Genomic DNA, 230,686 nt, shown 5'->3' on the forward strand with positions numbered 1-230,686 from the left:
GACTTTAATTCATCCCACTCGTTAATACTTGTCGCTCGCATATAAATAAGCACTGACATACTTAGTAGAAAAACGATAATAATATCAAGTATAAATGGTGGAAGTGGAATTAAGAGCGCCACTACGAATGACGCTGCTAAAAAGATAGAAAAATAAGTTCTTGCAGAATCTATCTTAAACAAAGAGATCTCCTCCAAACGCGCTATTATACTTCAAGTTCATTCGTTTGAATTAAATAGCGCATAACTTCAATTACAGCTACGTATAAATCTTCTGGAATCGTCTCATCTTCCTCGACTTGATAATATAAAGAACGAGCGAGCGGACGGTTTTCCACCATCGGTATTTCTTGTTCACGGGCAAGCGTTCGTATGTATAATGCGAGCTCATCTTCCCCTTTTGCAACGACAATTGGCGCCGCATCAACTTGTTTATTGTAACGAAGTACGACTGAAATATGCGTCGGATTATTTACAATAAACGTTGCACCATCCATCTTTTTTGCAATGGTCCCTTGCAAGATGGCATGCATAAAGTTTTTTCGTTTCCCCTTTACTTGTGGGTCCCCTTCATTATCTTTATGCTCTCGTTTTACTTCTTCTTTTTTCATTTTAATATCTTGTTCGTACTCCCACTTTTGATAAATGAAATCGATAATGGAAAGAACGATTAAAATAATTAAAATAGCTAAAAAGATAAATTTAATTTGCCTAATAATTTCAGTAAGTGACGCAGTCCAGTTAAATCCAATCATACTGACGATGTTCTCTAAATTCTTTTTAAAAAGAACGTCAGCGACGTAACCGATTAATCCCATATAAAACAGTGATTTCAAAATATCTACTAAACTTTTACGACTAAACAATCTCGTAAAATAGTTTTTCGGATTTATACGTGATGCTTTCGGCTTAATGACTTTAGAAGAAAATAAGAAACCGACTTGAATCATATAATTGAATAAATGAAAAGCGTATACGAGTATTAATATAGGAGCCGATACTTTTAGTAGCAAAATCCCCATTAAATAAAAATACTCGGTCGAATCTGTATTTTTTCCGATTTGATCAAACAGCACCGCTACGGAATTGGCAATCTCATAACCGAGCCAATCTCCAAAGAAATAAACGACAACTGCTAATACGAGAATGGAAAATAAATTATTTAAATCTTTACTCCGGGCAATATTCCCTTCTTCACGCGATTTTTTACGCTTCTGCGGGGTGGCCTTTTCTGTTTTATTATCCTTTGCCATACGCGTCCCCCTACTTTGTTAAGAAAAAGTTAAATAGTGTCGTATACTCTTCCAGTAATACATCTGTCATATTTTTAAACACATAACCGAGCATCGGTACACTCATCGCAATAAATAAAATACCACACGTAATTTTAATCACGTATGCATTCATAAAAACGTTTAATTGCGGTGCATTTTTTGCGATTAAAATAAGAACAAAATTAATAATGAATAAGCTGCCCATAAGCGGCAAAGCAATTTCGACCGCTGATGTAATCGCAAATAATAACGTTGCGATTAGACTATCTAAAAAACTAGTCGTCAACAATTTTGAAATCGCCTCTGTATATTGAAACGACTTTAAAATCGTGGCAATGAAATAGTTAATGCCACCAAGTGAAATAAAAATAATGAGAAAAAATATATCAAAAATTGTTGATAGTAAAGTAGACTGTGATCCTGCATTTACATCAAACAAACTTGCCTGTGATAAGCCGATATCAAAATCTAAAATATGTCCGGCCATTTTCGGAATGTTCCACAGCATTTCTACAATTTTTGAAAGTGATGATCCAATTACAATTTGCGTTGCTGCATAAGCAGCTACATCCCAAACTGTCTTTATGTGAGAGACATCAACTTGGTCGGCAACTGTAATCGAAAGACCCAGTCCAAATGTAACCTTTGCCATTGCAGGAATCGATCGTCCTGAAAAGAACGGTAAAAAATATAAAAATGAAGTAATGCGGCAAAACGCAAAAAACGTCGCCGCCCATAATTCCATATTCATTTCAATTCACCTATCTTAGTACGAACGCAATAGCGATGGAATTTTATCAAATAAATCTAAAATAAGCGTCGTTAACTCTTGAAACATCCATGGACCTAAAATGATAATAACGAGTACAATACTCGCCATTTTCGGTAAAAATGTCAGCGTTTGCTCTTGAATTTGCATCATCGCCATAATGACAGCGATAATAATAACGACAATCATACTTACGCCGGCAACCGGCATTAAAATCATAACCCCTTTATAAAAAAAGGTTTGAAAAATATCTATAATTGGTGACGTATTCATTTATATGACTCCTATCACATAGCATCAAACGCTTCAGACGACCGTTTTAAACATAATATCGACGATTTTTGTATATCCACCTAAATATACGAAAACGAGTATTTTAAATGGTAAACTTAAAATCATCGGCGGTACCATCATCATCCCAAGGTACATTAAAAGTGTACTAATAATTAAATCAATAAAGACAAACGCTAAATAAATGAACATCCCCGTCAATAACCCTTTTTGAATTTGCGTTAACGTAAAGGATGGTACGAGCGTAAATAGTGAAAGATCCTTTAAATCTTTCGGCAACTCTTCTCCACGCACTTTCAGCATCATTTTTAAATCATGCTTATACGTATGCTTCGACATATAATCTTTCATAATCGGAGCTGTCGTCTCCGCAGCTTGACTTACTGTTATTTTTTCTTTCGTCATCGGGTCCCACACATCACTCTTTAACTGACCAAGCACTGGCTGCATCGTAAATAGCGATAAAAATAATGCAAGTCCAACAAGCACTTGGTTCGGTGGTAAATTCATTACCCCAAGTCCTTGACGAGTAATCCCAAGAACAATCATAAAATAAGTGAAATGCGTAAATAAAAGAACGATAGAAGAAGATAATGATAGAAGGATAACGAGCGCGAATAGTTGTACACTTGAATTACTCGTAAACTCTTTTCCATTTTCGAAATTAATAAAACCGTTCGGGGCTGCATACGCTGGATTTATAAAAACAAATGAAAAAATAATAGAAAATGCGAAAATAACGGCAAATAGCGATAACTGTTTCTTTATTCTCATGATGGATCCTCTACTTTTTTCGTTTCACTCTTCACCGCATCTTCTAGTGCTTGTTGAAACTGATTTCCTGTCCCTGTTAATTGCACAGATTGCACACCGTTATTACTAATAACAGTGAACACTTGCTTCCCGTCCACTTCAAACAAAAAGGCGCTCGTTTGATGATTTAAATACACGCCGTCTTTCACTTGAATATGGCCATTTTCACCTTGCTTAAAAAACTGCTGTTTACGCGTCTTTTTCGTCATATAATATGCACCATAGCCGAGCGCACCAAACAGTAAAACGACTTGAAATAAGGTCGTCATATACGACATATGACTCCTCCTCTACTCTTTATCCTGCATTTGATTTTGCGCCTTCATAAGCGCTGCATGTTTCTTGTCAGCTTCAATTTCAGAAATAATAATGCCGAACTTCTCATCCATTACTATCGCTTCACCAATACCGACTTTTATATCGCTTAAATATACATCTACTTTATGTCCTAAATTTTTCTCTACTTCAAGAACATCGCCAATTTTTAATTGCTTCACATCACCAAGCGTAATAGATGATTTCCCAAGCTTTACACCAAGTTCAATCGAAATATCTGAAACGGTATCAATATGTGCCTTCCCCGCTTCATTTCGCTTTCTTGCAAATTTTTCCAACCCCATTAATGACACAGGAGATACTTCATGTTTCATATGGATCCTCCTACTCTATAAAACTTTTAAATAAGAGCGCCTTACGCGTTCCATCTTTCCCTATAAAACAATTAAATTTATGTTTTCCATCTACATAACCACGTAGTTGGTCTGTTACTTTCGTATGAAGCGGAATTATATCGCCTTCTTCAATTTGCTCAATCTCGCCCATTGTCATCTTCTGCTCACCAATCGCAACGTGTACAGACTTATACACTTGATTTACTTTCACTTCTACTTCAGATGTATACTTTTTACGCTTATCCGAAGAATGTTCGACAATATTTTCAGACGTTAACTTATCCATAATTTCTTCAACAGATAAGAATGGAATCCCGATACGAACTGTCGTATTCCAAAAATCTGTTTTCATATTTACGTTCAGTAATGAAATAATATCGCTCGCTGTCGTAATCTTCAGCGCATTTGGATCTGTCTCCGTCGTTACAAATTTCGGCTTTATCGCAACAACGCTTTCAAATGATTGTTGTAAATTTTTACAAAGAAGCGCAAATATATTATCAAGCGTTAAAAACTCAAACGCAGTTAACGGTCTGCGCATCGTAAAATTACGCTTACTATCTCCGCCAAGCCAGCATTCATGAATATAGATAACGAATGCTAAATCAATTTCAATTACGATTTCTCCAAGCTCTGGAAGGCCGAGATCAATAACGCAATATAAATAGTAATCTTTCGGCATTTTCTCCACATACTCACTCGTAAACGGAACTTGCTCAACAGTCGACGGCTCTAGTTCAATCGGAATACGCATACGAGCTGAAAACGTCTGTGACGTCTGTTTTCCAAAAGTCGACGCAATCGCTTGCAAACTACGTAAATGCTCAACACCGAACTTCTCCGGTCTATTAAAATCGTACTCTTGGAATTTATCTTGTTTCCCTGCTTCTTGTGCGAAAGCTGGCATTTCCTCGCCTTCATTTACCGCCTTCAGCAGGGCATCAATTTGCTCTTGGCTTAATTTATCGCCACTCATGAAAATCCCCTTCCCTACCTTTTCAATTCAATAATTTCAACGTACATTTTTCCATTCTTCGTCAAAATATTTCCGGTTCCAATCTCTTCATTCTCAAGCATAATAAGCACCGTATTTTTCGTTGAATTTTCAAGACGATACAATGTACCTTTCGTAATATGAAGCAGATCTTTAATTTTCTTTTTCGTATTTCCGATTTCAAAATAAATCGTTAACGGAATATCATCTTGTAGTTTCAAATCTAGCCAACTCCCCTATCATGTTCTCTATTTATATAAATGAAATTTCTTATTTCGAAACGTCTATATTCAATATTTTCTTTATATATCCTTGCGTTTCTTTAAATGGTGGTACGCCTCCGTACTTTCTCACATTACCAGGGCCTGCATTATAAGAAGCAAGCGCCAATACGAGATCACCGTTATTTTTCTTTAAATAACCGCTTAACTCTTTCACGCCACCTTCAATACTTTCAGCTGGTGAAAATGGATTTTTTATACCCATCTCTTTCACATTTGCTGGCATAAGCTGCATGAGCCCCATCGCCCCTGCATGTGACACCGTTTTCGGATTAAAATCAGACTCCACTTCAATCATTTTTTGAATTAACGTTTTCGGAATTCCATATGTATGGCTAGCGCGATCAATAATATCCTCATACTTACCTTCATTGGAAGAACGTATTTTTTGAATATTATATTTATTCGTTAATCCCCACGTATCAGCAGGCTCGTTTTTCGTTTCGGGGAAACGTCGCTCAAACTCTTTTTGTGCAACTTGCACTTCATCTACTTGTTTCGTTTCAGCTTTCTCCGTCTCCTCAGGCTTGCTCGCTTCCTCTACTTTATTAATAGATTCTTCCGGTTTATTAACAACCGTTTCTATTTTCGTAGATTGTACCGGCTGACTCATATCCTCTACTTTTACCGGCTGCGGAGTAACCTTCGCCTCTTTCACAGGTTCACTCTGCAATTGATCTTGAAAACGACTACTAACGAACGCCTGTGGACTACTTAACTTTTGCTGAATTAGTCCTTTTTTATACGCAAGAACTTCTTTTACAATATTTCCAACTACCATAACATCACCTTTTCTGTAAATGAAGATAATCTAATATTAGGTTTTTTTAAAAAAATTTGCAATAATCCTTTGTAATAAAAAAACAACTAAATTGTTAAATTGTTATTTTTTTATATTTATTAATTCAAATTTTAAGTTGACACTTGATATAGCAAGACTTACAATAAATTCGAAATCGATTTTTTCGCATATTACCATTTTTAAATTTGCAGAAAAATCAATATAAAAAAATGGGGGTTCTTCACATGAGAATCAATACAAACATTAATAGCATGCGTACACAAGAATACATGCGCCAAAATCAAGACAAAATGAACGTTTCTATGAACCGTTTATCAAGCGGTAAACGTATTAACAGTGCAGCTGACGATGCAGCTGGACTTGCAATCGCTACTCGTATGCGTGCAAAAGAAAACGGATTAGGTGTTGCATCTCGTAATACACAAGATGGTATCTCTATGATTCGTACAGCTGATTCAGCAATGAACTCAGTATCTAACATCTTACTTCGTATGCGTGACCTAGCAGTTCAATCTGCCAACGGTACAAACACAAACGAAAACCGTGGTGCACTAGAAAAAGAATTTTCTGCATTAAGAGATCAAATTGATTACATTTCAACAAACACTCAATTTAACGGAAAAACATTATTAAATGGTGATAATGGATCTATTAAAATCCATAGTTATGATGATGGGCAAGCCAAAACTGCTGCAAAAACACCAGCAGCTCCTGTTGCTGATCCTGGTACTACTGATTCTGATACTACTGATTCTGGTGCTACAAATCCTGCTATTAACGGCACTATCGATATCAAACTAGCAAATGTTACCAGTGCTAATTTAGCAGGTGATGGAAAGAAACTTAGCGAAATTTCTATCTCAGCAACAAACGCAGGCACTGACGGAACAGCTGCCGCTCAATCAGCTGGTACTGAAGGTGATAGTGATACTACTGCTATCAATAACGCTAACAATGCAATTAAAGCTATCGATGGCATGATCGCATCTATCGCAGGTAGCCGTGCTGATTTAGGTGCTACATTAAACCGTCTAGACTTCAATGTAGAAAGCTTAAATAACCAAGCTTCTAACATGGCATCTTCTGCTTCTCAAATCGAAGACGCTGACATGGCGAAAGAAATGTCTGAAATGACTAAGTTCAAAATCTTGAACGAAGCTGGTATTAGCATGCTTTCTCAAGCAAACCAAACTCCTCAAATGGTTTCCAAATTATTACAATAATCCATTTGAGTTAGTTTCATGAAAGAACCTCTCTATTTATAGATAGGTTCTTTTTATCTATATATATCTAAAACAATAAATTCCCCCTTATCGCTTAGGTAGAAAATCCATCCATGCATAGAAGCAGGCAGTCCCTACTTTCCCCCTCTGTAGTAAAAATTCCATTTTTGTTTTCGTACCCTTTTAATAACTTTAAAATAATGACTATATCAATTTATAAAAGAACATATTTGGCAGCCCTAAGAAAGAATACGCATTTAATTGTTCTTAATGTAGTTTCACAAAACATTTCTAATTTACTACAGCCGTAAGCAATTCATAAAAGACAAAAGAGAGATACATATACGCTATGTATCTCTCCTCTTATTTTGTATACTAGTCTTCATAATAAACAATATCCTCCGCTAAAGAAGTAAACAGCTCTCCAACGAGTGAATCTTCATCATATACACATGAGCCTTTATTTTCTTCACGCTTCGCAAACGGTATTTGGGCGATTACTTCTGTTTGCAGTTGTTCCGCTAACAGTTCGCCACCGCCCTTTCCAAAGAGGTAGTTTCTTGAGCCATCTTGTTCTTCGTAATATGCCATGTTTTCAACGATACCTAAAATATCGTGTTTCGTATGTTTTGCCATGACTCCTACTCTAGATGCGACAAATGAAGCTACATTATGAGGCGTCGTAACGATTATTTCCTTCGCTTGTGGGATCATTGCAGCGACATCTATCGCAACGTCTCCTGTTCCAGGTGGTAAATCAAGAAGTAAATAGTCTAATTCTCCCCAATGCGTGTTCGCAAGAAAGTTTTGAATCCATTTGTTTAACATTGGTCCGCGCCACATAACGGGATTATTTTCTTCTGTGAAGAATCCCATCGACATAATTTTAACACTGTGACTTACGACTGGAATCGCGGTTTGATCAATCATTGTTGGCTTTTCATTCGTTTCCATCATAGCAGGGATACTGAACCCGTATATATCTGCATCTAAAATTCCAACCTTTTTGCCCATACGTGCTAAAGCAGTAGCAAGGTTAATCGTCACAGTTGATTTACCAACTCCTCCTTTTCCACTCGTTACAGTAATAAAACGCACACCTGAATCAGGTCGAAGCATACTAGGCATTCCTGTTTCTGTTCTAGCTTCTTTCTTTAAAGACGCTGTTAATGCCGCGCGTTCTTCTGGTGTCATAGAACCAAATGTTAAGGAAACTTTCGACGCTCCAATGTTTCGAAGGGAGTCTTCAATATCTTTTTGAATTTTTGCTTTCAACGGACAACCTTGAATTGTTAAAACTACTTCTAGCCCAACTTCGGTACCATCTATTTTTATATTTCTAACCATATTTAGTTCCACAATACTTTTGTGTAACTCTGGATCTTCTACATGGCTTAACGCGTTCATAATCTGTTCGTGAGTAATCATCATTTACATTCCTTCCATTGTAATTATTTTATCTTGTGAAAAGAGTCTCCGCTTTTCCCACCCGTTTTTTGAACTAAATACGTTTCTTTCATGACCATCGTTTTATCAACTGCTTTACACATATCGTAAAAAGTAAGAGCTGCAATCGATACGGCCGTTAATGCTTCCATTTCTACTCCTGTTTTCCCACTACATTTTACTGTCACTCTTATGATTAACTCATAGCCATCAGTTGTCTTTTCATAATGAAACGTAAAGTCTGTTCCTTGGATTAATATAGGGTGACACATAGGGATAATATCCGATGTTTTTTTAGCACCGATTATGCCGGCCACTTGTGCCACTTGAAGCGGGTCACCTTTTTTCAACCCACCACTTTGAATTGCTTCAAATAGTTCATTCGATAATGAAATTGTACTTTGCGCAATAGCTGTGCGTGTTGAAATATCTTTTTGAGAGATATCAACCATTTTAGCTCTTCCTTCTTCATTCCAATGCGAAAATTCACTCATAATGATCCTCCTTAACATATAAAAAATTTGATATTCTAATAGAAAGAATTAACCTCCACTTACAGGCGGGATAAACGCTACGATATCTCCGGCTTTTACAATATCTTCGTCCGTTACAAATTCTTCATTAATCGCAACCATTACTTTATCTAGCGTCTGTAATTGATAGTTATTTTTCAGCCATTTTTTTAATTGATGAACATACATTTCTCGTTTTTCTATTATTGCTAATTTCTCTGAACCGACTTCTTCTCGTAAATTTGCGAACAGTAAAATTGTAATCATCTTCTTATTCTTCTTTCTTCGGTTTTCCTTCTTGATATGGAGTATTTTCGAGCTGATCTTCAATCCACTCCGTTCCATCTTCCCAGAATTCTTTTTTCCAAATTGGGACGATTCTCTTTATACGTTCAATTGCGTATTCATTCGCTTCATAAGCTACTTTACGGTGCGGTGACGATACTGCAATGACAACTGCGACATCCATTATTTCTAATCGTCCAACACGGTGCGTGATTGCTATTTTCGCATCTGGCCACTTTTCCTTAATTTCTTCTCCAATTTCAGTAAACTTTTTTACTGCCATCGGCTTATATGCTTCATACTCAAGGTGTAACGTTCGCTTTCCTTTCGTTAATTCTCTAACCGTTCCAATAAAAGTTGTAATTGCTCCTGCTTCTCTTCTTGCCACTTTATCCGTTACTTCTTCCACTACAATCGGAGTATCTACAATTTCAAATCGTGCTTGTCCCATCAAAACCTCTCCCCACTTTACGTAATGTCCAAGGCCATTCACTACCTTCGTTATCTTCTAATAAGAGAACGTCTACAAACATCCCTTTCTCATATCCTCTCGTTCCGCCTAGTAGTACGATAAAAATGTTTGATTCTGCTAATGAAGAAACGGAACTAGATTTATCAAATCCTGATGGATAAGCGATTAGTTGTCCTCCGTTATACTTCAGCTTCGCTCGTACAAATCTTGTAAATGGATTCGGTTTTAGAAAACCTTCTCCGAGTATTGCTTTTTCTCGCTTTACATGCGGCTTTTCACTAAACATATACGTACGAATGCTAGGTTTTACGAATAATTCAAAACCTACGTAACAAGCAGAAGGATTACCTGATAATCCGAATAATAATTTTCCTTTTAATTGCGCTACGGTGGTGACACTTCCCGGCCGCATAGCAACTTTGTTGAAAAGAACTGATGCACCTAACTTTTCATATATTGCTGGCAAATAGTCATAATCTCCTACCGAAACACCACCAGTTGTAATTAACATATCCACTTCACTTAACGCTTTTTTCACTGCTTCGTAGCACGTATTCAAATCGTCACTCCACTTCCCGAAGTATTTTACTCTTCCACCTGCTCTTCGAATTTGAGACGATATCATATACGTATTACTATTTCGAATTTTCCCAGGTTGTAGTTCTTCATTTACATCGAGAAGTTCACTCCCAGTCGCTAATAGTCCAATGACAGGCTTTTTCGCAACAGGCACTTCGCTGTAACCGAATGTAGCAAGAAGAGCAGAAATACCTGGATTAATGTAACAACCTTTTTTTGCGAGAACTGTTCCTTTACGTGCATCTTCACCTTGAAAGGATATATTGTCCCCTTTTTTAAATGAGCGTTTCACTTCCATATAGCTTTTTCCGATATTCTCATATTGACGATGACGAGTCAGTTCTAGCATGACGACCGCGCTACATCCTTTCGGAATTTGTGCTCCTGTCATAATTCGAACTGCTTGAAACGCTCCTACTTCTTTATGGAATACGGAACCTGCTCCAATTTCACCAATTACTTCAAATACAATTGGATTCTCACGACTTGCTCGCGAAGTATCTTCTGCCCTAATAGCAAATCCATCATATGGCGAGCGATCGAAAGAAGGGACATCGTGATCCGCTACTAAATCGTCTGCTAATGTTCGCCCGTATGCTAATTCAAGTGGTACTAGTTCTTTTACACCACAATTAGCAAATCCCATTACTTTACGGACAGCCTCTTCAACTGTAATTGGCACTCTTCTTTCCATCATTACCCATCCCTTTCTATTAGCCTAATAACCGATAGTATAGTTGTTTTGCTTTTGGGATTTCATTCGTTCCATGAATAAATACACGGCCATCTTGAAAAATGACCATGCGGTAATCGTCTAGTTGGCAAGATAGCAAATATGGATTTCGATCTACTTTCCCGTGTTTTTTCAATACTTTTTCTAACTCATCAAAGTTGTAATGACTATTATGCGCCGGTCTAATTTGAACTGTATTTCTTCCGCATAAAACAGCTGTCTTCGTTTGATTTTCGTATGATAAATAAGGATAACTTCTATTTGTTCCGCACGATGGACAGTCTTCCGTTTTGATTTTTCCTAGTTTGATAGAATGATGTTGATTACTCCATATATCAAACATTAAAAAAGTTTTTCTAATTGCTGCATAATCTTCTACTAAAATTTTGAATGCTTCTGCCACTTGATAAGCAGCAACGATTTGAACAGCTGGACTAATAATTCCAACTGTGTCACACGTCGCCCCTGTAACAGGAACACTTTTCAACACGCAATGTAAGCACGGTGTTTTCTTCGGAATAATTGTATAGCTCATACCATACGATCCGACACAAGAACCGTAAATCCAAGGAATATTGTGTTTTTGTGATAAGTCATTGATCATGAACCGAATATCGAAATTATCTGTTGCGTCAATTATGAGATCAACACCATCTAATAAAGCTTCCATATTATCTACTCTTGCATCCATTACAAGAGCTTGAATTTGCACGCTTGAATTAATTTGTTTGAGACGATTCTGTGCTGCAATTGCTTTTGGCAACTTTTCTATCGCATCTTGTTCGGCGTAAAGTTGTTGTCGCTGTAAATTACTCCATTCTACGTAATCCCGATCAATAATCGTTAATTTCCCGATACCTGCACGTACGAAGCTTTCTGCACTTGCACTTCCTAACGCACCTGCCCCTATTATTAAAACATGCTTATTTCTAATCATTTCCTGCCCTTTACTTCCAATAGGAGTGAACAACTGTTGTCGTGAATACCGCTCTATCATGAGGCAGCCTTCCTTTCATATACTGTTATTTTTTCAAGACATCTTTCTCAATAGTGCTTTGTTTCTGATAACAAGAAAAATAAGCGAATCCAACAAATCCAGCTCCACCAATTACATTTCCGATAAAGACTGGAACAAAGTTTTTCGCAAGATCCATCCACGTAAGATGCCCGGCAAAAATAACTGCTGAAATGACGAACATATTCGCTACTACTTGCTGAAATCCAATTACGACAAAGGCCATAATCGGAATCCAAATTCCAACAATCTTTCCGATCAAATCGGTTGTTCCGTAAGCTAACCAAATCGCCAGGCATACGAGCCAATTACAACCAATCGCTAAAATTAATGTTCTCCCGAAAGATTCATGTAACTTATCTTGAGCTATCGCTATCGTTTTATTTAAATACGCACCCTCAGTTAGCCCGCCAAGATGACCGAAACAATACGCTACGAAAAGTGCACCTACAAAGTTAGTTAAAGTGATCCAAGCCCAATTGTTTAACACATGTTTCAATGAAATTTTCCGTGCATAAAGTGCCATAGACATTGACATCATATTTCCTGTAATTAATTCTCCTCCTGCTAACACAACGAGCATAAGTCCGATAGGAAAAACCGCTCCTCCTATAAAATTGACTAAACTTCCCCATTGCTCCGGTACATTACCGAGAACACGAATATTAAGTAAAAATCCTAACGAAATGAATGCTCCTCCTAAAAAGCCAAGAATAAGCATTGCGGATAACGGTTGCCTTACCTTTTGAACACCGGATTCAATCACAAGCGCAGCGATTTGTTCCGGTTTATGAAATGCCATAATCGTTTCCTCCATTTTTCTTAATTAAAAAAAGCAACTTCAAAAACCCTTAAAAAATTAAGGATTTTTGAATGCTGCTTAATTTCTCTGCATGTCTCTTACAGAAATATCAATCATCATTTTTACTATAATCATAGAAAACCTGCAAAACTTGCAAGCTTTCCATTATTTCCTGTAACAAAAAGAGGCTACGAACAACCTTCTTTCATAGTGATTTCTCAACCACCAATATGGGACATTTCAATTTTCGGCATTGTTTTGTTACTTGTATTCGTTAACCGTTCTTCTGAATAGCGATCGGAACGATTATTCCAAATGTCACGAATAATATCGGTAATTTCCTCATCCGTATATCCAGTACGAAGTAATTCTTTAAGATCGTTTCCTTTAGAAGTAAACAAACAAGTATATAATTTTCCTTCTGCGGAGATACGAGCTCTTGTACATGATGAACAGAACGAATCCGTTACAGATGAAATTATTCCTATTTCTTCATCACTACCGATATATCGATAACGTGTCGCAACTTCACCAGGATAATTCGCTTCCATTTTTTCAAGCGGCATCACTTTATGAATCATTTCTAATATTTCTTGCTTAGAAACTACTTCGCCTAATTCCCAGCCGTTATAATTACCGACATCCATATATTCAATAAATCGTAAAATATGCTTATTTTCTTTAAAGTACTCTGCCATCTGAACGATGTCTTGCTCATTTTTCCCTTTTTGAACAACCATGTTCATTTTAATTTTCATTCCGACTTCCGCTGCAGCCTGTATTCCTGCAAGAACCGTTTTCACTTTACTTCTATTCCCATTTAAATAAGAGAAGCGCTCTTCATTTAATGAGTCTAAACTAACTGTCACACGAGATAAACCCGCCTTATATAAATCTGGAGCGAATTTTTTAAGTAATGATCCATTTGTCGTTAAACCAATATCCTCTACGCCATCAATTTCGTTTAACCGCTGTATGAGTTTTGGTAGGTCTTTTCGAAGTAAAGGCTCTCCCCCAGTAATACGTAACTTTCTTACACCTAAAGAAACGAAAATACGTGTAATCCTTTCAATTTCATCAAAAGATAAAATTTTATCATTAGACAAAAAAGAATAATCACGACCAAATATCTCTTCTGGCATACAATATCGACAGCGAAAATTACAGCGATCGGTAACAGAAATACGTAAATCCTTTAAAGGACGATCTAATTTGTCTAATGTGACAGATTTCATGATTATTGCCTCGTTTCTACTTATTTTATATTTACAATCCGCTCTGGATGCGTATATACATTTAAAGATTTATTACGAATGAAGCCTAATGTAGTAATCCCTAACTGCTCCGCTAGCTCAAGTGCTAACTCAGTTGGAGCTGATTTTGACAATATTAATTCACAGCCAATTTTCGCAACTTTTAATAGAATTTCAGAAGAGATACGTCCACTAAAAACAATAATTTTATCGCCAATCGAAATGTTATTTTTTAAACAATAACCGTAAATTTTATCTAAAGCGTTATGTCTTCCGATGTCCATGCGACTTAAAACAATTCCACTCACATCACATAAAGCTGCATTATGGACACCGCCTGTATGTTGAAAAGTGGCTGCAGATTGCTGCATATCATTCATTAACCGAAAGCAATCCTCAGCAGAGATCTTTACGCGAATATCATTCATTTCTTTCGCAGTCAGCGCATCATTTGCAAACACAAACCCTTGCCTACTCATTCCACAGCACGAAGTAATATAACGTTTGTTTTGCATGTCACGATAATAAGGATTGATTTTCGTCGTTTTCACATGAACATACCCTTCTTTTTCCTGTACCCATATTTCATCAATATCTTCATACTTTCGGATAATGCCTTCAGATGCTAGAAAGCCTATTACCATGTCTTCAATATACTCTGGAGTACTAACCATTGTAACAAATTCCTGGCCGTTAATTTTAACCGTAACAGGAAACTCTGTTACAATGCTGTCCTCTATATATTTAAATTCGCCTTGCTCATATTTAAAAATTCCCCGTTCCACCTGAATCGATTTCACGATGAGTATCCTTCTCTCACGTTATATTTTTATCAAAGACAAACACTGAAACTGCAATATCTTCATCTACTTTCATATCAGAAAACAGATGAACTAACTTCGCACCAACAAGTTCTTCTAAATGTTCATGAGGATTAGCCGCATACACTTCTTGAATCATTTTCGTTCGGGCCATATGAACCATTTCCGCTCCATCCATAGTTCCCGAAATGAATTTCTCTGTAGGTGTCAAATTCCCATAAAGTGTAGCAATCGCCATGTTTTCGGTAAATACAGTATGAATTCGTTCCGGCCCTTTCCCAAATAACTCTTTTCGAAGCTTTCGGATCATATCATTAAATTCATGTACCATTTTTGACATACTCTCATTCCTCCCCTGTTCCTTACCAATAACTTATCACATATTCTTTCATCATAACTATTTTAACAACACAACCTTTTCGTCTAAACTATTCACGAAAATAATAAGACGAAAAGGTTCATTTTTAAAAATCACTTCAACATGCATACAACGTATGAAATACTATTATTGTTGCTTACCTACTCTTCTTTTAATCCTTTACCCATACCTTTTAAGAAATGAAGCCCGAATCCGATAGCACGGTTAATATCTGGATCCTTTAGTACTTTCATAAGATCGAATACACCAACCTTTTTATTACTTTGCAGATGCTCATTACCTTCTTCCAGCCCTACTAATAAACTACCTATAAGCTTTTTCGTAAGTTCTGGGTCAAGTTCTGTTAAAGCACCTGCAGCGCCCATCATATTATTAATTAAATTTGTAACAGGTTCACGAGTAACTTGACCGAGAATAATTTTTGCGATTGGTTCTTTCGCTTTCAACATTGAGTTTGCCGCTTCCAGCATCCCAATGTCATTCAGTTCACCTACTATATTAAACATTTGATTTAACGCTGCTTCATTATTCGTTAACAGTTCTTTTAAATCTTCGAGTTTTTGTTGTTTTATTTCTTCCTCAGTTAGCTCCTGCTTCTGAATCGCTTGAATAGGTGCTGCCATCTTCTTTTCTCCTCCCTATTTATCTGTTAAGTGTACGTACCCTGGACGAGCCCACTTACGATTTACCTCAATACCTTTTTGAGGATGGCGCTTTTTATTACGTGGATTCGTTTTCGACATCGGATTTTCACCTTCTACTTCTAACACTTCCATAAGTACTTTCGTTTGTTTATATGCAGGCGTATTCGTACGTTGATCGACAGCGGGACCTGTTAAGAAATTAATCGCTGTTTCGTTATCTGTCGAGTTCATCGGTAAATACAGCTCATTCGCTTTTACACGATCCGTTACAAGTGCACGTAATTTAAGTGCTCCAAAAGGAGATACAAGGCGTACTAATGAACCTGTTTTCACTCCGCGTTCTTTTGCAAGTTCTGAAGAGATTTCAACGAAAACACCCGGAACTTTCGATTGAATACCATTTGATTTATTCGTCATATTACCTTCATGGAAATGTTCCAGCATACGACCATTATTAATATGGAGATTGTATTCTGCTGGGAATTCAGCAGGACGTACCCAATCAGCAATTGCAAAACGAGCTTTTTTGTCTGGGAAGTTAAATCCATCTTTGAAAAGAAGCGGCGTATTCGTTCCATCAAAACTTCCCCAATGGAAACTGTTCCACCCTTCAAGCACTTCATAGTTTGCATGTGCAAATAATGGTGATAAACTTGCCATTTCAGCAAAGATTTCACTTGGGTGATTATAATTCCAGTTTGCACCTAATTTATTGGCAATCTGCTGTACAATCCACCAGTCTGGTTTCGCATCATCTAACGTCGGCAATACTTGATATAATCTTTGTACACGACGCTCAGTATTTGTAAACGTACCTTCTTTTTCAAGAGATGGTGCTGCCGGTAATACAACATCAGCGTATTGAGCCGTTTTAGAAAGGAACACATCTTGAACGACAAAGAATTCAAGACTTGATAACACTTCATGCACATGATTTGCGTTCGAGTCTACAAGAGCCATATCTTCCCCAACAAGATACATTGCTTTCATTTTTCCTTCTTCAATTGTATGAAGCATTTCAATGTTATTCAGACCTGGTTTGTTATCAATTTTTACTCCGTAAGCTATTTCAAATTTCGTACGTTCTATGTCGTCAGTAACGTGCTGATATCCCGGAAGCCAACCTGGGAGGGTTCCCATATCACAAGCACCTTGTACGTTGTTATGACCACGAAGTGGATATGCACCAGCACCTGGGCGACGATAATTTCCTGTTGCAAGAAGTAAGTTTGAAATCGCAGCAGAAGTATCTGAACCACCAGTATTTTGCGTTACACCCATTCCCCAAAGAATACACGTACCATCTGCATCACGAATCATTTCTGCCATTGTAACGAGCGTTTCTTTTGAAATGCCTGTAATCTCTTCTGCATATTCAAGCGTATATTCCGCGAGACTATCTTTGAAATCATCAAAGAAGTTTACATTCTCATCGATGAACTGCTGATCATGCCAACCTTGATCAATCATATATTTCGTAACAGCCATTAACCATACTTGGTCTGTTCCTTGCTTTGGACTAATAAAGATATCTGAACGCTCTGCCATTTCAGTTTTACGAAGATCTGCAACAATTAGTTTTTGACCGTGAAGCTTATGCGCACGTTTCACACGAGTCGCTAATACTGGGTGACCTTCTGTTGGATTACAACCGACGATAATAACAAGACCCGATTGCGCAATATCTTTAATCGTTCCTGCATCTCCGCCCATACCAATTGTACGGAATAATCCATCTGTCGCTGGCGATTGACAATAGCGTGAGCAGTTATCAATGTTATTCGTTTCAAACACTTGACGCGCTAATTTTTGAATAACATAATTATCTTCATTCGTAATTTTAGAAGAAGAAATAAAGCCGATAGAACCTTTACCGTGCTCTTCTTTAATAGAGCCCATTTTATTCGCCACTACATCAAGCGCTTCTTCCCAAGTTGATTCAATGAACACTCCATTTTTACGGATTAAAGGTTTCGTAAGTCGTTTTTCAGAATTAACGAAATCCCAACCGAATTTTCCTTTTACACAAGTAGAAATTGCATTAACTGGCGCCTCAGAAGTTGGTTGCACCTTTAAAATTTTGCGCCCTTTCGTCCATACTTCAAATGAACAACCTACACCACAAAACGTGCATACTGTTTTCGTCTTCTTCGTACGAGTGTCGCGCATCGCAGCTTCTACTTCTGACACAGCGAAAATACCACTATATCCAGGTTCAACCTCTTTAATAAGATCAACCATAGGCCCCATAATGTCAGGTTTTAACCCTGTCATAAATCCAGCTTCACCGAGCATCGATTTCTCCATTAATGCATTACAAGGACAAATTGTTACACATTGACCGCAGCTTACACATGAAGAATCATTAATATCTACTCCTTCGTCCCAAATGACACGCGGGCGCTCTGCCTCCCAATCAATAGATAACGTTTCATTTACTTGTAAGTTTTGACACACCTCTACGCATTGACCACACGCGATACATTGATTCGGGTCATAGCGGTAAAATGGATGGGACATATCAACTTCGCCTGCATCAACTTTTGGTTCGTAAGGATATTTTTGATGCTCAATTTCCATTAATTCGGCCGTATTATGCAATTTACAATTCCCGTTATTGTTGTCACATACTGTACAGTAAAGCAAATGATTTTCCAATAAACGGTCCATCGCCTCATGTTGCGCTGCCTTCGCACTAATAGAAGATAATTCGATATTCATACCGTCCGTCACTACTGTAGAACACGATCGTACTAACTTTCCATTCACTTCTACAATACAAGTATCACACGTTTGAATAGGATCCACTTCTGGCACGTAACAAATTTGTGGATGTTCAATTTCGTTCTCATTAATAATGCCCAGTATAGTTGAACCAGGCTCAGCACTATATTCTTTGCCGTCAATTGTAATATGAACCATGCTGTCGTTCATGGTTACTCCCCCTTTTTGAGAATAAAAAAACTCCACCACGAAAATATACGCACCACACTTTTGGCACGTTATCATCATGGTGGAGTAGTTTATTAGCACATCTTGCTAAAATACCAATCCATTTATTCATAAATAAAATGATAGATTCATAACAGGTCATATCACGATTCCATCTTTAACACTATAATTATAGCGTTAAATCGGAAAACACACAATATAATTATCAATAAAAAGGACAAAGCACATAATGCTCTGACCTTTTTATTACCTTTCAGGATTATTTTTGGCTGAATTATTTCCCGGTGCAAACCAACCAATTAGTGCGATAGCAACTAATACTCCATAGAAGATTAAAGTCCACGTTGTACTGTGCGGAAAATCATGGTCTAAAATACCAATATCCTCATGGGCCAGTGTAATTACAGCTAATTTGACACCAACCCAAGCAACAATCGCATATGCTGTTGTTTCCAATGCTGGCCGTTTCTCAAGTAATTGTACAAACCAAGTTGCCGCAAATTTAATTAAAATAAGTCCAGCAATCCCACCAAGAAGTACAACAATGAACTGTCCTCCATCCATACCTCCGAAATCGTCAAGCGGTGAATCCGGAAGCCCCAAAGCAAGAGCAACTGCGGCTAATATTGAATCAATCGCGAAAGCAAGGTCAGCTAATGCAATTTTACCTACTGTGAACCAGTAGCTTTTACCTGCGGCTTCCTTTTCATCTTCCTCATGAATATTTTGATTGTCTTTTCCAAATTGCGCCTGAATGACATGCTTCAATCCTAAATAAAGAAGATAGGCGGCGCCTATTGCTTGTATTTGCCAAACATTTGCAATAAATGAAATCGCAAATAGGGCTGCAAATCGAAAAACAAAGGCCATAATGATTCCGTAATTTATAGCTTTTTTTTTCTCTTCTTCAGGTAAATGTTTCGCAATAACCGCTAGGACAAGAGCATTGTCAGCCGATAACAAGCCTTCTAATCCAATTAGAATTAATAATGCCCAAGCGTACTCTAGCCATATTGACTCCATCCGCTTCTCTCCTTTCTAAAACAAAAATGAGGTAAAGACTTTGCTAACAATAGAATTTCCTATTAGGCAAAATCAAATCCTAAAAATGGCGGCTACAATATTTTAACAGTTACTTTACTGTCCCCTATTTGTTATAATTTCAACAAAAAAAGAGATAGATTGTGCTTTTCATCCGTATCAAAACCGCAAACTAATGATATGACCTCTTTTTCCAAGTCACATCCATATCTGGTTTATTGTTGACCACACATCATTTATTTCAGTTTCACTACCAATGTTTTTACAAAACACATATTTTTTAGAACATTTTCATACAAAACAAAAGGGAAATACATAGTGTATATGTATTTCCCTTTTGTTTTGTACCCATTTTTATTATGATATAGTCATAAGATCGCTACTATCAACCACAATTTTCATTTTTCATTTTTCCGTCTTGAGCGTTATATAATCCCAGCTTATGTAAATCTTGTTTGCACTCTTTTACGAAGAAAGGCAACGTACGAATTTGATCGATATCAGAGCTCGCAATGAAATGAATTAAATGGTGCGTCATTTCTTTAATATCATGTACAAGGTCTTCCTTCTCTCTTTTCAACCTTTCATTTTCAGTTCGTAATGAATGTACCTCACCTTCAAGACCTCGAGCATTCTTTTCTTCTTTCGAACGCTCTGCAGCCATACTAGAAAGCTTATAGATTCCCTCCATAAACTGATGTAATTCATATTCTTTCTTTTCACGGGATTGACTAATTGTCTCAAAATTATCAACAATACCAGATATAACAGTTACGAGATTCTTTTCGTCCTCTTCACTTTGGAAATCTTCTTTTACTTCCTGTTTTCTTTCTTGTTTCGTCTCAACAACGGTAGCCTTTACAGGTGTATATTTGCGTTTTCGACCCGGCTTCTGTTTTTCAATATTTTCAAACGGGATTTCTTGTTTTTTTAATTTATAATACGTATTCTGTAATTGACTTTCTGTTTTTGGAAATAAATTCAGTTCATTTTTACTAACATATTTTGAAATATTTGCGATATTTAAGCCTTGCCGCTGACAAAATTGATATACTTCATACAGTAATTCTAGTTCAGACTTTAACCATGTAATTCCTGATTTTTCATATACTCGCATACCGCCATTTTTTTCTATATCTATTTGAAATAATACCATTTTATTATATAAATCGATTAGCTCTTCATACTTTACTCGGAATTGTTTCTCTATTTTTTTAAATTCCGCCTCTAATTTCATATTGTTCGTTTTATTATTTGACATGTTTTGTAAAAGTTTTAATACATTGATTGCTGTGTGGTGATACATACTCTGTGTCACTCCCCCTCATCCTTTCACAATTCTCATCTGACTCCCATGTCTTTTAAGAAAATAGCAATTTTTACATATCCATATTATAGCATTTCGAAATTGTCTGTCAAATAATTAACATACTAAAAAGTATATAGAGTATATAAAAATAGAATAGATTTTTAAGTAAATCATACAAAATCTAACACGATGTTATATCGATAAAATTCATTCAATTCTATTATATGGTATTCCTAATATAATTTCACCGAAATTTTTTGCGCTATCGCGAAATATTACTAACACACTCCAGAGATACACTCTCTTATATTTTCAAATAAAGAAATCCTACCACTTATTAATTAAACCAATCAATAATCCCTAAATAAGAACAGCTAAATCCTTGAAAGAGAGTATTGTCATAAACACTCTAGAGACGTTTGATTTTTTATACCTGTACATACTAAAAAGAAACTAGCCAGTACTATACGGCTAGTTCCTCTTTTCAGCTAAAAATGTATTTTACGCCGACTCTTCCAACTAAAAAACGCTTTTCAAAACCTTTTACAACACTAGCTGATCAACTAAACCAATTAACTCTTGAATATCTGGCTTACTCACTTGAGCATCCGCCCCAACTGTCTCACCTTTATAGAATAATTCGTTTGTAATTAACGAAGAGAAAATAATAACTGGTAATTGCTTCATTACTTCACTATCTTTAATTATTTTCGTTAAATGATGTCCATCCATTTTTGGCATTTCAATATCTGTAATAAGCAGATGAATATGTTCAAACATTTTTTCATCTTGCTCTTTTGCTAGTTTTTCAATTTGTGCTAATGCTTCTGCACCATTACTGAAGAAATTCATTTTCGTATATCCAGCTGTTGATAATGTTTCTTCTAATATTTGGCGAAGCATCGCTGAATCTTCCGCAATATAAATAACTTTTTCAGCTCGATCTGTTTTTTGTTCTAATCCTGAAAGTGTTTTATTCTCATAACCTTTGTTACTAATTTCGCAAACAATTTTCTCATAATCTAACAATAAGATGATTTTCCCATCTAGTTTTACAATTCCTGACGTCGTTTGTTCTAGTCCCATAGATAATGAAGCTGGTTCATCAATTTGTTCCCAAGAAATACGTTGAATTCGATGCACTTCATCAACACGGAAAATAACTTTCATTTGGTTTAATTCCGAAATGATAAATTTCGTTTGATCAAGTGGCTTTGTAGATCTTAAATTAAGGGCTGTCGCTAAATTAATAACAGGTAAAATTTCACCGCGTACTTGAACAACACCTTCAACTGCATGATGAGATTCCGGCACAGTTGTAACAGGGAATGGATTAATAATTTCACGCACTTTCATTACATTGATGCTAAATAAATTTTCACCAACAGTATAAGTTACGATTTCTAATTCGTTTGTTCCACTTTCTAATAAAATACTTTGTGCTTGTGACATAAAAGTGTCGCTCCCTTTCCATTAATTCTGTATATCTATTTATTAATCTTTATTAAACCTCAAAAGTCAATTATCTATATAAAAAATATATATAATTGAGTGAGCTTACAGTTTAAAAATAATAAAAACAGTGGTAAAGCTTAATCTTGTATAAACGAAGCAAGTGCCTCTAATAACACTTCTTGCGCTCCTACAATTTCTGTTGGCATCGCTTCCCATTTTTTCGAAAGCTCTATTTCCACTCTCACTCTAAGCTCTGGATTCATTTCTCCTAGCACATAATCCTTTGTCGCTATATCAACATCAAGGAGTGCAAGTGCATATAATTCCGGATCGTTTATTTTTTTAAATAATTGTTTCAATACCGCCGGTGCTATATGTTTTAATTTTTCAATATGAATTTCCTTATCCGAAAATAGTAACTCATATTGAATAAACGTAACATTTTCTTTAATCACTTTAAAATAGCAATTATTCTTTTTATCATTTGCAAAATAACCGTTCGGATCTGCAATAATACCCTCTACTTTACGAATTAAATCTGGCAAACTCCTCGCCGTCATTATAGTCCGCTGCTCAACCTCACTCGGCGAAATGAATGTAACGCGATACTTATTCTGCGCCATCCTCCTCACCTCTCCTTTTATATAAACTTAGTCTAATTGTACAATATAACACAACTATCTTAAATTAATCTAAATAATCTATTTCAAATCACTACTTATAGACCCTATCTTCAAAGAGAGAAGAGGCACCACCACAATTGACTTTCGGCCTTCTCAACTAACCTATCTCATTCATGGCTCATCGCCTCTTCAACTATCTTAGAACCACTCCGTATCTCTCGTTTTACAACATGCGAGCCACTCATAGACACTAACCGCTACTAAACATCGCTGGGCCTTCTCTCAAAACCTAAAAAAAGCGTTTAAGAACTTTTATGCCCCTTTCAACAACTCAATGTTATTAAACCAAAAAGCAAGCTGCTGATCCGTAATATCCGGCAACATAACGAAAAACTCACGGCACTTCATCTCATCTTTAAACAGTTGATACTTCCAAGCGCCTTCACTACCAATACTTACGAAATAAAACTCGTGTATACGGCCAATGATTACTTGTTTTTCACCAAACAAATATGGGGGCACTTGTTTGATTTCAAATTGATCTGGTAAATATACATGCTCTTCTCGTTCTATTTTTAACACTTGCTCAGCAAGCTCACGTTTATTTTCGAAAAAAGGCAATTGTAAAATTCGCTCTTGTCTTGTCATACGAATATAAAACCCTTTCTACTACATTACAATTTTTCTTTACTATTTATTATCGGATTAAGTTTACAACTTCATTTAATACTTCATCTGAAATTTTAATTACTTTCGCATTTCCTTGGAAACCACGTTGGTATAACATTAAATCAACAAATTCTATAGATAAATCTACGTTTGCACCTTCTTGTGCACCACCACGTACTTTTCCTGCACCATTTTGACCAGATACACCTAGTGCTAAAATACCAGTTGTATTTGTCGCTGTAAAGTTACCATTACCAGTTTTCATTAGGCCGCCTTCATTCGGGAGCATCCCAACAGCTAATTGACCTGCCGCTTTCATACTTCCATCAGAATATTTTACCATCACATATCCACCGTCAGCAATAAAACAATCTTTAACAGTTGCCGCTGGTCTACCATCTACGTTTGTTACTGCTATTGTTTTCTCTGTCGGGTGGTTTGTTAATTTACTAAAATCTATTTTTACTGTTCCACCATTAAATGGAATATTCGCTTCAGGATTTACTGGATCTGGCTTCCCTACTGCATCGAATGTCACATTACCACCTGCGCCTTGAATCTCTGTAAACTCAGTTTCTTTTTTCGAGTCATTGCGCATCTTTACTGTATATTTGTAATTATGTTCACCATCTTGTGTAAACTCTACGCGCATTGTCCATGTATTACCAGCATCATCGTATGCAGGCAATTCTTGCGTAATGTGTTTTGCATCAGCTGGAATGTTCCCTCCAACTATACCTTTTGACGTTCGAATACCACCGATTGCTGATCCCATTGGAATTTGTAGTGGTCCTGGGATACCAGATAAGTCAACATTACCAGTTGATGGATCGGCTGGATAAGCGAATACATATTTACCTTCTGTATTCGTAATATAGTAATTCAAGGATATTGTAAAGGTCCCTTTACGTGTAAATTCCATATTTCCAGCTTTTGAATCACCTACAACGAAGAAACCATTACCTTCCATTGCTGCTTGTGCTTTACCACCCGTTAACGTAATTGTACCATCGCTATAATCCGTAACCGTTCCGCTCATTTTCACACCGTTACCGATACTTTTTGGGTTCGTCCCTGCGTATCTATCGTCACCTTTTGCACCAATTGAATTGTTGTACAGTAAATCATCAAACATTGCTTTTTGTTTTTTATAACCAACTGTTTGTGCATTGGCAATATTATTTGAAGTTACACTTAATGCATTTTGTGTTGCATTCATTCCTGTAATACTTGTATATAACGCTTTAATCATAATGCATGGACACTCCCTTATGAATTTGTTGTTTTTACTTCTTCAGTTATTTTTTGATCATCTTTCTTTACATCTTCTGGATTCGTTTCTCCAATCGGTTTATCAGATACTCTTTCAACGAAACGAAGAGATACAACTTTATTATCAATAACAAGCTGTACATCGTTATTTTCTGCAAGGCGAACTGTCTCTACTTGACCAGTCACTTTGTTCCCTTCACCGTCAATACCCCTTACATACTTTCCTAAAAACTTCATTCCGCCATCAAGTGCTGTCGAATACATCGTCGTTCTTAAAGAGTCAACTGCCTTTGTCATATTTTGCACTTGTTCCATAAGAGATAACTGCGCTGTTTGGTTCATCATTTGATTCATATCCATCGCATTGAATGGATCTTGATGCTGAAAACTCGCTAAAAACAATTTTAGAAAATCATCTTTCTCCATTGCACCGGGAGTTTTTTGAGTACTTGCTGATACTCCGTTTGTTTGCCCTACTGGCGACTGTACACCGTTAACAGGTGCGTTGCTTTTTTGCGCTCCCGCCTGTAACGGAATATGATTTGTACTCGTTGTATTTAATCCCACTGTTGGCACGCTTTATTCCTCCAATAATCCAGCAAATTCTTTCGATTCTTGTTTCTCTTGTTTCGTACTTGCTAGTTTTTGCTTTTGTCTTTGCTCTTGTTCTCGTTGTTCTTTATGATGCTCATCTTTTTCTGAATAACTAATTTGAATATTAATTTCTTTTTCTTTTAACTTTAGCTTCAATTCGTCAAAAATCATTTCAACACGTTTTTTCGCATCGTGTTTTTCCATTTCTACATGGACATCAATTTGATCTCCATGCTTTTTCATAAATACAGTTAATGTACCAAGCTTCTCTGGATTTAGCTGGAATAAAACACGTTCTTGTTTCACTACAAACTTTTGCAGAGCTTCTACTTGTTCTTCCATCTTCTTGCCTAAGTCAGGTAATGTAAACTTCTCAGCTCCACTATTTTGTTTTCCTATTTGGCCAGTACCCGTTGCTTTATTTAATAACTCAGCTCCGGTCGAATTTGAGTCATTTAACTGATCGGATTTTGGTAACTCTACTTTCACATCATCACTCTCTGCTTTCGAGGGGTCTACTTCCTTAGACCCCTCTTGTTTCTTTGCAATATTACAAGTTTCTGATTCTACGACTTTTAATACTTGCAATGTCTGCTCTGGCATCGTCACCTTGTTTAACGCCATTTGCATTGTTTCTTCTAAATATATGATATTTTTAATATTAATGTTCGAAAGGATTTCTTGTAATTGTTGTAATTCAGCTGTAGACAATTCGTTCAGTTTAATATTTCCGTATTCTTTATATAATTCTTGTATTTTTTGCATGTATTGATATAACGATTCTGGCTGCACACGCAATTGCTCAATTGTAATCATTTGCTCAGATACAGCTAGTAATAATTGTTCTGTCTCTTTTTTTTCTTCTTTCTTTTCAATCGGCTTTTTTTTCGTTACCTTTTTTTTTGCGAGAAGATATTCTTTCTTCTCTTTTTCTGGTGCTTCTTCTCGTTTCGATTTCTCCGTTTTCGGCTGTTTTTTATTTTCAATTCTCATCGCACGATCGAATGAAGGATTTTCATTTTTCGATTGTACTTCTAGCCCTTTGTCTTTTTGCGGAGGTAAACTTTGCTGCACCGGTAATACAAATTGTATCACTACATCCACCTCATCCGTTCATACTCATTTTTAAATCAAGAAGCATTTTTTCTTCTAACTCTTCTTTTACTTTCGCAAGCTTCTTACAATCTTCTTGATACATTTCATCAATGACACGTTCTTTTTCTTTTATTTTCTCTAAAAGGCTTTCATTTTTTTGAATAAAACCTTCTGTTTTTTTAATTTTCCGATTCCATTCTTCTATTCTTTCAGGTGAAAATGTATGTGAAGACAGCATACCTACCATAATACGTTGCCCAGTTTGTACGACTTTACTACGTGATTTCACAACATGCAAATCATATTCTTTTTTTTGTTCTATTTTTCTTTTTTCAGCTGTTAGTTCGTACACTTCTTTCAAGATTTGTTCTTTCTCTTGATTAATATGCAATTTTATCGTGTCGTACTGCTGTTTATCCACCCTTTTTCATAGCCCCTTCCTATTATAACGTTCCTTTTTTCTATTATATAGTTTTTTCACAAAAAAACTGTGAAATATTAAAAACAAAAAAATAAGACCTCGAAGGGCAAGGTCTTATACAATATGGTGCATTGCTGGGACAACATCTTCAAAATGAAAGCTATCAGCTCGACCTTGCTTTAAAAATATATTTATATCTTCTACTCTATTTTTACATTCAAAAATATAAGTATTTTCTTCATTTTCTTGAATTGTTCCTAATTTAAAATACAATTCATTTTCTTTATAAATAGATAAAATTTTTCTCATTTTATTTGCAAGTTGCCAATGATTCGGCGATACGATTTCTTCCATAATCCTACTTACCGAATCTAATACAGAAATGGCAGGATAATGACTAAGAGTTGCGAGCTCACGTTTTAATACAATATGTCCATCTAAAATACCACGAGCTAAATCTGGTACAGGACCATTTAAATCATCACCATTAACTAACACTGTATAAATACCTGTTATTGATCCTTTTTGTGTTTTTCCGGATCGCTCTAATAACTTTTTCATATAGCTTTCCATTAACAGTGTTTTACCACCGATTGGTAATTCCTTGACTGCAATGTCTACACTTCGGCGAGCGTCGGCAAAACGAGTAACTGAATCCATCATAAGTAATACATTATTTCCTTGGTCTCGGAAATATTCGGCAATCGATGTTGCAAGCTTTGCCGCCCGAAGTTGCATAAGGTGACTTTCATCTGACGTCGCTACAACAACGACGCTTGTTTTCATACCTTCTTCGCCTAATTCTTTTCGTATAAAGTCTTTTACTTCCCGGCCACGTTCACCTACTAAACTAATAACGTTAATATCAGCTTTTGCATTTTTCGCAATCATCCCAAGTAAAGTAGATTTACCAACACCCGATCCAGCAAAAATACCAATCTTTTGTCCGATACCAATCGTTAACATAGAATCAATCGATTTAATTCCCGTTTCAAATACGTCTGTAATTTCTTCACGCTCGAACGCATGAATCGGCGGTGCATCTAATTTTATTTTTTCCACTGGAATATTTTCAGCATCTTCGTTTAACACTTCTCCATTTGCACTTAACACTTTGCCAAGCAAATGATTACCACGGGGTACAACGACATCTTCTGCACTTAATGTAACTGAATCTCCGTAACACACTTTTTCTGTTTGTTCAAATGGGAGTAACATATTGTTTTCTTTTTCAATTGCAATCACTTCACATAAGATACTATGCTCTCCAACGAGACAAACATCTCCAATCTTCGCTTTCGGTCCCTTCGCTACAAAAAACTGCTCTTGTACACTATGAACTTTGCCAACTTTCGTATAAAACGGTGTTTCAATAAACGTATTCCATTTATTATGTTCGTTCATGAACTTTCTATTCATACATTTTGCTCCTCAAACAACTTTTTCTCTTCCCATTTACGACGAAGTTTCGCAAATATTGGTGCAAATTTAAATTCAAAGAACTCTTTCTCTTCCTCCAAAACAAACTCACCAAACTGTAAAGAAAAATCATACTTCCATTCTACTAATTGTAGTAACCAATACTCTTTCGTATTTTCTTTCTCTTCTTGTATACGCTCAAATGTTTCTGGATGAACCGTTATAATTAACTTTTCAAATGAAGCGGGTAATGTTTGAACGATCCCTGTTAATATTGGCAGAACGTCTAATAATCGTGAATCTATCGCTTGATTCACAATTTTTTCTGCTAATTGAAAAGATTGTTCCCATAATAATTCCGTCCATTCGTATGCTATTTCTTGTTGCTCCTTTTGAAACTGCATATGCGCTGCTTCTATCTGTTCCATTTGTTCATGAATATGCATTTGAAACTCTTCTTTAGCCTGTAACAACTGCTGACGTTCGTGTTCTAGCGTTTGCTGCTCTTTCCTTAGATGGTTCATTTCAATATGTAATGCATCATGCTGCGCAAGAAGCTCTGCATGATTCACTTGTATTTCCCCTTCATCATGAACTCGTATTGGTTTTGGAAACTGTAATTCATACGTTTCTTCAGAAAAAGAAACAGAATTCTTCGGAATTCTGTTTTTAAATAAGGACATCATCTTCACCTCTTTGAATGATAATTCTTCCTTCTTTCTCTAGCTTTTTCACTGTACCTGTAATCATTTGCTGCGCTTTTTCAGCATCCGTCATCTTAAGCGGTCCTAAGCCATCTAACTCTTCTAGAATCATCTCTTTACGGTTTGAAGACATACATGTAAATAATTTCTCTTTAATTTCTTCTTTTGCAATTTTAATTGCTTTCGCAATAACACCATTATCTGTAATCTCTTCTAACACACGGCGAATCGCAAGATCTTCAAGACCGAGTAAGTCTTCAAAAACAAACATATTTTCTTTAATTTTCTCAGATAATTCATAATCGACTTCATCAAGCTTTTGAAAAACTGTTTTTTCAACGCCTCGTGAAACGTTATTTAAAATGTTCACAATCGTTTTCAAGCCATCTGTTTTGTTAATAGCACTAAATGCCATATTATTTAATTTTGCTTTTAATAACTCACCAATTTGATTAATTAGTTCACCATCTACTTGCTCTAGCTTCGCAATGCCCATTACCGTTTCTACACGTTTATGATCTGGTAATCTCTCAATTAATTGAGATGCTAGTTGCGGCTTAATATAAGAAGCAATAATTGCTATCGTTTGTGGCGATTCATCATTAAGCACTGTAAGAAGTGGCTCTAAATCTGTTAGTGAATTTAAGAATTCAAATGGATTATCTTTTTTGTACCAAAGGTCTTCTAATAATTTTTCCAACTCGTCTTCTGGCATATTTCTAAATATACGACGAATGTATTCTTTATCTGGAGTCACTAAATTCAATTCTTTTACATTTAGTTCATATAGAAACTCACCCAGTACATTTTCTAATGTTTCTGGTTTATGTACACGAAACTTCGCAATTTCACGAAGTAACACTTCTTTTTCCTCAGCCGTCATATATTCAATGACTTTTGCTGCCACCTCTTCGTCTAATGTACGAATGAGAATGGCAGCTTTTTCTTTGGAGGAGATTTCATCTAACATTGTTTTTCCTCCCTTACTATCCGTTTAGCCATTTTTTAATAACTTTTGCCGTACTTTCTACATGCTCTCTCGTAGCTTCCTGCACTTGTTCATCTAATGTAGGTTCTATCGATTTTACTGGCTCTGGTTCTGGTACTATTTTTTCCTCAGGAATTTCCATAATACTTTCACTACTTGCAGCAACTTCCTCTTCTGCTAAGTATTCATCATATTCCTCTTCTTCTTTCTTTTTCTTACGTCTTGCTAAGAAGAACCATAATAGGCCACCAAGCGCTAACAAGCCACCTGTAATTCCACCGAATAACCACCAATTAATACCACTTTCTTCTGGTTTTTTCTCTTTCTCTACTTTCGGTTGATCGAACTGAACAGTTACAACGTTAACTTGACCATTTATAAAGTTGCCGTTCGGGTCAACTTGAAGTCCAGCTGCTGTACCAATTGCTTCTTTAAACGTTGTCATATCAATTCTTCGTTTTACTAACGTATCGTTATCTACCCATACAACAACATTTGTTTTCGTTAGCTCTGGATGTTTCTTGATTGTTTCAACTGTTTTATCTATTTCATAGTTTTCAATTTTGTTACTGTTATTATTCTCATAGACGACCTTACCATCTTGATTATTGTTCGTACCGTAGTTTGGCACTTCACCGTTCGCTGTAATACCAGCACTTTGCTTTGGGTTATCTTGTGCCGTTGAGCGTTCTTCTTGCTCTTGTTTACTACGAAGTACACCTTTATCACCATATTTTTCTGACTGACGTGTAACTTCATCGTAGTTTACAGACACTTTCGTGTTCACTTTATATTCATTTGGTTTAAACATCGTCATTAACGTTGCATCTATATCTTGTTTTAATTTACCTTCAATTTGGTGTTGCATCTCAACTTCTTTTTCATAAGAAGAATTATTAGAATGCACCGCATCTGCTCCTTTTGAGATAACACCTTTTTTGCTATCAATAACACTTACTTCTTCTGCTTTCACACCCGGAACGGCTGCACTAATCATTTGCTGTATACCCGCAACTTGATCGGCTGTTAATAGTTGTCCACGTTTCACACCAACAGTAATTGCGGCTGTTCCCTTTGCCTTCTCTTCATCAAAAATGGTTTCTTTTTCAGGTAATGTAATTTGCACATTTGCCGTTTCAATTGTCGCAAAGTTTCGGACAATATCTTGCTCCAATTGCTTTTTCGTACCGACAAGCTGCTTCATTTTTTTATCTTGCTCGCTTGAACCGAGCGAGCTTTCTAATAGAATTTCCTCACCGCTTTTTGAATTAAACGGTAATCCCATTCCATTCATTTCTTTTCGAATCCATGGAGCATCGTTCTTTTGCACTCGAATCGAACCATCGGCTGCTAATTGATAATCAACACCTAGCTTCGATAATTCTGCTGTAATCTCTTGCTTATCTGCATCATTTAAATTTTGATATACAACAACATATTTATCTGGCAAGGTGAAGTATAAAAGTGCTCCTGTTACAATTGCTAAAAGCGCAGCACCAATGACTAACTTATGCCACGTTTTTAACGATTGGAAAACATTTTTTATCTTTTCCATTTAAACACACCCGTCCATTTTCCTAAATTTGCATATTAATTAGTGACTTATAATTCTCAATAAGATTATCTCGTACAAGAGTAGCCGTTTTCATTTGTGATTCAGCTTTCTTCTGCTGAATTAAAACGTCATGCGTTTCTCCTACCCCTTTTGTCAATAAATCATATACCGCAGTTTGTGTATTGTTTTGCGTTTTATTCATATCTTCCAATAAATCAATAAACCTTTTACCTTCAACTACAGATGTTTGTGAAGTTTTCAGTGCTCCAAATGGCTGTGTATTTAACAATGGTTGGATTTTCATATTTCCCCTCTTCCCTCTTATCCTCGGCCGATTTCTAAATCTTTATCGAGCATTTTTTTATTTGCATTTAATACACTTGTATTTGCTTCATACATTTTTTGAGCAACCATTACATTCGTCATCTCAGCTGTCACATCAATGTTCGGATAACGTACATATCCTTCTTCATTTGCATGTGGATGCGTTGGATCATATACTAGATTTTCATTTCGATCTGTTTCAATACTTTTTATTTTCACTCCGTTAGCAGGAACTCCCTCTAGCATATTTGCAAAATTATTATTTGATTCTAGCACCACACTTCGGCGGTGATACGGCTCTGCGTCTGGTGCTCCCGTCGTATTCCCATTTACGATATTGTTAGAAGTAACTTCCATCCATTTTCTCGCTGTAGTTAGCGCTGAGCCACTTGCATTAATTGCTTGGAACATTGTTGTCTCTCCTTCTACTCTTAACGTCCACGTGCTGCTTGGTTAATTGCGTATTGCGTATTAATCGCATTAATTGAGATACCATATAATTGGTTTGTTTTCATTAAATCTAGCATTTCTGTCGTTACATCCACGCTATTTCCATCTTTATTCGTTTGCATTGATTTCGTTTGGATCTTTGCATATGTATTTTTCATATTTGCTGTCGGTAAGTGCATTTCATTCGTTTGATATAAGTCTGAATTACTCTTTAAATCCGCAGCATTTTTTTTGAATAGTGGATTATTCATATTCATTTGTTCAGCAAATGTTACATCTTGCGCTTTATAGCCCGGTGTATTCGCATTTGCAATATTACTAGAAACAGTATTTCGCTTCGTTACTAAATAATTCATATAATGACTAACATCACTAACTAAGTCCGGCATATTCCACACCCTTCTTTTTTCCATCATACCGCTTACGACATGATCATCCACTGATGGAAGTTTCACTTCATTATTTATTTCCTTATATGTATTTATTAAAATATTACCTATTTTGTACCCTTTCATATTTTATTCCATTTTCCCATTGTTGTCTTTAGAAAAATACAAAAATATATAAAAGAATATAAAAAACTGTATTCACCTAGTAATCTATATAATATTTCGATATAAGAACAATAAAATAACGTTCATTTTTTTAGATTATTGCTATTTTTCCATTACAGTCATAAAGTGAAACCTCAATCAGCGGAACGTCTTTATTCAAACAACAGAATGGATCCCCCTTGTAATAAGAGGAACCCGTTTCCATACTTTACAATTAATATTTACCGTAAAACGAATTAGCTTTCATTCGCCCATCATTTGTCATAATCATTTCTTCCAAAATCTTTTTCTTATCTCGAATATGTTGAGCTGCCTTTATTATTAATGGACTCACTTCCGCTGCAACATCCGCTCGCATCTTTTCATCCAAAGTCACCATCCAGCGATTTAACATAGCACTTTTCTCAGCAAATTCTTCATCTGACACTTGCAATTCACCGATTTCATTAAAACAGCCGACAAACGCTTGATAAATATCATTGTTCATTTTCAAGTGCTCCGCGGTAACCATCTATTAAATCTTGTAACACTTTCACAATCGTATCAATGTCTTTTGCTTCACGCGTTACTTTCATCGTCTGAATTTGAATGCTAATCCAATCGTATAAACCGAATAAACTATCATACAAATCTTCAGTAATCTCAGGATTTAATTGAAGCTTTAGCTCTTCAAAAATACGTTCTAATTTTTCAAGAAGCGTATCTCCTTCTTGGAGTTTAAAAGTATTTAAAAGCTCTTCTAAATTACGAAACTCAACGATACATCTTTCATAAATAAAAATTGTATTTTTAATTGGATTACTCGTCATAATGTCATTTTGCATATAGCGTTGCCATGCTTGCATACGATCACTTCCTTAACTTTCATTAATCATCACTTTTTTGCTTTGTCATTGCTTTAATTGTTTTTAGTTGCTGATCTAACATCGATAACTGTTGTTCTAACTTTGAATATTTATCAATAATGGTCTCTTGTTTTTGTTTATTCAGCTTATCTATTGCATCAATTTTTTTATCTAGCTCTTTTATTTGCCCCTCTATACTTTTTGACCTCTGCCCTATTACACCTTCATCTCCTAAAATACCATCTAGTTTTTTTTCTATCTCATGCCCTAGTCCATTAAAGCCAAAGAAGAACTGTTTTGCAGTTTCTGGATTCTCCTTAAAAGCCTTACTTAGCTTTTCTTCATCGAGAACCATTTTTCCAGTCTTATCGACTTCAATTCCAAATGAAAACATAAATTTATCATCTTGTTTGTGTCTAAATACATTAGCCATAATATTACTAATAGAAAATGCAATATTATTACCTTGCATAGCTCCATTTTCGCCGGCAAATAAATCGAGCGTTGAAACAGCCTTATTATATTGATCTCTCATTTTTTTTATCATATTGATTGATTCTTTAATGTTTGAATCTTCAATCGTAACCTTAATTGGTTCAGTCGTTTCCTTTTCCAAATTAATAGTTAATCCTGGAATTGTATCAATTTTATTAGAGGGACTGCTATCAGTCATACCATTAATTATAAATTCGGCATTTTGAGGCGCTGTTACTTGTTTGGCAATTACATTTTTTCCATCTATCATTTCTGAAGTTACCAATCCAATGTCTTTTAATATTCCACCTTCACCATCAACTAATTTAATTTCTCCATTTTTCCCAGCAGTAGTTGATGTGAAAAACAACTGTCCACCTAATGAATATACAGACACTCCATAATTTCCATTATTCATTTTATTAACAAAATCCTTATATGTCATCTCTTTAGTAAGCTTAACTTCTTTATCGTTAATACGAAATGTAGCATCTTTTCCAATTTCCGAATCCAAGTCGATTATATTTTTAGGATTTTCAGAATCAGATTTATCTATGAGTGTAGTTGTAATCTGATGTCTTTCCGCTACTTTTTTAACATTAATCGTATACGTTCCTGCAATTGCGGAAGCATCCGCTTGAACATTAATAAATCCCTCTTTAGACACCCCCGCTTTCTTCTCATTCCCTTTAAACGCATACATCTCCTTGAATACTTGCATAAAACTACCGAATTCTTTTTTCATACTCGCATATACATTTCGTTCCGTAGCTAAGGTTTGTTTTTGATTATTGTAAGGTGTTTTTTTCATTTCTAAAGCCTGTAATTCTAAATTTACTAGATTAGAGGTATCAATAATATTGTTACCAAGATTCCATATTTGCTGTCTTCCACCTAAATTTGATACTGAAGTTCCCAAATTTTTCACTTCTTTTCTACATATAATCTAAAATACTTGTCTTACTCATTGTACTAACAGCTTTTAATGTTGCCTCATACGTCGCATTTATATAAGCTAAATCTGAAATTGCTACCGCTAAATCTACATCTTCTGTCTCTTTTCTATTTTCTTGAAGAGCTAGATTTTGTTCACTTAATATCGTCTTAAATGTGTCCACTGTATTTAATATTGAACCTACTTCAGTCGTACGATTCAATATATTATCTAGACTTTTTTTATTTTCTCCCATTACAGATTCCAGTGCATCTTGGTCTCCATTTTGCATAACATCTCTTATTTTTGTTAACGTTTTAATTACGGGTTCCAATAAATCTTTTCCATTGCGAAACATTTTGAGTTCATATCCATCATTTAATTTCCAGGTAACGTCATTTTCCCCACCTTGATATGTACCATCTTCTGCAAATGGTGGTTTTGAAGCACTATCTCCACCAAAAATATATCGCCCTTGTTCTTGTTTATTCGCTAAATACACCACTTGTTTTAAAAGCTGATCAATTTCTGCAGCGCTTGCTTTTAGTTCATTAGGACTATTCGTCCCGTTTACCGCTTGCAAAGTTAATTGATCCACTCTCGTTAAAGATTTCACAATACCTTGTAATGTATTTTCCGTTTGACTTAACACATTTCTAGAATCTGCTATATCCTTTTGCATCTGTTCAATATTTGCTAACGAATGTTGAATCGCAAATGATTTACTTGCTGCAAGTGGATCTTCACTCATGAGAAGATTTTTTTTACCGGAAGTTACTTGATTTCGGTGATATTGCTGTTGCACATTCAAATCCATCATCTGATTCTTTGCCCAGTTTGCATTTTGAAACGTCGATACTCTCATCCCTAGCTTCTCCTTTATCTATATTTGACTTGGCAAGGGGAAGTAACTGCCACTTTGTACGGTTATTTTCTTTCTTACCATTCAACCATTTCATTTCTCTGATTTTACACGGCTTGATCCACTAAAAGGCTCTGTGCGCTTCTACCCTAGATTGGATCCATATAAAAGCTTTTCAATTCTTCTACATGTTATCTAATAATCGAAAACAGACTGTCAAATACTTCATTCATCGTTGTAATAGCCTTAGAGTTTGCCACGAAGTATTTCTGGAAGGCCATTAAATTAACCATTTCCTCTTCCATATTGACGCCTTCTATACTCATTTTTTCTTGCTGAATACCTTCTAATAAATCTTTATGAATATTTCGATAAACATTCACCGCACTTTTATCAGAAGCTACACCAACTATAAATTGGTCTAACGCTTGTTTATAAGAAAGACCTTCTTTATAATCTCCATCTGTAATTCCTGCCAGTTTACTTGCTTTTTCAGCAGGAATTTTCATTTTTGAAACATCTTTTGCGAATTCAGGATTTAACTGAATATCTTTCGCATGATCTCCAACGAAGAAATCTTTTCCCATCACTGTATTCACTTGATTTTTCACAGAACTCATTAAGTCTTCAATATTTTTCTTATAACTAGCAATCTTCGCTATCGTATCTATTGCCGATTGAATTGCTCCACCCGTTAAAGGAATATCCGAGCCATAAATCGCAACAGTCATCGGTTCGTTCCCTTTATTTAATTGAAGTGGATATGTGTCTTGTCCATTTACTGTTAAAACGCCATTAATTCTAACATTCGAGATATTCGGATTTAAAGATTCATAAGACACTTCTATATTGGCATATTTAGACATCTCTGTAATAATGCGATCACGTTCATCAAATAGTTGATTAGGTACTTGTGTCCCTGCTTGTCCAATTTTTTTATTCGCTTCTGCTAAACTAGCCCCAAGACGATTAAATTCATTGACATGCGCTTCAATATCTTCTGTCGCCTGTACTTCCGCTGTATCTAAGTTTTTCGCAAGACGATTTACTTGACTTGTGAACTTTCCAGTCTCAGCAACTAATGTATCATAGTAGTTTGATTGTTCCGGATTTTTCGCAACTTCACGAAACGCATTAAAAAAACCATCCATTAAACTTGATAATGAATTTTTCCCTGTAGTTCCTACCATAGACTCTACTCGTGATAAAGTAGAATTCATATATGCGTAGTACGAGAACTGTGACAACTGATCATTAAATTGCTTCGTTTTCACTTCATCAGTAATTCGATCAACACCTAATGCTTGTACACCATAACCAATTCTCTGTCCTGGCGTATGACCGTTACTAGCTCCTGCAGAACCTAAATTCACGGCTTGACGCACATAACCAGGTGTATGAATGTTAGATAAGTTTTGTTTCGTCGTTTGTAATCCCATTTGAGCCGCTAGCATACCAGATAGCGGCGTATTATAATCAGATAACCTCATAATGCTTCACTTCTCCTTTACAATAGTTCATTCATAAAGATTTGCGAATTATTGTTTTTCTCCAAATTGTATTCAGAAACGGAATCTACAATAATCTCTATATTTTTTAATAGTACGTTTAAGTGATATTGATTTTTCAAAAGAACCATTTTTACATTTTTTTCTAATTCATTTAAACTTTTTTGTATTTCTTCCATTTTTTCAATTTCTTCCGGTGAAAAATAAGAAAATAGCGAACGCATACGCAATGGTTCAACTTTCTTTTCTTTACAAAACTGAACAACCATCTCCTCAAAAGAGCGAGATAATCCTTTTACACCTTCTATGTATTGTAATTGTTCCACTTGCAGCTTTTGAACTGCATTTATATTTTTATGTTTTAAATTCTCATATATTTGTTCTCCAAGCGTTTGAATATTTTCATATGCTTTTTGAATAATAACAAGCTTTTCATATAATTGTATGTACATATAGCTTCCTTCCCTTTTACAAAACTAAATTTACAATTAAACCATGAATTTCTCCAATTTGATTTAACATTTCTAAATGTCCTGTTTTCGTATTAATTAAATTCATAACATCTTCCAATTCATTTAATCCCACTTCAGCTTGTTTTACAATTGTCATTTTCTGCGAATATCCATAACGCGGATGACGAGACATAACGTCTTTATATTGCAGTAAGTTATCAACATAAAAATTCAAAAATGATTTCACAGTATTTTTGTATTCCATGATATTATCGAGCGTTAACTCTAATTCAATTTTCTCTTTAATTTCCCCAATATTATTAACTAACGCTTCCATTTGTTCTAACAATTTATCTTTTTTCGGATCTGCATGCAAATTATCCGAAAATGCAAGTCCTGTCCTGACATTTGCTTCTTTCGGTATTTGAGTAGCAGGCGGTATATGCGATAAATTCGGATTGTGCGAGACAGAACGTAGCATATATATCACCTATTTATTTTTTTATTTCTTTCAAAACTTAATCGTAAAATCCAGTTATTTATAATTATACTCTGAACACTCATATTTTGCAGTTATTTTTTATAGAAGATATGTTACAATTTAGCATGAGGTGGCACAAAACTATGAATATTTTTCTTTGTGGTTCAAATCAATTAACAGCATTAGATCAAGAAGAAATAAAAAAATTTTTAATTGACTATGCTCACAAACATAAAATTTGCATATTATGTTATAAATCTATTGAAAATGAAGTTCTTCATTTTTTCATTGAAAACGAAAGACTCGCTCAAAATTTATGCCTTTATACGCTACAACCGTTACATTTATTAACAGGCGAATTTCAAGAAGTCGTTACTTATTTAAAAAAACACGGAGCTGAATATATTGCTTTTGATCATCCTTCCAACTCCATTTATCGATCAGATTATATGTTTTTTGTAAAGCAAATCGTCGAAGATACTGATTTAGTTCTCTGTTTTTATAATGGGGATAAACATACGTCTGTCATTCCTATTGACATTGCAAACGAAGCAGGAATTGACGCCGTTATTTATGATTTACCAGGCTTACATGAAAAGCAGATGAAAAAAAGCTTTGAACAAAAAATTCGTATGATGTAAAGGGGGAGGAACAATATCGTTATTTTTCCTATTGTAAATATGAAAACTGAACAAGATTATAATCATTTTATTACAAGTTTTAAACAGCTATTTAATATGGATATCGCTTCCTATAAGCAAGATAGAATGCGCAGAAGAATCGATGCTTTCATTTCAAGAAAAGGTTTTGACAATTATACAAACTTTTTAAATAGTTTACGCACTGATCAAACATTATTTTTAAGTTTTATTGCCTACATTACGATTAATGTTTCAGAGTTTTTCAGAAACAAAGAACGCTGGCAAACGTTAGAAACGAAAGCTTTACCAAAACTACTTGAACAAAATAACGGTAAATTAAAAGTTTGGAGTGCTGCTTGCGCTGCCGGTGAAGAACCGTATACACTTTCTTTAATCTTATCGAAGCATCTAGCTCCGTTTCGTTATGAAATTCAAGCTACTGATCTTGATTATCATGTTTTAGAAACTGCGAAACGTGGTCAATATACAGAACGCTCTTTAAAAGAATTACCTATTGATTTAAAACAACGTCATTTCACAAAAGAAGATGATACATATATATTACATGAAAATATTAAACAGCAAGTCACATTTAAGCAACACGATTTATTAATGCAGGCATTTGATACGAACTACGATTTAATCATTTGTCGAAATGTAATGATTTATTTTACAGAAGAAGCAAGAATAAAGCTCTATGAAAAATTTAGTCGTTCTTTAAGAAAAGGCGGCGTACTATTCGTTGGTAGCACAGAACAAATTTTAACACCCGAACGCTACAACCTTCAGCGTTTTGATACATTTGTCTATGAAAAAATATAGCAAAAGGTCGTCATAATTGAAATGACGACCTTTTTTATTATAGAATACGAATCAATATGATACCTATAACCCATACAAAGAGAAATAGAGCTGTAACAGACCATTTAAATTATTAGCCCCACTCTTTATTACTCTTTAAAACTAAAAATAGTACAAATAATCCTGACATAATAGCAAACACATTAGAGGCTTGTACTCCCTGTTCACTTTTTTCTTCTTTTTTCTCTTGTCGTTCTTCTATTTTTTCTTTCTTTTTAGAAACGACTTGATTATCATTTTTGCTTTTTGTATCTTTATGAGCCTTCCCATTATTTACTTCCTTATTGTCTGTCAACGGCTCTTTTATAACATAGTTGATTTCCTCTTTCTCTTTCAACGGCTCTTTTATAACATAGTTTACTTTCTCGTCTTGCTTTGGTATTTGAACAACTGGAAGTTTTTCTTCCGGAAGCGGAGTCTCCATTTTCGAATCTTCCTGCTTCTCAGTTTCCTTCTTATCTTCTAGTTTATTTTGATTCGTATGTTCTTCTATATTTTCATCATCTTTCACTTTTGGTTCGATAATAGAAATGATATATTCACTCTCTGTCACAAGCTTGTTACCTGCCGCATCTGTTACTTCCACAATAAGTTGATGCTGACCAATAGGTAATGCTTCTGTTATTTCAATTATTTTCTGCCAATCCATGTCGTGTTTATTATAGTCTAATAAAAATGTAATATCGGTACTTTCTTCTTTTCCCTTTAATATAACCCGCACTTCTTTAACAACCGATTCTATATCTATCGTCTTTACTCGTATATGAACAGATTCTTCCTTTTTCCGTTCAATAAAATTCTCGTTCGCCTCATCAATAGTAACCTTCTCTAACTTCGGTAATTCTTTATCTATAGTGGGTGTTTCATTATTTATTCGAATGAGCGGAACATTTAATTCATTCTCTACTACTTCTTCCTTCTCATCTCCTTTATAGCTTTCAACGAACTGAAGATTCCAATCACCTTGCAAATCATATATTCCGACTTTGTAATTGGCGACCCATCGTTTCGTTTCTTCTTCATACTCGAAAGATATTACTCTTTCCTGCCTGTACTGCACACCATTTTGTTGTAATTGCAATACACCTTTTACACTTTTAATATTTTTTTCATTTGGCTCTACAGTAATTCGCAGTTTTTCGCCAACCTTTAATTCCTGCTTATTAACTGTAATGGTTCCTCGGTCTGTTTCTTTCTTTCTTCTCGTTGTTCTTTCTCATTCTCTATTGCTTTTCTTTCATCTTCAACCGGGGGCATTTCCGTTCGTTCTGGCTGTTCCCGATTTTCTATATGTTGCTCCTCTTTCTCATTCAATTCACTTATATTTTGCTCTTGTCCAATTACTTCTTCCGCTTGCCCTTGCAATGGGAAGAAAGTACATATATATATAAATAGCAAACTCACTAGAAAAAACTTTACATTTTTCATCTATTTGTTCAAACCCCTATAGCGATTTCGTCACTTTTACTCCGAAAAACCCATCTACATTTACAAGCTCTCCATACGCAACCAATACGTCGTTCACATAAATTTGAATCGGTTCATCAATATCTTCATCCAGTACGACCGCTTCGTTTTCTTGTAGACTTAAAATATCTTGAATTGTCCTCACTGTACTTCCAAATACAAATTTAACATTCATTTCTACATTTTGTAGAATAGATGCATCCATATACACTGGCTCTACCTGTTTAACTTCTTGATATTCCATCGGCTGTATGACTGGTGCAGGAATTCCTTCCTCTTCAATAACTTCTTCAACTATTTCTTCTTGCTCTTCCACCATCGGATAAAGAAGTCGTCTAACCATTTCTTTTGCTTCTGCAATTGGTAGTATTTGATACATCTTTGACTGAAGAAGGTCACCAAATTCAATGTTAAACGTAATTTGAACAAGCTCGTCCACTTCCATCGCTTCTCCCCAATACTCCATTTCTTCTTTTAACGAAACAAATTTAACATCTGGTGGTGTCATATCCATCTTTTCTTTAAATATTTCTGACATTGCTGTTGCAGCATGCCCCATCATTTGGTTCATGATTTCTTTAATACCACTTAACTCTAATTCACCTAGTTCCTTCTCCGGATCAATTTCACCCGTTCCCATCATCATTAAATCTACCATCGTTAAAGCAACGTCTTTTGTAAACACGAATACGTTCTCATTCTTTAATCCTTCAACAAAATCGACATTTAATATAACAAAAGGAATTGGTACTCCATCATAATGACGAACATTAATTGCCTCTACATTTGGTGTACTAATAGAGACTGGTTTGTTTAAAAGCGTTGATAGTACTGTTGAAGCTGATCCAATCGAAATATTCGCAATTTCCCCAAGTACATCTTTCTCTTCTTGTGTTAACTGCTCTTTCTCAATCTGTTCTTCTACAACCTCAGCTTCCATAATTTCCGCTTGCTTTTCTATTCCTTCTTCCACACCACCAGATAATTGTAATAATTTTTTTATCATTTGTTTCGCATGTTCAACTGAAACAATTTGCACAAGTTTAGAATCTACAAGATTATCTATTTTTAATTCAAACGATACTTTAATAATTACGTTACTTCCATCAATACCAGAGATTTTCTCCATCTCTTCCTGAAGTCTCACAACTTTAATTGTAGGTGGTGACATATCCACTGTATCCTGGAAGAACTCTGACATAGATGTTGCTGCGAATCCCATCATTTGATTCATTGCTTCTTGTACTGCACTTAGCTCTAGTTCACCGAGCTCTTTCCCTTCTTCAACTACCCCTGTTCCCATCATCATTAAATCAGCAATAGATAAAGCGACGTCTTGCTTTAAAACAAGAAGATTTTCCATATCTAATCCTTTTGTGAAATGAATATTTAATACAACATGCGGAATTTCAACATCACTTGTATCATATAAATCCACCAATTCTATATGAGGAGTAGTAATACTTACTTGCCTATTCAAGATGGTTGATAATACCGTCGAAGCTGAACCAAATGATATATTTGCAATCTCGCCAAGAATATCGCACTCTTGAGGCGTTAAATGCTCATTTTCTTTCTCTAGTACAATAGTGCTCGTATCCCCTTTTGTGTGTTGCTCAGGCATTTTCCCTGCCTCCTCATTTCTGTTTTTCTTTTATGATATAAACTTTCGATTACACTCGTTTTTTTACCAAACTTATTAGCCACATTGTGAACATGTATTTATTTCCACAACATTTGTAAACGGCTGTTGTCACACACTTAATTAACAGTTCTAACTAAAAAGCTCCCCAATCGTATACAAGTAGGGAGCTTCCTTCATTCCTATTATAAACCTTCTGGGTTTAAAATGAGGACCACTCGTCCATCACCGAGAATTGTCGCACCCGAGAAATAGTTAGAACTCTCTGCAAAGAAGTCACCTAATGACTTTAAGACTATTTCTCTTTGTCCGATAATCGTGTTGACAATAAGTCCATAGCTGCGATATGAATTGCGAACAATTAATACTGGAACCATTTGACTATCATATGATGCAAACGCATGACCTTCTGTTTCCTCACCAAATACAGTGCTTAAATGTTTCACTTCAATAATTTGATTGCGATAATTTAAAACATCTTTTCCTTGTAACGATTGAATGTCTTCCTTTTGAATTCGAATCGCTTCGACTATATTACCAAGGGGGAACGCATAACGCGTATCATTTGTTTGAACAAGCATTGATTGAATAATTGACAAAGTTAATGGAAGTTCAATTCTGAATGTACTTCCTTTTCCTTCCTCAGAATCAATAATTAAATGCCCACCTAAACTATGAATTGTATGTTTAACAACATCTAATCCAACACCACGTCCAGAAAGATCCGACACAACTTCCGCTGTACTAAACCCCGGTTGGAAAATAAGATCATACACTTCACGATCCGTTAATTTATTTGCCTCTGTTTCTGTTATAACACCATTTTTAATCGCTTTTTCTAATACTTTCTCTTTATAGATACCGTTTCCATCATCAGTAATTTGAATTACGACATGATTCCCACTATGGAACGCTTCTAATTTAATAGTACCTGTTTCGTTTTTTCCAGCATCACGGCGTTTTTCAACTGTCTCAACCCCATGATCAATTGCATTGCGAATTAAATGAACAAGCGGATCACCAATTTCATCGATAACAATTTTATCAACTTCAGTACCTTCACCTGTAATTTGTAAATCTATTTTTTTTCCTAAATCTTTCGCTAACATGCGCACCATACGCGGGAAACGGTTGAAAATTGTTTCGATTGGTACCATACGCATATTTAATAGTACATTTTGAATATCTTTTGAAATATCCCCTAATCGATTTAAATGCTCGATTAACTCTTTATTTTGAATTGTTTCTGCTAATTCATCAATTCGTCCTCGCTCAATTACACTTTCTTCAAACATATTCATTAATCTTTCGATTTTTTCTAACTGAACACGAATAGAACGATTCTCTACTTTAGCATTTTTCGTTTTTGTAGTACTTTTCGTTAACGTATTGCTTACTTGTTGAGTTGGTAGCTCTAAAGGTGACTCCAACTGTGCAGTTTCAACCTGCTGAAACGCTTCTTCCACGGGTACGGCTTCTTGTACTACTATTTCTTGCGCTTTATGTTTCCCTTGTTTCACTTCTACTTTCTCAATTTCAGAAACGTGAAGAACTACTTGTTTCAACTCTTCAACACTACGATCCGTATTCATATATACTGTAAACTCAAATCCAAAAGCGTCTGCTTCAATTTCTTCAATGCTCGGAACCGTTTTTTGTATTTCCCCTAATTTTTGTAACGCTTCCAAACACATAATGGCACGTACAGCCTTTAAAATAGCTTGTTTTTCAACTGTTATGTGCACTTCATGCGAAACTGTATCATTGTTGTTTTTACTACCTTGCTCTGCATTTTCCATAGAGGCGTCTGCATTTCCATTCAATAATGCTTCTAATTTAAATTTCGTTGATATGACATCTATATTACCTATTCCGCCTTGCTGCACATCTGCAACCATCTTTTCCAAATTATCAATGCATTCAAAAATAACATCAATAATATTAACATTGACCATCATATTACCATGACGAATTTCGTCTAAAACACTTTCCATCTTATGCGTTAAATCCGCCATTTCTGTAAATTCCATACTCGCAGACATACCTTTAAATGTATGAGCTGAGCGGAATATTTCTCCTACGACTTCCATATCGGCAGGATTCCGTTCTAAATTTAGCACATTTTCATTTAGCGACTGTAAATGTTCTTCTGCTTCTTCAAAAAATATATTTAATAGATCTGTTTGCATTTTAATCCCCTATCTGTCTAACAAACATTTCATTTATGTATAACGATTTAGTGTTTTAAAAAATAAAGAAGGGACCACATACCTATCTACTATCATTGTTTTGATTCCTTGTGGCACCCCTTCTATATTAGCTGTTTGCTACTTTTGTTAAAGCTTCGATTACACGATCCGCTTGGAATGGCTTTACAATAAAGTCTTTTGCCCCGCCTTTAATTGCATCTAATACCATACCTTGTTGTCCCATCGCGGAACAAATGACAACCTTTGCACTCGAATCAATTTTCATAATTTCTTTTAATGCTTCAAGTCCGTCCATTTCAGGCATCGTAATATCTAGTGTTACAATATCAGGTCGAAGCTCTTTATACTTTTGGATTGCTTCTACCCCATTTTCTGCTTCACCGATAACCTCAAATTCAGAATTACTTTTCAACAAGTTTTTAATCATTGTTCGCATGAACATCGCATCATCTACAACTAAAATTTTATGTGCCATTCTTTTCGGTTCTCTCCTTACTATGTATAAAAATATCTTAATATTTCACCTTATCATTCTCACTCATTATACAAAATAAAACGATAAAATTTAATATTTTTTTAAAAGAAATTCCGTATTTTTATTATTTTATTACTAAAATAGAAATATATTATTCCTTAATATATTACAACGTGGCGGTTCTTCTCCCAATTTTGTGGTGAATCATTTGGCGCTACTGGTTTTGTGTCTGCATATCATACCGATGCTAACCTTTTATCATCCACATTATATACTTCAATTAAATGATGAATCATATTAGCTGCACACGCCGAAGATAATTCCCAGTTGGAAGGGAATTTTTCATTATGAATCGGTCTACTGTCTATATGTCCTTCCACAACAATTGGATTTGGTACCGATTGGAAGAACCCTACTAATTGACTAATTACTTCTTTCGTTTCCGGCTTAGCATTCGCATCACCCTTATCGAATATTAAATTGTCTACTATAACGATGCTAACACCTGTATCTTCTCGGTATACATTCACTTGACTAACACCATTATTATCCACATATACTTTTAACTTTTTATACAATTCATCCATGTGCTTTTTTGAAACTGCTTTTTCATCATTTTTTCCATGTGAAATTTATCTAATAATGTTGCGCCTTTTCTTAACTCATACACTTCAGTTTCAACATCTTTCATTAACACTTTTTTTAATTCCGCTTCATCATAGCCGCTTAACATTAAACGAATTCCCTTTTGAATAAAAAGATTGTCTACTTGCTCTCCATCAACTTCTAATGAAAGTAACCCATATTTTTTCGACTTTTTTTGAAAAATCAACAAACAAATCAGTTAACTGTTCTAAATCTTCTTCTCTTCTATGTAAAACAATAAAAATACTTTTCATATATTTTTTTATTTCTCCAAATCTATATACCACAACGATTGTCGCTGTTATCCCCCCTACGACAATTAAAATAGATGAGACATCTAAGAAGTTTTTAAAACCTTTTATTCCACCGCGCCAAACATGATTGCCGCTATTACAATCACAAAACCTACTATAATACCAATTGGGCTAGAAATATCAAACTTCCTTTTTTTCTTTGTGGTCTAGCTAATACTTGATTTTCGTCTCCCATATTCCTGCCCTTTCTTTTCATTTTTATAAAATATTTTTTCATTTTAATAATGCGTTTTTACATATAATATTCATTATTCGTTTATAATCTATCTATCGCAATACAACAATATAATTGACACATTTCATTTCTATACTAGAATTATAATATAGCAATGTGAGGAGGATTCCTATGGAACATAATATTTTACAGGTCATTGCATTAGCAGAAAAACTAAAATACGAAATGCGACACAGTTGGCTTTCAAACGGACGTCAAGAAAGTGTTGCAGAGCATACTTGGCGTATGTCCTTAATGGCTATCTTAGTTGAGCCTTATTTGGATCAAAAAGTAAACATAGAAAAATTACTTAAGATGGTCATAATTCACGATCTTGTTGAAGCAGAAGCCGGTGATATCCCCGCCTTTGATACGATGAATAGCCGTGAATTACAATTACAAAAACAAAAAAACGAACAAGAGGCTATTTTAAATATTAAACGTACACTAGAAGGTTCTCTTGGCGAAGAATTATACGATTTATGGATGGAATTCGAAGCGAAAGAAACGTATGAAGCAAAAGTTGCTAACGCGCTTGATAAACTTGAAGTGAAAATTCAGCATAACGAAGCTGATATTGATACTTGGCTACCAATTGAGCATAAAATGACTTTCCAAGTTGGTAAACATACAGATTTTGACTCTTTCTTATCTAAATTACAAAAAATCATTGAACAAGACGGAGAAAAAAAATTACTCGCTGCTGGCATTGACGTTGAAGCATGCAAGCAGTAACCATTTAATTATGAACTAAGACACTCATTTCGAGTGTCTTAGTTCATAATTGTTGATATTGCCTGCTTATAAATAAGTTGTTGTTTTCCATCTACTAACATTAATACTGTAAATCTATCTACTCCAGCTACTTCCCCTACTATTCTTACTCCGCTCTTTAAGAATATAGTAACTGCACCTTTTTCTTCTTTTATTTGTTTATACAACTCTTCTTGTAAATGTTCCAATAACTGTTCTCTCCTTTATCAGTAAATAATCCTAATATAAAAAATTAAAGATTAATCACTTACATACTTTGTCTTTTATATTCATAAACTTATTAATTAGTATATCTAAATCTCGACTAAATAACAAAACTTTATCATGATCTAATCCATGCCTAGCAACAAGTTGAATTAACTCTTTCTTTTTGTGTTCTATTTTATTGTGTAATTGTCCCATCTCCATCTCTACACTAAAACTCCCTTTTCCCATAATATTACTTGTAAAATTATAGTACATTTTTACCGATAAAAAAATAAAAAAATGGTTTTTTTTACAAATTTTATATTTATGAAAAGAAATTTTAATGTAATTGTAAGCTACATCCACCTATTATACCTTTCCATATTGTTTTACCCTTTTCAAAAAGTGCTATGAAACTAAGTGTATGCCATATCTAAATTAGCTCACAGGCTCTTGTCTAATTAAAAGTAAGACTTGCTCCTTTTCCAAATAAAAAACATATCTTATAAAGTAATCCATTAGTTATATAGATTAATTTCCTAAAAAGGAGGAAAAAACATGAGCTTTGGTGGTAGTTGCGCTGGTTTCGGCGGTGGATTTGCTTTACTCATCGTACTATTCATCCTTCTAATCATTATCGGATGTAGCTGTTGGGGTGGCGGCGGAGGGTTTTAAATATAATACGTATCCTTTTCGCTAAACTCTAAATGAATGAAATATGTTAACTAAAAACTATACGAAAACAGCTCATATTTGAGCTGTTTTTTCATACTTTCGTATGAATTTATGTCCATCTTTTTTGTGATTTCAACTAACAAGAAATCGTTTACTATGGAATAAGAAACATTTTTACTAAGGAGGATTATAATGATTAAAGGTCTTTATGAAGCACATTTACCTGTCTGTAATTTAGAAATTTCGATACCTTTTTATGAATCACTGGGGCTAAAATTATATAAAAGAGACAAAGATATCGCCTTCTTTTGGATTGTAGAAAATGAAAGTTGGATTGGCCTTTGGGAAGGAGAAGAATACAAAGTTACTTATCATCCATCTTTACGACATATCGCTTTCCAAGTAAGCTTACACGATTTAGAAGACGCGATACACTGGCTCAAACAGAAAGGAATTCCAGCGCGAAAAGACTTTGGAATGGAGCCAATTGAGCCAATCGTTTTTCCAGAATTAGCACATGCCTCCGTATATTTTAACGATCCTGATGGAAATAGCTTAGAATTCATTGCACAATTACCTGTTGGACTACATAAAGCAGAGAAAATGTATTTAAGTGAATGGAAAAAGCATGTACAAACATCGCCAATAGATAGGGAGTAATTTTTATGTCAGTGCAATCAGTTTCTTATTCCACACTGCTTAAATCAAATAAAAACTTCAAAAAACTATTTTATGGTCAAATGTTAAGCGTACTTGGAGATTGGTTTCATACTGTAGCTTTATTAACATTTGTCTATAGCATAACAGAATCTCCATTTATGATGGCGCTCACTTTTATGAGTAAAGGATTACCTCAACTCCTTCTTAGCCCATTCATAGGCGGAATTGTAGACCGTTTTTCGAAAAAAAAGATTATGATTTTCACCGATATTTTACGAGGAATTATCGTCCTCACTTATTTATTAGCGATCTATAAAATCGAGATTATTTTCATTTCTAATATATGTTTATCAGTACTTTCTTGCTTATTTGAGCCCGCTAAGCAATCAACTCTAAAGAATATCGTAAACCAAAATCATTTAGTAACCGCTAACTCTCTTTCTAGTACAATTAATGGTTTTATGTCTATTATGGGGGCTTCTTTAGGTGGGATTATCGCACAAGCTTTAAGTATTGAGGTCGCTTTTTTAATGAACAGCCTATCATACTTTATTTCAGCCTTTATTATTCATAGAATGAAGATCCCTTCTCGTAATACTTTTAGCACGAAAAAAGCGTTTTTCACTGATATAAAAGATGGTTATACATACATAATGCAGCAAAAAATCATCTTAACTTTAATTCTTGTCGGAATTTCATGGGGCATTATTGGAGGGGCTTATCAGCTACTTCTAACAATCTATGCCGAAAGAATTTTCCACTCTAACATTGGAATTTTATATACAGTTCAAGGAGCTGGGCTTATGATTGGTAGTCTTCTCGTTAACTTATATATATCTAAAAATGAAGAAAAAATGAAAAGAGCATTTGGTTGGGCCTACTTACTACAAGGAATTTTCTTTCTCGGATTCATTTTATCTAATCAACTTATTATCGGTATCATTACATTGCTCTGCATGCGCATAGCAGGAGGAATCATCGTTCCACTGGATACGACATTACTTCAAACTTACACGCACGAAAATATGATGGGTAAAGTTTTTTCATTTCATTATTCTATTTATGGTTCACTTATACAGTTATCTATGTTCATTACTGGATGGCTATTAGAAATCCTTTCTCCTCAAATTATTGGTAGTTTACTAGCTATATGCTGTATTTTTGTTAGTTTTATATGGCTTTACCTGTTTTATTGCGGGAAACTTAGTGAAGAATCTACTATCACTTAATAGCATGTCTATGTACATGCTATTTTTATTTATGTCGAAATACAGAGAAAAAAGGAGATTTATTTTCCTTACGTTCTAATTTTTTAGAATGTACAATAAATTTAGATTATAAGAAAGGAGATGCCATAATGTTTGATGATAGACTTACTATTTCAGCTGAGCAGCAGAAGCTCATTTCCAATGCAACTCGTATTCAAATTCTTCACCTTTTAAAAGACGAAGTACTCACTGCAAAACAAGTAGCTACTAAACTAAATAAAACTGCTGGCAGCGTACATTATCACGTTCAAATTTTATATGATGGAGGGTTACTTGAATTAGTAGACACGAAGGAAAAACGCGGAATTATTGAAAAATATTATAAAGCAAAAGCGGCTCATTTCTATATTGAAGAAAGTGGCACAGAAGGAACGAATACAGGTAGCCATATTGTATCTCATCTATTTTTAACTCCGGAGGAATTACAACAGCTTACTTGGGAGATTACACAAGTTTTATTACGTTGGGAAAACAAAACCGCTCGTCAATCAAACTCTGAAGAGGAATACGCTATTTCCTGCAGGATTAAAAAACAATGAAAGAAAGGGCCATTTGTTTATGAAAAATAAATTATTATTATTGTCGGGAACAGGAATTTCTCGTTTAGGTGATTTTATGTATCTCATCGCTCTAAACTTAATGGTGTTAAATAGTACAAACTCCCCTGCTGCTGTAGCAGGATTATGGATTGTTGGCCCAATTGCCACCGTTGTTACAAAAATATGGTCTGGTAGCATAGTAGATCGATTAAACAAACGGTCCATTATGCTCATCACAGATATCATTCGTGCAGCTCTCATTGGCTGTATTCCACTATTTGATTCTATTTGGGCCATTTATATTTTTATCTTTTTAACTCGCATTGCTACATCATTTTTCGATCCAGCTTCATTTACTTATAAAACAATGCTCATACGAGCTGAAGAACGCGCTCAATTCAACGCTTGGAATAACTTTTGTACGAGCGGGGCTTTTATTATCGGTCCAGCTCTTGCTGGAATACTTCTCACCACGTACTCAGCAACCTTTGTTATTTACTGCAACTCACTTTCCTTTCTACTTTCTACCATTCTCATTTACTACTTGCCTAACATTACATTACAAACAAAGCAAAACGAAGAGGTTGCAAATACTTTCGTACAAACATTACGAAGTGATTGGAAACAAGTCTTTTCATTCGCTCGAACGGAAACTTACATAATTCTCATATTCGTTTTATTTCAAGCGACTATGCTTGTTTCTATGGCACTCGATTCACAAGAAGTTGTATTCACAAATCAAGTACTGCTTTTGTCCGACATGGAATATAGCATGCTTGTTAGTATAACTGGTGCCGCTTACGTTTCCGGTTCATTTCTTGTCTCTCTCCTTGCCAAACGATTACCAATTCAACATTGTATCGGATTCGGTATGATCTTCACAGCAATAGGTTATGTAATTTTCGCCTTTTCAAATTCATTTATCGTCGCGGCAGCTGGTTTCATTTTACTTGGCATTTCTTCATCATTTGCAGGTACTGGCTTTATCACATTTTATCAAAATAACATTCCTGTACATATGATAGGACGTATCGATAGCGTGTTTGATTCCATAAAAAATTTCATCCAAATCTTTTTCGTTTTAGCAATTGGGGCATCCGCACAATTTCTTTCCGTTCAAATTACTGTAATAAGTAGCTCATTACTCATTCTTTTCCTTTCCTGTTTATTAGCAATCCGGGTAATGACTCCTTCACGAGAAAAATATTTTAGAGCTACAGGATCATCATTAGAATATTAACTGCAACATAAAAAGCGGCTTTTTGGCCGCTTTTTACATTAAATATTTTAAAAATAAAAGACCGGATGTTACTATGACTAGAACATTGAAATAAATCATCCAGCCTTTCTCAAAATCTTTATATTTCTCTTCTTTTACTCCATGCTGTCTTAATTTCATAATAATCATAGCTAGTTCTTGTTCGTGCTCTATACTTCCAAATTGGATATATTTTTTATTATATTTAATCCCGTATACGTTTTTCATTTTTTTATGTTGTGAAATTGCTTGAATATCTTCTATTAACATACTGTATTCATTTACCTTTTTAAAATAACAATCTAATCCTTTCATCAGCAACCTTTTATTTGTTAAAACGATATAATAGTAAAAAGTTGCACCTACAGTATAAATATTCGGTATTACTTTTGTATTTACCATGCATCCCTCTCCTACTAACAGTTCATTCTCAATTTCTTCATTTTCTTGTAACTCTTCGCGAATTGACTCTTCAAGCATTTGTAAAGTTAATTTTTTTAGCAGTTCACCATTTCTTACATAGTACTTATCTATATTTATAGAAGCATCCGCCTCTTTCTCTAAACGTGTAATTTCTTCCTCTGAATATTGGAGCTCATTTAACATCGATAATAATCTTTTATCCATATTACACACTCCCTTTCCACAGTTTTTGAAGTTTTTTCTTCCCACGAGAAATTCGATTGTATATATAATCCGCCGTTACTTTTAATTCTTTCGCAATATCGTCAATGGAATGTCCATCAATATACCTCTTTAAAAAAATATATCGATCTTTCTTATTTAAATCTTGAACTATTTCCATAATTTCTTCTTCTTGTTCTATTTCATACCTATCATGGACACCTGTATCTATTTCTACGTCTTTATCGATTGTATTCTCTTTATATACTTTCTTTTTATATTCCAATGCCTTCAATTTAGTAATACCAATCATCCAAGATTTTAAGTTTCCCTTTTCTGTATCAAATTGGTCGATATTAAACCAAATGACAGTAAATACATCGTTATAACAATCATCCACATATTGTTTTTCAATAGGGGTACTTAATGATTTATGAATAATGTACAAAATTAATTTTCCATATTGATCAATCACTTCTTTCAAAGCATCTTGATCATGTTTTTTCATAGCTATAATTAAATCCTCTTCAGAATTGAAAATCATAAGCATCTTCCTTCCTCAGTTCCTCTTTAGCAGCTGCTTTTACTTACTATTGGCATTTCATTCTCATTTTCTATCACTTTTGTAAAAATTTATTAATTTTTATTTCTACGTATATGATAACAAACAAAATACCTAAGTTCAGAAAGAATCGACAGCTTTCTAAACTTAGGTATTAATATAAAGCTATTCACTTAAACTAAAGTTTCATCGCAAAGTCCCGTTATATTTTTAAAGTATTGTAAGTTCTCATTCACTTCAAATTCATTAAATAAATGAAGCTGCCTCACTATTTCAACTGCAAATTCAACATATGCAGACCCTACCGCTGTAATAACCTTACCATCCACAGTTACATCTTTCTTTTGTTTATATTTCCATTCATGTAGATCTGCTAAGTGTTCTTCATCTGGAGTTAATGATGTTGAGAATTTCTTCTTATTAAGTACGCCTGCTGCATGTAGTAAAGATGTCCCTGCACAAATACCCGCTATCCATTTATTTCGCTTATGTAATTTGTTCACGATAGATAACAACTTTTCATTTTCTAAATGATCAAAAATATGTCCTCCTGGTACAATAAACACTTCGTAATCCACTACTTCAATATTCTCTATAGAGACATGTGGTTGACACAAAAATCCGCCTTCTCCTGTAACTGTTTTTCCGTCTACCGTTGCTGTTATTATTTCGAACTCCTTACTTGTCAAAAATAAACTCGCTATATTCACTTCAAATTCTGCAAAGCCATCAAATAAAAAGATTAAAGCTTTTTTCATATTATCGCCTCCCTCTATACCAATTCGAAAACAATCACATTTCTCCTCCAAAAAAGACAAACCCGCATCACAGGTTTGCCTTTTTACTCATTTCTTATTTAATCCTTTTTCATTTAAAAACTCTTTCATATGCATTCTTTTCTCTTTGGACATAAATGAACTCATTGATTCTGTCCATGTTACGTTTTTTTGATTTAACGATCTTTCTTTGTAATACGCACTCATCGTTTCATCGTATTCGTTTAATAATTCAGCATATTTCGTTTCATCATATCCATTTTCATGAAGAATGGCCGCTACCGGTAAACGTGGTTTAACTCCATGTTCTTCATCTGGCACACCGACTGTCATTCCAAACACAGGATATACTTTATCCGGTAAATGAAGCAATTCACTCACTTCTCTCGGGTTATTACGAATTCCACCAATATAACAAATACCGTATCCTAATGATTCAGCTGCAAGTGCTAAGTTTTGTGCAAAAAGTGAAGCATCTACCGTCGCAACGATAAAGTCTTCCACTCCTTCATGTTTTATCTCTGTACCATGTTTTTCACACGCCATTTCAAGTCGTTTTAAGTCTGCACAACAAACAAAGAATGCTGCGCAGTCTTTCACATGACGATTCCCGGATAATTCAGCTAGTTTACTCTTTAGTTCCTGATCTGTTACATATATAACAGAATACGCCTGTACAAAATGTGAGGAAGCCGCATGTTGTGCAGCTTGCACCATTCTTTCTACTACCTCTTTTGAAATTGGTTCTTCTTTATATTTACGAACTGAAACGTGTTGCTCCATTTTATGTATCATCTCACTCATAAAAATCACTCCTTTTTTCTCTTCATAATGAAAAATTAACACATCTTTTTCAATATTCACAACTTATAAGCATAAAAAGAGCAATTCTTTTTGAATTGCTCTTTTTTTACAGTATCTTTTATTATGGTAAATGAAATTATATTAGCGACAATTTCAATATATTAACCTATCGCTAAATAACTTCGGATTAATATGCTGTTATACAATTCTTGTTACGCTGCTTTCAAAACTTTAATTCCTTTAACGATATTCCAAATGAAATAATAAATCCCTACTAAAATAAACACTGCATACGTTATAACCATCCCAATTCCAACGCTCTCAGACTGATTGAAACTTAAACCGTATACCCCTGATAATGCTAATCCTCCAAATAAAATTGCGTATGGAAAAACATGTGACCAAAATGCTTTTTTTGCATGATGTTTTACTTCGTCTTCCGCAACGAAGTAAACGATAATTGGCAGTAAAAACGGTGCAAAAAAGATACTAAAGTAACATAGCGAAGATAAAATATTATTCCCTTTCATCCGATTCACCTCTAAAGTTTTTTGTTACCTTCATTATGTCAGGAAACCACTTTAGAAACTATCGCTTTACCTTTCATTAAGATGACAGTTTTGTAAGATTTTCCTCAAAATAAATCCCGCCTCGAATTTCGGGCGGGATTACTTTTACTATATTCGATTCATAAACCAATATTGCGTAATCGCTAAATATTCTCGAACGTTCGATTGAATAATAATTGGTTTCGGTGTTTTCGCCGGAAGACCTTCTAATATCAATCCTTGTTTTTCTGCAATCTTTTTCGCTCGGAACATATGAAAATCGTTCGTTACAATCATCCCTTTTTTCAGATGTTCAGGGATAAGAGGTTTTGAAAATTTAATATTCTCATCTGTGCTCGTCGAACGGTCTTCCATTATAATGCGGTCTTCTGCAATATTTTGTTTCATTAATCCTTGTTTCATCGCTAATGCTTCTGTAATATCTTCACCTTTTCCTTGGCCTCCAGATACGATAGCAATTGTTTTCTCATGTGATTTTAAATACTCAGCTGCTTTATCAATACGATATTGCAATGAATAAGAAGGTTTTATTCCATTTACTTTCGATCCTAGTACAATTATATAATCCGCATCGTAGGTGGCATTCATATGCCCATGCTTATAGATGTTATATTGTAAAAACCCCGCATACACGGCGAAGATCATTATAACAACTAAAATGTACTTAATTATTTTCTTCTTTCTCATATCCATATACTCCTATTCCCTTTACTTCCTTCATCATAATATCCATTTATTTGTTTGTATACAGCCAAATTCCAATTCACCCTAATTCATCCTATAAAAGGTAATATTTATACTACTTTCGGGAATAGTAAGTACAACTTCGCACGAAGGAGTGTCCCTATTGCTTCTCTTTTTATTTAATGTATCGTTCTTTTTCATCTTATTTTTACTATCACTTAAGCTACTTGGTAAATCTGCATTGGCACAACTAACTCCTCATGATTTTGGGGCTATTATCTTTTTATCTTATTTAGCTTTTCAAGCCATACCAGTCGCTGGTGCTTTACAAGCATTTCTCGGTATGGTTGTTATTACATGTTTGCATTTACTACTTACAAAATTAAGCTTACTCAACAAACTAAATCGTTTTATTCTCGGACACCCCATTATTTTAATTAAACATGGTGATATTATTTTTGAGAATTTACAAAAAAGTAGATATCCAATACCCGAATTGCTTTCTAACCTTCGCGTCGCCGGATATCCAAGTGTTCATGAAATTGAATATGCAATTTTAGAATCCAATGGATCTATAAGTATTTTGCCAAAGAGAGAACTCGTACCATTGACTCCAAAAGATATGAATATAGATGTTAAGTATGCAGGGTTACCAATTGCTCTTATCGTTGATTCACAAATTCAATACGATAACTTAAAGTTAATCCATAAAAACGAAAAGTGGTTACATGCAGAGTTAAAGGAGAAAGGCGTTACAAATATTAAAAACGTGGCTTTTGCGTCTGTTCAAGAAACGGATGGGTCTTTTGCGATTAGTTTAAAAGAATGAAAAAAATCCCCTTACTTGCTCAAGGGGATTTTCTTCACTATATTGCTTCTTTCTTTCCTGCCATATTTAACGGAACAGGATGTTTCATACGATTCATCGTAAATACGATAATTGCTGTCAATACTTCCGCAACTGGCATAACGAGCCAAATTCCGTTTATTCCAAATATCTTTGGCATAATCCATAACAACGGAATAATAAATAGTAACCCTCGGCTCATTATAATAAGTACCGATTTTTTCGTTTGTCGCACTGATTGGAAGTACTCTCCATACACAATGTTGTAGCCTAAAAATACGTATTGGATAAAGAACAAGCTAATACCTGTTAACGTTAACTCCAATAGATCTGGCGATTGGACATCAAATAGACCAATGATATATTTCCCGAAGAATAATCCGACAATTATCGCAATGCCTCCGAGTACAACCGCAATTTTCACAGCAAACTGTAATCCTTCACGCAATCTTTCTGATAAATTTGCACCGTAATGGAAACTTGCGATTGGTTGTAATGCTGCTCCAACACCGAAGAATAATAGTAATGTCATCGCATGAATGCTATTCACCATCGCATAGGAAGCGACTCCTACTTCTCCTGCATATTGAACGAATGCGATGTTAAAACCAATCGTTACGATTGCTACTGTACTTTCTGCTGTAAAACTCGGGAAACCAATCACCATAATTTGTTTAATCGTATCCCATTCAAAATGGAATTTCGTCCATTTTAAAATACTACTTTTTCTAAAGAAGTGAGATAATAATACGAGGAAACCAATCGCTGCTGAAAGAATAGTCGCTGAAGCAGCACCTGTTACGCCCCATCCAAAGATGAAAATAAAGATATAATCAAATACTATATTTAATACAGCCGTGACAACAAGACCCGCCATTGCTAAATTAGGATTTCCGTCATTTCGTATAAATGTACTTAAAATATTTTCTAACACGTATATCATTCCAAATGTTAATAACACGTGTAAATAGTCTAACGCATACGGTAAAATCACTTCATTTGCACCGAATAAGTATGCTAAATCTTCTATTCTCCATACGCAAATAGCCGCTAAAACGCCTACGATAATAACTGCTACTGTCATAGATTGCGTAAAAATAGACCTTGCTCTTTCAAGTTTATTTTCGCCTAGTGCAATCGAATATAATGTTGCTCCACCCATTCCAATCCATAATGAAATGGAGAAGAAAATCGAAAATGCTGGAATAGCCACGTTTACTCCTGCTAAACCGTTCGCTCCAACTCCCCTACTAATCATGACCGCATCAATCACAATATTAACTGACATTAATACCATTCCGAGAACTGCTGGTATTAAATATGAAATAAATAAACTTTTTATCGGTTTTTCTCTTAATTTTTCTGTTGCTTCCATACTAATATGCTCCTTTTTTCAACGCTCTGTTCACAGTTTAAACCTTCAAGTAACTTGAAGGTCAAGAGAGAATTGAAAAATATATAAGCCTATTTTTTATTTGTCTTTTTAATAACAGGTATTTGAATTTCCGTTACTTGCTCCTCCGGATTTTCTGTTACGGACCAATCAATTAATGCAAGTTCCAGTGCATCTCCGCACACTTCATATCCTTCGTTATCAATGTGCCTTAATAATTCCATATACGTTGTGTCTGTTTCTTCATATGGTCCATGGTGATAAGAACAAGCAAATATCCCTTCTTTTATTTCATCTGAAGTATGTACTTGAAAAGGCATGTAATCTAAAAGAATAAACACACTGTTATATGCTTGAAACTCATTTTGCATTAATGCTTTTTTTGAGACTGTTACACCGATATCTCCTGAAAATAAACTATTATCGATTTGCTTCATATTTTTTTGCAATGAATGGATATAATACTCAAACATATCATCCGTTGTATTAGGCGCAACTGCAATTGCTGTAATTTTTCGTTTCGGTATCTTTTTATAAATAATTTGATTCGCTTCAGATTTCGTCGCTTTCTTCATTAAATGGATTTTATGCTCCATTTTTGCCAAAGCATACTCAATTTCTCTTTGCTTCTTTAACATCATTTCTTGTTGCTTTTCAAGTAAATTAAGCGCATAAGATGGATTCCGCTCATCAATATATTTCTTAATTTCCTTTAACGGAATATTTAACTGTCGTAAAAATTTAATCGTATCTAACAGTGAAAACTGATCAATTGTGTAATAACGATAATTCGTTTGCGGATCGACAATAGACGGATGAAAAATTCCTTTTTCATCATAATACCTTAATGTAGATTCCGCGATATTATGCATTTTTGCCATTTCTCCAATTGTAAAGCGTTTATTTATTAACATATTCCATTCTCCAATTCATTAAAAATGTATCCTTATTTCTTCTTATTATATATTGATTCCCTCCATATCTAAATCGAATCCCATCATGAAAATCTGCTATTTTTTCATTGATTTTTTATAAATTTTATTATATATTGATTACAGGTTCAAATTACGAGTTCAAAAGAACTTGTAATCAGACCCTTTGTTTAATGGGTTTTACATATTTTCATTAGGCAAATTCCGAGAAATCGTTTAATAAAAATACAAAGTGATAAGGAGAGGATCAAATGGAATTCGAATTTTTCTTTCAAATTGCACTTATTTTATTAAGTACAAAGCTTGCTGGTGACCTTAGTGTTAGATTAGGTCAACCTTCTGTACTCGGTAAATTAATTGTCGGTATCGTTATCGGTCCAGCTGTATTAGGTTGGATTGAAAACTCAGAACTTCTAACACAATTAAGTAATGTTGGTGTTATTCTTTTAATGTTTATGGCTGGACTTGAAACAGACTTAGAAGAATTAAATGCAAATCGTAACTCTTCTTTAGCAGTTGCACTCGGAGGTATCATTCTTCCATTCGTAGGTGGTTATGTTTCCGGTCTTGTTATGGGAATGGAACAAGGGAACGCTGTATTTTTAGGATTACTTCTATGTGCGACAAGTGTTAGTATTTCCGTTCAAACACTTCGCGATTTAGGTAAGATGAAAACACGTGAAAGTACAACGATGCTTGGAGCAGCTGTATTTGATGACATTCTTGTCGTTATTTTATTAGCATTCGCAATGAGCTTCTTAGGTACAGACGATGTTAACTTAACAATGGTTATCTTGAAGAAAGTTGTATTCTTCGCCTCTATTATTTTAATCGGATGGAAAGGTGTTCCAGCGATTATGCGTTGGTTATCACCACTACGCGTATCTGAGTCTATCGTGAGCGCGGCTCTTATTATCTGTTTCTCATTCGCATATTTCGGCGAATTATTAGGAATTGCTGGTATTATCGGTGCTTTCGCAGCTGGTATCGCAATTTCTCAAACGAACTACAAACATGAAGTAGAAAAGAAAGTAGAACCAATCGCTTACGCAATGTTCGTACCAGTATTCTTCGTAAGTATCGGTATGAATATTACATTTGATGGTATTGGTAATCAAATTTGGTTCATCTTAGCATTAACAGTTATCGCTGTATTAACGAAACTAATCGGTTGTGGATTTGGTGCACGCATGACTGGATTTGATGCAAAGTCTTCTGCAATTATCGGTGCTGGTATGGTCTCTCGTGGTGAGGTTGCACTTATCATCGCAGGTACAGGACTTTCTTCTGGACTATTAGCACAAGATTACTTTACAGCTATCGTTATTGTCGTTATTTTAACTACAATGATTACACCACCAATGTTAAAATACACTTTTGGTGCAAAAGATAAAGCAATGAAAGCAAGTAAATAAGTTTAATATAATAAAAGGAGATTGCTATTTTATAAGATAGCAATCTCCTTTTTCATTTTCTCTTTAAACAATTTCATTCTTTTTTAACCATTTTTCAAAAATGAAGCGAGCTTCTTCATCATCGATATCATCACGAAATGAATATACTTTAATTCCATAATCATCGATATATTCACCTAGCTTCATTTCCTCCACTTTCTTATAAAAATCGTCTGCCTCATAGTGCGGAATATAAGCATCCCAAACTGGTTCTTTTATTCTTTTGTACGCCGTCACTTCTAAATCATATCCATCTTCATAATATCCGATGTGATAATGCTTGTTAGGATCATATTTCTCCATAAAAAAACCCCTCCTACTAAACAAAAGCGAGCTGTATTGCAGCTCGCTTCATTCGTTAAATGCGTTCCATCGCTGTCTTCAACGTTCCAACAACAAAAGCAATTTCTTCACTTGAAATTACAAGCGGTGGTGCTAACGTTAAGACGTTATTATATCCTGCTGTCGTCATGCCGTTTCGTCCTATAATTAACCCTTTTTCTTTACAAGCATTTACAACACTTGCAATTTTGTCGTTATCAATTGGCTCTTTCGTTTCTTTATCATTTACTAGTTTAATTCCAACTAGTAGACCTTTTCCTCTAATATTCCCAACAAGTGGATGTTCTCCAATTTCTTCTTTTAATTGCTCTAATAAAAGGGAGCCCATTTGTGCAGAGCGCTCAATTAAATTTTCATTTTCCATAATCTCTAAGTTTTTAAGCGCTAATGCACAAGCTGCTGGATTTCCACCAAACGTATTAATATGGCGGAAGAATTCATATTCTCCCTTCCCTTTAAATTCTTCATATATTTCTTTTTTCACAGCTGTTGCTGATAATGGTAAATATGCACTCGTAATCCCTTTTGCCATTGTAATAATATCTGGCTTCACATCATAATTCATAAATCCAAATGCTTTTCCTGTACGTCCGAAACCGCAAATCACTTCATCGCTAATGAGTAGTGCACCGTGTTTTTGACACGTTTCATGAACAGCTTTCATATAGTCTTGTGGCGGCATTAGAATACCTCCACCTGTAATAATTGGCTCCATAATAAATCCCGCTATCGTTTCACTTAATTCCCATGTCATCACACGATCTACTTCTTTCACACACTCTACATCATAAATATTTTGTGATTCCATTTCTGGCATACGGTAACAATCTGGAGGCGTTACGTGTAAAAAACCTGAAGCAAATGGCTCATATTGATATCTACGCTGTGCTTGGCCAGTTGCCGCCATCGTTGCCATTGTATTTCCATGATAACCACGATAGCGTGACATAAATTTATAACGATGTGGTTCACCCTTTTGAGCATAATATTGCCTTGCTATTTTAAAAGCCGTTTCATTCGCTTCTGATCCACTATTAGAGAAGAATATAACATACTCTCCACCAAGCCACTCATTTAACTTTTCAGCAAGCTTTATAGCTGGCTCATGTGATTGTGACATCGGAAAGTACGATAATGTTTGCAATTGCTTATAAGCTGCCTCTGCCAGCTCTTTTCTTCCGTATCCACTATTCACACACCAAAGACCACTCATACCATCTAAATATCTTTTTCCTTGTATATCTTCAACCCAGCACCCTTCTGCTTTTGCCCCTACCATTGTACTACTTGGACTAAAGGGACGCATTCCGTGCCAAACATATTGCTCATCTTTTGCTAATAATTCATCGGTTTGTTTTGTCTTCATCATTTCTTCCACCTTCCATAACAACTTATTTTTCACAAAGCTGCGCTGGTACCATGATGAGTTAAATTTCTCCCTGCTTATTTTCATTCCACAAAATTATGACAAATCCTACTTACAATACAGTAATATTTATAAGAAAATGACAAAAGAAAAAGAGCTTTTCTTATAATTCGAAAAGCTCCTCTATTTTAATGCGAAGATGCGTCGCTAATACCATGACCAGTATTAGATTTCACAAGAATTTCATCAAACTTCGCTGCATCTTCTTTCTTACTAGAGAAAACAGTTCCTAAATATGCTGCAAGAAATCCAAGCGGAATCGAAATAATTCCAGGTGTCGTATATGGGAATATCGCTTCCCCAACAAATATAGCTTTCCCTGCTACAGGATTCCATACATTAGGACTTAATGCTACAAGAACAATTGCTGATACAAGACCGACAATCATACCACAAATTGCTCCTGTTGTATTAAAACGCTTCCAATAAATTGTGAATAATATTACTGGTAAGTTTGCACTAGCAGCAACTGCAAATGCTAGTGATACTAAAAATGCTACGTTTAATGTTTGCGCAAATAAAGCGAGTATAATAGATACTATCGCTACTCCAATAGATGCATAACGAGCCATGGAAACTTGTTCTTTTTCCGTTGATTTTCCTTTGCGAATAATCTCGTTATAAAAATCATGAGCAAATGCGGAAGCTGCCGTTAATACAAGACCTGCTACTACAGCTAAAATTGTCGCAAAAGCAATCGCCGATACGAATGCGAATAAGAAATCTCCACCTAACGCTTTAGCTAATAAAGGTGCTGCCATATTACCGGCTGGATTTGCTTTAATAATTGCTTCATTTCCTACAAATGCAGCTGCACCAAATCCTAAGAAAATCGTCATAATATAAAATGCACCTATTAACCACGTAGCGTACACAACAGATTGACGTGCAGTTTTTGCATCACGTACTGTGAAAAAGCGGACAAGAATATGCGGTAATCCTGCCGTACCAAGAACTAGTCCTAAATTTAAAGAAAGTGTATCAAGACCATCTTTATACTTTACTCCTGGATTTAAAAATGATTCCTTCAGTGGAGTAGCTGTTTTCATTTGAGCGAACATTTCAGTCACACTGAAATTAAATTTGGAGAAAACGATAACAGAAATAATAAACGTCCCTGCCATAAGTAGTACAGCCTTTACAATTTGAACCCAACTCGTAGCTGTCATTCCTCCAAAAATAACATACACAGTCATAAGTGTGCCCACGATTAATACAGATGTCGTATATTCGATACCTAATAATAATTTAATAAGTGCACCCGCACCGACTAATTGGGCAATCATATAAAAAATCGAAATAGTCATCGTATTAAGCGCTGCAATACCGCGAACCTTTTTCGCATCAAAACGTGCCGCAATCATATCAGCGAGCGTATACTTCCCTAAATTTCTAAGCGGTTCTGCAACTAGATATAATACAACTAAGTAAGCAACTAAGAAGCCTATACTATAAAAGAAACCATCAAACCCAGTTAACGCTATTGCTCCAGCGATACCAAGAAATGACGCAGCAGACATATAATCCCCAGCAATGGCCAGACCATTTTGCCAACCAGTTAATCCCCCTCCAGCCGTATAAAACTCACTCGCATTTTTCGTTTTTTTCGATGCGAAATACGTGATAACGAGTGTACCAAGGACGATAATTAAAAATAGTGCAAACGCAGTAGTATTCAAATTCAGCCCCTCCCTTGTTGCATATTTTGTAGAATTTTTCGCGAGATTTTATCAAAGGATTCTGCCTTTTTGCTATAAATCATACATAATGCCCATGTCATTATAAATTGTGCAAAAGCAAATACCCACGCCCAAGTAACATCACCAAATACCGGTGTATTGAGCACCTTTGAATACGATGTTAAAATAGGTAGTGCAATAAAAAAACTTAAGAAGAAAATACTCATTGGAACGATAAACTTCTTTTTCGTATTTAACAGTAATTGAAATTCTTCTGACCGAACAACCTCTGTATAATTCACCTCATTTTGCAACTTACGTGCTGATGTATCATCTCGTTTCATTCTCTAGTCCCCTCTCTTACTTAAAATATAATTCCCCCTTGCATACCTAAAAACTAAATTTTATAAATATTCAGAAACTTATTTCCATTTTAGACAATCCATACATTCCTGCAAAGATTTTTCGATAGACATTTTTCGTCATTTTCTCTTAAATTTTTAATATACTTTTTCAAAATAAAGCGAAACCTCAATTATCCCTCCCTCATTAAGACAGAAGTAGTGCTTATCGCACTACTTCTGTCTTTGTCTCCTTTTCTAAATTACGAGCTGTTTCACTTAATTCAACGTCTTTTCCATCTTTAAGTGTTCCAAATATAAAATCGAATACTGGATTTGAAACTCCGAACCAAAACTTTTCGTTTTTATAATGGTGTAATATGTGCTGTTTTTTTAGCCATCTTCCAAACTTAGTGAAGGGACGAATCGGTTTATGTGCAATATAATGTTTCCATTCATAAACGAGGAGCATGATAATCATTCCTATTCCAAATGAAAGTGTAACAGTAACACTTTTTGTAATACCATACGATATAAGTAAATATATAGTAAAGCTAGGTATACTAAACCATACAGGCAAAAATAAAAGTTTCAAATCATCTGGATATACATGATGATCATAATGTAATCTTCTTAACATTTTTAATAAAAATGCGTTTTTAGGCGGCTTTAAATGGAATAAAAAACGATGCGTCATATATTCGTTAAAAGTATAAAAAGCAATCCCAAACACACACGCTAACATACCGATCCATGTGAAAAATTGCATTTTTAAAATAATGATGAAAATAAATAGAATACTATACATAATAACAATATCATGTTGTAAAAAGAACTCCTTTACCACTCTCTTCATCTTTCTTCCCCCTTTTCCCAAAAAACAGCCGTAACATATCGTTACGACCATTTCTTTTCTATTTTATTCTATTCACTTTACAAATTTGCCTGCTGCTCTATTGTCGAGAAAAAAGTGTTCGAACCAAATATATTTTGCTTCGGGATAATGTGTTCTACTGCAAACACCGTTACTTCACCCCTCTGTACTTCTCCAATAATAAGCCCAAATATTTCATGATTTACCGCAAACGTTGGTTGTTTCGTTTGCAGCAACCTTGCTGCATTTTTAAATACCGCTTCATATAATGGGTTCCTGTCAGTAATTTCTTTTCGGATTTTTGGTGCTAGTGTGATGATAATTTCTTTTCCGTCAATAGTGGTTCGATACATAAAAATCTCCCCTTCAATCTTATGTGAACAACTGTAAAGCTTTGTATGCAAAATGGATAGAATATCCTACTAAAATAATACCTGCTCCGGCTGTAATATAGCCAAGTGCTTTTGGTTTTAATAAAGTTCTTCCAAAATGTACAGAAAAAGCAATATTTAAGTTCCACAAAATAATACCAATAATAATGCAAAGACTGTACAAAAAAGCTTCTTGTTTCGTTACCTTTGTAAGCAATGAGCTAAGTGTACTTCCGTATATGCCAAACCAAAAAACGAGATTTAATGGGTTGGATATCGCAATTAAAAATCCCGCCATAAAGGATTGTTTAAGTCCACCTACCTCTTCTTTGTTATATTCCATATTCGAGTGGGAGATTCCTTGTTTTACACTTTGAAATCCTAAATAAAATAACAGGAAAAACCCAGTGCAGTACATAAAAGCTTGTACATATGTATACATAAAAACAGAAGATAAACCAAAATAAATAAGAAGCATAAACAAAATATCAGCAGTCATTCCTCCGATTCCAACAATCCACGCATGCCAAAATCCACGTTCAATTCCACGTTTTAACATTTCAATATTAATTGGACCTACCGGTGCAGCTAATGAAATACCCAATACTATTTGTTGTATAATTGCTCCAAACATCGCTCTATCCTTTCTACTTCTTTTACTATTAAATAATGATGCAAATATAGAAAATAGACTAGCTTTCATAAAAATTATTCACTAATACAATACCCTTTTTTATCCAAAATATACAAAAGAGCCATCCAGTTGATGGCTCTTATTTCTCTATCCTATGATGAAAAGGACATTTACCTTTAATCGGTTCTATATCATCTCCAATAAAATATTGCTTCCATTCACGATGGTCAGGATCGCCATAGTGACTAATGTTAGGATGCTTCGGCAGCTGATCCCACTTTTCAACTCGCTCACGAACCATTTGTCTCGAATATGAGCCTTTAGGACGATCTCCTTCTAAGCCCTCGAAAATAGTTCGTGGTTGGAATCCAATAACGAGAGAATTTCCTAAATGCCTAGTCTTTCGCTGTTTATAAGCCGGTGCATTTCCAAACGCAAATATCGGTTCACCACCAAATGAAAATTCCCATAAATAATGATCTGGATCTTCAGGAATTTGCTTCGGCCATGTTTGATCATCGTTTTCATGTAAATATTGTAGTACTTTCCAAAAATAATCTCGATAATATTCGATTGATTTCTCTTCACATTCCGGTTCTACAAAAAGAAAAAAACCTCTTCTTACAATTGGCCGTTCTTTCATTAACTCCAAAAAAGATAACATTGTATTGGGTAAATGTCCCCAATCATTATGAGAGAGAAATGAATAACGAAGTTCATTCTTTTTCAAAGCTGTTAAACCGAAATAACACGGAAAAGTTGCTTCTAGCACGACATTCGAAAAATCATGAAATTCTTTTGCAACCCAATTCGGTATGTCGACTCTATTTTTCATTCCTTCATTATCTAATAAATAAGACTCATTCATTCTTTCACCTCATTATGTACAGCTTTCATTTAAGAATATTACATACGCGGCTTGTCCTATACCTTATTAAAAATTTGAGCGGAAAGTTATTTAAAAATACAAAAAATAAAACCGCTTACTTGACTAAATTCTACCAATTCGTGTATATTTAAATTAATCATTTAGCAGAATATTCGAGAATATAGCATTTTTAAATTATATTTTCTTTTTAATGAATTTCACTAAATGAAAAAAAGTAATCGTTTTTTAGGAGGAATTGTAACATGCAAGGAAAAGTAAAATGGTTTAACAATGAAAAAGGTTTTGGATTTATCGAAATGGACGGCTCTGATGATGTATTCGTACATTTCTCTGCTATTCAAGGCGACGGCTACAAAGCTTTAGAGGAAGGTCAAGAAGTATCTTTCGACATTACTGAAGGAAACCGTGGACCTCAAGCTGCTAACGTAGTAAAACTTTAATCCAACATATGACAGGAGGTTACCTTACTTGGTAACCTCCTTTGTTATTCTTTTGTATATTTCCGTTTTACAGAGCGAAAACTATGTGAAATGTGCAAAATACAAAGGAGGCAATAACAATGAGTTCACATGTAAATGATTTTGAAGAAGTAAAATTCCGTGTAGAAACAGCACAAAAAATGGTAGGTTCTGCAACAATTTCAATGGATCCGGACACATTAGAGCATGCCACTACTGCAGTAGAAGCGGCTCGTTCTCAACTAGAAATTATGAAATCCGTTGCGACGGATTTAGACGAACCGTTTCTAATGAATGAAGAAAAAAAATTAAGTAAATGTGAGCATCAATTACACGAAGCGAAGCACTAAAAAACATCCAGAGAAAATTCTCTGGATGTTTTTTCATGACAATTGCTCTCCATACTTTTTTAATTTCTCTCCAACCGTACATTGCCGTATACAAAAAGAATGGGCATAGTATTTACTATGATTTTTCCGATTATGATTCTGTAAGAAACATCCTTCACAATACGTCTCTAATAAGTCATTTACCTCTGTAATGAGTTGCTTTTTATTCACCTTTGCACCTCTCTATTCGGTTATTTCTTTATGACTGTCAATCGCCGTCCCTTCTAATGCTTGCGTTGCTAATTGATGCGCCTCTTTATTTTGTTTTCTAGATATCGGTTCACAAACAAGCTTTAATTTCATTTTCTTTGCTTTTTGTTCAATTTGATCTAAGTAATGATTTAAATGTTCATCATAGCAAGGCCATTCACCAGCTAATTGCTGCAGTACAACTTGAGAATCCCCCCGAAGTGTAACTGGTTCATATTTAATTCCTAATTCCTCGAGTATATTCATCCCGTATAATAGTGATGCATACTCCGCTTCGTTATTGTCATATATGCCTTCTATGTATGCATTGCGACGAATTCGATAATTTGTATTTCCTTTTTTATAGTATACACATATACCAACCCCAGCTTCTTTCGTCTGTACATCATAACCACCATCAAAATAAACTTGAATTTCTTGAGGCTCTTCCTCCACTTGCTTACTCAGTTTTTTCATTTCTTTTAATGACCATTCCGCGTCCATTTCATCAAAAAATAATAGTTCTTTCGCTCTTCCTGTTTTCTCAAAATCCTCCGCAAATTGAAGTACTTCTTCTATGTTCATGTACTCTGTTGTTAATTCCGTTTGTAAACCACGCTTTGTTTTATACAACCAATGAATTTTATATTTCATACTAGATTCCCCTTATATAAGACTTCTTATATTTATTTTATTATATTTTATCAAGAGTCACAGTATTATATTCAATATAATCACATACAAAAAGAGCCACCCTATATAAGGAACGGCTCTTTCACCTATTACATAAATCTTTCAAATTGTACTCGCTTATTAATCCAGTACATTACAGGCATACCAATCGCCATTACAACAAATTCACCAACTGCACACGTTAGCCATGTTAATAAAAATGGCAGATCAAATGCAAGATGAAGTTCGATTGCTATCATAAACATTGTGACTGTAAAGATCACCGTATTAAAAATCATGCGAGCCCAAACACCTTTAATAAAGCGCATAGAAATAATAGTTGCAAGTAGTGCAAGAATCGATTGTCCTACTCCAAACACTAAATCGTAAGCGATCATAGGTGAGAAAAAGAGATTCGTTAAAAATACACCTAATACAATCCCGTAAATTGCTTTCTTATTGAATACAACGAGATGATTAAACATCTCTGAAATACGAAACTGTACATTCGTAAAGCCAAATGGCTGAATAAGCATAGAAACAGCAATATATAATGCCGCTAAAATACCATTACCGACTAATGTTCTTATATTCATGACAAAATCTCCTTAGTTTTTTTACGTGGGATGGTTTCGAACCACGTTATTCGTTTTTAAGCAACAAGAGTATATTTTACGCAATAGGCACTCTTTCGTCAATAGATTCCTATCATTTACTACCTTTTTTCTTTTGGACAACGTATAATAAAACATATGAAAGATTTAGGAGGTTTCACTTCATGACAGCAACAATTCAAAATGAAAAAGTGATCGTTTCCATTTCTGACAAAGGTGCAGAATTACAAAGCGTTCGCTTAAAAGAAGATAACACTGAATACTTATGGCAAGGCGATTCTACTTATTGGGGGCGCCGCGCACCAATTTTATTCCCAATTGTCGGCCGATTAGTAGATAATACATACTACGTAGATGGTAAACCATATTCTTTAACACAACACGGCTTTGCTCGTGATCTTACATTCTCTGTAAAAGAACAAAGTGAAACGAATATCACTTATATTGTTACTAGTAATGAAGAAACATTAAAAAAATACCCATACGAATTCGAATTACTCGTTTCTTATGAGCTAGACGGACAAATCGTTCATGTAACATATGGAGTAAATAATCCTACTTCAAAAGAGATGTTCTTCTCAATCGGAGCACACCCTGGTTTCAACTTCCCCTTATTAGAGGGCGAATCATTTACAGATTATCATTTATCATTTAATGGTTCTGAACGATTAGAAACAAGCGTATTAGAAGGACCTTACCTTTCAAGTAAAAAGCAATTAATCGCTGAAAATACGAATGAATTACCACTTACATACGATTTATTCAAAAATGATGCGCTTATTTTTGAAAATATGAATACGAATGAAATCTCTATTCGTTCTCATAAACATAATAAATTTGTAAAAGTAGAATTTGACGGCTTCCCATTTGTCGGCGTATGGACACCAGGCGAGAACGCACCTTTCTTATGTATTGAACCTTGGTACGGGATTGCTGATGAAATAAATCCAGCAAAAGATTTCAAGGAAAAAAAAGGAATTCAATCTTTACAAGCGAATGAAACATTTACATGTCGTTATAGTCTTACAATCGGCTAAGTACTCTATCCCCTACTTCAAGGAAACATATAAGTAGGGGATAATCTTATAATTTGGAGGTTTCTCATTTTGATTGAAGTATATATTGATGGTGCATCAAAAGGAAATCCTGGTCCTTCTGGTGCAGGAGTGTTTATTAAAGGGGTTCAACCAGCTGTACAATTATCATTTCCCCTTGGGACAATGTCCAATCATGAAGCAGAATACCACGCTTTACTTGCAGCATTAAAATATTGCACGGAGCATAATTATAACATTGTCTCTTTTCGTACAGATTCGCAACTTGTCGAGCGAGCTGTTGAAAAAGAATACGCAAAAAATAAAATGTTTGCACCACTATTAGAGGAAGCACTGCAGTACATAAAAAGTTTCGATCTCTTTTTTATTAAGTGGATTCCAAGTAGTCAAAATAAAGTCGCTGATGAATTAGCTAGAAAAGCTATCTTACAAAATTAACGGGGGTATGAGTGTGAAAAAAGATTGGATTGCTCCTCTTGCTTTATTATTTGTCTCTTTTATTTGGGGAGCTACGTTTGTTGTCGTTCAAAATGCTATGTCTTTCGTTGGTCCGTTTACTTTTAATGGTATTCGCTTTTTATTCGCCGGAGTTATTTTATTATTCGTTCAAATGATTTTCTCAAAAAAATCTTCAAAACAAGATATAAAACAGAGTAGTCTCGCTGGATTAATCGTTGGCTTCTTTTTATGTGTTGGCTATGTATTACAAACATTCGGCTTACTTTATACAACTTCTTCAAAAGCTGGTTTCTTAACAGGGCTTAGTATCGTTATGGTACCAATTTTGTCTTTTATCTTTTTAAAACAAAAAGCTACCATTTTTATCGTACTCGGTATTGCTGTAGCAACAGCAGGTTTATACTTATTAACGGCTGGTGATTCTTTTCAATTAAACATTGGAGATATACTCGTTCTTGGTTGTGCAGTTGCTTTCGCTGCCCATATTCTTGTTAACGGCTTCTTTTCTAAGAAAATATCACCTTTATTGTTAAGCACGTCACAAGTATTAGCTGTTGGTATGTTTTCTTCTATTTGCGCCTTTTTGTTTGAAGATTGGGAAAAATTATTTTCAGTGTCACTATGGACGAATCAGTCCTTTTTATTCGCTCTCTTTCTAACTTCCCTGTTTGCGACATCAATTGCTTTTTTCATTCAAACATCTGCACAAAAACACACTTCTCCAACGAGAGTAGCAATTATTTTCGCAATGGAGCCCGTTTTTGCTGCATTAACAGGCGTTCTAGTTGCAAACGAACAACTTTCTATTTCTGCCATTATCGGGTGTCTATGTATATTCCTAGGTATGGTTTTTGTTGAACTTCCTTCAAAGACAAAAAAAGAAGCGCGGGCTGCGTGAAGTTACGCTTGTAACTTCCGCATAAAAGCCTTAGCGCTTTTTTTATCTGTAATTTCTTCTTCTTTCAATCGTTCTAATAACGCAACAAAATAACTCCCATCAAACTGTAATTGATGTTTAATCGTCGCTTCTATTGCTGCGTTTACAATTCCATCAGATGCACCCGTATATCCCTGTCCGAACATAATAAACCCTTGTGCTTCCTCTGATAATTTAAATCCTTTCGTATGTAAGAATGAAAGATAATCTTCTACTGTTTGCATGATATTCCCACCTACTCAAAAATTCTCCACTTCTTATCATACATGTTTTTACACGCTATGAGAATGAAATTTATTTGACAACTTTGTAAATCTATCGTCTACTTCGTAGACAATAGAGGATTTCCTTACAATATAAAAGAATATGTAAAATGGAATTTATTTTATATTAAAGGGGATAGCGAATGAAACAAGCACTATTAATTATCGATGCTCAGCAAGAATTAATTGATGGAAATGAACAAGAAAATGAAGTTTTTCGTAAAACCGTGCTATTATCTACACTAAATACAGCCGTACAAAAAGCAATAGATTCAAATGCCCTTATTGTTTTCGTAAGAGATATCGATGTTGCTTCTGGTAGTGGTGTAGGATTTGAAGTACATAATCAAATTAAAGTACCTCAGTCTGCAATCCTTATTAATAAAGCAGCAACAAACTCATTCTATGGCACTTCTTTACTTGAACTTTTAAAAGAAGAAAAAATTAATCATATTGTTATAGGTGGATGTAAAACAGAACATTGCATTGACACCGCAGTTAGAACAGCTACTGTACAAGGATTTGACGTTACATTAATTAAAAATGGTCATTCCACAACTGATTCTGACGTATTGTCTGCAGAGCAAATTATTGGTCATCATAATAAAACTTTACATGGGCATTATAACGTCGATCATTTTTCTATGGTGAGGGATATCGAGGAAGACCTCTTTCAACCTACTCATGACCAATATCGTGATTAAATTACCTAAAAAAGAATCCTTACGTGAAAAGGATTCTTTTTTCATCCAAAAATTTGTGCCGCAATACTATATAGCTCATTATTCCTTTTTAATAATTCATCGCTATTTTTCATCATAATTGGTGGTGTATTAGCCTTTTTAAAACCAGTAATCTCTAATTCTTTCATGAAATCTTTCTTTCCTTCTGGTACATCAATTCTTAATTTTCCAATATGTCCTTTTGCTAAAGAATGAACAATTCCCATTGCCATTGTGTCATTTTTAGCAACGATTGGTCCTATTATTTTATTTTCTGGTGTTTGTATACTTAGACCATAACCTATAATTTTTTTCTTTCTATCTTTAATAACTACACATTGTTCACTCTGTGTAATTCTATACCTTAAAAATTCTTTACGATTTGCTCCAAATGCACCTTCATCTATTTGTACTATATCTTCAAAATCTTGCTCTTCATAGTTAATGATATACTCTTCATTTGTTTCATATTTATGAAATTCATTATACACATTACATATGTATTTAGAAACATAACTCACCGCTCTGAATCCTAGCTTTTCATATAAAGGCTTTCCTTCATCCGTAGCAATTAGCATAATTGGAGTATGAGTTGATACGCTCTTAACGCATGAATCTATTATCGTTTTTCCGAGCCCTCTTCCTTTATAATCTGGATGTACAATCACCATTCCGATAGACGCTAATGCCCCTTCATATAATATAATTGCTGCACTAGCAATTACTTCTCCCTTTCCATTCCGCATGCCATATACGATACCTGAACTTAAAATGGTGTCGATTTCTTCTAAACTATAATCCCAGCCTATCCTTTCCGATAGACTAATAAGACATGATATATTATTTTCTCCAAGCTTCTCCACTACATTCACACAATAGCTCTCCCTTCTTTGTCCCTTCTCACTACACTATAACACCCCTTCACTTTGTGAAGGGGTGTTATAAATCAATCTTCATTCAATTATTAGAACAACTATATGCTACATGTCGTTTCTCAATTCGTTCTTCTATCTCTTTCATATTCTCTTTATTACTTAATAATGATTGTTTATTTTCAGTTAATAATTGTTTAAAGGATTTTCTCACTTTTTTTCGCATGTTTATTTTCCTCCTTGGGGGATGGTTTATATAAAAGATAAGAAATTATCTGTGTGTTCTTATAATAATTGATTGTTGTGAAATCTATTTGAACTTCATATGAATATCGAGTTTATTTTCTGACAACTTTGTGAACAAAAAAAGAAAGGTAGATCAAAAATGTATTTGATCTACCTTTCCATACCTTTTAAAGCATATTAATTAATATTTCAGGTCTTCCCCAGTTCATTTCGTTGCAAACGAATCGTAGTTTTTCTTCATCCATTGTGTGCACCCCTTCTTCTAACGAGCATGAAATTGGAACTTCACAATGAATTTGCGCTAATTGTAAAGAGATATTTAAGTTCTCTAAATCACTTTCAATTTTTGTACGCTGTGCTTTCGTTAATGATGCTATATTTTCTAGTACTGCCGATACTGTACCATGTTCTTGAATAAGCTTATACGCTGTTTTTTCACCAATACCTTTTACACCTGGATAATTATCACTTGTATCTCCCATGAATGCTTTTGCATGGACAATTTGCCAAGGTTCTACACCTTTCTCTTCCATGATTTTCTCCGGTGTATAATACTCATAATTTCCAATTCCTTTACGAAGAAGCATAACTGTAACGTTCTTTTCAACAAGTTGCAGTAGATCTGTATCTCCAGTTAAAATATAAACTTCCGCTTCGTTACAATATTGTTTTGCAAGTGTACCGATACAATCATCAGCTTCATAACCTTTCATACCGATGACTGGAATAGATAATTTCGCAGTCATTTCTTGCACTAAATCAAATTGTGGAATTAATTCTTCCGGCGGTGCTGCACGATTTGCTTTATAATTCGAGAACGATTCTGTTCTAAATGTCGTACTTCCCATATCCCAGCACGTTACAATGTGTGTTGGCTCAATTGCTTGTGTTGCCGTTAATAAATGTTTCATATAACCATGAATCCCATTCGTTGGGGTACCATCTTGTCTCTTCATAAATTGTCCGTAGACACTTGTTGCGTAAAAAGCACGAAATAATAGTGCCATACCATCAACTAATAATACTTTTTTCATAATACCTCTCCTACTAACAAAAAATAATAACCTCACGTTATCACGTAAGGTTATATATAGATTACCATTCTACGTTTTTGTTCAACTTTGTCTATTATACATTGTTTTTTTATATTTAGCATCATTAACAAATTAAGACGTTCTACCACAACAAGTATGAAGTATTCCTGAATACGTATTTTTACCTGTCGAAACAACTACAGCTTTTGCAGTTCCCCCAACAATATACGTACCTTTGAAACATACATTTTCAAGTTCAAGTGGATTATAGTCTTTCATCCGTTTTAATGGAATAAATCGTTTACGTTCTAGATGATAGCAGCTTTCAAATTTCTCAATACTAGCATCGTTTCCTGTCAGCATAGATTCATTCACTAATAAATCATTTGCATAAATAATACGTACATCTGCTGGTACTGTATCGCCCTCTGAAAGAAAAATCATATCCCCAGGTACAAGCTCTTGTACTGGTAGCTTCATCATTTTCAATTCATTGTTTAGCCCTGTTAGGCTAGATGCTTCTACTCTAGAAACAGTAACTGTTTCACATTGTAATTCATCACGTGCATTTTGTTTTGAAAGACCTGGAATCATTTCACTTAGCTTTATCATCACTTCCGCAATACGCGCTCTTTTTGAAATTAATTCATTTCGGCCGTATACTTGAATTCGTTTTTGTGCTTCTTTCACAGATAGTCCGTCTCTTGTTGTTTTAAAATACGCAAATACAGATTTTACATCTCTCGTTGCAATTTCAATTAATAAATCTTTATTTTTTTGGAGCATTATTTGTTCTTTTATTGATTTTTTACTTAGTTTATATGACGTGTTACCCACAGTTTTGTTTGCATATAACATATTATCGTCTCCTCCTTTATACCATAGGAAGAAACGCTTTGTTTCTCAATTTATCCACTTTAGCGTGAAAGTGTCTAGCGCTGGAATACTCAAATAAACGCTACATTATGATAAATATAAAGGGAGGAACAAGTCGTTTCCTGCCTACATCATATATTTTTGATTTGAAGCATATGGGTAACGGAACCGAGTCAGAATTTGACATGCTCCTCACCTCCTCATTTATTTTTTAGTTATAATCTATACTATGAAATTAGTCATAGCTTTGTAACAAAAAAGACCTTTACTCATAAGAGAGCAAAGGTCATTGCATACACAAATAAACGATTCCTAATATAATTAGAAATCTACGGACCTCTCCCTCACCGAGTTTTAGCACTGTATAGCATAGGTTCATTACCAGCTACGTTAAGAAAAACCTTAATTCGATCATTCCTGTTGACCCATTGGCGTCTCTCGACATTTTTGGGCAGTAGCATTTCTCTATACAGGAGCCTCACCTAACAGAGACTTATTTTCATTACATAGAAAATGTTACTCTTATTTAAAATAGATGTCAACACTTTGTATGGAAACTTTTCCTTATTACAACAACTACCTCTTGTAGAGTACACTAATACGCATTCGACTACATAAAGTGAAACTTTAATCAGTGGGAGTTTTGTTCATCCCCCACTGATTATTAGCCCTCTCCAATCGAGCTTTTACGGGCAGTTAATCTCCCAACTAACTTCTTTGCTCCAGCTGAATTTTGAAGTAGAAGTTTTACTGCCCACAAATAGCGGGATAAATTATTTGAACATATATTGCAAAAAATTAGCACATAAAAAATAAAATCCTTACGTTAAAACGTAAGGGTTTTAATATGTTACACAACCAGCAATTACAACTCCGATTGAAAGTGATAAAAACATAAGGAATAGACCGACTGCTTGATTATCTTCTTCGAGGCTTTCATTAATGTTAAAACGTGGTGTAAGCCATTCTGCTAAATAAAATACAACAATCTGTGCTAATATCCCAACTGCTCCCCACGAAACCATATCCAAAAGTGAAATAGAATTAGCAGCTGTTGAATATAAAACGATAGCTAGCCCAAGTACTCTTCCTCCAAGTACATAGCTTACCGCTTTGTTTCCTTGAGCCATTAACTTGAACTCTTTCACTTTCGTTGTTACTTCCATAAGAAAAAGGCCGATAGATAACAGTGCAAGTGATACTCCTAAATATAGTAAAAAATTAATCATTTATTTTCCCCCTTCTTAATACCTACCGGTAAATAATAAGATTCATTCCCTGTAATTTTTCCTCCAGCACGTATACCGATACCGCTCGCTTTTCCAGCAATTAAAAACGCCCCAAATACATATGAGAGCTCTTCAATCCCTTTTTCAGTTTCCAGAACAACTACTGGAAGCTCTGTATATTCTTGAAATATCGGTAGTGACGTTTTATATGTTTCATGCACATTTCGAATTATAATACTTGCGTCTTTATCACGAATCGTAATCGTATCCCCTTCCCTACCAAACGAAGGTTTTTGAACGAAAGAATTCTTTTCCAAAAATAAATCCGGCTCTAAATATGTAGGTAACATGTATTCTTTAATCCACTGTTGTTCCTCACTTGTGTAAAAAGCACCTTCTTCTGCTAGTCCCCAAATAAGACATTGAATTGATTTAGGTTGAAGTAAAAAAGCTGATATAGGATTTATAATAAAAAGCTTTCCTTCTTTCACAAGTTGCAAAAGTTCCACTCCTACCAAATCCCCTGTTTCCGGATCTTGATCTTCAATCAAATCTTCAATCGGATATGTTTGACGATACAAAACATCGATTCGTACACCATCTCCATCTACTAAAGCATCATCAGTAATTCTAAGCTCCGACATTGGCATCACTTTATTTTCAACTCGACATAACTGACTCAAATACATAGTCGTATTCCAATCTTCTATATGTTCATGATGAGAGGTAAAAACGACATTTGGAGTCTCTATCCCTTTTGTTGCTTCCATTACAGCCTTTGTAATACCAGAAGACAGTAAACGCTCGTCATTTACATTTGGGTTATCATAGCCTAGTTCTTCACAAACTTTCCCATTCATTTGAAAGCATTCTACAATAAAAGTTGGTGTATCACTATTAAACTCAAGCATTTTAATACAATTATCATCTGTTAAGGCAAAATCAAATCGTGAAATAACAGATTCAGGATACAGTCCTTTCAACCTAATAAAAGGCAAGCTTGTAGGTGGAAAACCAAATTCTAGCAGCTGCTCGTCAGATAAACTCCGAAGAATTCTAGCAGTCTTAAAAAATATTTCCCCCATTCGTTCAGTCGCTACTTGCAACTGTTTCATAGTTTGCTCTGTTATTGGAAAAACATGAAACAAACTATACTCACTTTCATATAAATCCGACCAGAAATTTGGATAATTCGAATAAAATTCTTTTCGTCTCTTTATGTATTGCGACATATTTTAGCCTCCAAATCCACCCTTTGAACCGCTTCCAATTCCACCTTTAAATTCTGACGAAGATTGATAAGATTTAAACTCTGATGAATTTTTGAAAGTGGATTTATTTTGATAGTATTTACCACCATAAAAGTAATGTCCTCTATAACCAGAACTACTATCTTCACACTGCCATACACCCAGTTCATCATCCCAATCCCAATCAGAACAACTATTATCATTCGGCTTTGGGGGAATATCTTGCGCGCAGCCAAATAAAGTGCCTGTCATTAGAGACGTTAAGACACCGCCTACTAACCATTTTGTTTTTGTCACCTTTGCACTCCCCTTTATAAATTATATTTCTATTATATAAGAAGCCATGATAAAGTAGAAGAAAAAGGAAGAAGAGGGATAAAATGCGATTAGAATATCGACTCCATGATGAAACTAAGCTATATCCTGCTTTATGGAACTACACAAACATTTCTATCTCTGAAATCGTCGCACGAATGACTTGTGAATATTTTATAAAAGATAGCAATACGTATATTGTTACTGCCACTTCAGTAGATCCAGACGGAGCAGCAGTTATATATGTTCAAAAAGAAGCGTTTTCCAATGACCCTTCAGATCCTACATACTCCCACATAGGTTTTGAAATTAGAGAGCTAAAGGAAACGAATTCTATTATAATAGAAAGTAAAGATGTGTGGAATTACGAGGAAATCTTACCGTCCCTCCATTCAGATATTATATATATTCAACGGGATGGAATGCATTTAGAATTCACCCTAGATTCAAGAGAAATTGATGAAGACCGCAAGTGCTATATTTATTATGGGAATTTCACCGGTGAATCGAGATAATATGAACATATTTATTCAACAAAAAAACCTTACGTATAAAACGTAAGGTTTTTATATAGCCCCACATATGCCGTTATCTATAGATGTCCATAAACCTGCTCTCACAGGTGGATGTTCTCACAAATGTTCGTAGCTTCCTTCTTAAAAAGATGGCCTGCTATCTACATTTAAATATTGAACTTCCGTATTATACTTATTGGTTTAAGACATACACAAGCTACGTACACCGTAGGAATTTTATATAATGTTAGTTGAAATAAGACCCCCGCACGTGCCGCTCCTCGTAAATGTCCAAAAACCCGCTACTCGCAGGTGGATGCCCTCACAGTTACCGTACATCTTCCTCCACAAGGAAGGCTTGATGATGGTCGCTAAATATTGAGCTTCCGTATAACTAACATCGGTTTTAGACATAAATAAGTTACGTACACCGCAGGATGTATTATTCACTTGTCGTTATATTATCACATTGTTTCCAATGTGTAAAATATATTATTTTTGAAGCAATCTCTTGCTTGTGACCTTATTTTAATACAAATTATTTTTGCATGCAAGTGATTAATCTTCTTCTTTTTCAATTTGATTTTCTGGATAAGAAATCCAATCACTCCAGCTACCTGCATACAATTTAACATTTTGAAAACCAGCTAATTTTAATGCAACTATATTTGGACACGCTGTAACGCCAGAACCACAATATACAATTGTTTCCTTCTCTTTATCGAGATTTTGGAAACGTCCTTGCTGTTCCTCGTTGTTTTTAAAACGTCCTGATTCTAAAATTCCATCTTTCCAAAAATAGTTTACTGCTGTTGGAATATGCCCTGCCTTCGAATCAACGAGTTCTTCAGCACCAATATAACGTTTTGGCTCTCTAGAATCAATTAGCGTAATATCTGTACCTGCATGAATATTCTCTTTGACCGTGTCCATCGTTACAAGCATATGATCTTGTATATTTGCTTTAAATGTTTTTCGTGCAACAACAGGAATTTCTGCCGTTGTACGTAATCCATTCTCTTTCCAAGCCGGAAGTCCAGCATCTAATATATATACTTTTTCATGTCCTACATAGTTTAATAACCACCATAAACGAGAGGCGTTTGCACCAGCTTGACTGTCATACGCAATTACTGTCGTATGTTCATCAATACCAGCTTGCGAAAGCTTGTCTACAAACTCCTCAATATTTGGCAACGGATGGCGGCCACCATGTTCTGTTACAGGACTTGATAGATCTAAATTTAAATCAAAATATAACGCATGAAGAATATGTTCTTCCTCATACTTTTCTCTACCCCAATTAGGATTCGCTAAATCAAAACGACAATCGATTATACGGACGTTCTCATCTTCTATATGCTCACGTAACCATTCGACTGTAACTATCATCTTTAACGACCTTCTTTCTCTTGCAAACGACTTACATACTCCATAACCATTTCTTCTGTAACATATTTACGCTGTAGTGTAACACCATTTTTTGCAAGATCATTAATTTGCTTTGTTACAACATTAATGACATCAACCGAAAATTCTTTCCCATTTGACGCAAGAGATACGGCTGCTTCAATAGCTGCTTCACGCTGCGCATCTAATTGTAAACATGCTTTTACACTTTCATTTTGTTTACGAGAATGTGCTGTAATTGCTTTATGTACTTCCATCTTCTCTTCCCCCTAAATAAGTTATACGTTCTGATTCAATTCCATTGCAAGCCGAATCATATCACGGCATACAATTCCATTTTCAATAATCTCTTCTTCATAATGCTTCGAAAAGTAATCAAAATCAATAGAAAAAATACGAAATCCACATTTTTGATATAACGCAAGTTGTGAAACGCTAGAATTACCTGTCCCAATTTCAATCTTGTACATGCCATATCCTTTAGCTGTTTCTATCGCATGCAGCAACATGTTCTTACCAATACCTCTCCCTTGCATATGTTCTACAACCGCAATATTCATAATTTCCATCGTCTTTGGTCTTGTTTCCAACAACACATATACACCAACCACTTTCCCCTCTACTTTAGCTACATATACCATTCCTCTCTGTATATATGTAGCGATTTGCCGCTCGCTTGGATCAGCAAGCAAAAGTAAAGACTTTGGCACATTATCTTTAGAAACACGATCTAATACAACATCCATAAAAATTCCCCCTTCTCCATTGTTCTAAACCCTCCTTGTCTACCATAAGTAATAGAAAGGAGGGATTCACCATGGACAACAATGAGAAAAAATGCAACGTCATCTCCATTGATGGAAAGAAAAAGAAGAACGACACATATTCCTATCCAAAATTAGTAGTCGAAAACAAAACATATGAGTTTTCTTCATTCGTCTTATGCGGTGAAACACCAGACGGCAGACGCTTAGTTCTTACTCATATGATTTCTACTGATGAATTCGCAGGGTTCGTAAAATCTTTAGATACTGTATTACAAAAGAAAATTGAACGAATCTTTTTTTCATAGCGACTATATAACATAAATTTCTTTTTCTATTTCTATTAACTGCTTTTGAAGCTCTTCTTTACTTTGCTCATATAGTGTCACATCAATTGTTTCAGCTAAAGCAAATAATATACTTTCATAATATTTCTCAACATCTTGCTGCATCACTTTTTGGAATAAATTCCATTTTGTATCCCACTCTTGCTTATAATGATGAACAAATAAATCTTCTTCATCAGCTACATAGTTTGATACGAAAGGTTCTAGTACTCCTTTAGCGTCTTCTTGCATAAAAGCTTTATCATTTTTTTCAAAAAAGCTTTTCTCATTTTTAAAATGCGCTAGTGCCTTTTTGAAATCTTTTATTTCTATTGAAGGAAATGGCTCTTTATGTGTAATAACTTTATATTCATAATCTACTGTTCCGCCCAGAGAAATCGATTCATTTTCTCCTTTGCAGTTCACAACAATTTCATCCTTTGCACGCTTCATCGCTTCATCTATCCATCTTTCAAGGCGTAATGATGTTGCACGCATTTCTTGTAATAAATCATGTTGAATAAATGAAACTAATTCCATTACACACTGTTGCAACTGCGTTTTTACATTCCCCTCTGTTCGAAGTGATGCTGGATTAATAAATTCAGTAAACACATCGTTATAGCGCAGGAATAAGCGTTGTTGTACGTAATAAAGCAATTCTTTCACTTCATTTTGCATTGCTTGTTCTTCAGCCAGCACACTATATGACGAAATAATATGAAGTAGCTGATCACGCTCTGCTTCATATTTTTTTGTTTGCTTCGCTTTCTCATCATTTCCCTGCTTTGCGCCATTTATCATATTTACTAGAAGTTGATTTGCTCCTTGCAATGCACCATATAAAGCATGCACAGATACAAGCATTAAATCCCTCATCATAAAGAATGTAAATGATTCTTCAAACTTAGCAATCCCAGAGTTTTGTAAAACGCCATACTTTTCTTTGTCAATACTTTCCCCTTGTTTTTCCTCAAGCGCACATAAACTTGAAATTGCAAATAAACGTGGATTTCTAATACCATATTGCAAGAGCTGATCTGCAATATAACCTTTTACCATTTCAATTTCTTCTTCAGACTCTGCTAAATCGGCCGCATTAATTAAGAAGAACATTTTATCAAGCGCAAACGTATCCTTTACACGACCGAGCTGAATTAAAAATTCACGATCTGCACGAGAGAAAACATGATTATAGTATGTTACGAATAAAATAGCATCCGCATTTTTAATATACTGGAATGCAACATCCGTATGGCGGGCGTTAATAGAATCAGCTCCTGGTGTATCTACAAGAGCTACTCCTTGTCTTGTTAAAGCACAATCGTAATAAAGCTCCATATACTCAACAAAGCATGATTTTTCTTCATTAGCTACATAATCAGAGAATTCTTCTAACGTTACTTGTACTTGTTCCCCTAAATGAGCGGCAACTGCCTCATATCCTTTTTGTACCGCTCGTAAAAAGCTAAATGTTGTTTTTTGCTTCCCGCTCGGTGAAGGATATTTCATAATTTTATCAATTTGCGTTAACGCTTCATCTAACGTAGTAATCTCATAATGAAACAGCTTATAAACAGCTTTCACATCTTCTAATAGTGCTTGCTTTGATTTAAACTGAACAATCACTGTTCCGTGTGGTTTTTCCTCTGTAACCGGCAAAATTTGATTAATCGTTGCTGTCGTTGGGTTTGGTGATACAGGAAGCACCTTTTCACCGAGCAATGCGTTAGCAAATGATGATTTCCCAGCACTAAAAGCTCCAAATAATGCTACTGTAAATTGCTTCGTTTCTACACGCTGTCTTTTTCCAACTACTTCTTGCTGTAAATGTTTCAGTGTAGGCAATGGATCTAATATTGTTTCAGCTTTCTTCACTTTTTCTAATATACGCTGAATATTTAAAGCTGCCGTCCCTTTAATTTCTTCTTCACTAGCCATTTCGTTATCATTTACGATTTCTTGCTCTTGTAGCGTAAACTTCTCACTAACAATTTGTTTTTCACTTTGTAATATTTCGTCTATTCGCAATCCATCTGGTATAGAAATATGTTCATTCCAAACATCTCCTAAATAGCTCTCATATTCCTCATACGCCTTAATGTATTGTAATTTCGTTTCTTTTGCTGTTTGTAACATCGTGTATTTTTCAATCTCTTCTTCAATACGAGCAACTTCTATCTTCGCTTTTTTCTGCAATGTACCCGTACTTTTCCCAAAGATTTGCTGAGATTTCATAAAATATCTTTTTTTCAACTCATTTGCAACATCAGCTGTATATAGAAGTAAGTAATCACCGGTAAAGCCAGCCCCTTGTTTAATTGTTTCAGCCAATAATTCTGGCCCGAAAGCAATTTCTAGAGCATATATGTCCTTCCCGATTTCCTCTGTAAATAATCCCTCTTCTTTTAAGAAGGTTACAATGAATTCTTTCACATGAAAATCAAGTTGCGTTTCAACAGTCTTTTGAAGGGCGGAATGAAAAGCATCTACACGTCTCTGTTTTTCTTGCTCCGTCTTTCCCTTCGCAAATAGCAAACCAACTTTAAATTTCGTTAATTTCGTTTCTAAATACTCATTTGCCAATTCTCTCATTTCAAATGGCATTAAATACGCGTTATCTAATATAGCTTGTAAACCTTTAATAAATTCATTTCTTACATCAGATTCTTTACTCGATGCTCGATTTTTATTTTCAATTAACTCTTCCTTCTTTTCAACAATCTCTGAAATCGACAGTGGTGAGACTAATTCTTCCTCATATTTTATAAGCTGTTTTTCATTTTCAGAAAGAATAAATGAGAAATGTTCTTGCAGTAAATATTCTGTTTCTCGCTCCATTCCCTTACTTACATACTGCTCTTTTTCTTTCATGATAGAAGAGATTAGTACTTCTAAACTTTGAATCTCATTGTATGGATGATTCATCATTCGCAGTGATGTATAGAAAATACCATCTACTTCAATATCCCAGTTAGCAAAAGATTGTTTTACACTTTCTTTATACTCCTCAAAAGATAGTTCATTTTCTTTATGTTTATCTATTTGGTTTACAACGAGATAAACCGTTTTATTACGTTGTTTCAATTCTTTAACAAATTGTAAGTTTACTTCTGATTGGACATGGTTATAATCCATCATGTAAAAAATAACATCTGCAAGATGCAGTGTTGATTCTGTTGCTAATTGGTGAGCATCATCTGTAGAATCAATTCCTGGCGTATCAACTAACATAACTCCGTCAGGAATTGGTGCATCATTTCGATAAATATGAACACCAATTACTTCATCACCGTCTTTACATATTTGTTTTAATTCTTCCGCTGAATATGCGCCGTCATATTCATACTGTTCTCCAGACTTAATCGTAACAACAACGCGATCAGAACCTTTTTCAATTTTAACGACATTAGCACTCGTTGGAATTGGACTTGTCGGTAGTAATTGCGCTTTATATAGATGATTCATCATTGTCGATTTCCCTGCCGAAAAATGACCACAAAAAGCTATCATAAGCTGTTCTTGTTTATATTTTTGAATCACTTCAAACAACTTCAAACTATTCTCTGCATCTCCATGTTTTTGCCACTCTTCATAAAAACAAACAAGTTTTTTCATACCGTTTGTCTGTACTATGTTTGTCATCCCCTTGTTCCCCTTTATCCAAGATGTATATACTTTATCCCGCTATTTGTGTGACAATAATCATTTAGGACTGGGCATCCCAATGATTACAGTTTCACTTTACTATCATACTAAATTTTCAGCATATTCTCATTAAAAATAAAAAAATCCCTTTCATTCTTTTTACAAATGAAAGGGATTTTATGTAATATTATTCATTTTATTGTTCCTACTCCATTTAATACATACTTTGTAACACCAACATATATAGCAATCGTTCCTGCAACAAGTGCATACACCATATTAACACACCAACCTTTTTTTGATAATGATTATCACTTTTGAATACATTTTATCATTAAAGAGAATCATTATCAACAAATTTCTAAAAAAGAAAGCTCCTTCGGGAAAAGGAGCTTTACTGCCTGTTTTAAAGAAGTTTAAAACTTGTTGTGCACTCTTATTATATCTCATCCTACATAACTTAACAGTTAAAAAAATTGGAAATATACCCTATACCCTCTATCTTACATTTTGTATAATAAAAGGGAATTACTTAACAAGGAGGGAAAAAATGACACAAAATCTTACACAAGGCGAGAGGATACACTCCATCGATATCATTAGAGGAATAGCTGTACTAGGTATTTTTCTTGTTAACTGGCCAATTATCGCTGGTGTTGATTCTCGAGACATTTCAGGCGTTTATGAGGGGTTAGACAGCTATATTCGCTTGTTTTTTGACATGTTTATTCAAACGAAGTTTTATACCATTTTCTCATTTTTATTCGGATTAGGTTTTTACATCTTTATGAGTCGGGCTGAGGCGAAAACAGATCGTCCAAAAACTTTATTTGTTCGCCGTCTTCTCATTTTATTATTATTTGGTTTCTTGCATTATGTTCTTTTATGGGACGGGGACATCTTACATACTTATGCAATCACTGGGTTTTTCTTATTCTTATTTTATAAGAGAGAGCCTCGTACTATTTTAATATGGGCATTAGTTTTACTAAGTATTTTTCAATTTTTCATGCTAATCGCTAGTATAGTGGTTGCCTTAGTACCAAAGGCAGAGTTAGGGTTTTCCTTACCAATCATGCCACTTGAAGACTGGGTGTCACAAATACAAAATCGTTTCCATGCATTTTATTCTGAAGGAATTGGACTAAATATATTCATGCTCCCAGAAACAGTTGGACTATTTTTACTTGGTTTATACGCCGGCAAAAAAGATATTTTCCGCCGCACGAAAGAGTTAGATCCAAAGCTTAAAAAATGGCAAATCATTATGTTCATTTTGACACTACCAATGTGGTTCTTCATGGTCCGTTACTTCTTATCAAAACCATCTTATGAACCATTTTATATGCAGGCCTTTACAATGTTTAGCGGGAAAACATTATTCATCTTCTACATTTTCACGCTTATGCGTTTATTACAACAAGAAAGATGGCAAACATTATTACGTCCGTTCCAGTACGTTGGGCGAATGGCGTTAACAAACTACCTTTCACATACAATTGTTACATTACTTGTATTTGGTCTATTGCTCAAAAATTATTATCCTGCTCCATTATGGGTAGGACCACTATTTTGCATCGGCTTCTACACGTTACAAATCTTTATTAGCCGCTGGTGGCTTTCTCATTACCAATACGGGCCACTTGAGTACATTTGGCGCCTTGGTACGTACGGGAAAATGATGCCACTTAAAAAGAAAAGCAAGGTCTCATAATGAGACCTTGCTTTTTTACGCTTCTCTTACCGCACTTTGCATCGAAACAGGCTCTTCTTTTACTTTCACTTTACGCTGCGGCACCATATTGAATACGATATTTAAAAGTACTGCTGACGCACTTCCTAGAACTATTCCGTTATCCGTTAAAATACGAATATTTTCAGGAAGCTGTGAGAATAACGTTGGAACAACTGTAACTCCAAGCCCGATTCCGACAGAACATGCAACAATCAATAAGTTTTCCTGTCTTCCAAAATCAACACTACTTAACATTTTAATACCATATGCCATAACCATACCGAACATTGCTAACATCGCACCGCCAAGTACTGATTTCGGAATAATTGTTGTAATGGCTGCAATTTTAGGAATAAATCCAAGAACGATTAACATACCACCGCAAGTATAAATAATAACGCGATTTCTTACTCCAGTTAATTGAACAAGCCCTACGTTTTGAGAGTATGTTGTATATGGGAATGCGTTGAAAATACCACCTAATACCATCGCTAATCCTTCTGCACGATACCCTTTTGTTAATTCTTTTTCACCAATCTTTTTATTACAAATATCAGATAATGCAAAGTATACACCTGTTGCTTCTACAATCCCTACACAAGCAACGAGAATCATCGTAATAATTGGTGTTAATTCAAATGTTGGAGTACCGAAGTAAAATGGTTGAATACCGTGGAACCAATCCGCCTCTCCAACAGCTTGCAAACTTACTTTCCCCATAAAAGCTGCAACGATTGTACCGAACAATAGACCTAGTAAAATAGAAATTGAACGAATAAAACCATCAAAGAAACGATACATAACGATGATAAATAATAATACACCAAATGCTAACGCTAAGTTCTCAAGACTACCGAAATCTTTGCTGCCTACTCCTCCAGCCATATCATTAATAGCGGCTGGAACAAGTGTAACTCCAATTACTGTAACAACAGATCCTGTTACAACAGGTGGGAAAAGTTTTACAAGTTTCCCGAATAGCTTTGCAAAAATAACAACGAATAATCCAGCAGCAATAATCGCTCCGTAAATAGAAGACACACCGTATTGTTTTCCAATTGCAATCATCGGTCCAACAGCTGTAAATGTACAACCAAGTACAACGGGAAGTCCAATACCGAAAAAGCGATTTGATAATGCTTGTAAAATTGTCGCAACGCCGCACATTAATAAATCAATTGAGACTAAATATGTTAACTCTTTTTGATTTAAACCAAGTCCACCGCCCACAATAAGCGGAACGATAATTGCGCCCACATACATCGCAAGCATATGCTGCATACCAAGCGATGCGATTTTAAATGGATGTTGCTTCATCGTTTATTTCACCTCCGCAGTTTCTTGCTGTACAAATGTAACTGTGCCGTTATCAAGTGATGCAATTTCTGCTAGTGATTCAACACGAACGCCTTGTTCACGAAGCTTCTTTCCTCCATCTTGAAATGCTTTTTCAATAACAATTCCAATTCCTGCAATACTTGCTCCAGCTTGCTCTACTAAACTCATTAAACCTAAAGCAGCCTGACCATTTGCTAAAAAGTCATCGATAATTAAAACACGATCATTTTCATCGATATGATTTCGAGATAATGAAATCTCGTTCGTTTCTTGTTTTGTAAATGAATATACGTTTGCAACGTACATATTATCTTGTAACGTTAACGATTTACGCTTTCTTGCAAAAACTACTTTTACACCAAGTTCTAATGCAGCCATAACTGCTGGTGCAATGCCTGAAGATTCAATCGTCACGATTTTTGTAATATTATCTTCTTTAAAACGTTTAGCAAATTCTTTTCCGATTTCTTGCATAAGTACTGGATCAATTTGGTGATTTAAAAACGCATCTACCTTTAATACGTCACCAGATAAAACCTTTCCTTCGTTCAAAATCTTTTCTTGTAATACTTTCATGTTTGTTCCTCCTCTTATGCAATAAAAAAACTCCAAAAGCCGCCACCACTCGTTACAAGTGAGAGACGCGCTTTTGGAGTTTCGCAAAAAAAGAATGCTAAACAAGCAAATATATTCGTCCTCACTCATAGTCAAAGTATTTACGGTACTTCGGTAGAAACTTGCAGGCCATATCCCCGCGATTATATGAGTGTAGCTAACTATTTATTTTATAGATGGATTATAACGTACTTTTTGTACTTTGAAAAGCATTTATCGAAAAAACACGTACGAATTTTTAAAAAATACTATTTTCGTTCGAGTTTTGTAAACTCTTTCATTCCCAATTACAGCTTCGTTAAAATGACTGGTCCATCTTTTGTAATCGCAATTGTATGCTCGTATTGAGCTGATAATTTCCCGTCCATCGTTCGTGCAGTCCATCCATTTAAATCTACTTTAGAATATCGCATACCTACATTTACAATCGGTTCAATTGTAATTACCATACCTTCTTGTAACTGAGGTCCTTGTCCTGGCTTTCCAAAATGGAAAATTGCTGGTTCTTCATGAATCTCTTTACCAATCCCATGCCCCGTAAAGTCTCTTGCAACAGAAAAACCTTCATTAGATACATAGCTTTCAATTGCATAACCAATATCTCCTACATGATTACCCATTATCGCCTGATCAATCCCTTTATATAAAGCACTCTCTGCTACTAACAATAAACTTTTGGCTTCAGCAGAAATATCCCCCACCATATAAGTCCATGCAGAATCTGAAAGTGCACCATTTAAGTTTACTACCATATCAATTGTCACAATATCTCCCTCATTTAAAGGAACATCGGCCGGAAACCCGTGACACATTTCGTCGTTTACAGATGCACATATCGCATAGGGATACCCGTTGTAACCTTTCTGTTCAGACGTTGCACCATGCTTTTTTAAATACATTTCAACAAACGTATCAATCTCTTGTGTCGTTATACCTGGTTTTATCATTTTCGCAATTTCTCTATGACATGAAGCAAGTAACTTTCCAGATTCGTGCATCAAATGTATTTCATTTTTCGTTTTAATTGTAATCATACTACCTCTACCTTTCCTCGCTAAACCTACTATTTGCTACTAAAATTCTATCATACACATCCTCTTCCAAAATTTCAAAATCAAATAAAAAACAGAAGGGTCCCTACTGTTTCTTAATCATTTTTACATATATAATTCATTTTCAAAAACTCAAAACAACTACCATTTGTTTTCTGTATAAACGTCCCAACCGCTTCAAACCCTGCTCTTTTATACACTGTAATTGCTCTTTCATTAAATGTCGCTACTGATAGTGTTATATAGTTACAACCATATTTTTCTTCACTAAAATCTAGTCCAGCTTTTACGAACTTTAAACCGAATCCATTTCCAGTTATATTAGGTCTCATTCCTAGTCCGATATCAACCGTTCGACTATTCATTCTGCAAAAGCTAAAAAAGCCAATAAGAGTACCATTGTCCTTCACAGCAAATGTGTCGTCCCCTCTACTCTCATCATGTAAAAATTCAGCTAAATCTTCTTGATCTGCCTCTATATCATAAAAAGAATACTCCCCTTCATAATGCCAGTTGTATGCAATTTCTTCCGCTTCCGTTTGCGACATTACTGTAAACATATAGCCCATTTCTCTCACTCCCTCATAAAAAAGAGCTGCAATTAAGCAGCTCCTGTTTTATAACTCATAAATCTCTTTATATTTAGCTTCTAAATAATCAGCTAAGTAGTTCGCATTTAACCCTTCACCTGTTACATCTTTTAAAATTTCAAGTGGCTTTTTCGTTTTACCATATTGGTGAATGTTTTTTGTTAACCATTCACGAATTGGTGTCACATTCCCTTTTTCTAGTAATGCATCGAAGTTCGGAATATCTTTTAGCATTCTTTGTTTAAATTGTGCTGCGTACATATAACCAAGTGCATAAGATGGGAAATAGCCAAATGAGCCGCCAGCCCAGTGCACATCTTGCAATACACCTTGTGCATCATTTTCTGGACGAATTCCTAAATATGCTTCCATCTTATCATTCCAAGCTGCTGGTAAGTCCTTCACTTGTAATGTGCCATCAAATAATTCTTTCTCAAGCTCATAACGAACCATAACATGAAGCGGGTATGTAAGCTCATCTGCTTCTATACGAATGAATGACGGCTTCGATTCGTTAATTGCATCATAAAACTCATCGACTGACATATCATCAAATTGACCATCGCTATACTCTTTTAATAAATCATAATTTTTCTTCCAGAATGATTTATTACGGCCGATAAAGTTCTCAAAGAATAATGATTGTGATTCGTGAATACCCATAGATGTACCACTGCAAAGCGGTGTACCCTCAAATTGTTCTGCAATGTTTTGTTCATATACTGCATGACCACATTCATGAATTGTTCCAAACACAGCCATACGGAAATCTTTTTCATCATAGCGTGTCGTAATACGAACATCCCCTCTATTTAAGGTAATTTCGAAAGGATGTACTGTTTCATCAAGACGACCTGCTTCAAAGTCATAATTCAATTGCTTTAATAGTTCTAATGTAAAGTTCTTTTGTTTTTCTTTTGAAAATTGTTCCGATAAAGCACTTGTTTTTAATCCTTTTTTAGACTCAGAGATTTCTTTTACAAGCGGAACGATACGCTCACGCAATTGACCAAATACATGATCTAATACTTCTACTGTGATTCCTGGCTCATACATGTCTAATAGTGTATTATATTTATATGTTTCGTAACCCCAATATGTAATAAATTTCTTTTTGAATTCAACAATTTTCTCTAAATACGGACGGAACATTTCGAAATCAGATTTTTCGCGAGCTTCTTCCCACACACTTTCCGCTTTCGCTTCTAATTTCACATACGCTTCATATTCAGCTTGTGGAATTTTCTTATTTCTATCATATTCTGTACGACACTCTTCAGCCATTTTCTTTGTCGTTTCAGAAAGTTTATCTTCACGTATTAAAGCTTCTAACTCCGTTAAATAGTTTCCCATCTCATCTGAAGTCGACATAACAAACACTTCTGACGAAAGCATACCAATTACTTCTGAACGCTGATCCACACCTTTTTTTGGTGCCCCTGTTCTTAAATCCCAAAACATTAAGCTTAATGCTTCTCCGTAATTCTGAATCTTCTTCACATATGTTAAAAATTGTTTTTCTACTTCATATGTAGCAACTGTCATCGTATAAAAACCTCCCTTTTCTACCTCAAACTTAATTCGACATGGAAATCTAAATTCCTTTTATAATAGAAAAAAAGCTTGGCAAGCGCCAAGCTTTTTCCTTATAATTCTTTAGCTTCTACTGGTAGTGCATTTTTCACTGCTGCAATCACTTTCTCATCTTCTGTATCAGATAAGAAGATTGATATAACACCTTTATCGTCGCTCGTACGAATTAAACGCCCAATTCCTTGGCGAAGACGTAAAATCATATAAGGCACATCTACATCCCAGAATGGATCATTCACATGTTTACGCTTCGCTTCAAACACAGGGTCGTTTGGAGGGAATGGTAATGACCAAATGATAACATGTGATAATGATGAACCAGGAATATCTAAACCTTCCCATAAATGAACGGCACAAAGTACAGTCTCTTCTTCATTTTGGAAACGAGAAACGAGCTGACTAATTTCTTGATCCCCTTCATATAGGAACGGAACGGACATTTGTTCTTTACTTACATATTCTTTAAACGCTGCAAGTTCTTGTGTTGTACGGAATAATACAAGTGTACGTCCATTTGTTTTCTGTATATTTTCAAGTGTATATTGACACTTTCTTTCCCATTCATTTTCTTTCGTATGCGATAGTAAGTTTACTGCCATTTGCTCCTCATAATCAAACGGTGAGGCAACTGAGAATGATAAGTAATCTTTTACCCCTAGGCTATTTGCTGTAAATGCGAATGAATCGTTATTAGATAATGTAGCAGACGAGAAAATATACGGGATTTTCTTCGAGAATACTTTCTCTTGTAATACTTCTTCTACTGCACGTGGCATAATCACTAACGTGAAGGCTCCATCACCTTCTTCACCCCATGTAATTACATTTTTCTCATGCATGAACAGACGAAGTGAATGTTCTAGTACATCTAAATGTTCATCAACGATATTTAAGTCATATGTGTTTACTGTATGCATTTCACTTTCAAATACTAATGCGTCACCGACTTCACCGATTTTTGCGTAAAGTCTATTCGCCTCTGCAGTTACCTTTTCTGTCACAGTAATTTCTAAACGATCAGAACCGGCAATTTCCTTTTTATTCTCTTGTAACACATCAAAGAATCGCTCTGTTTGCCAAATTGTTTCTTCCACTAAATGTGCAAACTCTTCACGAATATCATTTTGTAACAATCTCGTTAAAAGTTGCTCCATCATCGTTTGCTTTAAACGATATGTTAAAGCTTTTTGAGCTGCATACTCTACAAGATGTCCTTCATCAAACACAACGCAGCTACTTTCAGGCAGTAATGGGATTTGTCCTTCACGTTTACGAGCATCGTACGTCCAAATATGATCCATATAGAAGTCTTGGGAGCAAATGATTAAATCTGCCGCTTTACGATAATGTTCACGAGAAAGAGTTTGTCCACAACGATGACGAGAATCACAAGTGAAGCAATCTTGGAAGTAATCCCAATTTACTTTTGACCATTCCTCATCATTTAAAAGCGGAAATTCTTTCCTGTCACCATAGTGAGTAAAGTTTTGCATCGTACCATGATCAAATACAAACTGTGGTAATTCATAATATACGTCTTCAATTACTTCTGGAGCACGTCCACTCATAACATCTTCTAGTTTTCGTAAACATAAATAATTATCCATTGATTTCGCAAGTCTTACATCAACAGATAGTCCCAATGCTTCAGATAACTTAGCAATGTCCCCTTCTTCTTTCACAAGCTGCTCAATTAACGTTTCATCTGCACAAGCGATAATAGCTGGCTTTCCAGTATAACGTGCATAACAAATTGCATATAGAAGATATACAATTGTTTTCCCTGTTCCTACTCCCGCTTCTGCGAACATAACCTTTTTCTCTTGGAAAGCGCGCTCTAACTGAAATGCCATAAAAATTTGTTCATCACGCTCTTCAAAGCCTTTTTCCGGAAGGATGTCGTAAAACACATCTCCAATCCACTCATTCAACTTATCATAAAAATTATCTTGTTTTCCTACTTCAAATGGTAATCTCTTCTCAGTAAACATCCTTAGCCTCCAACCAAACAGTTTTTCTATAAAAAGATATAGCAGCTGTTACACATATGTATACAGCTACTTTCCCCTGTTACAATACATAGAAATACACGAAAAAAAATTTCCCTTTCGAAAAAGGAAAATTTTTTTCTATATTAATGACTTTAAATACCGTTTATCAATCGCTGTTTCATGTGAAAGAGCTGATAAATATTCTTCTTGTGCTTTTTGTATTTCATCTACAATTGCACCTTGACTATCCACTTCTTTTCCGATCTCATCATACGTACGGTGAATAGCTTTTTGAATCATTGATAATTGGAAACTATCCATATCACTTCCTCCTTTACGCATTACATAATAGCCAGTATATGCGTGCTGGAGGAGTTTTATACTATGAGTTACGCGGTGGACGTTTTCCGAAGTATTGGTAGTAGTCTGTACGAATAAAACCGTTAAACAGTTTACGCTTTTTCGATGCATCTTTTCCGTAACACTTCTCAAATGCTTCATAACTTGTTAATAAATACATTGACCACGTATCTAATGGGCGGAATACCTCTCCCATTTCTTTATATAATTTTTCAACAAGCGCTCTTTCACTTAAACGTTCTCCGTATGGAGGATTCGTTACAACATAGCCATAATCCTCTTTTGTTGTGAAATCTTTTACTTGCATTTGTTTAAATGATATAAGATCTCCTAATCCAACTTCTTCTGCGTTATCTTGAGCGACTCTTATCATACGATGATCGATATCTGACCCAATGATCTGCAGTGGTTGATTATAGTTTGCCATATCTTCAACTTCTTGGCGAGCCTCACGCCAGTTTTGTTTACCAACCCAGTCCCATTCATCCGACGCAAAGCCTCGATTAAATCCTGGTGCGATATTTTGTCCAATTAGTGCCGCTTCAATTGGAATTGTTCCAGATCCACAGAAAGGATCAACGAACGGACGATCAGGCTTCCAGTTTGTTAACTTAATTAAAGACGCAGCTAATGTTTCTTTTAAAGGCGCTTCACCTTGTTCAAGACGGTATCCACGTTTATGAAGACCCACACCACTCGCATCAATTGTTAACGTTGCAATATCCTTGAGCATTGCAATTTCAATACGGAATAAAGGACCATCTTCTTCAAACCAAGTTGTACGTCTATAAGTTGTTTTTAATTTCTCAACAACAGCCTTTTTAACAATACGTTGGCAATCTGAAACACTAAATAATGTTGATTTCAGAGATTTTCCGATAACAGGGAATTCTCCGTTCTCTGGAATGTAATCTCCCCAGTTTAACGCTTTTGTTTTTTCAAATAACTCATCGAATGTCGTCGCTTTAAATTCGCCGACTTTAATTTTCACACGATCCGCAGTACGCAACCATAAATTCGTACGACAAATTGCTTTTTCATCCGCTTCAAACGTTACCTTTCCATTTTCCACTTCACATTCATAACCAAGATCGCGAACTTCTCGGGCAACTAATGCTTCAATACCCATTGCCGCTGTTGCAATTAAAGTAACTTTTCCCATTTGCATTCACCTCTTATGTATAATCAAACAATAATTAATAACATGTTGTCCTATTAATTATTACATATTACGAATTTTTTCTCATTTACCATTTTAACTCACAATTTATAACTTCATACAAATAAAAAGCCCTCCTCTAACAAAGGAGAGCTGAGTTATTTCATAGTTGGTTCATAACGTTCTGTAAGCCATGTTCTGTTCCTTTGTACTGCAAACGGCCCACGCCTCGTACTCCGGTGGTAATCATCTATCTACAGGTTACGAAAACCTGTCCTTTCCCATCGTTCATTTCCTTGGAAAAGATTCCCCTACCATTATTTGGGTTTCTCGCTCGTGGGGTTTACCTCGTTCCACTCCTATCATTTCTTCAAGGACTTCGTCACTGTGGCACTTTAAAGGTAGTCAAACCATATCCGAAAGGACTTAGGTTTTTTCCCTGCCGTTAAACTAGCCTTACAGCCAGAATACCCTAGCTTATGACTTGGCTAGGCACGAACACTACAGCCATCTCAGGCCGTGCGAGCATGGACTTTCCTCTACAACGTTGGCGTTGCAGCGATTACCCAAACGTTATGACAAACATTAGTATAGTGGAAACAAAAAGATTTTGCAATGTTTTTTTCTATGTAAACTACTTTAACCTTTTTGTTACCCTAATTTATTCGTATAACTTACTTCCAAATACAGCTTTTTCTAAATTAGATAGACGTTTTAAAATATCCGTATTCGTATTGTTATATACTGGTTGTGCAACTGGTGTTTGTACTGGTTGTTGCGGAACTTGTGTTGCCGCTACTTTCTGCTCTTCTAATTCACGTTTTAAACGAGCATTTTGTTGTTTTAATTGATCAAATTCCTTATGAAAAGCTTCATAATCTTTAATAATCATATCAAGAAACTTATCTACTTCTTCTTGTTGATAACCTCTCATACCTGTTTTAAATTCTTTTTCTAAAATATCTTTCGCTGTTAATTTAATTTTATCCGAAATCATTTTCTTCACCTCAAATTTTTGCCAAAGCTTTCATTAACTAAATTTTTTCAGAAACAATGCCTTTTGTCAATCAAATATGCGAATACAATATTACATATTAATCTGCATTATTCCACTGTTCCTCTTCCATTATATCTTGTAAATCAGAAAAAAGAATGAAATAACTGTGATAATTTTCTATTTCTCCTTTTTTCTTAGCCGCTTCTACTATATATTTAGGGCTCCCAGGCTTTTCTTCATCGTATACAGCTAAAAGTGCGTCACTTTTTGCAATAAAAAATTGATTCTTTAATTTAAATTGCTCTGGGCTTTCGTACTTCCGTTTCGTAATACTATCAATGTGATCTGCTTGCGAAAGAATAAATTCGTAATATTCACGGTTATCTTCCTTCCAGCCTTCTTCTTGTTCTAAAAATGGAGTAAATACCGCTAATTTTAAATCTGGATATTCTACTTGTATTTCAAAAACAACTTCAGCAGCCCATAATTCTACACCTAACTGGCCGCTTATTATAACCCACTCTAAACCATCTTCTACAAAAGCAGTTAATTTACGACGCAGCGCCTTTTTTATACATTCTACTCCTGGATGATCATTTTTAAATATTCCAAGTTCAAATGGCTTATATCCTGTTACTGCAATAACTTTCATATCAACACTCCAATTACAAAAAAAGAACTAGCATTTCGCTAGTTCTAACATATCATTTACCTTTTAAACATTCCACCAACATTTGGTCCTACATTCGGTCCAAACGGTGACACATTCGGTCCTGGTCCAAATGGGGATACATTCGGTCCTGGTCCAAATGGAGATATTTGATGCCCGTGGTGGTGGTGATGGCCATGACCACATGGTCCACATCCGCCGCCAAATCCACCAACAAATCCTGGATCACCAGGGTCTACAACATTTACGTTCGAGTTTGTTTGTGGGAAGAAGCCTTGATTTTTAATTTGTTGATGGTGTACATGTGTTGTATGCGTTGGGAAAATGTGTGGCACCACCGTTGTTGAAAAAGAATGTGTTACGCATTGTTTTGTCGGATGAATGACAGGAGCAGTTGTACAAATAGGTCCTACAGGCTTATGCCCTCCAAAGCAAGGATGACAATGATGCATAGTTTTTTCTCTCCTCTCTCTTAAAAAAAATCTGACTACACTTTACAATATGAGAGAAGAGGTTAAGCCGCTTGTTATATACACCCATTTATTTCACAGAAATTTGACTATTGCCCTACTTCATACATAATACTATTATAGATACCCCCCACTATTATTTACCAAAAAAACCTCCAACTTGTTTCACAATACCCGTCACTTGATTCATTGCATTCATCATTTGCCCAGCTGTGTTCATCATTTTATTTACATCATAGTTGCCATCTGATGTTTTAAATTGGGAAACAAAACTAGAAAATTGACTCGGTTGCTGTTGTTGCTTTTGTTTATTCATAGTTGGATACGGTTGTTTTGGTGGATAAAACATCGCTTGTTGATTTCCATAGGGAGATGGTGGCGGCATATAATATTGTGAATTCACATAAGGTTGCTGTTGTTGATTCATATAGGGTTGTTGTGGTTGCTGCTGTTGTTGATTCATGTAGGGTTGTTGTGGTTGCTGCTGCTGATTCATGTAGGGGTGTTGTTCTTGTTGCGGTTGTGGTTGCTGCTGTTGTTGATTCATATAGGGTTGTTGTGGTTGCTGCTGTTGTTGATTCATGTAGGGTTGTTGTGGTTGCTGCTGCTGATTCATGTAGGGGTGTTGTTCTTGTTGCGGTTGATTCCCAAACGACACTTCAAATGGTTGATAATAATTTTGGTTCCCATAATGAGGCTCGAAAGGATACATATTATATCGTAAATATGTATCCTCATTATATTGGTACATATTTTGCTGTGCATATGGATTTGTTTGCTGATATACATTAGGTTGTTGAAACATGCATACTCTCCTCCTTCACATAAGTTTCTACATATAGAATATGTACCTATAAAATAAAATGTGTGACGGAGTATCTGTCTGTTTTTGTCGGAAGTTTAAATTTTTAAAAAAATTAGAAAGTAAACCCTTCCATGCTATGATAATAAGGAAGAAGATTCTCATGGGGGAGGAATCAACATGGTATTAGGGGATTTAAAACAAGCGTTTTCTCAAAAAAAGGGGTACTGTACAGAAAGTTCAAATGAACTGCTAGACTTTGCGAGACATTGTTATCTCGAAGGAAAAATATGCATCTCAGATTACCGAACATTAATACGTGAATTAGAAATAAACGGCGCAACAAAACCTACAACAGCGACAGAAGCCTAAAAAAACAAGAGGGTTTTCCCCTCTTGTTACTTACATTGATCTACGATATTTTGCAAAGTATACGAAATAGCTTGATGAGTTTCAAAGAAACGTTTACCTTTTCCCTTATTAACAAAACATTGTAGCACATTAGTTTGTAAATTCTCATACACTTGATCGATTTGTTGTACATGTATATACTTAGGCTGCTCTTCCTTTATCCATATATAAGCTAATTCTTTCCACACCTCTAGCTCCGCATCTACCATATCAACAAATGGCTTCATATCCTTATAAAAATCATATTCATCCATTTCTCTTTTCTTTACATTGGCTTCATCATTATACTGCATTAACTTCTCCGAAGACTGGATTAATGCTTCATATTTCATTTTATTCCCACCTTATTATGCACTCACTACGACGTTTTGAAATGTCTTTACCCAGCTCCCTTTTTCTTCGTGATGCACTAATTTATTTTCCATATGCTCGATATGCATTTCTGTTATTTCTATCTTATTGCATATTTTTTCAACTTTATCCTTCAATGCGTGATTCATTCTAATCCCAATATTCATTTCCAGCAAATCGAGAGAACTTAACATTTGATCCATTTTTTTCATAACATCTTCCTTCTGAACCATCGCCATATTTAAAACGCCCCCTTCTTTGCCTTTCCTTTGTCATGTAATTTCGCCGATTGATTGGTTACTCCTGCTCACATGACAAAACTAGTTGATATTCGTCAAAGAAATCATTTTGTATGCCATTTTTAGAAATGGTAACAATACAAAAAGGAGGTGTATTACGATGACAAAAAATAAAAATGAAAAAAAGAAAAAACAAAACAAACAACAAAACAAACCTGAGACTGGTAATCCAAAGCTTGATGGTCCAAATTACCCCGCTACATAAAGTAAAACTTTAATTAGTGAGGGTTTTGTTCGTCCCCACTGATTATTAGCCTTCACCAATCGAGCGTTTACGGGCAGTAAGGCTCCCACCTAACTTCTTTGCTCCAGCCGAATTTTGAGGTGGGAGTTTTACCGCCCACAAATAGCGGGATAAAATGACCCTTTAACCAAAGCGGCTTTTACAAATAGCTAATTTCCAGTCTAACCTTCCCTATTTGCTTTCGATAAGTGCTGAGGTTAAAGTCGTACTGCCGGCAAATAGCGAAGTAAAAAGTAATTTGTTGAAGAACATATTACTTTTAATCAAGAAGCCCCGCCTTCATGTAGGAAGGCGGGACTTTTTGATTATATCATGAACTCATCTATTCTTTTAACAAAACTACTTAATATAGAAAGAGTATGTATTTGCTCCCTCTTCATTCTATACCATTCTGTTATATTAATTCCCCCCTTTGGTTTTTCAAGTACAAATAAAGACTCCATTTCCATCCCTTCACTAAACCAATCTTTTTCAATTAATTTTTCGTGAGCGACAATAGCGTACACATCTCTAAGAGCCGGTGTACTTGATTTTCTAATCTCTCTTATATTGCATTCATAATCCATCCTTGATCCCGTATGCCTAGTTTGCAATGCAAACTTATAAAAAGAATCTTTATACTTTGAATGAAATAATAACCAAGCTAACTTCTTCCCAAGTTCTATACGTTTTTGTAACGTTTCAAATTGATAAACCGAAAACCCATACATTCTCCCTTCCATCATCGGAAAAACAACTGCACTAATGTGAAGTATTTCTTGAAATTTGAACACCGCCGTATCAAATACATGTTTTTGAAAGTATGTATTCTCGATTACTGGTTTTTGAATTTTATTTTGTTCATTAATAATAAGTGCCGTCATAAGCCTATTGATATCTTTTTCCTCCCAGAAATATGACCATTCTTTTTCCATAAAAATTGATATGTTGAAAAATTGCAACAAATGAAAGAGCGGCTCACATCGCCTTTTACTTTCTTCATACAATAATAGTTGAGGAAATGCATCTAAGAAAATGATCCAATTAGCTTTCTCATAACAAAGAAATAATCGTCTCTTAACTGTTTGAGGTAGAAGATTAGAATAATATTCTCCTTCTAAATCTGTCATATTCCATCCCCCATTCCTTGAGACCATACTTGCTAAAAAAGACCACCTAATTTCTTTATTTCTCAAATAATATTCTTGGTAAGATTGTGTACGTGAAATGTTATCTACGTTAGCTACATCCGTTCTCTCCTTAATATTAAGAACTATAGCTTTCTCCTCTTCTGTACACAAAATATCCTTACGGTTTTGTTTAATTTTTTCGTAATCGTTCCAGCTAAACATGAATAAGTACCATACCTTTCTTGAAAAAGGTCACATCTTTTTTCATTTTTTGATATAATCACCTTTGTAAGTAATTCTTAACAAGTTGGGAGTGGACACAATATGACCATTCGTTACCCAAATGGAAAAAGGTACGATCAAGCTTCACAACCTCATAAAACACCAATAAAAAAACATACTTACAGTAATAGAGGTATGTCCCTTGAAGAGGAATTGAATGAAACCAATCAATATTACTTAACCCATAATATTGCATGCGTACATAAAAAACCTACACCTCTTCAAATTGTAAAAGTAGATTACCCCGCTCGAAGTGCTGCAGTGGTAAAAGAAGCGTATTTCAAACAACCTTCTACAACAGATTACAACGGTGTATACAAAGGGAAATACATCGATTTTGAAGCAAAAGAAACAAAAAACAAAACCAGTTTTCCACTTCAAAACTTCCACCTTCATCAAATTGAGCATATGAAGCAAGTAATCGCTCATAATGGAATTGCATTTGTTATTATTAAATTTACACTTTTTGATGAATTTTATTTATTAGATGCAAAACATATTATTGCATTTTGGAATCGTCAAAATACTGGTGGACGTAAATCGATTACAAAACAAGAAATAGAAGAGCATGGATCTTTATTATCATGCGGTTATCACCCTCGAATTGATTATATCCGCGTACTAGACACGGTTTATTTTTCGTGATAGAGTCATCACTAAGGCTCTTTTTTCGACTTTTGGGGGAGAGAATGAAAGGTAGGAGAAAGTATAATGTCAGATAATTATCGTTCTCGTACAGAACGAAATCATGTAAAAAATCAAACGAAAGAAACAAATAAAGAAGAAAAACCAAAGAAAAAAGGTTCCTTTTTCAAGAAATTCCTTATAGGTTTTCTACTTCTTAGTATCGTCGGACTCGTTGCCGGCGTTTCAGCTTTCTTTGTTATGGTAAAGGACGCTCCGAAATTAGACAAATCAAAACTTGTCAATCCTTTATCAACAAAATTCCTTGATAAAAACGGGAATTTCTTCTATGAATATGGTGCTGAAAAACGAACCCATGTTACATATGAACAAATTCCAAAAGTAGTTGAAAATGCCTTCCTTGCGACTGAAGATTCACGCTTCTATGATCATAGTGGAATTGATTTTAAGCGTACTACAAAAGCAGTTATGGAAAATGTCACTGGTGGTTTTGGATCACAAGGTGGTAGTACAATTACACAGCAAGTAGTTAAAAACTATTTCCTAACGATGGAAAAAACCGCAAAGAGAAAAGTGCAAGAATGGTACTTATCTTATAAATTAGAGCAACAGTACTCTAAACATGAAATTCTAGAAATGTACTTAAATAAGATCAACTTAGGTAACCGTTCGTATGGTATTGCAACTGCAGCAAAAAAATACTACAACAAAGACTTAAAAGACTTAAAGTTACATGAAGCTGCAATGCTCGCTGGTTTACCCCAAGGTCCTAACATTTATGATCCAACAAAACCAGAAAATGTTGAACGAGCAACAAATCGTCGTAATGTTGTACTAACATTAATGAATCGTCATGGCTACATTACAAAACAAGAAATGAACGACGCTATGCAAATCTCTGTAAAAGAAGGTCTTCTTCCATCTTCAGATGCAACTGAAATGCCTTATCAAGCATATTTAGATGCCGTTTTCAAAGAAGTAGAAAAAGAGATACCTGATGTGAATATTGGCTCTGATGGTTTAATAATCCATACAAATCTCGACCTTGAAGCTCAAGATTATGCAGATAAAATAATGGATGGAGATCTTATTAAATATCCAAATGATCAATTCCAAGGCTCATTTGTATTTATGGATACGAAAACTGGAGAAGTTCGTGCAGTCGGTGCCGGTCGTAAAGAAAACAAATCAACATTTAAAGGACACAACATGGCTATCGATTTAAAACGTCAAGTTGGTTCAACAATGAAACCTATTTTTGACTATGGTCCAGCTATTGAAAATCTACAATGGTCTACGTACCATCAATTAAATGACTCAGAGTACACATACTCTGATGGTACAAAAATTAAAAATGCTACAAACAGTTATAAAGGAGATGTCTCCCTACGTGACGCACTAAAAAAATCTTTAAATATTCCTGCTTTAAAAACAGCTCAAGCGGTCGGGCTTGATAAATCAAAAGAATTCGCCAAAGGTCTAGGCATGACATTTAAAGATGATACTGTATTTGAATCAACTGCAATTGGTAGTAATGAAGGCTCTCCGTTAGATGTCGCTGGAGCTTATGCAGCATTTGGAAATGACGGTATGTACAATAAGCCTCATTTCGTTAAAGAAGTTATTTTCCCAGATGGGAAAAAGAAAAGCTTTAAGCCGAAAGAAAAACGAGCAATGCACGATTATACAGCTTACATGGTTACCGATGTACTTCGTGATGTCGTAAAACCTGGTAGTGGTGGTACTGGCCCAACGGCTTATGTTCCCGGTTTTGACGTTGCTGGTAAAACAGGAACACAAAACTTTGATAAATCTGTTATTAAAAAATACGATATTCCAGCAGATGCAAACAGAGATAGTTGGTTCGCAGGATATACGCCTCAATATACAATGGCTGTATGGACCGGTTATGAAAAAGATAGTGCAGAAAATTACATTGGAGATCGTTCTACTAGAATTGCTCAGCAAATGTTCCAAGTAATGATGAGCAAATTCGCTACAGATAAATCTAGTTTCGAGCGCCCTTCTTCTGTACAAGAATTAAATGGAGAACTGTACATTAAAGGTGCGAAAAAAGATGCAGTTAAAGAAATTAAAGTAGATCCACCTAGTGGCCTTAATGTCGCTTTCGATGGTGCTAGCACAGTGACACTGAACTGGTCTGGACCATCATCAAATGTTGATGCATACGCAGCAAGCTATAAAGCTACTGACGGTTCTAGTGGTAGCTTGTCAGTAAGCGGTACGACAGCTACTCTTGGTGGTATTAAACCAGGTGTTACTTACAGCTTCTCTGTAGTAGCGAAAAAGGGGACTGGAACAAGTCCTGCAATTGGTGCATCATTCACTGCGCCTGGCGGAACTCCAGATGCGAAAAAAGCTGAGGAAGAGGCTAAGAAGAAGGCTGACGAAGATGCCCAGAAAAAGGCCAATGAAGATAAACTAAAACAAGAAGAAGCTACAAAAAAAGCTGAAGAAGATCAGCGTAAACAACAACAGCAACAACAGCAACAACAGCAACAACAGCAACAGCAACAACAGCAACAACAGCAACAACAGCAACAACAGCAACAACAGCAACAGCAACAACAGCAACAACAGCAACAACAGCAACAAGAACAACAACGTAAACAGCAAGAAGAAGCTCAAAAGAAAGCTGCTGAAGAAGAGGCTAAGAAGAAGGCTGACGAAGAAGCTAAGAAAAAAGCTGAAGAAGAAGCTAGAAAAAAAGCTGAAGAAGAGCAGCACCACCAGAATACCGGAGGAGATACACCTCACGCAGACGGAGATGTTGTTACATCAGAGTCTTAATAACAAAAAAGAAGTCCTTACTCTTAACGAGAAAAGGACTTCTTTTTTGTTATCATTTTCTTAACATGTAGCTTTTCTATTTCAATATACAACTGTGCTAATTGAATATACGAATGATAATTACTCGGTTTCTTTATAATAAATGAGTATCGTTCTATAAAATTAACAGGTTGTGCTTCCAATTCATTCGTATTTACTTGCATCTCATTCAAACTATGAACAGGCTTCTCATTTAGCCAATATACAACCGATAGCAAGTGTGCTGCAAAAAGAATCATCGGACCCTCAGCTTCTTGTTTTTTTCGGTTTCGAAATAGTGTAGCAATTTCTTCATGCCTGCTTTTCCATACATTTAACACCGCTGGAATACTTGTTTCAATTTCATTCCACGGCTCATATTGTCTTTCAATATCAAATATAAAGTAAGTATTTTGTATTATTTCTTCAAAAGACTGGTCTGTATTATACGTAATCGAATTTGCACTCTTTTTAAAAAATGGTACGTACCGAAACTCTTTCGGTATTTCTATAACTCGCTCCATCCTTTATTTCCCCTTCATTCGTTTCTTTCCTTCACGACATATTTCTAGTAATCGGCACTCTTCACATTGTGGTCGCTGCGCCTTACAGTAATAACGCCCAAAGAAAATCATACGATGGTGTGTAACTCCCCACTCATCCATTGGAATTTTCTTCATCAATGTCTTTTCCACTTCTAACACAGAATCTTTCCATCTACAAATTGCTAACCGTTTACTTACTCTCTCTACATGCGTATCAACAGCAATTGCTGGAATTCCAAATGCTACCGAAACAACTACATTCGCTGTCTTTCTCCCTACTCCAGGTAATTTCGTCAGCTCGTCACGGTCTTCTGGAACTTTCCCGTTATAATCATCTAGTAACATCCGGCACAATTTTTGAATATTTTTCGCCTTATTTCTAAATAATCCAATGGAACGTATATCTTGTTGTAACTCTTCTAAAGACACACTTAAATAATCTTCTGGTGTTTTATATTTTTGAAATAAGTTTTTCGTCACTTTATTCACAAGTGCATCTGTGCATTGTGCAGATAATGCCACTGCGATTACAAGTTCAAATGGATTATCATGAATTAATTCACAATGCGCTTCCGGATACATATCCGCCATTGTATCTAAACAATAACGAATTTGCGTTTTGTTCAACATATCTTTCCTCCTACACTACTGCTCCAACCAATTATAAAAAGGCACTTTCCCAGTAAATTTCGTCTCTTGTTTTGTCGTTTGTTGTGTGCGTTGTTGATTCGCTCTAAATTTCTGGCCTTGATTTTGCGCTTGATCTACCGTTTTAATTCCGTTCTTTTTCCACTCAAACAAAATACGATCAATATACCGGAAATTAAGTTTACCACTCATAACAGCTTCACGAAGAGCCGCTTGAATTAAATTTGGATGGTGTTGATCTTGATCTTCCCACATCCCTAATGTTTCACATTCAAATGGCGAAAGTGGTCTTCCGAATTCTTTTTCAAATACTGTATATAAATTTACTTGAATTTGTTTTTGTTCTTTTTGCTCTTCCTCTATAGATTCATTCATTAAAAAGTGCAATATTTTTTCCCACAGTGGTTGTAAAGAATAACTTTCACACATCATCGCTTCAGATCTTTGTCCACCTTCTAGTGCTAAAAAACCTTTTTGGATTAAAGTCTGAATCACTTCCATGCATTTCATTTCTGTTATCGTCATCCGTTCTGAAATCTCTGAAGGAGTCGGGAACGAATTACCTGATTCTAAAAATGTGTGTACATGAAGTACTACCATAAATTCCGTCTCATTTAAACCTAGCTTTTTATAATGCATCATAAGCAATTTAGGAATCGCTATGCTTCCCTGCTCAAACCATTGTAACATCATTTTCTTTTTCATCACCAAACACCTCGCTTTCTAGTATAACACACCTTTAGCCATTTCTTTTTGCCACAATTCGTCAAAAAAACCTCCCTATATATAGGGAGGCTTTTTTCCATTTACTACAAGAAACAGACGATTAAGCCTGTACTTTACTCTTCATGAACGTATGAATTCGTTCTAATGCTTTCTCAACTTGCTCAAGAGATGTCGCATACGATAATCGAACGTTATTTGGTGCACCAAATCCTGTACCTGGAACAAGAGCCACCTTTTCTTCTTCTAATAATGCTTTTGCCCATTCATCAACTGTATCATACCCAGCTAATGCTACGGCTTCTTTTACATTTGGGAATAAGTAAAAAGCACCTTGTGGCTTAATGCAAGTAAAACCAGGAATTTGAATTAATTTATCATAAATAATGTTCAATCTTTCTTCAAACGCTTGACGCATTGTTTCTACAGGTTCTTGTGAGCCTGCATACGCAGCAATTGCACCGTATTGAGCAATTGAAGTAGGGTTTGACGTACTATGACTCGCTAAGTTCGTCATCGCTTTAATAAGCTGCTTATTTCCTGCTGCATATCCAATACGCCAACCTGTCATAGAATGTGATTTAGATACGCCATTAATAATAAGTGTTTGTTCTTTTAATGCATTAGAAAGCTGGGCAATTGAAGTGTATTCCGCGTCACCATAAATTAATTTTTCATAAATCTCATCTGAAACGATTAAGATATCATGCTCTAAACATACTTCTCCAAGCTGTTGTAATTCTTCTTTGCTGTAAATCATCCCTGTTGGATTGCTCGGTGAATTAATAATAACTGCTTTCGTTTTCTCTGTAATTGCCTCACGCAGCTGCTTTGCTGTAATTTTGTACTCATTGCCTTCTAGACCTTCCACATAAACTGGCTTACCACCAGCAAGCTTTACTTGCTCAGGATAACTTACCCAATAAGGAGTTGGGATGATAACTTCATCTCCTTCATCAAGTAACACTTGGAATAATGTATATAATGCATGCTTGGCACCATTACATACAATAATTTCAGATGGATCATACGCAATTCCTTGATCACGAGTAAACTTCTTCACAATTTCTTGTTTTAATGCTTGTAATCCACCTGTTGGTGTATACTTCGTATGTCCTTCTAACATCGCTTTATGCGCAGCATCCATAATATGTTCTGGCGTATTAAAGTCAGGTTCTCCTGCTCCTAATCCAATTACATCATGACCTTCTGCTTTTAATGCTTGTGCCTTTGCTGTAATTTCTAAAGTTGCAGATGGTGTTAAAGCAGCTACTCGCTTTGCTAATTTCATTTGTAGTTCCCCCTACATCTATTTTTCAATGCTGTAGTGTCCAGCATAAACCCCATTTTGAAACTCTAAATAGTAATACGTATAACGATCTTCCTGATCAATATATGTAATTTCCCACAATGGAATATCGTTTTGAGCACCTAATTTTACTTTTATAATTTCTTTTGGTTTCGGCTTCGGCTCAGCACCTTCTCCTGTAGCTTGTTCAGCCAATTTTTGCAAAGCTTCTTTTTCAGAAATACCTTCGCTCTTTTTCTTCACAAGGACATTTCCTTTTTTATCAGGCACCCAAACAATAATTTGTTCTCCTTTTTCGTCTACACCTTGTACGACTGTATATGAAGAATTCCCGTTATAATAATCCACAGATTTTACCTTTGTAAGCTTTGCCTTTTCTTTTGCAATTTCTACAGATTTTGCCTCTTTAGGGATTTTCTTTTCCATTGCTTTATTATAAACATACGCCCCATATATTCCGCTAGCAACGATTACGATAACGATTGCAAAGATCCACTTTTTCATTGTATCACTACGTTCTGTAAATCGTAAATACAGCTGTTTCTTTATCTTTTTCGTCTAATGCTAATCCGAACATGAGGTCCTGCTCTTTTAACGTACGATTCAAACTATCAACGATTTTATACAAGTCAGACGAATATTTAATACGCGTCGTTGATAGGACTTCGATTTTCTTATCCATGAAAAAACTCCTCCGTTACACAAAAATTTCTAATTATAGAAGAACGCAATGCGGTTACAATAAGAGTACATTCTTTACAACCCCTGCTTCATCACCCATCTATTATAGCAGGACATGTACAGCAAAAAAAGGTTTCAAGTCGAAAACCAATACATTTTGTATACAAGAAGTAAGAAAAATAAAATTCCTCCTACCCACATTTTTTACGCCTGAAGTTTAAATGTACTTCAGGCGTATTTTTATTCCAATTTTATTCATTTGGCCATTCCTTTAATTGTTCTAACAATTCTTCTAGAGGACCTTCATAGAGCGGGACAGTTGGGATTGATTGTAAAAATCGTTTTCCATAGGAAGAACTTGTCAAACGACGATCTAATACAAATACAGTTCCCGTATCTGTATTTGTTCTAATAAGACGACCAAACCCTTGTTTGAAACGTAAGATTGCTTGCGGAAGCGCCAACTTAGCGAATACGTCTTCTCCTTGATTTTTTAACCACTCTCCTTTTGCTTCCATCATCGGCTGATGAGGAGGGGTAAAAGGAAGACGGACAATGACAAGACAACTCAGGGCATCTCCAGGTATATCTATCCCTTCCCAAAAACTACTTGTTCCTAACAAAATCGATTTGTCGAACTCCTGGAATTTGCGGATTAGACGACTTCGGCTCTTATTATTCACACTTTGCGTTAATAATAAATATCCTTCTAATGCCTCATCATTTTTCAAATTCGTATACGCCTCTTTCAACATTTCATACGAAGTGAATAAAACGAGCATTCTACCCTTTGTAGCTTTCGCTATTTTCGCAATATGTGCCGATATAGACTCAATATATTCTTCATTACTTGCTTTCTTAATAAAAGGCACATCCGTTGAAACCATTAATTTCATTTGTTCTTCAAAATGGAATGGTGATGGAACATTTAATGTATTGGGAGCAAAATCATGTAAACCTAGCTCCTCTTTTATATAGTCGAATGAATCATTAACTGTTAACGTTGCTGATGTGAAAATAACACTCTTTTTCTGGGTTAAAAATTCATCAGCAAATCTTTCACCAATATGAACAGGCTGCGCATATAAAACTGTTGAATGAATCGTTCCCTTCGTTTCAGTCTCCATCCATGTCACGTATGAATTTTTTTCTAAGATGAGTAATTGTAAAGATTGTACCATCTTTCTCAACAACTCAATTAAATGCATAAATTCACCTGTAACGACATGCATCTCCCATTCTAATTTACTTTGCAATATATCAACTTGCTTCTCAAGTGTAGTCAATAATTTTCTTACATCATACACAAATCGATTTGTTAACTCGGTAATGCTATCCCATAACTTACCTTTCTCTACTTCCGTGTTATATCGATAAATGAGCGGCATATTGCTCATCCCTTGTTCCTGCTTTGTTTGTTTAAATACGAAAGTCCGTAACATTTGAAATAGTTCATCCGCATCAAATTTCAATTCCTTCAAACTATGACTCACCATACGGAAAGTCGAACGAGATGCTTGCTCTGATTTTTTCATCATTTTATATACTTTAGAAAGTACATCATCTGTTTCTAGCGTACCAAGACGAGATAAAGCTAATTGAAAATACATGCATGAGAACTGTTCACCTAATGTTCTACTCGCCGCTTCTTCTATATGATGAGCTTCATCAAAAATAATATGTTCACATGAAGCAAACAGTGGTTCTTCGCTTGAAAAATCTTGAAATAATAAAGCATGATTTGTAATAACAATATCCGCAAATAATGCTTTATTTTTCGCTCGTTGATAAAAACAACGACTAAACCAGTTACTTTGCACCCCGCCTGGACTATATGCATCACTACAAATACGGTTCCAAAGTAATTTTCCGCCCTCAGGAATATTTAATTCATCACGATCCCCAGTTTTCGTTTGCAATAACCATACTAAAATTTTTGCCTTTGTGAGCGCCATATCATAATTTTTCTCTTCCTCTTGCAAAGCATATTCAAATTTGTGTAGACAAAGATAATGCTTTCTTCCTTTCAGAAGAGCTACTTCAAATGAAAATGGCATTATTTTCTGTAATAACGGTATTTCTTTTTCTAGTATTTGCTGTTGCAGTTGTACAGTTTGTGTACTTATAATGACAGGTTCTTCTTTTTTCTTTGCAAAATAAATACTTGGAAGTAAATATGCAAGAGTCTTCCCCGTACCTGTTCCTGCTTCAATAAGTGAAAACCTAGAATCTCTTAGTGCTGTATATATTTCCTTCATCATAATTTGTTGACTTTCTCTTTTTTGAAACTTTGGCATATTCAATTCAAGTTTATCCATTGTCTTATGTAAGAAAGCATCAAATTTAGATGAACATGTTTCACTGAGACTTAAAGAATAATTCCGCTTTCGAAGCGCAACATTTCGATACACTTCATATCCTTCTGCCCTTTCTTTACCATCCATCATTTTCTTTAAAATATTTTCAGAAAGTACATCAGCTATATCACTTTGGAAAACATCACTTAATTCATAAAGCGATTGCAACGTGACAAGTGGTAACTTTTCAATTTCATTTAAAAATTGTAAAAACAACTCCGCTGTTACAAGAGCATCACTATCCGCACGATGCGGTTGATCGTGCTCTAGTTCATGTTGCTTAGCTAAATCACGTAATTTATAACTATCAGCTGTCGGCAAAAGAATTTGTGCCAACTCAACTGTATCAACTTTTGGGCAATGTATTTCTGTATATCCAGCCAGTCTTAATTCTTCCGTTAAAAAATTCCAATCAAAGTGAACGTTATGTGCAACGAAAGCCGCACCTTGTAATAGCTCAACAATCATCGGGGCTACATCTTGAAATAACGGGGCTTGCTTAACCAAACTCTGATCAATCCCTGTTAATTCTGTAATAAATGGTGGAATCTCTCTCTTCGGATTAATAAAAGATGAAAAAATCTCTAATATCTCTCCATCTTCCACTACAACAGCCGCAATTTGGGTGATTTTATCCTTCCCATCCTTCCAGGAGTTCCCTGTCGTCTCTAAATCAACAACGACATAACGCTTACTCATATATGTAACACCTCAATTTCTTACCTATCAAACACAAAAATTATATAATGTTACTATACCACGTTTTATCTCATCTTAATGAAAAGATGCACAAAAAAGCTATCTCCAGAATAGAGATAGCTTTCCTACTTATAATATCGTACCCGCTTTTTCAGCACCTAACATTTCAATAATTTGATTATCATCGTCTAACACTGCAATTTTTGGCTCTTGTTTATGAACATTTTCTTCTGCCACTAAACCATAGCAAATAATAATAACTTTATCACCTGGTTGTACAAGCCTTGCTGCTGCACCATTTAAACAAACAACACCACTACCGCGTTCTCCTTTAATAACATATGTCTCTAAGCGAGCACCATTATTGTTATTTACAATTTGTACTTTTTCATTTTCTACAATATTTACTGCATCCATTAAATCTTCATCAATTGTAATACTACCTACATAATTTAAATTTGCTTCTGTTACTGTTGCGCGATGTAACTTCGCTCTCATCATTGTGCGAAACATAGATGCTCCCCCTTATTTAACCGTTAATGTTATATTGTCAATTAATCGTACATTCTCAAATTTAACTGCAATTGCTAAAATGATTCGTCCTTCAATTTTATCCATTACTTGTAGTGAAGGATATGCATATAAATCAGCATAATCTACAGTGCCTTTCGTATATGTCTCAATATACTCTTGCACAAGAGTTGTAATGATTTCTGAATTACGTTCGCCTGCCTCAATTTTTTCTTTCGCTATACATAGACTGCGGTATAAATGAGGAGCCTCTTCACGCTCTTCTTGTGATAAGTACACATTACGAGAACTTTTCGCTAATCCGTCCTCTTCCCTTACAATATCCACTGGTACAATCGTAACTTGAATATTAAAATCAGCAACAAACCCTTCAATGACAGCGACTTGCTGTGCATCTTTCATACCGAAATAAGCACGCGTTGGCAATGTGATATTAAATAGTTTCATTAGTACAGTCGCAACACCGGCGAAATGACCAGGTCTTTGTTTGCCGCATAATACGTCGGTACGCTTCACAACTTCTACTGTTGTCGTTTGTTCTGCTGGATACATCTCTTTTACACTCGGATAAAATAAATAATCAACACCATTTTCTTTTGCTACATTTTCGTCCCTATCAATATCACGTGGGTATCTATCTAAATCTTCATTTGGTCCAAATTGTAGTGGGTTTACAAATACACTTAAAACTACAATTTCATTTTCTTCTCTTGCCTTACGCAATAATGTAGCATGCCCTTCATGTAAATATCCCATCGTTGGAACAAAACCGATACTTTTTCCACTTGCATGCAGTTCGTTTGTAATTTGCTGCATTTCTTGCACTGTAGTTATGATTTTCATTATTGTTTTCCTCCGTATAACGCTAAGCATTCTTCCTCTTTCATTGTGAACGAATGTTTTTCTTCAGGAAATTGCCCTGTCTTTACTTCAGTAACGTATTGCGAAATCCCTCGCACAATTTCCTCTTGAACAGACGTATATTGCTTCACAAATTTCGGAACACGATTTACGCCGTACGAAATAAGATCATGGTATACAAGAACTTGCCCATCTACTTTTTGTCCTGCTCCAATTCCAATTGTAGGAATTGTTATTTGCTCTGAAATAAGTTCTGCTAATTGCATTGGCACACACTCTAACACAAGTGCTATCGCACCAGCTTCTTCACATTTCCTTGCGTCTTCTATTAATTTTTTTGCACTTTCAGCATCTTTCCCCTGTACTTTATATCCACCTAGCACTCCTACAGATTGAGGAGTTAAACCTAAATGCGCCACAACAGGGATTCCCGCATTCGTCAAGTAGTGAATAGTTGATATAACTTCTCCAGCACCTTCTACCTTTAATGCATGTGCACCACTCTCTTGAACAATGCGACGTGCATTAACCATCGTATCTTGCAATGAGATATGATAAGACATGAATGGCATATCAGTTACAATAAACGTCTCTTTCGCGCCGCGGCGTACAGCTTTCGTATGATGAATCATATCCTCTACTGTTACTGGAACTGTTGAATCATATCCAAGTACAACCATTCCTAGAGAATCACCAACTAAAATCATATCGACTTTAGCTTCTTCTGCTAATTTAGCAGATGGATAATCATACGCCGTTAGCATTGTAATCGGCTCACCTTGCTCTTTCATTTTCAAAAAATCTGTTTTTGTTTTCAAAAACTACTCCTCCTTTATACAGGAGAGAGGAGATGGCCGAAATCATATAAAAAACCCCTCTGGCCATAAAAGGGCAGAAGGGTTGTGTGTTAGTCGGCATTATTCATCCCTCTGTCCCAGTCCGTTATTGGATCAAGGCAGAATCCAAAGTATTATTTTTTCATACTGCGTAAAATAATGGTGCAGTTCGCTTTGATACTGCCCATATTCGAACTAATTATAGCAAACTCTGAAAAGGAATTGCTACATTTTTTCGAAAAAATAATTTTCTATCCTTATTACGGTATGTGAAATTTATTAATGTCTAAATGACAAAAAGAAGCTCCAAAATAGGAACTTCTTTTACTTAATTTCTATATCCGCAGAATGAATGTGATGTACGTGTCCTTGATGATCCTCAAGCAGCAATACACCATCCTCTGTAATCCCTTTTGCTAATCCATTAATCGTTTGCTTCATCGTTCGAGCTGTAATTTCTTTTCCGATACTTATTGCGTAACTTTCCCAAAGAATTTTTATAACAGAGAAACCATTTTTTAAATACTCTTCATACAATTTTTCAAATTGTAAAAAGATTTGTTGCATAAGTTCTGCACGAACAATTGGCTTCCCTGACTCAATGGCTAACGAAGTTGCAATGTGTTGAATTTCCTCATCAAAATGCTCTTGTTTTTGATTTGCATTAATACCTATTCCCATAATTACAGCATTAATTTTATCTGGATCAGCTTGCATCTCCGTTAATATACCGACAGCTTTTTTACCTTGAATTAAAATGTCGTTTGGCCATTTAATCCCTACATTCACACCCGTACATTTTTCAATTGCTTGCGCCACACTAACAGCCGCTAATAAAGTAAGCTGTGGTGCATGATGAACTGGAATAGATGGACGCAAAATAATACTCATCCAAATTCCAGTCCCTTTTGGTGAATGCCATTTTCTACTTAAACGCCCTCTACCTGCTGTTTGTTCTTCTGCAACGACGATTGTTCCTTCTTCTGCTCCTTCATAAGCAAGTCTTGCTGCAATATGCTGAGTAGATTCAACTGATTCTTCAAAATAAACCGTTCTACCTATACGCTCTGTTTGTAATCCTAATTGAATTTCATTAGCAGTTACCTTATCTGGTTTACTAGCAATTCGATAACCTAAGCGGCGTACAGCTTCGAGTTCATATCCCTCATTACGAAGATCCTCCATATGCTTCCATACAGCAGTTCTAGAACAACCAAGTTTATCACTAAGTGTTTGACCAGATACAAATTCACCATCTGCTTCAGAAAAAACTTGCAATAACTGCTTTCTTATAGTAGATTGCATTTTTCTAGCCACTCCCTTATATTCTCTTTCTTATTGACTAAATCTCCTTGTACGATTGCTTCTTCAATGTTTTGAAGCACTTCGGCAACCCACGGACCTGGCTTTTTATCTGCCCAGCTTAATAAATCATTACCAGTCACATTCATTTCTTGACGATTTTTTATCGGCAATGCATGAAATAATGATTGTACTTGCTTAACAGACGCGCTATTATAACTTTCTATTATCGCTTCATATACTCTTTCCGCCATTTCAGCGATGTGAATTCCAGTTTTATAAAGAAGGACTGTATCCCATTCCTTCTCCTTTCTAGAACGAATTGCTAATAAAACCGCTACAATATCCTTAATCTTTTTATTCGAGAACTTCCATTGACGTAAAAAGACAGATGGATGCTCTTCTCCGATACAATATAAGAAAAATGCCCACGCCTCAATGTCTGTTTCAAAAGAATCCCATTTATACAGCGTAGCTTTCAAGAGTCTTTCTTCTGACATTTGTAAATATGGCAAATGAGAAAATAGCTTCGTTTCTACCAATTCTTGAAGCCCTTTCACACAATACGTACCCGTCAATAACTTTTCGAACTCAACTGTAATTCTTTCAATCGCTATATGTTCGAGCAAATGCCCATACGTTTCAATTGCTTGTTTCGTCTTTGTTTCCAAAGAGAAACCTAACGTACTTACGAACCGAATACCACGCATCATTCGCAGTGCATCTTCTTGAAAACGGTCTGCAGCATCTCCAACCGTTGTAATTTCCTTCAGACGAATCGCTTCTTGCCCAGCAAATAAATCAATCATTTCGCCTTCCTCTGTCATTGCAATTGCATTCATCGTGAAATCACGTCGTTTTAAATCCTCTTCTAATGAACGGACAAATTGAACACTACTAGGTCTCCGAAAATCTTCATATTCGCTTTCTGTTCGAAAAGTAGTTACCTCATACGGTTCACCATTTTCTACAACAATTACAGTTCCATGCTCAAGACCAACCGGAACATGTCTTGGGAAAATAGCCATTACTTCTTCTGGTAAAGCAGATGTTGCGATATCGATATCTCCAATTGGTCTATCGATAATAAGATCGCGTACACTTCCACCAACGAAGTAAGCCTCATGTCCGTGCTGTTTTAATATCTCAATAATTGAACTAGCTTTTTTAAATCTTTCCATTATTGTCATCCCTTAGTATGTCATAATAAATCGCCTCATACTGTGAAACGATTTTTTCCGAACGAAACTGCTCATATACAGATTTCATCGCCCGCTCTCCCATATTACGGTGAAGTTCTTCATTTTCTAGTAGTTGAATTGCTTGCTTAGCTATTCCATCTGTATCTCCAACTTCACATATATATCCTGTTTCACCATGTTGAATGACCTCTGGAATGCCCCCAACCCTCGTTCCAATACTAGGCACACCACACGCCATCGCTTCTAAAATAACGAGACCAAAACTTTCCTTTTCTGATAAAAGCAGCATTAAATCACTCATCGCAAGAAGCTCTGCAACATTATCTTGCTTTCCTAGGAATAAGACACGTTCCTCAATATGTAAACTTTTCACCAATTGTAAAATAGTACAGAACTCTGGTCCATCCCCAACAAGAAGCAATTTCGCATCTACTCCCTTTACAATTTTGGCAAATGACTGTACAACATCCTGTACACGCTTAACCTTTCGGAAATTTGAAATATGAATCAACACTTTTTCATTTTCTCGTATACCATATTCTTTTTTTAATTGAGACATATCACGTTTGAAATACACACGTTCGTCTACAAAATTGTATACCGTCTCAATTTCTTTATCTGGTTTTACAAGTTCATTCGTTTCTTCAATTAACGAATGTGACACAGCAGTAACTACATCAGATTGTTCAATACCAAAGCGAATTAAATTATTTAACGAAGGATCGGAACCTAACACAGTAATATCTGTTCCATGTAAGGTTGTAACAATTTTAATACGCTCTCCAATCATTTGTTTTGCTAAATATGCACAAATAGCATGAGGGATTGCATAATGCACATGTAAAATATCAAGATTTTCTCTTTGAGCAACCTCGGCCATTTTACTTGCTAACGCTAAATCGTAAGGTGGATATTGAAATACTGAATATTGATTTACTGCTACTTCGTGAAAATAAATGTTTGGATACACTTTATTTAACCGGAATGGTACACCCGATGTAATAAAATGAATTTCATGCCCACGTTCCGCCAATTGCTTTCCTAATTCCGTTCCAACAACACCAGAACCACCTACAGAAGGATAACATGTAATACCTATTTTCAATCTCATTTACATCCCCCTATTAAATCAGCATGTAATAAAACCGGTTTCTTACTCATAAATCCTTCGGCATACATCACTCCAACTTCTTTCCCAAACATCTTCTCACGAGCAATTACTGTTTCAACGTAACCTTCAGTTAATGGCGTCTTAACACCATCACTTCCTGTTGAAAACTGACTTTCATACGCTTCTAACGCCTCCACCTTTTTAGAAAGGTATTCACTAATATCTATACAAAAATTCGGTTTATGAAAACCATTAATCATATAATTATAAAAAGACTCTACACGGTGCGGCGAAATCTCCGGCATATATTTACGAATTCCCGCTGAGAAGATAGCTTCTTCCACAAGTTTCGCGCAATTAGCATGGTCTGGATGACGATCTTCGTAATATGGTGCGAAAATTAGCGTTGGTTTATATGTACGAATAACCTTTACAATTTCACGTATATATTCTTCTTTCATATACAAACCACGGTCTGGCATTGCTAAATTAATTCTCGTTTTTACTCCCATAATACGAGCAGCAGCTTTTGCTTCTTCTTTTCTTAGTTCTACCGTTCCATTTGAAGAAAGATCAGCTTCTGTTAAATCGCAAATGCCTACTTCATATCCTTGCTTCGTATACTTTGCAATGGTACCTGCCATGCCGATTTCAACATCATCGGCATGAGCACCAAACGCTAATATATGTAATCCACTCATAATTGTTCCCCTCATTTTCTTAACTTTCGGTAATCTAAATCTCCCCGCTCTAATGCATGCATTAGCATTTCAGCACTTGCCATATTCGTTGCTAGTGGGATGGCATATACATCACATAAGCGAAGTAACGCATTGACATCAGGTTCATGCGGCTGCGCTGTTAGTGGATCCCGGAAAAAAATCACCATATCCATCTCATTTTTTGCAATCATTGCACCAATTTCTTGATCGCCACCAAGAGGACCAGATTGATATCTTGTTACAACTAAACCAGTTGCCTCCATAATACGAAGGCCTGTCGTTCCTGTTGCAAAAAGTTCATGTTTTTCAAAGATTGGTTTATATGCGTACGCGAATGAAACCATATCATCTTTCTTTTTGTCATGTGCGATTAAGGCAATTTTCATCCGTTGTCTCCCCTTTAGTCGATAATATTTTCTAAACCGTACACAAGATGATCAAGGTTCATTACTGTTTCAATTGATAGTTTTACACCTGACATAAATGATGCACGATTGAATGAATCATGACGAACTGTTAACATTTGTCCATCTCCGCCGAACATTACTTCTTGGTGTGCAATAAGCCCTGGTAGACGTACGCTATGAATGTGAATACCGTCCACATTTGCACCACGTGCTCCTTCTAATTGTTCTGTTTCATTAGGATGCCCTTGCTCTTTTGGTACACGATTTTGACGGATTAATTCTACTGTTTTTACAGCCGTACCTGATGGTGCGTCTAATTTTTGATCATGGTGTAATTCAATTACTTCAACATCTTGGAAGTACTTCGCTGCCATTTGTGAAAATTTCATCATAAGAACTGCACCAATTGCAAAGTTTGGAGCGATAATTGTTCCTACTTCTTTTTCTTTTGCATTTTCTGTTAATTGCTTTAGTTCTTCTTCAGTAAATCCAGTTGTACCAATAACAGATCGAAGTCCACGTTCAACTGCAAGTGTCACATGTTTCTTTCCAATTTCTGGTGTTGTTAAATCTAACAATACATCTGCTTCTACTTCATCTAAACAAGTATGTAAATCCGCGTAAATAGGTGCATCTAGCGCTGGCATTCCAGGTAAATCAGAAATTTTTTCTCCGCCATGCTTATAATCAATTGCTGCTACTAAATTGAAATGCGCTGTTCTTTCCATTAGAAGGACTGCTTCATGTCCCATACGTCCTCTTGGTCCAGCGATAATTACTTTAATTTCTTTCATGCTTCTTTCTCTCCCTCATCAATACGTGTCCAGCGATCTTTATCACGTGTATTAAATTTATTCATTACAATGTTATGCGCTGTTTCTAAATCAATATTTAAACTATTTGCCATACAAATCATAACAAATAACACATCTCCAAGCTCTTCTTCAATACTTCGTTCTATCTCCGTCGTTTTCTTCGGTTTCTCACCATAATAATGATTAACCTCTCTTGCAAGCTCTCCCATTTCTTCAGTTAAACGAGCCATCATTGCAAGCGGACTAAAATAACCTTCTTTAAATTGACCGATATATGCATCTACTTCCTTCTGCATATCTTTCATCGTTTTTGCTTCCATACTAGTCACCTCTTATTCCTTCCTCTTTCATGTTAGCCAATTCATCGCGATTTGACAAATATTATTCTCTCATATCCCTATTTACGACTCTTTTTTGGATAGACTATAATAAAGTGAAACTTCTTTTACGTGATTTTTACAAAAAATTAGCCTGAACCAATCGGGTCCCTACGGCTGGTTCGTCCTTTTTTTCCTTCGCTTTTCCCTCTACCAGCCGTTGGGACGGGGGAAAGTGAAACTTCTTTTGCAATGTTTTTCTGCAAAAGATTAGTTGAATCAATCGGGTCCCTACGGCTGGTTCGTCCTTTTCTTCTTCGCTTTTCCCTCTACCAGCCGTTGGGACGGGGGAAAGTGAAACTTCTTTTACGTGATTTTTGCAAAAGATTAGCCTGAATCAATCGGGTTCCTATGATATTCACTATTTTTATTAGCAGCTAGAAATAACTTATTATGTTTTGCCGTTTAAGCGGAGCAATTCCAATCATTACATAACTAGGGGGATTTCTATATGAAAGCAAACTTGAAGATTCGAAATATCATTTTCATCTTAATCGGTTCCGCTATTTTTTCTTTCGGTATTGTGAATATCAATATTGAAAACCATCTTGCAGAGGGTGGGTTTACCGGCATTACGCTATTATTATATTTTCTATTTTCGCTTGACCCTTCCTATACAAACTTAATTTTAAATATCCCTATATTTTTTATTGGTTGGAAGTTACTCGGCCGAACAACATTTTTATATACACTAATCGGTACATTTAGCGTATCTTTATTCCTATGGATTTTCCAACGCTACGAAGTACTCAACTTACATTTAAACTTGCAAAATGATATGACACTGGCTGCTTTATTCGCAGGGGCATTTATCGGTATAGGACTTGGGATTATATTTAAGTATGGTGGGACTACTGGCGGTGTTGATATTATCGCAAGACTAGCTCATAAATATGTTGGCTGGAGTATGGGGAAAACGATGTTTATGTTTGATGCGGTCGTTATTATTGTCTCTATTCTTACATATTTATCATACCGCGAGGGCATGTATACGTTAGTTGCTGTTTTTATCGGGGCTAAGGTTATTGATTTTATGCAAGAAGGAGCTTATGCAGCAAAAGGTGCAACTATTATTTCTGATAAAAACGATGAAATTGCTGCAAAAATTTTATCAGAAATGGAGCGCGGAGCTACCTTTTTAAAAGCAGTTGGATCCTATACAAAAGTTGAACGAAATGTACTATATTGTGTCGTTGCAAAAAACGAAATCGTGAAATTAAAAAATATCATTACTTCTGTAGACCCTCACGCCTTTGTTGCTGTAAGTGATGTACATGATGTCGTCGGTGAAGGATTTACACTAGATGAAAATAAAAATCCGTTACATAATTAAATTCAACTAGAAAAGCTCTTTAGCTTTTCTAGTTTTTTATTATACATCTTTTAAGTTTCTCCAAATCCTCATAAATGAGCTCCAATAAACTCCGATTATAAAAAATTGAAGCTGGATGAAAGGTCGGAAAAATATAATATTCTTTTTCTGTCCATATAAATTCTGTACTGCTACTATCTTTCAATTGCTGCACGGGTTGCTTTAACAATTCACCATGAACACTCGTAATTTTATTATTTTTACCAACGAAACGCTGCAGTGCAATATTACCAAGTGTCACAATAACAGGCGGATGTATAAGTTCCAACTCATAGTCTAACAAAGGTGCATGAGCAAGTATTTCTCCTTGATTTGGTGTTCTATTGTACTTCTTCTGTATTATTTCGCCATTTCGTTCCCTTTTCTCTCTCCATTTATAAGGTCTACTCCGAACCGCACTCGTAATATATACCTCTTCCCTTGTAACGTGAATACATTCTAAAAACTCCATTAAATGTTTTCCGGCTCTCCCGCTAAACGGGATACCATTATGAATTTCCGTTTCACCAGGTGCTTCTCCAACAAGCATTAATTTTGGATTTCTAGGACCTTGTCCACTTAAAAAACCTTCTAATTGGTATGTAGCACTTCGCTCCCTCACTTGTTTAACTAAATGTTCTGGGTATTCTATGTCTGTCACCTTCTTTCAACATTCCATACTTATCTTTTTTAACTAGTTCTATACCCCATATTATTTCTATTATTTCCATTTGTAACATGTTATAAGATTCATTCCACGAAACAAAAAAAAGACTATCATAATTGATAGTCTTTAATCGTCGCTACGCTGCATACCAGTATAAATTAATACAAGGCGTAATAATTCAAATACTGCTACAGCCGCTGCTGCTACATATGTTAATGCTGCCGCATTTAATACTTTACGAGCTTGACCGTACTCATCTGTCGATACGATACCAAGTGCTTCAATTTGTTGCATTGCACGTTTTGAAGCATCAAATTCAACTGGTAATGTAACAAGTTGGAAAATAACACCTGCTGCCATTAAAATAATTCCTAGTAACAACAAACCAGACATTTGTGCAAATACACCAATTAGTACAAATACCCATGACATGTTTGAACCAAAATTAGCAACTGGCACTAACGAATGGCGTACACGCATGAAGTTATAATCTTTCGCATCTTGAATTGCATGTCCTACTTCGTGTGCTGCTACAGCTGTACCAGCAACTGAATGTCCATAATAGTTATCTGTTGATAATCGAACTGTTTTTGCGGTTGGATCGTAATGGTCCGACAAATGACCCGGTGTTTCTTCTACAGCTACATTGTACAATCCATTTTCATCTAAAATTTTCCGAGCAACTTCCGCTCCTGTCATACCTGAAGTTGAATAAACTTGTGAATACTTGCTATAGGCACTACGTACTTTTGACTGTGCATACAACGGTATGATCAAAATGATCGCGAAGTAAATTAAATAAAACATCATAAACCTCCATTGAAGTTTTAATTATAGTACTTCTCATTCTATTTTTTTCTTACACCATTGTCAATAAATAAACCTTACAATCCGTATCTTTATTTATACACATTATCTATCTTTAGAATGCAAGTTACTTCTCCGTTTCTCTCTCTCTCCTTTATACTTTCTCCACCCAACATACGTTAAAGTGAACAAAATAAGTCCTCCAGTAATGGTCATAAACCAAATGAGAGAGGGCGCAATCTCATCTTTTTTTACTGTATGAAATATTTTTTGTAAATCACCTTTAATAATCCCTAGTTGCATTTGTCCACCTTTTGTTTTTAACATAACGTTACGAAATTCATCCAAATAAGATAAATGTGCATTTACACGCTGCGCTTCGTTTTCTGGCAGGGCAATCATTAAACTCGGATAAATAATATTAAATTCATTTAAAAATGTATTTAGCGTCTGTTGGAACTGTCCATCATCTTCTTTTTTCATCGCTTTTTCTACTTGAGAAAAAGCATCCATAATCTTTCTTTCTCTTTCCATCCAAAGTGGCTGATATTTAGATACTTGTGCATCAACAGCAAGTTGTAACGCTAACATATTATCAACTTTAACTTGCTTATCTAAATCTTCCACAAGAGATTGTTTCGCCTTATCGTATGCCAAAGAAACGACTCTAATTTGTCCCGGAGTTACTTTTGAATTATTTTCATTTTCCTTTGATAGAAACTGCTCTGAGAAATGGTGCAGTACTTGTATTGCCTTCTCATCTTCATTTTTCTTTACTAACTGTAAAGAGTCATCTAGCAATCCAGTTAGTTCACTCCACTCTTCAGCATATATACGTACTGGAAACATTATAATTAGAAATGCTATCAGTCCAATTAATGTTCTCTTCATCCCGGTCCCCCCTATAACTACTAGTACAAAATATGTGGAGTTGGACAAGAATAGAACAGAACAAAACCAAAAAATATATTATCTTTATGAAAGCAAAAAAATTCTCTTTAGACAGAGAATTTTTTCTTTGAAACCCTTTTCTTTTTCACTAAATATTTATACACACCGTAACAAAGTATGCTTCCACTTAAAATCAATAATAAAATAACACATGCAGCATGCATAAAGAATTCTTCCGGTAACGTTAAAATAATCGGATCTGTTTCAATATCAAACATCCAATAATCATTGCTAAATAAAAGCTTATGAAATAATACAAAACTCTTTTCAAAATTAATAGCGATTGGTAACATCAGTGCTATCGGAAATATGATTGTTAAAATCGATCCGTGCAGTAAAAACTTTTCATTTTTTCTTTTTAATAAATAAACGCCGCCTATTACTGCAATCGTAATTGTCGCATACATCACATATTGAATCTTTACTAAAATATTTTTAACATCTACAAAATGAATGCGACCATTTGTAGACATATCTAATGTAGGAAACTGTAATGCTCCGTCATAAAACGGAGATAAATATGTAATCAGCACATCATAGTTTCTTTTAATTTCATCTTTCGTCATATCCGCTAAGTCTGGAATATTTAAGAAATCAATTTCAAAATAATACAGCCATTTTCCATATACAACTACCATTGTCGCGAGAGCGAAAATAGAAAATGCTATGCTATATGAAACAACTAAAGTGATCAATCGATCCAATATGTTTATACCACTCTTATTTTTCTTCATTTTCTCCCCCTAAATGTTCTCACCATCATAAAGAAAACTGTTTTCGGTTCTCACGTAAGCAATAATAATATGTGATACACAGTACAACAATACTTAGCCAAAACGTAAAATAACCAATTTCCTCTACAAATAAATGCATAATTCCGTATCTCGGCATTTGCCAAAATAAATAATCAATTGCATCATTATGTAACGTCCATATGCCAGCTACAATGAAATGCCATTTTTTTATCCGATAAAACGGAGCATATAACACTCCCTGCACCGCCATTGCAAAATGAGATAACATTAACATATATCCCATAAGACCAATAGGACCTTTTACATAAATCATAATTGCATTTACAACAACCGCCCAAATACCATATTTTATTAAAGTAACTATCGCTAGTGCCTCTATTAATCCCCAGTTCTTCTTTATCAAAAAAGCGATTAGAACAAAGACAAAAAAGAGGCTCGCCATCGGGCTATCTGGTACAAACGGCCAAAATATTAGGGACGTTTCTTTTAATTGATTTCCATACCATATAAACCCGTAAATTGTGCCTAATATGTTAACAATCAATAAAAATAATAATACTGAGCGCTGTCTTAACATTGCATACACGTAAACCAATCTGTATGTCCAACACCTTTCAAGCAAAGTAATTCATTCACTAAATCCTACTCTATTATAACAAACTTCCTCTAACTAAATAGAAAAGCTGACTACAAAATTTGCAGTCAGCTTTTCTATTATTTTTTATTATACTTTGCAACGAATTCCGAAAGCTTTTTCAGCTCTTCATCCGTTCCTTTAAATACACCTTTAGGCATTGCACCTTTACCATCTTTCGCAATTTTAGCGATTTCTTCCGGTTTTAAAGTTAAGTTTTGTAGAGCCGGTGCTGCTGCACCACCTTGTAAGTTGTCACCATGACATGTTAAACAAGTATTTTTTTGCATGAGTTTGTAGCCGTCATCATTTTTATCAACTGGTGCTGTTTTTACAATTGCTCCTTGCTTTTTTGCAGCTTCCCAATCATGGTGTGCTACAGATTCCCAAGTTAAGAAAATGATAGATGCAATTGCTAAAAGCATAAATCCAGTTGCTACTGGACGCTTAAATGGTGCCCTTTCTGGGCCACGATCAAGAAATGGTGCTAACAATAATGCTCCAAACGCGATACCTGGCATAATAAACGCACCAATTACAGTAAATGAACCCGAAGCATATGAATACTTTAATAACTGATACAAGAATAAGAAATACCAATCTGGAAGTGGTATATATCCGGCATCTGTCGGATCCGCCATTCTCTCAAGTGGTGACGGATGTGCCACTGTTAAACATAAATAACCGATTAAAAAAACTGCACCAACCATCCATTCTTTTAACAAGAAATTCGGCCAAAACGCTTCTGTTTTCCCTGGATATTCCGAATAATCTTTTGGAATATTTGGTTTCCGAGCTACTGGTACCCGAGAATCTCCTACAAACTTCATCCCTTTGCCGCGATGCATAATCTCCCTCCTTTAGTTCTTTCTCCTTTAATTTAGCAATCTCTTATAGCGGACCGGAAATACCTTGTTTGCGAATCATGATGAAGTGGAAGGCCATTAAACCTAGAAGTGCTGCTGGTAAGAAGAAGACGTGAATAGCAAAGAAGCGAGTTAATGTTTGAGCGCCAACAATTTCGGAATGACCAGCGAGTAATGTTTTAATATAAGGACCAATGAGTGGCGTTTGCTCTGCAATTTGAATCCCTACTTTCGTAGCAAATAACGCTTTCATATCCCACGGTAATAAATATCCGGTAAAGCCAAGACCTAACATAACAAAGAAAATAAGAACACCAACAATCCAGTTTAACTCACGAGGCTTTTTATACGCACCTTGGAAGAAAACTCTGAGTGTATGTAAAAACATCATTACAATTACGAGACTAGCACCCCAGTGGTGCATACCACGAACAATTTGCCCGTAAGCAACTTCATTTTGTAAATAATAAACCGATTCCCAAGCGTTTTTAATATCAGGCACATAATACATCGTTAAAAACATTCCAGATAAAATTTGAATTACAGTAACGAAAAAGGTAAGTCCTCCAAAGCAATAGACGAATGCAGAAAAGTGATGTGCCGGGTTTACATGTTCAGGTACTTCATGATCAGCGATATCGCGCCATATTGGTGTAATATCTAATCGTTCATCTACCCAATCATAAATTTTATTTAGCATCTACTTTCCACCCCCTCTTGGCTTCGCTTTTCCTAAATACAACGTTCCATCTTTCACTTTAGACTCATACACATCAAGCGGAGCAAGAGGCGGTGTGCCTTTAATGTTAACCCCATCTTTTGTATAACGGCCCCCGTGACACGGGCAAAAGAATTGATTCGGATGTGCTTTGTCCGAATTCCAGTTAACTGTACATCCTAAATGTTTACATACCGGAGAGAACGCAACAATGTCTCCGCTTTCATCTTTATGAATCCAAGCTGATTTTGGCTCTTCAGACTTGTACCAACCATCAACCTGCTTCACCTTAAAGTCAAAACGCTTCGGCTCTGTTGTAATATCTTTTACTTGTGCAACAGCAACCATGTCCGTTCCCGCTTCTTTTCTTAACACCGGATCAAGCGCAAATCGCGTCATCGGCATTAAAATACCCGCTGCCATAAAGCCTCCTACCCCTGTAAGTGTGTAATTTAAAAACTGTCTTCTTGACACACGATGTTCTTTCTCGCTCACGAAAATTTCCCCCCTCTATCAGAAATTGTCCCCTCGTGAAAAATAATATAAAAAATAAAAACTAGGACACTATCATGATATAATACCCTCATGCACAGGTCAATATCATACTACTCATAATAATAAGAACTTTCTGTTTATTATTACTTTCCCCATCTTTCTTCTAACATTACCATAATATTTTTTATATGAGCGTGAATGACTTCTCTCTTCGCTTGATCACTAAATTGCTCTAACGCCAATGAAGGAAACCAAAATAAATCCCCTTGTAACTCTTGCATATCTTCTTTCCATGAAAAATCACTTGTAACATAAGCAATATGCTTAAAACCTTGGCTTTGCAAATGATCTGTCCACTCTTGCAAACGTACTTTTTCTTTCTTTTGACTTTCTACTAAATACGTAAATGCAGGTAGTAAAAGCACTCTTCCTTTATATTCTCTTTCCAACTCCATACTCAACAATTCTATAAATTCACCTTGTTCTACTACCATTTTCATTTCTTTTGCTGCTGAAATTGATAAAAGAGGTATTACTCCTGTATCTACATACTCTCTTGCTTGCTCAAACTGTTCCACGTCTTTTACAATCCATTTCACATTTCTCCCCTCCCTCTAATCAAAATGACAGAACTTTCACTTTATATATATTAAACCATACTAAAAGAGGTAAAAAAAGAAAAACTACCCAAATTAGGTAGTTTTTCTTAAAAAGAGTCTGAAATTTGTAAAAAATTAATAATCCAAATAAATTCTATAAAGTCTTTAACTCCGCTGTTAACCTATGAAACGCTTCCTTATCTTGCTTATCCAACGCTTCATCAATTTGTTTCAAAAGACGTTCTCTTCTAAACGAAAATACACTCTCTTCTAAAAATCTCTCTGCAAGTAAACGATCCTTTTCATTTACTTCAATATGCTTTGGTAAATATGGATTGTCTTCTAATACAGCTACATAATTTGCATTTTGGAACGATGATTTAAAGTTGAGTTGAATATAAATATCCTCATCTCGATTTAAACGAATATCATGAAACGACTTTTCAGCATCTGTTGTCATTACATTTTGTTTAAAAAAGTGAAACGGTGTGTCTTTCACGCAATTTGCTGACATCACTAAGCCACGCGGACAATATTTTGCATGCTCTACGAAGTGGACTTTATGCATTAATTGATCGTGACTCATTAAATAATTTAAAATCCATACACATTCACGCTGTTTCAGTTGGTAGTTATTCAAAAACCATTTTACAAAATCCTTCTTCTCGTTTACAGAAACAGGGGTATTCATAGCAATTAAGTCCCTCCTCTGTCTTTCTCTTTTCTTTTTAGATTCAAGAAGCGGCATTCAGTTTCCTTCCAACTTATGAAAAATCCTCTAAATTATATAACAACTCTTCAATATGAATTTGTGTCGGGTCTAGTTGTAATAACTGAACAAACACTTCTTTGGCCTCTTTTCGCATTCCTTCTTCCAATAAGAAATAGCCGTACTCTTCCAAGAAGTCTGGATGATTCTTAAAAGAAGTATATGCACTTTCATAGTGTTTTAATGCATCCGAATACATTTCTAATTGTTTTTTTGCAAACGCAAGATCCCAAAGTAATTGTGTATCTTGCTCTCCACTATCAATAGCACGCTCTACAACTGTAATTAACTCTTCATACTTTTCTTGTCCTTTTAAGATATACGCATATTTTAATATTGCACCTAAATGTCCTGGATCTAACTCAAGCGCTTTTTGAAGTACTTCCTCTGCCTCTGCTACTTTTCCTAATTTAGCTGCAATGTTCGCTAATTCTACATAAAACGGAACAGCAAGCTCATCTACTTTAATTCCTTCATGAAGTGTTTCATAGCTTTCTTGAAGCATTCCTTCTTTTTCATAGCTTTTCGCTAAATACATGTATAGTGATGCATACTCAGGGTCTAATTCTTTTAGTTCTTGCCAAGCACCAATTGCTCTTTGATATTCTTCTCCTTGATATAATGTGAACGCATATCCAAATAAGGAGTGAATATCTTTTTGTTCCTCTAAGCCTGCTTCATAGTAAGAGATCGCCTCTTCCCAGTTTCCAATCGCACTTAACGTTTCTGCAAGGCGAAGTGCAATGACAACACCACCCATTACTTTATGCTCCGCTAATAGCGACTCGTAATAAGTGATTGCCTTTTGTTCTTCACCTTTACTACTATATAATTCTGCTAATCCAAACGTAATAACAGGCTCTTCAGGCATTATTTCTTTCGCCTTCAATAGTTTTTGCTCTGCTACATCATCAAAACCTTGCATTTGGAATAAATCCGCAACAAGTAATAACGATTGAACATATAAATCATCATTTTCTGGAATATCATGAAGTACTTCAATTGCTTCATCTTCTTTGTCTAAATCAATATATAATTCTGCTAAAAATACCGTAAATTCACTTTCTTCCGGATATAATAAACGTAAGTCTTCAGTAATTGCTAACGCCTCATCCGTAAATCCAAGTGTATGATAATAGCGAGCGATATCATACTTCTCTTCATCATTCGCAACTTGTAATTGTTCTTTTAATAATTGTAATCCTTTTTCCGCTTCACCATTTTCAATATATGTAACAGCCTGTTCAAACTTTTGCATAAACGTCTCCTTTAATTCAAAAAATATTTCTCTTCTGTTCACTTATCATAAGCAACTAGGTGTAAGAACGCAACCTTTTGAGTGAACTGCCTCTTCCTATACTTTCTCTTATAGCGCAGCTAATTGTTCAAAAAAGTTCGGATACGATACAGAGACCGCATCGCTATTCTCTATTTTTACTTCTCCATCTATAATACAAGATGCGATTGCTAGCATCATCCCAATACGATGATCGCCGTGACTATTAACAGCATTTCCTTTTAAATTTTGTTTACCATATATAATCATACCATCTGGTGTAGCTTCAATTTTCGCACCTAATTCGCCTAATTCATCTACAACAGTATCGATACGGTTTGTTTCTTTTACTTTTAACTCCTCAGCGTCTTTAATAACAGTAATTCCTTCTGCCTGCGTTGCCAATAAAGCAATTACAGGAATTTCATCAATTAACCTCGGAATAAGCGATCCACCAATCTCTATTCCTTTTAGTTTCGATGTTTCAATCGTAATATCCCCGCACGGTTCAAACTCTTCGTTTCTAATATTATCGATAGAAATAAGTGCACCCATCTTTGTTAAAACATCTAAAATCCCTGTTCGCGTTGGATTTAAACCGACATTTTCCAATACAAGCTTACTTTTTTGGACAATTGCACCAGCTACTAAGAAAAATGCAGCCGAAGAAATATCTCCTGGAACTTCTATGTCTGTCCCTTTAAGTTGTTGGCCACCTTGTAATGACACGGTACGTTCATTAACATCTACTGTACAACCGAATGCACGTAACATCCTCTCTGTATGATCACGAGACTGCATAGGCTCTGTTACTGTAGTTACACCTTCTCCTTGCAAACCTGCAAGTAAAACTGCTGATTTCACTTGTGCACTTGCTACTGGTGAATGGTAATGCATACCTTTCACCTTTCCACCACGAATAGATAAAGGTGTATATTGTCCATTTTCTCTACCATCAATTTGAGCGTTCATCTTACTAAGCGGGTCTGTAACACGTTTCATAGGACGTTTTCCAATTGATGCATCACCGATTATCGTACTATAGAACGGCGTATTAGCTAAAATCCCAAGCATAAGACGAATAGTCGTCCCTGAATTCCCCACATCTAATACTTCTTTCGGTTCTTGTAAATTATGTAATCCTTTACCGTAAATCGTGACATCGTTACCACTCTGTTCAATCTTGACACCTAGTTTTTGAAAACATGCAATTGTACTTAAACAATCTTCTCCTAATAAAAAATTTGATACTTTCGTCGTCCCTTCTGCTATCGCCCCAAACATAACAGAGCGATGCGAAATAGATTTATCTCCTGGAACAACAATTTTCCCATTCAAACTATTTTTTCGTCCTACTAGTTTCAAAATGTATCCTCCTCACATTTTAAATAAGTTATATGTACAATAGTTCTTCTTATACGTCTACTTCTATTGTAACGTTTTCTTTCTTGAACGTGCAAACAACTCCCCTTATTACAGTTCAAATAAAAAAGACTCCTATACTAGGAGCCTTCACTATTTATTAAGAATACGTCTCTTCTTTTTTCACTTGTTCTTTTACAAGTTCCGTAAGCAACTCAATAATCTCAGCATTTTCTTCTTTAAGCCCAACAGTAATACGAATACCATCATGTATACCAAATGCAGCACCAGAACGAACGATATATCCTTTTTTCATTAATCGTTCGAAAGCTTCATTACCAGGTATACCGAGCTTCAAGAAAATAAAATTCGTTTGGGATGGATAGTAGAATACGTTATATTCCTTACAAAATGCATAATATTGATTTAACCCTTCGGCATTTTTCTTCACGCACTCTTGTAAAAACTGTTGATCTTCTATTGCCGCTAATGCTACTGCTTGGGCGATAGTTGATGTGTTAAATGGTAGTCTCGCTACCTCTAGCTGCCCTATAAGCTTTGCATCCCCAATCGCATATCCAATACGAAAAGCAGCTAATCCATATGCTTTTGAGAATGTGCGTAGCACCATAAGATTTTCGTATTTTTCAAGAAGAGGCAATGTTTGCGGATAATCTTCTGCCCCAGCATATTCATAATATGCTTCGTCCATAATAACGAGCACTGACTTTGGAACTGATTCTAAAAATGAAAGTAATTTTTGTTTTTCTACATATGTACCTGTCGGGTTATTCGGATTACAAATCCATACAATCTTCGTTTTGTCATCTACTTGTTGTAACATCGCATCTAAATCGTGAATGCCATCTTTAAGTGGTACTTCACGAACTTCCGCTCCTTCAATAACAGCATGGTGATGGTATTGCGAGAACGTAGGGTTCGCCATTACAACATTTGTTCCATTATGTAGCAAAGCACGACTAATCATTTGAATGACTTCATCTAGCCCACTACCAAATAAAAGTTGTTCCGCCTTTACACCTAAATGCTCTGCTACTTTCTCCCGAAGTTCAAAAGCCGCCCCATCCGGATAAAGTGCATATTGATTGGCTAACGAAGTTAATGCTTCTGTCACACGCGCAGAGCAGCCAAATGGGTTTTCATTCGACGCTAACTTCACAATTTTTGACAATCCATATTCTCTTTTTACTTCTTCAATATTTTTCCCAGGTACATATGCTCTCAAAGTTAACAATTGCTCTTTTACTCTCACTTTTCTTCCCCCAGTCATTGATATGATTTATAATTCCTTACTGTCATCTTTAATCATAACCGTCACCATTACGAGAATACCGCTACATATGCATTTCATACCTGTTCTACAACTTTTCTAGACCATATCCTTTTGAAATGCTTCTAACGCAATATGAACAGTCTCATCTGAAATAGATACGACATTCACTACCCCATATTCCTGCATAAGTACCATATGAATTGTTCCTGCATTCGCTTTCTTATCTTGTTTCATCAGTTGAACGAGGCGCTCTACATTCAAATCACTTGGCATTTTTGGATAGCCGTATTTCAAGAACCACCGCTTCATCTCTTCATAAGCAAGATCAACCTTGTACACTTGCTCACTTAAAAATAAGGCAAATAACATCCCAACCGCTACTCCGTCACCGTGAGTAATATTTCCATATCCTAACTCTTTTTCAAGAGCATGTCCTAACGTATGCCCAAAATTCAAATGGGCACGTACACCTTTTTCTGTTTCGTCTTGCGACACAATGTTCGCTTTCACAGGAATTGCCTTCGTTAATATGTGAATTAATTTTTCATCACGAAGATCCGTTAATGTTTGAACTTCTTCTTTTAACCAATGATATAGCTTTACATCACCAATAAGAGCATGCTTTATCACTTCTGCATAACCTGATCTCCACTCTTTTTCAGGAAGCGAATGTAAAAATGGCGTATGATATACAACAGCTTCTGGCTGATGAAACGCACCAATCATATTTTTTCCTAGTGGATGATTAATTGCTACTTTCCCGCCTACTGCGCTATCGTGAGCTAATAAAGTCGTTGGAACTTGGACAAAGCGAATACCACGCATAAACGACGCGGCAACAAAGCCAGCTAAATCCCCAATCATCCCGCCTCCAAGTGCGATAATTAAAGAATTTCTATCTAATTTATTTTCAAGAGCCGAAGTGTGAGCCGCATAAAAATTTTCAAAAGACTTCTCTTTTTCACCACTCGGTACAACAAACGAAAACACGTCCTGCTCTACTTGTAATGCATCAACAACTGTCTGTAAATGTAGTGATGAAACAGCTTCATCAGAAATGATCATTATGTTAGATACAGCAGGATTCATCTTTTGAATAAGCGTTGTTAAATGTGACAATGCTTCTTTTCCAACATGTACATCATATTCTTTTGATTTCGTTTGAATATGTATGTTCTCCATTAAAATCCCCTCGCATATTCATTATGTTTCTCAATATTTTCACGTATAAGATCGATACGATCTAATCCAAATTGTTCAATTAAAGCTGTCGCGAGCTCCCAAGCGACAACAGCTTCAGCCACAACGCTAGCTGCCGGTACTGCACAACTATCTGAACGTTCAATACTCGCTGTAAAAGGTTCTTTCGTATCAATATCAATACTTTGAAGCGGTTTATATAATGTCGGTATCGGTTTCATCACACCACGCACAATAACCGGCATACCAGTTGTCATACCACCTTCTACTCCACCTGCATTGTTCGTTTTTCTTCTGTACCCTTGCACTTCATCCCAAAGAATTTCATCATGCACTTCACTTCCAGGTCTATGCGCAGCTTCAAAACCAATTCCAATTTCAACACCTTTAAAAGCGTTAATACTCATAATTGCCGCTGCTAATTTTGCATCTAATTTTCTATCATAATGTACATAGCTACCTACTCCAATTGGTATACCTTCTACAACTACTTCAACAATACCGCCGATAGAATCACCATTTGCCTTCGCATCATCAATTGCTTGCATCATCTTTTTACCGACCTTTTCATCTAAACAACGTACAGGAGATGATTCTGTAGTACTTTGTAATTCCGCAATAGAGTTATACGTAATATTTTCTGCCTGTACACCACCAATTTCGATAACATGTCCCGCTACTTGTATACCTAATTCCGCTAATATCTTTTTTGCAACTGCACCAGCTGCAACACGAACTGTCGTTTCACGTGCTGAAGAACGCTCTAATACATTCCTCATATCTCTATGACCATATTTAATCGCACCATTTAAATCTGCGTGTCCAGGTCTAGGTTTCGTAACTTGCCTTTTCATTTCTTTCTCTTCCTGCTCAGTTAACGGCTCTGCGCCCATAACCTTTGTCCAATGGGTGAAATCACGATTTTCAACAACAAGTGCAATTGGGGATCCCATCGTCTTCCCATGCCTAACACCACTTACAATTTGTACTTGGTCTTTCTCAATTTGCATGCGTCTACCGCGTCCATATCCTTTTTGTCTTCTAGCTAATTCTTCATTTATATCATTCGCTACTAAAGATAACCCTGCCGGAACACCTTCTAAAATTGTCGTAAGTTGCGGACCGTGGGATTCACCAGCTGTAATATATCGCATACGTTATTCCTCTTTTCGCATATGTATTTATCCCGCTACATAAATAGCAATGGTATCTTTCATCATTCTATAAGAAAACATTGAAATTATATAGTAAAAGGACTACTTACTTTATCCTACTTGTAATCATTCTATCATTTTCATAACGTTATACCTTTTACTTTACATACCAATATATCATAACAGTCCTAACTTCGTAACAAATCAAAATAAAAAAAGTGCAAGAAGAATACCCCTATTCTTCTTGCACTTTTTACTATTATCACAGTTATTAAAGCGTTTACAAATTATTTTAAAATAATTAGTAAATCCATTGATTCATTAATTTTGAGTAGTCTACTAATTCTTCTTCCTTAAAGAAAATAGCAATCTCGCGCTCTGCACTTTCTAAAGAATCCGAACCGTGGATAATGTTTTTCGCAACAGTTACACCGAAATCTCCACGAATTGTTCCAGGAGCAGCTTCATGTGGTCGTGTTTTACCCATCATATTACGTGCTGTATCTACTACACCTTCACCTTGCCATACCATTGCGAATACAGGGCCAGATGTAATAAAGTCTACTAATTCACCAAAGAAAGGTCTTTCTTTATGCTCACCGTAGTGTTGTTCAGCAATTTCAGGAGTCACTTGCATTAATTTTGCACCAACTAATTGAAAGCCCTTTTTCTCAAAACGAGCTACAATTTCCCCAATGAAGGCACGTTGTACACCGTCTGGTTTTACCATTAGAAATGTTTTTTCCATAAAAAATCTCTCCACTTCTGAATTATGTATGTAATTGTATATCCCCACACACATATTAACACCCTTATCACAATTGTGCAATAGTTTTGAAATAGAGAGATTATTTTATTTTTTAGAAAAAACACTAAAATTTTCGTTTTCCAATATACTTTGCGACATTTTGCAAAGCATACTTCGCCTGTCCACGTGGGAGTGGTTTTATTATTTCTAATGCTTTATGTAAATAACGTTCACTAAACGAAAATGCTTTATCAATAGCTTCGCTCGCTTTAATATCATCAATAATTTCTTTCATTTCACTTGCTGCTGTATTTTCATTCACAGAAATAATTTTCTCACGAAGAACTGGATCTTCCATGGCATACAAAGCAGGTAATGTAATGTTACCTTGTAGTAAATCACCACCAGCAGGCTTTCCAAGCTTCTCTTCTGTCGATACGAAATCTAAAATATCATCAATAATTTGATAAGACATACCAACAAAATATCCATACCAAAATAGACGATTTACAGTATCACGATTAGCACCAGCAGCAATCGCTCCCAACTGACAACTCGCGGCGATTAACAATGCCGTTTTTCGTTTTATCCTTCTTAAATATGTTCTTAAATTTTGATCATAGTTATACTTATCTTTAATTTGTTCGATTTCACCTTTACAAACTTCTAAAATTGTATGAGACAACGCTTGATGTGCATCTGGAATTTCTATATTTGTTATACATTCAAGAGACTTCGCAAACAAGTAGTCCCCTGTATACATTGCAATACGATCTCCCCATTTCGCATTCACTGTTGCGCTACCGCGTCGCAAAAACGCAGCATCAATGACATCATCGTGAACAAGAGAAGCCATATGAATAAGTTCTAATGCAACCGCAACATGCTTAATTGCATCTAACTTATAATCACCAAATTTCCCTGCAAGCAAAACAAAAACAGGGCGAATCCGCTTCCCACCTGCTTCAATAAGCTGTAATGCCGCTTCTTCTACTAACGGCTGCTCAGAAGCAACTGTCTTCTTCAATTCTTTTTCTATAACATTAATATCCGATCGTAAAAAAGAGTACATAAGTTGTAACTTCATATTGTTCACCTTAACCTAAAACGTCTTTTTCTATTTTGATTCTGGTTTAAAACCTAAATGCATAGCTGCTACACCAAAAGTAAATGGTTTCACTTGCACATTCTTAAGCCCAGCTTCTTCAAACATACTCGCTAACTCTTTCATCCCTGGAAATGTACTAGCGGATTCCTGAAGCCATGAATATTCTTTATAACTTTTTGCAAACATCTTTCCAAATAACGGCATGATATATTTAAAGTATAAGACATACCCTTGACGAAAACCAATCATTGTCGGCTGAGATGTTTCTAAGCAAATTACTTTTCCACCTGGTTTTACTACACGCGTCATTTCTTTTAATACTTGCATGTAATCCGGAACGTTACGTAGCCCAAAACCAATCGTTACATAATCAAACGTATTATCTTCAAAAGGAAGTTCCATTGCATTTCCATGCATAAGTTCTACTTGCTTTAATTCTAAAGCTTCTACCTTTTGTTTACCGACAGCTAGCATATTTTCGCTAAAGTCTAAACCGTAAACCTTTCCATTTTCCCCTACAGCTCCTGCTAGCGCAATTGTCCAATCAGCTGTTCCGCAGCAAACATCGAGTGCCTTACTCCCAGGTTTCACATCCATAATTTGCATCGTTTCTTTGCGCCATACCTTATGCCTTTGAAAACTAATTACAGAATTCATCACATCGTATTTATCAGAAATTTTCTCAAATACGTCATGTACTCTTTCTTCTTTTGATTGTTGCATGCTCGTACCTTCTTCCAATGTAAAGTTGCTTATGTCCTTGATTTATCTCTTAACATAGAAATTATTTCATTAACTTCTGTATGATTCTCTAAAAATTTTTCTTCCTGCTTTTTCATTTCCATAAGCCATTCATTAATAACTGTTTCCAGATTTTTATCATCATCCAATGAGATTTTTTGAACCGCTTGAAAAACAGGTGAATTTTGTTTATCAGCATACAATTGACACTCTTTTTGAAGACGATTTTTTCCTAATACATAAGTTATATATGTTTTCCAATTGGATAAATGAAAATGATCACATGTTTTTTGCAACAGCGCAGATTCAATTATTACTACACTTTCCATTATGTCTTGAATCGTCACATGGGCTTTTTGATATAGCATAATTTTATGCTCATTAATCTCCTTAATTCCTTCAGCAAGTGCGCGAATTAAGATAATATCACAATTCATTGACAATAAATAATAGTATAGACCACTATAATAATCGCCTGCAAGCACTGTCAATTGACGACGCTTATGGAATCCACTCGTCTCTTCGTTTGCTTTATTTGATACTTTTTCATGTGTATCAAGAGCAATTTGTACAAGCATAATCGTTACTACATAATGATCAATTTGTTCTTTATGTATATTTGCATCCTTTAATGCACCGTATAACAGCGCTATTTTTTCTTCATCAATAAATGGTTCTTCAATATAGTTTATAAAATAAGGATGGCGTAATTTCTCCATCAATTTCTCTTTAATACCCGCATACCCTCCGTAGATGTCACACACAAAAAATCACCCTTGTTTTCTAATTCATAAAATTTATTATAACACATACATTCTATTTTCTATAATCAAAACTTGGCTACTCCTGCCAAACTGTCACCGAATGCATCCTCAACTTTCATTCATACGAATCATCTTCATCACTAACAACTACAAACATTCATTTCCACAAAAGGCAGAAATAATTTTCAACTTTTATATTCTTGCTCTTTAATACTAAAACTATATCATTTATTTGCAAAAAAAAAAAAGAAAAGCAGTTTCCCGCTTTTCTTTACTTCGTCTTAATAAACGATAAAATTTCACTACGTGCTGCTGCATCATTTTCTAACACGCCGCGCACTGCAGTCGTTACTGTTTTTGCACCAGGCTTTTTCACACCACGCATCGTCATACACATATGCTCTGCTTCTACTACTACCATTACACCATGCGGCTCTAGTACTTCCATAATAGAGTTAGCTACTGTTGATGTAATACGTTCTTGTAGTTGCGGACGACGCGCAATTGTGTCTACAGTACGAGCTAATTTACTTAGTCCCGTTACTTTTCCACCTTGCGGAATATATGCAACGTGAGCAACTCCATAAAAAGGAACAAGATGATGCTCACACATCGAATAGAATGGTATATCTTTTACTAGTACAAGCTCTTCGTGATCTTCTCCGAATACTTTGTGTAAATGCTCTTTTGGATCCTCATGCATCCCCGAGAATACTTCTGCGTACATTTTCGCAACACGTTTCGGTGTATCAAGTACTCCCTCGCGATTTGGGTCGTCTCCGATTGCCTCTAAAATAAGACGTACTGCGTGTTCAATTTGTTCTAAATTAACTTTTGCCATCCGCTAGCCCTCCCGAAAAACCTAAAAGTGATACGAACACATTCTAGCATATTTATGTTTTTAAAAGCAAAAAGAAGAGTTTCCAAAAAGGAAACTCTTCTTCCCTGTTAATATGTAAGGATTATTTAACCGCATCTTTTAACGCTTTACCAGGTTTGAATGCAGGTACTTTACTTGCAGCGATTTCAATCTCCTCACCTGTTTGTGGGTTACGACCTTTACGAGCCGCACGCTCACGAACTTCGAAGTTACCGAATCCGATAAGTTGTACTTTATCACCTTGTTTTAAAGCTTCTAAGATAGAATCAAAAACAGCGTCCACTGCTTTTGTTGCGTCCTTTTTAGAAAGGGAACTTGCTTCTGCAACAGCATTGATTAAATCTGTCTTGTTCATGCCATTCACCTCCTCCCAAAGATAAGACTGTATAATGATCATAAAATGAGTCTTACTTTCATTTGTAGGCAATTTTTACAAATTCTATACTACAAAGATGTAGATAAATCATTATCAACGCCTATATTATACGATTCTCCTTTATAATTCAATATTTTTAAGGAAATTGTTACTCTTAAAATGTGAAAATCTGATGAAACTTGACAATTTACAACAAAGTATTAGATAATGACTGTTTATTTTACTATTACATACTCCAAAACAAAAAAAAATCCCTCTACAATTAGAGGGATTTTTTCTTATAATATAATCGCAATCAATCCGCCAGACCCTTCATTAATAATTCTTTCTAGCGTTTCTTTCAATTTATAACGCGCATTTTCTGGCATTAGAGATAATTTCGCTTGAATTCCCTCTCTAACAATCGAGCTAAGAGAGCGCCCAAATATATCAGAATTCCAAATTGATAGCGGATCATCTTCAAAATCTTGCATCAAATAACGAACTAGTTCTTCACTTTGTTTTTCAGTACCGATAATCGGTTCAAATGTTGATTCTACATCCACTTTAATCATATGAATAGACGGCGCAACCGCTTTTAATTTAACACCGAACCTTGAACCGTGACGAATAATTTCCGGCTCATCTAAGCTCATATCAGCTAATGCAGGCGCTGCTACTCCATATCCGGTTTGCTTTACCATACGCAGGGCATCCGCAACTTGGTCATACTCTGTTTTCGCATGAGATAAATCGAGCATAAGCTTCAATAAATGATCTTTCCCTCGAATTTCTACTCCCACTACTTCTTTTAAAATTTGATCATACAATTCATCTGGCGCATATAAATCAATCTCCGCCACACCTTGCCCCATATCGATGCCAGCTAGACTTGCTCGATCAATAAATTCATATTGACTAAACTGCCAAACGACACGGTCCACATCACGAAGACGTTTTATATCCTTTACAGTCTCTTGAACTGCTTCCTGATAACTTTGGCGTAACCAATGTCCTTCATTTAGCACCATTACCCAGCTTGGAAGGTTTACATTCACTTCTAAGACCGGGAACTCAAATAACGCTTCCCGAAGTACATTATACACATCTGTTTCTCTTAAACTCTCTACACTCATCGCAATTACTGGAATATCATATTCTTCTGATAAACTTTGACGTAACTGCTCTGTATCTGGATGATATGGCTGTACAGTATTGATAATCATAATGAAAGGCTTTCCTACTTCTTTTAACTCATTTACAACGCGTTCTTCTGCCTCTATATAATCTCTTCTTGGAATTTCACCAATTGTTCCATCTGTTGTAATAACAACACCAATTGTTGAATGCTCTTGAATTACTTTACGTGTTCCGATTTCTGCAGCTTCATGGAATGGAATAGGCTCTTCATACCAAGGAGTATTAATCATGCGTGGGCCATTCTCATCTTCATAGCCTTTTGCTCCTGGAACCGTATACCCAACACAATCTACTAATCGAATATTCACTTCAAGACCTTCATCTACTTCAATAGAAACCGCTTGGTTTGGAACAAACTTCGGTTCCGTCGTCATTATTGTACGACCAGCAGCACTTTGAGGCAATTCATCCTGCGCTCTTTGACGGTCTGACTCATTTTCAATATTTGGAATAACAACAAGTTCCATAAATTTTTTTATAAATGTTGATTTCCCTGTTCGAACAGCTCCTACAACTCCAAAATAAATATCACCGCCTGTGCGTTCCGCAATATCTTTAAAAATATCTACCTTTTCCAAGTGATTCCCTCCCTCAATATTTTTGGGAATAATTCCGCTTTTATAGTCAACTAATACCTTCTCTAACGTTGCCTATAATATCTGATATAATATAATGGTATTCTAGAAGTTCGGACAATATATCATATAATTTTGTCCAATTTCATATGACTATTTAAAAAATACCTTTTGTTTGCATCACAAGTTGTATAACATAAAAAACCTTTCTTCTAGAACTTATTCACTAAAAGAAAGGTTCATGACTTATGATTTTAAAAAAATTGGTTCTCCGTCTTTCACTGTATACGGTAAAGAATATGCAGGTACAAATGGGGAATCTTTCGATAATATATTCCGAATATCTTCTCCTTCCTTAAATTGTCCTTCATTTTTTTTCAACGCTTCATATAAGTCGATTCTATAATCAACAAACACTTCACCTTTTTCATTGATTACAAGAGGGAGCCCTTTTCCAGAATATGGGCTTTTTATTTGCGGTACATCCTTATATCCTAGTTTTTTAAAATCTAATTCATAGACACCATCTGCAATTACTTTTTTAAACGGTGGATATTGATGTTCATCACGATACATCCTTAACTTTAATGCCACTTCTTGAATTTGTTCCGCCATCCTAACATCAATTAACTTTACTGTCGGATTTGTTTCAACATCTATTAATACATATTGATAAACTCCCCCGCTTTCATACGCATTCCCTGGTGCCTCTTGCATGTATCTCGGAGCAATTTTTTGAAAATCAATTGGATATTTTTGATAAATCGGCGTACTCATATCACGCGTCTTAATTGGCAATAAACCATTCGTTTGTTCCTTATATGTAGTAATAGCTTTTTGAACAACTTGTAACTGATCTTCATAAGGAATCGCATTTTGTTTCATATTTTCTTTCGGATACATACACCCTGTTAAAATGCTCATGCAACAAAATATTAAAATAATATGGATTTTTTTCACTGACAATCACCTTTTCATGCGAGTATAGATTATTCCCTATAACGTCCTTTATTGTTCCACAGGCCCACTAAATACAACAAGAAAAATAACAATCCCCGACACAATCATGAGGGTGTAAGCTACTAACGCTGTAATCCCTTTCAGAAATTTATTCTTCATTTTATGTCTACTTAATAAAATAAAAGCTACTGCAACAAACATAAATCCCATTGCCCCTAAGGAAAACCACATTTTTATAAGCCCTTCCGACATATATACACCCCTTTACTTTCAATCTATTTTTATACTATTTTAACAAATTAAAATCTTTAAACAAATATAATTCACCATTTTACTGCAAATTAACAAAATTTATGTACAAAAATAAAACCGAAGCGCATTATTTTGCGCTTCGGTTGACCAAATATGCCCTTAACAGCTCTATTCCCATTCTTTCATGACTATCATATGCATTCGCTAAACTCTTTGTTTCTCATATTTTACTTTTTAAACATTTTACTTAACGAACCAAAATCAGCAGGCATATTATTGTTAATGATTGCTTTTACAATTTGATCCTCTTGCTCTTTCGGCACTTCACGTCCTGCCATTAGAGCAACTTGATGAATCAATTGGCGAAGCACTGTCTCATCACGTAAGTTCGCATTTTGAACAGACGATGCTAATTTAAAAATATCTTCTTTATTCACTTTCGCTTCTTTTTCAATGTTATTAAAAATGTTGTTATCCATTCTTTTCACCCTCTCCTCAAGTTACTCTTCATCCTATGCAGGAATAAAAAATTGGTGAAAAGACCCATAAAAAAATAAAAGACGGTAGAAGTACGAAATGTACTTCTACCGCTTTCTTTATAACAAATCAGGTATCGCTTCAACTTCATGTTTTCGAACACGTCCCATCAATGAGCCTACTGCATCTTTCACATTATTCCCATTGAACAGCACGTCATATAAAGCAGCTGTAATTGGCATTTCAACTTCCATTTTCTCTGCCAATTCATGAGCAGCTTTCGTTGTTCGCACACCTTCTACAACCATACCCATACTTTCTAGCACTTCTTCTAAAGAGTGCCCTTTTCCAAGCATATTTCCAGCGCGCCAATTTCGGCTATGCACACTTGTACAAGTTACAATTAAGTCTCCCATACCAGTTAGACCAGCAAATGTTAGCGGATTTCCGCCCATTTTTCTTCCTAAACGAGCAATCTCTGTTAAACCACGTGTCATTAATGCCGCTTTTGCATTATCACCTAATCCAAGACCATCTGTTATCCCAGCAGCTAATGCGATAATATTCTTTAACGCACCACCAAGCTCAACTCCAACGATATCCGGATTTGTGTATACACGGAAATAGCTATTCATAAACAGATCCTGCACTTCTTCAGCCGCTTCCATACGCTTTGCTGCAGATGTAACAGTTGTCGCTTGACGTAAACCGACTTCTTCAGCATGACTCGGTCCAGACAGTACAACAACATCTTTGATCAAGTTCTCTGGAATTTCTTCCTCAATCACTTCCGAAATACGTTTTGACGTACCTGGTTCGATTCCTTTACTCGCATGAATCCAAGTAATCGGTTCTGTAACAATTTCTTTCATTTCTTGTAATACATCTCGGTACGCTTTCGTCGGTACTACTAGTAGTACTGTATTTACATCTACTAACGCTTCTTCTAAAGAAGAGTAGGCTACGATTGTGCTTGGCAATGTAATCCCTGGAAGATATTTACTGTTCTCATGTTTCGTATTAATTTCATTCATGAGTTCAGGACGGTTTCCCCAAATACGTACATCATGCCCATTGTCAGCTAATACCATCGCTAACGCTGTTCCCCAGCTACCTGCTCCTATTACTGTGATTTTTGTCATAAAATCACATCCTCTCCATTAGTCTCTTGCTCGAGCGATAATGTGAATCGGCGTTCCTACAAAACCGAACGCTTCACGTAAACGATTCTTTAAGAAGCGCTCATATGAAAAGTGCATTAATTCTGTATCATTTACAAACACAACAAATGTCGGTGGTTTTACCGCAACCTGTGTCGCATAGAAGATTTTCAGACGGCTACCATTATGAGTCGGCGTTGGATTCATCGCTACCGCATCCATAATTACATCGTTTAATACGTTCGTTTGTACACGGATGCTATGGCTTTCATTTACCTCATTGATAACCGGTAATAACGTTTGTGTACGTTTTTTCGTTTTCGCAGATAAGAATACAATCGGTGCATAATCCAAGAATTGGAAATGAGCACGGATGTTTTCTTCAAATGCTTTCATTGTTTTTTCATCTTTTTTCACTGCATCCCATTTGTTTACAACGATAATAACAGCTCGTCCTGAATCATGAGCATATCCAGCGATTTTTTTATCTTGCTCAATAATTCCTTCTTCTCCGTCTAAAACAACTAAAACAACGTCAGAACGTTCAATCGCTCTAAGTGCACGAAGTACACTATACTTTTCTGTACTTTCGTATACTTTTCCTTTTTTACGCATACCAGCTGTATCGATGATTACATAATCTTGATCATCTTTGCTATATGGTGTATCAACAGCATCACGCGTCGTTCCTGCTATATTACTTACAATTACACGTTCTTGACCAAGAAGCGCATTTACAAGTGATGATTTCCCAACATTTGGACGTCCAATTAAAGAGAAACGGATTGTTTCATCGTCATACGCTTCTTCTTCAATCTTTGGAAAATGATTTGCAGCTTCATCTAACAAATCACCAAGTCCTAAACCGTGTGTACCTGAAATCGGGAATGGCTCGCCAAATCCTAACGCATAAAAATCATAAATATCACTACGCATTTCTGGATTATCAACCTTATTTACCGCAAGTACAATTGGTTTTTTAGAACGATATAAAATTTTAGCAACTTCTTCATCCGCTGCAGTTACACCATCGCGACCATTCGTCATAAAAATGATAACATCTGCTTCATCAATCGCTACTTCCGCCTGTTGACGAATTTGTGTCAAGAACGGCTCGTCTCCAATATCAATTCCACCTGTATCTATAATGTTAAATTCATGATTTAACCATTCTCCCGCACTATAAATACGGTCTCGCGTTATACCTGGTATATCTTCTACGATTGAAACTCTTTCTCCAACAATTCTATTGAAAATAGTAGATTTCCCTACGTTCGGGCGGCCTACTATCGCTATTACTGGTTTCGGCATATACTTTCATCCTTTCAACTTGCTTCTGTTTATTATGTAAAAAACCCTTCTTTGTGCAAGAAGGGATTTGCATTCCAGAATAATTCTCAACGTATCAAAACACCTCATATTATACCACACGTTGCTAATGTTTCACAATAATATATACATTCTCTTGTAAGCGATGCGCAATACCATCTAAAATCGCCTCTAAATTATTTGCAACAAATTCCAATTCCTCTGTCGATTCACAAGTAAACAAAGGAGCACCACCTGCAAATTTCTCCGGTTTTGTTGTAATAACCGCGAGAATAACACTTTCTAACATCATCTCTTATCTCCCCTTCCTTTCGGAGCTTCTGATGACATATGAACGGCACTCTCTAATGTTGGTACATTTCCAATTACCCCTATCGCTTTTTCTGCATCCTGATCTTGCGGCAGAACAAAAATCCCAACTCTCCCATCCTCTAAATCACGCTTCGCTAACGGTACAAGTGCCGGCGTTCCAGAATCTCTATATATTCCTAAAGCAACAGAAACATCATGTAAAATCGCTTGACGTTGTCCTAAGTTCGAGATTGTAACCATCGCATCTATCGATTTCGGTTTTAAAATAAATCCCATCCCATATTTCATAATTTCTTCTTGCCTTGCTGGCAATCCAATATTCATAATGTAAATATTATCAATATAAAGTCCCGCTCCTTCAAAACGAAGTGGAACGTGCTCAATTTCTACAAGATCATGAAGCCTTTTACCTGACATTAATTTTCTCGCAATTAAAAAACTTATCATACCAGTAATTACCCCGGCAATCCACGAATGGAATCCTATATACGCAAACGTTGTTACAAACGACGTTAACATTGCCAAATAGTTACGACTTTCAAAAACTAATGCAATCCCTTCAATGTATGTATTACCACGTGGTACGAGCTCATATCCATCTAATTGTTGAAGCGTATTTCTTTCCATATTACGCACATCACGAAATTGCGTCGCTGCTAACGTAAGAAATGTAATTGCAGAAAAATCTTTTTTCAAAATAGACGGAATCGCAATTGCCCCTAAGGCAGCCGCAATTAATCCCATCGCAATATGAATAATTTTCCCGTGAAGCCTCGTCGGATATTGCCTCGTATCGGTACGAAGCATTAACACCCTAGTTACCGTCCCGGCAATTACGCCACATAAAATGGCTGGTGTATATTCAGTCATGTATTACCCTCGCCCTTCTTTTACGCGTTTTCCTCTTAAATCGTTCCATATATACTGATACTTTTGTAATCCATAGTAAAATCGCCATAAATAAAGTAGAAACAGCAACAACATCAAAAAAGGCTAAACTGCCATATTCATAAGGAAAATGTAATTTATGAAAAATAAGCGTCACCAACAATTCTCCTTGTAACATCCCTATATACAAGGTGCACAATCTTAATATGCGATCCCCGTACAATAAAATTGATGCATACACAAGTGCGCCACTTAGTAGCAACAACCTATCAACCACAATCCAAATCGGATCATATACTTCTAACAAATGAAAACTTGTATATAACATTGCAATAATAAGCGCCGAAAGTAGGGTGTATAATTTTTTCCAAATAGAGTATAGCGTGATGCCTACAAAAGAAATAATACAAAGCAAAAGGGCATTTACCGATACAGTAAAAGAAGCAATCGTCACATTTAACGGAGAACAAATAATAAAAATTAATATACAAGCACTTATCTTCCAACGAATAGGTTCTTTTTTCATAAAAAAGGTCACGACAATCCATCCTATCCAAGCCACAAAATAAAAAGTACTCCCATCCATCATTTCACCTCCTATGTTTTCCATTATGGGAACTTTTTATGAAAGTTAATCCTACCTTTTCTTTGTGCATAGTTTTTCTCATAACAGCAAAACTTTTAATAAGGAGGTGGAACTCACAATGGGTAAAGATCGCCAAGAACGAAAGCTAAGAGAATCACGCCGCGTTGAATCTGATCGCGACCAATCACTTCAATATCCTGGTGCAACTAGTCTTGATACACCAGAGCAAGCTCGAAAGCAAAATCAGCACTAAAAATAAAAAAGACGGTTTCAGCATTGTATGAAACCGTCTTTTTTCGTAATTATTTTAATAAATTCCATTCATGATATAATTCTTTTGTTTTCGTATTAATATCTCAATCACAATATATTCTCTTTTTTATCATTATAATTATATAGGGCGATATATCACTTCATCGTTTTATAAAAAAAACCAACCACACGGTTGATTTTTTTATCTCCTACTATAATGCGTAGTATCAATCCCACGCTGCATTAACCAATGATACGTTTCGCCTTTTACAACAAGAGGTACAGATTGTAATTCTTCTATCTTCTTTACCCCAAGAGCTGTCATAATGAATTTTAAATCTGTATGTAGAAGATCAATTTCATCCACTAACTTCTCGACACCATCTTGCATTAAAATACGTAAAAAGTATCCGGCTAACGCAGTTGTATTCGCCCCTAATGCGATCGCCTTCGCTACGTCTAGCGCTGTTTGTATGCCCCCAGATGCAATAAAAGAGAGGTTATTATTTGTAGAGGTTGCTTCAATAATCGAGGAAGCTGTTTGTATGCCCCAGTTATTAAAATAAGAAAGCATTCGCTGTCTTCTTTCATTTTCAACAGCAGCAAAATTCGTACCACCTTGTCCACCAATATCAATTGCTGTTATACCTATACTCGCTAACTGCTGTACTGTTTCCTTACTCATTCCAAATCCCACTTCTTTTACAATGACAGGAACTTTACTGTTTAACACAATTTGTTCAATTCGCCGAAGTACACCCGTAAAATCACGGTCTCCTTCTGGCATCGTTAACTCTTGTATGACATTCAAATGAATTTGCAGTGCATTCGCTTCAATCATATCAACGGCACGCTTCGCCTGTTCGACAGTTGCCTCACTCCCCAAATTAGCAAAGAAAATACCATTTTGGTTTACCTTTCTGACGATTTTATACGAAGCCGCCTCGCTATCATTTTTTAAGGCTGCCATTTGCGAACCTACAGCCATAGCAAGGTTATGATGTTTCGCTACATATGCTAATTGCTCGTTAATATGTAATGTTTGCTCTCCTCCACCACCAGTCATCGCATTGATAAAAATCGGCGAACTTAGTGAAAGTTCGCCGATTTTTGTTTCACATGTTACAGTGTCATAACTTGAATTTGGCAAGCTTTGATGCACAAAATCAATATCATGAAAGCCATGCGCACGAGACTGACCAGTAGAGAGAGCATATTCAATATGATCTAATTTACGTTTTGCCCTTACCACTTGTACCCCTCTTTATTTCTTTAATTTTTTCAGTTGTTCACCAATAATATCACTTAACTGGAAAGTAGCAGAATCAGCATTTGGCTCATATTGGCTATAATCTTCTGTTACATTATTTTCTTCAAGCGTTTCTTTTATGCTTAAAGAAATACGTTTTTCTGCTACATGAACTTCAAGCACTTTTACTTTTACTTCTTGTCCCATTTCTAATACTTCATTTGGATTTTTCACGTGACGATTTGCAATTTGAGATACATGTACAAGCCCTTCAACACCAGGTAAAATTTCAACAAACGCACCGAATGTAACAAGGCGTTTTACTACTCCCTCACGAATATCTCCAGCTTTTATTTCGCCAGCAACATTTTCCCAAGGTCCTGGCTGAGCTGCTTTAATTGATAAAGAAATACGTTGTGTATCGGCATCAACAGATAGCACCTTTACTTTCACCTTTTGACCTTGCTCTAATACCTCAGAAGGTTGTTCTACACGTTCATGTGAAATTTGTGAAATGTGAACTAAACCATCCACACCACCAACGTTAACGAAAGCACCAAAATCCGTCAATCGTTGTACTGTCCCTTCAACAACATCTCCTTCTTTTAACGAAGAGATGGCTTCTTTTTTCTTAGAATCTAGTTCTAGTTCTACTACCGCTTTATGCGAAAGGATTACACGATTTTTTTCACGGTCTAATTCAACAATTTTCACCGCTAATGTTTTCCCTTTATAGTCAGCAAAGTCTTCTACATAATGTACTTCTACAAGTGAAGCTGGGATAAAACCACGAACACCAAGGTCCACAACTAATCCACCATTCACGATATCTTTTACAGTAACATCAAATACATAACCAGAATTAAATTTCTCTTGTAATTCTACCCACGCTTTTTCTGCGTCAACAGCTCTTTTAGATAAAACAAGATCATCATCTTCTAATTTAATAATTTTCAATTCAAGTGTTTGATCTAATTCTACAACATCGCTTGCTTTTTCAATATGAACGTTAGCTAATTCACTAATCGGAATTACGCCATCTGTTTTGTATCCAACATTTACAAGCACTTGTTTCTCTTCAGCTTTCGTTACAGAACCTGTAACAACGTCACCAACTTGTAATTCTTTTGAATTCATAACTTCTTCATTCATTTTCTCTACCATGGAAATACCTCCCTACAGAATTGACAAAGCATTTTTATGTATATACGAAATGAAAACAAATGTTTTCATTTGCATGTTTAAGAATTTATCATCACATATTCTGTTTCAATACAGTTCACAAGAAACTATATTAAACCTATATAAATAGTATACAGCAAAATCATCTTGATGAAAGTATGATTTGAAATATAATAGCGAATATATTCTGACAGTTTTTTTCCTCTGTAACTAACTTCTTACAAATTAGCCCATTTGTCAAGAAAAGAGACTTATAATTCACGTATCCTTTACATTTCAAAAAAAATAAAGAAAGAGGATAATCCTCTTTCTTTATTTCGCAAATACTCCTGCAACAATACCCATAATTTTTTGGACAACTTCTTCAATTGATAAAGAAGTTGTATCTAATTCCAATGCATCATCAGCTTTTTTCAAAGGAGAAACTTCACGTTCTGAATCTAATTTATCACGCCTAGCAATTTCTTCTTTTAACTGCTCTAAATTAGAATCGAAACCTTTATTCATATTTTCTAAATGTCTTCTTTCTGCTCTTTCTTCTACGGAAGCAAGCATAAAGATTTTCACTTCAGCATCTGGTAGTACATGTGTACCAATATCGCGACCATCCATTACTACGCCGCCCTTTTCAGCTAATTCTTGTTGACGACGTACCATTTCTTCACGAACAAGACGATGCTTCGCTACAATAGATACGCGATTCGTCACATCAGGCGTACGAATCACTTCAGAAACATCTTGTCCATTTAAAAATACAAGTTGTGTATTTTCCCCTTGTTGAAATTCAATATTCACATTTTTTACAACTTCCATTAACTTTTCTTCATTTTCAATATCCACTTTTTGTTCAAGGGCTGCATATGTAATAGCACGGTACATTGCGCCTGTATCAATGTAAACATATGAAAGTTTTTTTGCAACAACTTTTGCAACTGTACTTTTCCCAGCAGCTGCTGGACCATCTATAGCAATCGAAATTCGTTTATCCATTGTAACACCTCATTTTTCACTTATAAAACAAAACGAAAAGCAGGTATTCTCCCCCTGCTTCTTCCCATTTGCTTCACGTCATTAAATCCTCAATTATTGTAGCATAATCCATCTTAGAAGAAAATGAAAACTACTTATTCACCTGTAAGATTTCCGCTTTATTTTTCGTGATGACACCTTCATAATAAACAATTTTTGATAAATATTTTACAGAAGATTTATGTATAAAGAGCAACTGTACAATAGAAAGACAAATAAATTGAATCAACAATATGCGAATAATAATTTTCTCCACTTTTTTCAAAAAACTCGCTCCTTTCCTCTCTATATTTATGCATCAAGTTTCTAAAATTTATTTAAATAAAACTCTACCTAATAGCCACTTTGTACAACGCACATAAGACAATTAAGTTTATTGTCATTTTCTAAGCGTACTTTTATACATTTTCATTGTCGAATTTACTCAAAACATGTTATGTTCTAAATGTATTTTTCAACTTGAAAGGGGTATAGCATTGAAAAGAATCCTAGTTTTACACACAGGTGGAACAATTGCAATGGAGGAAGATAAAGAAACTGGGGTCGTACAACCAGGTGAAAAAAATCCTCTTTTAAAATTCATTCCTGATTTAGAAGGCGATGTTGATTTAATTGTTGAAGATGTGTTCCATCTACCATCTCCTCATATGACACCGAGCGAAATGTTACAATTACAAGTCATCATTGATGAAAGAGTAAAACAAGACAACATTCATGGCGTAGTAATTACACATGGTACGGATACATTAGAAGAAACAGCTTATTTCTTAGATTTAACAGTACAAGCAACTATTCCTATCATTGTAACAGGCGCAATGCGTTCTAGTAATGAATTAGGTGCTGATGGCCTATATAACTTCTTATCGGCTGTAAAAGTTGCTAGTTGTAATGAAGCTGCGGAAAAAGGTGTTTTAGTCGTATTAAACGACGAAATTCACTGTGCTACAAATGTAACGAAAACACATACAAGTAATGTCGCGACATTCCAAAGCCCACAATACGGACCAATTGGCATGGTAACAAAACGCGGTGTTGTATTCCATCACGCTTTAGTACATCACGAAACATACTCAGTAAGTAAAGTCTCTAAAAACGTAGTTGTTCTAAAAGCATATGCTGGCATGGATGATACATTGTTAGCAGCAATTGAAAACCTTCCAGTAGATGGAATTGTTATTGAAGCACTTGGACAAGGTAATTTACCTCCAAGAACACTTCCTAGTCTAGAACGATTAATAAACAAAGGCATTCCTGTCGTATTAGTTTCACGTTGCTTCAATGGTATCGTTCAAGACGTATATTCATATGAAGGTGGCGGCAAACAATTAAAAGATATGGGTATTGTTTTCACATACGGTTTAAATGCTCAAAAAGCGCGAATTAAATTACTAGTCGCACTAGAGAATACAAACTCTCATAAAACAATCCAAAACATGTTTATGCACAATTAAAAAAGAAGCTGTCGAATTTCGACAGCTTCTTTTTATTGTTCTCTTGATGCAACGGTTTGCGCAATTGCATCCCCATGAAATCTACCGTTCTCGATAAATATTTCATTTGCATTATTCCCAGCAGCAATTACACCTGCAATAAAAATATTTTCAGCGTTCGTTTCCATTTTATCCTCTGTATAAATCGGACGTCCTGTTTCTTCATCAATCCGAACACCCATCTTCGTTAAGAAGCTATGATCAGGATGGTAGCCAGTCATCGCAAATACAAAATCATTTTTGATTGTACGTGCTTCACCATCAACCGTATATGTTAATGTATGTTCAGTGATTTCTTTCACATGAGCCCCGAAATGCATTTGAATTGTGCCGTTTCGTACTAATGCCTCAAATTCCGGCAAAATCCACGGCTTAATGCTCGGCGAGTACTCACTTCCACGATACAGTACCGTTACACGCGCACCTGATTTAACTAATTCCAACGCAGCATCTATACTTGAGTTTTTCCCACCTATAACTACCACATCTCGATCAAAATAAGGATGTCCTTCTTTAAAATAGTGAGCTACTTTCTTCAGTTCCTCACCTGGAACATTCATATAATTTGGATTGTCATAATATCCAGTTGCTACAACAATATATTTCGCTATATATATTTCTTTATTTCCATCACGTTTTGTCGTCTCAACCTTAAAAACTTCTCCATCTTTTTGAACTTTCTCCACTCGTTCGAAAGCATTTACGCGTACAGATTTACGCTTTACTACTTCGCGATAATACGCAAGTGCTTGATTTCGAACCGGCTTACGGTTTTCGGTAATAAAAGCTACTTCACCAATTTCTAATTTTTCACTAGAGGAAAAAAATGTTTGATGAGTTGGATAATTATAAATGGCATTTACAATGTTTCCTTTTTCAATTACTAACGGATTAATCCCTACCTTTTGCAACGAAATTGCTGCCGCTAATCCGCACGGACCGCCTCCAATTATGATAGCTGTTTCTTTCTGCATACTCGGTTCACTCCTAGTCTTCTACCTCTGCACTATTTATAAAAACAAGAAAAAACCTACTTACAGCAGTAGGCACCTATCTTTATTGTATTCATTTTTCTTATGTTTGTCATCTAAACGAAACGTACATCCGATAGACATCTGCTAAAAACTGCTGAAATTTAATACCTTGTTTCCCTAATACATTTTCAGGATCAATCTTTCTAGCTGGATCAAGTGTTTTATGTGATACGATATCTTTTTTCGGATTCAAGCCAAAGTTTTGACATAAATAAGCATGATACCATGTAAAACGAGTATATGCTTCCCAAAAGTTAACATCACCGCCATAGCAAAGTTCCACACCAATGGCAGCCTTATTCGCATCATAACCATATAGATCATTATCCGTCGGCACACCATATCGAACATGATATGCAACCTCATTTATAGGGACAATTTCCAATATTGTTTTGTCATCTATAAATGTATGCGCCGAAGCTTTCGGTTGTATTTCATTAAAGTAATCTCGATTCCCTATCGCATTGCTACCAGGATTCCCCGTATCATGACTTACAATAAACCTTACTTTAGAAAGAGGAATTCCCGGTCGTGAACTTCCATATCCAATATAGTTACGCTCTATAGGAAACATCGCCATTACTACCAACTCCCGCTTTAGAAGATTACCTTACTTCCTTATATGTATTCGGTAGCAATGTCCTTATAGCATATTTCTTATGCGAAGATAAAATCGAAAATATTTGATGTGAATACCATAAATAATAAAATACTTACAGCCACTCCATAAAAACCGTAAAACCAAACACAATCTTCTTTCGTATCTAAACCGAAAAATTTATTTACTGATTGTAATAATGTGCCACGCTTACTTTGCTTGTTTCGTAATACTTCCACTCGTTCTACAACATCCGCTGGCATCATAAATCTTTGGTCTACTGTCATTTTCATCATTTATCTCTCCTTAAAATCATTTCCGTTTTGTTTATCTAAGGAGAGTATAGCACGTTTGTTCGCGTAGAACAAGCGTTCTTTTTGTTTTTATTTTATTTTTCAGCAAACCAAGTAAGAATTGAGATTACAACGGCGATAATCGGCCCTACTACAACCAAACCAAATATTAAAAACAGTAACCCTTCCCCGAACACCCGAACGATACTTGTTTTTCTGGCTTCCATCGTTCTTGCAAGTTCTCCCTCTAACCTCTTAACCTTTTCTTCTAATTGTTCTACTCGTTCCATCATTTCATTTTCCATATACAACACCTCAATTTAATACTTCAACAAAAAAACGTGATCCCCTCGAAAGGAAATCACGTTTTCTCAAAACATTATATATTATACCCAACCTCTGAAGCGACTAGCCTCAGCCATTTTACGAACACCAACCATGTATGCAGCTAAGCGCATGTTTACTTTACGAACTTGTGATGTTTCATAAATTGAATCGAATGATCTTACCATTACTTTTTCTAAACGTTGTTCTACTTCTTCCTCAGTCCAGTAGTAACCTTGGTTATTTTGTACCCACTCAAAGTAAGATACTGTAACGCCACCAGCACTTGCTAATACGTCTGGAACAAGTAAAATACCACGATCTGTTAAGATTTTTGTTGCTTCTAATGTAGTTGGGCCATTTGCAGCTTCAACCACAATTTTCGCTTTAATCTTATCAGCATTTTCTTCTGTAATTTGGTTCTCAATTGCAGCTGGAACTAAAATGTCGCAATCAAGTTCTAACAGTTCTTTGTTTGAAATTGTATTATTAAATAGTTTTGTTACAGTACCGAAGCTATCGCGACGATCTAGTAAGTAGTCAATATCTAATCCATTTGGATCATGTAATGCGCCATAAGCATCTGAAATTGCAATTACTTTCGCGCCTGCATCATGCATAAATTTAGCTAAGAAGCTACCAGCGTTACCAAATCCTTGAACAACAACGCGTGCACCTTTAATATCAATGTCACGTTTTTTCGCAGCTTCACGAATACAAATTGTTACACCTTTTGCAGTCGCTGTTTCACGTCCGTGTGATCCACCTAATACAAGTGGTTTACCTGTGATAAATCCTGGTGAATTAAATTCATCGATACGGCTATACTCATCCATCATCCATGCCATAATTTGTGAGTTTGTAAATACATCTGGAGCCGGAATATCTTTTGTCGGACCAACAATTTGGCTAATTGCTCGTACATAACCGCGGCTTAATCTTTCTAATTCACGGAAAGACATCTCACGCGGGTCACAAATGATTCCACCTTTACCTCCACCGTATGGTAAATCAACAATACCACATTTTAAACTCATCCAGATAGAAAGTGCTTTCACTTCATTTTCTGTTACGTTTGGATGGAAGCGAATTCCACCTTTCGTTGGACCAACAGCATCATTATGTTGTGCACGATATCCTGTAAATATTTTAACAGTCCCGTCATCCATACGAACTGGAATTTTCACTGTCATCATACGAATTGGTTCTTTCAATAATTCATATACTTCGTTTGGATAACCCAATTTTTCTAATGCTTCATTAATTACAATTTGTGTTGAATTTAACAATTCAAAATGTTGTTCCCCTTGTTGTTGTGTTTTCGTTTGAGTTCCCTTTTCGGCTACCATAGTAAGTAAACCCCCTGTAATTTCACTTGTTTAGTAAACCTTCATTGCCTAGTATACACCGTTAAATTTGGAATGCAATAGAAAACGCTAACAAATATATACAAACTATTTCGTATTGCAAGCGTTTTCACTATTATTATAGTCCTTTTATTGCTTTTAGAAAAGTAAAATACTTAAATATTTAAATATTTTTTATTTTCACCAAAACACATTCAATAAAATCAGTATTTCATCAAGAAATACTGATCAAATTTTCAACTACAGGTCGGCTAGTCTTGTTGCCTAAACTTCGCTTTATAGATTTTAGATTTTCCAATCTTCAGCTGAATAAAAATAAAACCTCAAGCTACGTTACATTAGCTGAGGTTTTGCTTTTTCACAAAGTAATTGTATATTTGTTCAATTGCTTGAGAATCCATTAATTCTTTACCATATTCCATTATGCGATAAATTGTTGCCGTTGACGGATTACCATATTCTGCTAAAATAGCTATAAAATCCGCCTTCAATAATTGAAATTGCTCTTCTTCTTCTATCCAAAGATAAAAACGATTATCCCATGTATACAACTTCCCATCAGTTACACCAAGGTTATATAAGCGATTTGACAAATTGATTACATCATCTAATGTAGCAAACTCGTAAAGTATATGTTCACTTTCATCAAGAGTCACTTGCATTTCAATAAACTCGTCACGGAACTCATCTTCTGTGTCCACTTCTTGATTTTCTTTTGTCACAATTACAACCATACCTTGAGCTTGTAGAGAAAATACTTCCACAGCAATCGGACCATCCGCTTCAAACCCTAATTCTTCATTTGCTTCTTGCATCATATCACGGAATAGTTGCTGTACTTTCGGTGCATTCCTCCACAAATCTTCTTTCGTTAATCCTCGTTCTGATAAATCATCAAATGTTAGGAAAATTTTGATCTTATTGTAATTTAAACGTTCCAGTCTCATCTCATACCCTCCCTACGTAACCATTGCATCTAATTTTTATTATATGAAATAGAAAATAGATGGTTCTTTCCGAACGACTATTCTGACATTCTTAACCATCCATCCCATTCTTCTTTCGTGTTACCAATAAGGATATTTTGAAGATTTAATTGATCCCCAATACTTTTTCTTCCTATAAAACCAACAAAGAGATTTTTATTTTTTGCTTGCAACAAATCAATAAATCTTACTGCCTCTTCAAGTTCTCGTTCATCATCAAAAGATATAAACAAATACTTAGGTTGCAATTGTTCAATAGCTAGTAAAATACCTTCTTCATCTAAACTTGTCCCCATATACATTGCTTGATATCCTTTTATTCGTAAATACGTCGCGAAAATAAATCCTTTTAATATATTATTTTCTAAAACGAAAACTTTGTTAACGGAAGAATACACTGATGCATTATGATAAATCATTCCTAGACGTGTTTGTAAGAATGATACAACATATTTGAATTGTGACATTGTAATCTCATTATTATTTTTTAAAATTAACAACTTGTTTGCCACTTGAAGAATGATACTTATAACAACCTTTTCCGTTGAATATATACTAAAAACCTCGTTTAATAATGCAGAAGTTGTAATTTCATCAAATTCTAACAAAGCTTGTAGTATATCGTCCACTAAAACAACTTCTTTATCAGTAATTTTTTCTATTTGAATGTTGTTCTGCAACCGATTCCCTTCTAATAACTGAACGGCTTGTCCAATCATCATCCCCTCAGAAACTTTGTTCATTAACCATTTCAAAATATAAATATGCTCTTCTGTATACAAACGATGCCCCGCCTGATTTCTCTTTGGGGCAATAATATGATAGCGTCTTTCCCATGCGCGAAGTGTACTCGGTTGAATTCCGAGTATATTCGAAACAGCTTTTATATTATAGTTCCCATTTGAAGTTGGCATTATTTCCCTCCACACAACGTAATGATATGCGTTTGAGAAGGTGCCCGAAAACGCAGAGGAAGCAATGTTGTTCCATACCCATTACTAACAAAGAGTGTCATATTAAAATGCTTATATATACCACCCTTTAAATATTTTTCAGATGGAAACAACCGAATTTGCCCTCCATGTGTATGTCCACTTAACACGAGCGAAATTTGTTCTTTACCAGACATTTTCTTTATTATATCAGGGTTGTGACTAATTAAAATGCGAAAACCTTCTTCTTTACAATCAGCCAATGCTAAATCTAAACGATCTCGTTCTAATCCAACATCATCGATACCGAGCAAGCAAATTTTCTCTCCTAACTCAGACTCAAATACAACTCTTGTATTATCTAATACCTTCACATTATTTTCTAACAATAAAGCATCTAATTCGTGATTTTCAATTTCATAATCATTATTTCCCCATACAAAATATACAGGGGCTACTTCTCTTAATTTTTGAATATTTAAAGATATTTGCGATAAAGGTACTCCTTTTTCAGCTAAATCACCGCCAATAATTACGATATCCACTTTCCCTTTCACTCGTTCAATTAGCGAGCTAGAAATGACCCTTCTATGAATATCCGAAATAAAAAAAACATTAACTTTTTGAAAACTTTCCGGAAATTCTTTGAATACTAATGTATGTTCCAGCACAGTATTACGCATCGCTTCTTTATACATTCCAAGAAGACATACAAAACCAATGCATATGAGAGTACATAATAATATAATCCATGTCATATATTTTTTACTCTCCCTCCTCGTAAAGTATAGTCCTTCATTTTATATGCAGTTATTATTTATCACTCATTTAACTAGCTCTCTTACTTCGCAGACTTATCTTTTATAGGAATTTTTAATTCTTGTCCTACTCTCACTTCGTCTTCTTGTAAATCATTATACTTTTTAATTACTTCCATTCCATTTTCATCTGAGAAATATTGCTTCGCTATACTTTTTAAACTTTCCCCATCTTTCACAATATGAGTTGCTACTTTCTCAGACTGCTTTTGAGATTCCGTCTTAGCTGAATCAAAGAAAATTACTTCAAACGCACTTTTCCCAGCATTATTACTATCACTTTTCACCTGTGTATATTTATCTGTATACCATAGAATACTAATAGGTAACAATATGAATAAAAATGTTAAAACTCGGACGAAAATATGATTCATTTTAAATTTTGGTTTTTTCTCTTTATTTCTATGAATTTCACTACGCGGCGGTAAACCTTCATCTTCTTCCACTCGCTCAATTTCTAACTCCTCTTCAAAATCAGGAATTCGTTTTCTCATGTTGTTCACCACCACCTTCCATTTATTTTCTTAATTGGAGTCCCATTATAAAATCAACAAGAAAGTGTGCAAAGATTGTTATAAACAAATTGCCTGTCCACTCGAATACATAACCAAAAACAAAGCTAATAAAGCAGACGAAACAAAACAAAAAAGGCTTCGTTATATACCGAATATGTAACACAGCAAAAATTAAACTCGCTATTACAATTCCAAAATGAGTCTGCACTACACCTCTAAATAAAAACTCTTCCGCAAAGCCAATAATAAACGTAATAACGAGTAAATGCATGACAGAGATTCCTTGAAACATTCTATCGTTAATGCCACCATCATCAAACCAAGATTCTGGAAACACTCGCATTGCAACATAATCTAATAACACAATACAAATCGCTAATAAGCCACCTAGTACAAGTATAGAAATCGGTTCCCATTTCCACAAACTATAAACTTCTCTTTTATCTTGAAATAATATGTATGCTAGTAAACAACCGATACCAATAATGATTAGTTGTGTTATGTATAGATTCAGTCTTATTTCCCTCGGACTCATATCTTCAACATTTTGCCTTTGAATGTTCATCATTCCTCCATCTTCCCTAGGCCGAAAAGCTTTTGTAACTCTGTTTCCCAATTATAGTCGAAAACTGACTGTTGCGCTCGTCTTTTTTTATAATCTGTTTTTGTAATACCACAGTAATCACAACAGTTTTCTATCTCTTTTTCCTTTCTATAACCGAACTGTTGTAATAAATATTCACGCCTACATCCTTGAACTTGTATCCATGACTTCATATTTTCTAGCTCACTATATTTATTACGCAGTCTCACTTCCACTTCCGCTATTAATCTGTGCATTATTTCATCTGACAAGCTCTCTAGCAGAAGATTTCGCTGTTGTATGATTCCAAGATGTTCGAGATGATAACGGATAAAACGCCAATATTGTTCATTAAATCTTGCTGCATTATAACAAATTTCTTCTACATCTTCTATTGGTAATACTTTCGTTTGAAACATTCTTTCTTGTAGTAACGAAAATAAAAATTGTATTTGTGATTTACTTGGCAATTCATCTTCAATGATTGAAATTGGCAAATCATGATCCAATGGACTACATAACAAAATGGCTATACTCGGTTCACCATCTCTCCCCGCCCTTCCAATTTCTTGTAAATAGGAAGCTACATTTGTCGGATATTGAAAATGAATAATATATCTTGTATTCGCCTTATTGACCCCCATCCCAAAAGCACTTGTACATATTACAATTTGCAACTGGTCATTCATAAACTGTTGTTGAATTAACATACGCTCTTCATGTTCCATACCACCATGATAAAAAGCTACACCTGTAATTCCTTTTCCTCTTAAATACTCGGTTAAACGCTCTGTCCAGGCCCTACTTGAACAATAAACAATACCAGGTCCTTGCAAATACATTATATGCTCAAAAAGCGCCTCTTTTTTTTCTTCTATCGTTTCCACAAATTGCACTTCCATCGCAATATTTGGACGATCAATTGAATACACATGCTCAGCGACATTTTTTAGATTTAAACTTTCGGCTATATCTCGCAGTACATCCTTTGTAGCAGTTGCTGTTAATGCTAGTACATTTGGAGAGCCGATACTCTCAATTACTTTATCTAATTTTTTATAATCTGGCCGAAAATCATACCCCCATTGTGAAATACAATGCGCTTCATCTACGACAAATAATGAAATATGTATTTTTTTCAATTCTCTTATTAGAAGTTCCGACTGCAACATCTCTGGTGATACGAAAACAAATTTATAAAAAGATAGCTTTTTCATTGCTTCCCTTTTTTCACTTAACGTCCGAAAACTATTAAATGCAATAACTCGATTTTTCACGACATACTTTAATTGCGTAACTTGGTCTTCCATTAAAGATAATAATGGTGATACAACAAGCACCGTACCCTCTTGCAGCAGCCCCGGAAGTTGATAACACATCGACTTCCCCCTTCCAGTCGGAAGCATCGCTACAACATCCTTTCCTTCCAATAAGTCCGTAATAACTCCTTTTTGCCCCGGACGAAATTCAGAATATCCAAACCACTTATATAAATATTCCTCAAGCTTCATTAATACCCTCCATCCGTGCCAATACAAGACGGACTTCAAAATAAGAGATTCCCTCTCCAACCGCTTGCTTCAACACACGCAATTTACGTGTTTGTAATGCTTCAATTACTTTTGATACTTTTTCTATTTTTTCTTTTCCCATAAACATCTCAATAGAAAATTCTTTTTCTCGTAAAGCAATCTCCACAAAATGATCTTCTATCGTGGCAACCTTTAAATTCCGAATTGTCGCTATTTCTTCTAAAGAGCGTCCTTGTCTCCAAAAATTATATGTTTTTTTCGTTGATAAGCTAAATAAATCAGCTTTCTCATTTGGATAAGAAATAATTTCAGCTAATAATGGAAATTCATTTTCTTTATTGCGAACTTCTTGAATAAGGAAATGAATTGTACCCCAGAATAAAAAGTACACTCGAAATATATCTTGTTTCGTAATTTCCGCTAATTGTTGTAAAGTACACCCAATACGTTCATAGCCAGTTAATCGATATGTTACGATTGTCGCTTCTACTGAATTATTTTTTTGTAAAAGAGTATGCATCTCCTTCCACAATCTTTTAGCCAATTCATTTCTCGTATATGGTATTCCCGTGAGAAAACGTTTCACCCACATCATTATTTCTGTATCCTGTTGAATTGGAATAAATTTCGCATTTGCCTGTTGTATATTCGAAATGGTTTGAACGATTAATGCTAATCTCCTCCAAAACGTTTCACCTATTTCACCATAGTGTAAACCATGTAAATACGTCGGAAAGGCAAATTCATCTTCCCATTTGTTTAATTGCATATTACCAGCAGTCGTTAACACGTATGTATTATCATGTATAGATTGAACTAAATCCGTCTGTAACAACTTTGCAACTTCTTGATCATAATCAGCTCTATTTAATGATTTATAAATCCCAAACAAAAAAGAAATTTGAAACATATTCCCATCTTGTAATGTTTGCGACGATCTCTTTCCTTTTAACAAATAATAAATCGAAGAAACGGTTCTTTCACCATTCAATTGTTTTAAACAATATAATAAAGTATATTGTAGCTGCATTACCGCTTCCACCTTTCAGTCTAACTTCATTCCTTTTTCAATACGATCGCATTTAACTTATCATATTCACACTACATGCTTGTATATATTCTATTGTATCAAACGAAATAACATTTAAGTATTTTGAAAATCTTATGAAATAATTCAAAAACAAGTTGACACCCTAATTGATAAGCATTATCATTATAATTTTATGTTGAAAAGTTTTAAAAACCGTTTTACAATAAGGTTATAATTTTTTGACGAACTTTTCACATACATATTATCAGGAGGGAAAAAAGATGGCAAAATATACAATCGTTGATAAAGATACTTGTATTGCATGTGGTGCTTGTGGCGCTGCTGCACCAGACATTTATGACTATGATGATGAAGGTATTGCATTTGTAACATTAGACGATAACCAAGGTATCGTTGAAATTCCAGATGTATTAATTGAAGATATGATGGATGCATTCGAAGGCTGTCCAACTGACTCGATTAAAGTTGCTGACGAATCATTTGATGGCGACTCTTTAAAATTCGAATAGTCTTTTATTAACTTCAAAAAATACCCCTCATATGGATGAGGGGTATTTTTTGTTTTCTATTTTCATTCTACTTAATAAAAAACCATTAGTAGTCCATACTACTAATGGTTTTATTTTACCCCGCATCAACGGGCAGTAAGACCCCTACCTCAACAACGAAAGTAAAGAAGTTAGGTGAGGGTCGGGCTGCCCGTAAATGCCCGATAGGTGAAGGCTAATAATCAGCGGGGGATGAACAAAACCCTCACTGATTAAAGTTTCACTTTATATTTTATGCATTATTCATTTTTGCAAACACCCATACTTTCAGGCGTGAGAATAACACTACAAATACAATTGTCACTACAATTCCTTTAATCAAATTAAATGGTAAGATTGCCGTTACAACCGTTGTTTTTATAGCATCACTAGACATAGCTGGTGAATTTAAAAACCAAGTGTAAGCTGGGAATATGATGATGTAGTTTAATACACTCATGATTAACGCCATTGTAATTGTCCCTAGCATTAATCCTGTCGTTAAACTCTTTACAGTACGATACTTTCTAAATAAGAAAGCCGCTGGTCCAATAAATAAACATCCTGCAATAAAGTTTGCAATTTCTCCAACTGGCACTCCCGTTAAACTTCCTTGAATCCCGTAATGTAAAATATTTTTTATCGCTTCTACAATTACTCCTGCAATCGGCCCAAAAATAATCGCCGCAATTAAAGCTGGCACATCACTAAAATCAATTTTTAAAAATGGCGGAAGCCCTGGGAATGGAAAATCCAACATCATTAGTAAATACGCAATACTACTTAGCATCGCTACACTCACCATCTGCACTACACTGCTTTTTTGTTTCATCTTTCTCTCTCCTTTTCCATCGATCTTCTCATGGAAAGTGGAAAGGTTCTGCTATGCCTATTTTTTCATAGAACGAAAAAACCCTTTGCGATTTACACAAAGGGAGAATTTTAAGGCACATCAAACAGACGTTCAAATATTTATCTTTTTTGAACGCTTGAACCTCCATCTTCTCCCATCCAGACTATACTGTCGGCTTTGGAATCACACCAAATCCTGCCTTAACGGCTCGCGGGCTTAGAACGAAATTATTAACTGTTCATCACCGCCGGTCGGGATTTTCACCCTGCCCCGAAGATAGACCGATATTCTATTTTCCACTTCATTATACAACAACATAATCGTATTGTGAACAAAAAAAGTGTAACTTATTAAAAATAAGTTATTAATTTTATATAACCAAAGATACAATCAATATATTTTACAATACAACCCATATTTTTTATAATTCGGTATTTCTCTTATGAATCCCCTAGTCATATATCGTTAAAAGTGATAAGATGTTGAATTGTTAAGATAAGAACATTTTCTGAGTTATGGAGGAAATGTCATGAAGAAAGATAAAAGACACTCTATTCGAGAAGCAATGAAAAAGAACTTAAGAAAAGAATACTTTTATTTAAAAAAAGAATTACTTTTCTACTGTCCAATTGATCTAGGCACATTCTCACAAGAGACATACTACGCTACTTTTGACCAAGATGGCATAAGTATTTATCAGTACGATAAAAAAACAGAAAGTAAATTAAAATTGTGCGAGCGTCATCCATGGAAGAGTTGGAATAAGGTAAAAGTTGATCACTATTTAACAACTTCTCAATTTATTTTCCAAGGTGAGCGAAACTGGATTTTATCCCTTTTCCAAAAAGGAAAAGAAGCTCAAAAAATAATTGAAGAACATACATCTTTACAAATTGAAGTTGTTTCCCGTCCTTTTTCCAAGAAACTTCCTGGTTTCCGTTCTAATACACCATTGAATAAATACATCGGTAGCATTTGTTACACTGCACTTATTGCATTTTTATTAAAATGGATGATTCCATTTCAAGCACCACAAATCGCCCTGTATTCTCTTTCAATTGGCTTTATGCTTCTTGGTTTACTTTGTCTTACAATTGGTCTAATCGAACCAACTATCGTACTATTCCGGACAAAAGAAAAAACAAGAACAAAAGTCTTTTACTTATATAGCTACTTAGCTATTTCTGGATTTATATGTGTCTTTATTTTTTGGTAAAAGAAGCCGTCCCAAAAGATTTTTTGGGACGGTTTTTCGTTAGGAATAGGTTACTCTTATCTTCGTACGTTATTGCTAAGTCAACATTTCTTGTCGAAACATCGATATAAATTCATTTACTATCGTATTCTCAAAAATCTATTCAAAAGTTATACTTTGGGAAGTTTCCTTTACTTAACGTATAGTTGTTGGTTCGGATAGATTCGCTCTTGTCGTAATCCATTTCTCACTTTGATTTCCTCAACTGTCATACTAAATCTTCGAGCAATACTAACTAAAGTGTCACCTTTTTGTACAACATATAATGATGATGACACGACTTGATTTTTTTGTTCATTTAAAACAAGCAACGGATTCATCGCATTCCTTTTCTCCACCGTCCATCTTCCTTGATGCACTTCTAAATGTAAATGCGCTCCTCTCGATTCTCCTGTATTCCCTACCTCTCCAATTCGCTCTCCTTTTGAAATATTATCCCCTTGAACTACATATCTCTTATTTAAATGCGCATAAACAGCCTCATATTCTCCATGTTTAATAAACACAACATTTCCATAACTACTTGAAAAATAAGACTTTGTCACCTTACCATTTTGAATAGCTGCAACAGGCGTTCCAATGGACGCAGCTATATCAATACCATAGTGTTTCCCATGTCTTGTCCCAAAATAATCACTTACCTGCCCATCAACAGGCCATATCCACTGATTCTCTTCAGCGTAAATATGTAATTGAGATAAAAATAATATACTCAATATCACCACGCCACATTTTAACGCTTTCATATACATCCTCCGTTTTCTAATAACCGTCATACCTTCTCTATTGTGGGATATTACAGAAAAAAGTATACAAAAAAAGGAAGTGAATTACTCCACTTCCTTCTCTTCTTTATTGCGAAAAACAAGTGCACTGCGGTTATATTCCACATCTTTCACTTGTAAACGCGCATTTATTACTCTAGCTACCGCAAACAAATAATCAGATAACCTATTTACATACTTTAGAACAATTTCATTGGTTTCTCCTTCTTTTTGCAATGACACTATACAACGTTCTGCTCTTCTTATAACTGTACGTGCAATGTGTATTGCAGCTGATCCCTCGCTACCACCTGGTAAAATAAAACGTTCTAATGGCGGCGCTTCTTCTGTATACAAATCAATTCTTCTCTCTAAATACTCCACCATCTCTATCGTTACTTTATAGGGGATTTTCTTCTCTACTATTGCTAAATCTCCTCCACAATCAAATAGTTCATGTTGAATATTTTCAAGCTCGTTATAAATGTCACGAAAACATTCCTCTTGCAATTTTGACAGCGCGTATCCGATATGAGAATTCGCCTCATCAATTGTGCCATAAGCTTCTACACGTATATGATCTTTATCCACTCGGCCACCTATTACACTCGTTTCCCCTTTATCTCCTGTTTTTGTATAAAGTTTCATTTCATTATGACACCTCTCTTTTTCATACTGATTATTAAAGAAAAAACTCTACCATTCTTTATTTAATTGAACTTACAAAAAAATAAAAAAACAGTAGAGCTTTTATTCATTATCACTTTTAAAAAACATATATATCTAAATTATACGATTTGGTAAATATACAGAGAATGTAGTTCCTTCTCCAACAACACTGGATACAGAAATCTTTCCATCATGACCTTGAACAATATTTTTAGCAATCGCAAGTCCGAGTCCAGTTCCAACCTTTTTCCCACGCGTTCTCGCTTTGTCAGCTTTATAGAACCGATCGAACAAGAATGGAATATCTTCTTCTGGAATACCCGCACCTGAATCCTGCACTTCAAAAGTAAGCCCACTATTTTCCGTATTAATTACAAGTGTAACATGTCCACCCGCATTTGTATGACGGATTGCATTATCAATTAAATTCGTCAATACCTGCTCCATACGATCTGCATCAAACGGATATTGTTCAATTGGGCTTTGGAAATCAACTGTTAATTGAACTTCTTTATCCTTTGCAATCCCTTGGAATTTACGGCCAATTTTTTCGACAAATGGATGAATATCTACTTCACCAATATGTAACTCTACGTGACCACTTTCCATACGAGCTAAATCTAATAATTCATTTACAAGCTTACCTAAACGAACAGATTCATCATAAATGATTTGAACAAACTCATTAATTTCCTCTTTCGTTTGCACAATATCATCTAAAATCGCTTCACTATACCCTTGAAGCATGACCATTGGTGTACGAAGTTCATGTGATACATTCGCGATAAAGTCTTGACGCATCTTCTCAAGGCGACGTTCTTCCGTCATATCACGCAACACTGCTACAGCCCCACGAATTTTCGTTTGATTGTAAAGCGGCGTCATAAGAACTACGTAGTTACCTTTTTGCAAATTAATTTCAACAACTTGTTGTTGCTCACTTTCTACAACGAGATGGAATAGTTCAACAAGTTCAGAAGGTAGTTTTTTACTTAGCTCTATCTCTTTTTCTTCTTGCCAAACTTGTAAGAAATGTTCGGCCGGTGGATTAATAACTACGACTTCCCCTTCTTGATTTAACGTAATAACCCCATCTGCCATACTACTCAAAATACTAGCTAACTGTTCTTTTTCTTGCTGCAAGGCATTCATATTAAACTTCAACTGTTTCCCCATTTGATTTAAGGCCGTTGCAAGCTCACCAATTTCATCCTGAGAAACCATAGGAGCCTTTGCATCAAACTTCCCACGTGCCACCTCAAAAGCAACCTCACGCATTTTACGAAGCGGTGCTGTAATTCGAGTAGATAAGAAGAACGCAAAGAAGGTTGTTAATATAATCGCAATCCCAGCCGATAAGAAAATAAAATCAGTCGTTCTCTCCATACCTTGTATCGGCACTTGCAATGATTCATATACGAACACTGCACTTTGATTTTTTGATTGCACCGGTTTTCCGACGATCATAATATCATTTTCAGTATTTTTATTCTTCCTACTATTAGAAGCTTTTCTAATGTTATTTTTAATTTCTTTTTTGTCTTTAAATACAGCAGCTAATTCTTTATCTTCTTTTAAATCATCTATCGTTAGAGTAACTAACCCTTCTTGTTTCGGAGAAGAGGAAATCTCCTTACCATCTTCTACAATAATGATTCTTGAAAGTGGATCAGAGAATTTATACGCGATATTCTCAATCGTTTTTACATCGGCACCTTCTTCAATTAACTCTGAAACACTAGTTGCAACTTTTTGAAGCCTAGCTTCACTCATATCAACATAATACGTTCTAAAAAACTGCGAAAGTAAAATCGCAACAAATCCAAGAACAAACGAAACGAGAAGTAATATGGTCATCCATAACTTCCCTACTACACTTCTCCAAAGCATCAGTCGTTCACAACCTCAAACTTGTAACCAACGCCCCAAACAGTAACAATCATCTTCGCAGCATCTGGTGATTTTTTACTTAACTTCTCACGTAAACGCTTTACATGCGTATCAACTGTACGTAAATCTCCGAAGAATTCATATTGCCATACTTCTTTTAACAATTGCTCACGGTCAAACACTTTATCTGGAGCTTTCGCTAAGAATAATAGTAATTCATACTCTTTCGGTGTTAAATTCACTTCATTACCATCTGCTGTAACACGATGTGCGTCGTTATCAATTGTTAAATGTGGGAACACAGTAACATCTTTCGTCGTTGTATCCTGTGTAAAGAATGTTGTTGGTACAGCACGGCGTAATACCGCTTTCACACGAAGCACTACTTCACGAGGGCTAAATGGTTTCACGATATAATCATCAGTTCCTACCTCAAACCCTTGTACCCGATTTACTTCTTCACCTTTTGCTGTCAGCATAATAATTGGCGTCGCTTTCTTCTCACGAACCCCTTTGCACACTTCGATACCATCTTTACCAGGCATCATAAGATCTAATAAGATTAAATCATAATCATTTTGTAAGGCCATTTCTAAAGCTGTATCACCATTATCTGCTTCTTCAATTGTGTATTGCTCTCTTTCTAAATACATTTTCAATAAGCGACGAATACGATCCTCATCGTCTACAATTAATATTCTTGATTCATTTTCCATTTCTACCCGCTACGCATTTTAGCGCAACGGTTCACACCTACCCTTCTACAATATAATGTTGCACTTATTCTCATTTAACAAAATATTTTTTAAACGTTTCACTTTCCATATTATGCTTCACAAGAATAATAAAGTTTGTTCATTTTTTTTCCAAAACTATGTATTTTTTTTGAACAGTATATAATGTCCTCGACATCATTTTACAAAATCAACCGCTACTTTGTCATGTTTTTCTCAAAAAAGAAGAAAAGTTGACAAAAATAAAATAGGAAAGTGACATACACTCTCCTATTTTATTTCTCTATGCATATGAATGTAAACCCGCAATAATTAAGTTTACTACAATAAAGTTAAACATAATTATTGCAAAACCAATTACTGCAAGCCAAGCAGACTTTTCTCCATGCCATCCTTTAGATAAACGTAAATGTAATACCGCAGCATAAAAGAGCCATGTAATAAGTGCCCAAACTTCTTTTGGATCCCAACCCCAAAAGCGCGTCCAAGCAATTTGAGCCCAGATCATTGCAAAGATTAACGCTCCTAACGTAAACACTGGGAACCCTATCGCAATAGAACGATATCCGATTTCATCTAGTAAATCACTATTCGTATTCTTTACTAACGGCTGAAGTGCCGCTGATACTCGTTTGCGTAAAACAAGTCTTAATACAATATAAAGTAGTGTTCCAACTATCACTGACCAAATAACAGTATTTAATTTTTTTGCGTTTACAATTGCTGGAACTTCTACTGTCGGCTCTAATTTATTTTCTGTTATTAACTTCCCTTCATGTGGTCCAACTAAAGCTGGAAGATTATACTTCATCTCGACTTGTTGTTCATTTTTATCAATCCATTGAAACTTTGCTTCGTATTTCATACTAGAGAATACCGTTGTTACTCCAATAAATCCAACCGTACAAACAAGTGTGAAAACTACTGTTTCTAACCAAAATGTGCGCTTACTTCTTGTTGATTGATCTACATTTTTCAGTAAATACATTACGCCCGTAATAAAACTAATTGCTAAAATCGCTTGTCCTGCTGCCGCTGTCGTTACATGAATATGTAGCCAATTACTTTTTAAAGATGGGATAAGCGGTGATATTTCTCTAGGAAACATGCTTGCATATGCAATTAATAAAAGCGCGATTGGCAATGCAAACAATCCGATAATACTTACGCGATACATAAAATACATAACAATAAAAGCGCCAACAAGCATCATCCCGAAGAAGGTACCAAACTCGAAGAAATTACTAACTGGTGCATGTCCTGAAGCGATCCATCTCGTTATAAAATATACCGTTTGGGCTACAAAACCTAAAATTGTTATTGTTATACCTATATTTGCCCACTTGTTACCTTTTTCTTTAATTGCTCCTCCAAAAAATAAAGTTGCGATTAAATATAAGATGAACGCAGCGAACAGAAAATTACTACTTATTTGCACCATATCGTTTCCCCACCTTAACTAATTTTTTTATCATTCATTTTATCGTTTGGTTGCGGAATCGCTGTTCCTTCTAGTACTCTTTCAATATCTTTCTTTAAACCGAACCAATTTTTATTTGTATGACCTGCAACCCACCACTCATCATTGACGCGTTGTATCCAAATACGGCGATGGTTCCAATACATACCTTGAATCACACCAACCATAAATATAAATCCACCAATACCAAGAATCCAAAGCGTTAAATCTTTTCTTACAGTAAGTGCTGTTGCATTTTGCATTTCCACACCTGCAAATGACATTTTATATTTATTGTTCCCGTCAGGTTCTATATTTTGCTGAATACCAACAAAGCTCACTTCACCATCTGGTGTTTCTGGGGTAAACATTTTAAAGACGAATGCAGGATTGTTTGGCAATTTTGTCTTCGTATTCGGCTTTCCATTTTCATCAAAATAAAAATCAGGAAAATAGCTTAATAGTTCTAGAGAATACCCGTTTCCTAAATCATATTTTTCTGTAGGATTCGCTAAATTCACTTTAATCGGTCCCCACTTTTGATTATTTGTTTTATTTTGCAAATGGAAGGACATACTTTTAAATTCACTTTCCTTATAATCCACTTGATAAACAGCAAATTGGTCAAACTTCAGTGGTTCATTCACTCGAATTTCAGCTTCTTTTACCTTTTCTAATTTAGGCTTTTGACCTGCTATATTTTCCCCGACCGCTTTATATAATACGGCATTCGTTTGGAAATTTTTCGCGATCATTTTATCACCAATACGATCAATCGCCTCATCATAAACTTCTTTATCCTTACTCTTATCATAAACTTCCTTTATAAACTTTTCGTTTTTCAAATAGTATTGTCCATCAGTTCCTGGTATTTCTTTCGTTTCACCATCACGTAACCAAAGGGCTTCGTCCACGTACATACTTGGTAAGAAGCGCAGCATTGAACCCAATAAAAAGATAATAAGACCAATATGATTCACATATGGACCCCAGCGAGAGAAACGTCCTTTTTCTGCTAAAATATTACCGTCTTCTACTTTTACATTATAATTTCTCTTCTTTAAATTCACTTGAATTTTGTCTAAATCACCCTCTTGCGGCGAACCAGTCCCGTACAATCTCTGTCTCTTTAAAAAGCCTGGGTGTCTTTTCACCCCTTGTTTTTTTAAAGCTTTATATAGAGGAATTACACGGTCTAAACTACATATAACAAGTGAAATACCAATGGAAGCAATTAAAATCATATACCACCATGATCCATATAAATTATTAAATCCTAATTGATAGTATAATTGCCCTAAAAAGCCATACTCTGTCTTATAATATTCAGCTGGTTCGATTCCTGGAGTTATGTACATTTCTTGAGGAAAGATAGTTCCTATTGCCGATGCAGCTAAAGTTATTACGATTAACCATACACCTACTTTTACAGAAGAGAAAAAACTCCAGATTTTATCTACTATCGTTTTTGTATGTGTGAGAGATCTTCGTGCGCTTCCCTCATATCTCATATCTAGTAATTTCACATTCTCATTGCCTTCAAATGGTTTTCCGCAAGCTTCACAAAACACGGTTCCTATCGGATTAACATGTCCACATTCACACTTAATTTCTTTCAATACTCTCACCGCCCCTGTATCTATATGTACTATTGTATATTCTACCTTTAAGTTACCGCAATACTCAGAAATTTCAAATCGAAGGCGCTATACGTAAGCACCTCATATGTAAAGGCTTTCTTTATTACGGAGTAATTTTCTTTAAATACCCTTCTAACTGTTCTTTCGTTTGTTCACCTATAATTTTCTCCACTACTTTTCCATCTTTATCAATCAAAAAGCTTGTAGGTAATGGTCCTACTCCATATGTCCCTATAATCTTTGTTCCTTTATCAATCGCAACTGGGAATTTTAAACCATATTGGTTTACAAAGTTCTTTACTGCGATATCCGTTTCATCTGCATCTAACGCAATAATTTCAACGCCTTTTTCCTTATATTTCGGATATAGCTCATTCATGTAAGGCATTTCTTTTTCACAAGGTTTACACCAAGTTCCCCAAAAGTTTAAAAATACACCTTTTCCCTTTAGGTCTTTTAATTCAATTTTCTTTCCTTCCAAATCCGTCACAACAAAATTAGGTGCTTCTTTTCCAATTTGCATTTTCTCTTTATCAGCGAAAAATCCTTGATAGAGTGTAAATCCTACAGCACCGCTTAAAATGAGCAGAATGATAACACGAAATAATAAGCGATTTTTTTTCATATTGTCTCTCCTCTCCTCGATAAATGTATGTATTGAATAAATCACCAGCAGAGCACTCCACTGGTGAAATTGTAACTCTATAGCTTATCTTGGCTTTGTAGAAGCAAGCGCGCGTAATTGTTTCACCTCATGTGGCGTCAATTCTCTCGCATCACCAGGTCGCAGGCTCCCTACTTCTAAGAAAGCATAACGTTCACGTTTTAATTTCACAACTTTACAGTCTAACGCTTCAAACATACGACGTACTTGACGGTTACGACCTTCATGAATTGTTAATTGTACAATTGCCATCTCTTTACGCTTGTCCCAAGAAATAATTTTCACATTTGCTGGTGCTGTTTTCCCGTCTTCTAATGTAACACCTCGTTCTAACATGCGAATTTTCTCACCTGTTAATGGTCCTTTAATTTTTGCAACATATGTTTTGTCAACTTTATATCTCGGGTGCATTAATACATTGGCGAAATCTCCATCGTTTGTCATCAATAATACGCCAGACGTATCATAATCTAGACGTCCGATTGGGAATAAACGTTGTGTAATTTCAGGGAAAAAGTCTGTTACAACATTTCTTCCTTTATCATCTGATACACTTGAAATTACACCAGTTGGTTTATATAGTAAAAAATAAACAGGTTCTTCTTTTTCAAGAGGGATGTTATTTACTTCTACTTTATCTTGAGGAGTTACTTTTGTTCCTAACTCCTTCACTATTTTCCCATTAACTTTCACTTTCCCTTGCTGAATTAATTCCTCAGCCTTTCTTCTCGATGCAATACCTGCTTGCGCAATCACTTTTTGTAATCGTTCCATTTCTTTTTTTCACCTCGAATTTATCTTACCTTACATTAGAAAGACTTGGCAACCGCATACGTTTTACGACTGTTCACCTCATCTCACTTAAACAACATAGCGATGATAATAAACATATAAAGGTCAAATCATGTTTTTATCCTTTATTATTGTCCATATTTTTCATATTTCTCACAATAAAAGTTCATCATTTTGTCAAAAATACTGCATAAAAAAACCACCATTAAGCTACACCTTAATAGTGGTCGTATACGTATTATAAGCGAAATAGCTTAAAAAATGAATAGTATTACTGAAACAATAAAGAAACAAACACAATTGAGCAAATAATCCCGATTAAATCTGCAAAAAGTCCTACTTTTAATGCATCTCCCATTTTTCTAATACCAACAGCCCCAAAGTATACCGTTAAAATATAAAATGTCGTATCTGTACTACCTTGCATCGTAGAAGCTAATCTTCCAATAAACGAATCTGGTCCATATGTGGCAATTAAATCGGTTGTAATACTTAAACCGGCAGATCCCGAAATAGGACGTATAAGCGCAAGTGGAACGATTTCTGCTGGGACATGAATTAAATCTAACATCGGCTTCATTACAGATATCATTGCATCTAAAGCACCTGATGCCCGGAAAATAGAAATGGATACAAGCATTCCAACCATAAACGGTAAAATGGAAACTGCAATTTGAATCCCTTCTTTTCCTCCCTCAACGAACGATTCATACGTCGGAACTTTCTTTATCGTGCCATATAAAAGGATAAAACCAATTACACAAGGGATTACCCATAATGAAATTGTATTTACAATACTCATTTTTTCCGCCCCTTTCTACTCCTTCTTTGGTAAAAATAGCGGTCAATCCAAATTGCTCCGATCATCGAGAGCACTTGTGCAATGAATGTTACCCCAACAATTTCAGTAGGATTCGCTGATTCATAAGTCATTCGAATCGAAATGACTGTAGTAGGAATTAAAGTAATAGCTGATGTATTTAATGCTAGAAACGTCACCATAGAGCGACTGGCCGAATCCTTCCCTCCATTTAATTCTTTCAGTTGTTCCATCGCTTTAATACCGAGAGGGGTTGCTGCATTACCTAGTCCAAAAAAGTTCGCCATCATATTCGATAGAATAAATCCCATTGACGGATGATCCTTCGGTATTTCTGGAAACAATCTTTTTACTATCGGCATAAAAAGTGTAACTAACTTTTTTAACAACCCTGCTTCCTCTGCAATTTTCATTAAGCCCAGCCAAAATACTAAAACGCTAATAAGTCCTATGCAAATCGTTACCGCATCTTTTGACCCGTCAAATACAGCTTTAGTTACTTCTTCCATCGTTCCGTTTATCATGGCATACACAACCCCTATGACCGCCATCGCTGCCCAGACGAGATTAACCATCGTTCCCAACACCTATCATGTAAGAAAAAATTTCTTTCACATTGTTCCAGTACATACCCGTTGTAGCTACTAACTTCCGTTTACTATAAAATAAATTCCGTTCTCCAACTTTTTCATTACCAACATAAATGTCTGTCTTCCCAACCTTTACTCCATCCGTAAGTTTTGCACTTTTATCCAGTTCAACTTTTAATACTACGCTCTTTTTTTCCTCTTCAGTTAACGGTACCGAAAAACTATTTTTCGTATAAACATGATTGGCATATTTCTTTTCATTTATTTCAGCAATTGCTCCTTGTCCTAAAACTTTTGTTTGCTTGAAACGGTCAAAACCTTTGTCAAACAGATTCATATGGTCATCCCAATCACTAGAAGCACTCAAAGTTACAACAATTAAATCTAGTCCGTCTTTTGATGCCGTTGTAACAAGCGTTCGTCCTGCTTTCTTTGTAAAGCCTGTTTTTCCTCCTGTTGCAAATTCATAATAAGATGTCACAAGCTTATGTTTATTTTTCCACGGATAATCCCAAGAATCTGATTTATACGTTTTGGTTCCAAAAATCTTCTTAAAGGTCTCGTTCCCCATGGCATATTTCGTTAAAAGTGCCATATCATAGGCCGACGAATAATGTGATCCATCTCCATCCAAGCCATGAGGATTTGAAAAGTGAGTATCTTTCATTCCAATTTGTTTCGCCTTTTCATTCATTAAATATACGAACCCTTCTATACTCCCTCCTACATTTTCAGCAATTACTTGCGCTGCATCATTACCAGACCTAAGCATGAGTCCGTATACTAAATCCTCTAATTTTACCTTTTGTCCAGGCTTTAAATAAATTGCCGATCCTTCTACTCGTACTGCTTCATTACTAACCGATACTAGTTCTTTCATTTTTCCTGATTCAGCAGCTAACAATGCTGTCATAATTTTCGTTATACTAGCAATTTTTTGTGGCTCATGTTCTAATTTCCCATAAAGTACACGACCAGATTGCTGTTCCATTAAGACTGCGTTACGAGCACTGACACCACCGTTCATTTTTGCATATGTAGGAATCGGCATAATGCTTGCGTACATTATAATTAGCGTAATTATTATACAAATCCGTCTCATATTTCCCCCCACGTCCTTTTGGCACTTTTTGTACAAGTGTATGCTTGGCCTTTTAAAATATGAACGAAATCTTCCTTCCACCTCCAATAAAAAAGACGCATGGGATATGCGTCTAATACGGCGTCCATTCAATTTGCTTTGCACTTTCAAACCTCTTTTCTACATCAGGCCAATTTACAACATTCCACCAATTTTTAATATATTCATCTTTTCGATTTTGATATTGTAAATAATACGCATGTTCCCATACATCGAGTACAAGGAGTGGTATCGTATCCCACTGTGTAAACAATTGATGAAGCGTGCTTTGCAAAATTTCTAACCTTCCTGAACGGGGTACCCATACAAGAATCGCCCATCCTGAGCCTTCCACTTTAGAAGCTGCCTCTGTGAAATGCTTTTGAAAACGCAAAAAACTTCCGAAATCTTGCTCAATTTGTTGTGAAAAAGCCCCTCTCGGACTTCCACCACCATCTTTTTTCATGTTATTCCAAAATATCGTGTGTAAGTAATGACCTGATCCATGAAAAGCCGCTTCTCTTTCCCAATGCTTAATTAAATCAAATTGATTTGTTTTTCTCGCTTCTTCCATCATCTTCTCTGCTTTATTTAATCCTTCCACGTAACTGCGATGATGTTTATCATGGTGTAACATCATAATTTCTCGTGAAATGTACGGTTCTAACGCATTATATGGATAAGGTAATGGCGGGAGTGTATGCCCCCCAATCGGAACAGCTCGTTCGCTATCCCCTCTTTCACTTAGTTCATATTCCTCTCCTTCTTGAATAAATACTTCCTGTAAATGGTGTTGAATATGTTCTACATCATCACTTATTTCATACATAAACTCGGCATCTGTGTCGTATTCATGCTCTTTCATACGCTCTAATAACGTTTGAATTTTATAAGCAAGCATATGGACATCATACACTTCCATTGCACGGCTATCTAATACTTGAAGAACACTTTCACACCAGCTTTCTACTTCATGAAAGTAATCTGTAAATACACCTTGCTGACTCATGTCACACCTCCTTGATGCTATCCACTTTAACTATATTCAATTAAAATCCCTTATATAACTGGACAAAAGGAAAAGAAGCTAAGTGTCCTTAGCTTCTTTTCCTTAATTAATATTTGTGCAACATTTTTGTTTGATAATCTGTCTCGTAATATTCTAGTTCTTCACGCATCAATTGAAATTTACCTTCTAAATCCTTCATCATTCGTTCTATAGATCCAGGTGGTGTTTGCTGAAAAACAATAGAATTTTTCCCTGTATAAGCAGAACGACTATTTTCATACCAATGATCATTCTTTGGCGAAAAAAACTCTGCAATTACTTGATGATAAATCTTATATAAAACTTTTTCAGCTGCTGTCTTTCGAAATGGCTGGCTATTCAGCAAAACAAAACATGCATCAAGTCCTTCTTCACAAAAAACAAGAAGTCTTCTTATTGACCCTAATATCCCTTTATAATATTGCTCGTTTCCTGTTGGTGTTTCCTCCAATAAAGAAGGTAACGTATGATAATTTACATAATTAGTTATTAAGGAAATGACATCTTCTAAAAATATAGAAACTTGTTCTGTTTGATTTTCAACCATCAAATTAGACATGGCTTCTCTCTCCTTTGCCGTTTTACGCTATTTCTACTCTTTTATTTTTATGTAATTCAGCTAATATTTCTTGTACTTTCACCACTGTTCCTTCGTCAAAGTATCGTTGAAAGTCTGTTACTTCATTGAGATACAAGCGCTTCTGCGCGCGTAGCTCTTTATTGTTCACTAAACAAGCGATTGCTACAATATCTCGTAAATATACGTCTTGTTCTTCTACTTTATAAACTGGATTTCCTTCAAAAGGGGTAATTTCTTGTAAAATTTCTTCAAAATATCGAACATATAAGACAGAAAAGGTTTTCTCTTGATTATTTAATACATATGTCACTTCAGATCTATTAAAAAAATCTTCTGATGTATTCGGTTTTTCTTTTTCTAGCTCATATCCTGCGTAACCTATTATAATCATCTACTTCCCCTCTCTTCCTTCTTCCACCTTATTTTAACCCAATTTTCCGATAAACGAAATATTCTTTTAAATATAACCTATATAAAAAATAGCTTCCCTATACAGGAATTTACCTTTTTATTTTTCTTGAAGTTTGTCATAATAATATTATTGTCTCAGTTTTCTTACACAAGGAGAGTTGTATTTATGTCGTTTTCATGGAAACGTTTCTTACAAATCGGGAAAATACTCTTCCCATTTGTTGTCTTAACAATTGTTTTCTTTCAAGCTAAAAAAGAATTAGCAGGTATTTCTTTTTTAGAAGCGATTGAAACAATTAAAAACATTCCAACTGGTGGAGTATTTTTAGCGATTACACTCGGTGCATTTGCCGTTTCAACAATGTTCTTTTATGACTTTGTTATGCTTCGTTACTTAAAAGCCGATATACCTGTACAAAAGATTTTCCGCATCTCATGGATTGCAAACACTTTAAATGGATTTATCGGTTTTGGTGGTCTTGTTGGTGCCGGTGTACGTACAATGTTATATCGTCCGCACATAAAAGATAATGGGAAACTTATTAAAAGCATCGCTTGGATGACAACCGCTTTTATTAACGGATTAGCCATTCTTTCATTCCTCGGCCTTATTGGAATATTAGACACTAGTTTTATTCTGCATGAAAAACCGTGGTTATGGCCTGTTCTTATCTTCTTTGCTCTTTTCGTTCCTATATATATTGGATTTTCTAAAATTAAAAATAGAAAAACAAAACAGCTAGACGGACAAGAGGATGAAGAAGCAGAGAAAAATCCAACAGTTTTATATTCATTAGTTTCATTAGTTGAGTGGGTATCTGCTGGTATCGTTATGTACGTCATTTTAATATTGTTTGGAATTGATATTGAATTTCAAAAGTTTTTAGGTGTTTATGTAATTGCAGCTTTAGCCGGTGTCGTAAGTCTTGTCCCTGGTGGCCTTGGTTCATTTGATCTTGTTTTCTTAACTGGACTCGGACAATACGGTATTGATACAGGTGTATTACTACCTGCTATGTTATTATATCGCCTTGTCTATTACATCTTACCATTCTGCCTTGGTCTCATTTTTGCAGCCTTTGAAATGACAGGAGCAGCCATTAAAAAAATTGAAGATAAACCATTTATTGCACCTGCATTAGAAACAACTGGCGTAATTTGGACTTTACAACGTGATTTTTTAGGAAAATTAGGTTCATGGGCATCCGCTGCTTTAACAGTGTTCGCTGGCTTGATGGTTATTCTATCAACAATTTTACCAACTAGTATTAACCGAGCTCACGCCTTACATATTTTAGCACCCAAGCACCTTATTCAATTTTCTTTTAGCTTATCATTAACATTTGGTATTCTCCTCCTGATTCTTTCGCGAGGAATATATTACGGAACAAAGCGTTCATACTATATGACAATTGTTTCTTTAATTGGAGCAGCAATCTTTAATACCCTAAAAGGAATTGATATTGAAGAAACCTTTATTTTATTAATCGTACTTGCTGTGTTGTATATGCTTCGTAAAAGATTTTTACGCGAGAAAATGGAAGTCTCTCTTTCTGATATCGTAAAAGTATTTATCTTCTTATTGCTTACGTTATATTTATATAAAAACTTAGGCATTTTATTTGCAGGCGCAAAAGAAGCATTCCAACCCGATTTTGTCGTTCGAAATATTACACAGGTTAAACGAAGTGCATTAGCAGCCGCCTTTTTCGTTCCTACTTTTTTACTTATCGGTTCACTAATTGCCAATCGTTACCGTAGTGAATTTCCCGGGCAACCAGCTAATGACAAAAGGTTAGAAAACTTCTTAGAGGAACATGGCGGGAACGTACTTAGTCATTTAGGTTTTTTAGGAGATAAGCAGTTCTTCTTTAGTAGTGACGGAAAAGCACTTCTTCTCTTTTCAATTACTGGAAAACGTCTTGTTGTACTTGGTGATCCAATTGGTGATCCATCCTCCTACCGTACCGTGTTGCAAGAATTTTTAGCTGAAGCTGATCGATTTGGGTATATTTGCGTATTTTATCAAATTGAAAGTAAATGGATGAGCTTATACCACGATTTCGGCTATAACTTCTTTAAACTTGGCGAAGAGGCTGTCGTTGATTTAAACACGTTTACAATAACAGGAAAAAAACGTGCTGGTATGCGAGCTACTTTCAACCGTTTTGAACGAGAAGGTTATACATTCTCTATTCATGAGCCACCATTCTCAGACGAATTATACGAGGAATTAAAGAAAGTGTCTGATGCTTGGCTTGGCGGAAAAAAAGAAAAAGGATTTTCACTTGGATACTTCGATCATGAGTATATTAGCCGTGCCCCTATCGCTACTTTATCTGATGCAGAAGGAAAAATAATTGCCTTTACAACCTTTATGCCAGTATATCAAAGTGGCATATTATCTGTTGATTTAATGCGTTATTATCCAGACGCTCCTAGCGGCATCATGGATGCAATTTTTATCCACTTATTCCACTGGGCAAAAGAAAATGAATACCATTCCTTTAATATTGGTATGGCACCACTCTCAAATGTCGGTTTATCAACGCAATCGTTCTGGTCTGAACGAGTTGCCGCTGCAATATTTAATAACGTTCGTTACACATATAGCTTCAGCGGTTTACGACATTTCAAAGAAAAATACAAACCTGCATGGAGTGGAAAATATTTAGCATTTCGAAAGAATCATTCTTTACCAATTACAATGCTCTCTGTAACAAAATTAATAGGAAAACGAAAAAACAGCTAAGTACTTAGCTGTTTTTTCGTTTTTGCACTTGTATACTAAACTCTTTTGTATATTTTTTACCATTTATATAGAAATCTCCCCATATTTTATATGTTCCTTCTTCAGGAAATGTAATTCTATATTGTAATTGTTCATCCATATCAACAGGAATAGCGTATAAAAAATGCTCCCTTGTCTCATCAACGATATAAAGAGCGTTGACTTCACCTCTCCCCGAATTTAATTTCAGCTTTTCTCCCTTTTTCGCTTGAAACTGAAATGTTAATGTCGTTGCCTCATTCGGGTGTAATGCACCGAATAAAAGAGACACTTGATGCTCTCCTATATTTTTTGTAAGTACAGTATCAACAGGTAGTTTCTTTTTATTTTTGTCCTTGTTTTTCTCCTTTTTTTCTTCACCAAAATCTTTCTTAGAAAATGATTCCACGGACTTGTTTTCATCTTCATACAAAAATATCGTGTACTCTTCACCTTTCGCTACATCTGAAGATAGCTTATACGATCCATTTCCAGCAAATATAGGCTTCGTTTGTTGTATGTTTTTCAAATTCCCATCTACTATCACTGCTCGAATTTGATCGTTCACACCACGAACTTCATTATTCATTTTATTTAGCAATTGAAACGAAATATCGATTTTTTCATTTCCCTTTTTATTTTTCACATCCCACTTCACTTCTTGAACATCTCCGGTCGTTTCTACAGTTTCTTGATATTTTTTTATGTAAAATCCTCCTGCCACAATAAGTACTAGTGTAATAAGCCCAATGACAAGATTTTTCAAAATATCACCTACCATTTTTATTGTCTTTATCCATGCAAAACCTCTTAAATATATATTCTAGATTATGATTTATGAAATCCTCCTCTTTTGCACATATTACAAATAAAAAAGATTTTGATTGAAAGGAGTCGTAGTGTATAATGCAAATGATATTGATTTCTATCAATACATTATAAGGAGGATTTTTCATGAGTGTACATATTGAAGCAAAACAAGGCGAAATTGCTGAATCTATTCTATTACCTGGTGATCCATTACGTGCAAAATATATTGCTGAAACATTTTTAGAGGATGTTACTTGTTATAACAACGTGCGTGGCATGTTAGGTTTCACTGGAACTTACAAAGGAAAGCGTGTATCTGTTCAAGGTACAGGCATGGGTGTTCCTTCTATTTCTATTTATGTAAACGAATTAATTCAAAGCTACGGAGTGAAAAATTTAATTCGTGTTGGGACATGTGGTGCTATTCAAAAAGATGTTAAGGTACGTGACGTTATTATTGCGATGACGGCTTGTACAGATTCTAATATGAACCGCTTAACATTCCCAGGTTTTGATTTTGCTCCTGCTGCAAACTTTGATCTTTTAAAGAAAGCTTACGATGCTGGAACAGAAAAAGGATTACACGTTCGTGTTGGTAACGTATTAACAGCAGATGTATTTTATCGTGAGAGCATGGACATGGTTAAAAAACTTGGAGATTACGGTGTATTAGCAGTAGAGATGGAGACGACTGCTCTTTACACATTAGCAGCTAAATATGGTGTAAATGCATTATCTGTATTAACAGTAAGCGACCATATCTTCACTGGTGAAGAAACAACATCTGAAGAGCGTCAAACTACATTTAACGAAATGATTGAAATCGCTTTAGATGCAGCAATTCAGCAATAGTACACTAAAGAACTTGTCATACGTCTGGCGAGTTCTTTTTTATGCTACAATACTTCGACAGTCACTGCACCTTCTCTTTATGTGACTTTCTATAAAAAACTACTTTAGAGAGAGACAGATTTCTCCCCTCTATTTTTTTGTAACCTTTGTTATAATTAAGAAATCATTTATATTACAGTATTTTTCATACGAGGTGAAACAGTGAAGAACAGAAGCATCGTCTTTAAACTATTTTTATTAACATCAACTTTATTTACAATCATATTTCTCCTTTTTTTCCTTGGACAATCTCTATTTTTAGAGAAGTTTTATATTAATAAGAAAGTAAAAACCGTTCAGACGGCTTTTGAAAAATTCGTAAATAATTATGAAAAAAGCGCCCAAGACTTTGAGGACACTAGAAAATTAAAACAAGAATTTCATGATAAAACAAATGCTGAAATCCAATTTTTAGATTCTAACGGAATTATTAAAAGTGAAAACAGTTTTTACATTGATGTGATTAATCCTAACAATAATAAAACCTATTCCATCCCCCTTAACAACCTTTTAACACCTGAAGAATATAATAAATTCGTAAACTTAGGATTAAAAAAAGATGGAATAATTTATGTAGACGGACTACTCCAACCGAATAATATAATAACACCTCAAGAATTAATAACCAATAATACTAGATGGGAAAATGAACAATTCAATTCAGATTTTCAATCCATTAGTGGTAATCCATCTAAAAATAAACTTAAAAATCGATATAATAATACGGGTTCTCCAATCCATTTTACTGGGATAATATCTAAATTACAGCTTCCTTCCAAGACTGAGATTCGTCTTGCAAAGGATTTTGAAACATTACAAGCTGTTCAATATTTTGCAAGAACTATTAGGCAAGGTACTTCTAATTCAAATCAATTAAACACGTATATTTTAGATAGTGGGGAAAATATAAAAAACAGTGTCTTTGTAAAGCCTATTATGGAAAACGGAGAAATTAAGGAGTACGCTTTTGCGATAGCATCTTTACAACCCGTTAATGAAGCGATGCTCGTTTTAAAAGATTATTATGTCTATGCCTTAATTATCGTGTTTCTCGTTATTATTTTGTTATCCTTCTATTACTCAAAAATCATTGTTAAACCATTAATTAAGATAAATCGTGTTACAAAAAAAATGGCCAACTTTGATTTTAGCGAGAAGTTACCTGTTGCAGCAGATGATGAAATTGGTGGATTATCAAGCAGTATTAATACACTCTCTGTAAATTTAAAAGATCGAATCGACCGATTAAATGTTGCCAATACAAAATTACAACAAGATATTGAACGCGAACGTCAATTGGAAAAAACGAGAAAAGAATTCATTTCTGGTGTATCTCATGAATTAAAAACACCACTTAGTGTTATTCGTAGCTTCGCTGAAGGTATTCAAGATGGCGTAAGTAAAGATACGACCTATTATACAAATGTTATTTTAGAAGAAACAGAAAATATGAATAGACTTATTGTTGAAATGTTAGAATTAGCAAAACTTGAATCTGGTACGTACAAACTAGAAATGTCGACATTCTCAATCGGTGAATTAATTCAACAAGTCTATACAAAATTATTATTTAGCATGGAAGAAAAACATTTACAAGTGGACATCCATGTTGACTCATCTCTATTTGTTAAAGCAAATCGTAGCCGTATTGAGCAAGTAGTTGTGAACTTGCTTAGCAATGCAATTCGATATACTCCAGATGGTGAAAAAATACACGTCTCTGTTGTAGAAACGGAAGATACAGTGAAAATCGAAATTGAAAACACAGGCAATCCTATTCCAGAAGAAAGTCTTGAAAAAATTTGGGATCGCTTCTACCGTTTAGATGCTTCTCGTAGCCGTCATACTGGAGGTACCGGTCTTGGGTTATCTATTGTTAAAAACATTTTAGACTTACACCGCGCTGAATACGGTGTGTATAATACAACTAATAGTGTTGTATTTTATTTTAATTTACAAAAAGTAAAAGAAGTCAAATAATTTGTCTTAATTTCACTAGGAGTTCACATGAAATTCACACTCTCCCTTTATAGTAAGAAACAAGTTAATCCTTTCCTTTACACATACAAAAGAGGAGAGTGCGTGAAATGAAACAAGCAGGACAACCAATTCAAAACGAAAAACAATTAGAAACTATCAAAAATATACTTTTACAATCTTCGAAACGTGATGGCTTATTATTCGTATTAGCTGTAAATTCTGGCTTGAAAGTAAGTGAAATCTTACAATTAAAAGTTAGTGATGTAATCGATGAAGACGAAAATGTTCGCCATTCCATTTTATTTTACAATGAAAAAGTAAAGAAACATAAATGGTTTGCTGTAAATGAAGACTTACAGCACGCAATCGAAGATTACATGAAAGAACGTAAAACTTGGAAACGTAATGAGCCATTATTAAAGTCTCAAAAAGGGACAAAGTCTATTACGAGACAACATGCATGGTACATTTTAAACAAAGCTGCAAAAGAAGTTGGATTAGAAGGGATTAGCTCACATACACTTCGAAAAACTTGGGGCTATTGTGCATACAAATCAGGTGTTGATATCGCATTTTTACAACATTTCTTTGACCACAGTACTCCATCCAAAACTTTAAAGTATATCGGTATTGCTTAATAACTCTTATACATAAAAAAGGTTACCATTTATAAATCTGGTAACCTTTTTTATGTTTCATATTCTCTTTTCTTGTCTCTCCTATACTGTAGTGGTACTCTAATAGTAAGGGGGAGAAATTATGAACACATTAACAATTGAATTACCGAAAGAAACGGCTGAAAAACTTGATTTATTAAAGAAAGCTTATCAAAAGAAAACAGGTGCTACTATTTCTGAAAGCACTCTCGTTCAAACACTTATCTCAAAGGAATTTATCCAAGCGATAACTCCTTTTGATTTACAACAAATCATCAATGGAAAAGAACAGCAGTAATCGCTGTTCTTTTTTTATTACTATTTAAAATATAAAGTGAAACTTTAATCAATGGAGGTTTACGGGCAGCAGGGCTTCCACCTAACTTCTTTGCTCCAGCCGAATTTTGAGGTAGGAGTTTTACTGCCCGCAAATAGCGGGATAAAAAGTTTTTTACTTATTTTCCGAAAAAGCATTGACAATGATAATGATAACCATTATCATTTGTTATGAAGCCAACAATTAATGAATCAACCAAACGCTCAGTAACATTGTTACCCCTCTTTTTCATATAGAAAAGCACTGTACATTCCCCCTGTTTGTGCAGTGCTTTTCTTGTTTGTATTTATTCAAATAAATTTAATTGCTCCGGTTTCGGTTCACCATATGCAATATTCAACATTTCCATCAATTGTTTTGCATTATCCGCGGCATCTCCACCTGAATTATTATTAAACAATACATATATATCCTTTGTCTTCTTTTTCAATCGCTCTAATCGTTCTACCCATTCCGCCAACTCTTTATTATTATAACGATATAAACAGCGAACCGCTCTCCAATTTTCTCCTTTATCCAACCAACCATGAACATTTCGGCCATGAAAACGTATTAACGCCATGTCCGAGTTTGTTGCCTCTAATACAAGCGGTACTGATCCTATTCCTGCCTGAGGCTCATCGCAAATTGTATGAATCCATTTTTCTTTTTCTAAAAACTGTAACGTCTTATCTCTCATTTCTGGATAAAACCATGTTTGATTTCGAAATTCTATTGCACATGGTAAATCTTCCATTTTTTCTTTCGTGTATCGAAGTAAATCTACATTTTTCACTTTACAATCAAACCATGGTGGATATTGGAATAAAATCATTTTTAATTTATTTGCTTCTATTAAAGGAAGAATGGATTGTTTATACACATCAAACATCTCATCGAACGTAGAAAAAGGGATTTCCCCTTTCATATGCCCTGTCATCCCTTGATAGGCTTTTACTATAAAAGAAAAATCTTTCGGCGTTTCCATCGCCCATTTTATATAATTCCGCGCAGGTTGTATCGCATAAAATGAACTATCTACTTCCACAATGGGAAAATGTTCACTATAAGTTCGCAATTTATTTCTATTTTCATAGGGATTTATATATAAAGAAACATGATCTCCCCATCCCGTTACTCCAATAAAAAGCAAACGAATTCCTCCCTTCTCAACTTCAGCCTACACTCATTCTATATTACTTCACAAAAATACCATCCGACCAATTTCACAAAGTAGCTCTTTCTTTAAGAGTATCCGTATAAAAATATGATATACTAGATGGAAGAATTTTTAAATTGAGGGGTTATTTATGCTTCAAGACGATATTATTTTATCTCATGAAAATCGAATAAAAGAATTAGAAAATAAAGTACGGTTATATGAAGAGCTTGTAAATCAATTACCACATCATTTCACATATAAAAATCCACATATTGGTTTGCAAATAAAAAAAACGAGAACATCTCATTCTATTCAACCGATACAACAAAAAGATAAAGAGCCTATCTTTCAGCTTACTTGCGATTCACTATTTTTATTTGAACAACTCGAAAAATATTTTGTTCATATTTTCGATGCGTTTTCGCATCACGTCACTTTTATTGATAATAAAGGGAACATTACATTATGTAATCAAGCTGCAGCAGATGATTTTGGTGTCATACGAAATTCTATAATTGGGAAACCAATTCAACAATTATTAAACTTACCTGAAGAACAAATTAAAGCTATTGAAACGTTAAAAACAGGAACCGAAATATATAATGAAGAAGTGTTAGACAAAAACTACGGCATCGTAAACAACCGCATTATTCGTGATTATAATGGAGAGATTTTCCGAGTTATTAGTGTATTTCATTATTTAAATGCAGAACGTGATGCCGAAAAGTTTTCTCTAGCTGGACGAATTGCAGCTGGGATTGCACATGAAGTACGAAATCCCCTTACAACGGTACGTGGGTACTTGCAATTTCTACAAGATAGCGTTTCTCCATCCAATAAAGAATTGTTTAAAAGTCTACTCATTCCTGAACTAGATCGTGCAAATAGTATTATCACAAAATTTTTATCCATTTCAAAAACGCGTGAATTTACTAGAGAACCTTTTCCGATCAATACGTTTTTACGCGAATATATTCAACAACTACTTGCTAGTGAAGTTTTTTTACACAACATTTCTATTGACTATGAATTTTCTACGGAATTAGATGGTGTACTTGTCAATATTGATCGCCATGAACTCGTGCAAGTTTTTTTAAATTTATTTCAAAATGCTGTCGATGCTCAAGGTGAAGAACCTCTTTCTATTCAAATTACTAGTTATCGCTTAGATAATTTTGTTCGTATTACTTTCAAAGATAATGGAACCGGCATTCCTCCAGCTATTCAAGAATATATATTTGATCCGTTTTTCTCTACAAAAGACTCAGGAACGGGACTGGGATTATCAGTAACGAAGAAAATTATTCAAAATCATAACGGTACATTAAAAATGTCTAGTAATCAAAACGGTACAACTTTCACTATTTCCATTCCAATTTTACCTAAAGCGAACTATGAACGAATTAATCATTAAAAAGGTTGTGCTGTTCCACGAACTGCACGCAAATTGTTAGATATAATTTAACAATTTGCGTGCAGTTTTTTTATTCTAGCCTATTCTTTTTTAACTCATATAAATCTTTCTCTATCTCTTCATTGTTCTTTGTTTTCACAATATAGGTAAACTTCTTATTTTTTTGAAATAGTAGTTTGTCCCTCAAGAATTCAGTTTAGTTTTCATTTTATTATATAGTAACGACTATTTATTCTATAAAAGAAAGGGATGAACAAATGTCCAACAAAAATAAAGGGAAAGTATTTTATGGTAATGATTGTTGCGAAGTAAGAGCTTGCAGCTATATTAAGATCTCTAAGGCAGAACTAAAAGAGTATGCTAGACTCCTTCAAGCTCTTGGTCATAGTATTCAAGCTGTATTTCAAAACCCTTCTCAAGAAAACATCGATAAACTAATTGCTCTCCTGAATAATCTTCAAAAATTCCTCAGTTGCTTAGATTTATCACCTGCACAAGAAAAAATTGGTAGTTCTATTATCGCTAACTTATTAACTATCCTAAAGTCCTCACCCTTCTCATGCGGAGCATTGTACGTTGAGCTACAAAGTTTGCTTAATTATTTATTGTATATTGCTAAGTTATTCAAAATCGATTGCTGTGCTATCGATAAACTAGTTAAGCTCATTACAGAAATTCAAGCTATCCTAGTTCAATATGGATCAGATTGCCTTGGTGGAGGAACAATAGGACCTACTGGACCTACTGGACTTCAAGGACCACAGGGTATTCAAGGCGCTCAAGGTGCTCAAGGACCTGCCGGTGCTACTGGTGCCCAAGGTGCTCAAGGCGCTCAAGGTGCTCAAGGACCGGCGGGTGCTACTGGTGCCCAAGGTGCTCAAGGTGCTCAAGGACCTGCCGATGCTACTGGTGCCCAAGGCGCTCAAGGTGCTCAAGGACCAGCGGGTGCTACTGGTGCCCAAGGCGCTCAAGGTGCTCAAGGACCGGCGGGTGCTACTGGTGCCCAAGGCGCTCAAGGTGCTCAAGGACCGGCGGGTGCTACTGGTGCTCAAGGTGCTACTGGACCGGCGGGCACACCAATTCCTGTAACTATAGCAGCAATAGGAAATTCTAATCCTCAAACTATATCTCCTGGAACAAACATCCAATTCAATCAAGTTTTCGAATTAAATAATATAACTTTTAACGACACTTCAGATACTTTAACTATTCTAGAAACAGGAGTATACGATATTAGTTTCTCAGCATCTACAACCTTCCCGGGTTCTTCACCATTTGGATTCGGTATTTCATTCGACGGTCAACCACCTACTCGTAATTTTTCAACTAACGTTATCGGTAGTGCTGTTTCTTTCTCTACAATCGTTACTTTACAAGCTGGTACAACAATCGCTGTACAACCTACAGCAAATACTATTTCTATTCCTAACACTGGTGACACAACAGCTACACTATCAGTCTTCCGAATTTACTAACTTTTAGTTTTTATCTTATTTTTGAAAGACCAATAATATTTGATTTATAGTAATTTGTATTACTTTGATTGTATGTTAAATCTCTCTTTTAATAAAAAGGAGTACTTATTTTGGAGGATAAGTACTCCTTCTTTACGTTTCTTTACTTCAAATTTACTTTAGCTTAATTCTCTTTTTGTATGATAAATAGTGAAGACAAAGACATGAAAGAGGGATGATAATGAGAATTATATCACTGACACGTTTTTGGTTTGTTCTTATGGTATGCATAATTTTATGTATAGGATTTCTTTTAACTCTAAAATATTCAAACATTTCAAAAGCAGAAAGAAAAACAGTTCCATACGAACTTCTGTATACAAAACAAAACAACATCCCGTATTCCTCTTCCACACAAAATGAAAAAAAGGTTATAAAAGGAATGCTTATTACAGAAGCTTCTAGTTACGAAGCGCTACTTCAAATTGCTGAAACGATTAAAGATCAGTATACAAATAAAAAAATTGATGAAATCACACTTTCTATCCACAATAAAAATAATAGTAATTATGAAGAAGAATTACCTTACGAACCTATTAGTAAAGGTACAGTAATCGTCACATACGATTCTCAATCCTTTGGCAGTACGAACATTATACTTAACGAGTAATATCATTTATCCCAATTGATATGTACTAATAACTAGTAAAGGTAAACAAAAATCTCCACCGATTAAAGTTTTACTTTATTTTCCATACGAAAAAGAGGCGAATTTCGTTATTCGCCTCTTTCTTTTACCAAAATGATGGAATCCACTCTTTCACTTTGTCAAACCACTCTTGTTGCTCTTTTTTTCTTTGTTGTTCCTCTTCTTTTCTTTTTTTCTCTTCTTCTTTCCTTCGTTTTTCTTCCTCAATCATTTTTAATTGCTTTGTATAATCCGCTTCAGGTATTAGTGATAACTGAAATGCCTTTTGAGCTGGATTTCCATTCGCTTTCTTCATAATGTCCCGGAACATTGTCGTTGTAATTTGACTTCCCCCCGGCACATAATGCTCACTATCCGTTTTATCATACCCTACCCAAATCGCACCTACTAAATCCGGTGTGTATCCAACAAACCACGAATCCTTCGCACCAGCGCTTGGTCCATTCACAAGCTGGGTAGTCCCCGTCTTGCCTGCGGTATCGATATTATTAACTTTCGCTTTTTCACCCGTTCCCCTTTCAATCACACCTTTTAATAAGTATGTCATCTTTTGGGCAACTTTCTCGTTCGTCACACGAGTTTCTTTCTTATACCATTTTCCAATTGTTTCTCCTTCAGCATTTTGGATTTCTCTAATGGCATGAGCTTCTACTTGGACACCATCATTTGCAAATGTGCTATACGCTTGAGCCATTACAAATGGAGAAGTCCCTACATGCATACCTCCTAAAGCAATCGGATACGTACGATCTTCAGGCTCTAATGGAATACCAAACTGCTCTAAAGATTTCAATCCTTTATCTAATCCAATTTGCTCTAATAACCAAACTGCTGAAACATTATATGACTTTGCCACTGCTTCATACATCGTCACATTACCATGGAACGTATGATCACTATTTTGTGGTGCATATTCTTTAATATTAAATGGTTCATCTTTTAAAACATCGTATACTTCATATCCTTGTTCTAACGCTGGTACATACACTGCAAGAGGCTTTAACGTTGAACCGGGCTGCCTTTTTAATTGTGTTGCATGATTAAACTGTAAAAATTGATAAGGACCTCTGCCTCCAACTAAAGCTGGAACACCGCCAGTTTTTGGATTCATAAGGACCACTCCAGTTTGCATAAGCTGATCTGAACCACTATCTTTAAAATAACTATCATTATTCACAACATCTTCAACCGCTTGTTGTTTTTTCGGGTCAAGTTCCGTATAAATACGATAACCACCTGCTAAAATTTCATTTTGTGTTAATTCATACTTGTCCATCGCTTCTCTAACAATATAATCTACGTATTGAGAATATTTCCCCTTATATTTATCATCAACACCACGTCGTAATACAAGACCTGATTCTTTCTCCTGGTTATATTGTTCTGCAGAAATATATCCTTGTTCCTTCATTAAACCTAATACGACATTACGTCTTTCAATGGATTTATTAAAGTTTTTATACGGCGAATACGCAGATGGCGCTTTAATTAATCCTGCAATCGTTGCAGCTTCTGAAATTGTTAAGTCTTTTACCTCTTTATCAAAATAAGATTTAGCTGCTCTTTTTATCCCCCAAGCACCTTCACCAAAATAAATTTGATTCATATACATTTCTATAATTTCATCTTTTGAATAAGTACGCTCTATTTTTTTTGTTAAAAAATATTCCTTTATTTTACGTGAGTATGTGCGATCTTGTGTTAAAAATACATTTTTTGCAAGTTGTTGTGTAATTGTACTACCACCAGCCACAACTTCACCAGCTGTAATGTTCTTAAATACAGCGCTTATGATTCCACTATAGTAAATGCCATGATGACTAAAAAATTCCTTATCTTCTACTGCAACAATTGCTTGAACCATAATATCAGGAATATCTTTCCTTTTGACCCCTTCTGTTTTAGAAGAAGCTAATTTAGTCGCAACTTCATTATTTGCATCATAAATTAAAGTCGGTTGTGGCACAGCTTGTTTTAATTCAGATATATCTTGAATGGAAATTATTATATTTACAGCAATAAATAGAGTAACGAGCAAACTTCCCAATACAATTAATGAATTGCGTAGTTTTTTCCTCTGATTGAACCACTCAAGCGTTTTTTTAAAGTGAGTGTTCTTCAATTTCATTCGTTCACTTCCTTCGTTTGTTTACACGCTTCTTTTTAAAAGGAAGAATATACCTCCTTTTAAATTTATTATAATAACGTAGTCTTTCCTATAGTGTAAAGCTTTTCTTTCACATTCATACTTTTTACAAGAAAAGGACATTCTACAAGTAAGATATTCACCATTAGTATTAATATTATTAATGCAACAATGTGAGTTATGTTAAGTTTTTGTAAACTTTTCGATAAAATGTTTTAAAAAACGACAGTTTTTTGTTAGAATTGACTAGCCAATATATTTTACATATATTACTTTTGTGGGGGTAACAATAATGGTCTTTAAATCAAAAAAAGATAAATTTTCTGAAATGCTAATGAACGTTTCCGAAAATTTAAAAGAAGGCGCGCAGTTTTTCGTGGAGTATAAAATTAAAAATGCTAGCGATTTAAAAGAGTTTTCTATGCGCATGAAAGAGTATGAGTCGAAAGGTGACTCATTTATTCACGAAATCATTATGGAGCTAAACAAAGCGTTTATTACTCCTATTGAACGTGAAGACATCCTACAGCTTGCAATGAGTATGGATGATGTATTAGACGGATTAGATCACAGTGCTGGTCTATTCGAAATGTATTCTATTACAGAAGCTGATGAATACATGATTAAATTTGTTGAAGCAATTAATCAATGTGCGATTGAGATTGCAAATTCTGTTGAATTACTGTCTAAAAAGAAATTAGTCGACATTCGTACAAATGCGATTAAGATTAAGGATTACGAGTCACAATGTGACGATATTCGCCGTCACGCGATTAAACACTTATTCTCTCGTGAAAAAGATCCGATTAAAATTATTCAATATAAAGAGATTTACGAAGAGCTTGAAGAAGTAGCTGATAGCTGTCAAAGCGTTGCAAACGTATTAGAAACAATTATTATGAAGAACGCGTAAGGAGTTTGATCATGGATACACTCTTGATACTGACCGTTTTAGTAGTCATTTGCGCTTTAGCTTTTGACTTTATCAATGGATTTCACGATACAGCAAACGCTATTGCAACGGCTGTTTCAACGAAAGCTCTAAAGCCTAGACATGCAATTATTATGGCAGCTATTATGAACTTTTTAGGTGCAATGACATTTACAGGTGTAGCAAAAACGATTACAAAAGATATCGTTGACCCATTTGCTTTGCAAAATGGTTCTCTTGTAATTTTAGCTGCTTTGCTTGCAGCAATAGCTTGGAACTTAATTACTTGGTACTACGGTATTCCAAGTAGTTCTTCGCATGCAATCATTGGTGCAATCGCAGGTGCAGCAATTGCTGCTGCTGGTTTTGCCGCTTTAAATTTCAAAGGGTTCATAAAAATTATTGAAGCTTTAATCATTTCACCGATTATCGCTTTCGTTATTGGTTATATCGTATACAGTATTTTTAAAGTAGTCTTTAAAAACTTTAACTTAACAAAAACGAATAAGAACTTCCGTATATTCCAGATTTTCACTGCAGCATTACAAGCTTATACACACGGTACGAATGATGCACAAAAAGCAATGGGAATCATCACGATGGCTCTTATGGCCAATAACTATCATACTTCTGACGACATTCCGTTCTGGGTACAATTATGTTGTGCAATCGCAATGGGACTTGGTACTTCTGTCGGTGGATGGAAAATTATTAAAACTGTCGGTGGACAAATTATGAAAATTCGTCCTGTAAATGGTGTAGCTGCCGATTTATCATCATCACTTGTTATTTTCGGTGCAACATTCATTCACTTACCGGTTAGTACTACGCACGTTATCTCTTCTTCTATTTTAGGGGTTGGTGCTTCTCATCGTGTGAAAGGTGTAAAATGGGGAACTGCAAAACGTATGTTAATTACATGGGTTATTACACTTCCAATTTCAGCTTCTTTAGCTGCGTTATTTTACTCCTTATTACACTTAATCTTTTAATTAAAAGTCGTCTTCCTTATTTTTCTAGGAAGACGACTTTTTTGTGAACAAGCCTATTTCTTATTAAAAAGCGTGTATAATGATTGGTGGATAAGTTATATAGAGGAGTTGGCAATTTTGGAATACATCATGTTACTTTTCATCGGATTAATCGCTGGGACAGTCGGGAGCCTAGTAGGGCTTGGGGGCGGAATTATTATCGTTCCGTTATTAATTGGATTACACAGTTTATCACCACAGCTCGCAGTAGGAACTTCTATGGTAACAGTCGTTTTTACAGGGCTGTCTTCTACCCTTACATACATGAAACATAAACGGGTAGATTATAAAAGTGGACTTATTTTATTTATCGGGAGTGGCCCTGGTGGTATTATCGGGTCATGGGCAAACAAATTTTTAAACCAAGATACGTTTTCTTTATACTTTGGGATTTTTCTTATATTCGTCTCCATTCTTCTTATGCTACGAGACAAATTACAACCTCTTTCCCTATCAAATATGACTGTAATTAAACGATCTTTTACAGATAAAGAAGGAAATACTGTAGACTATCAATTCCCACCATTTCTCGCTATCTTTATTGCCTTTATAGTTGGATTTATATCCGGATTATTCGGGATCGGTGGTGGCGCCTTACTTGTGCCAGCGATGATGCTCCTTTTTGCGTTCCCAGCACACATTGCTGTAGCAACTTCGATGTTTATCGTATTTTTATCAGCAATTGTAAGTTCTGCAACTCACATCTCCCTTGGAAATGTTAGCTGGATCTATGCATTAATTTTGATTCCTGGTGCATGGATTGGTGGAAAAATCGGGGCTTATATTAACACAAAATTAAGCGGTAATGCCGTAATTAATTTATTACGTATCACATTAATTATTCTTGGAACTAGATTAATCATTACTTCATTTTTATAACGCGTTCTTTCTAGAATGCGTTTTTTCTTATACACATGAATATAAAAAGGCTCCTAGGAGAACAAATAAAACTAAACAAACACTTAATAGCATAAAATTTGAAATATGTACTTTCTTCAAGTTGATCACTCCTATAGCTACGACTCTTATCTTTATGATAGCGAAAAAACCGGTCGCATGCAGTTACAAAGTGCTAACAATGCAAAATCATTTATTACAAATTTTATCCTTATATTTCATTTCTTTGTATAATCTATCGATTCAATAAAAAAAGATGTCATATTGACATCTTTTTAGTGAAGAAGTGACCATCCCATAAAGTCTTCATGTACTTGGCACGCCCTCTTATCGTTTCGATCATATAATTCAGCATAACTATCTGTTTCTTCATCATAAGCCATCGTATAAATAATTTGGCCGTCTATTTCAACGGATAAAACGACTCCACCTTTCATCTCTTCTACATGAATGATAGCATTCGCCGGAATTCTCATATCCGTCATCTTCATCGCATCTAACAATATACTAAACCCCCTACAGCGTATTCATTGCTAGTACTATTACACACTAAATAGTATACTACTGTAATAGCATACATTTCGTCAATGAAATTGCTGTTTAAAAAGCATAGTGTCTTTATACATTTACGCTAAAATATAAGAAATAGAAATGTTTTAATGGGGGGCTAACATTGATTCTACATAAGGGAGATGTATTATTCCGTCAAGGTGAGGACGGTCCATTATATTTTATAAAAACAGGTTTATTAAAAGTTATTCGGTTAGAAGCAAACGGAACACCATTTTTATTTAATATTATCGTTCCTGGTGAAACGATACCTCACCATTCTTTAATTTCACCGAAGGAATATCACGGTACAGCTATCGCTTTAATGAAAACAGAAGTTGAGCCTATAATTAGCAATGAATGGTACGATCAACTCCAGGCAAATCCTGCATCTTATGAAAATATCGCTATGCAATTGCAATCGAAATTAAGAATGATGCAACAGCGTATCGATCAATTGACAACTGTTTCTCCTAAAGAGCGCCTTCATCGTTTACAAGAGTGGTTCACCTTATATTTAGGTGACATCCCTATTTATGAAATATTAACACAAACTGAAATTGGTCAGCTCATAGGTGTACGCCGCGAAACAGTAAATCGCTTATTAAGAGAACAAGCAAAAAACGAGGTAAAATAATACCTCGTTTTTTGTTTAGCAACGTTAATCTATTGTAAGCTTGCTGCGGGACCGAAAAATTCATAATGAATGTTCTCTTGTTTAACACCCAAATCAATCAATGTAGCATTTATATGCTTCATAAATGCTACTGGGCCACAGAAATAAAATTCTGCTTCAGTTGTTGGAATAATAGTTTGTAACCATTCACGTTCAATGAATCCTTCTTTGTCAAAATTCTTCATTTCCACATCTCGCTCTGTCGGTGAAGAATAGCAAGTATATGCTTTCACTTGTTCATACTCTTTTTCTACTGTCTCAACATGCTCTTTCATCGCATGTGTATTACTATTTATCGCTGCATGAACAAAGCATACATTACGCTTTAATTCTTGTTCGATTAGCGTATTTAACATACTCATCATCGGTGTAATACCTACTCCACCACTAATTAGTACAACAGGTAATGTTGACTCCATATTTAACACGAAATCTCCCGCTGGTGCACTTACTGGTAAGACATCTCCTTCTCCTACATGATCATGTAAGTAATTAGATACTTTACCATCTGGTGTATCTACACCTTTTTCTTTCTTTACACTAATGCGATAGTATTCTTTTCCAGGAGCATCAGATAAGCTATATTGACGATTATGCGTATATGTTTCACCTTCAATATTTATTTGAATCGTTACATATTGTCCTGGGATGAATGAAGAAACTTTCCCACCATCTTCAGGTTTTAAATAAAATGATGTAATAACGTCACTTTCCTTCACTTTTTTAACAATCACAAAGTTGCGGAAATCTTTCCATCCACCTTCTTTATGTGCAGCCTCTTCATACATATCCGCTTCAATGCTAATGAATGCATCAGCAATGACGCCATACGCTTCTCCCCATGCATTTAAAACTTCATCAGGTGCGCCTGCGACCTCTTTAATCGCTCGTAGTAAGCATGTACCTACTATTGGATAATGCTCTGCTTTAATACCTAAACTTCTATGTTTATGACCGATTTGCTTTACAACTGGAATAATAGCTTCTAAATTATCGATGTACATTGCAGCTGCATAAACCGCATTTGCTAATGCTTGTTGTTGTCTTCCCTTTTTCTGGTTCGTATGGTTGAAAATATTCAATAACTCCGGATGTTCCGAAAATAAAATTTGATAAAATCTCGTTGTAATTTCAACGCCTTTTTCCTGCAATAACGGTACTGTTGATTTTACGATTTCAATTGTTTTTGCACTTAACATTGTATCCCACTCCTCTATTTCTTTAACTGTTTTTAGTTTAACTGAATTGTATAATACATATTGTGATTTTAATCACTATTAACACGGTGTTTTTGTGAAAAATATATGAACATTGCACTTACAAAAAAAAATAAGCCAACTAGAATTCTAGCTAGCTTATTATTTGGACTGTATTGCTTGTTCAATTACCCTTATATCTTTCCCATCTCCAAATTCTGTATACCCCCAGATGTTCGTTTCACCTCTATATTTATTTACGATAATATCTAAGTCATGGTATACACGATGGGCATAAACTACATACTCAATATTTTGAAGTTCCACACCTTTTTTTACAATTTCATAGCTTCTATTTACATCGCGTTTTATTGTTTCATTCTTTATTTCTATATGTATATTTTTTAAAGACGATTCTTGTTGTTGAAACCATTGTTTAAATTGGTTCCAGTCCCCTTCTGTATAATTCTCTGCTTTACCATAATTTAAGAAATTATTATAACTTTCATGTGTCATACGAATAAAATCTAGCACTTTTGTCTCTTCTTGCACATCATCTATTTGAGCTATTGTATTTACCTCTGCAGGCTTATTCGCATAATGTAACAGCACTTTCATAAGACTATAGCTCGCAATGATCATTACGATAATAATCCCGAATACACTTAACAATTTCCTCATATTACAGAACTCCTTCTCTACTAAAGATGTTACAATGTATGACTATACTTGTAACATTCTCTCGTAGAAATGTAATTTCTGTATAAATCCTTCCTATCATTTCGACAATATTTTTCTATACATTTCTCCTTGGCAAATGTTCTTGTAAAACAATATACCCTTCATAAGCTGTGTAACCGAGTATAGCCATTAATCCGATATAACAAGCAAATACCATCCATTTCGTTTTCGTATCCACTTTATAATAGTTTTCCTGTTGTCTCTTTTCTGTATCCCATTCCTGTAATTTTCTTTCCGACATTTCAAATGCTTCTCTTATATGAATTGTATGTGTTTCTTTTTCATCTTCATATGGGACGTAATCCAGCGGCTCAAACTTTGGTAAAAGATACTCTAGCACTTCAATCTTTTGAAGCTCTCCTGTTTTTAATTCTTTCTCTCTTTCTTTTTGCCTTAATACATTTATTTCATGTTGCATCAAATATATATTTCGATGCACTGCACCAGTTTCTTTTAACTCCTCTTCAAGCCTTGCAACATATTCTTTCATTCCATCAATTCTATATCCTAATTCCTTAATTGGCCCATCTCTCTTTACTACTCTATATAATTCCATACAGCCGATAATAAAAATAAAACCTCCCAAAATACTTTTGAAGTAAATAGAATATCCAAGTAGTAAAACAAGCCCCGCTCCCCAAATTTTCGTACTTACAACTGAAATAATCCGCCCGCCATCTAACGGAGAAACTGGAATTAAGTTAAAGAAATTAATCATACTCCCAAGTAAAATAACAAGCGCCCAAAACGGCTCTTTCGTTATTATATAAAGTGGGATTGCGGGTAAAAATGAAAGTAATCCGAAAAGAGGCCCCATATATGCAATGTAAGCTTCATCTTTTGCATTTTTCGGCATCTCTTTCATCCCAATAAGAGCTCCCATAAATGGTATGAAGATTGCTGGAGATGTTGGTATGCCTTTTCTTCTAGCTGCCCATAAATGCCCCATTTCATGAACAAACAACAAATAAACGAGTGCTACTCCAAACTTCCAACCATATATAACTGCGTATGCACCAAGCGATAAGAACATACTAAATACTGTTGAAAACTTTGCTAACTTAAAAATCGCAAATATCCATTTTAACTTTGATAGTAAAAACAACCCTATTGCGACGATAACTCCCCATAATCCTTTTTTATTATTTTTCATTTCCCTCTCCTTTATCTCGATTTACTGAGCCATATACACTCATCAAAACTTATTCTTTTCTCTATTATGACATATTTTTTTCTATTGCTAGAAATAATGTTTATTTCATCCATTTTTAGCCAAAAATATAAATGAAAGGAGGCATGCACAAATGAAATTACAATCTCTTATGATAGGTGCTCTATCGTTTTTAGCTTCAACTCTTATTTTTTATACCGTTAGCTACTACGTATTATTATTAGATTGGTTGCCAAATCACTTATTTATTGCTCTTATCATTCTTTCCGCTCTTATGATTTCTTTTCTTATTACACGAAAATCAATGAGTGAGCCATCTGCAAAAGCAAAGTAATAGAGAGGGGAGTCTTTCCCCTCTCTTATCATTTCCTAGGAAAATCTATATAGACTTTACGATTCACATTTATCTCGATTAGTAAAAGCTAATAATCAGTAGTGGATGCCCTCCACTGATTAAAGTTTCACTTTATCTTTGTAAATTCATTTTTTCACCATACTCTTTAACAATTTGAATAATGTTTCGAAATGCTCCTACTTTTTCTTTCTTACTATTTAATATTTGCAAACCGTAATTATCATAATAGCTTTCTAGTGCTTTTAATTGTGATTCTGAAGCATCTTTTATGGGAACAGTAACCTTCAATTCATACTGTTTATACCCTTCCTTTACTTTTTCAGCTGAAATTATTTCACTTTCTTTTGCTCCAATTACTTTTTGAACCTTTTCCGGGAAAATCAATTGCAAATAATATTCTTGTTCCTTCGCTAACTTATTATATAGTGATTGTGAAATCGTATATCGTACTGTATAATTCATTTTTTGATCACCCGCTTTAATATGAAACGCGGTAATCTGCAAATCTTTTTTCGTTACTTCTGTTAAAGGCCCTACCTGCATCTCATCTTCTTTTTGTTCTGGAATTTTTGGAAATATAGCCAAAAGTTTTTCCGTATCTTTTTCGTTCAGCATATACATAGCTTTTTTATATTGCATCCATCCCCGTCGATCTTCTCCTCTTAACCATGCATAATACGTTTCTATTTTCCCATCTCTACTAATTTGTATTTCATATTCTGGTTCACCAAAGCTACCTGTTACTTCTTGTTTTTCTGCTTTGTTTATAATATCCACCACTAACTCCGCATCCATTTTCTTTAATTTTTTTTCTTCTGTACCTTTTTGTATAACAATTACTTGTAATGGTTCTTTCACTTCATTCACTGTCTCCTCTACTTGTTTCGATTCTTTCTTTTGCTCGGCTTGACCACACGACGCGAGTAAAATAACACATAAAAAAATTAAATATTTCCCTTTCAAATCAATTCTCCTTTTCCAATAAGAAATTCTTATAATCCTCATACATAAAACAAAAACGTTACATTATATAGAATGAGCTATACTATACACTGAAGGGAGGATTTTACAATGTCCATTAATTTTCATGATGCAAATAATAGGTATACGTATGCAAGTCGTAACGCACATATTTCATGGCAGGAAACAATAAACAATATTGTAGATGTGCAAAATAAACAAGTAATTGATATAGGTTGTGGTGGCGGCATTTATACGAAAGAACTTGCTCTTATGGGAGCCAAAAGTGTTGTTGGGCTTGATTTTTCAAAAGAAATATTACAAGCTGCAAAAGAAAACTGTAACGGCTTCCCAAACATTTCATTCATTCACGGTGATGCGCACAACATTCCATACCCTAACGAAACATTCGACCTTATCATTTCGCGTGCCGTCATTCACCACTTACAAAATATCCCTATTTTTATACGAGAGGCTTCTCGCATATTAAAAAAAGGCGGTATACTGATTTTACAAGACCGAACTATTGAAGATTGTACAATTCCAGGAAGCCCTGAACACATTCGTGGATACTTTTTCTCTGTATTTCCAAAACTCATTGAAATAGAATCAAAAAGAAGACCAAAAACCACTACTATACAGCAAGAATTACAACAATATTCTCTTCAAGCGTTCCCCATACAAACACAATGGGAAGTACGAAAAACACATAATTCTGTAGAAGCATTGCTACAAGACCTATCTCCCCGAACCGGACGATCCATTCTATATGAATTAACAGATCATGAACTTTCTCAACTTCTACTTCATATCCAAACAGCATTACAAAACGTCTCTCCTATTATCGAAAGAGATCGTTGGACCATTTGGAGCGCCATGAAATTGTAAGGAAGGAAGCCTCACAAAATAATGTGAGGCTTCCTTCTTTCATAATCTAATTTTGCAACACTCTTGATATCCTCCACTCCTGGCCTGTGCACTTCCACACTTCGGACATACTAAATATCTAGACTGATTTGTCAACAAACTACCTTTTTGAAAGAGTAAAACTTCTGCTTGTTTAAACGAACGCGAATAATATAACCACATAAAACCAATTATAGCAATAATGCCAAATAATACTCCCATCGCAAGCATTTCAGTCACCTCTTTTGGTTTGTTCTTTCCAGCAAGTGGATTGTTGTATTATTCTCTGTAAATTCTAACAATACCTTCTTTACTCCTATAAATATCGATTTTCTCCATAAACTTTACAATTCCCTATAATGTTTTACAGCATTTTTACAAACAGCATTCAACCTTATATTCTCAGCTATATTTCTACAGGTAAATATATTTCCCAAAAAATATGTTGACTTTCTAAAAAAAACATGTGAAAATACTGTCAGAATACTTGAATAAAAATTCATTGACGAGAACGAGTACGTTATAGGACTGTTCCCCAGAGAGTTGGCGATTTGCTGAAAGCCAACGTTCAGTGCTTAACCGAAAATCATCTCCGAGAAGTAGAACCGAATGCTGAAGTAAGTTCTTACCGGATGTCCCCCGTTACAAGGAACACGTATCATGTTGTACGTTGCAAAGCCGTATACATATAGATTTATTTCTACATGTATAAATTAGGGTGGTATCGCGGGTAAATATAACTCGTCCCTTTCTTTAGGGACGAGTTTTTTGTGTTCTTACCATGAATTTACAAAAAGGAGGAAAAACAATGAACACTGTATCAAAAAAACATGTTTTTTTCACAGGCCTTATGCTATTTTCTTTATTTTTTGGGGCAGGAAATTTAATTTTCCCTCCAATGCTTGGACAAAATGCTGGTGAAAACTTTTGGCCAGCGATGATTGGCTTTTTACTAACAGGAGTTGGTTTACCGTTACTTACTGTTATCGCTATTTCTTTATCAGGAAATGGAATGCAGCAACTTGCAAGTCATGTTCACCCATTATTCGGAATTTTCTTTACAGTAGTTGTATACATTGCAATTGGTCCATCTATGGGCATTCCACGTGTTGCTAATGTCGCTTATGAAATGGGAGTTAGTTCTTTCTTACCAGAAACCATTCGCTCTAGCAGCCTAGTGCTATTTTTATACACAGTCATCTTCTTTTCTATCGTATTTTGGCTTAGTTTAAACCCTTCTAAGCTCGTCGATCGTATCGGAAGTGTATTAACACCTATTTTATTACTCTCTATTTTTTTATTATTCGTTAAGAGTGTATTTACACCCCTCGGGCAATCTGGACCAGCCATGCAAGAGTATCAAACTTCTCCAATTTTCAAAGGTTTTATGGAAGGATACTTAACGATGGATACCATTTCAGCACTTGCATTTGGGATTATCGTTGTAAATGCAATTCGCTCAAAAGGTGTGAGTGATCGTAAATCAATTGCCATCGCAACAGCAAAAGCAGGACTTATTGCCGCTACTGGTCTCGTACTTGTATATGGTGCACTTGGCTGGCTCGGTACAACTAGTGCCTCTCTCGGATACGCAAAAAATGGGGGACAGCTACTTACCGTTATCGTACAACAATTATTCGGTCCATATGGTCTAATTCTATTATCTCTTATCGTTACACTCGCTTGCTTAACAACATGCGTTGGACTTGTATCTGCATGCAGTCAATACTTCTCAACATTATTGACAAAATTTTCATACAAAATGTTAGCAAGTGTCATTTGCTTGTTAGGATTATTAGTTGCCAACTTAGGTTTAACAAAAATTATCGCAATCTCTGTTCCTATTTTACTTGTTGTATATCCAGTTGCAATTGTACTCGTGTTATTATCATTACTTCATAAATATTTCGGTGGCTATCGATCTGTTTATGTATGTGCTTTAATCGGAACAGCGATTGTGAGCGTTTTTGACGGATTAAAACAAGGGAATATTCCTGTTTCATTTATCACATCTTATTTTGAGTTTATTCCATTGTATAATGAAGGAATTGGCTGGTTAGTACCAGCATTAGTTGGGGCTATTATCGGTTTTGCTATCGCAAAATTAAGTGGTGCAAAAACTGTACCATTAACGGATAATTCACCTGAATCAAAAGCATCATAAAAAAAACTCCCATTTTGGGAGTTTTTTTACATTTGATAAGAAGTATGATTAAAGCTACTCACTTTATAAGCTTTCGTATAGTAATCAATATTCGTATCCACTGTTTCTACTTTTACAACATCATAGCAATCTTCTTGCTTTACTAGAAATAAATAATATTCTTCTGTCGCCTCGATAATTGCGATACGATCTGTTTCAATATCATATTGTTCACAAAGTGCTTGCAACGCATTCACATAGTTACCTAATTTTTTCGTTTCATCCATTCCAAATATCGTTTGAACTAACATACACTCTCTCCCCTTTGTATGTACTGTTAACAATATAATGATAACGCTTACAATGTTAAGCGTCAACAAAAAGCTTTGACCATATATAGTCAAAGCCTCCTTCTTATTTCGTCAATTGATGTCTAAACGCATAAATAACCGCCTGTGTCCTGTCACTTACATTTAGCTTATTTAATATATTACTCACATGTGTCTTTACTGTTTTGAGGGCAATAAACAACTCATCTGCAATCTCTTGATTACTTTTCCCCTCTGCAATTAATAACAAAATTTCAGACTCCCTTTCTGTTAACTCCTCATGCAAAGGTTGTTCTTTCTTCTGACGCATACGAGACATCATTTTGCCAGTAACTTTTGGCTCTAATACCGTTTCTCCATCATAAGTAGCTCGTACAGCGTCTGCTATATCACTCGCTCTTGATGTTTTTAATAAATAACTTGTCGCCCCCGCCTCAATAACAGGATACAACTTCTCATCATCTAAAAAGCTCGTTACAACCACAATTTTCGCTTCTGGCCATTCCTGAATAATAGCACGTGTTGCTTCAACACCGTCCATCTCATCCATGACAAGATCCATCAAAATAATATCCGGTCTTAATTGCAGTGCTAACTCTGAACCTTTTCTTCCATTTTCAGCTTCTCCAACTACTTCAATATCTGGCTGTGTTGATAAATATGCTGATACACCCATTCGAACCATTTCATGGTCATCAACTAGTAATACTTTTATCATGACTCTCCCCCTCTCTCAATCATAATCGGTACTTTCACTTCTATTTGCGTACCTTTATTTGGAAAACTAAGCACTTTTAATGTACCACCAATTTCATGAACTCGCTCTTGCATTGATCTTAAGCCGTATGAACCTGCCTTATTAACCCCAACTTTAAAACCAACACCATCATCAATAATTTTCAAAATCGCATATTGATCAATTTTACGTAGGCGTACTTCGGTTTTCTTTGCCTTCGCATGCCGTAAAGTATTAGACAACGCCTCTTGTACAATACGGAATAAATGATCTTCTACACCTTTTTTTAATTGAATTGGTTCAATTAACCATTCAATTTTCATATGTTGCTTTCTAGACAGTTCTGTTAATAATTCTTCTATACCCTCTGTTAGTTTCTTACCTTCTAACTGCACTGGGCGTAAATGAAGGAGCAATGCTCTCATTTCTGATTGTGCATTTACAACCATATTCTCAACAAGCTGCAACTGTTTTTTCGTCGTGTCTGGAATTTCAGCTACTTGTTCATTAATAGCTGACATCATCATCGACATTGCAAAAAGCTGCTGACTTACAGAATCATGCAGCTCTCTCGCTAATCGATGCCTTTCTTGAGAAATCGCTTCTTGTCTCATCTCTTCATTCCAATGGGCTCGTTCATTTGTTACTTTTTGAAATAGCCCAGCTTGCTCCTCTAATCGACGAGCCAGAACGATTACTTTTCGTTCCACTTCATGAAATTCATCATCCGCAGTAAACGAAACATCACTCGGAAAATTCCCTCGTTCTACTTCAAATAGAAAAGTATTTAATCCTTGTATACGCTGCTCTATATAATAACCGATTGCATACCCTACAATTCCTCCGATAAGAAGACTAGTACTCATAATAAACAAGCCAATTGGAACAGAAGCAATGGATTCTTTCCATAGTAAATCATAAACTTGTTGTTCGCTTTTCCATACATATACAATTGTACAAATAAGTGCGATACTCACAGAGGACAACATAGAATAACGAATATACATCCACGAAATATTCTTTTGTTTTTTCATTATACTTTCCTCACTTCCGTATCGCCTACGACAAGCGAAGAAATAATTTTTATACGGCGAGGAGCTTCTTTATACTGTTCTGTTCTAAACGTAACATTACGGTTAAATCCTGTTTCTTCGTGTCCCGGCAAGAGCACTCGCCCAACAATAACAGAATGATTTAAAGACAGTTCGATATCATATGGCACATATAAACGAATATTACCAACGACTCCCCGAATAACAATTACCGTTTCTCCCTCTGGAATCATCGCAGTTGTTAAATCAATCTCGACATCACAAGCACCATATTGGACATTAATATCCTCAAGTTCATAAATATGATCCATCATTCGTACATTACCTACGAACATATTTTTTATATACGGTTCTGTACGATATATTTGTTTTTCTTCATCTATATATCCCTTTTCTTTAATTTCAACTTTCATTGCTTTTTGCTGATGTCCTTGTTGAATAAGTTGATAACCAATTAAAGCTAAACAAGCAAATACAACAAGTACGAATGCTGCTGATGAAAATAAGAAGAATAAGAATACAATACCACCGACAAATAAAAATACATTCCCTCTTACATAACGATTTTTCTTTCGGTAATGCCTTCCAAACATAATCATAATAAATGCAAAAATTAGACCACCTGGTTCAAAATGTCCGAGTATCATATCAAGAAAAAGACCGAATCCAAATATGATGAGGAGCATCCCCATTAATTGTGTTTTTGAAAAGTGCTTCTTCATTTCAGCTCCCCCCCCCTCTTTGTCACATATACATAGAAGAAAAGGCATTGCTTTCCAACACCTTTTCTTCTATCACTATATCATAAGCCTGTTTTATTATATACTACAATTATTTTGTTACTTCTTTCGTTAACGATACTTCATTTTTCTCTTTCATTTCACGCTCAAGTTTTGCAATTTTCATATCAAATGTATCACGCTCATGCTCTTCATTTATACGAAGCTCTAAGTCACGAATGTGATCTTCAATCTCTTCGAATCGTAAGAACGGATTATTTTCATCCATTTTATGAATAGCAGTATTCATACGGCGGTTTGCATGCGCCATATTTTCACGTGCCATTAATTCCATACGCTTTGCGTTCATTTCTTTTAATTTATTTTTCATTTCTGAAAGACGACGCTCTAACTCATCAATTTGCTCTACAACACCAGCATACATTTCTTCTAAGCGAGTTACTTGCCCTTCATAATACGCTACTTCTTCTAATGCACGTTCATGCAATTGTAATTCGCCTGCTTCTTGTGCGATGATAGCTTGCTTTGATCTTTTATTAACGAAATAACGTGCTTGCTCAAGTTCACGAGCGAAGTTAGATTTTAATGTTTTATGACGCTGAATTAACTTCTCAATTTTTGTTATTTCACGCTCACTATCGCGTAAATATTGGTTTAACATAGCAATTGGATTTTTTCTTTCTTTCTCATCTAACACGTTATGAAAATCAGCTAAAATTGCATCGCGTACACGTCCGAATAAAGATTGTTTCATTATAAATCTTCCTCTCTTCTACTTTATAATTTGATTTATTTTATATTAGTTTTTCATTAACTTGTTCCACTCATCTTCAAAGTTGCTATATGGTTTAGAACTTTCTGGAGCAGAATCAACAACTACATTTTTTTCTTTCTTCCACTCACGGTATCCGTAGTATAAGACTACTAATGCTGCGATACCGATTAATGCTGGGGAATGAGAAAGTGCAATGGACAAACCGATTAAACCAACAATACCCCAAGCTAACTTCCCAAAGAATGATTTAGCTCGCACAAATGATTTATAGCTCCAGTACACAACTCCTGCTCCAATGGCGAATCCTACAATACCAGCAAGACTACCAAGAGCAATTAAAGCCAAAATACCGGCTGCGATAAACGCTAGAAATTGTTTCATCTTGTGCTTGCCTCCCTTCGATTTGATACTCTTATCTTAACTATTTTTTCTTTTTTCCATAACGAGCTTAAGAACCGTTTTGAACTCAGACTTAAGACTGAGTTCAATTCAGCCTTTTGTAAAAACATAAGGTAGGATAGGATAATTCCCTCTTTTATCACGCATAAAAAGCCGTACAGAGAATATTCTCTGTACGGCTTCTGTTACTACGAATAACATCCATATTTAATTATGCTGTTTTATGATACTTTTTCTTTTCCGCCACTTTAGAAAACCTCGGGAAACCAATTAATATAGAAATAATTCCACATACTCCAACCAAAATTGGATAAAATGCGTATGGTAACAATTCAATTGGAGATAACGCGGCAAACCCTGCCGCAGTTAACATTTGAGCACCATACGGAATTAATCCTTGCACACAACATGAGAAAAGATCTAATACACTCGCTGATTTACGTGGATCAATTTCATATTGATCCGCAATGTTCTTCGCAAGAGGACCAGTAAAAATAATTGAAATCGTATTATTCGCTGTACACATATTCGTCATACTCACTAAACCAGCAATACCGAACTCTGCTCCTTTTTTCGAACGAATGTTACGTGTTAAAAGATTCATTAAATATTGAATACCACCATTATATTGGATCAGTTCAACCATACCACCGATTAATATAGCAAGTAATACTAACTCCATCATACCGCCCATTCCAGTCGTTACACTTTTAAAGAAACTTTCTAACGTGTAACTTCCATCTATAAGACCGATAGCACCAGATAATACAGTTCCACCAGTTAACACAATAAGTACATTCCAACCAAGTAACGCTGTAATAAGTACTCCTGCATATGGTAAAATCTTTATCCAGTCAAAACTATGTGCTTTAACTTGTGTATCACTTCCTAAAGTAATTATTACTAATAGAACAATTGTAATAATAGCCGCTGGTAATACAATTAAAAAATTTGTTTTAAACTTATCTTTCATTTCTGTTCCTTGTGAACGAACAGCTGCGATTGTTGTATCTGAAATAAATGATAAATTATCACCAAACATCGCTCCGCCAACAACAGTAGCCATCGCAAGTGCAATTGAGATATCAGTTTGCCCACTAATACCTACAGCAATTGGTGCTAACGCTGCAATTGTTCCCATTGAAGTTCCCATCGCTAATGAAATAAATGCCCCGATAATAAAAATTCCAGCTACGATAAATCCTTGCGGCAAAATAGATAACGCTAAGTTAACTGTAGAATCAACTCCGCCCATTCCTTTAGCTGTTTCAGAAAAAGCACCTGCAAGAACAAAAATTAATACCATAATCATAATATCCGGATTTCCTGCACCTTTAGCGAATCGCTCCACTTTCACATTAAAGCTTTCTTTGTGATTCATCGCTAAAGCGACTCCTACAGCAATTGAGATTGCTATAAGTATCGGCAATTTATAGAAATCACCTGTAATAATTCCAGAACCAATAAATAGCGCCAAAAATATACCAAGTGGTAATAAAGCTAAACCATTTCCTCTCGTTTCTTTCAAAGTACCATCTCTCCCTAGTTTCAACCTTTTTTCTAATGAATAACAAAAGACCTCTTCCAACGAGAAGAGGTCTTATACATCTATAAGAAACGCTCTTCTCATCTTTCAAGCACATGCTTGCTGGATTTGGCACAGCACTCTAAAATCGAGTCCGCTGCCGAGGCATCGTAGGGCCAGTCCCTCCGCCTCTCTTTATAAGAAGGTTTCATATTTATTTTTTAATAATAATTTCTTCCCTAACTTTACTCGCTTACAAAACAAAAGTCAATTATTTTTTGTATAGATTTTTTTGGTAATTATACAAAAATTTGAATACAACAATCATTTTAACTTTTTGATTTCTTCTTCCAATATTGAAATCCAATAAAATTCACTCTTTTTTATTGTAGCTATGATACATTTCGTAGTGTACCAAGCTAACTCATACTCTTCTTTTGTAACATCGCCACTTTTATAAGCATTCTCTAGCTCATCTTCATCCAATACATACATTTTACCATTCGGTAATAACACTACATCTAAATATAAATCATCAAAATAAGGTAAACCACGATCGTCTACTTTAAATTCTTTCGTCACATCGATATAATATTGCACTAATTTTTTTTGATCGTCTAACATAGCTGTAATTGCAAAGTTTTTCCCGTTTATAAAATATTGAATCCATGTATACCCATCACCTGCAATGCAAAGTTCTTTACTATTGTACTCTTTATAACTAGGCTCTCTCACCTTTTTTATGTCTAGTATTCCTAACATTCCCTCTTCTACTTGCTTAACCCTATAATCCTTCTCTATTAGTCGCTTCCACGAAGAACCGTCACCATATTTACGTTTCATTACGTCCGCTCCTCTTCTATATATAGAAAAGCCCCCACATATTATGTGAGAGCTTGTTCATATTATAATTAAGCTGCTTGACCCTTTTCAGATATCTCTTTTAAATAGGCTTGTCCTTTTTCAGCGTCATATTGACCTTCCCACTTAGACATAACTACAGCCGCTAAAGAGTTACCTACAACGTTAACTGCTGTACGAGCCATATCAAGAATACGGTCAATACCTGCAATAAACGCTAAACCTTCAGCTGGAATACCTACTGTACCCAGTGTTGCTAATAATACAACGAATGATACGCCCGGTACACCTGCGATACCTTTTGATGTAACCATTAATACAAGTAATAACGTAATTTGTTGTGTAATGGATAATTCAATACCGTACATTTGCGCTAAGAAAATTGCCGCAATCGCTTGATATAAAGTTGATCCATCTAAGTTAAATGAATAACCTGTTGGAATAACGAAAGATGTAATTGCTTTCGGACAACCGAACTTTTCCATTTTCTCCATAATTTTCGGTAAAACCGTTTCTGAACTTGCTGTAGAATACGCTAAGATCAGCTCGTCTTTTAAAATCTTAAAGAATTGGAAAATATTTATTCCAAAGATTTTCGCTGTAAGTCCTAATACGACTACAACGAAGAATATCATTGCCCCATATACTACAATGAGTAATTTCCCTAATGGAATTAATGAAGCTAATCCGAATGTAGAAACTGTAACACCAATTAATGCAAATACACCAAATGGTGCAAACTTCATAACTTGGTTCGTTACATAAAACATTGCATCTGCTACACCTTGGAAAAATTGTAGAACTGGTTTGCCACGCTCACCAACTGCTGCTACACCTAAACCAAATAATACTGAGAAGAAGATAATAGCCAGCATATCACCTTCAGCTAATGATTTCATAATGTTCGTCGGAACAATATTTACAAACGTATCCGCGAACGAATGACTTTGTACTTGCTCTGTCGTATGTGTATATTTAGAAATATCTGTTTTTGTTAACTTATCCATATCAACGCCTTTTCCAGGTTGGAAAATGTTTGCTATTAATAGACCAACAGCAATTGCAATCGTTGTAATAATTTCAAAGTAAATAATTGTTTTTCCGCCTAGTCGGCCTAACTTCTTAACATCGCCAACACCAGCAACCCCAACAACAATACTTGCTACAACAATCGGTACAACAATCATCTTAATTAATCGGATGAAAATATCACCAATTGGTTGTAAGTACTTCACCACTTCTGGATTGCCAAAGAAAATCGCCCCAACTGCAATACCAAGCGCAAGACCAATTAATATTTGCCATGCAAGTCCTATTCTTTTCATACTTGTTGTAACCCCCTCGATGTGTCACTCTATCTATCCCTCATTCTATCTATATCTATAAAACTAAGAAATTAAGAGTATTACATATTATTCGACAATTCACTACATTTTGTCCCTGTTAAAAATCATAAATCAAAAATTAAAATCTGACAACAAAATAAGTTTGCACGAATGCAAATAATTTTCTTGACAAAAACAAACCCCATGTCAGAAAACCTCACATGAAATCGATTCCTCACTAGTGATTGATAGGTTTTTAAAATACTGTTTCATTATGGAAAACTCCATCATTTCCCATGATTTTAAAAAGAAATATAGAAATTGATATCTTTTTCTATACATTCAAGAATTTTAACTTTATGACAAACACTACGAAAAGATACTAAATTCCGACAAAACTTAGCAAAATTATAAAATTTTCTTTACATTATGATTACAACGATAGACACTCTTCTTCTCATGATATATAACATTCATAGGGAAAGGAGCCAGACAACAATGAAAAAGAAATTTGCAGCGATTAGTGTTTTAGCAGCAGGAACGATTTTTGCTTCCCCGTTACTTTCACCCGTGTACGCTGAAACAAATCAAGATAAATTAACTGACATTCAATCCGAATTAGAAGGCAAACAAAATGACTTACAAAATAAATCAGCTGAGAAAGAACAAATAGAAAAAGAAATCCAAGAATTACAAAAGAAAATCGACGAATTAACTACTTCTATTAATAAAAACGAAGCTGAATTGAACGATACAAAAAAAGAAATTAGCAACACACAGCAAGTTATTACCGAAAAAAAGAAACATATAGAGCAATTACAAACGAATATAGATACACGACAGGAAGTTATTAAACAAAGACTACAATCTATGCAAGAAAAGCCTCGTACGAGTATCATTACAGAAGTAATAACAAGTTCTGCAAATATTGCCGATCTTGTTGATAATATGTATTCTGTAAGTTTAATTTTAAATAACGATACAGATATTGTGAAAAAGCAAACAAGTGATCAAAATGCTGTGACGACAGAAAAAGAGGCTGTTGAGAAAAAAGAGCAACAACTGAAAGAATCTGAGCAAAAATTAGAACAAAAACAGCAAGAATTGCAAAGTAACCAACAACAGCAACAAGCTCTTATTAACGATCTACATACGAAAGTAGCAAAAGTAGATTCAGAGATTGAAGGGTTAGAAGAATCAAAAGGCATTTTAGAAAACCAGCGTCAAGCTGTTCAAAAAGCAATTGAAGAAGAAAAACGTGCGGAAGAAGCACGTAAAGCTGAAGAGGCACATAAGGCTGAAGAAGCACGCAAACAAGCTGCTACACCTGCTCAGGCTGCTCCAGTACCACACGATACGAATATAGGTGGATTTATTAAACCAGCAGCCGGATCGAAAACTTCTGGGTTTGGCACACGTTCTTTAGATAACCATAAAGGAATTGACATCGCAGCTTCGGGAACGATTCCAATTATTGCCGCTGCAGATGGCGTCGTTATCCGTTCAGAATTATCATCTAGTTACGGAAACGTTGTATACTTATCTCACCGTATAAACGGAAAAACATATACAACTGTATATGCACATATGAGTAGCCGTTCTGTATCTAATGGACAGACCGTAAAACAAGGTGATCAACTTGGATTTATGGGGAATACTGGACAATCCTACGGACAACATTTACACTTTGAACTTCACCTAGGAGAATGGAATGTCGGTAAGACAAACGCAGTTGATCCATCTCCTTATATCGGATTATAAAAAACTCGGTGCATACCGAGTTTTTTTACTATCATTTCACACTTTGTAGGCATTTCACATAGACTACAACTAAATGCCTATATTTTGCGAGGTGATAAATATGAATACACAATTACAACAAGAAATAGAAGAAGCAAGAGAAACATACATTGGCCGGCTATTTACATTCGGTGGCTCAGCGTTATTTTTAATTGGTTCTTTTATCGCTGTTGTCACAGCTTATAAAGCATATAATCGCTTATTAAATACACCTACAACACAATAAAAAGACGGAGAATCCACATCTCCGTCTTTTTATTATGCAAACATTTTAAATACGCCTATCGCATTTAAAAATACGATAATTACAGTTACCGGAATAACATACCTAAGCAAGAAGAACCAAATATTAAACAATGTTTTCCCTTTCGTTTCCGTAACTTCTAATTCTTTCATTAATAGCTCTTTACTCATTTTATTTGGTACAAATAGCGAAATGGCTAGTACTCCGAGTGGCAGTAATACATTACTTACCGAAAAATCGACGAAATCAAAGAATGTCTTACCAAATATTTTCACATCACTCATAATTCCAAACGATAACGCTGATGGAATTCCAACTGCAAAAATAAGAATACCAATTAATAACGAAGCTGATGGACGCTTCTTCTCATTATCTTTCGCAACAGATGCTACTACAATTTCAAGCATTGAAATCGCAGATGTTAAAGTCGCAAAGAAGAATAAAACTAAAAACATAATGAAGAAAAATTGCCCAAATGGAATTTTTGCAAAGACAGCAGGAAGAACGATAAACAGTAACCCTGGTCCTTCTGTCGGTTTAACTCCTAATGCGAAAATCGCTGGGAAAATCGCTAACCCTGCAAGTACTGTAATAAATACCGTTAAACTTACAATAGATGTCGCTGATTTAGCTAAATGCTCTTCTTTCTTTAAATACGAACTATACGTTACCATTACCGAGGCACCTACCGTTAGTGAGAAGAAAGATTGCCCCATCGCATATAAAATCGTATCTGCTGTAAGCTTTGAAAAATCTGGTTTTAAGAAGAACTCTACCCCAGCCATAGCACCATCAAGTGTTAACGCACGAATAATGATAGCAATAAATAAAATGAATAATAGCGGCATCATATACTTACTTGCTTTTTCTATCCCCTTCTCTACACCTTTACTTACAACAAAAATAGTGCAAAGCATAAAGATAAATTGCGCTCCAATCGCGCTTACTGGATTTGAAATCGTTTCACCAAACAATTGTCCATAATCAGCAACACCACTCCAGAAGCTTCCTGTAACACTATAGTATAAGTACAGTAAAATCCATCCACCTACAACACTATAAAAAGATAGTACACTAAAACAAGTAACAACTCCCATGCGACCAATCCAAGGATATAACTTACTATTCGGTACTAATACCTTATAAGCTGTAACTGCCTCTTTTTGCGTACTACGTCCAATAACAAATTCAGCTAAAAGAAGCGGCATACCTATAAATAAAGTTAATAGTAAAAATACAAGGAAGAATGCGCCTCCCCCACCATTACCTGCAACATATGGAAATTTCCATATGGCACCAAGACCTACTGCGGCTCCGGCTGCTGCGAGTACAAAGCCTATTTTCGACGTCCATTGCTGTGTTTCTTCCATCATAATTTCTCCTTTTCTGAATATTTAAACTTTTACTAATTATACACTTTCATTTCATACTCGCACACCTCCTTTAGAAAATAAAAAAGTCCCCTACACGCAAATATGCATGTAGAGGACGATATATGTAATGTAAATACCGTGGTACCACCTCAATTGGATTGATAAATCCCACTTGTTCAAGTACAGGAAAAATTCCGATACTCTATCCTTTTAACGGCGGAACCCGGGTTGCCTACTACAATGTTCAACATACCTCTCGCAAGCCCATTCTGTATATTTTATCGTACCGGGCTCACACCTTACCCCAGCTCTCTGAACGCCTCAAATATACGTACTCTTCTTGCTCATCGATTTCATCTATTGAAGTTACTTGTGATTATAAATTATATTTTTATATTTGTAAAGCACAATTCACTCACTATCCTACATGAAGTTCCCTCTCTAATTCTTGTAAAAAAATTTCTCTTTTCTGTTCATTTTGAACATATATCGACTTTAATACTTCTTGCAATAATATATTTTTCTGCCTTTTCTCTACTTGTAATTCTTTCACTTTTATTCTAACTTCATATAAAAAATCAAGATATGATTCATAGTTCTCATCATATTTATTTGCAATATCATCGCGAATTTTTTTTGCAAGTTTCGGACTAGCCCCTCCAGTAGAAACAGCTACATTAAGCAATCCACGATGAATTGCCGCCGGAAAATGAACATTTCCACTTTCCGGATTCGTAATAACATTTACCAATTGATTTGCCGAGGCATCTTCAGCAATTTGTTCATTTAGTACCGAATCGCTAGTCGCTGCAACTACTAAAAAAGCATCGGCGATATCACTTTTCTCATACTCCCTTTGATACCAACGAATTTGCTTTTCTTCTACAAGTTTTACTAAATTCGCATCTAATTCTGTACTTATCACAATTATATCCGCACCTTGTTTTAGTAAGGGAACAATTTTAAACCCTGCTACTTTCCCTCCACCAATGACAACAACACGTTTCTTATCAACTCGCACTGTAAGTGGATACATATTGTTCTCCCTCCAATATTCCCTCTGTTTTCTGAATTAACATCTCTCGAAACGCTTCATTCTTCCCTAAATATGGACTTATTTTTATCTCTTCCAACTCATATTGAAGCACTTCTTTCTCAACATGTTTCATAAGTAAGCCTGTAAACAATAAATAAGGTAGTACAACAATACTCTTTTCTTCTCGTTCTACAACTTCCCTCAACTTCTCCTCAAACTTTGGCTCCGCAGCTGCTAAATAACAAATTTCCACCTCTTTAATGTTCTCTTCTTTTTGAAATAAAGAAGAAATCCACTTCATGTCTTGTAAAGTTTCCGGATCACTGCTTCCTCTTGCAACGAGCAAAAGTGTTACTTCTTCTTCATAGTCTTTAATGCCACTTCCGTTATATACCGCTTTTACAAGCACTTCTGATACACCAAATGGATTACCATACACTATTTTGATATCCGGATATTCCTCGTTTAACTTTCGTAATTCAAGCGGAATATCTTTCTTTACATGTCCTGCCGCTAATAAAAAAACAGGAATAGCGACAATCTCTGTAGCACCACGCTTCACACATGTACGAAATCCTTCTTCAATAGAAGGACTCGCTAGCTCTAAAAAACAAACTTCTTGAATCTTTGCCTCTACACGGTTCATACATGACGTAATAAATGCAACCGCTTCTTCTTTTGCTGCTTTCAAACGGCTTCCATGACATATATACAAGACAGCCTTCATTTTACAATACTCCGCTTACTGGATATGCATTTTCCACTTGTTTCTCAAACCAATGTATCTTTTCTCTAAAACGGACAACTTCTCCAATAATAATCATACTTGGATTTTGAATTTTTTCTTTTTTAGCAACATCTATAATTGTTCCTAACGTCCCTGTAACAGTACGCTGCATAGATGTGGTCCCCCACTCAATGATAGCGGCAGGTGTACTTTGATCTTTTCCATGTTTTATAAGTTGTTCACATATATAAGGTAAATTACTAACCCCCATATAGACCGCTAATGTATCTACACCTTTCGCTAAACTTTCCCACTTCACTTCCTCTTCAGCATCCTCTTTTCTATGTCCTGTCACAATAGCAAAACTTGCACTTGCATCGCGGTGTGTTACTGGAATTCCAGCGTAAGCAGGAGCGGCTATACCAGCTGAAATACCAGGAATAATTTCAAATGGGATACTTTGTTTGGCTAACGCTTCGGCTTCTTCTCCACCTCTTCCAAATACAAATGGATCCCCGCCCTTTAGTCTCGTTACAACTTTTCCTTTCTTCGCATATTTAATAAGAAATGTGTTAATTGTCTCTTGCTTCATCGTGTGATAATTCGGGAGTTTCCCGCAATAAATTAAATCTGCTTCAGGCTTTGCGTATGAAAGCAACTCTTTATTCACGAGGCGGTCGTATAAAATAACATCTGCCTTCTCGATACATTTCAACCCTTTAACAGTGATTAAATCCGGATCGCCAGGACCCGCTCCAACGATATAAACCTTCCCCATCATCTCTCCTCATTTCTACTATTAAAGTGAAACTTCCATCCTTTTATATGAATGGAAGTTAGAATACTTTCGTATTACAATGTTATTTACTCATGAACAACAAATGCCGCACCTTTTCGAATCTTCTTTTTTTCAAACAAAGAAATCTCCTTTACTTCTGGCAACGGTAAAAAATGTTTTTCAAGCTCAATTTCCGCAAGCTTAAACGCCTGTTCTTCACTTTGAGCAACAACAACAATTGGAACAATACTATTCGCTAATACAGCTTCAAAACGATATAAATCCATATTGTCCCTCCTAAGACGCTATTAGCTCTTCTAATACGTGATTTAATGTCAACTGTAATTCTTCTACGCCAACGCGGCCAACAAAATCATAAAACGTTTCAGCTGGTAACTTATTCTCTTTGAAATAACTTATAAATGATGCGAGCACATCTGGTAGATCTTCACCATCTATTTTTCCTTTTAGCTTTTGATTATAAGCACCGCCATCTAACAACGTTCCACCTACATATATTTCAAATGCTTCAACTATTCCTTTTTCCTTCGTTTTCATTTTCACCCCTTGTAATCCGATGTCAGCAATTTGACGTTGACCACATGAATTTGGACATCCTACCATATGAATTCGAACTGGAACATCGAGTGCAATTTGTGTATCTAAGTATTCCGCAATTTTCCGTAATCTTTCTTTCGTTTCTACTAGAGCAAGATTGCAATATTCAATACCAGTACATGAAACCGCATGACCAATAAATGATTTCGGACTTGCAGATATTGCCTCAAACAACGGTTCACTTAGTAAACCCGCTACATTTTCTGGTGGAACATTCGGAATGATGAAATTTTGTGAATTACATGTACGAATTTGTCCATTTCCATATTGCTTTGCAATTCTGGCAATCTCAAACATTTCTTCTGCATGTAAACGTCCTACTGGTACATTAAATCCGACATATTTTAATCCTTTTTGTTTTTGATCTTGAACACCATAAAAATAGCCTGCATTCCATCCTTTGAGTGCACTTTTTCCTTTATTTTGTAACGGTCCTGTATACTCTATTAGCTTCTCTTTAAATTTCTCTGCACCCCAGTCTGCAACAAGAAATTTCAAACGTGCTAAATGACGTTTTTCGCGATATCCAAAATCACGGAATATAGTAGCAATCGCAATCGCTACCTTTTTCACTTCTTCTGGTAAAACGAACACGTCTAATTCTTCTGCTAAGTATGGACGAGCTGATAAGCCCCCGCCTACTTTTATATGAAAGCCAACTTTTTTCTCACCATTTATCTCTTTCGTTGCAGGTGTAAATGCAACACAGTTAATCTCTGCGTTTGCAGAATTGTAAATATTCGAACTAATAGACATCTTAAATTTACGTGGCAGGTTCGAAAACTCTTCATTGTGCTGGAAATAGTCATATATTTCTTTAACAATATGCGTCGTATCAAAGAGTTCATTTCCATCAATTCCAGCAAGTGGATTCCCTGTAATGTTACGCGTTATATCACCACACGCCCCTGCTGAAGATAATCCAACTCTTGCTAATCTTTTAAAAATATCTGGAATTTGCTGAATTTCTAACCAGTGAAACTGAATCGCCTGTCTTGTCGTAATATCTATTACATCGCGTCCATAATCCTCGGCGATAGAAGCAAGCGCTTCTGCCTGCGCATTTGTAATAATCCCTGAAGGAATATTTACACGCATCATAAAATATCCAGCTTCTTTCGGCCGTTGCAAATACAATCCGGCCCATTTAAAGGAGTCCCACTCTTCTTTCGGAATAGATTCAAATCCATTCTCCGCATAGTAAGGAATGTCATTAAAGATTTCTAATCCATCTTTTTCTAATTTCTTTTTCTCAGACGGATTCAATTTTTCATTATTTGCCCACACTTTTTCATAACTCATCTTTTATCCCCCTATATGAAACTACGCTCTTGTAAATAATTCACAATTTGTTCTGCGCATTCTTCAATAGAATTCTTATGTGTCTCTACGATTAATTCTGGCTTCCCTGGTTCCTCATAAGGCGAATCAATACCAGTAAATTCTTTAATATCACCTTGTCTCGCTTTTTTATAAAGCCCTTTCGGATCACGTTTCTCACATTCTTCGATCGGACACTTTACAAAGACTTCAATAAATTCGTCTACTGCCAAAAGGTCTCTAACTTGTTTACGGTCTACTCGAAACGGTGAAATAAACGCTGTAAGGACAACCGTTCCTTGATCTACAAATAACTTCGCTACTTCACCAATACGTCGTATATTTTCCATACGGTCACTTTCAGAAAATCCTAAATCCTTATTTAAACCGTGGCGAATATTATCTCCATCTAACACGTAATTTCCAATATTCTTTTCAAATAGTTTACGAGCAACCGCATTCGCTACTGTAGATTTACCCGAAGCCGATAAACCAGTAAACCAAACTACAAAACTGTGATGCCCATTCTTCACTCTTTTCTCATCTTTTGAAACAGAAGCTGTATGCCAAGTAATATTCGTATCCATCTCGTTCTCTCCCTATTCTGTTACTACTTCTTTTTTCAAGCCTTTAATTAGCACTTCCACTACTTCTTTACGACTAAATGTACTTGGCGGAATCTCACCGTTTCTTAATAGTTCTCTTACTTTCGTACCCGATAAAATAACATGGTCTTCTTTTCCATGCGGACATGTTTTCGTTGAAGCCATCGCTTCACATTTAGTGCAGTAAAAACTATGTTCAAAAAATAACGGCGTAATCCCTAACTCTTCTACTGTAAAATTCGTAAAGATTTCCTGCGCTTCATATGTTCCGTAATAGTCCCCTACCCCAGCATGATCACGCCCTACAATAAAGTGGGTGCAACCAAAATTCTTTCTTACTAGTGCATGAAATATCGCTTCCCTTGGTCCTGCGTAACGCATTGCTGCAGGAAATACGCCTAAAAAGACACGATTTTTAGGGTAATAGTTATGAAGTAATACTTCATAACTTTCCATCCTTACATCAGCAGGAATATCATCTGATTTCGTTTCCCCAACAAGCGGATTCAAAAAGAGACCATCTACAATTTCAAGAGCAGACTTTTGAATGTACTCATGGGCACGATGTACCGGGTTTCTCGTTTGAAATCCAACTACTGTTTTCCAACCACGCTTTTTAAATTCTTCTCTCGTTTCAATTGGGTCTAAATGATAAGAAGGAAATTGATTATTTTCAAAGCGTTTTGTAAGAATAATAGCTCCTCCGACGTAAACGTTTGGTCGTTCATATAATTTTTTCACTCCTGGATGAGCCTCATCCGTCGTTTTATATACAAGTAACGCTTCTTTTTCTTTATCTGGTACAAAAATATCTTCTATTTGAATAACACCATATATATTTCCATCGCTGACAAGCTTTACTTCCTCTCCAACTTTCAGTCTCTCTGCTACATCTTCTGTTACCGGTAATGTAATCGGTATACTCCATACGCTACCATTTGCTAAACGAATCGTTTCTACGACCGAATCATAATCTTTCTTTCCTAAAAAGCCAGTTAGTGGGCTATATCCCCCTGTCGCTAATAGCTCTAAATCACTTAACGCAATGTTGTCTAATTTGATTTCTTTTTCAATTTGTGATACGTCGTATGTCTCGTCTATACGATTTATTAATTCGTTTCTTGTACTCATTTTCTATATCCTCTCTTAGCTTTATTTTCAAATTCATCTTATTGGTAATGAAGACCACATTCTGTTTTCACTTTCCCGGCCCATCTACCATCTCTCGAATCGCCACCCTCTCCTACAGGTAACGTACACTTCTCACATCCAATACTTGGATATCCAACATCATGCAATGGGTTATACGGCAAGCTATGTTTGTATACATATCGCCACACTTCTTTCCACGTCCAATGAATGAGTGGACAAACTTTAATAGATTGAAAGCGATGATCTTGATTTATAAACTTTGTATGCTTACGCGTTTCTGATTGTTCCCTCCTTAAGCCCGATATCCACGCTTTTTCCGCCGCTAATGATTTTTCTAACGGTAAAATTTTTCTAATTTTACAACAAAGATTCGGATTACTCTCCCATAATTTCTCACCATGCAACTTCGCTTGTTCATCAAGTGTAAATTCCGGCTGTTTTTCTATAATATTTAATGAAGGAAATCGTTCCCGCACCTTTTGAATTAATTCATACGTTTCTCGAAAATGTACATTTGTATCCAAAAATACAACTTTAGCGGATGGATTTACTTGGTTTATAAGGTGCAGCAAAACCATACCTTCTACCCCAAAGCTACATGCATATACAATTTCATCTTTATATTCGTTATAAGCCCAACTTAATACTGATAGCGCGCCTTTCGTTTCATCTTCTTCGGAAAATGAAACACTATTTTCTTCCCACGTTTCATACGTCAACATGTTTTTTCCCCCTGTAAAAGCAAAAAGACGGTTTTAACCTAATAAAATAGGTTAAAACCGCCTCTAGTTTTTCTAGTCAGCGCTTTTTACTTTAAACGTACTTTTTCACTTTTTTCTAATTGAATCACTTTTCCATCTTGCACAACAATTGTAATGGAACCATATTTCATATCAGCAAGCATCGCTTGAATTTTCTCAGATACTTCATCAAAATGTTCCCGTACACTCACGCGAACAGCCCCCCTTTTTATTCATAAAAAAAATCTTTCCCATTTCGAAAAGACTGTTCGGTAATATATTTTACCTTATCTTTCAAAATGGATTCCATTTTGCTGGATTTAGCACCTTGCTTTCTATAAGCAGGTTGCCGAGCTTCGCCGGGCCAGTTCCCTCCGCTTCTCTTGATAAGCTTTGTATTTGTATTTTATCACAATTCTGATTTTTTTCAATCCTAGTTTTCCGATATATTTTAATTATTTTATTTTATAAAAAAGGAATTGCCCATCCGAACAACTCCTTTTTCCTATTTAAACAAGTTCTTTAATACGTATGCGATCGTTCCCAATAATATTTTCATATGTTTCACGCTCTACAACAATTTGTGATGTTCCGCCTTTTGCAAAGACGACAGCTGGTCTACGAATACGATTATAATTATTCGCCATCGAGTACCCATATGCCCCCGTACAAGAAATTGCTAGTAAATCAGAAGAAGCAACTTGCGGTAAGTTAATATCCCAAATCAGCATATCTCCACTTTCACAGCATTTCCCAGCAATCGAAACGAGTTCCTCATTCTCAAGATTCCCTCGATTCGCCAACATCGCCTCATAACGCGCTCCATATAGAGCCGGTCTTAAATTATCTGTCATCCCACCATCGACTGAAACATATTTCCGAATACCAGGAATCTCTTTCACCGCTCCAACTGTATAAATTGTTGTTCCCGCATCACCTACGATACTACGACCTGGTTCAATCCATATTTCTGGAAGCGGGTATTCACATACTGTAAACTGCTCTCTTATCGTACTTGTTACAGCCTCCACATACGTTTCAAGTGTTAACGGTGTATCAGACTCCGTATAACGTATACCGAAACCTCCGCCTACATTCAATACTTTCACTACATAGTTTGTTCGCTCTCTCACTTCTTCTAAAAATTGACGTAGTACTTCAATTGCTCGAACAAAACCAGCCGTTTCGAATATTTGTGATCCGATGTGCGAGTGAATTCCTAGCATATTATAATTTGATTTTTGCAAAGCTAGCTCAATCGCTTGCATCGCTTGACCATTTGAAACACCAAATCCAAATTTCGAATCCTCTTGGCCTGTTGTTATATATTCGTGTGTATGTGCCTCTACTCCTGGCGTTACACGGATTAATATGTTCACAAACTTTCCATGTTGCACTGCTAAATCATGTAAAATTTCTAATTCTAAGAAATTATCTACTACAAAACAACCGATATTCGCCTGAAGAGCCATAATTATTTCTTCTGCTGTTTTATTATTTCCGTGAAAATGAATGCGCGATGCCGGAAATCCTGCTTGAAGCGCAGTATATAATTCTCCTCCAGAAACAACGTCTAAAGACATATTCTCTTCACGAGCTACTCGGCACATCTCCATGCACAAGAACGCCTTGCTTGCATATGCTACTTGATAAGAGAAACCACTTTCTTTAAAAGCACGATGAAACGCGCGGCACTTTCCTCGAATAGACTCTTCATCGTATACATAAAGTGGTGTTCCGTATTGTTTTGCTAGCTGCGTCGTATCGCACCCACCAATTTCTAAGTGTCCTTGCCCATTGATTCGGCTTGTGCCGTGTAAATACATTTAAATTCCTCCCTTATTTCCTCTAAAACTCATAACCCCAATCTTCTATTCATTGCAGCACGCTTTTAGATAGACAAAAAACGCGCGGAACAATGTTCACACGCGTTTCTTATTAGGAAAAATATATATTGAAAAAATAAACGAGTTGTTATCTTCTCAAAATAAGAAACCGCATCAACATCTCCAAATAGCTCTCCATAAAATAAATCTTATGACAGTACTACATTTATTCAATGCAGTCCCAATATATGAATAAGATGGTTATTCTTATATTTCGGCAATAGTCCCTTTCAACCTATGATCACAGATTCCATTAAATCTCCCATAGCTTACTCTTTCCTATCGCGGCCTCTACCTTTGAGAGTAGATGAGGTAAGTCTATTTAATTTTCAAACATCTAATTGTTGCTATTAACAATACCAAAGGACCATTTTATTTGTCAAACAATTTTTTATATTGTTTTTTTACAGTTTAATTTTGTATCATTTGGTAAGCGCTTTACTGAAACCTTTGTCACTTCCCATTCGCCCTCTTCGTTATTAAATGTAATCGTTACCTTCTCAAATGGTGGAGCAATTTTCCCAGCAACACGTTCATACTTCGTTACTTCAATACTCGCTTGAAATAAATATGTACCACTATACACTTTTTTTAAACTAATAATTTTAGGACATTGATAAGGCTTCAAGCTCCCATATTGTTTTTCAATTGCTTTATTTATTTTCGGAAATAAAACAGAATAAAGGGCATCTTCCATAAGAGGTGCATCATATTGTGCTACCGACACACTCGGTGAAGCAAAAAGTATAACACTACTGCATACTATAAAATATAATAATTTTCGCATTATAACCTCCGTTTTATTACTCGATTCTTTCTGCGCACGATAATTATCATACATAGAAACTCCGTTTTATTGTCTCCCACTGCCCTTTTTCTACTCAATTATTATAAAAAAGCCCACAACTCTCTTTTATTTTCGTATAATGATACTCATAGTATAATAAACATAATAATAAAGGACTGTTCGTATATATAAAATGAGGCGCTAATCAAACCGGCTCACAAGAACTGTCATGCTTTTAGGAGAGGAGTATATTATGCTACAAAATCTGTTTCCAAAACTGCGATTTGCACTAGTTGCAGTCGTTTTATTATGGATAAAAACATATATTGTGTACAAGCTAGCATTTGATATTAGAATTGATAACTTCTTTGAAGAATTTATGCTTTTTATTAACCCACTAGCTTCGTTACTTTTATTTTTTGGTTTCGCTTTACTTGCATCTAAGTACCGAAACCGAATTATTATTGTAATTAGTTTTATACTGTCATTTATTTTATTTGGAAATGCAATGTTTTACGGGTTCTATAACGATTTTGTTACTTTCCCTGTTTTATTCCAAACAAATAATATGGCTGACTTAGGGACGAGTATAAAAGAACTCTTTACGTATAAAACATTACTTTTATTTGCAGACGCAATTATTTTAATGTTTATTTCGCGTAAATTTCCATCATTTGGTGATAAAACACCACTTTCTCGCTCTGAGAAGCGAACTTTCTTTAGCGGTGTAACAGTATTACTAGCACTACAAATTGTTGTTTCAGTTATATATAAACCACAAATGTTCTCACGCTCATTTGATCGTCAAACTGTCGTGAAAAATTTAGGTCTATACACATATCATCTATTTGATATTACACTTCAATCTAAGTCTTCAGCTGAGCGTGTATTTGCAAGTGGAGACGGTTTCTCTGAAATTAAAAACTATACAGACTCAAAAGATAAACAAGTTGATAAAAACTTATTTGGAGCTGCAAAAGGTAAAAATGTAATTTTAATTTCAATGGAATCTACACAAAGTTTTGTTATTAATAAAAAAATAAATGGAAAAGAGATTACTCCATTTTTAAATGAGTTTATTAAAGATAGTTTTTATTTCGATAACTTCTATCATCAAACGGGACAAGGTAAAACTTCTGATGCTGAATTTATCGTTGAAAATTCCCTTTATCCGTTAGACCGTGGTTCTGTATTCTTTACTCATGCAACAAATGAATACACTGCCACACCAGAACAATTAAAGAAATACGGATATTCTTCTGCTGTCTTCCATTCAAACGATAAAACGTTTTGGAATCGTGATGTAATGTACCCTGCGCTTGGATATGATCGTTACTTTAATTTAAATGATTACGTAGGAACGGAACAAATGTCTGTCGGTTGGGGATTAAAAGATAAAGAGTTCTTTGAGCAATCTATTCCAAAGTTAAAATCTTTACCACAACCGTTCTATACGAAATTTATTACGTTAACAAACCATTTTCCATTTCTTCTAAATCCAGAAGATCAATATGTTGATGAATTTAATTCCGAAAGTGGTGTTTTAAATCGCTACTTCCCAACCGTTCGATACACGGATGAAGCTCTTAAATTATTTATTAAACAATTGAAAGACGAAGGACTGTATGATAATTCCGTTATTGTCATTTATGGTGATCATTACGGCATTTCTGAAAACCATAATGCAGCTATGGCTCAGTTCCTTGGGAAAGACGCTATTACACCGTTTGATTCTATGCAATTACAACGCGTCCCTCTCATTATTCATGTGCCTGGCCAAGAAGGAAAAGTCATCTCTAAAGTATCTGGTCAAATTGATATTAAACCAACGTTACTTCACTTACTTGGTATTAAAACAAATCAATCCGTAGAATTTGGAACAGACTTATTTACGAAAGAAAAAGACCCTCTTATGGTAATGCGGGACGGCAGTTTTGTTTCGGAAGATTATGTTTATACAAAAAATATGTGCTATAAAAGAAGCACAGGTGAAGAAGCTGATTTAACACTATGTCAGCCTTATATTGAAAAAGCAAAAACAGAATTAAAATTATCCGACAAACTCATTTATGGAGATTTATTACGATTTGATCCTAACAATCGATATAAAACCGGAACGATGACAACGAAATTTGAATAGTGTAGGAAGCAACTTTACAAAAGTTGCTTCCTTTTTTTTTTACTTATTTTTCAAATTTCTCTTCTATACAATCTTTCACAAATTGGGAATTTCTTTCGTATGAGGAAGAAATTTATGGTATGATAAAATAAGTAAACTTTCATACACTAATTAAGAATTTATTACAGAAAGCAAGGGATCAGATTTTGTATAGAGCAGCTATTCCAAACTTATTTACGCTCGGAAATTTATATAGTGGATTTTTGTCAATCGGCTATGCATCTTTAGGATATTATAAATCAGCTGCTATTTTAGTACTTATCGGGATGATGTTAGATAGTCTTGACGGTCGTGTTGCTCGTTTATTACGCGTTGATTCACAAATGGGAAAAGAGCTTGATTCACTCGCAGATGTTGTAACGTTTGGCGCGGCACCTGCTGTGTTAATGTATTACACATCTTTCTCCAACTACGGAATCATTGGACTATACATAGCGGGATTATTCCCACTGTTCGGAGCATATCGCTTAGCACGATTTAATGTAACACCATCATCTACTTCTATGAAATATTTCACTGGAGTTCCGATTACTGCAGCAGGAGGGCTTGTCGCTTTCCTAACATTATTTTCACATACCATTCCAAAAATCGTTCTTATTACAGTATTTGTAACGTTCGCATTTTTAATGGTGAGTCGAATTCGTATCCCAAGTTTAAAAGATGTACCAATTCCACGATATAGCATAATTATTACATTATTTTTAATTGGGATCATTATCACAATGTATCAAACAGGGTTCGGTAATTTTTCTGTTTTCTTATTCATTGCTATTCCACTATATATTTTGTATATGCTATCTCAATTCATTAGACAAAGACCGTCTAAAAAAGCGAATAAAGAAAAATAAAAAGAAACCTTCCGAATACGGAAGGTTTCTTTTTATTTTGTAACTAATAATTTTTGATTTACAGGTGTTACAGGTTTTTCATCGTTTAATACAGCTAAAATATTTCTCACTGCCATTTCAGCCATCGCATCACGAGTTTCGAATGTTGCATTTCCTACGTGAGGAGCAAGTACTACATTCTTTAATCCTTTTAGCTCTTCTGTAATTTTCGGTTCAAATTCAAATACGTCAAGAGCTGCACCTTCAATTTCATTCGTTTTTAGTACATGAGCAAGTGCTGATTCATGCATAATTGGTCCACGTGAAGCATTTATAATATATGCTGTTTTCTTCATCATTTTAAACTGTTCTTCACCAATCATATGATGTAATTTCGGACTATACGCACAGTTAATTGTAATAAAGTCCGCTGTTTGTAATAATTCTTCCAACGTTACGTATGTTGCTTCCAGTTCACTTTCAGCTTCAGGCTTTCGATTTGGTCCTGTATATAAAACATTCATTCCAAATGCTTTCGCACGCTTTGCAACTGCCTTCCCGATTTCTCCAAGGCCAATAATTCCGATTGTCTTACCGTGTACTTCGCGGCCCAAGAAGAATAACGGTGCCCATCCGTTAAATCCAGTTGTACGACATAACGTATCACCTTCAGGAATTCTCCGTGCAGCTGCTAAAAGAAGTGCAAATGTTAATTCTGCTGTCGCTTCAGTTGATACTTTCGGTGTATTCGATACTGCAATTCCTTTTTCTCCTGCATAAGTGAAATCAATATTATCGTAACCAGCACCGTAGTTTGCAACAATCTTTAAATGAGGTGCTGCATCAATAACTTCTTTCGTCACCTTTGTAGAAAGTAAACTTAACAATGCATCTTTATCTTTTACACGCTCTGTTAATTCATCTAAAGAAATTAATTCTTCTTTATCATACATTTCTACATCATGATCCTTTAATAGTTCTAATCCGATTTCTGGAATTTTCCCTGCTACTAATATTTTCGCCACTACTAACACCTCTTCTATACAAAATAAGATATCTCTTATATTTCATTGTAAGAAATCCACATATAAAAACCAAGGAATTTGATTATAGTTTTGAAAATCGACACTTTTTTATCCATAAGAAAAGAGGAGATTCATCTCTCCCCTCTTCTTATGCTTTCTCTTGCGATTCTTGTCCAAGCTTTGCATCGATTGTGCCTTCTGCAACTGTATCGCTAATTTGTTCCTCGATAACTGAGTTAGCTGTAGTATTCGTTTCAGAAGTATAAGCTTGATCTGCCGCTTGTACTTTTTGTTTATTTTGTTGTTTCACCATTTTTCACCCTCCTTTTGACTCTTCCTTATTTTGAACAAAAAAGGTGGTTTTCATCAAAAAATCGTTTTTTATTTTGAAATTGTTACTTCTTCTTCAAGCAATCTCATCGTTCTTACTCGTTTCGTAAATGTAGCTACGTGAGAAATATCATGATTGCGTAATGTCTTTATATTTTCTTCCACATATTTTCCTAAATCATTCGGATAATGGGCATCTGAAGAGAGAGTAATTGGAACCCCATGGTTAGCTAGTACTTGTAAATAAAGCGGACTTGGACACATTTCGCGCACAGGATAGCGATAATACAATCCCGCATTTATTTCTGTTGCGGTATTCGTTTCTACTAACGCACGCGCAATTTCCTTATAATAAGAAAGCTGTTCATTCTCATCTAACCGGTAATTAA

The 230,686-nt window shown here is 35.3% G+C and carries 255 protein-coding genes, 3 other RNA genes, 4 pseudogenes, 7 riboswitches and 2 other annotated features (2 of these 271 running past the window's edge); of the genes and pseudogenes, 48 read left to right on the forward strand and 214 right to left on the reverse strand.

The genetic code is table 11. The features are described from left to right. The 10 genes and pseudogenes from flhA to ACP6L7_RS03890 all read right to left on the reverse strand — a co-directional run. Positions 1–182, reverse strand: a pseudogene (gene flhA, locus ACP6L7_RS03845) (flagellar biosynthesis protein FlhA); its annotated part reaches 739 nt to the left of the window's first position; the annotation flags it as partial. A 23-nt stretch (positions 183–205) separates the two neighbouring features. Next, on the reverse strand, positions 206–1,252 hold the full coding sequence (flhB, locus tag ACP6L7_RS03850; RefSeq protein ID WP_097831616.1) for a flagellar type III secretion system protein FlhB: 1,047 nt from the start codon (positions 1,250–1,252) through the stop codon (positions 206–208). Positions 1,253–1,262: 10 nt separating this feature from the next. Further along, positions 1,263–2,024, reverse strand: coding sequence for a flagellar biosynthetic protein FliR (locus tag ACP6L7_RS03855; protein WP_097831617.1), 762 nt, complete (start codon positions 2,022–2,024; stop codon positions 1,263–1,265). 15 nt (positions 2,025–2,039) lie between these two features. Then, the gene (locus tag ACP6L7_RS03860) at positions 2,040–2,315 is read right to left on the reverse strand and encodes a flagellar biosynthetic protein FliQ (RefSeq protein ID WP_001098085.1); all 276 of its coding nucleotides are present in this window, start codon (positions 2,313–2,315) and stop codon (positions 2,040–2,042) included. A 33-nt stretch (positions 2,316–2,348) separates the two neighbouring features. Beyond that, entirely contained in the window at positions 2,349–3,107 is a 759-nt protein-coding gene (locus ACP6L7_RS03865) for a flagellar type III secretion system pore protein FliP (RefSeq protein WP_097831618.1), read from the reverse strand. Beyond that, positions 3,104–3,424, reverse strand: coding sequence for a hypothetical protein (locus tag ACP6L7_RS03870; RefSeq protein ID WP_000121176.1), 321 nt, complete (start codon positions 3,422–3,424; stop codon positions 3,104–3,106). Before ACP6L7_RS03870 ends, ACP6L7_RS03865 begins: the two co-directional genes overlap by 4 nt. Before the next feature lie 12 nt (positions 3,425–3,436). Next, entirely contained in the window at positions 3,437–3,796 is a 360-nt protein-coding gene (locus ACP6L7_RS03875) for a flagellar motor switch protein FliN (RefSeq protein WP_097831619.1), read from the reverse strand. Between the two features lie 10 nt (positions 3,797–3,806). Further along, positions 3,807–4,793: a flagellar motor switch protein FliM gene (fliM, locus tag ACP6L7_RS03880; protein WP_097831620.1), complete on the reverse strand. Its 987-nt coding sequence runs from the start codon at positions 4,791–4,793 to the stop codon at positions 3,807–3,809. Positions 4,794–4,807: 14 nt separating this feature from the next. After that, positions 4,808–5,032, reverse strand: coding sequence for a flagellar motor switch protein FliN (locus ACP6L7_RS03885; protein WP_097831621.1), 225 nt, complete (start codon positions 5,030–5,032; stop codon positions 4,808–4,810). A gap of 49 nt (positions 5,033–5,081) precedes the next feature. Beyond that, positions 5,082–5,873, reverse strand: a complete 792-nt coding sequence (locus ACP6L7_RS03890) for a lytic transglycosylase domain-containing protein (protein WP_097831622.1) — start codon at positions 5,871–5,873, stop codon at positions 5,082–5,084. Positions 5,874–6,118: 245 nt separating this feature from the next. Here ACP6L7_RS03890 and ACP6L7_RS03895 point away from each other — a divergent pair, with 245 nt between their 5' ends. Beyond that, positions 6,119–7,117 (forward strand): flagellin N-terminal helical domain-containing protein, encoded by a 999-nt coding sequence (locus ACP6L7_RS03895; RefSeq protein WP_097831623.1) that lies wholly within the window; start codon positions 6,119–6,121, stop codon positions 7,115–7,117. Positions 7,118–7,492: 375 nt separating this feature from the next. Here the strand turns inward: ACP6L7_RS03895 and ACP6L7_RS03900 are convergent, their stop codons facing one another. The 36 genes from ACP6L7_RS03900 to ACP6L7_RS04075 form a co-directional block, all read right to left on the reverse strand. Then, positions 7,493–8,548 (reverse strand): P-loop NTPase, encoded by a 1,056-nt coding sequence (locus ACP6L7_RS03900; protein ID WP_141533350.1) that lies wholly within the window; start codon positions 8,546–8,548, stop codon positions 7,493–7,495. A 20-nt stretch (positions 8,549–8,568) separates the two neighbouring features. Further along, entirely contained in the window at positions 8,569–9,057 is a 489-nt protein-coding gene (moaC, locus tag ACP6L7_RS03905) for a cyclic pyranopterin monophosphate synthase MoaC (RefSeq protein WP_097831624.1), read from the reverse strand. 48 nt (positions 9,058–9,105) lie between these two features. Further along, positions 9,106–9,342, reverse strand: a complete 237-nt coding sequence (moaD, locus tag ACP6L7_RS03910) for a molybdopterin converting factor subunit 1 (RefSeq protein WP_097831625.1) — start codon at positions 9,340–9,342, stop codon at positions 9,106–9,108. A gap of 4 nt (positions 9,343–9,346) precedes the next feature. Next, entirely contained in the window at positions 9,347–9,811 is a 465-nt protein-coding gene (locus ACP6L7_RS03915) for a molybdenum cofactor biosynthesis protein MoaE (RefSeq protein ID WP_098361693.1), read from the reverse strand. Further along, complete coding sequence (locus ACP6L7_RS03920; protein ID WP_097831849.1) at positions 9,792–11,105, reverse strand: molybdopterin molybdotransferase MoeA; 1,314 nt, start codon at positions 11,103–11,105, stop codon at positions 9,792–9,794. The genes ACP6L7_RS03915 and ACP6L7_RS03920 overlap by 20 nt, the downstream gene beginning before the upstream one ends. Positions 11,106–11,124: 19 nt before the next feature. Then, positions 11,125–12,141: a molybdopterin-synthase adenylyltransferase MoeB gene (locus ACP6L7_RS03925; protein ID WP_097831626.1), complete on the reverse strand. Its 1,017-nt coding sequence runs from the start codon at positions 12,139–12,141 to the stop codon at positions 11,125–11,127. A gap of 25 nt (positions 12,142–12,166) precedes the next feature. Next, positions 12,167–12,961, reverse strand: a complete 795-nt coding sequence (locus ACP6L7_RS03930; RefSeq protein ID WP_097831627.1) for a formate channel — start codon at positions 12,959–12,961, stop codon at positions 12,167–12,169. Positions 12,962–13,179: 218 nt separating this feature from the next. After that, on the reverse strand, positions 13,180–14,196 hold the full coding sequence (moaA, locus tag ACP6L7_RS03935; protein ID WP_097831628.1) for a GTP 3',8-cyclase MoaA: 1,017 nt from the start codon (positions 14,194–14,196) through the stop codon (positions 13,180–13,182). A gap of 20 nt (positions 14,197–14,216) precedes the next feature. Beyond that, positions 14,217–15,014, reverse strand: a complete 798-nt coding sequence (fdhD, locus tag ACP6L7_RS03940; RefSeq protein ID WP_097831629.1) for a formate dehydrogenase accessory sulfurtransferase FdhD — start codon at positions 15,012–15,014, stop codon at positions 14,217–14,219. A 16-nt stretch (positions 15,015–15,030) separates the two neighbouring features. Next, positions 15,031–15,375: a Na-translocating system protein MpsC family protein gene (locus ACP6L7_RS03945; RefSeq protein ID WP_000041502.1), complete on the reverse strand. Its 345-nt coding sequence runs from the start codon at positions 15,373–15,375 to the stop codon at positions 15,031–15,033. Positions 15,376–15,554: 179 nt separating this feature from the next. Next, positions 15,555–16,037, reverse strand: a complete 483-nt coding sequence (locus ACP6L7_RS03950; protein ID WP_097831630.1) for a helical membrane plugin domain-containing protein — start codon at positions 16,035–16,037, stop codon at positions 15,555–15,557. Between the two features lie 15 nt (positions 16,038–16,052). Then, positions 16,053–18,992: a formate dehydrogenase subunit alpha gene (gene fdhF, locus ACP6L7_RS03955; protein WP_097831631.1), complete on the reverse strand. Its 2,940-nt coding sequence runs from the start codon at positions 18,990–18,992 to the stop codon at positions 16,053–16,055. After that, positions 18,961–19,152 carry a hypothetical protein gene (locus ACP6L7_RS03960; RefSeq protein WP_097831632.1) on the reverse strand — a complete coding sequence of 64 codons (192 nt, stop codon included), beginning with the start codon at positions 19,150–19,152 and terminating at the stop codon, positions 18,961–18,963. Before ACP6L7_RS03960 ends, fdhF begins: the two co-directional genes overlap by 32 nt. Before the next feature lie 104 nt (positions 19,153–19,256). Then, positions 19,257–20,033, reverse strand: coding sequence for a TerC family protein (locus ACP6L7_RS03965; RefSeq protein ID WP_097831633.1), 777 nt, complete (start codon positions 20,031–20,033; stop codon positions 19,257–19,259). 403 nt (positions 20,034–20,436) lie between these two features. Then, positions 20,437–21,357 carry a DNA-binding domain-containing protein gene (locus ACP6L7_RS03970; protein WP_373605111.1) on the reverse strand — a complete coding sequence of 307 codons (921 nt, stop codon included), beginning with the start codon at positions 21,355–21,357 and terminating at the stop codon, positions 20,437–20,439. Positions 21,358–21,903: 546 nt separating this feature from the next. Beyond that, complete coding sequence (locus tag ACP6L7_RS03975; protein ID WP_097831634.1) at positions 21,904–22,812, reverse strand: chemotaxis protein; 909 nt, start codon at positions 22,810–22,812, stop codon at positions 21,904–21,906. 140 nt (positions 22,813–22,952) lie between these two features. Beyond that, positions 22,953–23,438, reverse strand: a complete 486-nt coding sequence (locus tag ACP6L7_RS03980) for a LysR family transcriptional regulator (RefSeq protein ID WP_097831635.1) — start codon at positions 23,436–23,438, stop codon at positions 22,953–22,955. A gap of 312 nt (positions 23,439–23,750) precedes the next feature. Continuing rightward, positions 23,751–24,086 (reverse strand): DUF3964 family protein, encoded by a 336-nt coding sequence (locus tag ACP6L7_RS03985; RefSeq protein ID WP_097831636.1) that lies wholly within the window; start codon positions 24,084–24,086, stop codon positions 23,751–23,753. Positions 24,087–24,135: 49 nt separating this feature from the next. After that, positions 24,136–25,359, reverse strand: coding sequence for a flagellar hook protein FlgE (locus ACP6L7_RS03990; RefSeq protein WP_430528893.1), 1,224 nt, complete (start codon positions 25,357–25,359; stop codon positions 24,136–24,138). 17 nt (positions 25,360–25,376) lie between these two features. After that, positions 25,377–25,955 (reverse strand): flagellar hook assembly protein FlgD, encoded by a 579-nt coding sequence (locus ACP6L7_RS03995; RefSeq protein WP_097831638.1) that lies wholly within the window; start codon positions 25,953–25,955, stop codon positions 25,377–25,379. 3 nt (positions 25,956–25,958) lie between these two features. Next, complete coding sequence (locus tag ACP6L7_RS04000; protein WP_170961008.1) at positions 25,959–27,068, reverse strand: flagellar hook-length control protein FliK; 1,110 nt, start codon at positions 27,066–27,068, stop codon at positions 25,959–25,961. Positions 27,069–27,078: 10 nt separating this feature from the next. Then, entirely contained in the window at positions 27,079–27,489 is a 411-nt protein-coding gene (locus ACP6L7_RS04005) for a cytoplasmic protein (RefSeq protein WP_097831639.1), read from the reverse strand. A 114-nt stretch (positions 27,490–27,603) separates the two neighbouring features. Further along, the gene (locus tag ACP6L7_RS04010) at positions 27,604–28,908 is read right to left on the reverse strand and encodes a flagellar protein export ATPase FliI (protein ID WP_097831640.1); all 1,305 of its coding nucleotides are present in this window, start codon (positions 28,906–28,908) and stop codon (positions 27,604–27,606) included. Beyond that, complete coding sequence (locus tag ACP6L7_RS04015) at positions 28,905–29,591, reverse strand: FliH/SctL family protein (RefSeq protein WP_097831641.1); 687 nt, start codon at positions 29,589–29,591, stop codon at positions 28,905–28,907. Before ACP6L7_RS04015 ends, ACP6L7_RS04010 begins: the two co-directional genes overlap by 4 nt. Next, on the reverse strand, positions 29,578–30,582 hold the full coding sequence (fliG, locus tag ACP6L7_RS04020; protein WP_097831642.1) for a flagellar motor switch protein FliG: 1,005 nt from the start codon (positions 30,580–30,582) through the stop codon (positions 29,578–29,580). The genes ACP6L7_RS04015 and fliG overlap by 14 nt, the downstream gene beginning before the upstream one ends. A 16-nt stretch (positions 30,583–30,598) precedes the next feature. Further along, entirely contained in the window at positions 30,599–32,155 is a 1,557-nt protein-coding gene (fliF, locus tag ACP6L7_RS04025; protein ID WP_097831643.1) for a flagellar basal-body MS-ring/collar protein FliF, read from the reverse strand. A gap of 22 nt (positions 32,156–32,177) precedes the next feature. Continuing rightward, on the reverse strand, positions 32,178–32,459 hold the full coding sequence (gene fliE, locus ACP6L7_RS04030; RefSeq protein WP_097831644.1) for a flagellar hook-basal body complex protein FliE: 282 nt from the start codon (positions 32,457–32,459) through the stop codon (positions 32,178–32,180). A 17-nt stretch (positions 32,460–32,476) separates the two neighbouring features. After that, entirely contained in the window at positions 32,477–32,890 is a 414-nt protein-coding gene (gene flgC / locus ACP6L7_RS04035) for a flagellar basal body rod protein FlgC (RefSeq protein ID WP_097831645.1), read from the reverse strand. A 20-nt stretch (positions 32,891–32,910) separates the two neighbouring features. Next, on the reverse strand, positions 32,911–33,444 hold the full coding sequence (gene flgB, locus ACP6L7_RS04040) for a flagellar basal body rod protein FlgB (protein WP_306475213.1): 534 nt from the start codon (positions 33,442–33,444) through the stop codon (positions 32,911–32,913). Between the two features lie 253 nt (positions 33,445–33,697). Beyond that, positions 33,698–33,970 (reverse strand): flagellar biosynthesis protein FlgG, encoded by a 273-nt coding sequence (locus ACP6L7_RS04045; RefSeq protein ID WP_128855214.1) that lies wholly within the window; start codon positions 33,968–33,970, stop codon positions 33,698–33,700. Further along, on the reverse strand, positions 33,960–34,328 hold the full coding sequence (locus ACP6L7_RS04050) for a flagellar export chaperone FliS (protein WP_097831648.1): 369 nt from the start codon (positions 34,326–34,328) through the stop codon (positions 33,960–33,962). Before ACP6L7_RS04050 ends, ACP6L7_RS04045 begins: the two co-directional genes overlap by 11 nt. 22 nt (positions 34,329–34,350) lie before the next feature. Then, complete coding sequence (locus ACP6L7_RS04055; RefSeq protein WP_097831649.1) at positions 34,351–35,721, reverse strand: flagellar hook-associated protein 2; 1,371 nt, start codon at positions 35,719–35,721, stop codon at positions 34,351–34,353. 16 nt (positions 35,722–35,737) lie between these two features. Beyond that, positions 35,738–36,601 (reverse strand): flagellar hook-associated protein 3, encoded by an 864-nt coding sequence (locus ACP6L7_RS04060; RefSeq protein ID WP_097831650.1) that lies wholly within the window; start codon positions 36,599–36,601, stop codon positions 35,738–35,740. A 188-nt stretch (positions 36,602–36,789) separates the two neighbouring features. After that, positions 36,790–38,088, reverse strand: coding sequence for a flagellar hook-associated protein FlgK (flgK, locus tag ACP6L7_RS04065; RefSeq protein WP_097831651.1), 1,299 nt, complete (start codon positions 38,086–38,088; stop codon positions 36,790–36,792). Between the two features lie 17 nt (positions 38,089–38,105). After that, positions 38,106–38,558, reverse strand: coding sequence for a hypothetical protein (locus ACP6L7_RS04070; protein WP_097831652.1), 453 nt, complete (start codon positions 38,556–38,558; stop codon positions 38,106–38,108). Positions 38,559–38,574: 16 nt separating this feature from the next. Beyond that, positions 38,575–39,039: a YaaR family protein gene (locus ACP6L7_RS04075; RefSeq protein WP_097831653.1), complete on the reverse strand. Its 465-nt coding sequence runs from the start codon at positions 39,037–39,039 to the stop codon at positions 38,575–38,577. Between the two features lie 143 nt (positions 39,040–39,182). Here ACP6L7_RS04075 and ACP6L7_RS04080 point away from each other — a divergent pair, with 143 nt between their 5' ends. Both ACP6L7_RS04080 and ACP6L7_RS04085 read left to right on the forward strand, forming a co-directional pair. Further along, a complete protein-coding gene (locus ACP6L7_RS04080) occupies positions 39,183–39,680 on the forward strand; it encodes a flagellar motor switch protein FliG (protein WP_430528894.1) in 498 nt (165 codons plus the stop codon). A 39-nt stretch (positions 39,681–39,719) separates the two neighbouring features. Further along, positions 39,720–40,502 carry a CheR family methyltransferase gene (locus ACP6L7_RS04085; RefSeq protein ID WP_097831655.1) on the forward strand — a complete coding sequence of 261 codons (783 nt, stop codon included), beginning with the start codon at positions 39,720–39,722 and terminating at the stop codon, positions 40,500–40,502. A 112-nt stretch (positions 40,503–40,614) separates the two neighbouring features. Here ACP6L7_RS04085 and ACP6L7_RS04090 read toward each other — a convergent pair. From ACP6L7_RS04090 to ACP6L7_RS04115, 6 genes and pseudogenes are all read right to left on the reverse strand, one after another. Next, positions 40,615–41,969, reverse strand: a pseudogene (locus ACP6L7_RS04090) (transglycosylase). 16 nt (positions 41,970–41,985) lie between these two features. After that, positions 41,986–43,632, reverse strand: a complete 1,647-nt coding sequence (locus tag ACP6L7_RS04095) for a flagellar motor switch protein (protein WP_097831656.1) — start codon at positions 43,630–43,632, stop codon at positions 41,986–41,988. Positions 43,633–43,835: 203 nt separating this feature from the next. Next, on the reverse strand, positions 43,836–45,839 hold the full coding sequence (locus ACP6L7_RS04100; RefSeq protein WP_097831657.1) for a chemotaxis protein CheA: 2,004 nt from the start codon (positions 45,837–45,839) through the stop codon (positions 43,836–43,838). A 127-nt stretch (positions 45,840–45,966) separates the two neighbouring features. Further along, a complete protein-coding gene (locus tag ACP6L7_RS04105; RefSeq protein ID WP_071770096.1) occupies positions 45,967–46,335 on the reverse strand; it encodes a response regulator in 369 nt (122 codons plus the stop codon). 158 nt (positions 46,336–46,493) lie between these two features. After that, positions 46,494–46,967 (reverse strand): annotated as a pseudogene (locus ACP6L7_RS04110) (OmpA family protein); the annotation flags it as partial. Further along, positions 46,967–47,469 (reverse strand): annotated as a pseudogene (locus ACP6L7_RS04115) (MotA/TolQ/ExbB proton channel family protein); the annotation flags it as partial. The pseudogenes ACP6L7_RS04110 and ACP6L7_RS04115, both read right to left, overlap by 1 nt. Positions 47,470–47,640: 171 nt before the next feature. Here ACP6L7_RS04115 and ACP6L7_RS04120 point away from each other — a divergent pair. Further along, positions 47,641–48,243, forward strand: a complete 603-nt coding sequence (locus tag ACP6L7_RS04120; protein ID WP_000400778.1) for an HD domain-containing protein — start codon at positions 47,641–47,643, stop codon at positions 48,241–48,243. Between the two features lie 38 nt (positions 48,244–48,281). On the opposite strand, the gene hfq is transcribed toward ACP6L7_RS04120, so the two are convergent. Beyond that, entirely contained in the window at positions 48,282–48,470 is a 189-nt protein-coding gene (hfq, locus tag ACP6L7_RS04125) for an RNA chaperone Hfq (RefSeq protein WP_097831658.1), read from the reverse strand. 55 nt (positions 48,471–48,525) lie between these two features. After that, on the reverse strand, positions 48,526–48,744 hold the full coding sequence (locus ACP6L7_RS04130) for an aspartyl-phosphate phosphatase Spo0E family protein (RefSeq protein ID WP_097831851.1): 219 nt from the start codon (positions 48,742–48,744) through the stop codon (positions 48,526–48,528). 282 nt (positions 48,745–49,026) lie between these two features. Between ACP6L7_RS04130 and ACP6L7_RS04135 the strand changes: the two genes are divergently transcribed. The 5 genes from ACP6L7_RS04135 (at position 49,027) to ACP6L7_RS04155 (ending at position 52,850) form a co-directional block, all read left to right on the forward strand. Beyond that, on the forward strand, positions 49,027–49,143 hold the full coding sequence (locus ACP6L7_RS04135) for a YjcZ family sporulation protein (RefSeq protein ID WP_000007805.1): 117 nt from the start codon (positions 49,027–49,029) through the stop codon (positions 49,141–49,143). Between the two features lie 192 nt (positions 49,144–49,335). After that, a complete protein-coding gene (locus ACP6L7_RS04140; protein WP_071770098.1) occupies positions 49,336–49,803 on the forward strand; it encodes a VOC family protein in 468 nt (155 codons plus the stop codon). 5 nt (positions 49,804–49,808) lie between these two features. After that, the gene (locus tag ACP6L7_RS04145; protein WP_097831659.1) at positions 49,809–51,032 is read left to right on the forward strand and encodes an MFS transporter; all 1,224 of its coding nucleotides are present in this window, start codon (positions 49,809–49,811) and stop codon (positions 51,030–51,032) included. 128 nt (positions 51,033–51,160) lie between these two features. Then, positions 51,161–51,610, forward strand: coding sequence for an ArsR/SmtB family transcription factor (locus tag ACP6L7_RS04150; RefSeq protein ID WP_097831660.1), 450 nt, complete (start codon positions 51,161–51,163; stop codon positions 51,608–51,610). 19 nt (positions 51,611–51,629) lie between these two features. After that, the gene (locus ACP6L7_RS04155) at positions 51,630–52,850 is read left to right on the forward strand and encodes an MFS transporter (RefSeq protein WP_097831661.1); all 1,221 of its coding nucleotides are present in this window, start codon (positions 51,630–51,632) and stop codon (positions 52,848–52,850) included. Positions 52,851–52,883: 33 nt separating this feature from the next. Here ACP6L7_RS04155 and ACP6L7_RS04160 read toward each other — a convergent pair whose 3' ends face one another. The 6 genes from ACP6L7_RS04160 to ACP6L7_RS04185 form a co-directional block, all read right to left on the reverse strand. After that, entirely contained in the window at positions 52,884–53,495 is a 612-nt protein-coding gene (locus tag ACP6L7_RS04160) for a flagellar motor switch protein FliG (RefSeq protein ID WP_097831662.1), read from the reverse strand. 1 nt (position 53,496) lies between these two features. Then, the gene (locus ACP6L7_RS04165; RefSeq protein WP_141533347.1) at positions 53,497–54,042 is read right to left on the reverse strand and encodes a sigma-70 family RNA polymerase sigma factor; all 546 of its coding nucleotides are present in this window, start codon (positions 54,040–54,042) and stop codon (positions 53,497–53,499) included. A 185-nt stretch (positions 54,043–54,227) separates the two neighbouring features. After that, positions 54,228–54,812, reverse strand: coding sequence for a DJ-1/PfpI family protein (locus ACP6L7_RS04170; protein WP_097831664.1), 585 nt, complete (start codon positions 54,810–54,812; stop codon positions 54,228–54,230). 87 nt (positions 54,813–54,899) lie between these two features. Continuing rightward, entirely contained in the window at positions 54,900–55,634 is a 735-nt protein-coding gene (gene nfsA / locus ACP6L7_RS04175; RefSeq protein ID WP_097831665.1) for an oxygen-insensitive NADPH nitroreductase, read from the reverse strand. Positions 55,635–55,846: 212 nt separating this feature from the next. Beyond that, positions 55,847–56,164 (reverse strand): magnetosome magnetite crystal formation protein family, encoded by a 318-nt coding sequence (locus ACP6L7_RS04180; RefSeq protein ID WP_078181280.1) that lies wholly within the window; start codon positions 56,162–56,164, stop codon positions 55,847–55,849. Positions 56,165–56,311: 147 nt separating this feature from the next. Continuing rightward, complete coding sequence (locus ACP6L7_RS04185; protein ID WP_097831666.1) at positions 56,312–56,890, reverse strand: YdcF family protein; 579 nt, start codon at positions 56,888–56,890, stop codon at positions 56,312–56,314. A 160-nt stretch (positions 56,891–57,050) separates the two neighbouring features. Between ACP6L7_RS04185 and ACP6L7_RS04190 the strand changes: the two genes are divergently transcribed. Further along, positions 57,051–57,716 carry a DUF421 domain-containing protein gene (locus ACP6L7_RS04190; RefSeq protein WP_071770104.1) on the forward strand — a complete coding sequence of 222 codons (666 nt, stop codon included), beginning with the start codon at positions 57,051–57,053 and terminating at the stop codon, positions 57,714–57,716. 37 nt (positions 57,717–57,753) lie between these two features. Here the strand turns inward: ACP6L7_RS04190 and ACP6L7_RS04195 are convergent, their stop codons facing one another. Continuing rightward, positions 57,754–59,109: an MATE family efflux transporter gene (locus tag ACP6L7_RS04195; RefSeq protein ID WP_097831667.1), complete on the reverse strand. Its 1,356-nt coding sequence runs from the start codon at positions 59,107–59,109 to the stop codon at positions 57,754–57,756. Between the two features lie 89 nt (positions 59,110–59,198). Then, positions 59,199–60,041: a MerR family transcriptional regulator gene (locus ACP6L7_RS04200; RefSeq protein WP_097831668.1), complete on the reverse strand. Its 843-nt coding sequence runs from the start codon at positions 60,039–60,041 to the stop codon at positions 59,199–59,201. 269 nt (positions 60,042–60,310) lie between these two features. Between ACP6L7_RS04200 and ACP6L7_RS04205 the strand changes: the two genes are divergently transcribed. Then, on the forward strand, positions 60,311–61,474 hold the full coding sequence (locus tag ACP6L7_RS04205; RefSeq protein WP_000393901.1) for a cation:proton antiporter: 1,164 nt from the start codon (positions 60,311–60,313) through the stop codon (positions 61,472–61,474). Positions 61,475–61,537: 63 nt separating this feature from the next. Here ACP6L7_RS04205 and ACP6L7_RS04210 read toward each other — a convergent pair whose 3' ends face one another. From ACP6L7_RS04210 to ACP6L7_RS04245, 8 genes are all read right to left on the reverse strand, one after another. Then, positions 61,538–61,816 carry a DUF3986 family protein gene (locus ACP6L7_RS04210; RefSeq protein ID WP_097831669.1) on the reverse strand — a complete coding sequence of 93 codons (279 nt, stop codon included), beginning with the start codon at positions 61,814–61,816 and terminating at the stop codon, positions 61,538–61,540. A gap of 55 nt (positions 61,817–61,871) precedes the next feature. Further along, positions 61,872–63,221, reverse strand: coding sequence for an aspartate aminotransferase family protein (locus ACP6L7_RS04215; protein ID WP_430528895.1), 1,350 nt, complete (start codon positions 63,219–63,221; stop codon positions 61,872–61,874). Positions 63,222–63,409: 188 nt separating this feature from the next. Then, positions 63,410–64,960: a solute symporter family protein gene (locus ACP6L7_RS04220; RefSeq protein WP_097831671.1), complete on the reverse strand. Its 1,551-nt coding sequence runs from the start codon at positions 64,958–64,960 to the stop codon at positions 63,410–63,412. A 2-nt stretch (positions 64,961–64,962) separates the two neighbouring features. Next, positions 64,963–65,304 (reverse strand): DUF485 domain-containing protein, encoded by a 342-nt coding sequence (locus tag ACP6L7_RS04225; protein ID WP_097831672.1) that lies wholly within the window; start codon positions 65,302–65,304, stop codon positions 64,963–64,965. A gap of 223 nt (positions 65,305–65,527) precedes the next feature. Then, a complete protein-coding gene (locus tag ACP6L7_RS04230) occupies positions 65,528–66,157 on the reverse strand; it encodes a sterol desaturase family protein (RefSeq protein ID WP_070141582.1) in 630 nt (209 codons plus the stop codon). A 77-nt stretch (positions 66,158–66,234) separates the two neighbouring features. Next, positions 66,235–66,528, reverse strand: a complete 294-nt coding sequence (locus tag ACP6L7_RS04235) for a cytoplasmic protein (protein WP_097831673.1) — start codon at positions 66,526–66,528, stop codon at positions 66,235–66,237. A 19-nt stretch (positions 66,529–66,547) separates the two neighbouring features. Continuing rightward, positions 66,548–67,180, reverse strand: a complete 633-nt coding sequence (locus ACP6L7_RS04240) for a LysE family transporter (protein WP_000466555.1) — start codon at positions 67,178–67,180, stop codon at positions 66,548–66,550. A 139-nt stretch (positions 67,181–67,319) separates the two neighbouring features. Continuing rightward, on the reverse strand, positions 67,320–68,048 hold the full coding sequence (locus tag ACP6L7_RS04245) for a YqcI/YcgG family protein (RefSeq protein WP_097831674.1): 729 nt from the start codon (positions 68,046–68,048) through the stop codon (positions 67,320–67,322). A 263-nt stretch (positions 68,049–68,311) separates the two neighbouring features. Between ACP6L7_RS04245 and cspB the strand changes: the two genes are divergently transcribed. Beyond that, positions 68,312–68,509, forward strand: coding sequence for a cold shock-like protein CspB (cspB, locus tag ACP6L7_RS04250; RefSeq protein ID WP_001161729.1), 198 nt, complete (start codon positions 68,312–68,314; stop codon positions 68,507–68,509). 119 nt (positions 68,510–68,628) lie between these two features. Further along, complete coding sequence (locus ACP6L7_RS04255; protein ID WP_048373299.1) at positions 68,629–68,877, forward strand: DUF2564 family protein; 249 nt, start codon at positions 68,629–68,631, stop codon at positions 68,875–68,877. Between the two features lie 33 nt (positions 68,878–68,910). Here ACP6L7_RS04255 and ACP6L7_RS04260 read toward each other — a convergent pair whose 3' ends face one another. The 3 genes from ACP6L7_RS04260 to ACP6L7_RS04270 form a co-directional block, all read right to left on the reverse strand. Next, positions 68,911–69,087 carry a zinc-finger domain-containing protein gene (locus tag ACP6L7_RS04260; protein ID WP_033711748.1) on the reverse strand — a complete coding sequence of 59 codons (177 nt, stop codon included), beginning with the start codon at positions 69,085–69,087 and terminating at the stop codon, positions 68,911–68,913. 12 nt (positions 69,088–69,099) lie between these two features. After that, positions 69,100–69,759, reverse strand: coding sequence for a ribonuclease H family protein (locus ACP6L7_RS04265; protein ID WP_097831675.1), 660 nt, complete (start codon positions 69,757–69,759; stop codon positions 69,100–69,102). 128 nt (positions 69,760–69,887) lie between these two features. Beyond that, on the reverse strand, positions 69,888–70,373 hold the full coding sequence (locus tag ACP6L7_RS04270) for a QueT transporter family protein (RefSeq protein ID WP_002171225.1): 486 nt from the start codon (positions 70,371–70,373) through the stop codon (positions 69,888–69,890). A 6-nt stretch (positions 70,374–70,379) separates the two neighbouring features. After that, a riboswitch (PreQ1 riboswitch) is annotated at positions 70,380–70,424 on the reverse strand. A gap of 131 nt (positions 70,425–70,555) precedes the next feature. Between ACP6L7_RS04270 and ACP6L7_RS04275 the strand changes: the two genes are divergently transcribed. The 3 genes from ACP6L7_RS04275 to ACP6L7_RS04285 all read left to right on the forward strand — a co-directional run bounded on the left by ACP6L7_RS04275 (position 70,556) and on the right by ACP6L7_RS04285 (position 72,803). Next, a complete protein-coding gene (locus ACP6L7_RS04275; RefSeq protein ID WP_097831676.1) occupies positions 70,556–71,428 on the forward strand; it encodes an aldose 1-epimerase family protein in 873 nt (290 codons plus the stop codon). Between the two features lie 69 nt (positions 71,429–71,497). Further along, the gene (locus tag ACP6L7_RS04280; RefSeq protein ID WP_000573869.1) at positions 71,498–71,884 is read left to right on the forward strand and encodes a reverse transcriptase-like protein; all 387 of its coding nucleotides are present in this window, start codon (positions 71,498–71,500) and stop codon (positions 71,882–71,884) included. Between the two features lie 13 nt (positions 71,885–71,897). Then, the gene (locus ACP6L7_RS04285; RefSeq protein WP_141533345.1) at positions 71,898–72,803 is read left to right on the forward strand and encodes a DMT family transporter; all 906 of its coding nucleotides are present in this window, start codon (positions 71,898–71,900) and stop codon (positions 72,801–72,803) included. Between the two features lie 2 nt (positions 72,804–72,805). Here ACP6L7_RS04285 and ACP6L7_RS04290 read toward each other — a convergent pair whose 3' ends face one another. Then, a complete protein-coding gene (locus ACP6L7_RS04290) occupies positions 72,806–73,066 on the reverse strand; it encodes a DUF6123 family protein (RefSeq protein WP_001195212.1) in 261 nt (86 codons plus the stop codon). A 182-nt stretch (positions 73,067–73,248) separates the two neighbouring features. Here ACP6L7_RS04290 and ACP6L7_RS04295 point away from each other — a divergent pair, with 182 nt between their 5' ends. Then, positions 73,249–73,809 carry an isochorismatase family protein gene (locus ACP6L7_RS04295; protein ID WP_097831678.1) on the forward strand — a complete coding sequence of 187 codons (561 nt, stop codon included), beginning with the start codon at positions 73,249–73,251 and terminating at the stop codon, positions 73,807–73,809. Between the two features lie 41 nt (positions 73,810–73,850). Here ACP6L7_RS04295 and ACP6L7_RS04300 read toward each other — a convergent pair whose 3' ends face one another. The 7 genes from ACP6L7_RS04300 to ACP6L7_RS04330 form a co-directional block, all read right to left on the reverse strand. After that, positions 73,851–74,699 (reverse strand): GNAT family N-acetyltransferase, encoded by an 849-nt coding sequence (locus ACP6L7_RS04300; protein WP_097831679.1) that lies wholly within the window; start codon positions 74,697–74,699, stop codon positions 73,851–73,853. Between the two features lie 85 nt (positions 74,700–74,784). Next, complete coding sequence (locus ACP6L7_RS04305; RefSeq protein ID WP_097831680.1) at positions 74,785–74,925, reverse strand: FbpB family small basic protein; 141 nt, start codon at positions 74,923–74,925, stop codon at positions 74,785–74,787. Positions 74,926–75,112: 187 nt separating this feature from the next. Next, entirely contained in the window at positions 75,113–75,979 is an 867-nt protein-coding gene (locus ACP6L7_RS04310) for a 5'-3' exonuclease (RefSeq protein WP_097831681.1), read from the reverse strand. Between the two features lie 132 nt (positions 75,980–76,111). Next, positions 76,112–76,837: a P-type ATPase actuator domain-containing protein gene (locus ACP6L7_RS04315; protein WP_071770119.1), complete on the reverse strand. Its 726-nt coding sequence runs from the start codon at positions 76,835–76,837 to the stop codon at positions 76,112–76,114. 349 nt (positions 76,838–77,186) lie between these two features. Then, positions 77,187–77,352, reverse strand: a riboswitch (M-box (ykoK) riboswitch). 345 nt (positions 77,353–77,697) lie between these two features. Then, positions 77,698–78,084, reverse strand: a complete 387-nt coding sequence (locus tag ACP6L7_RS04320; RefSeq protein WP_097831682.1) for a DUF350 domain-containing protein — start codon at positions 78,082–78,084, stop codon at positions 77,698–77,700. Next, a complete protein-coding gene (locus tag ACP6L7_RS04325; protein WP_097831683.1) occupies positions 78,081–79,316 on the reverse strand; it encodes a glutathionylspermidine synthase family protein in 1,236 nt (411 codons plus the stop codon). Before ACP6L7_RS04325 ends, ACP6L7_RS04320 begins: the two co-directional genes overlap by 4 nt. A gap of 3 nt (positions 79,317–79,319) precedes the next feature. Continuing rightward, positions 79,320–79,631, reverse strand: coding sequence for a hypothetical protein (locus tag ACP6L7_RS04330; protein ID WP_097831684.1), 312 nt, complete (start codon positions 79,629–79,631; stop codon positions 79,320–79,322). Between the two features lie 83 nt (positions 79,632–79,714). On the opposite strand from ACP6L7_RS04330, the gene ACP6L7_RS04335 reads away from it, so the two are divergent. Further along, on the forward strand, positions 79,715–80,164 hold the full coding sequence (locus ACP6L7_RS04335; protein ID WP_097831685.1) for a hypothetical protein: 450 nt from the start codon (positions 79,715–79,717) through the stop codon (positions 80,162–80,164). A 54-nt stretch (positions 80,165–80,218) separates the two neighbouring features. On the opposite strand, the gene ssrS (ACP6L7_RS04340) is transcribed toward ACP6L7_RS04335, so the two are convergent. The 5 genes from ssrS (ACP6L7_RS04340) to ACP6L7_RS04360 form a co-directional block, all read right to left on the reverse strand. Further along, a non-coding RNA gene (gene ssrS / locus ACP6L7_RS04340) (6S RNA) lies at positions 80,219–80,402 on the reverse strand. A gap of 21 nt (positions 80,403–80,423) precedes the next feature. Further along, positions 80,424–80,606, reverse strand: a non-coding RNA gene (gene ssrS / locus ACP6L7_RS04345) — 6S RNA. 116 nt (positions 80,607–80,722) lie between these two features. Beyond that, positions 80,723–81,556, reverse strand: a complete 834-nt coding sequence (locus ACP6L7_RS04350; protein WP_097831686.1) for a sulfurtransferase — start codon at positions 81,554–81,556, stop codon at positions 80,723–80,725. A 2-nt stretch (positions 81,557–81,558) separates the two neighbouring features. Then, positions 81,559–81,831: a YpbS family protein gene (locus ACP6L7_RS04355; RefSeq protein ID WP_000451820.1), complete on the reverse strand. Its 273-nt coding sequence runs from the start codon at positions 81,829–81,831 to the stop codon at positions 81,559–81,561. A 21-nt stretch (positions 81,832–81,852) separates the two neighbouring features. Then, complete coding sequence (locus ACP6L7_RS04360) at positions 81,853–82,320, reverse strand: GNAT family N-acetyltransferase (protein WP_097831687.1); 468 nt, start codon at positions 82,318–82,320, stop codon at positions 81,853–81,855. Between the two features lie 71 nt (positions 82,321–82,391). On the opposite strand from ACP6L7_RS04360, the gene ACP6L7_RS04365 reads away from it, so the two are divergent. Continuing rightward, the gene (locus ACP6L7_RS04365) at positions 82,392–82,646 is read left to right on the forward strand and encodes a DUF3931 domain-containing protein (RefSeq protein WP_097831688.1); all 255 of its coding nucleotides are present in this window, start codon (positions 82,392–82,394) and stop codon (positions 82,644–82,646) included. Between the two features lie 3 nt (positions 82,647–82,649). Here ACP6L7_RS04365 and ACP6L7_RS04370 read toward each other — a convergent pair whose 3' ends face one another. Then, positions 82,650–86,309 (reverse strand): dynamin family protein, encoded by a 3,660-nt coding sequence (locus ACP6L7_RS04370; protein WP_430528896.1) that lies wholly within the window; start codon positions 86,307–86,309, stop codon positions 82,650–82,652. Positions 86,310–86,862: 553 nt separating this feature from the next. On the opposite strand from ACP6L7_RS04370, the gene ACP6L7_RS04375 reads away from it, so the two are divergent. Next, positions 86,863–88,026: a DUF418 domain-containing protein gene (locus ACP6L7_RS04375; protein WP_097831852.1), complete on the forward strand. Its 1,164-nt coding sequence runs from the start codon at positions 86,863–86,865 to the stop codon at positions 88,024–88,026. A 15-nt stretch (positions 88,027–88,041) separates the two neighbouring features. Here ACP6L7_RS04375 and pbuX read toward each other — a convergent pair whose 3' ends face one another. The 13 genes from pbuX to ACP6L7_RS04440 all read right to left on the reverse strand — a co-directional run bounded on the left by pbuX (position 88,042) and on the right by ACP6L7_RS04440 (position 99,687). Then, the gene (gene pbuX, locus ACP6L7_RS04380) at positions 88,042–89,364 is read right to left on the reverse strand and encodes a xanthine permease PbuX (protein ID WP_430528897.1); all 1,323 of its coding nucleotides are present in this window, start codon (positions 89,362–89,364) and stop codon (positions 88,042–88,044) included. A 3-nt stretch (positions 89,365–89,367) separates the two neighbouring features. Beyond that, positions 89,368–89,961, reverse strand: coding sequence for a xanthine phosphoribosyltransferase (locus ACP6L7_RS04385; RefSeq protein WP_097831691.1), 594 nt, complete (start codon positions 89,959–89,961; stop codon positions 89,368–89,370). 108 nt (positions 89,962–90,069) lie between these two features. Next, a riboswitch (purine riboswitch) is annotated at positions 90,070–90,171 on the reverse strand. A 116-nt stretch (positions 90,172–90,287) separates the two neighbouring features. Continuing rightward, positions 90,288–91,034 (reverse strand): type I methionyl aminopeptidase, encoded by a 747-nt coding sequence (locus ACP6L7_RS04390; RefSeq protein ID WP_097831692.1) that lies wholly within the window; start codon positions 91,032–91,034, stop codon positions 90,288–90,290. Positions 91,035–91,147: 113 nt separating this feature from the next. Beyond that, complete coding sequence (locus tag ACP6L7_RS04395) at positions 91,148–91,621, reverse strand: GNAT family N-acetyltransferase (protein ID WP_097831693.1); 474 nt, start codon at positions 91,619–91,621, stop codon at positions 91,148–91,150. Between the two features lie 48 nt (positions 91,622–91,669). Then, positions 91,670–93,187 carry a carboxypeptidase gene (gene ypwA, locus ACP6L7_RS04400; RefSeq protein WP_097831694.1) on the reverse strand — a complete coding sequence of 506 codons (1,518 nt, stop codon included), beginning with the start codon at positions 93,185–93,187 and terminating at the stop codon, positions 91,670–91,672. Positions 93,188–93,288: 101 nt separating this feature from the next. After that, complete coding sequence (locus ACP6L7_RS04405; RefSeq protein ID WP_097831695.1) at positions 93,289–95,226, reverse strand: ATP-dependent DNA helicase; 1,938 nt, start codon at positions 95,224–95,226, stop codon at positions 93,289–93,291. Between the two features lie 138 nt (positions 95,227–95,364). After that, complete coding sequence (locus ACP6L7_RS04410) at positions 95,365–95,547, reverse strand: DUF3921 domain-containing protein (RefSeq protein WP_000376887.1); 183 nt, start codon at positions 95,545–95,547, stop codon at positions 95,365–95,367. Between the two features lie 61 nt (positions 95,548–95,608). After that, the gene (locus ACP6L7_RS04415) at positions 95,609–96,748 is read right to left on the reverse strand and encodes a THUMP domain-containing class I SAM-dependent RNA methyltransferase (protein WP_097831696.1); all 1,140 of its coding nucleotides are present in this window, start codon (positions 96,746–96,748) and stop codon (positions 95,609–95,611) included. A 179-nt stretch (positions 96,749–96,927) separates the two neighbouring features. Next, positions 96,928–97,319, reverse strand: an RNA gene (gene rnpB, locus ACP6L7_RS04420) — RNase P RNA component class B. Positions 97,320–97,406: 87 nt separating this feature from the next. Beyond that, positions 97,407–97,742, reverse strand: a complete 336-nt coding sequence (gene gpsB, locus ACP6L7_RS04425) for a cell division regulator GpsB (RefSeq protein WP_000622426.1) — start codon at positions 97,740–97,742, stop codon at positions 97,407–97,409. Positions 97,743–97,839: 97 nt separating this feature from the next. Next, positions 97,840–98,394: an SLOG family protein gene (locus ACP6L7_RS04430; protein WP_097831697.1), complete on the reverse strand. Its 555-nt coding sequence runs from the start codon at positions 98,392–98,394 to the stop codon at positions 97,840–97,842. A gap of 56 nt (positions 98,395–98,450) precedes the next feature. Then, a complete protein-coding gene (locus tag ACP6L7_RS04435) occupies positions 98,451–98,864 on the reverse strand; it encodes a CotD family spore coat protein (protein ID WP_097831698.1) in 414 nt (137 codons plus the stop codon). Positions 98,865–99,018: 154 nt separating this feature from the next. Beyond that, positions 99,019–99,687 carry a YppG family protein gene (locus ACP6L7_RS04440; RefSeq protein WP_430528898.1) on the reverse strand — a complete coding sequence of 223 codons (669 nt, stop codon included), beginning with the start codon at positions 99,685–99,687 and terminating at the stop codon, positions 99,019–99,021. 177 nt (positions 99,688–99,864) lie between these two features. Here ACP6L7_RS04440 and ACP6L7_RS04445 point away from each other — a divergent pair, with 177 nt between their 5' ends. After that, positions 99,865–100,056 carry a YppF family protein gene (locus tag ACP6L7_RS04445; protein WP_000242654.1) on the forward strand — a complete coding sequence of 64 codons (192 nt, stop codon included), beginning with the start codon at positions 99,865–99,867 and terminating at the stop codon, positions 100,054–100,056. A gap of 26 nt (positions 100,057–100,082) precedes the next feature. Here the strand turns inward: ACP6L7_RS04445 and ACP6L7_RS04450 are convergent, their stop codons facing one another. Together ACP6L7_RS04450 and ACP6L7_RS04455 are read right to left on the reverse strand one after the other, a co-directional pair. Further along, positions 100,083–100,427 (reverse strand): YppE family protein, encoded by a 345-nt coding sequence (locus ACP6L7_RS04450; RefSeq protein WP_097831700.1) that lies wholly within the window; start codon positions 100,425–100,427, stop codon positions 100,083–100,085. 15 nt (positions 100,428–100,442) lie between these two features. Further along, positions 100,443–100,685 (reverse strand): hypothetical protein, encoded by a 243-nt coding sequence (locus tag ACP6L7_RS04455; protein ID WP_001252038.1) that lies wholly within the window; start codon positions 100,683–100,685, stop codon positions 100,443–100,445. A gap of 85 nt (positions 100,686–100,770) precedes the next feature. Here ACP6L7_RS04455 and ACP6L7_RS04460 point away from each other — a divergent pair, with 85 nt between their 5' ends. Then, a complete protein-coding gene (locus ACP6L7_RS04460) occupies positions 100,771–100,950 on the forward strand; it encodes a phage portal protein (RefSeq protein WP_097831701.1) in 180 nt (59 codons plus the stop codon). A gap of 344 nt (positions 100,951–101,294) precedes the next feature. Here the strand turns inward: ACP6L7_RS04460 and ACP6L7_RS04465 are convergent, their stop codons facing one another. Next, positions 101,295–102,320: a DUF2515 domain-containing protein gene (locus ACP6L7_RS04465; RefSeq protein ID WP_097831702.1), complete on the reverse strand. Its 1,026-nt coding sequence runs from the start codon at positions 102,318–102,320 to the stop codon at positions 101,295–101,297. Positions 102,321–102,422: 102 nt separating this feature from the next. Between ACP6L7_RS04465 and recU the strand changes: the two genes are divergently transcribed. Continuing rightward, entirely contained in the window at positions 102,423–103,025 is a 603-nt protein-coding gene (gene recU / locus ACP6L7_RS04470) for a Holliday junction resolvase RecU (RefSeq protein ID WP_071770132.1), read from the forward strand. A 66-nt stretch (positions 103,026–103,091) separates the two neighbouring features. Next, positions 103,092–105,836, forward strand: coding sequence for a PBP1A family penicillin-binding protein (locus tag ACP6L7_RS04475; protein ID WP_430528899.1), 2,745 nt, complete (start codon positions 103,092–103,094; stop codon positions 105,834–105,836). Between the two features lie 23 nt (positions 105,837–105,859). Here ACP6L7_RS04475 and ACP6L7_RS04480 read toward each other — a convergent pair whose 3' ends face one another. The 17 genes from ACP6L7_RS04480 to ACP6L7_RS04560 form a co-directional block, all read right to left on the reverse strand. After that, positions 105,860–106,378, reverse strand: a complete 519-nt coding sequence (locus ACP6L7_RS04480; protein ID WP_097831704.1) for a YpoC family protein — start codon at positions 106,376–106,378, stop codon at positions 105,860–105,862. A 3-nt stretch (positions 106,379–106,381) separates the two neighbouring features. Further along, the gene (nth, locus tag ACP6L7_RS04485) at positions 106,382–107,029 is read right to left on the reverse strand and encodes an endonuclease III (protein WP_000933020.1); all 648 of its coding nucleotides are present in this window, start codon (positions 107,027–107,029) and stop codon (positions 106,382–106,384) included. A gap of 15 nt (positions 107,030–107,044) precedes the next feature. Beyond that, positions 107,045–107,752, reverse strand: coding sequence for a DNA replication protein DnaD (gene dnaD, locus ACP6L7_RS04490; protein ID WP_000728545.1), 708 nt, complete (start codon positions 107,750–107,752; stop codon positions 107,045–107,047). A gap of 121 nt (positions 107,753–107,873) precedes the next feature. After that, positions 107,874–109,061 carry an aspartate transaminase AspB gene (gene aspB, locus ACP6L7_RS04495; protein WP_097831705.1) on the reverse strand — a complete coding sequence of 396 codons (1,188 nt, stop codon included), beginning with the start codon at positions 109,059–109,061 and terminating at the stop codon, positions 107,874–107,876. Between the two features lie 18 nt (positions 109,062–109,079). Then, positions 109,080–109,583 carry a cell wall elongation regulator TseB-like domain-containing protein gene (locus ACP6L7_RS04500; RefSeq protein ID WP_097831706.1) on the reverse strand — a complete coding sequence of 168 codons (504 nt, stop codon included), beginning with the start codon at positions 109,581–109,583 and terminating at the stop codon, positions 109,080–109,082. 7 nt (positions 109,584–109,590) lie between these two features. Beyond that, positions 109,591–109,761, reverse strand: a complete 171-nt coding sequence (locus tag ACP6L7_RS04505) for a YpmA family protein (RefSeq protein ID WP_000358352.1) — start codon at positions 109,759–109,761, stop codon at positions 109,591–109,593. 250 nt (positions 109,762–110,011) lie between these two features. Further along, entirely contained in the window at positions 110,012–112,816 is a 2,805-nt protein-coding gene (dinG, locus tag ACP6L7_RS04510; RefSeq protein WP_097831707.1) for an ATP-dependent DNA helicase DinG, read from the reverse strand. Between the two features lie 129 nt (positions 112,817–112,945). Further along, positions 112,946–113,329 carry an aspartate 1-decarboxylase gene (panD, locus tag ACP6L7_RS04515; protein WP_000490180.1) on the reverse strand — a complete coding sequence of 128 codons (384 nt, stop codon included), beginning with the start codon at positions 113,327–113,329 and terminating at the stop codon, positions 112,946–112,948. A gap of 12 nt (positions 113,330–113,341) precedes the next feature. Beyond that, positions 113,342–114,190, reverse strand: coding sequence for a pantoate--beta-alanine ligase (gene panC, locus ACP6L7_RS04520; protein WP_097831708.1), 849 nt, complete (start codon positions 114,188–114,190; stop codon positions 113,342–113,344). Next, positions 114,190–115,026 (reverse strand): 3-methyl-2-oxobutanoate hydroxymethyltransferase, encoded by an 837-nt coding sequence (gene panB, locus ACP6L7_RS04525; protein ID WP_097831709.1) that lies wholly within the window; start codon positions 115,024–115,026, stop codon positions 114,190–114,192. Before panB ends, panC begins: the two co-directional genes overlap by 1 nt. Before the next feature lie 342 nt (positions 115,027–115,368). Beyond that, positions 115,369–116,349, reverse strand: a complete 981-nt coding sequence (locus ACP6L7_RS04530) for a biotin--[acetyl-CoA-carboxylase] ligase (RefSeq protein ID WP_430528900.1) — start codon at positions 116,347–116,349, stop codon at positions 115,369–115,371. Beyond that, positions 116,334–117,527, reverse strand: a complete 1,194-nt coding sequence (locus ACP6L7_RS04535; protein ID WP_097831711.1) for a CCA tRNA nucleotidyltransferase — start codon at positions 117,525–117,527, stop codon at positions 116,334–116,336. The genes ACP6L7_RS04530 and ACP6L7_RS04535 overlap by 16 nt, the downstream gene beginning before the upstream one ends. Further along, the gene (gene bshA, locus ACP6L7_RS04540) at positions 117,514–118,659 is read right to left on the reverse strand and encodes an N-acetyl-alpha-D-glucosaminyl L-malate synthase BshA (protein WP_097831712.1); all 1,146 of its coding nucleotides are present in this window, start codon (positions 118,657–118,659) and stop codon (positions 117,514–117,516) included. Before bshA ends, ACP6L7_RS04535 begins: the two co-directional genes overlap by 14 nt. Then, complete coding sequence (bshB1, locus tag ACP6L7_RS04545) at positions 118,656–119,360, reverse strand: bacillithiol biosynthesis deacetylase BshB1 (protein WP_097831713.1); 705 nt, start codon at positions 119,358–119,360, stop codon at positions 118,656–118,658. Before bshB1 ends, bshA begins: the two co-directional genes overlap by 4 nt. 11 nt (positions 119,361–119,371) lie before the next feature. Then, positions 119,372–119,767: a methylglyoxal synthase gene (mgsA, locus tag ACP6L7_RS04550; RefSeq protein ID WP_000684753.1), complete on the reverse strand. Its 396-nt coding sequence runs from the start codon at positions 119,765–119,767 to the stop codon at positions 119,372–119,374. Between the two features lie 14 nt (positions 119,768–119,781). After that, positions 119,782–120,582, reverse strand: a complete 801-nt coding sequence (gene dapB / locus ACP6L7_RS04555; RefSeq protein ID WP_000658792.1) for a dihydrodipicolinate reductase — start codon at positions 120,580–120,582, stop codon at positions 119,782–119,784. Continuing rightward, entirely contained in the window at positions 120,579–120,923 is a 345-nt protein-coding gene (locus ACP6L7_RS04560; protein ID WP_002158575.1) for a nucleotide pyrophosphohydrolase, read from the reverse strand. Before ACP6L7_RS04560 ends, dapB begins: the two co-directional genes overlap by 4 nt. Positions 120,924–121,431: 508 nt before the next feature. Between ACP6L7_RS04560 and ACP6L7_RS04565 the strand changes: the two genes are divergently transcribed. Next, positions 121,432–122,313, forward strand: a complete 882-nt coding sequence (locus ACP6L7_RS04565) for a YitT family protein (RefSeq protein WP_000646622.1) — start codon at positions 121,432–121,434, stop codon at positions 122,311–122,313. Between the two features lie 28 nt (positions 122,314–122,341). Here ACP6L7_RS04565 and ACP6L7_RS04570 read toward each other — a convergent pair whose 3' ends face one another. The 30 genes from ACP6L7_RS04570 to ACP6L7_RS04715 all read right to left on the reverse strand — a co-directional run bounded on the left by ACP6L7_RS04570 (position 122,342) and on the right by ACP6L7_RS04715 (position 148,213). After that, the gene (locus ACP6L7_RS04570) at positions 122,342–122,983 is read right to left on the reverse strand and encodes a uracil-DNA glycosylase (protein ID WP_097831853.1); all 642 of its coding nucleotides are present in this window, start codon (positions 122,981–122,983) and stop codon (positions 122,342–122,344) included. Positions 122,984–123,124: 141 nt separating this feature from the next. Further along, positions 123,125–123,805: a zinc metallopeptidase gene (locus ACP6L7_RS04575; protein ID WP_000499538.1), complete on the reverse strand. Its 681-nt coding sequence runs from the start codon at positions 123,803–123,805 to the stop codon at positions 123,125–123,127. Between the two features lie 105 nt (positions 123,806–123,910). After that, entirely contained in the window at positions 123,911–124,696 is a 786-nt protein-coding gene (ypjB, locus tag ACP6L7_RS04580; protein WP_097831714.1) for a sporulation protein YpjB, read from the reverse strand. A gap of 107 nt (positions 124,697–124,803) precedes the next feature. Next, on the reverse strand, positions 124,804–125,490 hold the full coding sequence (lit, locus tag ACP6L7_RS04585; RefSeq protein ID WP_097831715.1) for a lipoprotein intramolecular transacylase Lit: 687 nt from the start codon (positions 125,488–125,490) through the stop codon (positions 124,804–124,806). A 25-nt stretch (positions 125,491–125,515) separates the two neighbouring features. After that, positions 125,516–126,106, reverse strand: coding sequence for a lipoprotein heptaprenylglyceryl N-acetyltransferase LhaT (gene lhaT, locus ACP6L7_RS04590; RefSeq protein ID WP_141533343.1), 591 nt, complete (start codon positions 126,104–126,106; stop codon positions 125,516–125,518). 119 nt (positions 126,107–126,225) lie between these two features. Beyond that, entirely contained in the window at positions 126,226–126,993 is a 768-nt protein-coding gene (gene qcrC / locus ACP6L7_RS04595; RefSeq protein WP_071770138.1) for a menaquinol-cytochrome c reductase cytochrome b/c subunit, read from the reverse strand. A gap of 43 nt (positions 126,994–127,036) precedes the next feature. Further along, positions 127,037–127,711, reverse strand: a complete 675-nt coding sequence (qcrB, locus tag ACP6L7_RS04600) for a menaquinol-cytochrome c reductase cytochrome b subunit (protein ID WP_000932700.1) — start codon at positions 127,709–127,711, stop codon at positions 127,037–127,039. Then, positions 127,712–128,224 (reverse strand): menaquinol-cytochrome c reductase iron-sulfur subunit, encoded by a 513-nt coding sequence (gene qcrA / locus ACP6L7_RS04605; protein ID WP_097831716.1) that lies wholly within the window; start codon positions 128,222–128,224, stop codon positions 127,712–127,714. Positions 128,225–128,367: 143 nt separating this feature from the next. After that, a complete protein-coding gene (locus tag ACP6L7_RS04610) occupies positions 128,368–128,823 on the reverse strand; it encodes a YpiF family protein (protein WP_097831717.1) in 456 nt (151 codons plus the stop codon). 154 nt (positions 128,824–128,977) lie between these two features. After that, complete coding sequence (locus ACP6L7_RS04615) at positions 128,978–129,514, reverse strand: ReoY family proteolytic degradation factor (protein WP_001095919.1); 537 nt, start codon at positions 129,512–129,514, stop codon at positions 128,978–128,980. A gap of 73 nt (positions 129,515–129,587) precedes the next feature. Next, positions 129,588–130,850 (reverse strand): tetratricopeptide repeat protein, encoded by a 1,263-nt coding sequence (locus ACP6L7_RS04620; protein WP_071744913.1) that lies wholly within the window; start codon positions 130,848–130,850, stop codon positions 129,588–129,590. Positions 130,851–130,958: 108 nt separating this feature from the next. Further along, positions 130,959–132,233, reverse strand: a complete 1,275-nt coding sequence (gene aroA, locus ACP6L7_RS04625) for a 3-phosphoshikimate 1-carboxyvinyltransferase (RefSeq protein ID WP_097831718.1) — start codon at positions 132,231–132,233, stop codon at positions 130,959–130,961. A gap of 157 nt (positions 132,234–132,390) precedes the next feature. Continuing rightward, on the reverse strand, positions 132,391–133,503 hold the full coding sequence (gene hisC, locus ACP6L7_RS04630) for a histidinol-phosphate transaminase (protein WP_097831719.1): 1,113 nt from the start codon (positions 133,501–133,503) through the stop codon (positions 132,391–132,393). Positions 133,504–133,620: 117 nt separating this feature from the next. Then, positions 133,621–134,706, reverse strand: coding sequence for a 3-dehydroquinate synthase (gene aroB, locus ACP6L7_RS04635; RefSeq protein WP_097831720.1), 1,086 nt, complete (start codon positions 134,704–134,706; stop codon positions 133,621–133,623). Beyond that, positions 134,706–135,878: a chorismate synthase gene (gene aroC / locus ACP6L7_RS04640; protein ID WP_097831721.1), complete on the reverse strand. Its 1,173-nt coding sequence runs from the start codon at positions 135,876–135,878 to the stop codon at positions 134,706–134,708. Before aroC ends, aroB begins: the two co-directional genes overlap by 1 nt. A gap of 301 nt (positions 135,879–136,179) precedes the next feature. Continuing rightward, positions 136,180–136,626, reverse strand: a complete 447-nt coding sequence (gene ndk, locus ACP6L7_RS04645) for a nucleoside-diphosphate kinase (RefSeq protein WP_000415879.1) — start codon at positions 136,624–136,626, stop codon at positions 136,180–136,182. Between the two features lie 124 nt (positions 136,627–136,750). Then, complete coding sequence (gene hepT / locus ACP6L7_RS04650; RefSeq protein WP_000776069.1) at positions 136,751–137,713, reverse strand: heptaprenyl diphosphate synthase component II; 963 nt, start codon at positions 137,711–137,713, stop codon at positions 136,751–136,753. A gap of 30 nt (positions 137,714–137,743) precedes the next feature. Further along, the gene (locus tag ACP6L7_RS04655; protein WP_097831722.1) at positions 137,744–138,457 is read right to left on the reverse strand and encodes a demethylmenaquinone methyltransferase; all 714 of its coding nucleotides are present in this window, start codon (positions 138,455–138,457) and stop codon (positions 137,744–137,746) included. 29 nt (positions 138,458–138,486) lie between these two features. Continuing rightward, complete coding sequence (locus tag ACP6L7_RS04660) at positions 138,487–139,239, reverse strand: heptaprenyl diphosphate synthase component 1 (protein WP_141533342.1); 753 nt, start codon at positions 139,237–139,239, stop codon at positions 138,487–138,489. 271 nt (positions 139,240–139,510) lie between these two features. Then, entirely contained in the window at positions 139,511–140,080 is a 570-nt protein-coding gene (gene folE, locus ACP6L7_RS04665) for a GTP cyclohydrolase I FolE (protein WP_001151482.1), read from the reverse strand. Positions 140,081–140,201: 121 nt separating this feature from the next. Next, positions 140,202–140,474 (reverse strand): HU family DNA-binding protein, encoded by a 273-nt coding sequence (locus tag ACP6L7_RS04670; RefSeq protein ID WP_001043860.1) that lies wholly within the window; start codon positions 140,472–140,474, stop codon positions 140,202–140,204. A gap of 299 nt (positions 140,475–140,773) precedes the next feature. Then, positions 140,774–142,252, reverse strand: a complete 1,479-nt coding sequence (gene spoIVA, locus ACP6L7_RS04675) for a stage IV sporulation protein A (protein ID WP_000416521.1) — start codon at positions 142,250–142,252, stop codon at positions 140,774–140,776. A 243-nt stretch (positions 142,253–142,495) separates the two neighbouring features. Next, on the reverse strand, positions 142,496–143,209 hold the full coding sequence (locus ACP6L7_RS04680) for a hypothetical protein (protein WP_141533341.1): 714 nt from the start codon (positions 143,207–143,209) through the stop codon (positions 142,496–142,498). A 48-nt stretch (positions 143,210–143,257) separates the two neighbouring features. Beyond that, positions 143,258–143,461 (reverse strand): DUF2768 domain-containing protein, encoded by a 204-nt coding sequence (locus ACP6L7_RS04685; protein ID WP_002117663.1) that lies wholly within the window; start codon positions 143,459–143,461, stop codon positions 143,258–143,260. A 227-nt stretch (positions 143,462–143,688) separates the two neighbouring features. Continuing rightward, positions 143,689–143,940, reverse strand: coding sequence for a stage VI sporulation protein F (locus ACP6L7_RS04690; RefSeq protein WP_000369753.1), 252 nt, complete (start codon positions 143,938–143,940; stop codon positions 143,689–143,691). Positions 143,941–144,057: 117 nt separating this feature from the next. Continuing rightward, the gene (locus ACP6L7_RS04695; protein WP_097831723.1) at positions 144,058–145,080 is read right to left on the reverse strand and encodes an NAD(P)H-dependent glycerol-3-phosphate dehydrogenase; all 1,023 of its coding nucleotides are present in this window, start codon (positions 145,078–145,080) and stop codon (positions 144,058–144,060) included. Between the two features lie 18 nt (positions 145,081–145,098). Continuing rightward, entirely contained in the window at positions 145,099–146,409 is a 1,311-nt protein-coding gene (gene der, locus ACP6L7_RS04700; protein WP_097831724.1) for a ribosome biogenesis GTPase Der, read from the reverse strand. A gap of 124 nt (positions 146,410–146,533) precedes the next feature. After that, complete coding sequence (locus tag ACP6L7_RS04705; protein WP_000979049.1) at positions 146,534–146,719, reverse strand: capping complex subunit for YIEGIA; 186 nt, start codon at positions 146,717–146,719, stop codon at positions 146,534–146,536. Further along, positions 146,716–147,609: a YIEGIA family protein gene (locus tag ACP6L7_RS04710; RefSeq protein WP_097831725.1), complete on the reverse strand. Its 894-nt coding sequence runs from the start codon at positions 147,607–147,609 to the stop codon at positions 146,716–146,718. The genes ACP6L7_RS04705 and ACP6L7_RS04710 overlap by 4 nt, the downstream gene beginning before the upstream one ends. Beyond that, positions 147,602–148,213: a YphA family membrane protein gene (locus ACP6L7_RS04715; RefSeq protein WP_097831726.1), complete on the reverse strand. Its 612-nt coding sequence runs from the start codon at positions 148,211–148,213 to the stop codon at positions 147,602–147,604. Before ACP6L7_RS04715 ends, ACP6L7_RS04710 begins: the two co-directional genes overlap by 8 nt. 118 nt (positions 148,214–148,331) lie before the next feature. Between ACP6L7_RS04715 and ACP6L7_RS04720 the strand changes: the two genes are divergently transcribed. Next, complete coding sequence (locus tag ACP6L7_RS04720; RefSeq protein WP_000513901.1) at positions 148,332–148,466, forward strand: YpzI family protein; 135 nt, start codon at positions 148,332–148,334, stop codon at positions 148,464–148,466. 201 nt (positions 148,467–148,667) lie between these two features. On the opposite strand, the gene fni is transcribed toward ACP6L7_RS04720, so the two are convergent. The 4 genes from fni to ACP6L7_RS04740 all read right to left on the reverse strand — a co-directional run bounded on the left by fni (position 148,668) and on the right by ACP6L7_RS04740 (position 152,190). After that, entirely contained in the window at positions 148,668–149,717 is a 1,050-nt protein-coding gene (gene fni / locus ACP6L7_RS04725; protein ID WP_097831727.1) for a type 2 isopentenyl-diphosphate Delta-isomerase, read from the reverse strand. Positions 149,718–149,729: 12 nt separating this feature from the next. Beyond that, a complete protein-coding gene (gene rpsA / locus ACP6L7_RS04730; RefSeq protein WP_430528901.1) occupies positions 149,730–150,878 on the reverse strand; it encodes a 30S ribosomal protein S1 in 1,149 nt (382 codons plus the stop codon). A 330-nt stretch (positions 150,879–151,208) separates the two neighbouring features. After that, positions 151,209–151,886 carry a (d)CMP kinase gene (gene cmk, locus ACP6L7_RS04735; RefSeq protein WP_097831729.1) on the reverse strand — a complete coding sequence of 226 codons (678 nt, stop codon included), beginning with the start codon at positions 151,884–151,886 and terminating at the stop codon, positions 151,209–151,211. Between the two features lie 130 nt (positions 151,887–152,016). After that, positions 152,017–152,190 (reverse strand): DUF5359 family protein, encoded by a 174-nt coding sequence (locus ACP6L7_RS04740; protein ID WP_097831730.1) that lies wholly within the window; start codon positions 152,188–152,190, stop codon positions 152,017–152,019. A gap of 211 nt (positions 152,191–152,401) precedes the next feature. Here ACP6L7_RS04740 and ansA point away from each other — a divergent pair, with 211 nt between their 5' ends. Next, the gene (ansA, locus tag ACP6L7_RS04745; protein ID WP_097831731.1) at positions 152,402–153,376 is read left to right on the forward strand and encodes an asparaginase; all 975 of its coding nucleotides are present in this window, start codon (positions 152,402–152,404) and stop codon (positions 153,374–153,376) included. 32 nt (positions 153,377–153,408) lie between these two features. Here the strand turns inward: ansA and ACP6L7_RS04750 are convergent, their stop codons facing one another. The 12 genes from ACP6L7_RS04750 to ACP6L7_RS04805 all read right to left on the reverse strand — a co-directional run bounded on the left by ACP6L7_RS04750 (position 153,409) and on the right by ACP6L7_RS04805 (position 163,427). Then, the gene (locus tag ACP6L7_RS04750) at positions 153,409–154,389 is read right to left on the reverse strand and encodes a YpdA family putative bacillithiol disulfide reductase (RefSeq protein WP_097831732.1); all 981 of its coding nucleotides are present in this window, start codon (positions 154,387–154,389) and stop codon (positions 153,409–153,411) included. Between the two features lie 109 nt (positions 154,390–154,498). Beyond that, positions 154,499–155,029: a peptidoglycan recognition protein family protein gene (locus ACP6L7_RS04755; RefSeq protein WP_001240648.1), complete on the reverse strand. Its 531-nt coding sequence runs from the start codon at positions 155,027–155,029 to the stop codon at positions 154,499–154,501. Positions 155,030–155,106: 77 nt separating this feature from the next. Beyond that, positions 155,107–155,343 (reverse strand): DUF3961 domain-containing protein, encoded by a 237-nt coding sequence (locus ACP6L7_RS04760; RefSeq protein WP_002075213.1) that lies wholly within the window; start codon positions 155,341–155,343, stop codon positions 155,107–155,109. A gap of 92 nt (positions 155,344–155,435) precedes the next feature. Further along, positions 155,436–155,645, reverse strand: coding sequence for a hypothetical protein (locus ACP6L7_RS04765; protein WP_097831733.1), 210 nt, complete (start codon positions 155,643–155,645; stop codon positions 155,436–155,438). An 81-nt stretch (positions 155,646–155,726) separates the two neighbouring features. Beyond that, positions 155,727–157,013 (reverse strand): NAD-specific glutamate dehydrogenase, encoded by a 1,287-nt coding sequence (gudB, locus tag ACP6L7_RS04770; RefSeq protein ID WP_071744887.1) that lies wholly within the window; start codon positions 157,011–157,013, stop codon positions 155,727–155,729. A 356-nt stretch (positions 157,014–157,369) separates the two neighbouring features. Beyond that, the gene (locus tag ACP6L7_RS04775) at positions 157,370–157,978 is read right to left on the reverse strand and encodes a genetic competence negative regulator (RefSeq protein ID WP_097831734.1); all 609 of its coding nucleotides are present in this window, start codon (positions 157,976–157,978) and stop codon (positions 157,370–157,372) included. A 77-nt stretch (positions 157,979–158,055) separates the two neighbouring features. Beyond that, positions 158,056–158,931 carry a MerR family transcriptional regulator gene (locus ACP6L7_RS04780; protein ID WP_097831735.1) on the reverse strand — a complete coding sequence of 292 codons (876 nt, stop codon included), beginning with the start codon at positions 158,929–158,931 and terminating at the stop codon, positions 158,056–158,058. Further along, positions 158,931–159,707, reverse strand: a complete 777-nt coding sequence (locus ACP6L7_RS04785) for a metallophosphoesterase (RefSeq protein ID WP_097831736.1) — start codon at positions 159,705–159,707, stop codon at positions 158,931–158,933. Before ACP6L7_RS04785 ends, ACP6L7_RS04780 begins: the two co-directional genes overlap by 1 nt. Before the next feature lie 83 nt (positions 159,708–159,790). After that, positions 159,791–160,261, reverse strand: coding sequence for a LysM peptidoglycan-binding domain-containing protein (locus ACP6L7_RS04790; RefSeq protein WP_097831737.1), 471 nt, complete (start codon positions 160,259–160,261; stop codon positions 159,791–159,793). A gap of 22 nt (positions 160,262–160,283) precedes the next feature. Next, positions 160,284–160,847 (reverse strand): CPBP family intramembrane glutamic endopeptidase, encoded by a 564-nt coding sequence (locus ACP6L7_RS04795; RefSeq protein WP_001025786.1) that lies wholly within the window; start codon positions 160,845–160,847, stop codon positions 160,284–160,286. Further along, positions 160,847–162,376 (reverse strand): RecQ family ATP-dependent DNA helicase, encoded by a 1,530-nt coding sequence (locus ACP6L7_RS04800; protein WP_097831738.1) that lies wholly within the window; start codon positions 162,374–162,376, stop codon positions 160,847–160,849. Before ACP6L7_RS04800 ends, ACP6L7_RS04795 begins: the two co-directional genes overlap by 1 nt. Beyond that, positions 162,366–163,427 (reverse strand): YpbB family protein, encoded by a 1,062-nt coding sequence (locus ACP6L7_RS04805; RefSeq protein WP_097831739.1) that lies wholly within the window; start codon positions 163,425–163,427, stop codon positions 162,366–162,368. The genes ACP6L7_RS04800 and ACP6L7_RS04805 overlap by 11 nt, the downstream gene beginning before the upstream one ends. A gap of 281 nt (positions 163,428–163,708) precedes the next feature. On the opposite strand from ACP6L7_RS04805, the gene ACP6L7_RS04810 reads away from it, so the two are divergent. Next, positions 163,709–163,957, forward strand: a complete 249-nt coding sequence (locus ACP6L7_RS04810) for a ferredoxin (RefSeq protein ID WP_001151994.1) — start codon at positions 163,709–163,711, stop codon at positions 163,955–163,957. A gap of 271 nt (positions 163,958–164,228) precedes the next feature. Here ACP6L7_RS04810 and ACP6L7_RS04815 read toward each other — a convergent pair whose 3' ends face one another. Beyond that, the gene (locus ACP6L7_RS04815) at positions 164,229–164,807 is read right to left on the reverse strand and encodes an ECF transporter S component (RefSeq protein WP_430528902.1); all 579 of its coding nucleotides are present in this window, start codon (positions 164,805–164,807) and stop codon (positions 164,229–164,231) included. A 163-nt stretch (positions 164,808–164,970) separates the two neighbouring features. After that, positions 164,971–165,110: riboswitch (FMN riboswitch) on the reverse strand. Positions 165,111–165,357: 247 nt separating this feature from the next. Between ACP6L7_RS04815 and ACP6L7_RS04820 the strand changes: the two genes are divergently transcribed. Then, a complete protein-coding gene (locus ACP6L7_RS04820; protein WP_097831741.1) occupies positions 165,358–166,044 on the forward strand; it encodes a hypothetical protein in 687 nt (228 codons plus the stop codon). Between the two features lie 170 nt (positions 166,045–166,214). On the opposite strand, the gene ACP6L7_RS04825 is transcribed toward ACP6L7_RS04820, so the two are convergent. From ACP6L7_RS04825 to ACP6L7_RS04890, 14 genes are all read right to left on the reverse strand, one after another. Beyond that, positions 166,215–166,829: a peptidoglycan DD-metalloendopeptidase family protein gene (locus tag ACP6L7_RS04825; protein WP_097831742.1), complete on the reverse strand. Its 615-nt coding sequence runs from the start codon at positions 166,827–166,829 to the stop codon at positions 166,215–166,217. Between the two features lie 84 nt (positions 166,830–166,913). After that, entirely contained in the window at positions 166,914–167,495 is a 582-nt protein-coding gene (locus ACP6L7_RS04830) for a cob(I)yrinic acid a,c-diamide adenosyltransferase (RefSeq protein ID WP_097831743.1), read from the reverse strand. 135 nt (positions 167,496–167,630) lie between these two features. Continuing rightward, complete coding sequence (gene resE / locus ACP6L7_RS04835) at positions 167,631–169,406, reverse strand: sensor histidine kinase ResE (RefSeq protein WP_097831744.1); 1,776 nt, start codon at positions 169,404–169,406, stop codon at positions 167,631–167,633. After that, positions 169,406–170,122, reverse strand: coding sequence for a DNA-binding response regulator ResD (gene resD, locus ACP6L7_RS04840; RefSeq protein WP_000426861.1), 717 nt, complete (start codon positions 170,120–170,122; stop codon positions 169,406–169,408). The genes resE and resD overlap by 1 nt, the downstream gene beginning before the upstream one ends. Before the next feature lie 301 nt (positions 170,123–170,423). Next, positions 170,424–171,581, reverse strand: coding sequence for a cytochrome c biogenesis protein ResC (resC, locus tag ACP6L7_RS04845; RefSeq protein WP_097831745.1), 1,158 nt, complete (start codon positions 171,579–171,581; stop codon positions 170,424–170,426). 14 nt (positions 171,582–171,595) lie between these two features. Next, a complete protein-coding gene (gene resB, locus ACP6L7_RS04850; RefSeq protein ID WP_141533340.1) occupies positions 171,596–173,218 on the reverse strand; it encodes a cytochrome c biogenesis protein ResB in 1,623 nt (540 codons plus the stop codon). Between the two features lie 124 nt (positions 173,219–173,342). Beyond that, positions 173,343–173,864 carry a thiol-disulfide oxidoreductase ResA gene (resA, locus tag ACP6L7_RS04855; RefSeq protein WP_097831747.1) on the reverse strand — a complete coding sequence of 174 codons (522 nt, stop codon included), beginning with the start codon at positions 173,862–173,864 and terminating at the stop codon, positions 173,343–173,345. An 84-nt stretch (positions 173,865–173,948) separates the two neighbouring features. Further along, on the reverse strand, positions 173,949–174,677 hold the full coding sequence (rluB, locus tag ACP6L7_RS04860; RefSeq protein WP_097831748.1) for a 23S rRNA pseudouridine(2605) synthase RluB: 729 nt from the start codon (positions 174,675–174,677) through the stop codon (positions 173,949–173,951). Between the two features lie 289 nt (positions 174,678–174,966). Beyond that, positions 174,967–175,497 carry a spore maturation protein SpmB gene (gene spmB, locus ACP6L7_RS04865; RefSeq protein ID WP_000029515.1) on the reverse strand — a complete coding sequence of 177 codons (531 nt, stop codon included), beginning with the start codon at positions 175,495–175,497 and terminating at the stop codon, positions 174,967–174,969. After that, positions 175,494–176,090, reverse strand: coding sequence for a spore maturation protein SpmA (gene spmA, locus ACP6L7_RS04870; protein ID WP_097831749.1), 597 nt, complete (start codon positions 176,088–176,090; stop codon positions 175,494–175,496). The genes spmB and spmA overlap by 4 nt, the downstream gene beginning before the upstream one ends. After that, positions 176,083–177,207, reverse strand: coding sequence for a D-alanyl-D-alanine carboxypeptidase DacB (dacB, locus tag ACP6L7_RS04875; protein WP_097831750.1), 1,125 nt, complete (start codon positions 177,205–177,207; stop codon positions 176,083–176,085). Before dacB ends, spmA begins: the two co-directional genes overlap by 8 nt. Before the next feature lie 112 nt (positions 177,208–177,319). Beyond that, a complete protein-coding gene (locus ACP6L7_RS04880) occupies positions 177,320–178,234 on the reverse strand; it encodes a superoxide dismutase (protein WP_097831751.1) in 915 nt (304 codons plus the stop codon). 106 nt (positions 178,235–178,340) lie between these two features. Beyond that, entirely contained in the window at positions 178,341–178,832 is a 492-nt protein-coding gene (locus tag ACP6L7_RS04885; protein ID WP_000067564.1) for a YpuI family protein, read from the reverse strand. Positions 178,833–178,854: 22 nt separating this feature from the next. Then, positions 178,855–179,244 (reverse strand): hypothetical protein, encoded by a 390-nt coding sequence (locus tag ACP6L7_RS04890; RefSeq protein WP_097831752.1) that lies wholly within the window; start codon positions 179,242–179,244, stop codon positions 178,855–178,857. A gap of 186 nt (positions 179,245–179,430) precedes the next feature. Here ACP6L7_RS04890 and mprF point away from each other — a divergent pair, with 186 nt between their 5' ends. Then, a complete protein-coding gene (gene mprF / locus ACP6L7_RS04895; protein ID WP_097831753.1) occupies positions 179,431–182,016 on the forward strand; it encodes a bifunctional lysylphosphatidylglycerol flippase/synthetase MprF in 2,586 nt (861 codons plus the stop codon). Positions 182,017–182,020: 4 nt separating this feature from the next. On the opposite strand, the gene ACP6L7_RS04900 is transcribed toward mprF, so the two are convergent. Next, the gene (locus ACP6L7_RS04900) at positions 182,021–182,815 is read right to left on the reverse strand and encodes a DUF8832 domain-containing protein (protein ID WP_097831754.1); all 795 of its coding nucleotides are present in this window, start codon (positions 182,813–182,815) and stop codon (positions 182,021–182,023) included. A 173-nt stretch (positions 182,816–182,988) separates the two neighbouring features. On the opposite strand from ACP6L7_RS04900, the gene deoD reads away from it, so the two are divergent. The 4 genes from deoD (at position 182,989) to ACP6L7_RS04920 (ending at position 186,669) form a co-directional block, all read left to right on the forward strand. Then, the gene (gene deoD, locus ACP6L7_RS04905; protein WP_000110707.1) at positions 182,989–183,696 is read left to right on the forward strand and encodes a purine-nucleoside phosphorylase; all 708 of its coding nucleotides are present in this window, start codon (positions 182,989–182,991) and stop codon (positions 183,694–183,696) included. A gap of 201 nt (positions 183,697–183,897) precedes the next feature. Next, positions 183,898–185,715, forward strand: coding sequence for a sensor histidine kinase (locus tag ACP6L7_RS04910; protein WP_097831755.1), 1,818 nt, complete (start codon positions 183,898–183,900; stop codon positions 185,713–185,715). A gap of 107 nt (positions 185,716–185,822) precedes the next feature. Next, on the forward strand, positions 185,823–186,353 hold the full coding sequence (locus tag ACP6L7_RS04915) for a tyrosine-type recombinase/integrase (RefSeq protein ID WP_000806230.1): 531 nt from the start codon (positions 185,823–185,825) through the stop codon (positions 186,351–186,353). A gap of 121 nt (positions 186,354–186,474) precedes the next feature. Beyond that, positions 186,475–186,669 (forward strand): DUF3924 family protein, encoded by a 195-nt coding sequence (locus ACP6L7_RS04920; protein WP_001094855.1) that lies wholly within the window; start codon positions 186,475–186,477, stop codon positions 186,667–186,669. A 325-nt stretch (positions 186,670–186,994) separates the two neighbouring features. Here the strand turns inward: ACP6L7_RS04920 and ACP6L7_RS04925 are convergent, their stop codons facing one another. Next, complete coding sequence (locus ACP6L7_RS04925) at positions 186,995–187,840, reverse strand: DUF72 domain-containing protein (protein WP_097831756.1); 846 nt, start codon at positions 187,838–187,840, stop codon at positions 186,995–186,997. Between the two features lie 157 nt (positions 187,841–187,997). Between ACP6L7_RS04925 and ACP6L7_RS04930 the strand changes: the two genes are divergently transcribed. The 3 genes from ACP6L7_RS04930 to ACP6L7_RS04940 all read left to right on the forward strand — a co-directional run bounded on the left by ACP6L7_RS04930 (position 187,998) and on the right by ACP6L7_RS04940 (position 191,387). Further along, entirely contained in the window at positions 187,998–189,263 is a 1,266-nt protein-coding gene (locus tag ACP6L7_RS04930) for a PAS domain-containing sensor histidine kinase (protein ID WP_097831757.1), read from the forward strand. 257 nt (positions 189,264–189,520) lie between these two features. Continuing rightward, positions 189,521–190,738, forward strand: coding sequence for a Gly-Xaa-Xaa repeat protein (locus ACP6L7_RS04935; RefSeq protein ID WP_430528903.1), 1,218 nt, complete (start codon positions 189,521–189,523; stop codon positions 190,736–190,738). Positions 190,739–190,958: 220 nt separating this feature from the next. Further along, positions 190,959–191,387 (forward strand): hypothetical protein, encoded by a 429-nt coding sequence (locus ACP6L7_RS04940; RefSeq protein WP_097831759.1) that lies wholly within the window; start codon positions 190,959–190,961, stop codon positions 191,385–191,387. Positions 191,388–191,511: 124 nt separating this feature from the next. On the opposite strand, the gene ACP6L7_RS04945 is transcribed toward ACP6L7_RS04940, so the two are convergent. Beyond that, complete coding sequence (locus tag ACP6L7_RS04945) at positions 191,512–193,554, reverse strand: transglycosylase domain-containing protein (RefSeq protein ID WP_430528904.1); 2,043 nt, start codon at positions 193,552–193,554, stop codon at positions 191,512–191,514. 310 nt (positions 193,555–193,864) lie between these two features. Between ACP6L7_RS04945 and ACP6L7_RS04950 the strand changes: the two genes are divergently transcribed. From ACP6L7_RS04950 to ACP6L7_RS04960, 3 genes are all read left to right on the forward strand, one after another. Further along, positions 193,865–194,485: a DUF47 domain-containing protein gene (locus ACP6L7_RS04950; RefSeq protein WP_000231446.1), complete on the forward strand. Its 621-nt coding sequence runs from the start codon at positions 193,865–193,867 to the stop codon at positions 194,483–194,485. Positions 194,486–194,496: 11 nt separating this feature from the next. Further along, the gene (locus ACP6L7_RS04955; protein WP_097831761.1) at positions 194,497–195,495 is read left to right on the forward strand and encodes an inorganic phosphate transporter; all 999 of its coding nucleotides are present in this window, start codon (positions 194,497–194,499) and stop codon (positions 195,493–195,495) included. 117 nt (positions 195,496–195,612) lie between these two features. After that, on the forward strand, positions 195,613–196,413 hold the full coding sequence (locus ACP6L7_RS04960) for a sulfite exporter TauE/SafE family protein (protein WP_097831762.1): 801 nt from the start codon (positions 195,613–195,615) through the stop codon (positions 196,411–196,413). A 293-nt stretch (positions 196,414–196,706) separates the two neighbouring features. On the opposite strand, the gene ACP6L7_RS04965 is transcribed toward ACP6L7_RS04960, so the two are convergent. Next, positions 196,707–196,934 carry a hypothetical protein gene (locus tag ACP6L7_RS04965; protein ID WP_000883004.1) on the reverse strand — a complete coding sequence of 76 codons (228 nt, stop codon included), beginning with the start codon at positions 196,932–196,934 and terminating at the stop codon, positions 196,707–196,709. 170 nt (positions 196,935–197,104) lie between these two features. Here ACP6L7_RS04965 and ACP6L7_RS04970 point away from each other — a divergent pair, with 170 nt between their 5' ends. Beyond that, on the forward strand, positions 197,105–197,617 hold the full coding sequence (locus ACP6L7_RS04970) for a Crp/Fnr family transcriptional regulator (RefSeq protein WP_097831763.1): 513 nt from the start codon (positions 197,105–197,107) through the stop codon (positions 197,615–197,617). A 29-nt stretch (positions 197,618–197,646) separates the two neighbouring features. On the opposite strand, the gene hmpA is transcribed toward ACP6L7_RS04970, so the two are convergent. The 3 genes from hmpA to ACP6L7_RS04985 form a co-directional block, all read right to left on the reverse strand. After that, on the reverse strand, positions 197,647–198,855 hold the full coding sequence (gene hmpA, locus ACP6L7_RS04975) for an NO-inducible flavohemoprotein (protein WP_097831764.1): 1,209 nt from the start codon (positions 198,853–198,855) through the stop codon (positions 197,647–197,649). A gap of 159 nt (positions 198,856–199,014) precedes the next feature. Continuing rightward, positions 199,015–199,533, reverse strand: coding sequence for a hypothetical protein (locus tag ACP6L7_RS04980; RefSeq protein ID WP_097831765.1), 519 nt, complete (start codon positions 199,531–199,533; stop codon positions 199,015–199,017). 115 nt (positions 199,534–199,648) lie between these two features. Next, positions 199,649–200,746, reverse strand: a complete 1,098-nt coding sequence (locus tag ACP6L7_RS04985; protein ID WP_097831766.1) for a site-2 protease family protein — start codon at positions 200,744–200,746, stop codon at positions 199,649–199,651. 151 nt (positions 200,747–200,897) lie between these two features. On the opposite strand from ACP6L7_RS04985, the gene ACP6L7_RS04990 reads away from it, so the two are divergent. Continuing rightward, positions 200,898–201,098, forward strand: coding sequence for a hypothetical protein (locus ACP6L7_RS04990; protein WP_097831767.1), 201 nt, complete (start codon positions 200,898–200,900; stop codon positions 201,096–201,098). A gap of 132 nt (positions 201,099–201,230) precedes the next feature. Here ACP6L7_RS04990 and ACP6L7_RS04995 read toward each other — a convergent pair whose 3' ends face one another. Continuing rightward, complete coding sequence (locus ACP6L7_RS04995) at positions 201,231–202,082, reverse strand: YhfM domain-containing protein (RefSeq protein ID WP_141533339.1); 852 nt, start codon at positions 202,080–202,082, stop codon at positions 201,231–201,233. A 108-nt stretch (positions 202,083–202,190) separates the two neighbouring features. Here ACP6L7_RS04995 and ACP6L7_RS05000 point away from each other — a divergent pair, with 108 nt between their 5' ends. Further along, a complete protein-coding gene (locus ACP6L7_RS05000; RefSeq protein WP_097831768.1) occupies positions 202,191–202,967 on the forward strand; it encodes a class I SAM-dependent methyltransferase in 777 nt (258 codons plus the stop codon). 39 nt (positions 202,968–203,006) lie between these two features. On the opposite strand, the gene ACP6L7_RS05005 is transcribed toward ACP6L7_RS05000, so the two are convergent. Beyond that, a complete protein-coding gene (locus ACP6L7_RS05005) occupies positions 203,007–203,216 on the reverse strand; it encodes a hypothetical protein (RefSeq protein ID WP_000880630.1) in 210 nt (69 codons plus the stop codon). Positions 203,217–203,478: 262 nt separating this feature from the next. Then, positions 203,479–203,737, forward strand: a binding site (T-box leader). Between the two features lie 56 nt (positions 203,738–203,793). On the opposite strand from ACP6L7_RS05005, the gene brnQ3 reads away from it, so the two are divergent. Beyond that, positions 203,794–205,149, forward strand: coding sequence for a branched-chain amino acid transport system II carrier protein BrnQ3 (gene brnQ3 / locus ACP6L7_RS05010; protein WP_097831769.1), 1,356 nt, complete (start codon positions 203,794–203,796; stop codon positions 205,147–205,149). A gap of 26 nt (positions 205,150–205,175) precedes the next feature. Here the strand turns inward: brnQ3 and ACP6L7_RS05015 are convergent, their stop codons facing one another. From ACP6L7_RS05015 to gltP, 9 genes are all read right to left on the reverse strand, one after another. After that, positions 205,176–205,532 carry a DUF3992 domain-containing protein gene (locus ACP6L7_RS05015; RefSeq protein ID WP_141533338.1) on the reverse strand — a complete coding sequence of 119 codons (357 nt, stop codon included), beginning with the start codon at positions 205,530–205,532 and terminating at the stop codon, positions 205,176–205,178. A gap of 10 nt (positions 205,533–205,542) precedes the next feature. Beyond that, positions 205,543–206,175 (reverse strand): response regulator, encoded by a 633-nt coding sequence (locus ACP6L7_RS05020; protein WP_000598709.1) that lies wholly within the window; start codon positions 206,173–206,175, stop codon positions 205,543–205,545. Next, entirely contained in the window at positions 206,172–207,227 is a 1,056-nt protein-coding gene (locus ACP6L7_RS05025) for a sensor histidine kinase (protein WP_097831770.1), read from the reverse strand. Before ACP6L7_RS05025 ends, ACP6L7_RS05020 begins: the two co-directional genes overlap by 4 nt. Continuing rightward, on the reverse strand, positions 207,227–207,967 hold the full coding sequence (liaF, locus tag ACP6L7_RS05030) for a cell wall-active antibiotics response protein LiaF (protein ID WP_000716083.1): 741 nt from the start codon (positions 207,965–207,967) through the stop codon (positions 207,227–207,229). The genes ACP6L7_RS05025 and liaF overlap by 1 nt, the downstream gene beginning before the upstream one ends. Positions 207,968–208,076: 109 nt before the next feature. Continuing rightward, positions 208,077–208,739 (reverse strand): PspA/IM30 family protein, encoded by a 663-nt coding sequence (locus ACP6L7_RS05035; RefSeq protein ID WP_097831771.1) that lies wholly within the window; start codon positions 208,737–208,739, stop codon positions 208,077–208,079. Positions 208,740–208,784: 45 nt separating this feature from the next. Next, positions 208,785–209,141, reverse strand: coding sequence for a lmo0954 family membrane protein (locus tag ACP6L7_RS05040; protein WP_000808645.1), 357 nt, complete (start codon positions 209,139–209,141; stop codon positions 208,785–208,787). Between the two features lie 229 nt (positions 209,142–209,370). Beyond that, on the reverse strand, positions 209,371–210,687 hold the full coding sequence (locus ACP6L7_RS05045; RefSeq protein ID WP_097831772.1) for a Na+/H+ antiporter NhaC family protein: 1,317 nt from the start codon (positions 210,685–210,687) through the stop codon (positions 209,371–209,373). A gap of 95 nt (positions 210,688–210,782) precedes the next feature. After that, a riboswitch (SAM riboswitch) is annotated at positions 210,783–210,888 on the reverse strand. 120 nt (positions 210,889–211,008) lie between these two features. Beyond that, on the reverse strand, positions 211,009–211,527 hold the full coding sequence (locus ACP6L7_RS05050; protein ID WP_097831773.1) for a ribonuclease FAU-1 family protein: 519 nt from the start codon (positions 211,525–211,527) through the stop codon (positions 211,009–211,011). Positions 211,528–211,595: 68 nt separating this feature from the next. Then, positions 211,596–212,870, reverse strand: a complete 1,275-nt coding sequence (gene gltP, locus ACP6L7_RS05055; RefSeq protein WP_002086711.1) for a glutamate/aspartate:proton symporter GltP — start codon at positions 212,868–212,870, stop codon at positions 211,596–211,598. 498 nt (positions 212,871–213,368) lie between these two features. Here gltP and ACP6L7_RS05060 point away from each other — a divergent pair, with 498 nt between their 5' ends. Then, on the forward strand, positions 213,369–214,631 hold the full coding sequence (locus ACP6L7_RS05060; RefSeq protein WP_097831774.1) for a murein hydrolase activator EnvC family protein: 1,263 nt from the start codon (positions 213,369–213,371) through the stop codon (positions 214,629–214,631). 100 nt (positions 214,632–214,731) lie between these two features. Next, a complete protein-coding gene (locus tag ACP6L7_RS05065; RefSeq protein WP_002135196.1) occupies positions 214,732–214,896 on the forward strand; it encodes a hypothetical protein in 165 nt (54 codons plus the stop codon). A 32-nt stretch (positions 214,897–214,928) separates the two neighbouring features. Here the strand turns inward: ACP6L7_RS05065 and ACP6L7_RS05070 are convergent, their stop codons facing one another. The 12 genes from ACP6L7_RS05070 to ACP6L7_RS05125 all read right to left on the reverse strand — a co-directional run bounded on the left by ACP6L7_RS05070 (position 214,929) and on the right by ACP6L7_RS05125 (position 225,936). After that, complete coding sequence (locus tag ACP6L7_RS05070; protein ID WP_141533337.1) at positions 214,929–216,284, reverse strand: sodium-dependent transporter; 1,356 nt, start codon at positions 216,282–216,284, stop codon at positions 214,929–214,931. A gap of 111 nt (positions 216,285–216,395) precedes the next feature. Further along, positions 216,396–216,644, reverse strand: a binding site (T-box leader). Positions 216,645–216,705: 61 nt separating this feature from the next. Further along, on the reverse strand, positions 216,706–217,323 hold the full coding sequence (locus ACP6L7_RS05075; protein ID WP_097831776.1) for an NAD(P)-binding protein: 618 nt from the start codon (positions 217,321–217,323) through the stop codon (positions 216,706–216,708). Next, entirely contained in the window at positions 217,298–218,050 is a 753-nt protein-coding gene (locus ACP6L7_RS05080) for a sirohydrochlorin chelatase (RefSeq protein ID WP_097831777.1), read from the reverse strand. The genes ACP6L7_RS05075 and ACP6L7_RS05080 overlap by 26 nt, the downstream gene beginning before the upstream one ends. Position 218,051: 1 nt before the next feature. Then, the gene (gene cobA, locus ACP6L7_RS05085; protein ID WP_098361687.1) at positions 218,052–218,828 is read right to left on the reverse strand and encodes a uroporphyrinogen-III C-methyltransferase; all 777 of its coding nucleotides are present in this window, start codon (positions 218,826–218,828) and stop codon (positions 218,052–218,054) included. Positions 218,829–218,914: 86 nt separating this feature from the next. After that, on the reverse strand, positions 218,915–219,115 hold the full coding sequence (locus ACP6L7_RS05090; protein WP_097831779.1) for a DUF3906 family protein: 201 nt from the start codon (positions 219,113–219,115) through the stop codon (positions 218,915–218,917). Positions 219,116–219,125: 10 nt separating this feature from the next. Next, positions 219,126–220,748: a nitrite/sulfite reductase gene (locus tag ACP6L7_RS05095; protein ID WP_097831780.1), complete on the reverse strand. Its 1,623-nt coding sequence runs from the start codon at positions 220,746–220,748 to the stop codon at positions 219,126–219,128. A gap of 11 nt (positions 220,749–220,759) precedes the next feature. After that, entirely contained in the window at positions 220,760–221,353 is a 594-nt protein-coding gene (gene cysC, locus ACP6L7_RS05100) for an adenylyl-sulfate kinase (RefSeq protein ID WP_097831781.1), read from the reverse strand. A gap of 12 nt (positions 221,354–221,365) precedes the next feature. Beyond that, entirely contained in the window at positions 221,366–222,502 is a 1,137-nt protein-coding gene (gene sat, locus ACP6L7_RS05105; protein WP_097831782.1) for a sulfate adenylyltransferase, read from the reverse strand. A gap of 38 nt (positions 222,503–222,540) precedes the next feature. After that, positions 222,541–223,245 (reverse strand): phosphoadenylyl-sulfate reductase, encoded by a 705-nt coding sequence (locus ACP6L7_RS05110; RefSeq protein WP_097831783.1) that lies wholly within the window; start codon positions 223,243–223,245, stop codon positions 222,541–222,543. Positions 223,246–223,331: 86 nt separating this feature from the next. Further along, complete coding sequence (locus tag ACP6L7_RS05115; RefSeq protein WP_000116159.1) at positions 223,332–223,475, reverse strand: YezD family protein; 144 nt, start codon at positions 223,473–223,475, stop codon at positions 223,332–223,334. Positions 223,476–223,547: 72 nt separating this feature from the next. Beyond that, positions 223,548–223,656, reverse strand: a riboswitch (SAM riboswitch). 116 nt (positions 223,657–223,772) lie between these two features. Continuing rightward, on the reverse strand, positions 223,773–225,089 hold the full coding sequence (lysA, locus tag ACP6L7_RS05120; protein WP_097831784.1) for a diaminopimelate decarboxylase: 1,317 nt from the start codon (positions 225,087–225,089) through the stop codon (positions 223,773–223,775). Between the two features lie 180 nt (positions 225,090–225,269). After that, positions 225,270–225,451: riboswitch (Lysine riboswitch) on the reverse strand. 89 nt (positions 225,452–225,540) lie between these two features. Further along, positions 225,541–225,936 carry a DUF3888 domain-containing protein gene (locus ACP6L7_RS05125; protein ID WP_001228834.1) on the reverse strand — a complete coding sequence of 132 codons (396 nt, stop codon included), beginning with the start codon at positions 225,934–225,936 and terminating at the stop codon, positions 225,541–225,543. Between the two features lie 253 nt (positions 225,937–226,189). Here ACP6L7_RS05125 and ACP6L7_RS05130 point away from each other — a divergent pair, with 253 nt between their 5' ends. Continuing rightward, positions 226,190–228,076, forward strand: a complete 1,887-nt coding sequence (locus ACP6L7_RS05130) for an LTA synthase family protein (protein WP_002086724.1) — start codon at positions 226,190–226,192, stop codon at positions 228,074–228,076. Between the two features lie 185 nt (positions 228,077–228,261). Continuing rightward, positions 228,262–228,963, forward strand: coding sequence for a CDP-diacylglycerol--serine O-phosphatidyltransferase (pssA, locus tag ACP6L7_RS05135; RefSeq protein ID WP_044739224.1), 702 nt, complete (start codon positions 228,262–228,264; stop codon positions 228,961–228,963). A 32-nt stretch (positions 228,964–228,995) separates the two neighbouring features. Here pssA and ACP6L7_RS05140 read toward each other — a convergent pair whose 3' ends face one another. From ACP6L7_RS05140 to ACP6L7_RS05150, 3 genes are all read right to left on the reverse strand, one after another. Continuing rightward, positions 228,996–229,967 carry an NAD(P)-dependent oxidoreductase gene (locus tag ACP6L7_RS05140; protein ID WP_097831785.1) on the reverse strand — a complete coding sequence of 324 codons (972 nt, stop codon included), beginning with the start codon at positions 229,965–229,967 and terminating at the stop codon, positions 228,996–228,998. Positions 229,968–230,115: 148 nt separating this feature from the next. Next, entirely contained in the window at positions 230,116–230,280 is a 165-nt protein-coding gene (locus ACP6L7_RS05145) for a YozQ family protein (protein WP_097831786.1), read from the reverse strand. 68 nt (positions 230,281–230,348) lie between these two features. Beyond that, positions 230,349–230,686, reverse strand: the final stretch of a protein-coding gene (locus ACP6L7_RS05150; RefSeq protein WP_097831787.1) for a histidinol phosphate phosphatase domain-containing protein. Its footprint extends 682 nt past the window's final position; the window shows 338 of its 1,020 coding nt (coding positions 683–1,020); its start codon lies off the right edge, out of view — the gene reads right to left on this strand; it ends in the stop codon at positions 230,349–230,351.

Source organism: Bacillus silvicola (assembly GCF_050524305.1).
In the GTDB taxonomy this organism is placed as follows: Bacteria; Bacillota; Bacilli; order Bacillales; family Bacillaceae_G; genus Bacillus_A; species Bacillus_A cereus_AT.

Coding starts and splice junctions, on each gene's coding strand:
- ACP6L7_RS03890 (WP_097831622.1), bottom strand. CDS start 5,873: ATGGTAGTTGGAAATATTGTAAAAGAAGTTCTTGCGTATAAAAAAGGA.
- ACP6L7_RS03965 (WP_097831633.1), bottom strand. CDS start 20,033: ATGGAGTCAATATGGCTAGAGTACGCTTGGGCATTATTAATTCTAATT.
- ACP6L7_RS04685 (WP_002117663.1), bottom strand. CDS start 143,461: ATGTCGGAAGGGCTTATAAAAATGTGGTTTTCCTTAGGGGCAATGGGA.
- ACP6L7_RS04355 (WP_000451820.1), bottom strand. CDS start 81,831: ATGGAAGTACATAAAGCAATTACAGCACATTCTCGTAAACAAAATGAA.
- resE (WP_097831744.1), bottom strand. CDS start 169,406: ATGCTTTGGAGAAGTGTAGTAGGGAAGTTATGGATGACCATATTACTT.
- ACP6L7_RS04890 (WP_097831752.1), bottom strand. CDS start 179,244: ATGATTATAATAGGTTACGCAGGATATGAGCTAGAAAAAGAAAAACCG.
- hepT (WP_000776069.1), bottom strand. CDS start 137,713: ATGAAGTTACAACTTATGTACTCTTTTTTACGATCGGATATTAATGTT.
- ACP6L7_RS04415 (WP_097831696.1), bottom strand. CDS start 96,748: ATGGGAAAAGTTACTTTAATTGCAACAGCGGCAATGGGTATTGAAGCA.
- ACP6L7_RS04165 (WP_141533347.1), bottom strand. CDS start 54,042: ATGCTTATGATTTTCAATTCTGAAGAGGATTTAATTATAGCTATGAAA.
- ACP6L7_RS04225 (WP_097831672.1), bottom strand. CDS start 65,304: ATGAAACGAGATGATACATCAGCACGTAAGTTGCAAAATGAGGTGAAT.
- ACP6L7_RS04295 (WP_097831678.1), top strand. CDS start 73,249: ATGAAACAAGCACTATTAATTATCGATGCTCAGCAAGAATTAATTGAT.
- fliG (WP_097831642.1), bottom strand. CDS start 30,582: ATGTTAGATGAAATCTCCTCCAAAGAAAAAGCTGCCATTCTCATTCGT.
- ACP6L7_RS04185 (WP_097831666.1), bottom strand. CDS start 56,890: ATGAGAAAGAAGAAAATAATTAAGTACATTTTAGTTGTTATAATGATC.
- brnQ3 (WP_097831769.1), top strand. CDS start 203,794: ATGAACACTGTATCAAAAAAACATGTTTTTTTCACAGGCCTTATGCTA.
- fliF (WP_097831643.1), bottom strand. CDS start 32,155: ATGGAAAAGATAAAAAATGTTTTCCAATCGTTAAAAACGTGGCATAAG.
- ACP6L7_RS04370 (WP_430528896.1), bottom strand. CDS start 86,309: ATGACAAACATAGTACAGACAAACGGTATGAAAAAACTTGTTTGTTTT.
- ACP6L7_RS04440 (WP_430528898.1), bottom strand. CDS start 99,687: ATGTTTCAACAACCTAATGTATATCAGCAAACAAATCCATATGCACAG.
- ACP6L7_RS04315 (WP_071770119.1), bottom strand. CDS start 76,837: ATGTTATATGCAAACAAAACTGTGGGTAACACGTCATATAAACTAAGT.
- ACP6L7_RS04290 (WP_001195212.1), bottom strand. CDS start 73,066: ATGCAAACAGTAGAAGATTATCTTTCATTCTTACATACGAAAGGATTT.
- ACP6L7_RS04565 (WP_000646622.1), top strand. CDS start 121,432: ATGAAAGCAAACTTGAAGATTCGAAATATCATTTTCATCTTAATCGGT.
- der (WP_097831724.1), bottom strand. CDS start 146,409: ATGCCGAAACCAGTAATAGCGATAGTAGGCCGCCCGAACGTAGGGAAA.
- ACP6L7_RS04270 (WP_002171225.1), bottom strand. CDS start 70,373: ATGAATATAAGAACATTAGTCGGTAATGGTATTTTAGCGGCATTATAT.
- ACP6L7_RS03930 (WP_097831627.1), bottom strand. CDS start 12,961: ATGGCATTTCATAAACCGGAACAAATCGCTGCGCTTGTGATTGAATCC.
- ACP6L7_RS04920 (WP_001094855.1), top strand. CDS start 186,475: ATGAACACATTAACAATTGAATTACCGAAAGAAACGGCTGAAAAACTT.
- ACP6L7_RS04535 (WP_097831711.1), bottom strand. CDS start 117,527: ATGGAAAGATTTAAAAAAGCTAGTTCAATTATTGAGATATTAAAACAG.
- ACP6L7_RS04505 (WP_000358352.1), bottom strand. CDS start 109,761: ATGGATAAGAAAATCGAAGTCCTATCAACGACGCGTATTAAATATTCG.
- ACP6L7_RS04360 (WP_097831687.1), bottom strand. CDS start 82,320: ATGGATGTTGTATTAGATCGTGTTTCTAAAGATAATGTGCCAAAGTCT.
- ACP6L7_RS04820 (WP_097831741.1), top strand. CDS start 165,358: ATGAAGAAAGATAAAAGACACTCTATTCGAGAAGCAATGAAAAAGAAC.
- ACP6L7_RS04395 (WP_097831693.1), bottom strand. CDS start 91,621: ATGGGCTATATGTTTACAGTAATGTCGCAAACGGAAGCGGAAGAAATT.
- ACP6L7_RS04155 (WP_097831661.1), top strand. CDS start 51,630: ATGAAAAATAAATTATTATTATTGTCGGGAACAGGAATTTCTCGTTTA.
- nth (WP_000933020.1), bottom strand. CDS start 107,029: ATGTTGAACAAAACGCAAATTCGTTATTGTTTAGATACAATGGCGGAT.
- aroC (WP_097831721.1), bottom strand. CDS start 135,878: ATGCGATATATTACAGCTGGTGAATCCCACGGTCCGCAACTTACGACA.
- resA (WP_097831747.1), bottom strand. CDS start 173,864: ATGAAAAAAAATCGCTTATTATTTCGTGTTATCATTCTGCTCATTTTA.
- ACP6L7_RS04140 (WP_071770098.1), top strand. CDS start 49,336: ATGATTAAAGGTCTTTATGAAGCACATTTACCTGTCTGTAATTTAGAA.
- ACP6L7_RS04655 (WP_097831722.1), bottom strand. CDS start 138,457: ATGCAACAATCAAAAGAAGAAAGAGTACATGACGTATTTGAGAAAATT.
- ACP6L7_RS04705 (WP_000979049.1), bottom strand. CDS start 146,719: ATGATGTTAGAAAGTGTTATTCTCGCGGTTATTACAACAAAACCGGAG.
- ACP6L7_RS04990 (WP_097831767.1), top strand. CDS start 200,898: ATGAAATTACAATCTCTTATGATAGGTGCTCTATCGTTTTTAGCTTCA.
- ACP6L7_RS05080 (WP_097831777.1), bottom strand. CDS start 218,050: ATGAAGGCTGTCTTGTATATATGTCATGGAAGCCGTTTGAAAGCAGCA.
- resD (WP_000426861.1), bottom strand. CDS start 170,122: ATGGAAAATGAATCAAGAATATTAATTGTAGACGATGAGGATCGTATT.
- ACP6L7_RS04800 (WP_097831738.1), bottom strand. CDS start 162,376: ATGAAGCTTGAGGAATATTTATATAAGTGGTTTGGATATTCTGAATTT.
- ACP6L7_RS04195 (WP_097831667.1), bottom strand. CDS start 59,109: ATGGAAGCAACAGAAAAATTAAGAGAAAAACCGATAAAAAGTTTATTT.
- moaC (WP_097831624.1), bottom strand. CDS start 9,057: ATGAGTGAATTTTCGCATTGGAATGAAGAAGGAAGAGCTAAAATGGTT.
- ACP6L7_RS04930 (WP_097831757.1), top strand. CDS start 187,998: ATGCTTCAAGACGATATTATTTTATCTCATGAAAATCGAATAAAAGAA.
- pbuX (WP_430528897.1), bottom strand. CDS start 89,364: ATGAAGCAACATCCATTTAAAATCGCATCGCTTGGTATGCAGCATATG.
- moaD (WP_097831625.1), bottom strand. CDS start 9,342: ATGATTACAATTTTACTGTTCGCAAATTTACGAGAAGAAGTCGGTTCA.
- sat (WP_097831782.1), bottom strand. CDS start 222,502: ATGAGTACAAGAAACGAATTAATAAATCGTATAGACGAGACATACGAC.
- ACP6L7_RS04715 (WP_097831726.1), bottom strand. CDS start 148,213: ATGGATGGGAGTACTTTTTATTTTGTGGCTTGGATAGGATGGATTGTC.
- spmB (WP_000029515.1), bottom strand. CDS start 175,497: ATGAGTATTGTAAATACAATTTCATTATGGGTAATCCCTTGTGTAATT.
- ACP6L7_RS04170 (WP_097831664.1), bottom strand. CDS start 54,812: ATGAAAAAAGCTTTAATCTTTTTATTTGATGGCTTTGCAGAATTTGAA.
- ACP6L7_RS03895 (WP_097831623.1), top strand. CDS start 6,119: ATGAGAATCAATACAAACATTAATAGCATGCGTACACAAGAATACATG.
- ACP6L7_RS03970 (WP_373605111.1), bottom strand. CDS start 21,357: ATGTATCACCACACAGCAATCAATGTATTAAAACTTTTACAAAACATG.
- ACP6L7_RS04325 (WP_097831683.1), bottom strand. CDS start 79,316: ATGTCGCAATACATAAAGAGACGAAAAGAATTTTATTCGAATTATCCA.
- ACP6L7_RS04710 (WP_097831725.1), bottom strand. CDS start 147,609: ATGACTGAATATACACCAGCCATTTTATGTGGCGTAATTGCCGGGACG.
- rpsA (WP_430528901.1), bottom strand. CDS start 150,878: ATGGTAGAGAAAATGAATGAAGAAGTTATGAATTCAAAAGAATTACAA.
- ACP6L7_RS04575 (WP_000499538.1), bottom strand. CDS start 123,805: ATGTTTTATTTAATTTACTTCGCGATCATTTTGATCATACCGTTGTAT.
- ACP6L7_RS04780 (WP_097831735.1), bottom strand. CDS start 158,931: ATGCCAACTTCAAATGGGAACTATAATATAAAAGCTGTTTCGAATATA.
- flhB (WP_097831616.1), bottom strand. CDS start 1,252: ATGGCAAAGGATAATAAAACAGAAAAGGCCACCCCGCAGAAGCGTAAA.
- ACP6L7_RS04480 (WP_097831704.1), bottom strand. CDS start 106,378: ATGGAGCGAGTTATAGAAATACCGAAAGAGTTTCGGTACGTACCATTT.
- cobA (WP_098361687.1), bottom strand. CDS start 218,828: ATGGGGAAGGTTTATATCGTTGGAGCGGGTCCTGGCGATCCGGATTTA.
- cmk (WP_097831729.1), bottom strand. CDS start 151,886: ATGGATAAACGAATTTCGATTGCTATAGATGGTCCAGCAGCTGCTGGG.
- cspB (WP_001161729.1), top strand. CDS start 68,312: ATGCAAGGAAAAGTAAAATGGTTTAACAATGAAAAAGGTTTTGGATTT.
- ACP6L7_RS04785 (WP_097831736.1), bottom strand. CDS start 159,707: ATGACATGGATTATATTATTATGTACTCTCATATGCATTGGTTTTGTA.
- deoD (WP_000110707.1), top strand. CDS start 182,989: ATGAGTGTACATATTGAAGCAAAACAAGGCGAAATTGCTGAATCTATT.
- ACP6L7_RS04265 (WP_097831675.1), bottom strand. CDS start 69,759: ATGAAATATAAAATTCATTGGTTGTATAAAACAAAGCGTGGTTTACAA.
- ACP6L7_RS04760 (WP_002075213.1), bottom strand. CDS start 155,343: ATGATGAAAATGACAGTAGACCAAAGATTTATGATGCCAGCGGATGTT.
- aroB (WP_097831720.1), bottom strand. CDS start 134,706: ATGGAGAACATACATATTCAAACGAAATCAAAAGAATATGATGTACAT.
- ACP6L7_RS05040 (WP_000808645.1), bottom strand. CDS start 209,141: ATGAAACAATTTCTAGCGTTTATCGCAGCCGGTATTTTGGCTTTAATT.
- ACP6L7_RS05075 (WP_097831776.1), bottom strand. CDS start 217,323: ATGTATCCACTTACAGTGCGAGTTGATAAGAAACGTGTTGTTGTCATT.
- ACP6L7_RS04410 (WP_000376887.1), bottom strand. CDS start 95,547: ATGGATAGTTTCCAATTATCAATGATTCAAAAAGCTATTCACCGTACG.
- ACP6L7_RS04350 (WP_097831686.1), bottom strand. CDS start 81,556: ATGATAGTTACAGTCGAATGGTTACGTGAGCATATAGAAGATGAGAAC.
- ACP6L7_RS04010 (WP_097831640.1), bottom strand. CDS start 28,908: ATGAATAGAAAGTTCATGAACGAACATAATAAATGGAATACGTTTATT.
- ACP6L7_RS04445 (WP_000242654.1), top strand. CDS start 99,865: ATGGTATTAGGGGATTTAAAACAAGCGTTTTCTCAAAAAAAGGGGTAC.
- ACP6L7_RS03855 (WP_097831617.1), bottom strand. CDS start 2,024: ATGAATATGGAATTATGGGCGGCGACGTTTTTTGCGTTTTGCCGCATT.
- ACP6L7_RS04180 (WP_078181280.1), bottom strand. CDS start 56,164: ATGAAAGGGAATAATATTTTATCTTCGCTATGTTACTTTAGTATCTTT.
- ACP6L7_RS05050 (WP_097831773.1), bottom strand. CDS start 211,527: ATGAAACGTAAATATGGTGACGGTTCTTCGTGGAAGCGACTAATAGAG.
- ACP6L7_RS04405 (WP_097831695.1), bottom strand. CDS start 95,226: ATGTTTACTGAGAAGAGATTACCATTTGAAGTAGGAAAACAAGATAAT.
- ACP6L7_RS04955 (WP_097831761.1), top strand. CDS start 194,497: ATGGATACACTCTTGATACTGACCGTTTTAGTAGTCATTTGCGCTTTA.
- ACP6L7_RS04435 (WP_097831698.1), bottom strand. CDS start 98,864: ATGCATCATTGTCATCCTTGCTTTGGAGGGCATAAGCCTGTAGGACCT.
- ACP6L7_RS04205 (WP_000393901.1), top strand. CDS start 60,311: ATGGAATTCGAATTTTTCTTTCAAATTGCACTTATTTTATTAAGTACA.
- ACP6L7_RS05090 (WP_097831779.1), bottom strand. CDS start 219,115: ATGGATTTATATCGTTTTGAAGCTGTATTAGCGAATAGTATTGTTCCA.
- ACP6L7_RS05125 (WP_001228834.1), bottom strand. CDS start 225,936: ATGCGAAAATTATTATATTTTATAGTATGCAGTAGTGTTATACTTTTT.
- ACP6L7_RS05095 (WP_097831780.1), bottom strand. CDS start 220,748: ATGAGTTATGAAAAAGTGTGGGCAAATAATGAAAAATTGAATCCGTCT.
- ACP6L7_RS04100 (WP_097831657.1), bottom strand. CDS start 45,839: ATGCAAACAGATCTATTAAATATATTTTTTGAAGAAGCAGAAGAACAT.
- ACP6L7_RS04145 (WP_097831659.1), top strand. CDS start 49,809: ATGTCAGTGCAATCAGTTTCTTATTCCACACTGCTTAAATCAAATAAA.
- recU (WP_071770132.1), top strand. CDS start 102,423: ATGACCATTCGTTACCCAAATGGAAAAAGGTACGATCAAGCTTCACAA.
- ACP6L7_RS04080 (WP_430528894.1), top strand. CDS start 39,183: ATGAATATTTTTCTTTGTGGTTCAAATCAATTAACAGCATTAGATCAA.
- ACP6L7_RS04255 (WP_048373299.1), top strand. CDS start 68,629: ATGAGTTCACATGTAAATGATTTTGAAGAAGTAAAATTCCGTGTAGAA.
- ACP6L7_RS04475 (WP_430528899.1), top strand. CDS start 103,092: ATGTCAGATAATTATCGTTCTCGTACAGAACGAAATCATGTAAAAAAT.
- qcrC (WP_071770138.1), bottom strand. CDS start 126,993: ATGCATCGCGGCAAAGGGATGAAGTTTGTAGGAGATTCTCGGGTACCA.
- ACP6L7_RS04215 (WP_430528895.1), bottom strand. CDS start 63,221: ATGAAGACAAAACAAACCGATGAATTATTAGCAAAAGATGAGCAATAT.
- ACP6L7_RS03990 (WP_430528893.1), bottom strand. CDS start 25,359: ATGATTAAAGCGTTATATACAAGTATTACAGGAATGAATGCAACACAA.
- ACP6L7_RS03920 (WP_097831849.1), bottom strand. CDS start 11,105: ATGGAAAGAAGAGTGCCAATTACAGTTGAAGAGGCTGTCCGTAAAGTA.
- fliE (WP_097831644.1), bottom strand. CDS start 32,459: ATGAAAATCCAACCATTGTTAAATACACAGCCATTTGGAGCACTGAAA.
- ACP6L7_RS03980 (WP_097831635.1), bottom strand. CDS start 23,438: ATGGCGCAGAATAAGTATCGCGTTACATTCATTTCGCCGAGTGAGGTT.
- ACP6L7_RS04375 (WP_097831852.1), top strand. CDS start 86,863: ATGACACAAAATCTTACACAAGGCGAGAGGATACACTCCATCGATATC.
- ACP6L7_RS04915 (WP_000806230.1), top strand. CDS start 185,823: ATGAAACAAGCAGGACAACCAATTCAAAACGAAAAACAATTAGAAACT.
- ACP6L7_RS04900 (WP_097831754.1), bottom strand. CDS start 182,815: ATGGTAGGTGATATTTTGAAAAATCTTGTCATTGGGCTTATTACACTA.
- resC (WP_097831745.1), bottom strand. CDS start 171,581: ATGGTGCAAATAAGTAGTAATTTTCTGTTCGCTGCGTTCATCTTATAT.
- ACP6L7_RS04935 (WP_430528903.1), top strand. CDS start 189,521: ATGTCCAACAAAAATAAAGGGAAAGTATTTTATGGTAATGATTGTTGC.
- bshA (WP_097831712.1), bottom strand. CDS start 118,659: ATGAGATTGAAAATAGGTATTACATGTTATCCTTCTGTAGGTGGTTCT.
- dapB (WP_000658792.1), bottom strand. CDS start 120,582: ATGAAAGAAATTAAAGTAATTATCGCTGGACCAAGAGGACGTATGGGA.
- gltP (WP_002086711.1), bottom strand. CDS start 212,870: ATGAAAAGAATAGGACTTGCATGGCAAATATTAATTGGTCTTGCGCTT.
- ACP6L7_RS04275 (WP_097831676.1), top strand. CDS start 70,556: ATGACAGCAACAATTCAAAATGAAAAAGTGATCGTTTCCATTTCTGAC.
- spmA (WP_097831749.1), bottom strand. CDS start 176,090: ATGGTTAATCTCGTCTGGGCAGCGATGGCGGTCATAGGGGTTGTGTAT.
- ACP6L7_RS04075 (WP_097831653.1), bottom strand. CDS start 39,039: ATGCTACGTTCTGTCTCGCACAATCCGAATTTATCGCATATACCGCCT.
- mgsA (WP_000684753.1), bottom strand. CDS start 119,767: ATGAAAATTGCCTTAATCGCACATGACAAAAAGAAAGATGATATGGTT.
- ACP6L7_RS05130 (WP_002086724.1), top strand. CDS start 226,190: ATGCTACAAAATCTGTTTCCAAAACTGCGATTTGCACTAGTTGCAGTC.
- panD (WP_000490180.1), bottom strand. CDS start 113,329: ATGTTTCGCACAATGATGAGAGCGAAGTTACATCGCGCAACAGTAACA.
- ACP6L7_RS04095 (WP_097831656.1), bottom strand. CDS start 43,632: ATGCCTGAGCAACACACAAAAGGGGATACGAGCACTATTGTACTAGAG.
- ACP6L7_RS04310 (WP_097831681.1), bottom strand. CDS start 75,979: ATGAAAAAAGTATTATTAGTTGATGGTATGGCACTATTATTTCGTGCT.
- ACP6L7_RS04235 (WP_097831673.1), bottom strand. CDS start 66,528: ATGTATCGAACCACTATTGACGGAAAAGAAATTATCATCACACTAGCA.
- ndk (WP_000415879.1), bottom strand. CDS start 136,626: ATGGAAAAAACATTTCTAATGGTAAAACCAGACGGTGTACAACGTGCC.
- ACP6L7_RS05145 (WP_097831786.1), bottom strand. CDS start 230,280: ATGGTGAAACAACAAAATAAACAAAAAGTACAAGCGGCAGATCAAGCT.
- ACP6L7_RS03875 (WP_097831619.1), bottom strand. CDS start 3,796: ATGAAACATGAAGTATCTCCTGTGTCATTAATGGGGTTGGAAAAATTT.
- ACP6L7_RS03915 (WP_098361693.1), bottom strand. CDS start 9,811: ATGGGACAAGCACGATTTGAAATTGTAGATACTCCGATTGTAGTGGAA.
- ACP6L7_RS05110 (WP_097831783.1), bottom strand. CDS start 223,245: ATGTTGACGTATGAAACGTGGGAAGAAAATAGTGTTTCATTTTCCGAA.
- flgC (WP_097831645.1), bottom strand. CDS start 32,890: ATGTTCCAAGCAATTAATGCAAGTGGCTCAGCGCTAACTACAGCGAGA.
- ACP6L7_RS04365 (WP_097831688.1), top strand. CDS start 82,392: ATGGACAACAATGAGAAAAAATGCAACGTCATCTCCATTGATGGAAAG.
- ACP6L7_RS03985 (WP_097831636.1), bottom strand. CDS start 24,086: ATGACAAGACAAGAGCGAATTTTACAATTGCCTTTTTTCGAAAATAAA.
- ACP6L7_RS04950 (WP_000231446.1), top strand. CDS start 193,865: ATGGTCTTTAAATCAAAAAAAGATAAATTTTCTGAAATGCTAATGAAC.
- aspB (WP_097831705.1), bottom strand. CDS start 109,061: ATGAAATTAGCAAAGCGAGTAGCTGCTTTAACACCATCTGCAACTTTA.
- ACP6L7_RS04085 (WP_097831655.1), top strand. CDS start 39,720: ATGAAAACTGAACAAGATTATAATCATTTTATTACAAGTTTTAAACAG.
- ACP6L7_RS05065 (WP_002135196.1), top strand. CDS start 214,732: ATGAATACACAATTACAACAAGAAATAGAAGAAGCAAGAGAAACATAC.
- ACP6L7_RS05005 (WP_000880630.1), bottom strand. CDS start 203,216: ATGCTTGCGATGGGAGTATTATTTGGCATTATTGCTATAATTGGTTTT.
- ACP6L7_RS04695 (WP_097831723.1), bottom strand. CDS start 145,080: ATGACAAAAATCACAGTAATAGGAGCAGGTAGCTGGGGAACAGCGTTA.
- ACP6L7_RS05070 (WP_141533337.1), bottom strand. CDS start 216,284: ATGGAAGAAACACAGCAATGGACGTCGAAAATAGGCTTTGTACTCGCA.
- ACP6L7_RS05020 (WP_000598709.1), bottom strand. CDS start 206,175: ATGATAAAAGTATTACTAGTTGATGACCATGAAATGGTTCGAATGGGT.
- ACP6L7_RS04755 (WP_001240648.1), bottom strand. CDS start 155,029: ATGGCGATGTTTCCTATAGAGCGTAACTATATTGGATATGGAAGTTCA.
- ACP6L7_RS04465 (WP_097831702.1), bottom strand. CDS start 102,320: ATGTTTAGCTGGAACGATTACGAAAAAATTAAACAAAACCGTAAGGAT.
- ACP6L7_RS04050 (WP_097831648.1), bottom strand. CDS start 34,328: ATGCAAGCATGGCAACGCTATATGCAAAATGACATTATGACGAGTAAT.
- ACP6L7_RS05000 (WP_097831768.1), top strand. CDS start 202,191: ATGTCCATTAATTTTCATGATGCAAATAATAGGTATACGTATGCAAGT.
- ACP6L7_RS04135 (WP_000007805.1), top strand. CDS start 49,027: ATGAGCTTTGGTGGTAGTTGCGCTGGTTTCGGCGGTGGATTTGCTTTA.
- lysA (WP_097831784.1), bottom strand. CDS start 225,089: ATGTATTTACACGGCACAAGCCGAATCAATGGGCAAGGACACTTAGAA.
- ACP6L7_RS04245 (WP_097831674.1), bottom strand. CDS start 68,048: ATGAATGAGTCTTATTTATTAGATAATGAAGGAATGAAAAATAGAGTC.
- fliM (WP_097831620.1), bottom strand. CDS start 4,793: ATGAGTGGCGATAAATTAAGCCAAGAGCAAATTGATGCCCTGCTGAAG.
- ACP6L7_RS04105 (WP_071770096.1), bottom strand. CDS start 46,335: ATGGCACATAAAATTTTAGTTGTAGATGATGCGATGTTCATGCGAACA.
- ACP6L7_RS04430 (WP_097831697.1), bottom strand. CDS start 98,394: ATGAAAGTTATTGCAGTAACAGGATATAAGCCATTTGAACTTGGAATA.
- ypwA (WP_097831694.1), bottom strand. CDS start 93,187: ATGACAGTTGCTACATATGAAGTAGAAAAACAATTTTTAACATATGTG.
- rluB (WP_097831748.1), bottom strand. CDS start 174,677: ATGGAACGATTACAAAAAGTGATTGCGCAAGCAGGTATTGCATCGAGA.
- ACP6L7_RS04940 (WP_097831759.1), top strand. CDS start 190,959: ATGAGAATTATATCACTGACACGTTTTTGGTTTGTTCTTATGGTATGC.
- liaF (WP_000716083.1), bottom strand. CDS start 207,967: ATGAAGAAGCACTTTTCAAAAACACAATTAATGGGGATGCTCCTCATC.
- ACP6L7_RS04015 (WP_097831641.1), bottom strand. CDS start 29,591: ATGTCCTTATTTAAAAACAGAATTCCGAAGAATTCTGTTTCTTTTTCT.
- ACP6L7_RS03975 (WP_097831634.1), bottom strand. CDS start 22,812: ATGTCACAAGCACAAAGTATTTTATTAGAAAGTGGAACAAACGAATTA.
- gpsB (WP_000622426.1), bottom strand. CDS start 97,742: ATGATTTCGGATAAAATTAAATTAACAGCGAAAGATATTTTAGAAAAA.
- ACP6L7_RS03960 (WP_097831632.1), bottom strand. CDS start 19,152: ATGACCTGTTATGAATCTATCATTTTATTTATGAATAAATGGATTGGT.
- ACP6L7_RS04120 (WP_000400778.1), top strand. CDS start 47,641: ATGGAACATAATATTTTACAGGTCATTGCATTAGCAGAAAAACTAAAA.
- ACP6L7_RS04390 (WP_097831692.1), bottom strand. CDS start 91,034: ATGATTACAATTAAAACGAAAAATGAAATACATTTGATGCACGAATCT.
- ACP6L7_RS04045 (WP_128855214.1), bottom strand. CDS start 33,970: ATGAACAATGATATTTATCAAGCGTTTGTCGGCTGTTTTAATGAAATC.
- lit (WP_097831715.1), bottom strand. CDS start 125,490: ATGAAGAAAAATAAGAGTGGTATAAACATATTGGATCGATTGATCACT.
- bshB1 (WP_097831713.1), bottom strand. CDS start 119,360: ATGAGTGGATTACATATATTAGCGTTTGGTGCTCATGCCGATGATGTT.
- dinG (WP_097831707.1), bottom strand. CDS start 112,816: ATGAGTAAGCGTTATGTCGTTGTTGATTTAGAGACGACAGGGAACTCC.
- ACP6L7_RS04210 (WP_097831669.1), bottom strand. CDS start 61,816: ATGGAGAAATATGATCCTAACAAGCATTATCACATCGGATATTATGAA.
- ACP6L7_RS04790 (WP_097831737.1), bottom strand. CDS start 160,261: ATGAGAAAACGAATTCCTGATTTTGAAGAGGAGTTAGAAATTGAGCGA.
- ACP6L7_RS03945 (WP_000041502.1), bottom strand. CDS start 15,375: ATGTCAAAAATGGTACATGAATTTAATGATATGATCCGAAAGCTTCGA.
- mprF (WP_097831753.1), top strand. CDS start 179,431: ATGTCGTTTTCATGGAAACGTTTCTTACAAATCGGGAAAATACTCTTC.
- ACP6L7_RS03860 (WP_001098085.1), bottom strand. CDS start 2,315: ATGAATACGTCACCAATTATAGATATTTTTCAAACCTTTTTTTATAAA.
- ACP6L7_RS03870 (WP_000121176.1), bottom strand. CDS start 3,424: ATGTCGTATATGACGACCTTATTTCAAGTCGTTTTACTGTTTGGTGCG.
- ACP6L7_RS04805 (WP_097831739.1), bottom strand. CDS start 163,427: ATGCAGCTACAATATACTTTATTATATTGTTTAAAACAATTGAATGGT.
- ACP6L7_RS04455 (WP_001252038.1), bottom strand. CDS start 100,685: ATGGCGATGGTTCAGAAGGAAGATGTTATGAAAAAAATGGATCAAATG.
- ACP6L7_RS04980 (WP_097831765.1), bottom strand. CDS start 199,533: ATGAGGAAATTGTTAAGTGTATTCGGGATTATTATCGTAATGATCATT.
- ACP6L7_RS03950 (WP_097831630.1), bottom strand. CDS start 16,037: ATGGCAGCACCTATTCAAGCGATTCAGAAGCAGGAGCTAACTGAGGAA.
- ACP6L7_RS03865 (WP_097831618.1), bottom strand. CDS start 3,107: ATGAGAATAAAGAAACAGTTATCGCTATTTGCCGTTATTTTCGCATTT.
- ACP6L7_RS04985 (WP_097831766.1), bottom strand. CDS start 200,746: ATGAAAAATAATAAAAAAGGATTATGGGGAGTTATCGTCGCAATAGGG.
- panC (WP_097831708.1), bottom strand. CDS start 114,190: ATGAAAATCATAACTACAGTGCAAGAAATGCAGCAAATTACAAACGAA.
- ACP6L7_RS05035 (WP_097831771.1), bottom strand. CDS start 208,739: ATGAAACAATCTTTATTCGGACGTGTACGCGATGCAATTTTAGCTGAT.
- ACP6L7_RS04690 (WP_000369753.1), bottom strand. CDS start 143,940: ATGGATAACAACATTTTTAATAACATTGAAAAAGAAGCGAAAGTGAAT.
- ACP6L7_RS04130 (WP_097831851.1), bottom strand. CDS start 48,744: ATGTACTATAATTTTACAAGTAATATTATGGGAAAAGGGAGTTTTAGT.
- ACP6L7_RS04830 (WP_097831743.1), bottom strand. CDS start 167,495: ATGAAACTTTATACAAAAACAGGAGATAAAGGGGAAACGAGTGTAATA.
- ACP6L7_RS03900 (WP_141533350.1), bottom strand. CDS start 8,548: ATGATGATTACTCACGAACAGATTATGAACGCGTTAAGCCATGTAGAA.
- folE (WP_001151482.1), bottom strand. CDS start 140,080: ATGGCAAAAGTTAATTTAGAACAAATTGAACACGCAGTACGTCTTATT.
- ACP6L7_RS05060 (WP_097831774.1), top strand. CDS start 213,369: ATGAAAAAGAAATTTGCAGCGATTAGTGTTTTAGCAGCAGGAACGATT.
- cysC (WP_097831781.1), bottom strand. CDS start 221,353: ATGGATACGAATATTACTTGGCATACAGCTTCTGTTTCAAAAGATGAG.
- ACP6L7_RS04320 (WP_097831682.1), bottom strand. CDS start 78,084: ATGATTAATTTTTTACTATATTTAGGAGTATCACTTGCACTGTTATCT.
- ACP6L7_RS04335 (WP_097831685.1), top strand. CDS start 79,715: ATGCGATTAGAATATCGACTCCATGATGAAACTAAGCTATATCCTGCT.
- ACP6L7_RS04620 (WP_071744913.1), bottom strand. CDS start 130,850: ATGCAAAAGTTTGAACAGGCTGTTACATATATTGAAAATGGTGAAGCG.
- nfsA (WP_097831665.1), bottom strand. CDS start 55,634: ATGAGTGAGATGATACATAAAATGGAGCAACACGTTTCAGTTCGTAAA.
- ACP6L7_RS04230 (WP_070141582.1), bottom strand. CDS start 66,157: ATGAAGAGAGTGGTAAAGGAGTTCTTTTTACAACATGATATTGTTATT.
- gudB (WP_071744887.1), bottom strand. CDS start 157,013: ATGGTAGCCGAAAAGGGAACTCAAACGAAAACACAACAACAAGGGGAA.
- qcrB (WP_000932700.1), bottom strand. CDS start 127,711: ATGCTAAATAAAATTTATGATTGGGTAGATGAACGATTAGATATTACA.
- flgK (WP_097831651.1), bottom strand. CDS start 38,088: ATGAGGTTATCTGATTATAATACGCCGCTATCTGGTATGCTAGCGGCT.
- ACP6L7_RS04810 (WP_001151994.1), top strand. CDS start 163,709: ATGGCAAAATATACAATCGTTGATAAAGATACTTGTATTGCATGTGGT.
- ACP6L7_RS04200 (WP_097831668.1), bottom strand. CDS start 60,041: ATGTTAATAAATAAACGCTTTACAATTGGAGAAATGGCAAAAATGCAT.
- ACP6L7_RS04450 (WP_097831700.1), bottom strand. CDS start 100,427: ATGAAATATGAAGCATTAATCCAGTCTTCGGAGAAGTTAATGCAGTAT.
- ACP6L7_RS04060 (WP_097831650.1), bottom strand. CDS start 36,601: ATGAGAGTATCGACGTTTCAAAATGCAAACTGGGCAAAGAATCAGATG.
- ACP6L7_RS04305 (WP_097831680.1), bottom strand. CDS start 74,925: ATGCGAAAAAAAGTGAGAAAATCCTTTAAACAATTATTAACTGAAAAT.
- ACP6L7_RS04720 (WP_000513901.1), top strand. CDS start 148,332: ATGGGTAAAGATCGCCAAGAACGAAAGCTAAGAGAATCACGCCGCGTT.
- ACP6L7_RS04795 (WP_001025786.1), bottom strand. CDS start 160,847: ATGAACATTCAAAGGCAAAATGTTGAAGATATGAGTCCGAGGGAAATA.
- ACP6L7_RS04945 (WP_430528904.1), bottom strand. CDS start 193,554: ATGAAATTGAAGAACACTCACTTTAAAAAAACGCTTGAGTGGTTCAAT.
- ACP6L7_RS04885 (WP_000067564.1), bottom strand. CDS start 178,832: ATGTCTAATTTGATGGTTGAAAATCAAACAGAACAAGTTTCTATATTT.
- ACP6L7_RS04815 (WP_430528902.1), bottom strand. CDS start 164,807: ATGAAACAAAAAAGCAGTGTAGTGCAGATGGTGAGTGTAGCGATGCTA.
- dacB (WP_097831750.1), bottom strand. CDS start 177,207: ATGAGACGGATTTGTATAATAATTACGCTAATTATAATGTACGCAAGC.
- ACP6L7_RS04670 (WP_001043860.1), bottom strand. CDS start 140,474: ATGAACAAGACAGATTTAATCAATGCTGTTGCAGAAGCAAGTTCCCTT.
- ACP6L7_RS04160 (WP_097831662.1), bottom strand. CDS start 53,495: ATGGATAAAAGATTATTATCGATGTTAAATGAGCTCCAATATTCAGAG.
- ACP6L7_RS04880 (WP_097831751.1), bottom strand. CDS start 178,234: ATGAGTCAGCAAGGTGTATTTACAGATTACTTTCATGAAGTAGAAAGC.
- hmpA (WP_097831764.1), bottom strand. CDS start 198,855: ATGTTAAGTGCAAAAACAATTGAAATCGTAAAATCAACAGTACCGTTA.
- flgB (WP_306475213.1), bottom strand. CDS start 33,444: ATGAAAGGGTACAAAATAGGTAATATTTTAATAAATACATATAAGGAA.
- fdhF (WP_097831631.1), bottom strand. CDS start 18,992: ATGAACGACAGCATGGTTCATATTACAATTGACGGCAAAGAATATAGT.
- dnaD (WP_000728545.1), bottom strand. CDS start 107,752: ATGAAAAAGAAAATGATGTTACAATGGTTTGAGCAGGGAAGCATAGCG.
- ACP6L7_RS04500 (WP_097831706.1), bottom strand. CDS start 109,583: ATGAAAAAGTGGATCTTTGCAATCGTTATCGTAATCGTTGCTAGCGGA.
- ACP6L7_RS04750 (WP_097831732.1), bottom strand. CDS start 154,389: ATGCAGAAAGAAACAGCTATCATAATTGGAGGCGGTCCGTGCGGATTA.
- ACP6L7_RS04775 (WP_097831734.1), bottom strand. CDS start 157,978: ATGAGACTGGAACGTTTAAATTACAATAAGATCAAAATTTTCCTAACA.
- ACP6L7_RS04530 (WP_430528900.1), bottom strand. CDS start 116,349: ATGCAATCTACTATAAGAAAGCAGTTATTGCAAGTTTTTTCTGAAGCA.
- ACP6L7_RS04385 (WP_097831691.1), bottom strand. CDS start 89,961: ATGAAAGTATTACAAGAAAAGATTTTGAACGAAGGAAAGGTTTTATCT.
- ACP6L7_RS04150 (WP_097831660.1), top strand. CDS start 51,161: ATGTTTGATGATAGACTTACTATTTCAGCTGAGCAGCAGAAGCTCATT.
- ACP6L7_RS03925 (WP_097831626.1), bottom strand. CDS start 12,141: ATGATAGAGCGGTATTCACGACAACAGTTGTTCACTCCTATTGGAAGT.
- ACP6L7_RS05025 (WP_097831770.1), bottom strand. CDS start 207,227: ATGAAAAAACAAAAGAATATTTCGTGGATGTATATTCGTTATTCTATG.
- moaA (WP_097831628.1), bottom strand. CDS start 14,196: ATGAAATCTGTCACATTAGACAAATTAGATCGTCCTTTAAAGGATTTA.
- ypjB (WP_097831714.1), bottom strand. CDS start 124,696: ATGAAGAGAACATTAATTGGACTGATAGCATTTCTAATTATAATGTTT.
- ACP6L7_RS04240 (WP_000466555.1), bottom strand. CDS start 67,180: ATGTTTGGAGCAATTATACAACAAATAGTATTGGGTATTTCATTAGCT.
- ACP6L7_RS04825 (WP_097831742.1), bottom strand. CDS start 166,829: ATGAAAGCGTTAAAATGTGGCGTGGTGATATTGAGTATATTATTTTTA.
- ACP6L7_RS04615 (WP_001095919.1), bottom strand. CDS start 129,514: ATGAATACCCCTGTTTCTGTAAACGAGAAGAAGGATTTTGTAAAATGG.
- ACP6L7_RS04765 (WP_097831733.1), bottom strand. CDS start 155,645: ATGGAAAATGAAATGATGGAACGAGTAGAACAATTAGAAGAAAAGGTT.
- ACP6L7_RS04070 (WP_097831652.1), bottom strand. CDS start 38,558: ATGTACATACAATTATATGAAAAGCTTGTTATTATTCAAAAAGCATAT.
- ACP6L7_RS04560 (WP_002158575.1), bottom strand. CDS start 120,923: ATGGAAGCAAAAACGATGAAAGATATGCAGAAGGAAGTAGATGCATAT.